This window comes from Enterobacter cloacae complex sp. 2015409, assembly GCF_041365315.1.
GTDB classification, from domain to species: domain Bacteria; phylum Pseudomonadota; class Gammaproteobacteria; order Enterobacterales; family Enterobacteriaceae; genus Enterobacter; species Enterobacter pseudoroggenkampii.
Map to the genome: position 1 here is coordinate 2511085 of NZ_JBFTVM010000001.1, position 230686 is coordinate 2741770.

Annotated in this window: 214 protein-coding genes, 1 tRNA gene, 1 other RNA gene, 2 pseudogenes and 1 other annotated feature (2 of these 219 running past the window's edge); of the genes and pseudogenes, 89 read left to right on the forward strand and 129 right to left on the reverse strand. The window is 55.9% G+C overall.

The genetic code is table 11. From position 1 onward, the window contains the following. Positions 1–604 carry the 3' portion of a C45 family autoproteolytic acyltransferase/hydolase gene (locus tag ACDO57_RS12280; RefSeq protein WP_370884028.1) on the forward strand. The gene continues 410 nt to the left of window position 1, outside the view, so 604 of the gene's 1014 nt are visible here — the last part of the coding sequence; its start codon lies off the left edge, out of view; the stop codon is at positions 602–604. Here ACDO57_RS12280 and gstA read toward each other — a convergent pair. After that, positions 598–1203, reverse strand: a complete 606-nt coding sequence (gstA, locus tag ACDO57_RS12285) for a glutathione transferase GstA (protein WP_048993219.1) — start codon at positions 1201–1203, stop codon at positions 598–600. The genes ACDO57_RS12280 and gstA overlap by 7 nt on opposite strands. 119 nt (positions 1204–1322) lie before the next feature. Here gstA and ACDO57_RS12290 point away from each other — a divergent pair, with 119 nt between their 5' ends. The 7 genes and pseudogenes from ACDO57_RS12290 (at position 1323) to ACDO57_RS12320 (ending at position 6833) form a co-directional block, all read left to right on the forward strand. Further along, positions 1323–2207, forward strand: a complete 885-nt coding sequence (locus tag ACDO57_RS12290) for a LysR family transcriptional regulator (protein ID WP_370884029.1) — start codon at positions 1323–1325, stop codon at positions 2205–2207. Between the two features lie 207 nt (positions 2208–2414). Beyond that, a complete protein-coding gene (locus tag ACDO57_RS12295; protein ID WP_370884030.1) occupies positions 2415–2870 on the forward strand; it encodes a hypothetical protein in 456 nt (151 codons plus the stop codon). 214 nt (positions 2871–3084) lie between these two features. Continuing rightward, positions 3085–3753, forward strand: a complete 669-nt coding sequence (locus ACDO57_RS12300) for a class I SAM-dependent methyltransferase (protein ID WP_071994451.1) — start codon at positions 3085–3087, stop codon at positions 3751–3753. Positions 3754–3963: 210 nt separating this feature from the next. After that, on the forward strand, positions 3964–4683 hold the full coding sequence (locus tag ACDO57_RS12305; RefSeq protein ID WP_024906938.1) for an alpha/beta fold hydrolase: 720 nt from the start codon (positions 3964–3966) through the stop codon (positions 4681–4683). A 534-nt stretch (positions 4684–5217) separates the two neighbouring features. Continuing rightward, a pseudogene (locus ACDO57_RS12310) lies at positions 5218–5334 on the forward strand (serine dehydratase); the annotation flags it as partial. Between the two features lie 35 nt (positions 5335–5369). Then, positions 5370–6506, forward strand: a complete 1137-nt coding sequence (locus ACDO57_RS12315) for an asparaginase (RefSeq protein ID WP_024906937.1) — start codon at positions 5370–5372, stop codon at positions 6504–6506. Between the two features lie 123 nt (positions 6507–6629). Then, the gene (locus tag ACDO57_RS12320; protein WP_370884031.1) at positions 6630–6833 is read left to right on the forward strand and encodes a hypothetical protein; all 204 of its coding nucleotides are present in this window, start codon (positions 6630–6632) and stop codon (positions 6831–6833) included. A gap of 612 nt (positions 6834–7445) precedes the next feature. Here the strand turns inward: ACDO57_RS12320 and ACDO57_RS12325 are convergent. Further along, the gene (locus ACDO57_RS12325; RefSeq protein WP_370884032.1) at positions 7446–8018 is read right to left on the reverse strand and encodes a flavin reductase family protein; all 573 of its coding nucleotides are present in this window, start codon (positions 8016–8018) and stop codon (positions 7446–7448) included. Between the two features lie 129 nt (positions 8019–8147). On the opposite strand from ACDO57_RS12325, the gene ACDO57_RS12330 reads away from it, so the two are divergent. Continuing rightward, a complete protein-coding gene (locus ACDO57_RS12330; RefSeq protein ID WP_047174611.1) occupies positions 8148–9044 on the forward strand; it encodes a LysR family transcriptional regulator in 897 nt (298 codons plus the stop codon). 187 nt (positions 9045–9231) lie between these two features. Here the strand turns inward: ACDO57_RS12330 and ACDO57_RS12335 are convergent, their stop codons facing one another. The 13 genes from ACDO57_RS12335 to ACDO57_RS12395 all read right to left on the reverse strand — a co-directional run bounded on the left by ACDO57_RS12335 (position 9232) and on the right by ACDO57_RS12395 (position 22164). Then, positions 9232–9609, reverse strand: coding sequence for a hypothetical protein (locus ACDO57_RS12335; RefSeq protein WP_370884033.1), 378 nt, complete (start codon positions 9607–9609; stop codon positions 9232–9234). Positions 9610–9995: 386 nt separating this feature from the next. Beyond that, positions 9996–10382: a hypothetical protein gene (locus ACDO57_RS12340; RefSeq protein WP_248272930.1), complete on the reverse strand. Its 387-nt coding sequence runs from the start codon at positions 10380–10382 to the stop codon at positions 9996–9998. Positions 10383–10535: 153 nt separating this feature from the next. Next, positions 10536–11120 (reverse strand): hypothetical protein, encoded by a 585-nt coding sequence (locus tag ACDO57_RS12345; protein ID WP_090417901.1) that lies wholly within the window; start codon positions 11118–11120, stop codon positions 10536–10538. An 85-nt stretch (positions 11121–11205) separates the two neighbouring features. After that, entirely contained in the window at positions 11206–11505 is a 300-nt protein-coding gene (locus ACDO57_RS12350) for a hypothetical protein (RefSeq protein WP_232473041.1), read from the reverse strand. Between the two features lie 559 nt (positions 11506–12064). Then, on the reverse strand, positions 12065–12631 hold the full coding sequence (locus ACDO57_RS12355; protein WP_370884034.1) for a hypothetical protein: 567 nt from the start codon (positions 12629–12631) through the stop codon (positions 12065–12067). Between the two features lie 187 nt (positions 12632–12818). Beyond that, positions 12819–13325, reverse strand: coding sequence for a hypothetical protein (locus ACDO57_RS12360; protein WP_370884035.1), 507 nt, complete (start codon positions 13323–13325; stop codon positions 12819–12821). Further along, complete coding sequence (locus ACDO57_RS12365) at positions 13318–13704, reverse strand: hypothetical protein (protein WP_198313990.1); 387 nt, start codon at positions 13702–13704, stop codon at positions 13318–13320. The genes ACDO57_RS12360 and ACDO57_RS12365 overlap by 8 nt, the downstream gene beginning before the upstream one ends. Before the next feature lie 234 nt (positions 13705–13938). Then, complete coding sequence (locus tag ACDO57_RS12370; RefSeq protein WP_148769262.1) at positions 13939–14382, reverse strand: SMI1/KNR4 family protein; 444 nt, start codon at positions 14380–14382, stop codon at positions 13939–13941. A 7-nt stretch (positions 14383–14389) separates the two neighbouring features. Continuing rightward, positions 14390–18586, reverse strand: coding sequence for an RHS repeat-associated core domain-containing protein (locus tag ACDO57_RS12375; RefSeq protein WP_370884036.1), 4197 nt, complete (start codon positions 18584–18586; stop codon positions 14390–14392). A 17-nt stretch (positions 18587–18603) separates the two neighbouring features. Continuing rightward, positions 18604–19041 (reverse strand): DcrB-related protein, encoded by a 438-nt coding sequence (locus ACDO57_RS12380; protein ID WP_048993217.1) that lies wholly within the window; start codon positions 19039–19041, stop codon positions 18604–18606. A gap of 72 nt (positions 19042–19113) precedes the next feature. Further along, entirely contained in the window at positions 19114–19977 is an 864-nt protein-coding gene (locus tag ACDO57_RS12385; protein ID WP_267217114.1) for an HlyD family secretion protein, read from the reverse strand. Beyond that, a complete protein-coding gene (locus tag ACDO57_RS12390) occupies positions 19974–20189 on the reverse strand; it encodes a DUF1656 domain-containing protein (RefSeq protein WP_157188723.1) in 216 nt (71 codons plus the stop codon). Before ACDO57_RS12390 ends, ACDO57_RS12385 begins: the two co-directional genes overlap by 4 nt. Beyond that, entirely contained in the window at positions 20182–22164 is a 1983-nt protein-coding gene (locus tag ACDO57_RS12395) for an FUSC family protein (protein ID WP_370884037.1), read from the reverse strand. Before ACDO57_RS12395 ends, ACDO57_RS12390 begins: the two co-directional genes overlap by 8 nt. A 76-nt stretch (positions 22165–22240) precedes the next feature. On the opposite strand from ACDO57_RS12395, the gene ACDO57_RS12400 reads away from it, so the two are divergent. Further along, on the forward strand, positions 22241–23035 hold the full coding sequence (locus tag ACDO57_RS12400; RefSeq protein WP_061715819.1) for a helix-turn-helix domain-containing protein: 795 nt from the start codon (positions 22241–22243) through the stop codon (positions 23033–23035). Here the strand turns inward: ACDO57_RS12400 and ACDO57_RS12405 are convergent. Beyond that, positions 23032–23922 carry an oxidoreductase gene (locus ACDO57_RS12405; protein WP_061715820.1) on the reverse strand — a complete coding sequence of 297 codons (891 nt, stop codon included), beginning with the start codon at positions 23920–23922 and terminating at the stop codon, positions 23032–23034. The two genes, ACDO57_RS12400 and ACDO57_RS12405, sit on opposite strands and share 4 nt — an antisense overlap. Positions 23923–24026: 104 nt before the next feature. On the opposite strand from ACDO57_RS12405, the gene ACDO57_RS12410 reads away from it, so the two are divergent. Next, positions 24027–25148: a YbdK family carboxylate-amine ligase gene (locus ACDO57_RS12410; RefSeq protein ID WP_024906908.1), complete on the forward strand. Its 1122-nt coding sequence runs from the start codon at positions 24027–24029 to the stop codon at positions 25146–25148. On the opposite strand, the gene ACDO57_RS12415 is transcribed toward ACDO57_RS12410, so the two are convergent. The 3 genes from ACDO57_RS12415 to ACDO57_RS12425 all read right to left on the reverse strand — a co-directional run bounded on the left by ACDO57_RS12415 (position 25078) and on the right by ACDO57_RS12425 (position 32136). After that, positions 25078–28233, reverse strand: a complete 3156-nt coding sequence (locus ACDO57_RS12415; protein WP_370884038.1) for an efflux RND transporter permease subunit — start codon at positions 28231–28233, stop codon at positions 25078–25080. The two genes, ACDO57_RS12410 and ACDO57_RS12415, sit on opposite strands and share 71 nt — an antisense overlap. A gap of 9 nt (positions 28234–28242) precedes the next feature. Then, positions 28243–29307: an efflux RND transporter periplasmic adaptor subunit gene (locus ACDO57_RS12420; protein ID WP_090417920.1), complete on the reverse strand. Its 1065-nt coding sequence runs from the start codon at positions 29305–29307 to the stop codon at positions 28243–28245. 120 nt (positions 29308–29427) lie between these two features. Further along, positions 29428–32136 (reverse strand): cation-transporting P-type ATPase, encoded by a 2709-nt coding sequence (locus ACDO57_RS12425; protein WP_090417923.1) that lies wholly within the window; start codon positions 32134–32136, stop codon positions 29428–29430. A 479-nt stretch (positions 32137–32615) separates the two neighbouring features. On the opposite strand from ACDO57_RS12425, the gene ACDO57_RS12430 reads away from it, so the two are divergent. Further along, positions 32616–32864, forward strand: a complete 249-nt coding sequence (locus ACDO57_RS12430) for a DUF1158 domain-containing protein (protein ID WP_013097677.1) — start codon at positions 32616–32618, stop codon at positions 32862–32864. Positions 32865–32918: 54 nt separating this feature from the next. Here ACDO57_RS12430 and ACDO57_RS12435 read toward each other — a convergent pair whose 3' ends face one another. Together ACDO57_RS12435 and ACDO57_RS12440 are read right to left on the reverse strand one after the other, a co-directional pair. Continuing rightward, positions 32919–33260, reverse strand: a complete 342-nt coding sequence (locus tag ACDO57_RS12435) for a RamA family antibiotic efflux transcriptional regulator (protein ID WP_010428317.1) — start codon at positions 33258–33260, stop codon at positions 32919–32921. Between the two features lie 32 nt (positions 33261–33292). After that, complete coding sequence (locus tag ACDO57_RS12440; RefSeq protein ID WP_370884039.1) at positions 33293–34396, reverse strand: MBL fold metallo-hydrolase; 1104 nt, start codon at positions 34394–34396, stop codon at positions 33293–33295. A gap of 190 nt (positions 34397–34586) precedes the next feature. On the opposite strand from ACDO57_RS12440, the pseudogene ACDO57_RS12445 reads away from it, so the two are divergent. The 3 genes and pseudogenes from ACDO57_RS12445 (at position 34587) to nfsB (ending at position 36309) form a co-directional block, all read left to right on the forward strand. Next, positions 34587–35177 (forward strand): annotated as a pseudogene (locus ACDO57_RS12445) (TetR/AcrR family transcriptional regulator). Beyond that, positions 35167–35535 carry an MmcQ/YjbR family DNA-binding protein gene (locus ACDO57_RS12450; protein ID WP_024906902.1) on the forward strand — a complete coding sequence of 123 codons (369 nt, stop codon included), beginning with the start codon at positions 35167–35169 and terminating at the stop codon, positions 35533–35535. Before ACDO57_RS12445 ends, ACDO57_RS12450 begins: the two are co-directional and overlap by 11 nt. 120 nt (positions 35536–35655) lie before the next feature. Beyond that, positions 35656–36309, forward strand: coding sequence for an oxygen-insensitive NAD(P)H nitroreductase (nfsB, locus tag ACDO57_RS12455; RefSeq protein ID WP_157188718.1), 654 nt, complete (start codon positions 35656–35658; stop codon positions 36307–36309). 27 nt (positions 36310–36336) lie between these two features. On the opposite strand, the gene ACDO57_RS12460 is transcribed toward nfsB, so the two are convergent. Both ACDO57_RS12460 and ACDO57_RS12465 read right to left on the reverse strand, forming a co-directional pair. Beyond that, the gene (locus ACDO57_RS12460) at positions 36337–36939 is read right to left on the reverse strand and encodes a hypothetical protein (RefSeq protein WP_024906900.1); all 603 of its coding nucleotides are present in this window, start codon (positions 36937–36939) and stop codon (positions 36337–36339) included. A 151-nt stretch (positions 36940–37090) separates the two neighbouring features. Beyond that, positions 37091–37960 (reverse strand): helix-turn-helix transcriptional regulator, encoded by an 870-nt coding sequence (locus ACDO57_RS12465; protein ID WP_370884040.1) that lies wholly within the window; start codon positions 37958–37960, stop codon positions 37091–37093. Positions 37961–38067: 107 nt separating this feature from the next. Between ACDO57_RS12465 and ACDO57_RS12470 the strand changes: the two genes are divergently transcribed. Together ACDO57_RS12470 and ACDO57_RS12475 are read left to right on the forward strand one after the other, a co-directional pair. Next, positions 38068–39504: an MFS transporter gene (locus ACDO57_RS12470; protein WP_370884041.1), complete on the forward strand. Its 1437-nt coding sequence runs from the start codon at positions 38068–38070 to the stop codon at positions 39502–39504. Between the two features lie 65 nt (positions 39505–39569). Beyond that, positions 39570–40814 carry a mechanosensitive ion channel family protein gene (locus tag ACDO57_RS12475; RefSeq protein ID WP_157188716.1) on the forward strand — a complete coding sequence of 415 codons (1245 nt, stop codon included), beginning with the start codon at positions 39570–39572 and terminating at the stop codon, positions 40812–40814. Between the two features lie 86 nt (positions 40815–40900). Here ACDO57_RS12475 and pheP read toward each other — a convergent pair whose 3' ends face one another. The 7 genes from pheP to ACDO57_RS12510 all read right to left on the reverse strand — a co-directional run bounded on the left by pheP (position 40901) and on the right by ACDO57_RS12510 (position 50138). Then, positions 40901–42289, reverse strand: a complete 1389-nt coding sequence (gene pheP / locus ACDO57_RS12480; RefSeq protein WP_024906896.1) for a phenylalanine transporter — start codon at positions 42287–42289, stop codon at positions 40901–40903. Between the two features lie 103 nt (positions 42290–42392). Next, positions 42393–44576 (reverse strand): TonB-dependent receptor, encoded by a 2184-nt coding sequence (locus tag ACDO57_RS12485; protein ID WP_370884042.1) that lies wholly within the window; start codon positions 44574–44576, stop codon positions 42393–42395. 184 nt (positions 44577–44760) lie between these two features. Next, on the reverse strand, positions 44761–45036 hold the full coding sequence (gene yahO, locus ACDO57_RS12490; RefSeq protein ID WP_024906894.1) for a DUF1471 family periplasmic protein YahO: 276 nt from the start codon (positions 45034–45036) through the stop codon (positions 44761–44763). 150 nt (positions 45037–45186) lie between these two features. After that, complete coding sequence (locus ACDO57_RS12495; protein WP_370884043.1) at positions 45187–46218, reverse strand: ABC transporter ATP-binding protein; 1032 nt, start codon at positions 46216–46218, stop codon at positions 45187–45189. Position 46219: 1 nt separating this feature from the next. Next, on the reverse strand, positions 46220–47794 hold the full coding sequence (locus tag ACDO57_RS12500) for an ABC transporter permease (RefSeq protein WP_370884044.1): 1575 nt from the start codon (positions 47792–47794) through the stop codon (positions 46220–46222). A gap of 24 nt (positions 47795–47818) precedes the next feature. Continuing rightward, positions 47819–48835: an iron ABC transporter substrate-binding protein gene (locus ACDO57_RS12505; RefSeq protein ID WP_024906891.1), complete on the reverse strand. Its 1017-nt coding sequence runs from the start codon at positions 48833–48835 to the stop codon at positions 47819–47821. A gap of 304 nt (positions 48836–49139) precedes the next feature. Next, positions 49140–50138 carry an aldo/keto reductase gene (locus ACDO57_RS12510; RefSeq protein WP_024906890.1) on the reverse strand — a complete coding sequence of 333 codons (999 nt, stop codon included), beginning with the start codon at positions 50136–50138 and terminating at the stop codon, positions 49140–49142. Positions 50139–50238: 100 nt separating this feature from the next. On the opposite strand from ACDO57_RS12510, the gene ACDO57_RS12515 reads away from it, so the two are divergent. Continuing rightward, a complete protein-coding gene (locus ACDO57_RS12515) occupies positions 50239–51147 on the forward strand; it encodes a LysR family transcriptional regulator (RefSeq protein WP_370884045.1) in 909 nt (302 codons plus the stop codon). A 7-nt stretch (positions 51148–51154) separates the two neighbouring features. On the opposite strand, the gene ACDO57_RS12520 is transcribed toward ACDO57_RS12515, so the two are convergent. Further along, positions 51155–51231: transfer RNA gene (locus ACDO57_RS12520), tRNA-Arg, on the reverse strand. 278 nt (positions 51232–51509) lie between these two features. Here ACDO57_RS12520 and ACDO57_RS12525 point away from each other — a divergent pair. From ACDO57_RS12525 to fimZ, 3 genes are all read left to right on the forward strand, one after another. Further along, positions 51510–52208: an EAL domain-containing protein gene (locus ACDO57_RS12525; protein WP_048991446.1), complete on the forward strand. Its 699-nt coding sequence runs from the start codon at positions 51510–51512 to the stop codon at positions 52206–52208. Between the two features lie 24 nt (positions 52209–52232). Next, positions 52233–52961 carry a response regulator transcription factor gene (locus tag ACDO57_RS12530; RefSeq protein WP_024906887.1) on the forward strand — a complete coding sequence of 243 codons (729 nt, stop codon included), beginning with the start codon at positions 52233–52235 and terminating at the stop codon, positions 52959–52961. 800 nt (positions 52962–53761) lie between these two features. Then, positions 53762–54394 carry a fimbria biosynthesis transcriptional regulator FimZ gene (fimZ, locus tag ACDO57_RS12535; RefSeq protein ID WP_024906886.1) on the forward strand — a complete coding sequence of 211 codons (633 nt, stop codon included), beginning with the start codon at positions 53762–53764 and terminating at the stop codon, positions 54392–54394. 51 nt (positions 54395–54445) lie between these two features. Here fimZ and sfmF read toward each other — a convergent pair whose 3' ends face one another. From sfmF to fimA, 6 genes are all read right to left on the reverse strand, one after another. Then, positions 54446–54967 (reverse strand): fimbria assembly protein, encoded by a 522-nt coding sequence (sfmF, locus tag ACDO57_RS12540; protein ID WP_032646212.1) that lies wholly within the window; start codon positions 54965–54967, stop codon positions 54446–54448. 9 nt (positions 54968–54976) lie between these two features. Next, a complete protein-coding gene (gene fimH / locus ACDO57_RS12545; protein ID WP_024906884.1) occupies positions 54977–55984 on the reverse strand; it encodes a type 1 fimbria D-mannose specific adhesin FimH in 1008 nt (335 codons plus the stop codon). After that, positions 55977–58538, reverse strand: coding sequence for a fimbrial biogenesis usher protein (locus tag ACDO57_RS12550; protein ID WP_024906883.1), 2562 nt, complete (start codon positions 58536–58538; stop codon positions 55977–55979). Before ACDO57_RS12550 ends, fimH begins: the two co-directional genes overlap by 8 nt. 14 nt (positions 58539–58552) lie before the next feature. Continuing rightward, complete coding sequence (fimC, locus tag ACDO57_RS12555) at positions 58553–59245, reverse strand: type 1 fimbria chaperone FimC (RefSeq protein ID WP_370884046.1); 693 nt, start codon at positions 59243–59245, stop codon at positions 58553–58555. A gap of 34 nt (positions 59246–59279) precedes the next feature. Continuing rightward, complete coding sequence (gene fimI, locus ACDO57_RS12560; protein ID WP_048991450.1) at positions 59280–59825, reverse strand: type 1 fimbrial protein subunit FimI; 546 nt, start codon at positions 59823–59825, stop codon at positions 59280–59282. Positions 59826–59893: 68 nt separating this feature from the next. Next, a complete protein-coding gene (gene fimA / locus ACDO57_RS12565) occupies positions 59894–60457 on the reverse strand; it encodes a type 1 fimbrial major subunit FimA (protein WP_370884047.1) in 564 nt (187 codons plus the stop codon). Positions 60458–60766: 309 nt separating this feature from the next. On the opposite strand from fimA, the gene folD reads away from it, so the two are divergent. The 5 genes from folD to ACDO57_RS12590 all read left to right on the forward strand — a co-directional run bounded on the left by folD (position 60767) and on the right by ACDO57_RS12590 (position 65325). Further along, the gene (folD, locus tag ACDO57_RS12570; protein WP_008499332.1) at positions 60767–61633 is read left to right on the forward strand and encodes a bifunctional methylenetetrahydrofolate dehydrogenase/methenyltetrahydrofolate cyclohydrolase FolD; all 867 of its coding nucleotides are present in this window, start codon (positions 60767–60769) and stop codon (positions 61631–61633) included. A 1-nt stretch (position 61634) separates the two neighbouring features. Beyond that, positions 61635–61847 carry a ribosome-associated protein YbcJ gene (gene ybcJ, locus ACDO57_RS12575; RefSeq protein WP_023310640.1) on the forward strand — a complete coding sequence of 71 codons (213 nt, stop codon included), beginning with the start codon at positions 61635–61637 and terminating at the stop codon, positions 61845–61847. Between the two features lie 283 nt (positions 61848–62130). Continuing rightward, the gene (locus tag ACDO57_RS12580) at positions 62131–63630 is read left to right on the forward strand and encodes a PTS transporter subunit EIIC (protein WP_024906880.1); all 1500 of its coding nucleotides are present in this window, start codon (positions 62131–62133) and stop codon (positions 63628–63630) included. 83 nt (positions 63631–63713) lie between these two features. Continuing rightward, complete coding sequence (malI, locus tag ACDO57_RS12585) at positions 63714–64730, forward strand: Mal regulon transcriptional regulator MalI (protein ID WP_248272950.1); 1017 nt, start codon at positions 63714–63716, stop codon at positions 64728–64730. Between the two features lie 73 nt (positions 64731–64803). Next, on the forward strand, positions 64804–65325 hold the full coding sequence (locus tag ACDO57_RS12590) for a metal-dependent hydrolase (protein ID WP_024906878.1): 522 nt from the start codon (positions 64804–64806) through the stop codon (positions 65323–65325). Between the two features lie 86 nt (positions 65326–65411). Here the strand turns inward: ACDO57_RS12590 and cysS are convergent, their stop codons facing one another. Then, positions 65412–66797 (reverse strand): cysteine--tRNA ligase, encoded by a 1386-nt coding sequence (gene cysS, locus ACDO57_RS12595; protein WP_370884048.1) that lies wholly within the window; start codon positions 66795–66797, stop codon positions 65412–65414. A 174-nt stretch (positions 66798–66971) separates the two neighbouring features. Here cysS and ppiB point away from each other — a divergent pair, with 174 nt between their 5' ends. The 6 genes from ppiB (at position 66972) to mnmH (ending at position 71438) form a co-directional block, all read left to right on the forward strand. After that, positions 66972–67466 (forward strand): peptidylprolyl isomerase B, encoded by a 495-nt coding sequence (ppiB, locus tag ACDO57_RS12600; protein WP_008499327.1) that lies wholly within the window; start codon positions 66972–66974, stop codon positions 67464–67466. 3 nt (positions 67467–67469) lie between these two features. Next, positions 67470–68192, forward strand: coding sequence for a UDP-2,3-diacylglucosamine diphosphatase (gene lpxH / locus ACDO57_RS12605; RefSeq protein WP_370884049.1), 723 nt, complete (start codon positions 67470–67472; stop codon positions 68190–68192). 136 nt (positions 68193–68328) lie between these two features. Next, positions 68329–68538 (forward strand): YdgH/BhsA/McbA-like domain containing protein, encoded by a 210-nt coding sequence (locus ACDO57_RS12610; RefSeq protein WP_008499325.1) that lies wholly within the window; start codon positions 68329–68331, stop codon positions 68536–68538. Positions 68539–68709: 171 nt separating this feature from the next. Then, positions 68710–69219 (forward strand): 5-(carboxyamino)imidazole ribonucleotide mutase, encoded by a 510-nt coding sequence (purE, locus tag ACDO57_RS12615; protein ID WP_196345889.1) that lies wholly within the window; start codon positions 68710–68712, stop codon positions 69217–69219. Further along, entirely contained in the window at positions 69216–70283 is a 1068-nt protein-coding gene (gene purK / locus ACDO57_RS12620; protein WP_048030139.1) for a 5-(carboxyamino)imidazole ribonucleotide synthase, read from the forward strand. Before purE ends, purK begins: the two co-directional genes overlap by 4 nt. Before the next feature lie 84 nt (positions 70284–70367). Beyond that, positions 70368–71438 (forward strand): tRNA 2-selenouridine(34) synthase MnmH, encoded by a 1071-nt coding sequence (mnmH, locus tag ACDO57_RS12625; protein ID WP_370884050.1) that lies wholly within the window; start codon positions 70368–70370, stop codon positions 71436–71438. Positions 71439–71561: 123 nt separating this feature from the next. Here the strand turns inward: mnmH and ACDO57_RS12630 are convergent, their stop codons facing one another. The 3 genes from ACDO57_RS12630 to ybbA form a co-directional block, all read right to left on the reverse strand. Continuing rightward, on the reverse strand, positions 71562–72707 hold the full coding sequence (locus ACDO57_RS12630) for a porin (protein ID WP_370884051.1): 1146 nt from the start codon (positions 72705–72707) through the stop codon (positions 71562–71564). Positions 72708–72890: 183 nt separating this feature from the next. Next, positions 72891–75305 (reverse strand): putative ABC transporter permease subunit YbbP, encoded by a 2415-nt coding sequence (gene ybbP / locus ACDO57_RS12635; protein ID WP_370884052.1) that lies wholly within the window; start codon positions 75303–75305, stop codon positions 72891–72893. Next, positions 75302–75988, reverse strand: coding sequence for a putative ABC transporter ATP-binding protein YbbA (ybbA, locus tag ACDO57_RS12640; RefSeq protein WP_023617272.1), 687 nt, complete (start codon positions 75986–75988; stop codon positions 75302–75304). The genes ybbP and ybbA overlap by 4 nt, the downstream gene beginning before the upstream one ends. On the opposite strand from ybbA, the gene tesA reads away from it, so the two are divergent. From tesA to ACDO57_RS12655, 3 genes are read left to right on the forward strand one after another with little or no spacing between them, the layout of a single operon-like run. Then, positions 75956–76582, forward strand: a complete 627-nt coding sequence (tesA, locus tag ACDO57_RS12645) for a multifunctional acyl-CoA thioesterase I/protease I/lysophospholipase L1 (protein WP_148769750.1) — start codon at positions 75956–75958, stop codon at positions 76580–76582. The genes ybbA and tesA overlap by 33 nt on opposite strands. A 28-nt stretch (positions 76583–76610) precedes the next feature. Continuing rightward, positions 76611–77381 (forward strand): SDR family oxidoreductase, encoded by a 771-nt coding sequence (locus ACDO57_RS12650; protein ID WP_014882827.1) that lies wholly within the window; start codon positions 76611–76613, stop codon positions 77379–77381. 58 nt (positions 77382–77439) lie between these two features. Beyond that, entirely contained in the window at positions 77440–78294 is an 855-nt protein-coding gene (locus tag ACDO57_RS12655; RefSeq protein WP_023310624.1) for a co-chaperone YbbN, read from the forward strand. 49 nt (positions 78295–78343) lie between these two features. On the opposite strand, the gene fetB is transcribed toward ACDO57_RS12655, so the two are convergent. Together fetB and fetA are read right to left on the reverse strand one after the other, a co-directional pair. Further along, positions 78344–79126, reverse strand: a complete 783-nt coding sequence (fetB, locus tag ACDO57_RS12660) for an iron export ABC transporter permease subunit FetB (protein WP_024906866.1) — start codon at positions 79124–79126, stop codon at positions 78344–78346. Continuing rightward, positions 79119–79790 (reverse strand): iron ABC transporter ATP-binding protein FetA, encoded by a 672-nt coding sequence (gene fetA, locus ACDO57_RS12665; RefSeq protein WP_370884053.1) that lies wholly within the window; start codon positions 79788–79790, stop codon positions 79119–79121. Before fetA ends, fetB begins: the two co-directional genes overlap by 8 nt. Positions 79791–79933: 143 nt before the next feature. Between fetA and ACDO57_RS12670 the strand changes: the two genes are divergently transcribed. The 3 genes from ACDO57_RS12670 to ACDO57_RS12680 are packed head-to-tail and all read left to right on the forward strand — an operon-like array spanning position 79934 to position 82181. Continuing rightward, on the forward strand, positions 79934–80773 hold the full coding sequence (locus ACDO57_RS12670) for a hypothetical protein (protein ID WP_024906864.1): 840 nt from the start codon (positions 79934–79936) through the stop codon (positions 80771–80773). Positions 80774–80817: 44 nt separating this feature from the next. Further along, positions 80818–81732 (forward strand): SPFH domain-containing protein, encoded by a 915-nt coding sequence (locus ACDO57_RS12675; RefSeq protein ID WP_024906863.1) that lies wholly within the window; start codon positions 80818–80820, stop codon positions 81730–81732. Beyond that, positions 81729–82181 (forward strand): NfeD family protein, encoded by a 453-nt coding sequence (locus tag ACDO57_RS12680; RefSeq protein ID WP_370884054.1) that lies wholly within the window; start codon positions 81729–81731, stop codon positions 82179–82181. The genes ACDO57_RS12675 and ACDO57_RS12680 overlap by 4 nt, the downstream gene beginning before the upstream one ends. Here the strand turns inward: ACDO57_RS12680 and cueR are convergent. Next, positions 82178–82588, reverse strand: coding sequence for a Cu(I)-responsive transcriptional regulator (gene cueR, locus ACDO57_RS12685; RefSeq protein ID WP_024906861.1), 411 nt, complete (start codon positions 82586–82588; stop codon positions 82178–82180). The two genes, ACDO57_RS12680 and cueR, sit on opposite strands and share 4 nt — an antisense overlap. 108 nt (positions 82589–82696) lie before the next feature. On the opposite strand from cueR, the gene copA reads away from it, so the two are divergent. The 3 genes from copA (at position 82697) to ybaK (ending at position 86719) form a co-directional block, all read left to right on the forward strand. Beyond that, positions 82697–85195 (forward strand): copper-exporting P-type ATPase CopA, encoded by a 2499-nt coding sequence (copA, locus tag ACDO57_RS12690; RefSeq protein ID WP_370884055.1) that lies wholly within the window; start codon positions 82697–82699, stop codon positions 85193–85195. Positions 85196–85245: 50 nt separating this feature from the next. After that, positions 85246–86040 carry a TraB/GumN family protein gene (locus ACDO57_RS12695; RefSeq protein WP_208763572.1) on the forward strand — a complete coding sequence of 265 codons (795 nt, stop codon included), beginning with the start codon at positions 85246–85248 and terminating at the stop codon, positions 86038–86040. A 199-nt stretch (positions 86041–86239) separates the two neighbouring features. Beyond that, positions 86240–86719: a Cys-tRNA(Pro)/Cys-tRNA(Cys) deacylase YbaK gene (gene ybaK / locus ACDO57_RS12700; RefSeq protein ID WP_370884056.1), complete on the forward strand. Its 480-nt coding sequence runs from the start codon at positions 86240–86242 to the stop codon at positions 86717–86719. Between the two features lie 119 nt (positions 86720–86838). Here ybaK and ushA read toward each other — a convergent pair whose 3' ends face one another. Next, the gene (ushA, locus tag ACDO57_RS12705) at positions 86839–88491 is read right to left on the reverse strand and encodes a bifunctional UDP-sugar hydrolase/5'-nucleotidase UshA (protein ID WP_370884057.1); all 1653 of its coding nucleotides are present in this window, start codon (positions 88489–88491) and stop codon (positions 86839–86841) included. Positions 88492–88652: 161 nt separating this feature from the next. On the opposite strand from ushA, the gene ACDO57_RS12710 reads away from it, so the two are divergent. Together ACDO57_RS12710 and ybaL are read left to right on the forward strand one after the other, a co-directional pair. After that, on the forward strand, positions 88653–89861 hold the full coding sequence (locus ACDO57_RS12710; protein WP_370884058.1) for an MFS transporter: 1209 nt from the start codon (positions 88653–88655) through the stop codon (positions 89859–89861). Positions 89862–90090: 229 nt separating this feature from the next. Further along, the gene (gene ybaL / locus ACDO57_RS12715; protein ID WP_024906856.1) at positions 90091–91767 is read left to right on the forward strand and encodes a YbaL family putative K(+) efflux transporter; all 1677 of its coding nucleotides are present in this window, start codon (positions 90091–90093) and stop codon (positions 91765–91767) included. Positions 91768–91859: 92 nt separating this feature from the next. Here ybaL and ACDO57_RS12720 read toward each other — a convergent pair whose 3' ends face one another. The 9 genes from ACDO57_RS12720 to ACDO57_RS12760 form a co-directional block, all read right to left on the reverse strand. Further along, positions 91860–93164 (reverse strand): inosine/guanosine kinase, encoded by a 1305-nt coding sequence (locus ACDO57_RS12720; RefSeq protein WP_370884059.1) that lies wholly within the window; start codon positions 93162–93164, stop codon positions 91860–91862. 62 nt (positions 93165–93226) lie between these two features. Further along, a complete protein-coding gene (hemH, locus tag ACDO57_RS12725; protein WP_370884060.1) occupies positions 93227–94189 on the reverse strand; it encodes a ferrochelatase in 963 nt (320 codons plus the stop codon). A gap of 125 nt (positions 94190–94314) precedes the next feature. Further along, entirely contained in the window at positions 94315–94959 is a 645-nt protein-coding gene (gene adk / locus ACDO57_RS12730) for an adenylate kinase (protein ID WP_006809841.1), read from the reverse strand. Between the two features lie 195 nt (positions 94960–95154). Further along, positions 95155–97029, reverse strand: a complete 1875-nt coding sequence (gene htpG / locus ACDO57_RS12735) for a molecular chaperone HtpG (protein WP_370884061.1) — start codon at positions 97027–97029, stop codon at positions 95155–95157. A gap of 110 nt (positions 97030–97139) precedes the next feature. Further along, positions 97140–97745 (reverse strand): recombination mediator RecR, encoded by a 606-nt coding sequence (gene recR / locus ACDO57_RS12740; RefSeq protein ID WP_008499298.1) that lies wholly within the window; start codon positions 97743–97745, stop codon positions 97140–97142. Continuing rightward, positions 97745–98077, reverse strand: coding sequence for a YbaB/EbfC family nucleoid-associated protein (locus ACDO57_RS12745; protein ID WP_003858972.1), 333 nt, complete (start codon positions 98075–98077; stop codon positions 97745–97747). Before ACDO57_RS12745 ends, recR begins: the two co-directional genes overlap by 1 nt. A 53-nt stretch (positions 98078–98130) precedes the next feature. Next, positions 98131–100059, reverse strand: a complete 1929-nt coding sequence (gene dnaX, locus ACDO57_RS12750; RefSeq protein ID WP_048991477.1) for a DNA polymerase III subunit gamma/tau — start codon at positions 100057–100059, stop codon at positions 98131–98133. Continuing rightward, positions 98737–98801: a sequence feature (DnaX frameshifting element), on the reverse strand. (Overlaps the previous gene by 65 nt.) Positions 100060–100147: 88 nt before the next feature. Continuing rightward, positions 100148–100699 (reverse strand): adenine phosphoribosyltransferase, encoded by a 552-nt coding sequence (gene apt / locus ACDO57_RS12755; protein ID WP_006176947.1) that lies wholly within the window; start codon positions 100697–100699, stop codon positions 100148–100150. 151 nt (positions 100700–100850) lie between these two features. Beyond that, positions 100851–101228 (reverse strand): DUF454 family protein, encoded by a 378-nt coding sequence (locus ACDO57_RS12760; RefSeq protein WP_090417986.1) that lies wholly within the window; start codon positions 101226–101228, stop codon positions 100851–100853. A 50-nt stretch (positions 101229–101278) separates the two neighbouring features. Between ACDO57_RS12760 and priC the strand changes: the two genes are divergently transcribed. Together priC and rsmS are read left to right on the forward strand one after the other, a co-directional pair. Beyond that, positions 101279–101806 (forward strand): primosomal replication protein N'', encoded by a 528-nt coding sequence (gene priC, locus ACDO57_RS12765; RefSeq protein ID WP_148769745.1) that lies wholly within the window; start codon positions 101279–101281, stop codon positions 101804–101806. 14 nt (positions 101807–101820) lie between these two features. Next, positions 101821–101997, forward strand: a complete 177-nt coding sequence (rsmS, locus tag ACDO57_RS12770; RefSeq protein ID WP_048991481.1) for a pleiotropic regulatory protein RsmS — start codon at positions 101821–101823, stop codon at positions 101995–101997. Position 101998: 1 nt separating this feature from the next. Here the strand turns inward: rsmS and mscK are convergent, their stop codons facing one another. Further along, positions 101999–105346 (reverse strand): mechanosensitive channel MscK, encoded by a 3348-nt coding sequence (mscK, locus tag ACDO57_RS12775; protein WP_248163504.1) that lies wholly within the window; start codon positions 105344–105346, stop codon positions 101999–102001. A 113-nt stretch (positions 105347–105459) separates the two neighbouring features. Then, on the reverse strand, positions 105460–106113 hold the full coding sequence (acrR, locus tag ACDO57_RS12780; protein WP_024906848.1) for a multidrug efflux transporter transcriptional repressor AcrR: 654 nt from the start codon (positions 106111–106113) through the stop codon (positions 105460–105462). A gap of 140 nt (positions 106114–106253) precedes the next feature. On the opposite strand from acrR, the gene acrA reads away from it, so the two are divergent. From acrA to ACDO57_RS12810, 6 genes are all read left to right on the forward strand, one after another. Beyond that, on the forward strand, positions 106254–107447 hold the full coding sequence (acrA, locus tag ACDO57_RS12785) for a multidrug efflux RND transporter periplasmic adaptor subunit AcrA (protein WP_024906847.1): 1194 nt from the start codon (positions 106254–106256) through the stop codon (positions 107445–107447). 22 nt (positions 107448–107469) lie between these two features. Continuing rightward, positions 107470–110616, forward strand: coding sequence for a multidrug efflux RND transporter permease subunit AcrB (gene acrB / locus ACDO57_RS12790; RefSeq protein WP_024906846.1), 3147 nt, complete (start codon positions 107470–107472; stop codon positions 110614–110616). Positions 110617–111125: 509 nt separating this feature from the next. Next, positions 111126–111500, forward strand: coding sequence for an Hha toxicity modulator TomB (tomB, locus tag ACDO57_RS12795; protein ID WP_008499288.1), 375 nt, complete (start codon positions 111126–111128; stop codon positions 111498–111500). Positions 111501–111527: 27 nt separating this feature from the next. After that, a complete protein-coding gene (locus ACDO57_RS12800) occupies positions 111528–111746 on the forward strand; it encodes an HHA domain-containing protein (protein ID WP_010428174.1) in 219 nt (72 codons plus the stop codon). Positions 111747–111951: 205 nt separating this feature from the next. Next, on the forward strand, positions 111952–112503 hold the full coding sequence (gene maa / locus ACDO57_RS12805; RefSeq protein WP_024906845.1) for a maltose O-acetyltransferase: 552 nt from the start codon (positions 111952–111954) through the stop codon (positions 112501–112503). Positions 112504–112620: 117 nt separating this feature from the next. Then, positions 112621–113088: a YlaC family protein gene (locus ACDO57_RS12810; protein ID WP_024906844.1), complete on the forward strand. Its 468-nt coding sequence runs from the start codon at positions 112621–112623 to the stop codon at positions 113086–113088. Here ACDO57_RS12810 and ACDO57_RS12815 read toward each other — a convergent pair. Continuing rightward, entirely contained in the window at positions 113060–114520 is a 1461-nt protein-coding gene (locus ACDO57_RS12815) for a PLP-dependent aminotransferase family protein (protein WP_290094536.1), read from the reverse strand. The two genes, ACDO57_RS12810 and ACDO57_RS12815, sit on opposite strands and share 29 nt — an antisense overlap. Positions 114521–114621: 101 nt before the next feature. Between ACDO57_RS12815 and ACDO57_RS12820 the strand changes: the two genes are divergently transcribed. After that, a complete protein-coding gene (locus ACDO57_RS12820; protein WP_248272964.1) occupies positions 114622–115332 on the forward strand; it encodes a GNAT family N-acetyltransferase in 711 nt (236 codons plus the stop codon). Here the strand turns inward: ACDO57_RS12820 and ykgO are convergent. Then, on the reverse strand, positions 115329–115469 hold the full coding sequence (gene ykgO, locus ACDO57_RS12825) for a type B 50S ribosomal protein L36 (protein WP_003859006.1): 141 nt from the start codon (positions 115467–115469) through the stop codon (positions 115329–115331). The genes ACDO57_RS12820 and ykgO overlap by 4 nt on opposite strands. Before the next feature lie 2 nt (positions 115470–115471). Next, a complete protein-coding gene (locus ACDO57_RS12830; protein ID WP_006176933.1) occupies positions 115472–115732 on the reverse strand; it encodes a type B 50S ribosomal protein L31 in 261 nt (86 codons plus the stop codon). 219 nt (positions 115733–115951) lie between these two features. On the opposite strand from ACDO57_RS12830, the gene ACDO57_RS12835 reads away from it, so the two are divergent. After that, positions 115952–117517 carry an EAL domain-containing protein gene (locus tag ACDO57_RS12835; RefSeq protein WP_267217130.1) on the forward strand — a complete coding sequence of 522 codons (1566 nt, stop codon included), beginning with the start codon at positions 115952–115954 and terminating at the stop codon, positions 117515–117517. On the opposite strand, the gene ACDO57_RS12840 is transcribed toward ACDO57_RS12835, so the two are convergent. Further along, positions 117510–117782 (reverse strand): metal/formaldehyde-sensitive transcriptional repressor, encoded by a 273-nt coding sequence (locus ACDO57_RS12840; RefSeq protein WP_024906840.1) that lies wholly within the window; start codon positions 117780–117782, stop codon positions 117510–117512. The genes ACDO57_RS12835 and ACDO57_RS12840 overlap by 8 nt on opposite strands. A 133-nt stretch (positions 117783–117915) precedes the next feature. Between ACDO57_RS12840 and ACDO57_RS12845 the strand changes: the two genes are divergently transcribed. After that, positions 117916–118731 carry a nickel/cobalt efflux protein RcnA gene (locus ACDO57_RS12845; RefSeq protein WP_061715862.1) on the forward strand — a complete coding sequence of 272 codons (816 nt, stop codon included), beginning with the start codon at positions 117916–117918 and terminating at the stop codon, positions 118729–118731. Between the two features lie 38 nt (positions 118732–118769). Here the strand turns inward: ACDO57_RS12845 and ACDO57_RS12850 are convergent, their stop codons facing one another. From ACDO57_RS12850 to ACDO57_RS12860, 3 genes are all read right to left on the reverse strand, one after another. Then, a complete protein-coding gene (locus tag ACDO57_RS12850; RefSeq protein ID WP_370884062.1) occupies positions 118770–121859 on the reverse strand; it encodes a beta-galactosidase in 3090 nt (1029 codons plus the stop codon). Positions 121860–121961: 102 nt separating this feature from the next. Beyond that, positions 121962–123032, reverse strand: a complete 1071-nt coding sequence (locus ACDO57_RS12855) for a LacI family DNA-binding transcriptional regulator (protein WP_061715864.1) — start codon at positions 123030–123032, stop codon at positions 121962–121964. 78 nt (positions 123033–123110) lie between these two features. Continuing rightward, positions 123111–123722, reverse strand: coding sequence for a YitT family protein (locus ACDO57_RS12860; RefSeq protein WP_032646175.1), 612 nt, complete (start codon positions 123720–123722; stop codon positions 123111–123113). A gap of 86 nt (positions 123723–123808) precedes the next feature. On the opposite strand from ACDO57_RS12860, the gene ACDO57_RS12865 reads away from it, so the two are divergent. Further along, positions 123809–125230 (forward strand): PLP-dependent aminotransferase family protein, encoded by a 1422-nt coding sequence (locus ACDO57_RS12865; RefSeq protein WP_370884063.1) that lies wholly within the window; start codon positions 123809–123811, stop codon positions 125228–125230. A gap of 83 nt (positions 125231–125313) precedes the next feature. Here ACDO57_RS12865 and ACDO57_RS12870 read toward each other — a convergent pair whose 3' ends face one another. The 3 genes from ACDO57_RS12870 to ffs all read right to left on the reverse strand — a co-directional run bounded on the left by ACDO57_RS12870 (position 125314) and on the right by ffs (position 126135). Further along, on the reverse strand, positions 125314–125529 hold the full coding sequence (locus ACDO57_RS12870; protein ID WP_008503298.1) for a hypothetical protein: 216 nt from the start codon (positions 125527–125529) through the stop codon (positions 125314–125316). Continuing rightward, positions 125526–125777 (reverse strand): hypothetical protein, encoded by a 252-nt coding sequence (locus ACDO57_RS12875; RefSeq protein ID WP_023310587.1) that lies wholly within the window; start codon positions 125775–125777, stop codon positions 125526–125528. Before ACDO57_RS12875 ends, ACDO57_RS12870 begins: the two co-directional genes overlap by 4 nt. A gap of 261 nt (positions 125778–126038) precedes the next feature. Beyond that, an RNA gene (ffs, locus tag ACDO57_RS12880) (signal recognition particle sRNA small type) lies at positions 126039–126135 on the reverse strand. Between the two features lie 170 nt (positions 126136–126305). Between ffs and ACDO57_RS12885 the strand changes: the two genes are divergently transcribed. Further along, positions 126306–126617, forward strand: coding sequence for an MGMT family protein (locus tag ACDO57_RS12885; protein WP_061715865.1), 312 nt, complete (start codon positions 126306–126308; stop codon positions 126615–126617). Positions 126618–126647: 30 nt separating this feature from the next. Here ACDO57_RS12885 and ACDO57_RS12890 read toward each other — a convergent pair whose 3' ends face one another. After that, positions 126648–127175, reverse strand: coding sequence for a YbaY family lipoprotein (locus tag ACDO57_RS12890; RefSeq protein WP_024906833.1), 528 nt, complete (start codon positions 127173–127175; stop codon positions 126648–126650). Positions 127176–127375: 200 nt separating this feature from the next. Between ACDO57_RS12890 and tesB the strand changes: the two genes are divergently transcribed. Then, complete coding sequence (gene tesB / locus ACDO57_RS12895) at positions 127376–128236, forward strand: acyl-CoA thioesterase II (RefSeq protein WP_024906832.1); 861 nt, start codon at positions 127376–127378, stop codon at positions 128234–128236. 191 nt (positions 128237–128427) lie between these two features. On the opposite strand, the gene amtB is transcribed toward tesB, so the two are convergent. The 5 genes from amtB to ACDO57_RS12920 form a co-directional block, all read right to left on the reverse strand. Further along, complete coding sequence (gene amtB / locus ACDO57_RS12900; protein WP_061715867.1) at positions 128428–129717, reverse strand: ammonium transporter AmtB; 1290 nt, start codon at positions 129715–129717, stop codon at positions 128428–128430. A gap of 35 nt (positions 129718–129752) precedes the next feature. Further along, positions 129753–130091, reverse strand: a complete 339-nt coding sequence (glnK, locus tag ACDO57_RS12905; RefSeq protein WP_008503304.1) for a P-II family nitrogen regulator — start codon at positions 130089–130091, stop codon at positions 129753–129755. 220 nt (positions 130092–130311) lie between these two features. Beyond that, entirely contained in the window at positions 130312–132093 is a 1782-nt protein-coding gene (locus tag ACDO57_RS12910) for a SmdB family multidrug efflux ABC transporter permease/ATP-binding protein (RefSeq protein WP_370884064.1), read from the reverse strand. Next, the gene (locus ACDO57_RS12915; RefSeq protein WP_370884065.1) at positions 132086–133858 is read right to left on the reverse strand and encodes a SmdA family multidrug ABC transporter permease/ATP-binding protein; all 1773 of its coding nucleotides are present in this window, start codon (positions 133856–133858) and stop codon (positions 132086–132088) included. Before ACDO57_RS12915 ends, ACDO57_RS12910 begins: the two co-directional genes overlap by 8 nt. A gap of 30 nt (positions 133859–133888) precedes the next feature. Next, positions 133889–134347, reverse strand: a complete 459-nt coding sequence (locus ACDO57_RS12920) for an Lrp/AsnC family transcriptional regulator (RefSeq protein WP_023310581.1) — start codon at positions 134345–134347, stop codon at positions 133889–133891. A gap of 115 nt (positions 134348–134462) precedes the next feature. On the opposite strand from ACDO57_RS12920, the gene ACDO57_RS12925 reads away from it, so the two are divergent. Beyond that, on the forward strand, positions 134463–135509 hold the full coding sequence (locus tag ACDO57_RS12925; RefSeq protein ID WP_370884066.1) for a PLP-dependent cysteine synthase family protein: 1047 nt from the start codon (positions 134463–134465) through the stop codon (positions 135507–135509). 41 nt (positions 135510–135550) lie between these two features. Here ACDO57_RS12925 and cof read toward each other — a convergent pair whose 3' ends face one another. Then, positions 135551–136369, reverse strand: a complete 819-nt coding sequence (gene cof / locus ACDO57_RS12930; RefSeq protein WP_370884067.1) for an HMP-PP phosphatase — start codon at positions 136367–136369, stop codon at positions 135551–135553. A 101-nt stretch (positions 136370–136470) separates the two neighbouring features. On the opposite strand from cof, the gene ACDO57_RS12935 reads away from it, so the two are divergent. Both ACDO57_RS12935 and queC read left to right on the forward strand, forming a co-directional pair. Further along, complete coding sequence (locus ACDO57_RS12935; RefSeq protein WP_370884068.1) at positions 136471–138171, forward strand: SgrR family transcriptional regulator; 1701 nt, start codon at positions 136471–136473, stop codon at positions 138169–138171. Positions 138172–138237: 66 nt separating this feature from the next. Continuing rightward, complete coding sequence (gene queC, locus ACDO57_RS12940) at positions 138238–138933, forward strand: 7-cyano-7-deazaguanine synthase QueC (RefSeq protein WP_032646166.1); 696 nt, start codon at positions 138238–138240, stop codon at positions 138931–138933. A 61-nt stretch (positions 138934–138994) separates the two neighbouring features. On the opposite strand, the gene ACDO57_RS12945 is transcribed toward queC, so the two are convergent. The 9 genes from ACDO57_RS12945 to bolA form a co-directional block, all read right to left on the reverse strand. Further along, on the reverse strand, positions 138995–139393 hold the full coding sequence (locus ACDO57_RS12945; RefSeq protein ID WP_370884069.1) for a YbgC/FadM family acyl-CoA thioesterase: 399 nt from the start codon (positions 139391–139393) through the stop codon (positions 138995–138997). A 99-nt stretch (positions 139394–139492) separates the two neighbouring features. Continuing rightward, entirely contained in the window at positions 139493–139873 is a 381-nt protein-coding gene (locus tag ACDO57_RS12950) for a helix-hairpin-helix domain-containing protein (protein WP_370884070.1), read from the reverse strand. A 148-nt stretch (positions 139874–140021) separates the two neighbouring features. Beyond that, the gene (gene ppiD / locus ACDO57_RS12955) at positions 140022–141893 is read right to left on the reverse strand and encodes a peptidylprolyl isomerase (RefSeq protein ID WP_370884071.1); all 1872 of its coding nucleotides are present in this window, start codon (positions 141891–141893) and stop codon (positions 140022–140024) included. 212 nt (positions 141894–142105) lie between these two features. After that, positions 142106–142378 (reverse strand): nucleoid-associated protein HU-beta, encoded by a 273-nt coding sequence (hupB, locus tag ACDO57_RS12960; protein WP_002444653.1) that lies wholly within the window; start codon positions 142376–142378, stop codon positions 142106–142108. Between the two features lie 210 nt (positions 142379–142588). Next, positions 142589–144943: an endopeptidase La gene (lon, locus tag ACDO57_RS12965; RefSeq protein WP_023334706.1), complete on the reverse strand. Its 2355-nt coding sequence runs from the start codon at positions 144941–144943 to the stop codon at positions 142589–142591. A 182-nt stretch (positions 144944–145125) separates the two neighbouring features. After that, positions 145126–146400 (reverse strand): ATP-dependent protease ATP-binding subunit ClpX, encoded by a 1275-nt coding sequence (gene clpX / locus ACDO57_RS12970; protein WP_024906819.1) that lies wholly within the window; start codon positions 146398–146400, stop codon positions 145126–145128. Positions 146401–146526: 126 nt separating this feature from the next. Next, on the reverse strand, positions 146527–147150 hold the full coding sequence (clpP, locus tag ACDO57_RS12975) for an ATP-dependent Clp endopeptidase proteolytic subunit ClpP (protein ID WP_010428105.1): 624 nt from the start codon (positions 147148–147150) through the stop codon (positions 146527–146529). 259 nt (positions 147151–147409) lie between these two features. Then, positions 147410–148708, reverse strand: a complete 1299-nt coding sequence (gene tig, locus ACDO57_RS12980) for a trigger factor (protein WP_370884072.1) — start codon at positions 148706–148708, stop codon at positions 147410–147412. A gap of 330 nt (positions 148709–149038) precedes the next feature. Then, positions 149039–149356, reverse strand: a complete 318-nt coding sequence (gene bolA / locus ACDO57_RS12985; protein WP_021241655.1) for a transcriptional regulator BolA — start codon at positions 149354–149356, stop codon at positions 149039–149041. A 305-nt stretch (positions 149357–149661) separates the two neighbouring features. On the opposite strand from bolA, the gene ACDO57_RS12990 reads away from it, so the two are divergent. The 8 genes from ACDO57_RS12990 to ACDO57_RS13025 all read left to right on the forward strand — a co-directional run bounded on the left by ACDO57_RS12990 (position 149662) and on the right by ACDO57_RS13025 (position 158535). Continuing rightward, complete coding sequence (locus ACDO57_RS12990) at positions 149662–150240, forward strand: lipoprotein (protein WP_023310568.1); 579 nt, start codon at positions 149662–149664, stop codon at positions 150238–150240. Positions 150241–150286: 46 nt separating this feature from the next. Beyond that, positions 150287–151762, forward strand: coding sequence for a muropeptide MFS transporter AmpG (gene ampG, locus ACDO57_RS12995; RefSeq protein WP_032646163.1), 1476 nt, complete (start codon positions 150287–150289; stop codon positions 151760–151762). Between the two features lie 477 nt (positions 151763–152239). Then, positions 152240–153187 carry a cytochrome o ubiquinol oxidase subunit II gene (cyoA, locus tag ACDO57_RS13000; protein ID WP_014882770.1) on the forward strand — a complete coding sequence of 316 codons (948 nt, stop codon included), beginning with the start codon at positions 152240–152242 and terminating at the stop codon, positions 153185–153187. A 16-nt stretch (positions 153188–153203) separates the two neighbouring features. After that, entirely contained in the window at positions 153204–155195 is a 1992-nt protein-coding gene (gene cyoB / locus ACDO57_RS13005) for a cytochrome o ubiquinol oxidase subunit I (RefSeq protein WP_014168864.1), read from the forward strand. Further along, positions 155185–155799, forward strand: a complete 615-nt coding sequence (locus tag ACDO57_RS13010; RefSeq protein ID WP_023334703.1) for a cytochrome o ubiquinol oxidase subunit III — start codon at positions 155185–155187, stop codon at positions 155797–155799. Before cyoB ends, ACDO57_RS13010 begins: the two co-directional genes overlap by 11 nt. After that, a complete protein-coding gene (locus ACDO57_RS13015) occupies positions 155799–156125 on the forward strand; it encodes a cytochrome o ubiquinol oxidase subunit IV (protein ID WP_006176899.1) in 327 nt (108 codons plus the stop codon). Before ACDO57_RS13010 ends, ACDO57_RS13015 begins: the two co-directional genes overlap by 1 nt. 11 nt (positions 156126–156136) lie before the next feature. Then, a complete protein-coding gene (gene cyoE / locus ACDO57_RS13020) occupies positions 156137–157024 on the forward strand; it encodes a heme o synthase (protein WP_013095848.1) in 888 nt (295 codons plus the stop codon). 149 nt (positions 157025–157173) lie between these two features. Continuing rightward, the gene (locus tag ACDO57_RS13025; protein ID WP_148769547.1) at positions 157174–158535 is read left to right on the forward strand and encodes an MFS transporter; all 1362 of its coding nucleotides are present in this window, start codon (positions 157174–157176) and stop codon (positions 158533–158535) included. A 31-nt stretch (positions 158536–158566) separates the two neighbouring features. On the opposite strand, the gene ACDO57_RS13030 is transcribed toward ACDO57_RS13025, so the two are convergent. Next, entirely contained in the window at positions 158567–159058 is a 492-nt protein-coding gene (locus ACDO57_RS13030) for a YajQ family cyclic di-GMP-binding protein (protein WP_023334701.1), read from the reverse strand. 121 nt (positions 159059–159179) lie between these two features. Between ACDO57_RS13030 and panE the strand changes: the two genes are divergently transcribed. Further along, on the forward strand, positions 159180–160091 hold the full coding sequence (panE, locus tag ACDO57_RS13035; RefSeq protein WP_148769546.1) for a 2-dehydropantoate 2-reductase: 912 nt from the start codon (positions 159180–159182) through the stop codon (positions 160089–160091). Continuing rightward, a complete protein-coding gene (yajL, locus tag ACDO57_RS13040; protein ID WP_157188684.1) occupies positions 160054–160644 on the forward strand; it encodes a protein deglycase YajL in 591 nt (196 codons plus the stop codon). The genes panE and yajL overlap by 38 nt, the downstream gene beginning before the upstream one ends. 69 nt (positions 160645–160713) lie before the next feature. On the opposite strand, the gene thiI is transcribed toward yajL, so the two are convergent. After that, complete coding sequence (gene thiI / locus ACDO57_RS13045; protein WP_370884073.1) at positions 160714–162162, reverse strand: tRNA uracil 4-sulfurtransferase ThiI; 1449 nt, start codon at positions 162160–162162, stop codon at positions 160714–160716. 191 nt (positions 162163–162353) lie between these two features. On the opposite strand from thiI, the gene xseB reads away from it, so the two are divergent. The 4 genes from xseB (at position 162354) to ACDO57_RS13065 (ending at position 166422) form a co-directional block, all read left to right on the forward strand. After that, positions 162354–162596 (forward strand): exodeoxyribonuclease VII small subunit, encoded by a 243-nt coding sequence (xseB, locus tag ACDO57_RS13050; RefSeq protein WP_370884074.1) that lies wholly within the window; start codon positions 162354–162356, stop codon positions 162594–162596. Further along, positions 162597–163496 (forward strand): (2E,6E)-farnesyl diphosphate synthase, encoded by a 900-nt coding sequence (gene ispA, locus ACDO57_RS13055; protein WP_008503332.1) that lies wholly within the window; start codon positions 162597–162599, stop codon positions 163494–163496. A gap of 24 nt (positions 163497–163520) precedes the next feature. Further along, positions 163521–165383 (forward strand): 1-deoxy-D-xylulose-5-phosphate synthase, encoded by a 1863-nt coding sequence (gene dxs, locus ACDO57_RS13060; RefSeq protein ID WP_024906812.1) that lies wholly within the window; start codon positions 163521–163523, stop codon positions 165381–165383. A 64-nt stretch (positions 165384–165447) separates the two neighbouring features. Further along, positions 165448–166422, forward strand: a complete 975-nt coding sequence (locus ACDO57_RS13065; RefSeq protein ID WP_148769544.1) for an aldo/keto reductase — start codon at positions 165448–165450, stop codon at positions 166420–166422. A 54-nt stretch (positions 166423–166476) separates the two neighbouring features. Here ACDO57_RS13065 and thiL read toward each other — a convergent pair whose 3' ends face one another. The 5 genes from thiL to nrdR form a co-directional block, all read right to left on the reverse strand. Then, on the reverse strand, positions 166477–167448 hold the full coding sequence (gene thiL, locus ACDO57_RS13070) for a thiamine-phosphate kinase (RefSeq protein ID WP_048992548.1): 972 nt from the start codon (positions 167446–167448) through the stop codon (positions 166477–166479). Between the two features lie 77 nt (positions 167449–167525). Further along, positions 167526–167945: a transcription antitermination factor NusB gene (nusB, locus tag ACDO57_RS13075; protein WP_024906809.1), complete on the reverse strand. Its 420-nt coding sequence runs from the start codon at positions 167943–167945 to the stop codon at positions 167526–167528. Positions 167946–167966: 21 nt separating this feature from the next. Next, positions 167967–168437, reverse strand: coding sequence for a 6,7-dimethyl-8-ribityllumazine synthase (gene ribE / locus ACDO57_RS13080; protein ID WP_006176874.1), 471 nt, complete (start codon positions 168435–168437; stop codon positions 167967–167969). 87 nt (positions 168438–168524) lie between these two features. Continuing rightward, complete coding sequence (gene ribD, locus ACDO57_RS13085; protein WP_048992546.1) at positions 168525–169628, reverse strand: bifunctional diaminohydroxyphosphoribosylaminopyrimidine deaminase/5-amino-6-(5-phosphoribosylamino)uracil reductase RibD; 1104 nt, start codon at positions 169626–169628, stop codon at positions 168525–168527. A gap of 4 nt (positions 169629–169632) precedes the next feature. Next, positions 169633–170082, reverse strand: a complete 450-nt coding sequence (gene nrdR, locus ACDO57_RS13090) for a transcriptional regulator NrdR (protein WP_008503337.1) — start codon at positions 170080–170082, stop codon at positions 169633–169635. Positions 170083–170234: 152 nt separating this feature from the next. Here nrdR and ACDO57_RS13095 point away from each other — a divergent pair, with 152 nt between their 5' ends. Together ACDO57_RS13095 and ACDO57_RS13100 are read left to right on the forward strand one after the other, a co-directional pair. Next, a complete protein-coding gene (locus tag ACDO57_RS13095) occupies positions 170235–170774 on the forward strand; it encodes a DUF3251 domain-containing protein (protein ID WP_024906807.1) in 540 nt (179 codons plus the stop codon). A gap of 267 nt (positions 170775–171041) precedes the next feature. Further along, a complete protein-coding gene (locus ACDO57_RS13100) occupies positions 171042–171905 on the forward strand; it encodes a nucleoside-specific channel-forming protein Tsx (protein ID WP_024906806.1) in 864 nt (287 codons plus the stop codon). An 88-nt stretch (positions 171906–171993) separates the two neighbouring features. On the opposite strand, the gene ACDO57_RS13105 is transcribed toward ACDO57_RS13100, so the two are convergent. The 7 genes from ACDO57_RS13105 to queA all read right to left on the reverse strand — a co-directional run bounded on the left by ACDO57_RS13105 (position 171994) and on the right by queA (position 178660). After that, entirely contained in the window at positions 171994–172674 is a 681-nt protein-coding gene (locus ACDO57_RS13105) for a YafY family protein (RefSeq protein WP_048992545.1), read from the reverse strand. A 14-nt stretch (positions 172675–172688) separates the two neighbouring features. Continuing rightward, on the reverse strand, positions 172689–173054 hold the full coding sequence (locus tag ACDO57_RS13110) for a VOC family protein (RefSeq protein WP_032646150.1): 366 nt from the start codon (positions 173052–173054) through the stop codon (positions 172689–172691). Between the two features lie 142 nt (positions 173055–173196). Next, positions 173197–174168 carry a protein translocase subunit SecF gene (secF, locus tag ACDO57_RS13115; RefSeq protein WP_024906803.1) on the reverse strand — a complete coding sequence of 324 codons (972 nt, stop codon included), beginning with the start codon at positions 174166–174168 and terminating at the stop codon, positions 173197–173199. A 10-nt stretch (positions 174169–174178) separates the two neighbouring features. Then, entirely contained in the window at positions 174179–176026 is a 1848-nt protein-coding gene (gene secD / locus ACDO57_RS13120; protein WP_071995326.1) for a protein translocase subunit SecD, read from the reverse strand. A gap of 27 nt (positions 176027–176053) precedes the next feature. Then, positions 176054–176386, reverse strand: coding sequence for a preprotein translocase subunit YajC (gene yajC, locus ACDO57_RS13125; RefSeq protein WP_003859109.1), 333 nt, complete (start codon positions 176384–176386; stop codon positions 176054–176056). 22 nt (positions 176387–176408) lie between these two features. Next, complete coding sequence (tgt, locus tag ACDO57_RS13130) at positions 176409–177536, reverse strand: tRNA guanosine(34) transglycosylase Tgt (protein ID WP_003859110.1); 1128 nt, start codon at positions 177534–177536, stop codon at positions 176409–176411. A 53-nt stretch (positions 177537–177589) separates the two neighbouring features. Continuing rightward, positions 177590–178660 (reverse strand): tRNA preQ1(34) S-adenosylmethionine ribosyltransferase-isomerase QueA, encoded by a 1071-nt coding sequence (queA, locus tag ACDO57_RS13135; RefSeq protein WP_370884075.1) that lies wholly within the window; start codon positions 178658–178660, stop codon positions 177590–177592. Between the two features lie 92 nt (positions 178661–178752). Here queA and acpH point away from each other — a divergent pair, with 92 nt between their 5' ends. After that, positions 178753–179334 (forward strand): ACP phosphodiesterase, encoded by a 582-nt coding sequence (gene acpH / locus ACDO57_RS13140; RefSeq protein WP_370884076.1) that lies wholly within the window; start codon positions 178753–178755, stop codon positions 179332–179334. A gap of 127 nt (positions 179335–179461) precedes the next feature. Further along, complete coding sequence (locus tag ACDO57_RS13145) at positions 179462–180064, forward strand: peroxiredoxin (protein WP_008503347.1); 603 nt, start codon at positions 179462–179464, stop codon at positions 180062–180064. Between the two features lie 43 nt (positions 180065–180107). On the opposite strand, the gene ACDO57_RS13150 is transcribed toward ACDO57_RS13145, so the two are convergent. The 7 genes from ACDO57_RS13150 to phoB form a co-directional block, all read right to left on the reverse strand. Continuing rightward, the gene (locus ACDO57_RS13150) at positions 180108–181493 is read right to left on the reverse strand and encodes a DUF3999 domain-containing protein (RefSeq protein WP_032646147.1); all 1386 of its coding nucleotides are present in this window, start codon (positions 181491–181493) and stop codon (positions 180108–180110) included. Further along, a complete protein-coding gene (locus ACDO57_RS13155) occupies positions 181490–184105 on the reverse strand; it encodes a DUF2339 domain-containing protein (RefSeq protein ID WP_370884077.1) in 2616 nt (871 codons plus the stop codon). The genes ACDO57_RS13150 and ACDO57_RS13155 overlap by 4 nt, the downstream gene beginning before the upstream one ends. Positions 184106–184193: 88 nt before the next feature. Continuing rightward, the gene (malZ, locus tag ACDO57_RS13160) at positions 184194–186011 is read right to left on the reverse strand and encodes a maltodextrin glucosidase (RefSeq protein ID WP_370884078.1); all 1818 of its coding nucleotides are present in this window, start codon (positions 186009–186011) and stop codon (positions 184194–184196) included. A 162-nt stretch (positions 186012–186173) separates the two neighbouring features. Then, entirely contained in the window at positions 186174–187547 is a 1374-nt protein-coding gene (proY, locus tag ACDO57_RS13165; protein WP_370884079.1) for a proline-specific permease ProY, read from the reverse strand. 81 nt (positions 187548–187628) lie between these two features. Further along, positions 187629–188948, reverse strand: coding sequence for a branched-chain amino acid transporter carrier protein BrnQ (brnQ, locus tag ACDO57_RS13170; RefSeq protein ID WP_024906795.1), 1320 nt, complete (start codon positions 188946–188948; stop codon positions 187629–187631). Between the two features lie 409 nt (positions 188949–189357). Next, entirely contained in the window at positions 189358–190653 is a 1296-nt protein-coding gene (phoR, locus tag ACDO57_RS13175; RefSeq protein WP_023310544.1) for a phosphate regulon sensor histidine kinase PhoR, read from the reverse strand. A gap of 21 nt (positions 190654–190674) precedes the next feature. Then, positions 190675–191364, reverse strand: coding sequence for a phosphate response regulator transcription factor PhoB (gene phoB, locus ACDO57_RS13180; RefSeq protein WP_008503265.1), 690 nt, complete (start codon positions 191362–191364; stop codon positions 190675–190677). A gap of 187 nt (positions 191365–191551) precedes the next feature. On the opposite strand from phoB, the gene sbcD reads away from it, so the two are divergent. After that, positions 191552–192757: an exonuclease subunit SbcD gene (sbcD, locus tag ACDO57_RS13185; protein ID WP_370884080.1), complete on the forward strand. Its 1206-nt coding sequence runs from the start codon at positions 191552–191554 to the stop codon at positions 192755–192757. Next, positions 192754–195885: an exonuclease subunit SbcC gene (gene sbcC / locus ACDO57_RS13190; RefSeq protein ID WP_370884081.1), complete on the forward strand. Its 3132-nt coding sequence runs from the start codon at positions 192754–192756 to the stop codon at positions 195883–195885. The genes sbcD and sbcC overlap by 4 nt, the downstream gene beginning before the upstream one ends. Positions 195886–195951: 66 nt before the next feature. On the opposite strand, the gene mak is transcribed toward sbcC, so the two are convergent. Then, positions 195952–196857 (reverse strand): fructokinase, encoded by a 906-nt coding sequence (gene mak, locus ACDO57_RS13195; protein WP_148768940.1) that lies wholly within the window; start codon positions 196855–196857, stop codon positions 195952–195954. Positions 196858–196980: 123 nt separating this feature from the next. Between mak and rdgC the strand changes: the two genes are divergently transcribed. Then, positions 196981–197895: a recombination-associated protein RdgC gene (rdgC, locus tag ACDO57_RS13200; RefSeq protein ID WP_023310540.1), complete on the forward strand. Its 915-nt coding sequence runs from the start codon at positions 196981–196983 to the stop codon at positions 197893–197895. Positions 197896–197942: 47 nt separating this feature from the next. Here the strand turns inward: rdgC and ppnP are convergent, their stop codons facing one another. The 5 genes from ppnP to ACDO57_RS13225 all read right to left on the reverse strand — a co-directional run bounded on the left by ppnP (position 197943) and on the right by ACDO57_RS13225 (position 200579). Further along, on the reverse strand, positions 197943–198230 hold the full coding sequence (gene ppnP, locus ACDO57_RS13205) for a pyrimidine/purine nucleoside phosphorylase (protein ID WP_008503270.1): 288 nt from the start codon (positions 198228–198230) through the stop codon (positions 197943–197945). A 71-nt stretch (positions 198231–198301) separates the two neighbouring features. Continuing rightward, positions 198302–198979, reverse strand: a complete 678-nt coding sequence (locus tag ACDO57_RS13210) for an AroM family protein (protein ID WP_024906791.1) — start codon at positions 198977–198979, stop codon at positions 198302–198304. Positions 198980–199216: 237 nt separating this feature from the next. Continuing rightward, positions 199217–199408 carry a protein YaiA gene (gene yaiA, locus ACDO57_RS13215; RefSeq protein WP_023334675.1) on the reverse strand — a complete coding sequence of 64 codons (192 nt, stop codon included), beginning with the start codon at positions 199406–199408 and terminating at the stop codon, positions 199217–199219. Between the two features lie 44 nt (positions 199409–199452). Next, positions 199453–199977 (reverse strand): shikimate kinase AroL, encoded by a 525-nt coding sequence (gene aroL, locus ACDO57_RS13220; protein ID WP_370884082.1) that lies wholly within the window; start codon positions 199975–199977, stop codon positions 199453–199455. A gap of 143 nt (positions 199978–200120) precedes the next feature. Then, positions 200121–200579 carry a YaiI/YqxD family protein gene (locus ACDO57_RS13225; protein WP_010428006.1) on the reverse strand — a complete coding sequence of 153 codons (459 nt, stop codon included), beginning with the start codon at positions 200577–200579 and terminating at the stop codon, positions 200121–200123. A gap of 97 nt (positions 200580–200676) precedes the next feature. Between ACDO57_RS13225 and proC the strand changes: the two genes are divergently transcribed. Continuing rightward, positions 200677–201486, forward strand: a complete 810-nt coding sequence (gene proC / locus ACDO57_RS13230; protein ID WP_024906789.1) for a pyrroline-5-carboxylate reductase — start codon at positions 200677–200679, stop codon at positions 201484–201486. A gap of 16 nt (positions 201487–201502) precedes the next feature. On the opposite strand, the gene adrA is transcribed toward proC, so the two are convergent. The 6 genes from adrA to ACDO57_RS13260 all read right to left on the reverse strand — a co-directional run bounded on the left by adrA (position 201503) and on the right by ACDO57_RS13260 (position 207171). Further along, entirely contained in the window at positions 201503–202606 is a 1104-nt protein-coding gene (adrA, locus tag ACDO57_RS13235) for a diguanylate cyclase AdrA (RefSeq protein WP_370884083.1), read from the reverse strand. 102 nt (positions 202607–202708) lie between these two features. Continuing rightward, positions 202709–203029: a phosphate starvation-inducible protein PsiF gene (gene psiF, locus ACDO57_RS13240; RefSeq protein WP_023334671.1), complete on the reverse strand. Its 321-nt coding sequence runs from the start codon at positions 203027–203029 to the stop codon at positions 202709–202711. A gap of 89 nt (positions 203030–203118) precedes the next feature. Beyond that, on the reverse strand, positions 203119–204534 hold the full coding sequence (phoA, locus tag ACDO57_RS13245) for an alkaline phosphatase (protein WP_267214437.1): 1416 nt from the start codon (positions 204532–204534) through the stop codon (positions 203119–203121). Positions 204535–204633: 99 nt separating this feature from the next. Continuing rightward, positions 204634–204894: an anti-adapter protein IraP gene (iraP, locus tag ACDO57_RS13250; protein ID WP_024906786.1), complete on the reverse strand. Its 261-nt coding sequence runs from the start codon at positions 204892–204894 to the stop codon at positions 204634–204636. A gap of 210 nt (positions 204895–205104) precedes the next feature. After that, entirely contained in the window at positions 205105–206319 is a 1215-nt protein-coding gene (locus tag ACDO57_RS13255; RefSeq protein WP_148768966.1) for a multidrug efflux MFS transporter, read from the reverse strand. Positions 206320–206487: 168 nt separating this feature from the next. Then, positions 206488–207171 (reverse strand): extensin family protein, encoded by a 684-nt coding sequence (locus tag ACDO57_RS13260; protein WP_267214436.1) that lies wholly within the window; start codon positions 207169–207171, stop codon positions 206488–206490. A 103-nt stretch (positions 207172–207274) separates the two neighbouring features. Between ACDO57_RS13260 and ddlA the strand changes: the two genes are divergently transcribed. Continuing rightward, positions 207275–208375 (forward strand): D-alanine--D-alanine ligase, encoded by a 1101-nt coding sequence (ddlA, locus tag ACDO57_RS13265; protein WP_267214435.1) that lies wholly within the window; start codon positions 207275–207277, stop codon positions 208373–208375. Here the strand turns inward: ddlA and ACDO57_RS13270 are convergent. Next, the gene (locus ACDO57_RS13270) at positions 208372–208608 is read right to left on the reverse strand and encodes a DUF2754 domain-containing protein (RefSeq protein WP_023334666.1); all 237 of its coding nucleotides are present in this window, start codon (positions 208606–208608) and stop codon (positions 208372–208374) included. The genes ddlA and ACDO57_RS13270 overlap by 4 nt on opposite strands. 247 nt (positions 208609–208855) lie before the next feature. Here ACDO57_RS13270 and ACDO57_RS13275 point away from each other — a divergent pair, with 247 nt between their 5' ends. Continuing rightward, a complete protein-coding gene (locus ACDO57_RS13275; RefSeq protein ID WP_024906782.1) occupies positions 208856–209155 on the forward strand; it encodes a DUF2755 family protein in 300 nt (99 codons plus the stop codon). On the opposite strand, the gene ACDO57_RS13280 is transcribed toward ACDO57_RS13275, so the two are convergent. The 3 genes from ACDO57_RS13280 to ACDO57_RS13290 form a co-directional block, all read right to left on the reverse strand. After that, positions 209152–210249 carry a DUF1615 domain-containing protein gene (locus ACDO57_RS13280; RefSeq protein ID WP_370884084.1) on the reverse strand — a complete coding sequence of 366 codons (1098 nt, stop codon included), beginning with the start codon at positions 210247–210249 and terminating at the stop codon, positions 209152–209154. The genes ACDO57_RS13275 and ACDO57_RS13280 overlap by 4 nt on opposite strands. 14 nt (positions 210250–210263) lie before the next feature. Beyond that, positions 210264–211484, reverse strand: coding sequence for a peptide antibiotic transporter SbmA (gene sbmA, locus ACDO57_RS13285; protein ID WP_148768968.1), 1221 nt, complete (start codon positions 211482–211484; stop codon positions 210264–210266). Positions 211485–211598: 114 nt separating this feature from the next. Beyond that, complete coding sequence (locus ACDO57_RS13290) at positions 211599–212132, reverse strand: isochorismatase family protein (RefSeq protein ID WP_370884085.1); 534 nt, start codon at positions 212130–212132, stop codon at positions 211599–211601. Between the two features lie 204 nt (positions 212133–212336). On the opposite strand from ACDO57_RS13290, the gene ampH reads away from it, so the two are divergent. Beyond that, positions 212337–213497 (forward strand): D-alanyl-D-alanine-carboxypeptidase/endopeptidase AmpH, encoded by a 1161-nt coding sequence (gene ampH / locus ACDO57_RS13295; protein WP_024906778.1) that lies wholly within the window; start codon positions 212337–212339, stop codon positions 213495–213497. A 2-nt stretch (positions 213498–213499) separates the two neighbouring features. Here the strand turns inward: ampH and ACDO57_RS13300 are convergent, their stop codons facing one another. Continuing rightward, on the reverse strand, positions 213500–214123 hold the full coding sequence (locus ACDO57_RS13300) for a helix-turn-helix domain-containing protein (RefSeq protein ID WP_148768969.1): 624 nt from the start codon (positions 214121–214123) through the stop codon (positions 213500–213502). Between the two features lie 95 nt (positions 214124–214218). Continuing rightward, positions 214219–216993, reverse strand: coding sequence for an autotransporter outer membrane beta-barrel domain-containing protein (locus ACDO57_RS13305; protein ID WP_370884086.1), 2775 nt, complete (start codon positions 216991–216993; stop codon positions 214219–214221). 451 nt (positions 216994–217444) lie between these two features. Here ACDO57_RS13305 and hemB point away from each other — a divergent pair, with 451 nt between their 5' ends. Beyond that, positions 217445–218419, forward strand: coding sequence for a porphobilinogen synthase (gene hemB, locus ACDO57_RS13310; protein ID WP_024906774.1), 975 nt, complete (start codon positions 217445–217447; stop codon positions 218417–218419). 72 nt (positions 218420–218491) lie between these two features. Next, the gene (locus ACDO57_RS13315; RefSeq protein ID WP_370884087.1) at positions 218492–220192 is read left to right on the forward strand and encodes a lysophospholipid acyltransferase family protein; all 1701 of its coding nucleotides are present in this window, start codon (positions 218492–218494) and stop codon (positions 220190–220192) included. 105 nt (positions 220193–220297) lie between these two features. Here the strand turns inward: ACDO57_RS13315 and tauD are convergent, their stop codons facing one another. The 6 genes from tauD to mmuP all read right to left on the reverse strand — a co-directional run bounded on the left by tauD (position 220298) and on the right by mmuP (position 226240). Further along, entirely contained in the window at positions 220298–221146 is an 849-nt protein-coding gene (gene tauD, locus ACDO57_RS13320) for a taurine dioxygenase (protein ID WP_370884088.1), read from the reverse strand. After that, positions 221143–221970 carry a taurine ABC transporter permease TauC gene (tauC, locus tag ACDO57_RS13325; protein ID WP_008503401.1) on the reverse strand — a complete coding sequence of 276 codons (828 nt, stop codon included), beginning with the start codon at positions 221968–221970 and terminating at the stop codon, positions 221143–221145. The genes tauD and tauC overlap by 4 nt, the downstream gene beginning before the upstream one ends. After that, positions 221967–222734 (reverse strand): taurine ABC transporter ATP-binding subunit, encoded by a 768-nt coding sequence (gene tauB / locus ACDO57_RS13330; protein ID WP_370884089.1) that lies wholly within the window; start codon positions 222732–222734, stop codon positions 221967–221969. The genes tauC and tauB overlap by 4 nt, the downstream gene beginning before the upstream one ends. Positions 222735–222744: 10 nt before the next feature. Beyond that, positions 222745–223707: a taurine ABC transporter substrate-binding protein gene (gene tauA, locus ACDO57_RS13335; protein WP_023293188.1), complete on the reverse strand. Its 963-nt coding sequence runs from the start codon at positions 223705–223707 to the stop codon at positions 222745–222747. 213 nt (positions 223708–223920) lie between these two features. Continuing rightward, positions 223921–224853, reverse strand: a complete 933-nt coding sequence (mmuM, locus tag ACDO57_RS13340; RefSeq protein WP_370884090.1) for a homocysteine S-methyltransferase — start codon at positions 224851–224853, stop codon at positions 223921–223923. Beyond that, the gene (gene mmuP / locus ACDO57_RS13345) at positions 224840–226240 is read right to left on the reverse strand and encodes an S-methylmethionine permease (protein WP_008503244.1); all 1401 of its coding nucleotides are present in this window, start codon (positions 226238–226240) and stop codon (positions 224840–224842) included. The genes mmuM and mmuP overlap by 14 nt, the downstream gene beginning before the upstream one ends. A 363-nt stretch (positions 226241–226603) precedes the next feature. Here mmuP and ACDO57_RS13350 point away from each other — a divergent pair, with 363 nt between their 5' ends. Further along, positions 226604–227713 (forward strand): AI-2E family transporter, encoded by a 1110-nt coding sequence (locus tag ACDO57_RS13350; protein ID WP_024906767.1) that lies wholly within the window; start codon positions 226604–226606, stop codon positions 227711–227713. Positions 227714–227832: 119 nt separating this feature from the next. Beyond that, complete coding sequence (locus ACDO57_RS13355; protein WP_290094513.1) at positions 227833–229617, forward strand: diguanylate cyclase; 1785 nt, start codon at positions 227833–227835, stop codon at positions 229615–229617. Between the two features lie 31 nt (positions 229618–229648). Here the strand turns inward: ACDO57_RS13355 and ACDO57_RS13360 are convergent, their stop codons facing one another. Both ACDO57_RS13360 and ACDO57_RS13365 read right to left on the reverse strand, forming a co-directional pair. Further along, entirely contained in the window at positions 229649–230158 is a 510-nt protein-coding gene (locus ACDO57_RS13360; protein ID WP_024906765.1) for a hypothetical protein, read from the reverse strand. 16 nt (positions 230159–230174) lie between these two features. Continuing rightward, positions 230175–230686, reverse strand: the 3' portion of a protein-coding gene (locus tag ACDO57_RS13365) for a LysR family transcriptional regulator (protein WP_370884091.1). It continues 388 nt past the right edge of the window; the window shows 512 of its 900 coding nt (coding positions 389–900); its start codon lies beyond the right edge, outside the window; the stop codon is at positions 230175–230177.

Genomic DNA, 230686 nt, shown 5'->3' on the forward strand with positions numbered 1-230686 from the left:
CACCAGTTTTGCTTATCCGGGCTCAATTTGCGGACATACCTTCGCCGTAAACGAAAAGGGCGTGGTGAATACGGTGAATAACATTCGCGCTTTGCACCGTCCACGCGGAATGCCGCGCCAGGTATTAGCCCGCGCCGCGCTGAATGCCGCCACCTTAGATGAAGCCATCACCATACTGATCACAGGGCCACGCGCCGGTGCATTTCATCATACGCTGGGACAAATGGGAGACAGCCGGCTGTTTAGCGTGGAAGCGACGGGAACAGGCTGTTCCGTCACGCCGCTGCGGGACGTTTTCGCCCATGCTAATCACCTTATCCAACCTCAGCTTGACGCGGTTGAGCAGGTGATCACCGACAGCTCCCGGTCACGCCAGCAGCGGCTAAACGCCTGGCTGGAGACGCAATCTCACCTTGATGGTGCGGCGGCACTGGGTATTCTTTCAGACCAGCATGATCCCGCGCTCCCGATTTATCGTCTCTCGCCACACGACCCGGATGAAGAGAACACGCTGGCCACGGCCATTTTTACCCTGAGTACGTCGGAGATAAAATGGCAGATATTCACTCACGATCGGCAAAAACCTGCTTTACAGTCTTACTGAGCCGCTTCCGCACGTAATGCGGCCTGCACCGCTGGACGGGCATTAATTTTATCTCTGTATTCCAGCAGCGCAGGCCAGGGGCTCAGCTCAATGGAGAAGAACTTGCACCACCCCAGCACGGTAAAAAGATAGGCATCTGCCACGCTGAAGGTCGATCCCGTCAAATAAGCGCGAGTGGAGAGCGTTTCCTCAAGAAAACTGAACCGCCTGAAGAGCTTCTCACGAAAAATGGATTTGACCTCTTCGGGCAACACGCGATTGAAAAGAGGAGCCGATCCCGCGTGTATTTCACTGGTGATAAAGTTAAGCCATTCCTGAAGCCGCACCCGCTCCCAGCTGTCTGCTCGCGGCGCCAGCCCCCTCTCCGGCTTGAGGTCAGCGAGGTACTGCAAAATCGCTGGCCCCTCGGTCAGGATATTTCCGTCATCCCGTTCAAGCGCGGCGACATAGCCTTTAGGGTTGATGGTCAGGAAGTCGCGCCCGTCAGCGGTAAGCTTGCTCCTGTTGTCCACTTTAACCAGCTCAAACTCAATCGCCAGTTCGCGAAGCACGATATGGGGTGAGAGTGAACAGGTGTCCGGGGCGTAATAGAGTTTCATAATCTCTCCGTTAAAGCTGTGAGTGATAAACATTCGGTTTGCATTCACTGTGCTTAAAACCGTTATCACTGTAAAATTAATGATTCATAAATTAACTATTAGCTGAGCTACTGATACCCATGATGAATCTGTTGCACTGGCGCCTGGTGGTTGCCGTGGCGGACGCCAGTAATATTTCGCGTGCCGCTGAAGAGGTCGGCATGACGCAGTCGGGTGCCAGCCAGGCGATCGCTCAGTTAGAGGCTTCATTAGGATTTGCGGTATTTACGCGTGAGCGACGCCACGTCGGTGTTACAGCCCTGGGCGAGCGGGTTGTCAAAGAGGCAAGAAGCATGCTGGCACGGCTGGACGCCATCCGCACACTGGCGGATGAGAGCCGCGGGCTGAGTGGCGGGCGCATTCGACTTGCCAGTTTTCCGTCAGTAACGTCCACGCTTTTGCCGGGGCTGCTGCGGGACGTGAAGCGCCTGCATCCTGAAATAGAGGTGGTCGTACTGGAAGGCACGGACCAGGAGGTCGAAGAGTGGCTTGCGGCAGATACTGTTGATATCGGTGTGGTCATGAACCCTGTTCCCGGACGCGCGGATGCGATCCTGGGGCAAGATGCATGGGTCGCAGTGTTACCAGCCAACCACCGTCTGGCTCGCTATGCACGCACGCGCGGCATCACCCTTGAGGAACTGGCAGACCAGCCCTTCGTACTCGCCACAGGCGGTTGTGCCGTCAATGGAAAAAGCCTGATGGAGCAGACTGGGTTGGAACTGTCTGACGTACAGGTGACCGTCCGCGACTGGATCAGCGCCTGCCTGCTGGTACGCGAAGGCTTGGGCGTCGCACTGATACCTGAATCCGCCCTGCCGGATGAATTACGCGGTTTGTGCGTCGTGCCCGTGACGCCTTCGCTGTGCCGGGAGTTTGGGCTGGTTTGCTCCCAGGCGGGCAAATCTTCCCGCGCGACGCAGACGTTATTAGAAGGATTGATCAAAATGAAAAAGTCTGCGTAAAGAGTAACCGCGGTACAAAATGTGCCCGGCGGCTACGCCCTTCTGGAAGCCGCCTCGCAAACCTGCAAGCAACCTGATGTAATTCATGGCTATCCCTTTTTTTCCCTTCTTCGCGGTCGTAAAGTGCCTGCGTTGCGGCACATCCGTAACCGGGCGTAGGAACCCGTTAGCATAACATGACATTTTTTTGCACAACGAGGATGCTAAATGGCTACTACCCCTGAATTTTCTTACGCGCTCTCTGCAGAAAGCGCTGTTTGTCACCTCATCAACAATTCAATTTCCGATTCTGCGGATCTCTTCGAACTGGCCGATGCCTGCACCGCCTATGTAAGCGTATTGGTGGAAACTGACGACGACGTGACATACACCACGCTCTGTAAGCGATTGCTGACTGCGCTGAAACGACTGCGGGAGTGCTGTGATGCTGAACTCCCGCCGTATCTGGTTGAACAGCTGATTGCGGGAGAAAAGATGGCTTCCTGCGTGCCGGACTGCTGGCAAGAGACGACTCTGCAGGTGGACTATGCCGTGGCGTTAACGCTGGCGGTGATGGGCGGAACACTGCCTGCGAGCGTGGCGAAAGAGCTGACCGGGCTGCTGCATGATATGGTCTGGCTAATGGCGGAGTTTGTGAAGGAGCCGTATATCGCGGCGCACTGAGGCGTGAGATGGGAGGCCGGAAAACTGTTGAGTAAGAAGCAGGAATTTCGGCCTTACGCAAAATACAATGTTGTTTGTCGAATGTCCCTTAAGAGTGAAAGCGGACGTTATTGCGTGTATCTACAGCACGCACTTTTTCGCCAGAAACTTCATTCTTTTCCATAAATAACATATAAAATAAAGGGTGTTATTGTTGCAATAAAGCGTCTTAAATATGAATCCCTATGAAGAAAAATACAGACAACTCATAGCGAATGGGGCTATAGCTTGGGCTGATAAAGGTTATTTCAGGGCAAAAGAACAGCAAGAAAAAATCTTTCAGTGGCTTGATTTTAATAATTATTTACCCCAACCTGGCGCGCCAATACTTGAAATGGGATGTGGTAATGGAGCGATGGCTGCGCAGTTTCTTGCTGAACGAGGATATTCAGTATGGGGTGTGGATTTTTCTGAAACCGCTATCAGATGGGCTGAAAGGCGTTTTCAACAAGCGGGCCTCTCCGCTCATTTTCTTGTCGGAAATGTTTGTCATATTTATCAATGCAAGGACTCAATGTTTGAGCTGGTTATTGATGGTAGTTGTTTGCATTGCCTGATAGATGATGACCGAACTCGCTTTTTCGCAGAAGCGAAAAGATTGCTCAAACCCGGCGGACGGCTTGTGATCAGCTCCATGTGTGGAAGCCCCCGTAATTCTGATGATATTAGTGTTTTTGATCCTATAAGACATCATTTACTGAAAGAAGGTCACCCCTGGCGTACCCTGAAACCTCTCCCTGCATTAACAAATGAGATACAGGAAGCACAATTTAACGTACTTGCAACAAAAGTTAATACCAACGAGTGGTGGGATCATGCCACTCTGGTATGTTCTTTGAAATAATTATCGGCTGATTGCTCGTTAAAGTTACATCCGCTTCAGTCATCGAAATTAGATGCTAGTCTGAATTCCGCTTTTAGCGAGGAGCGGAAGATGCCGACGCACATCAATTGGGCAAGAGATCGTGTGACAAACTAAAAAATGGCTACCGAAGCAGTGGTGATTCAGTCTGACATTGCATGGCGCGCTTGGGTTTGATACAACGAATAAACCATGTCGCCAAAAACACATACGAAGATGATTTCGAGTCACAACTTCCTGGTCCCGTTCCATGGCAAAACAATTCATGCTGAAAGCACATTTGGGCGCAATGGACATGTTCTGATGCTTCATGGTGGCGGCAAAGATCGAACCGTTTTCTACAAATACCGGGATATTTTGGATACCCTGGGTTTTGGAACGACGGTATTTGACTTTATAGGTCATGGTGAAACGGGGGGAGACATTCACGAATCTTCTCTTTTTAATCGTACGATGCAAGCAGAGGCGGTTATCGCTTCTCTGGGGCAGACGCTTACAGGTTGTATGGGCATCAGTATGGGAGCCTATAATGCACTTCAGCTTAGTAAAGCGATGCAATTCCGATCTCTCATCCTTATGGTTCCAGGTGTCTACTCAACACTTGCATATAAAGTTAAGTTTGGCCCTGATTTCTCTGCAATAATACGCCAACCCAGGAATTGGGAACATACAGATGCATGGAACATTGCTGCTGAGTTTAACGGGAATTTACTGATTATTGCTGCCGAAAATGATGCAATCATCCCCTCAGAAATACCAGAAAAGCTGCTGTCTTCTGCATCATGCTGTAGTCAAAAGCAACTTCTGACCATTCCCAAAGCTGGACATAATAATATTTGGGAAAATGTCATGCTCTCACCTGCGCTATACGAAAACGTAAGATCGGCCTTTAAGCATTGTTTATCTGATTAAATCAACGACCGCCCCTGGCACGCAGCAAACAAGCACCATCTATTCCTCCCGCAACGAGGCCGTAGTCTTTTTTAAATGTAAGCAAAGAAAACAGTGGCTTATTAAAAACCCAATTAAAAATCATAGTTGACATATTAAACTTTAACACCCGTCTTTTTGTTAACGCGTTGACTTGAAAATGTTTTCATATTGTTAACATTGTGCATGTATTAGTTCTGTTTTTTATATTTTGATAACATCAATTCTGTTAAAACCACCACCAGGACAACTTTTGACTCATTAGTGGGTTCTGTATCAAATTTTGTATGGAATAAATTACATAGATTAAATAACCCCATTTATGTACCAGGGATTTTTTCTTTGAGATGTGTCGCAATATAAGCTTGTCTTCCAGAGTGAGAACTGGAAGTGAAAGGACAAGGTGTGTATAAATGAGGTGCACTTTATATAACACTACTTGTTTATAGTGATGTGGTTGCATCTGCTGAAAAAATGATAGATGAGTAATTATAACGCCTGCGCTCAGTCGGTGCTCTGGTCTTTTCATCCGGCAATCATGTTCAGGCTACCACTCTGTCTGCAAAATTACCCGGTATGTCGGCTACGATTGTCATGCCCCATGATGCTCCAGCCAAAGTATCGGCGACAAAAGTTAAGGCATCTGCCTTTTATCTAAGGAATAAGTCATGTTCAAGCCTATAAATCATCCTGTCGCGTTTGCGCTAACACTAGTATATGCCTCGCTATTTACTCATGGTTCTCAGGCTGCAACGGCCTCGCCGTCATTAACGACATATAGCCAAAAAGCGACTGAGGCTCTGCCTAAATTGATGATCCTTGCTACCGGCGGTACCATTGCAGGACAGAGCACTGGTGAAGACTCCAGCTCTATCGGATACACATCCGGCGCCATCAGCCCAAGAGTATTGCTTGCAGCCGTTCCAGGATTGGATAAAAAAGCCCAGCTTAGTAGTGTCCAGGTCGCATCCATTGGTTCTCAGGACATGAATGATAAAATCTGGTTTGATCTTGCCCAGAAGATCGACGATCTGTTCAGTACAGGTGCCGCTGACGCTATTATTATTACCCATGGCACAGATACTCTTGAAGAGACAGCTTTTTTCCTCAGTCTGGTAATACATCACCCCCAGCCTGTTATTATTACTGGAGCCATGCGACCGGCGACAGCAACTGGTGCAGATGGCCCTGCTAATTTGCTTGAATCTGTGAATACTGCTGTGGACAAACAATCGAAGGGACGGGGAGTAATGATTGTGATGAATGACACTATCCAGTCACCGATTTGGTCCACGAAATCGGATACAACCGGAGTGGCTACTTTTCAGTCACCTTACGCCGGCCCACTGGGTTATGTCGATGCGGCAGAAGTTCATTATATTACCCCGGTGCCGGCAGAATCTCGTCTGTCTCTACAATTACCTGCATCCCATAAACTTCCGCGGGTTGAGATCATTTATGCCCACAGTAATATGGACGATGTCCAAATCAACAATGCGGTGCGTGATGGTGCAAAAGGAATTATTCTCGCCGGCGTGGGAGACGGAAATACATCCGCCTCAGCGTTAGCTGCGCTCAAAGCGGCCCGGGAGCATGGACTTGTCGTGGTCCGCGCATCGCGCTCCTATACAGGAGCAGTAAAACGTAACGTCGAGGTCGATGATAACAAAGCCGGCTTTGTTGTTTCGTCGGGGCTGAATCCGGCAAAAGCACGGATCCTTACTCAGCTTCTGCTTGCAAACGGAAAGACTTCACCAGAAAACGTTCAGGCCGCATTCTGGTCAGTTACCGGCCATAAAAACTGACGTAAAAATACCCTTCGATAAGAGGCGTTTTCGATGCTTTTACAGATAATTTTTTATCTGGGGAAACGCCTGTGAAATATGGTGATCGGGCGGTATACCATAACGCATAGCCATGATCCGCGCATGTTCACGTTTGACAAAATCAAAATTGACGGCAGTTTTGTTAAAGATGCCGTCGTTCGGCCGGACTGTGCCGCTGTCGCTGAAGGTGTTGAAACTCAGGAGCAATTTGATCGTATCCTTGAGGAAGGTGTGCAGAGATACAGGGTTATTTTTACACGCCTCCCGTTCCGTGCGAAAGAGACGTTATTGCCGTGTAAAGGTTAAACAAACTCAGAGCAGGTTCCTCTGCAGCGAATACGGAACATGGCTGCAACTGACTTCCATCCAGAGCTCAAACCCTTTCTTCTGATGGCCAAACTATCATAGATGTACATCCAATCCCTTATCAAAGGCGATTTTTCAGTGGCGTTTGGGGTTGCAGACATTGTGAAGAGTGCGTGGGAAAAAGACGTCTCCCCAGGGGAGGAGACGTAAAGAATAAAATGCTAAACAACAACGCCATCACAGCGATAGATAATGTGTCGAAAACGGTTAAAACCAACGAAACCGTTTGCGTGGGTTATTTTCTCATAACCGCTCACCCTTAACAGCTACCAGAACGGGTAAAAACGACAGCTTGCATTTCCGTTATCCGATGAGCAGTTCTCTGTCTAACGGTTCGATCCGGTTTCTGACGTCATCAATAGTGGCGAACGTCATTCTGTGCCCCCTTAAACTGCTTCGATAGGGTCACGCTAAAGCGCAGAGCGGAACTGATAAGCCTACTGAGATGAAGTTCCGCTATGAGCGAAGAGCAGACATCTTTAGTGGGTTGATTTTGGTGTTCTTACCTCTATGTAGCCATTTTCTATGGCTACATTTATACAGAAGTAAGGATTAGTCTTTTCCCGGACCATAATTAAATTTTGTACCTTTGCCAATGGCGTAAAACTGTCCGCCAGCTACGTAATGGACAGTACGTAGTTCATCAGGCGCATCATCAAAAATCCAGTGCCCATTCCTGAAAACGCGGTCATCACTCCATGCTCCGATAATTTCCCCCATGAACAAGTTGTGCTGCTTTTCATTTTCTTCATTGGGTATAACCTTACAGACTAGCCAGCCAGCGCAACCTACAACTAAAGGCAGATCAAACTCTTTCTGATAAAAAAGTGGGATTTTATTGTTTTTTTCGGGTATGTCAGAATAACTGTGACCGCCTGCATATAAAACCATTTCCATCTGATTTACTACTGGGACCTGGACAACGTAATATCCACTTTTTTCGACAAGGCCGCGTGTAAATGCCTGTGGACCTATAAAAGCCATCACTTTGTTATTGCCTACTAATCCCACCCAGGCAGCTGCCATGACATTTTCAATACCATTATTTTTAGCCGATATCATCGTCGTTGGCCCGACCTGCAATAAACGATAGGCTTTGTTTAATTCTACTGGTTGTATTGCCATAAATTACTCTTCAAAGTTCTGATAAAAGGATACGATAGATTACTTGTTTGATGGTTTGATTATACGACTGGAATAATTGCAAATTAATTGCTAATATCAAAAAACATTATTGCAACTTTCACAACAATCATGAACAAACTTGATGCTCTGAAGTTTTTTATCATCGCCGCTGAGACCCTCAACTTCCGCGAAGCCTCTATAAAGCTTTCGGTTTCACCATCGGTTGTAACACGAACAATCGCTGAGCTGGAGAAACAGCTTGATGAACCCCTTTTCAGACGCAATACTCGCTCGATCTTTCTCACAAGCTTCGGTGAGCTTTTTTTACCTCAAGCCAGGCGACTGCTAGAGGATTCGGAAAAACTATTTCAGACGGCGAAAGATGATAATGAAATGAAGGGCATTGTCCGTATCACGTCGCTTCGATTTCCAAAGCATGAACAAGTATTATATGAACTATTGACTGCGCTACGCCCATATCCTGAATTATTTATCGACTGGCGTTTAGACATGATGAAACTTGATACTGTCGAGCATCGTATCGATATAGGTATACGCGTCGGGCGAGAACCTAATCCAAACTTTATCATTAAAAATATCACGCAGGTGGAACATATTTTGGTAGCATCCCCAGAACTCGTTGCGCGCCTGGGAGCTCCAACGGATTTAGAAGATCTTCGGCAACGTTATCCATTCAGTGGTTTACTTAATCCTGAAACGGGAAAAATCTTTGAATTTATGAGTGACGCAGTGAATACCTTTGTCCCTCGTCATATTGAATTTTATACTACGGACCCATACGCAGAAATTCAGGCCGCTTTGGCTGGCAAAACGGTTGTACAGTCCAGCGATTTTATCTGTAGAGAGTACTTAGCAAATGGTCAACTCATAAAACCCCTGCCAGAACTGCGACAGGAGAAATGGCAATTTTATTTATATCGGCCTTATCAGACGATTACTCCGAAAAGGGTCACAGTAATTTTTTCACTATTAGAAAAAATCTTACGCAAACATTTCGTATCATAACTAACATACCGCGCAACGTCCGCTGCTGGCACAAAGCGGACATATCTTTCGCTTTCACCTCATACAGTGACGTAGCAATCCTATTCGCCGTTAAACGTTGGCTCAGCACATGTGCCCTCTACTCGAAATGTCCCGCCTGCATCTTTTAAAGTTCGGGTGCTAAGATAGCCATGTAGTAGCTAAAACCTTACGGTAATTGTAGCGGCACATCACTGCCATCAAACATTTCTCTTAAATACTTTTCAAGCGATTTAAAATCTTTTGCTGCAGGAATGACCACGCGATATTCGCTGATGCCAATTTTTTTTGCGGCATCATCATTAAGCACGATCACAAGTTTGCCATCTGTGAGTTGAACGGAACGAATAGAGTCTGTTAACTCATATTCCGTTGACTCACTCTGAAATCCAATGCAGTCGTTAATAGGTAATTCATCCTCATCAAATCGTCCGATAATGATAAAGTTTTTTGGTTCATGAGTGTCATCTCCTATTCCGATAGTGAGAACATCATTTTCTTCAAAGCAGTTAATATACGCTGCAATAAGATTTTTAACATTACTCATCAGTTGTCCTTGTCTTGAATCGTTTTGCTCCTGACAGATTGTACCGAAAGCATGATATTCATTAACATGTTAGTATCGTAAAAGTAGTCGAAGATTGCATCCGCACAAATATTTTTAATATTGCTCTTGTTAAAGGCAAAGTATATATTTCCGGCATAGCGAAGCGGCTGATGTGCCATCGCCATGCGATTCACAACACATGGGAAACCTTGGCTCCGATGACGTACCTCGCCAAAGCTGCCGAGCTGGCCGCTTCCGCGCACTTAGCCGCATTCGTCGGTTATCACGAAATCTATTTGACTTCTTCGGGCAGCACGAGGTTGAAAAGAGCTGTAGATACAGCGTGATTTTAAGATGAATGTTGACCTTATCTGGGATCGGTATATTCATCCTTTAGTTAAGCGTCTATTCATTATGTCATTAACATAATGTTCAATCGAAATATTGTGCTCCCGATTAATCTGAGAAATGAATGCGCTAAGATGCTCTTGCGATGCATGAAGGGTAGTGGCAATAAGGTTATCAAAATCGTTCTGAGTGAATCGTTTATGTCCCTTCAACGTCGAGCGCTGGAGCAAAGTGTGTGCGGACACTTCCAGGACGGCCCGCCGGTAATGATCGGACAGCAGGACGTCAAGATCGATCTGACGAATATCAAACTCAAAATGAAAACTGACAAATCCCGATTCAACAGGTAAGGAATAAATCAGTTTGTCACCTAATTGCTCAACGTAAGGTTCATATCCTTCTCCCATTACTCGCGTAGTCTGCATATAATCCTTCTCCTTTCATACATTAGATTAATTCCACTTAAATAAATAGCATTAATCTTTTAAATTTTGTTTAAAATACCCGTAAAAAAAAGAGAACCTCACCTCGCTATAAAAGAATATTTTACCGTGAGGGTTTCCTTTTAATGAAAAAATCTATCCATAAAAATAATTATAAAACGCATTGAAGTTTTCATTACCGATAAGAGGCACAATCCTTCCCCGCAATTCATCAATAAAATCATCTTTTACTTCGTCATTATCATCTGCTATATCAAAGATATCGTATTGGCCATATACCAAATCAATAAGCTCAGCTAGAGAAAATATGAACCCAGAGAGACTACTAGCTATCTGAAACGGTTCAATTACATCACAACCTGCATAAACAGAGGAACTCCCTTCATCGATAACCGCAATTATAGGTTTACCTCCGCCTAAATCATTACCAATAACAAGATAATTATCTGGTAAGTATTCATAACCACTTTGAGCCTTCAAGAGCTCACTGGCCGAGTGAAGTTTAATTGGCGTGAAGCCTGTTTCAATCTTTAACTTTTCAGGATTATAATTTTCATATAAAAATTCCACCTCTGTCGAACGAGGTAAGTTGGACGGGAAGGCATTGTCCAGATCAGTGACGGTGCTGAAACTTCCTGACAGCGAGTGTTTATTGCAAATGACAATAAGTTGTTTTAATGCTTTTTCAATCTCATTCACAATAGTCTCAGACGCATCCATAAATATAGCCCTCAGTAATAACCAATTAATTTAGAATTACATTCTCATTATGTACTACCTTCAAATAAGCTAAGTAAATAAATTTTTAATTAATCTCTCGCTCTTTAAATAAAAGCTCTATGAAGTTATCGTTCTCGAGATAAAAATTTAAAGCTGATATGAAATCCGCTACAGATGGTTTTTCTCTTTGGATAGAGATATTATGTAATACATCTATAAATTGATCTCCATAGAAAAACAACTCTAGAGAATTATCAACAACAAAATCAGGATATACTTCCTCATCGTCATCACTAATGATAGGATGGTTATCTAAATAACAAACAAGCTCTTCTTTAGCAGTTTCTTCATATTCTTTTGTACACACACAAAATTGTCTAAGCATACCCACCCATAACATTATATATTAAATCATCTAAACCATACGCTTTTCTGTATTCTAACTGACTCATACGCAAAATCCTTGAGTTTTATCTTTTATACTTTATAAAGCAAGTGTTAATAATAGGATTATATATTCCATTGAACTGTACTTTAATCAAATTTAATAATCAGGGTAATTTTTTGAACCATTTTTACCACCAGAAATCAAACCCTTAAATCAGATTATATTTTATATCGATTACCTTTACAATCTCATAAAGGATATCCTATTGTATTGTACGCATCGACTTACTTTCTTAACTACTATAAATCTATACTTTCAAATATCAACAGTTCTAAAAATAAAATTTGAACATGGATATGTCACTATTCTTAAATTATACAGGCATGTATTTTTCTGACGTCTGATATTAATGTCATGTTTGATTAGCGAAAAGAAACTTATAACCGAAAGTAAAAACTTTAGAAGAAATACATTTTGCATTAAAAATATAATATCATCATTATTATATAAGAAGGAAATAACCGATATAATCCGGCTTTTTATTAATCACTTATCTTTACGAGCATTGCCAAAAACCAGCTATAATTTTTCCGCTGGATATATTCTTATACAAATACAAAGCACCGTACCCAAAGATGTAATCACCATCAAGCAATGTATCTGGATAATAATCTTCATCAACCTGCATAAAAAATTTATAACCATCCTTTTGCAAAGCATCAAAATAATAATCTTCAGATTGTATTAACCTTGCTTCTTCGGTTTTAGTGATAAAATCAAACTCTTCACCTTCAACCTTATCATACCCAACAATAACTGCCTTGTTAATGTATTTTATCGTAAATTCTTCATTATTGCTTTCATCAGAAAACGTATGCGTAAAAACTTTTACTGAACAATTAGGGTAGATATTGTTATCAATCATATCGTCATATCCTTCAGAAGTAAGTATCGTAATATACTCATGTCCAATATCAGGATTCTGAACTGTCAAATAAAACTTATAACCCTGAACTTCATCTAGTTTATCTAAAAAGAATTCAGGGATCTTTCCACCTATCCGCCCAATGACATTACTATCAGAAAAGATATTTATTTTAGAGATTAGATTATATTTAATCATTTCTTCAACTCATCCCCATAAAAAGTAAATTTTCTCTTTCCTAATTCCCATAACCATTTTAGCGAACAAACTCTTAGCATCTTTAAGTCACATTTATGATTAACTACATTGTACGTCTCTTTAGGTATGATTGAAAAATAAATTAATAAAAGCCGGAAAAGTTTATTTTCCTTGACGGCTAATGGATTTAATAAAGCCTGGAGTCTGAGCGTGGTTCAACATCTCTTATACCAAGTTGATTCGTTTTTTCAAAAATTAAATCATAGCAATAAACAGTCTCCCCCCCCTTTAATAAATGAACCCCTTCAAGGCTCACTTTATATATTCCTTTAGGAATATCAGCGTTAATCCAACCAGTATAATCTTCCCACTCCCAAAATACTGCCATATCAGCAACGTATAAATCACCAGTTACATTAAGATAGAAATATTTATCTGTGAATATAACTTCCCTATCTTTATCGTCGGGGAGTTCATTTAAAAAAAGCCTAACAACATAGCCACCATCATCAAGGCCCATAATAGGTAAGGCAATACCTTTATTAAGAACAAGGTCCCCTTTGTCTGTGGTGATGAATTCCTGGAGAATGTTATCTCCATCCTCTATCTTCCCACCAAATGGGGCCAGTATTCCTGGATAATCGAAAATTATTATCCCGTTAAAATCCACATCAATGTCAATTATTTTAACCACATCTACCTCCTGATGCCTTACATGTTTGTTTATTATTGAACCACTCCAGCAGTTTTGAATGTGCTTCTTTAGGAGTGACATTTCTGGCTAAGATTTCACCCGTCGAAGGAATCTTTAAATCACCACTTATATGTGAAAAGGAATTTAAATTACGGCTATACGCATTGAATAAATCTTCCGCGGAACCCTGCCACGGCCCCTGAATTTTTCCAATATCGTTTTTAATAGCTCTATGTAGTTCTTCATGCATTCCAGCGCTATAAGGATCCGGGAAAAACGTTGGTGTATTTTCATAGTACCAAGATCGGTTGGTCCAATGCTGTTGGCTATTTTTCGTGGCATTAAATGGTATCCGATTCAAATTGGGTTCAATGCCCATGGCATTAACCCTAACAGATTTATCCAAGTAAGTTGGTTGGGAACATATGAGTATAAGTCTAACCCACCATTTACCCCTCTCGAAGCCTGCACAATAAGCTGACAGATCTGCGTATAGCAGAAAAGGAATATGTTATTAATGAAATAATTGGGCACTCCATCATTGCATTAATGAAGCCCCCTGTAAAAAGTAGTGATTAACAAAGCCACCCTCTTACGAGGGTAAGAACCTGTATCACCATGCTTCATCTTCAGGAATTATTTTTCCAATAAAACTTTCAAAATTTGGCTCAAGATAGATCTCCTCCTGATTTTCCAAATCACAAAAATATACTGCACCATCATTTATCCCAACACAATAGGGGAACCCACCTCCATCAATTGCGAATGGTATAAAATTTTCTGCAAGAATTTTTTTGTTAATTACTAAATCCTTATAGTAATCATCAACAGTTAATATGCCCGATCTTTTAGTATGTAATATAGGTAGGAAATATTTTATATCATTCTCGTAGTGTTCGCTTTGATAAACACGACGACCTTCGTCCAGTATGCCACCATTACTTATAAGCCATAAAGATTTTAAGGCATTAGGAAAAGTTACACCCAGCGAAACTTCGATCTTGCCTAGCTCATCAGCAGATACAGCAGGGGAAGAATCTATAAGTTTAATCATCATTTCTCTCCTATTGACAATGTTTAGGAATACGACCTCTCAGCCATCCTTTACTATGAGATATTTTTATAGCTTCAGGAGAGCCATACTTCACTCCAAAATGTTTTTCGAACTGAGATACAGACCCCTTATGTGGGAAAGATGCTTTGTGCGCCTCAGTCGTGACCAGCTGCATAGTTGACTTACCTGTTTTTGGATCAAAATCATCAAGATGATGCCATGTATATTCGCTTGCATCAGCTTCACTTATGCCTGCAAGTTTGTAGGCTTCTGTGAAATCCCGCCCCCTTGATCCTTGAAGGGTAATTTCAACGATATTTCGTTGTGTCCCAGTAACAGGATAAAGTGATGGGCTTCCACTAAAGTCAACGCCGCTCAATGCCAGACCCATAGGGTCTATCCATAACAGAGGGTTAGGGGCATAGTTATATAAATTTAAGTTTCCGCCATTCAACCCAATCGGATCCTGCACAATAAACCGCCCGACCTGCGGGTCGTAGTAGCGGAACAGGTTATAGTGCAGCCCCGTTTCACCGTCAGCGTACTGCCCGGCGTAGCGAAGCGGCTGGTGTGCCATCGCCGAGCGATTCACAACCCGTGAGAACCCTTCGCTCTGGTGGCGTACATCGCCAAAGCTACCGTACTGGCCGCTCCAGCGCACCGCGCCGCGCTCGTCTGTCACTTCCAGCGGCGCGCCGTTCAGGTCGGTATTGAACCAGTAAATATCACCGCTCTTCTGGTCACGGAGGTGATCCACCCTCGCCAGCGGGCTCCAGGCTTCATTAGGGTCGTACATATACGTGCTGCACAGCCCGCTCTCCTGCTGCTCCTGCAGCAGGCGGTAACCCTGCCACAGGAAGCGGGTGTCGGTGGTGCCGTGCGTCGTGGTGACGATTTTGCGCGTGCGGCGGCCCAGCGCGTCGTAGTGATAGCGCGCCTCAAACCGCCCTTCCGGCCCGGTTCCCCGGGCGGATACCAGACGGTTCTCGGCATCATACGCATAATGCTGTTCATACAGCCCGTTGCGGCGGCTGACCAGGTTGCCCCAGTGGTCGTATTTCATAAACAGCGCCTGCCAGTGCTGCAGGCGGTTATCCGTGACCGGTACCGCATCGTCACTGGCGGCGAGGTTATCCGCGGCGTCATAGCTGAACTGCGTGCGGCTGTGCCCCTGGCGGGCCTCGTAGTGCTTCAGCAGACGCCCTTCGGCGTCGTAGCCGTAGTCCACCTCACCGCGCAGGGTGTCGCTGACGCCGGAAAGCTCCCCGCGCGCGGTGTAGCGATACAGACGTTCCAGTATCGCCTGCTCCGGCAGGGTCACGTCCGTGCTTAATTCGCTGCGCTGCAGGGTGCGTCTGCCGAGGCTGTCATAATGGCGAATCTGCTCGCGCGCGCCCTGAGTGCGGCGCACCTCGCGGTGCAGGCGGTCGCGGGTGAACTCGGTCACCAGCTGCTGCCCGAAACGGATGGCGCTGACGTGGCCGGAGCCGTAGTGCAGCCAGGCCAGCTTTTGCTCGCCGGGCAGCGTCAGGCCGGTCAGGTTGCTCAGGGCATCCCACTCGTAGCCCACCGCGCCGTTAATGCCGGACTCGCTCAGCACGCGCCCGGCGGCGTCGTGGCGGTATGCGATCTCATCGCTTTCGATACCCAGGGCAACGCCTTCGGCCGTCGGCGTGCGGCGGATGCGGGTAATCTGGCCGCTCAGGTCGCGGAAGTAGCGGTACTCCGCGTGGCGCTGAGTACGCCCGATCAGCAGCCCGCTGTCGTCATAGCTGAACTGCTGGACGCGACGGGCGATACCGCCGTCGGCGGCAGGCCGGCCGTTTTCTTCGAGCGCGCAGAGGAACCCTCGCGCGTCCCATTCCATATGGCGCACGGTCTCGTCCGGGCGCGTTTCGCTGAGCGGGCGGCCCACGGCGTCGTAGGTGAAGCGGTATTCCGCCCCGTTGCCGTTATCGAGCCGCAGCAGGTTGCCGCGCGGATCGTAGCGCCACTGGCGCACGCGGCCAATACGGTCGGTGAGGCTGACCGGGAGGCCGAGCGCGTTGTAGGCCCAGCTCACCTCGCTTTCCAGCGGGTCGCGCCAGCCCGTGAGCTGGCCGCGTTCGTTCCACACCAGCGACTCGCGGCTGCCGTCCGGATGGATCACGACGCTCAGCAGCCCGGCACGACTCCACTCCCGGCGCGTGATATTCCCTTCCGCATCCTCGCTGGCAATCAGCTGCCCGAATCGATCGTAGGTGAAGCGGGTCACGCTGCCGGAGCAGTCGGTGCGCTGCGTCAGCAGCGCCTGGTGGTTCCAGACCAGGCGCACAACGCCACCTGTGGCGTCGGTGATGCTCTCAGGCAGGTTTTCTTCATCGTCAGGATAGCCATACGCGGTGGTGCTACCGGCCGGATCCGTTTCCGACAGCAGGCGACCGCGAAGGTCGTACATGGCCTGCGATGAGGTGCCGTCCGGGTACACCGTGCGGGTGATGCGGTCGGTCAGGCGATGCCAGTGGTACTCGGTGCGGCGGCCCGCCGGGTCCGTCTCGCTGGTCATGCGGCCGTATTTGTCCCACGTGCTGCGGCGCATTGCGCCGCCGGGCAGAATAACGTCGCAGAGCTCGCCGTCGCGGTAAACAAACGTCGTCTGGCGACCGTCGTAATCCGTGAAGCGCGCGACGTTGTTGTCGTCGTCGACCAGCCAGTGCGCCTGGGCGCCGTCATCGCGGATAGCACGGCGGATGCCATTTTCAAAATCGTATTCGAACGCCAGCTGTTCGCCGCCGCTGTGGCGGAAGCCGACCACGCGCGGCAGGCCGTCAATCTCCCGCCAGCGGTATTCGCTCAGCAGGCCGTTGGCGTCCTCATGGGCGCTCATCAGCCCGTCCTGCCAGCGGAAGCGTCGGCGCACGCTACCGCCCCGGCCGGTCACGGAGACCAGCTGGCGCTGTTCATCATAAGCGTAACTGACCAGGCAGATCTCGTCATCCAGCCATGCGCCGACGAGCCTGTCACGGTCGTAGCGGCAGACCACGCGCTGGCTCGCGCTGTCGGTCAGGGCATGCAGGGTATGATCCGCATTCCATTCGAAGAGGATCTCGTTGCCGCAGGGTTCAGAGATGCGCTGAAGCAGTGACGGAGCATCATCCCGCAGCGGCGCATAGTGCCAGCTCTCGCCGCTGACGTCATACACCGACCAGCTGTCGTCAGAGTGATGTTCAAGCCAGTTTTTTTCGCTTTCGCAGTAGGTGCGCATCCCTTTCGGGACCTTCGGGAAGGCGACGTAATCGCCGGACGGCGCGCGCCACACCAGGCCGTCCTGGTAAGGCTCCAGGCGGCTTTCCCAGAACAGGCTCCAGCCGCGGCCCAGCACGCTGTCGCCGGGGTTGCCGCTGCGCCAGTAGCGCTGCCAGCGCACCGGAAGGCGGGAAGGAAGGACGAAGTCCAGCTCATCATCCCCGCTGAGAAATTTTTGTCCGCTGACGATATCCACCGGGCGGGCGATGATCCCTGCGGCCGCCACGCCTGTCATCAGCGTGCCGGCGCGACAGGCGATACGGGCCAGCTTATTGATGCCGGGGATTTTGCCCAGCAGCTTAGAGAGCGCCCCGACTTTACCAGCGGCACCGCCCCACCCGCCGATAAGCCCGGCAAACAGCAGGGTAAGATCGGAGACTTTGTAGAGCCACTCGGGGACTTCAGACTGAATGGGGAGGGTTTGCTGCGGGTCGCCGCCGATAATGACGTTGTCCGAACCGGTCATCACCTTCGCGTCGCAGGTGGTGCGATCCCCGATGCGTGCCGCAGGCAGGCCGTTGATAGAGACCCGCGAAGAGCCTTCGGCCATCTGCTGCGAGCCATCGTCAGAGCACTTCACCGCGCTGTCCGTGGCCATGGCGGCGGGTTTACCGTTGATAAACACGTTGGGCGAGCCGGAGGTGATGACGCCTTTCTTCGTCATGCTGGATGCCCCGGCGTCCGCGATGCTGTCCCGGGCGGCGGTCGCCAGCTCCCCGGTGTAATACCCCACGGCCAGGCTGGCGCCGACGAGCAGGACGCCCACGCCAAGACAGGATGCACCAAGTCCGGCAATAAACATGGCCCCCGCCAGAATGCCCCCGGCGGCGGCAATCAGGCCGCCGACAATCGTTCCGGCAATCATCCCGGCCAGCGCACCGGAGTGGCCGATATCATCACCAACGCGTGCTGCTTCAAACATAACAACTGTCCCTGGTGTTAATGGTGGAAGCGGAAGCTCCTGAGAAGATCGCCAAACAGCGTGCTGTCAGCATCGCCCAGCGCGCGGGTGCAGGTCATGGTGAACACCAGAATGTTATTGCTGTCGACGTTAAATACGGCCTGCTGCTGCCATATGCGTTTCCCGTCGCGCAGGTAGGTAGCATGGACGGTTTCACCCTGTAAAAGGTCGTCGCCCAGCGTAGCGGCGCTGCGCTCACCCTGCTTCCAGCCCTTGATGTGTTTTTCCATCAGGGCGAGCTGGCGATCGATATACGCGGCAAGCGCTTCACCAGCGTTGAGAGCATCGCGGGAGATGTTGAACGCCGGTGCATCCGCAGCGGGCGGCGCAAATACGTTGACGGTACGATCCTGATATCCCTCAGGAAAAGAGATCAGTCCTTCACTGAAAAGGCACTGCGAATGTTGTTCTGACATTGAGCGGGTCCCACCACATATTTTCAGAAGCGGTAAGTTTCGCATATGTGTTTAAGGCTGACTATCCCCAGATTATCGCCCCACCGCCACGCTCGCCGACAGCCCCGCCACCAGTTCAACCCCCTCCGGCAACCTGTCGATATGAATACGCACCGGCACGCGCTGCGCCAGCCGCACCCAGCTAAAGGTAGGCTCGACGTCGGGCAGACCCAGCCCGCCCGTCTCGTCGTTGCTGTCCCCAATCCCGTGTCCGATGCTCTCCACGTGCCCCGTGATGACCGGCTCGTATCCCATCAGCACAACCTGCGCAGCATCCCCAACGCGAATATGGCGCAGCTTGGTCTCTTCAAAGTATCCCACCACCCAGAAGCTGTGGGCATCGACGATGGCGACCTTTGTCTCCCCCGCCGTCGCGTAGTCTCCGGGCCGCAGCCGCAGGTGCGTAACGTACCCCGAAACCGGCGCACGGATGGTAGCGTGCGCCAGATTAAGCTCAGCCAGATCCAGCGCGGCCAGCGCGCCGTGATAATTGGCCGCCGCGACGTTCGCCGCGCTGCCGGTTTGCTGCAAGTCCTCGCCGGAGATGGCGTTTTTAATCAGCGTGCGGCGATGGGCCGCGTCCTGGCGCATCAGCATCTCATGGCGTTTCGACTCCACATCAGCCTGCGCGCTTGCCACCGCCAGCTTGAGCCAGCGCGGATCGATGGTGTAAAGCACATCACCCCGGTTCACCCACTGGTTATCCCGGACGGCCACGCTGATGACGGGCCCGGAGACGTCCGGCACAATCTGCACCACGTCCGCACGCACGCGCCCGTCGCGGGTCCACGGCGTTTCTGCGTAGTGTTTCCACATCATAAACGCCAGAAGCGTAGCCGCCGCGACGACGCTCAACGTCAGCGCATAGCGAGCCAGTAAAGAGAGCAGTGATTTCATGACAATAACCCCAACGCGGTCAGACCCTGCATCAGCAGGAAAAAGGTGACAATCCAGGTTGAAACATCCATCAGCGGGCGAAACGGCAAGCGCCGGTAGCCCCTGCTAAGAGAGAAAAATGCGACGAGGCTTAGCGTGCAGACCAGCGCCGCGAGGGCGACCGTCAGCAGCCCCGGGATAAAAACCCCGCCGATATTAAGATCGTTAACCATAGTCAGGTCCCCCTAGTGCACAGTGCAGATCCACCAGCCTGAAGATAAACTGGCGCGTATGTTCATCTGCCGCAGGCAGATGGCGCTCGATAAGGGTGACGATGCGTTCCCGTAAGGCGTCACGGTCTGCGTCGTTTATTCGATGAAAAAGCGCGTCCACCTCCCTGCCGGGCGGTGCGTCACTGCGGCGTAAATGCATGACCGACAGCCCCAGACGCAGCGCGTGTAACAGCCGCTCGAGCGCCTGCTCTGGCACGCGCTCGCTGCGCTGCAGTCGCGGCAGCAACAGCGCGGTTCGGTCCATCATCAGGTTGATCCAGTGCGTTTCGTCGACCCGCAGCGTGCCCTTCACGCTGCGGCGAATGTCGCGCTGGCACAGGTTCAGCAGACGCGTGATGGCACCATCCGCTTGCACGGTTTGCAGCAGGCTCATGCTGATAACGGCAAAGCCGGTCGCGGCAAATAGCGCGATGGCGGTATTGGCCGCAACGGTGAAGTCTCCGCTGTAGTGCGCCCCCAGCTCGCACAGAATGGGCAGCGTCAGGGTGATGCCCATCGCCATAAACGTGGTCGGTGGACGCGCCTGAAGCGACCCGGCCAGAAGATACGCAGGAGCCAGCACCGCCACCAGCACCGGGAAATCGCTCACCAGCGGCAGCAGCGCAAAGCTGTAGAACAGGCTAATCACCACGCCCCAGAACGAGCCAATGATGTATTTCACAATGTGGGGGGCCGGGGTGTCGAAGCTGCCAAACAGCGTGCAGCAGACCCCCAGGATAGACACCGCCGTACCGCCATCCGGCCATGCTGAGAAGATCCAGACCAGACAGCCGCTCAGGATGATGGCGAAAGCCCCCAGCGCCGTGCGGGCCGCGGTAAGAGGATCGCGGTGGAAAACGTAGCCTTTCGCCGCGCGGGTTTGCCTCTCCCCAAAGACGGGTTTGGCGTGGAGGATGGCCCCGGAAAGACGCTCGCACTGCTGCAGAAGCGCGATCGCCTCCGAGAGGTAGCGAATAAAACTGACCAGCCGCGCGTCGTCAAACGTCTGCGCCTGCGCGGCATACCGATCGATGAGAAGCGCACAGCGGAGCCGCAGCGCCTCTGCCGTACTGCTGAGGCTAGCGCCTTCACCGGCCAGCCAGGCCTGAACGTCCTCCAGCAACGCCTGCGCGTCGGCGGGCAGGGTTCCAAGCGTTGGCAGGCGATCGTGTAGTTCACAGTTGACGATAACGAGCCGCGCCAGCCGGTCGTGAATCGCTTTTCTGGCCTGCCGCACCGGGGCGGAGAGGGCAAAATCGTACGGAATATGGTGGCTTATGCCCTGCAGGAACTGCAGCGCCAGGGCCAGATGCAGCGGGCCGGAAGCCGCATCGGGCTTGCCCGCTAAGGTATCCGCCACCCGCTCGCGCGTGGCCTGTAGCGTCTGGGATAATTTAGCGTTGAACAGCCCTGATACCCGCGCGGGCAGCACGTAGCGGTGAATCAGCGCCGCGCAGAAAATCCCGTTCGCGATCTCCTGCACGCGGACAATAGCGACGTTAAAGATGCCGCCGGGATCGGATACCGCGGGAAAACCAATCAGGCTCGCGGTGTAGCCCGCCAGCACAAAGGCATAGGCCCGGGGCGTGCGCTCCAGCAGGGAGAGCCACAGGCAGAATACGATCCAGCCCGTCAGCACCATGCTGCACAGGATCGGCGTATTCGCGAAGGTGGGCACAATCAGAACGGTCGCGCTGGCCCCGACAACCGTACCGGCCAGCCGGTAGAGGCTTCTGCTGAGCGATGCCCCGACCGACGTCTGCGACACGATGTAAACCGTAATAATCGCCCATGAGGGGCGTTCGAGGCCGATAGACAGCGCGATGTAATAAGCGAGCATCGCCGCGGCGAAACTCTTCGCGGCGTAGATCAGCGCCCCCGCGTCGTTTTGCAGCGCGGCGGGCAGGCGCACGGGATAAGAGAAGACGTTTTTCATGCCGGAATTATTACCGGCTTGCAGACCCGCTTAAATACTCTATTCTGTCAAAAAATACCTAAATGTTGCCAGAATCGTGAAGCCTCAATCTGCTACTACGCTGTATGACCCCGACTCTACCGCCAGCCCGGCGGTGGCGCGTCATCTGGACTTCGTGGACTACGCCGCGGAAGTACCGGTGCATAGCCACCGGAAAGGACAGCTGATTATTGCCCGGTACGGTGCGGTCAGCTGTTACGCGGAGAATGACATCTGGATCGTGCCGCCAGACTGCGCCGTCTGGATCCCAGGGGGGATCCCGCACAGTGCCAAAGCGACCTGGAACGCGCATCTGAACTATCTGTTTATTGAGCCCGGCGCGGCGGCGCTGCCGGAGAGATGCTGCACGCTGGCGATCTCGCCGCTGATCAAGGAGCTGGTCGATCGCCTAACCCGCGAGGGCGTTGATTATCCGCCCGACGGCCATGTCTCCAGGCTAATCAGGGTCACGCTTGATGAGCTTGCCAGCATGCCGCAGCAGAAGCTGAGCCTGCCGGTCTCAACCGACCCGAAAATTCGCGCCATGGCCGACGCGCTGGTCAGCCGACCTGAGGACAGAAGCAGCCTGAAGGAGTGGGCGAAACGGCTTGCCCTCAGCGAGCGTTCGTTTGCACGCCTGATGCAGCGCGAGACCGGGCTGAGCTTCGGGCGATGGCGCCAGCAGCTGCACTTGATTATTGCCCTGCGGGAGCTGGCAAGCGGCGTGCCGGTCCAGAACGTGGCGACAACGCTCGGGTACGAATCCGTGAACGCGTTTATCACCATGTTCCGAAAAGCGATGGGCAGCACGCCCGCGCATTACTTTGCCGAACGGAAAAACAGCGGCCGTTAACCCGGCCCCTCGCTCCCCGCCGCCAGCAGCGGCACCACCACGTCGCTGATGGGCACCGCAATGCCGTGCTTGCGGCCGTAGCGCTGGATCACGCCGTTACGGATGTCCCACTCCATCGGACGGTTGGCCTGACGGTCAGCCAGAATAGACGTACCCAGGTCCTCAGGGGCACGCTGAAAGTTCGCCAGGATCTCCTGCGCCACGTCATCGTTCAGCTTTGCCCCTTCGGCGCGGGCGACGGTAAGCCCCTCGCGCAGGTAGGCCAGCGAAAGTTCGCTGATATCCTCGCGCCTGAACATCCCGGCGCGGCGGTTGGCCAGCACCATCAGCCCGGCGACCGCGTTTTGCAGCAGCTTGCGCCAGGCGACGGTGGCGAAATCTGCCGAGAGTTCAACTTCACAGCGCGTACCGCGAAGCGCCTCCGCCACCCGCTGCGCCTGCGGCATGTCCGGCAGCGTCAGGCGCGGCTCCGCCCGCAGCCAGACGGAGGCATCCGGCTCGCGCTGCGCCGGGAACCAGACCACCGACGGCAGCACCGTTGCGCCACTGACCAAAGGCTCAAGCTGAGCCTTCTGCTCTACGCCATTTTGCAGGGCGCAGACCACCGTATTTTCATCGCACAGCGCGCGCAGCCACCCGGCGCTGTCGGCGTTTTGCGTCGTTTTCACCGCGATAAAAACGAGGTCAACGGGACGCGCGATGGCTGTCGGATCGGTTAATACCGGACCGGGCACCACCGTTTCACCCTCATCGTGGCGCAGGCGTAACGCCGCATGTGCGGTCCGTCCGCACAGCAGCGGCGTGCGGCCAGCGTCATGCAGTACTGCGGCAATGGTGGTGCCAATCGCACCGGGTCCTATCAGCGCAATGGTTGGATAGTCAGACATGAGTCACTCCCCTTTTGCTAAGCCTGCTATCAGTTATACCACCCTGAGACGAGCGCGCCACACCCGTTGTCTATACTCAACATTCACAGACAACGGAGTGCGCCATGCCTTTACCCGATTTCAAATCCTCTGAACCGTTCACCCTTGGCATCGAGCTCGAACTGCAGGTGGTTAACCCGCCGGGGTACGATCTCAGCCAGGACTCCTCCGCGCTCATCGCCGCCGTCAAAGACGACATCAAAGGCGGCGAAGTCAAACACGACATCACCGAAAGCATGCTCGAAATCGCCACCGGCGTGTGTCAGACCATCGATCAGGCGGCGGCACAATTCTCAGTGATGCAACAGAGCATCCTGCGCGCGGCGGCAGAGCAGCACATTCAGATCTGCGGCGGCGGGACGCATCCGTTCCAGAAATGGCAGCGCCAGGAGGTGTGCGACGACGAGCGCTATAACGTCACGCTGGAGCGCTTTGGCTATCTGATTTTGCAGGCGACGGTATTCGGTCAGCACGTTCACGTCGGCTGCCGGACCGGGGATGACGCGATTTACCTGCTGCACGGCCTGTCGCGCTTCGTGCCGCATTTTATCGCCCTGGCGGCCGCCTCGCCGTATATGCAGGGCACCGACACGAAGTTCTCCTCGTCGCGGCTCAACATCTTTTCAGGGTTCCCGGATAACGGCCAGATGCCGTGGGTCAACAGCTGGCAGGAGTTCGAGGGGCTGTTCCGCCGCCTGAGTTCCACCAGCATGATCGACAGCATCAAGGATCTGCACTGGGATATTCGCCCCAGCCCGCATTTTGGCACCGTGGAGGTGCGGGTGATGGATACGCCGCTGACGCTCGGCCACGCGATTAACATCGCTGGGCTGATCCAGGCGACGTCCCACTGGCTGCTGACCACGCGGCCTTATAAGCATCAGGAAAAAGATTTTCTGCTGTACCGCTTTAACCGTTTTCAGGCGTGTCGCTACGGGCTGGAGGGGATCCTGACGGACGTGCACACCGGCGAGCACAAAACCGTGGCGGAAGATATCGCCTGGCTACTGGAGCAGGTTGCGCCGTCGGCCGAGAAGCTTGGCGCGACGAGCGCAATTAATGAAATTGCCCTGCTGTTAAAGCAGGGCAAGAGCGAGGCGCAGCGCATGCGGGAGTTTATCGCCGACGGCGGCTCGCTGATTTCTCTGGTGCAGAAGCACTGCGAGCTGTGGGCGACGAGTCCGTAAGGCCGTGGCCCCACTCGCGCAGGCGCTGGAACAGCACGAACAGCGCCGGGATGAACAGGATCCCCACCACGGTCGCCACCAGCATGCCGCTGAACACCGTGGTGCCGATGATGCGGCGGCTCTGGGCACCTGCCCCGGTCGCCAGCATCATGGGCAGAACGCCGATAATGAACGACACGGCGGTCATCATCACCGCCCGGAAACGGCGCGAGGCCCCTTCCCGCGCGGCATCGACAATCGCCATTCCGTCCATACGCCGCGCGCGGGCGAACTCGACGATAAGAATCGCGTTCTTGGCCGCTAACGCGATCAGCAATACCAGACCAATCTGCACGTACACGTCGTTGGCGTATCCGGCCATCCACAGCCAGACCAGCGCCCCGCCGATGGCGAACAGCACCGAGAGCATCACGCTCGCCGGGAGCGTCCAGCTCTCGTACTGGGCGACGAGGAACAGCCACGCCATCACCACCGCCGCCAGCACGATCCAGATCGCCTGATTGCCGGTCTGCTGCTCCTGATACGACATGCCGCTCCAGGCGTAGTCGTATCCGGCCGGCAGGCTCTCCGCCAGAATCTCACCCATCACCGCCATCGCGGTGCTGCTGCTCACCCCAGCCGCTGCCGAGCCGCTCACCGACACCGACGGGAACTGGTTGTACTGCTGCAGGAACGGCGCGCCGACGGTCGGCGTGATGGTGACGAGGTTGCTCAGGCGCACCCGCTCGCCGCTGTTGCTGCGCACGAACAGCTCGCCGATCTGCTCTGCGCGCTCGCGCCACTGCATCTCGTTCTGCATCACCACGTGGTAGACGCGGTTGTTGATGCTGAAATCCCCGGTGCGCGTGCCGCCAAAGGCGGTTTGCAGGCTGCTGAAGATGCGCGATACCGGCACGTCGAGACGCGCGGCGCGCTCGCGGTCAACGGTCAGCGTCAGCTGCGGCACGTTGCTGCTCCAGGTGGTGAACACGCGGCTCAGCTGCGAATGCTGGTTAGCTTTCGCCAGCACCTCGCGGGTGACGCGCTCCAGCTCCGCCGGGCTCTGCCCCGCCTGAGCCTGGATGCGCAGGTCAAAGCCGGAGGCGTTGCCCAGCCCCGGCAGCGTCGGCGGCGCGAAGGTCATGATGGTCGCTTCCGGCAGGGCCAGCAGTTGGCGCTGCAGGGTGCCCATCACCTCCTCCAGCGGCGGACGCTCGCTCCAGTCCTTCAGCATGATGGAGATAAACCCACCGTTGGAGGCGCTGGTGCCGTTGAGGATGTTAAATCCGGAGACCTGAATGACGTCCTCCACCGCCGGATTTTGGGCGATCAGCTCCCGCGCGGTGGTCATCACCGCTTCGGTGCGCTCCAGCGAAGCCGCTTCCGGCAGCTGAACGCTGGCGAAGAAGTAGCCCTGGTCCTCCTGCGGCAGGAAACCTTTTGGCATCGACGTAAAGCTGAACAGCACGACTGCCGCCGCGCCTGCGGTGGCCAGCAGCGCCAGCCACGGACGTAGGTTTAAGACATTCACGATGCGGGTGTAGAAACCGCGCGTGGCGTCCAGCCCGCGGTTAAAGGCGCGATAAACGGCCGCTGGTTTCTCCGGGCGCGGACGCAGCAGCATTGCGCACAGGGCGGGCGTCAGGGTCAGCGCCACCAGGCTTGAGAGCGTCACGGCAGTCGAGAGCGTCACCGCAAACTGGCGGTAAAGCTCGCCGACAATCCCCGGCAGGAGCGCCACCGGCACAAACACCGCCAGCAGCACCAGCGTCGTCGCGATGACAGGCCCGGCGATCTGGCGCAGCGCCAGCGCGGTCGCCGCCGTGCGGCTCTGCCCTTCCGCCATCAGCGTTTCGACGCTCTCCACCACCACGATGGCGTCATCCACCACCATGGTCAGCGCCAGAATAATGGCGAACAGGCTCAGCGTGTTGGCGGAGTAGCCGAGCGTATAGAGCACGGCAAACGTCCCCACCAGCGACACCGGAATGGCGAGGGCGACAATCAGCGTGGCGCGCCAGCTTTGCAGGAACAGGGAAACGACCACCACAACCGCCAGCATGGTGAGCGCCAGCGAGACGCCGATCTCTTTAATGGTGGCGGCGACAAAGGAGGTGGTGTCGAATTTCACCTCGTAGACCAGGTCGTCCGGGAAGCGCGTCGAGAGGCGCTCCAGCTCCGCGCGCACCGCGTCGGCCACGCGCAGGGCGTTAGCGGACGGCGTCGGGTAGATACCGAGGTAGGCGGAATCGTGCCCGTTCAGCTGTGCGCCGGAGCTGTAGCTGCGCGAGCCGAGCTCGATGGTGGCGACGTCCTTCAGGCGCACCAGCTGGCCCATCTCCCCCGCGCGGATGATGATGTCGGCAAACTCGTCGGCCTGGCTTAAGCGCCCCAGCCCGTTGATGGTCAGGGTCTGCTGCTGGCCGTTAAACACCGGCGGCGTGCCCACCTGACCCGCCGCGCCCTGCACGTTCTGCTCGCGCAGCGCCTGCGCCACGTCGTCGGTGGTGACGTTCAGAGCGTTCATGCGGTCCGGGCGCAGCCAGATGCGCATGCTGTAGTCGCGCGCGCCAAACATCTGCACCTGCCCCACGCCGGGCAGACGCGACAGCGCCTCGCGCACCTGGGTGCTGGCGTAGTTGCTGACGAACAGCGACGTGTGGGTGTTATTCGGTGAGTAAAGACTTACCCCCATCATCAGGTTGGTGGCCCGCTTGCGCACCTGCACGCCGTTTTGCTGCGCCTCGGTGGGCAGCTGCGCCACAGCCTGCGCCACGCGGTTCTGCACGTCGATGGCGGCGAGGTCCGGATCGGTGCCCGCCGCAAAGGTGATGTTCAGGCTGTACGTGCCTTCGTCCGAACTGGTGGACTCCATGTAGAGCATATGATCCACGCCGTTCAGCTGCGTCTCTAGCGGCGTGGCGATGGCCTCCGCCACGTCAGCGGAGCTGGCGCCCGGCCAACTGGCAGAGACGTTCACCACCGGCGGCGTGATCTGCGGATACTGCTCCACCGGGATAATCTTCAGCGCAATGGCCCCCAGCAGGGTGATGACCAGCGCAATCACCATCGCGAAGCGCGGGCGTTTGATGAAAAACGTCAGCATGATGGCTCCTTAATTCAGTATCTGGACGGCAGCGCCGGGCTGCACGCGCTGCGCGCCGTCAGTAATCGCTCGCTCACCGGGCTTCACGCCGGATGAAATCTGGAACTGCTGGCCAATCTGTCCGGCGACCTTAAGCGGGCGCATTTCGGCGTTGCCGTCGGCGTTAACCACCCAGGCAAAGAACCCGTCGCCGTTCTGCTGGACCGCGGCGGCAGGCAGGGTCAGCACCGGCTGCTCGCTTGCCGGTCGCAGGGTCACGTTTACGTTGCCTCCGGGCAGGAGCTGATGGCGCGGATTGGCGAACTCGGCGCGCAGCATCACGCTGGCGGTGCGCGGGTCGATGCGATTGTCCACCGACGTCAGTTCACCGCTGACGCGCTGGCCGTTGCTGTCAATTAATGCCTGCCAGGCCTGCTTCATGGCGCTGATATCCGCATGTTGTCCGGCTTTGGCCGCAAACGCCCTCTCTTCCAGCGCAAAGGCGATACGGATGGGATCGAGTTGGACCACCTCCACCAGCACGCCGCTGGCAGGGTTGACCAGGCTACCCACGTGGAAGCTGCTGTGCCCCACGCGTCCGTCAATCGGCGAGGCGATGCGGGTGTAGTTCAGGGTGACGCTGCGGGTGTCGAGGCGGGCTTTGGCCTGCTCCAGCGCGGCGCTCGCCACGTCCCGCTGCATGCGGGCATTGTCCACGTCGTGACGGCTGATGGCGTTGCTGCTGCCCAGGCTTTCAAAGCGGGAAAGCTGCTGCTGCGCCTGACGCAGCGTGGCTTCGGCGCTTCTCACTTCGGCCTGCGCCAGGCGCAGGGCGGCGCGCGGCTCGGCGTCGTCCAGCTCAAACAGCACGTCGCCCTTTTTCACGTACTGCCCGTCGCGGAAGTGGATTTGGGTAATCACGCCTTCCGTGCGGGCGCGCAGCTCAACGGTGTGGATGGCTTCGATGCGGCCCGGGATCTGGCGCTCGGCGGCATGGGCGGTCTGCTCCACGGTGGCGATGCGCACGGGGATGGCGGCGGCGAATACGGGTTGCAGGGTACTGACAAGAAGTGCAAACAGGACCGGGAATTTCATGGGAGTACCTCAGCGTTGTTTCCCCTCACCCCGGCCCTCTCCCCAAAGGGGAGAGGGAGAAAACCGGGCGGTCCCCTCTCCCCTGTGGGGAGAGGGTTAGGGTGAGGGGTAAGGTTTTCGTTATGCAGACTTACGGAACCTGCGGGTCAGTCGCTTCTCGATTTCGACGACGAAGAACATCACGCCTGCAACGGCCAGGGTCACAAACCAGTAGCGCAGCGGCAGGGCTTCGGTGCCGAACAGCATCTGCATAAACGGCAGGTAGATAATCGCCGCCTGGAGCAGGAACAGCACGCCCGTCACCAGCCAGATCCCTTTGTTCGCCAGCAGGCCGCGGTTGAGGGAGAACCCTTCAGTGTTGCGGCAGTTAATCATGTACACCCACTGGGCGCAGACCAGCATCTGCAGCAGCACGGTGCGGATGAACTCCGCGCTGTGACCGCGCGGGGCCAGCCAGGCTTCCAGCGCAAAGGCGGCGATGGCAATCATGGTGCCGACGAAGGCCACGCGCCAGACGGCGTAGGCGTCCATCACGTGCTGCCCGGTCTGACGCGGCGGACGGCGCATGATGTTGCGCTCGGCGGCCTCAAAGGCCAGGCCGAAGGAGAGCGTGGCGGAGGTGGCCATGTTCATCCACAGAATCAGCACCGGCGTCAGCGGAATGATGTTCCCCGCCAGCAGCGCAATCACAATCAGCAGCCCCTGCGCCAGGTTGGTCGGCATGATGAACAGGATGGTCTTCTTCAGGTTGTCGTAAACGCGACGCCCCTCTTTCACCGCGCTGGCGATGGTGGCGAAGTTATCGTCCGTCAGGACCATATCCGCCGCCTCTTTGGTCACTTCCGTACCCTTGATGCCCATCGCGATGCCCACGTCCGCCTGACGCAGGGCCGGGGCATCGTTCACGCCGTCACCGGTCATGCCAACGATTTCGCCTTTGTCCTGCAGCGCTTTCACCAGACGCAGCTTATGCTCCGGGCTGGTACGGGCGAAGATGTCATACTTCACCGCGGCGTCCGCCAGGGCGGCGTCGTCCATCTTCTCCAGCTCGTAGCCGGTAACCGCCTGCTCGCTGTTGGTGATCCCCAGCATCTGACCAATGCTCATCGCCGTTTGCGGGTGATCCCCGGTGATCATCTTCACGCGGATCCCCGCCTGCTGGCAGGCGTTAATCGCGTCAATCGCTTCCGGACGCGGCGGATCCATCATCCCTGCGATGCCAAGGAAGATCAGGCCGTGGCTCAGGTCATCGTGCGTCAGCTCCTGCTCGCCGTTCGCCGGCCTGAACGCCGCGGCGACCATGCGCAGCCCCTGACGCGCATAGCGCTCCATCTCGCTTTCCCAGTACGTGCGGTTGAAGGCTTCCGCACCGTTGCGGGTCTGCTGCTCGGCGCACAGGGTGAAAATGACGTCCGGCGCGCCGGTGATCAGGATCTGCTCCTCACCGCCAATCTGGTAGTGGGTGCTCATGTACTTATACTGCGAGTCAAACGGGATCTTGTTAACCAGCGTGGTCACGACAGGCTCGAGGTTAGCCTTCGCCGCCAGCACCTTCAGCGCGCCCTCGGTCGGCCCACCGGTGATGCCCCACAGCCCGCGATCGTCCTGAATCAGCTGGCTGTCGTTACACAGGTCGATGGTGCGCAGGTACTGCTCCAGCACGGTGCCCGGCTGGATCTGCACCGGCTCGTCGCTGCCTTCCAGGTATATGTTGCCCACCGGCTCGTAGCTGTTACCGTCCACGCGGTAGCAGGCGTCAGCGGTAATGATGGCTTTAACCGTCATCTCGTTCATGGTCAGGGTACCGGTTTTATCCGAGCAGACCACGGTCATCGCGCCCAGGGTTTCAACCGTCGGCAGCTTGCGGATAATCGCCCGCTTGCGCGCCATCGCCTGCACGCCCAGGGAGAGGATGATGGAGATAATGGCCGGCAGACCTTCCGGTACGGAGGCGACCGCCAGGCTAATCAGGGAGAGCAGCAGCTCGCCCATTGGGATCTCACGGAACGCCAGGCTGAAGACAAACAGCGCGGCCATCATCGCCAGAATAATCGCGAAGATCGCTTTCCCCAGCTTGTCCATCTGCACCAGCAGCGGCGTACGGTGCTTTTCGATACCCGCCATCATCTGGTTGATGTGGCCGAGTTCCGTATCCTGACCGGTCGCGGTGACCACGCCGATGCCGCCGCCCGCGCTGACGGTCGTCCCGGAGAAGACCATGTTGGTGCGATCGCCCAGCGGTAATTCACCGCTCAGCGGATTAACGTGTTTATCCACCACGGTGGATTCACCGGTCAGAATCGCTTCTTCCACGCGTAAATTATGCGCTTCAATTAAACGCATATCCGCCGGAATACGATCCCCCGCGCGTAATACAATAATATCGCCCGGGACTATTTCAGTTGTGGGGATTGTTTCATGGTTACCGTTACGAATAACGCGCGCCTCGCTGGCGAGCATATTACGAATACTCTTCAGGGATTTTTCCGCGTTGCTTTCCTGAATATGGCCAATTAAGGCATTGATTACCGCCACGCCTAAAATAACCAGCGTATCCACCCAGTGGCCCATTATTGCCGTTAATACGGCGGCGGCCAGCAGGACATAAATCAGCACATCATTAAAATGGGCCAGGAAACGCAGCCAGGCAGGTTTACCTTTTTTCTCCGGCAGCGCGTTCGGCCCTGTTTTTTGCAGACGCGCCTGCGCCTCCGCACGATCCAGACCGCTGGCCTGGCTCTGCGCGTGTGCAAGCACCTGCTCTGCGGTCTGCTGGTATGCCAGCCCGCCGGAAGGCGGCATGTTTGGGGACAATTTTTTTTCGGTCATCGTATTTTTCCTTCAATATCCGGTGAACTGAAACCTGAATTCCTTTCGGGCTTAAATAAATTCATTTTAAAGACTTGCGGGTAAAATTGATCTACCGCAATATAATGACTTCTCGGTTATTCAAAACTGATTAAAACTATTTCGATGACCTGATTTTTACAAAATATTTCTAAACCAATACTAAACGAGGGGGAACCATGTGGGGTATTTATCGCGGGCGCAGACTGGTGTTATACGTTATCGCGGCCATTGTTATTGCCACGTTAATTGGTTATAGCACCTATACATTTGTAAAATTATTTTCCTGATGCGGACGTTTATTTACATAACGCGATATTAATATAAACGCCGGGTCGTATGTTGTTATTTGTGCGCAGTAATAATGTCTTTGTTTTATTCAAAAAGGCCAGCGGGGCTGATATTGCTTTACGTTACAGAATGCCGGACAATGACATTTTTAACTGACGATTAACATTACGATGAAACACCCGCTAGAATCGCTGCTCACCGCAGGCGGCATTTTATTGCTGGCCCTGCTTTCGTGCCTGCTGCTCCCTGCGCCTTCGCTTGGGCTGGTGCTGGCGCAGAAGCTGGTTCAGACCTTTCATATGGTCGATCTTAACCAGCTCTATACCATTCTGTTCTGCGTGTGGTTTTTACTGCTCGGGGCGATTGAATTCTTCGTGCTGCGTTTTGTCTGGCGACGCTGGTTTTCACTCGCGTCCTGAGCTCACAAAAAAGCCGGGTGGCGGCTACGCCTTACCCGGCCTGCACGCGACAGGTTAATGTGTCTGGCTATGGTTCTCTTTACGGTACGCACCCGGCGGCTGGTTGAACGTACGGGTGAAGATGCGGGTAAACGTCTGCTGCGAGTCAAACCCGTAGCGCAGGCAGATGTCGTACACCCGGGCGTCGGATTCTCGCAGATCGCGCGCCGCCAGCAGCAGCTTACGTTCACGGATATAACGCCCCAGGCTCTCCCCTTTGTACTGCATAAACAGCCGCTGCAGGTGCCACTTCGAGTAACCCGCGTGGCGGGCAATCTCTTCTATACGTAATGGCTGATGCAGATTGTCGTCGATCCATTCGACGATAGTGTCGATGACTTGAGCGGAAATGGTCATACTGCTGTCCCCCTCTGCTTCTCGCTTAAACATTATTCCCACCACGCACGAAAGGTTTGTGCGCTGTCGCTTACCCGGACGGGCTCGCCCAGTTCCGGCGTCAGCAGCCGATAATTTTTATCCTTGCTGGCTTTTGCCAGCTGGATCAGCGGATCGTTCCAGGCGTGTTTCGCCAGCACGAAGCGTCCGTTATGTCCGGGCACCACGGCTTTCGCATTCAGATCCGCCGAGGCCTGCGCCGTTTCCTCCGGCAGCATGTGGATGTACTTCCAGTCCTGGTCGTACTGGCCGTTTTCCATAATGGCTAAATCCACCTCGCCAAACTGCTCGCCGATAGCCTTAAAGTGCGGGCCGTAACCGGAATCTCCGCTGTAGTAAATCTTCTGATCTGGCGTAACGAACATAAAGCTGCCCCACAGGGTGCGATCGCGTTTAATGCCGCGCCCGGAGAAGTGACGTGCTGGCAGAACATGCACCGTCAATTCATCGCTGATGCGTACCGACTGGTTCCAGTCGCGCTCGTCAATAATCTCGGGCTTCATTCCCCAGTAGCGCAGGTGGGATCCCACGCCCAGCGGCGTCACCACCCGCTTCACCTTTGGCAGTAGTGCCCTGATGGTGGCGTAATCCAGATGATCGTAGTGATCGTGCGAGATAATCAGCAGGTCGATCGCCGGCATGCGTTCCGCGCGCCACGGATACTCGCCGGCAAAGGCCTTATTGAGGAACGAGAACGGCGCGGCATAGTTGCCAAGAACCGGGTCAATCAGGATCCGTTTGCCCGCGAGCTGCAGGTACCACGAGGAGTGACCGAGCCACACCAGGGTGTCCTGCTCCAGCGGCAGGCCCGCAAGATCGGTTTTCACCAGCGGCAGTGGCTGGGTCGGGCGGGCGTTTTCAGTTTTTTTAGTCAGAAACTCCCACATCGCGACCAGCATATTTTTGTCACCGTTATAACCCGGCGTCGGCAGCGTATTGTGGAATTTCCCCTCGCGATACTGTGGGGAAGCCTCCACTTCAGTGAGCCGTTCACCCTGCGGCGGCTGGCCGAATCCGGCATTCAGAACAAACGGTAAACTCGCGGCTGAAGCAATAATCATGATTAACACCACGCAGATGAAGAGAGGTTTTTTCATATCCTGACCCGAAAACGCGCCCCATCCGATAGCGTGCGCAGGGTAAACTTGATTATGAGTGAGTAAGCACTCATTATAGATATGATGATAAAGTCGTCAAGACGTTTTCGATCTTTGACATTCCGCGTTGCAGCGTGTCAAAGCACGTGTTTCAATCAGGGTTTTAACCATTGACAGGGGGAACAATTTAGTGGCACGTCCGAAGAGTGAAGATAAAAAACAGGCCTTACTGGAAGCCGCAACGGCGGCGTTTGCACAGTCAGGTATCGCCGCCTCAACGGCGCTCATTGCCCGTAAGGCGGGCGTCGCCGAAGGTACCCTGTTCCGCTACTTTGCTACGAAAGACGATCTGCTGAATGCCCTCTATGTGCATCTGAAGCAGGATCTCTGCTAGACCATGCTGGCGAACCTCGATCGCACCATCACGCTGCCTAAAGAACATACCCGCAATATCTGGAACAGCTATGTGGACTGGGGTATACGTAACCCCGTTTCTCATGCGGCGATCCGCCAGATTGGCGTCAGTGAAAAGCTGAGCGTCGAAACGGAACAGGCGGTGAAAGATATGTTCCCGGAACTCCATGAGCTGTGCCGCCGCTCGGTGCGCCCGGTGTTTATGTCGGATGAATTTAAAACGTTTGGCGATGCACTTTTCTTATCGCTGGCTGAAAGCACGATGGAATTTGCCACCCGCGATCCGTCCCGCGCCGTTGATTTTAAAGCACTCGGCTTTGAGGTGATGTGGCGCGGGCTTGCGTATGAGGACGCCAATGGAGAGTAAAGCCTTACAGGAGCACGCTATGCGTGTGGCCCTGGAACTGCCCTTCACCGAACACTGCTGGCCGTTCGGGCCGGAGTTTGACGTCTTCAAAGTGGGCGGAAAAATTTTCATGATTGTGGCCGTCGCGCACGGGCGGCCGCACGTCAGCCTGAAGTCAGACCCGGAGAAATCACTGTTAAACCAGCAGATCTACCGCGGGGTAGAACCCGGCTACCATCTGAGTAAAAAGCACTGGATTTCCCTTTACGGCACTGACGACGTGACGCCGGAACTGGTTACCGACCTCATTAATGACTCCTGGCATCTGGTGGTGGATAAACTGCCGAAAAAAGACCAGAAGTGGATCCGGCCAGTCTGATTGTTCGTCTGAGACGAACAGATTAAGCGCTCGAATTGCACTTATCTTTTGCCGCTTCGCGCGGTAATCTGCTTTCCTTTCGCGCCCGCGAGCGGGCGAATTTCATCACCAGGAGTTGTTATGGATATCATTTCTGTCGCCCTGAAACGCCACTCCACCAAGGCGTTCGACGCAAGCAAAAAACTGACCGCGGAAGAAGCGGAAAAAATCAAAACCCTGCTGCAGTACAGCCCGTCCAGCACCAACTCCCAACCGTGGCACTTCATTGTGGCCAGCACCGAGGAAGGAAAAGCGCGCGTGGCGAAATCCGCCGCGGGCACCTATGTGTTCAATGAACGCAAAATGCTGGATGCATCTCACGTGGTGGTGTTCTGCGCAAAAACCGCGATGGACGATGCCTGGCTGGAGCGCGTTGTCGATCAGGAAGAAGCCGACGGTCGCTTCAACACCCCGGAAGCCAAAGCCGCGAACCATAAGGGCCGTACCTACTTTGCCGACATGCACCGCGTGGATCTGAAAGATGACGACCAGTGGATGGCGAAGCAGGTTTACCTGAACGTCGGCAACTTCCTGCTGGGCGTGGGTGCAATGGGCCTGGACGCGGTACCGATCGAAGGTTTCGACGCTGCGATCCTCGACGAAGAGTTTGGCCTGAAAGAGAAGGGCTTCACCAGCCTGGTGGTGGTGCCGGTTGGGCATCACAGCGTAGAAGATTTCAACGCCACGCTGCCGAAATCTCGCCTGCCGCTGAGCACGATTCTTACTGAGTGCTAATCAACACGGGCCGCTCTGTGCGGCCCGTTACGCTTTACTGATGACTAACCTGCGATGTGGATGCACGTCGCGATCGTATCCCCAGGCAAACGCAATCCAGCGCTCCTCCAGCTCGGCGTATGAACTCACCGGTGTTAAGTGCCACTCTTCCCCTACCGTACCGTCCGCCACGCTTATCCGATAATTCATGCTGAATGCCCAGTCGATCATGCGTAACCAAAACCGCTGTCCGTCACCGGTTTGTTCGCTGTCAGAAACCACAATGTCGTATTCGCTTAGCACCCACTGGAAGAAGGATTGGGGTAATCCACTGATTACCCGCTGATGGACAGCGCGTGGCGTACGCCAGACCATAACCTGTGTCGCAGCCCCGTGGGGAAAGGTAATTTCTTTATGAAACGTCAACTTAACGGCATACGCCGTATAGGGTTTTCCGTCGTCGGTGGTGACGAGACGATATTCATCACCGTAGCGCGATTTTAACAGGCGATATCCCACCGGCAGCATAAATCCTGGCAGATGAAAATCCACCGTGCCCCGCGCAAGAAACGCTTCAGTATGTTCCACGTTTCGGGAGATAAGGCCTAATTTTTGGCTGAAATCTGCGGAATCAATCATCAGTGGCGACATGGTGGTTTCTCATGGCGTGAGTATAGACGACTTAACACCTCATCGAAATGATGTCGATTCAGTCGACTGGATTAAGTTAAACCCACCTTACACCTGTCTCATCCACTTAGCAGAATCGGCTCTTACTCCCTGAAAGCCCCTCGCAAAAAAACTATTTCCCCTGCGCCGCCAGCCACGCCATCGCCCTCTCCCCCGTCTCATCTACCGGCAGATACACCAGCAGACGCGACCCGTTTCGCGGCGCGGAATACCAGTACATCTGCTGCAGCGTAAACTCTCCCAGCTCGGGATGGGTAAACAGCTTGAGCTGGTTCTCCACGCCGCGCACGTCATTACGCTGGTGCCACAGGGTTTTAAACTCTTCGGACACCGCAAAGAAGCGCGCCAGTTTGGCCTCCCACAGCGGGTCACCCCGGTGCTCGGCCATCGCCGCGCGGAAATAGGAGACAAAGATGGGCAGCACGTCGTCGCGTCTGCCGAGGCGCGCGCGCCACGCCGGATGGGTGAGGAACAGGTAAATACAGTTGCGATCTTCCGGCGGGATTTCATTGAAATCCACCCCCATCAGGTGGCCGAAGCTGTCGTTCCACGCCACGATGTCGAAATTGGGCTTCTGGATGCTGGCAGGTTTTGGCAGCAGGGTGTCGAGCAGGCGGCGTGTGCCTTCGCTGATGCCCTCGCAGCAGACCGCCTGGGGTGCTTCACCCGGCGGCAAACCCGCTAATACAAACAGATGCCGGGCCTCGGTCGGGGTACATTGCAGCGCTTTTGCCACGGCCGCCATCACCGCGCTGGACGGATTGACGTCCCTGCCCTGCTCAAGCCAGGTGTACCAGGTTACGCCCACGTCAGCGAGCATCGCCACCTCTTCCCGGCGCAGACCGGGCGTGCGGCGGCGACCGCTGCGCGGCAGGCCTAAGCGCTGCGGATCGAGGCTTTCACGCCGTGCGCGTAAAAATGCCCCGAGCTGTTTTCGGGTGTCATCCTGAAGTGAGACGACGGGTTCAGACATCAGCGCCATAAATCCCCCTGCATGGTAGTGCCAGTACCAGTATAAGCAAGAACTGGTACCCGTTTATCTGATGGTAGATGCTACGGCCATCTGTTGAATGACGCAATGGAGTTACCATGAATACGTCAGTTGTTTCACCGGGTCGCGCTGGCCTGATATTGCTGTTAACCGGCCAGATGCTGCCGATGATTGATACCTCAATCACCAACGTGGCGCTGGACGCCATTACCCATTCACTGCACGCTACCGCCACCGAGCTGGAGCTGATCGTCGCGCTCTACGGCGTGGCCTTTGCCGTCTGCCTCGCGCTCGGCAGCAAGCTGGGGGATAATTTTGGCCGTCGCCGTCTGTTTATGTGGGGTGTGGCGAGCTTTGGTCTGGCCTCGCTGCTCTGCGGCATAGCGGGGAACATTGAACAGCTGCTCGCCGCGCGCATCGTTCAGGGCGCGGGTGCCGCACTGATCATGCCGCAAATTCTTGCCACGCTGCACGTGACGCTGAAAGGTACGGCGCATGCAAAAGCCATCAGCCTGTTCGGCGGCATCGGCGGGATTGCGTTTATCGTCGGGCAGATGGGCGGCGGCTGGCTGGTGTCGGCGGATATCGCCGGGCTGGGCTGGCGTAACGCCTTCTTTATCAACGTGCCGATCTGTCTGGTGGTGCTGGCGCTGAGCCGCCGCTTCGTACCGGAAACCCGTCGCGAGACGCCGTCACGCATCGACTGGCCGGGTACCGTGTTGCTGGCCATCATGCTTTGCTGCCTGCTGTTCCCGATGGCGCTCGGCCCGCAGTGGCACTGGTCCTGGCCGCTGAAGGCGATGCTGCTCGCCCTTGTTCCGCTGGCCTGGCTGATGGCGCTGAATGCGCGCAAAAAAGAGCGTGAGAATGCCCACCCGTTGATCCCGCCGCGCCTGCTTGCGCTTCGCAGCGTGCGCTTTGGCATTCTGATTGCGATGCTTTTTTTCAGCGTCTGGTCCGGGTTTATGTTCTGTATGGCGCTGACCATGCAAACCGGTCTGGGGATGGCGCCGTGGCAGTCCGGGAACAGTTTTATCGCCCTGGGCGTGACCTACTTTGTTTCGGCGTGGTTCGCACCGCGGCTGATTGCCCGCTACAGCACCAGCACCATCCTGCTGACGGGTCTGGCGATCCAGATTACCGGCCTGCTGGCGCTGATCGCCACGTTCCGCGTTTGGGGCATGGAGAATACCACCCTGACGCTGGCACCCGCGACCGGACTGGTGGGCTACGGGCAGGCGCTGATCGTGAACAGTTTCTACCGTATCGGGATGCGCGACATTCAGCCTGACGACGCGGGAGCCGCGAGCGCTATTTTAAGCACCCTGCAGCAGGCCGCGCTGGGTCTTGGCCCGGCCATTTTTGGCGCAATTTTGCTGCACGCGCTGCAAAACCATCACGGGGATTACACCCAGGCGGTTAACGTCTTCCTGATGGTGGAAACGGCCATGATGGTGGTGCTGGCTCTGGCGACGCTGCGCATCCGCCATAGCCTGTGCCTGCCGGTGGTAAAGGTCTGCCAGGCCGCCAAATAAGTTCGTGAATTTGCATAATAGATCCGCAGCCGCCATTATGGGGCTGCAAAAATACAGGAGACGTTATGCAGGAATTGATTGCTCAGGTTGAAGAGTTAGGCATTGAAATTAATCACACCACCTCTTTAGTGATTATCTTTGGTATTATTTTTCTTACCGCCATCATCGTTCATTTTATTCTGCACAAAGGGGTGCTTCGCGCATTCGAAAAACGCGCGCAGGCCAGCAGCCATTTATGGCTGCAGATCATCACCCAGAATAAATTATTTCACCGTCTGGCCTTTACCCTGCAGGGGATAATTGTCAACGTCCAGGCGGTACTGTGGCTGCAAAAAGGCAGCGAAGCGGCGGAAATTCTCACTACCTGCGCCAGGCTGTGGGTAATGGTATATGCCCTGCTCTCCTTCTTCTCGCTGCTGGACGTGATTTTCAATCTGTCGCAGAAAATGGCCACCGCGTCACAGCTGCCGCTGAAAGGGATCTTCCAGGGCATCAAGCTGGTGAGCGCCATCCTGGTTGGGATACTGATTATCTCCCTGCTCATCGGCCAGTCCCCGGCGATTCTGATAAGCGGTCTGGGCGCCATGGCCGCCGTGCTGATGCTGGTGTTTAAAGACCCGATACTCGGACTGGTGGCGGGTATTCAGCTTTCCGCCAACGACATGCTCAAGCTCGGCGACTGGCTGGAGATGCCGAAATACGGCGCCAACGGCACGGTGACGGATATCGGCCTGACCACCGTGAAAGTACGCAATTTCGATAATACGATTACGACCATTCCGACATGGGCCCTGGTCTCCGACGCCTTTATCAACTGGAGCGGCATGTCGGCCTCCGGCGGGCGACGTATTAAGCGCAGCCTGAATATTGATACCACCAGTATTCATTTCCTCGACGAGCAGGAGCAGCAGAAACTCATTCAGGCGAAACTGCTGAAGCCTTATCTGGCCGCACGTCATGAGGAAATTAACCTGTGGAATCAGCAGAACAGTGAAGGGGAATCGGTATTAAACCTGCGCAAGATGACCAATATCGGCACCTTCCGCGCCTACCTGAACGAATATCTGCGCAACCACCCGCGCATTCGCAAAGATATGACGCTGATGGTGCGTCAGTTGGCACCTGACGCGAATGGTTTGCCGATTGAAATATATGCCTTCACCAATACGGTGGTTTGGGCAGAATATGAGGAGATTCAGGCCGACATCTTCGACCATATTTTCGCGGTGGTGGATGAATTTGGGTTGCGTATTCACCAGTCCCCGACCGGGAACGATATTCGCGCCCTGTCGGGGGTCATTGCCAGGTAATCTGTGTAGGCACCCGGGCGTGAAGGCAAGTGCGGTCTGGTGCCCTCACCCCAGCCCTCTCCCACAGGGAGAGGGTGAAAAACGTGCTACTTTTTGCGGGAAAGCTTAAACGCCACAAACAGGAAGATCACCCACACCGGCAGCAGCATCGCCGAAAGACGCATTTCATCCATGGTGCACATCAGCACCAGAATCAGCCCCAGGAACGCGATACAGATGTAGTTCCCCGCAGGGTAAAGCAGCGCTTTGAACTGCGTTTCGCGTCCCTTGCGGCGCATCGCGGCGCGGAATCGCAGGTGCGCCAGGCAGATCATGATCCAGTTCAGCAGCAGCGTGGCGACAACCAGCGCCATCAGCAGGCCAAAGGCCTCTTTCGGCAGCAGGTAGTTGATTAGCACTACCAGCGACGTAATGGCACCGGAAAGGAACAAGGAATTTACCGGCACGCCGCGACGGCTGACGCGGGTAAGGAACTTCGGCGCGTTGCCCTGCACGGAGAGGCCAAACAGCATACGGCTGTTGGAGTAAACGCCGCTGTTATAGACCGACAGAGACGCCACCAGAATGACGAAGTTCAGCGCCGAGGCGACCACGTTGCTGTTCAGATCGTGGAAAATCATCACGAACGGGCTGCTGTCGGATTTCACTTCCACCCACGGATAGAGCGCCAGCAGCACCACCAGCGAGCCGATGTAGAACAGCAGAATACGGTATACCACCTGGTTAACCGCTTTTGGAATGCTTTTATGCGGGTCGCGCGCTTCCGCGGCGGTGATGCCAATCAACTCTAATCCGCCGAAGGAGAACATGATCACTGCCAGCGAGAGGATCAGCCCTTTCCAGCCGGTCGCCAGGAAGCCGCCGTGCTGCCAGAGGTTATCGATCGTGGCACGCTCGCCGCCGTGGCCGGAGAACAGCAGCCACAGGCCAAAGCCGATCATGCCGATAATCGCCAGCACCTTGATTAGCGCAAACCAGAACTCGGTTTCGCCATACAGGCGGACGTTAACGAGGTTTACGGCGTTGATAATGATGAAGAAGGCCGCCGCCCAGATCCACGTCGGGACATCCGGCAGCCAGTACTGCATGTAGATGCCTGCGGCGGTCAGCTCCGCCATCCCCACCAGCACGAACATAACCCAGTAGTTCCAGCCGGACAGGAAGCCTGCAAACGGGCCCCAGTATTTATAAGCAAAGTGCGCGAAGGAGCCTGAAACCGGCTCTTCAACAACCATCTCGCCAAGCTGGCGCATGATCAGGAAGGCGATAATCCCGGCGATACCATACCCCAGCAGTACCGCCGGGCCAGCCATCTGAATAGCGGGGCCGATGCCAAGAAACAGCCCGGTACCGATCGCGCCGCCAAGGGCAATTAACTGAATGTGTCGATTTTGCAAACCACGTTGCAGCGTCGGATTCTGATCCGACGAGGCTTCGGCGCTACCATGGCCTGAAGCGGATGACGCGTCTTTCACGTCCTACCCCTGTCTCTTTTTTAGAAGGGGCACGTTTTAACACTTCATGCTGGAGGTAGCAAGGGATTGGGGCATCCCTGCCCCGGATAACGAGATGGAACGCTTAGAATTCGTAGCCAACCGAGATCTTAAAGGTACGCGGTTCACCCTGCGTGATGTAAGTACCGGAATCGTCCACGCTGGCCCAGTAGTTTTCATTGGTCACGTTGTCAATGCCCGCGCGCACGGTCATCTGGTTTGCATTGTGGTTCACCGCGAAGCGATAGCGCATACCCAGATCCAGCGTGGTGTAGCTGTCCAGCTTTTTGGTGTTTGCCAGGTCAGCGTACTGCGCGCCGGAGTGGTTCACGCGGGCGGTGGCGGTCAGGCCGTCAATCGGCTTGATGTCGTACTCCGCGCCCAATACGGCGTAAAAGTTCGGAATACCGATCGCATCGTTCCCCTGATTGACGCCATTTTTGGTTTTGGTCAGCTCGGCCTGCAGCCAGGTGGCGCTGGCATTCAGACGCATCCCCAGCATGGGCTCGCCAAAGACGTTCAGCTCCACGCCACGGTTACGCTGCTCGGCGTCAAGGCCGTAGTGGCCTCTGTCGTCGAGGATCGCCGACGGCATCTTGATTTCGAACAGCGCAAGCGATCCGCCCACGCGGCCAAAGTCCGCCTTCACGCCCACTTCGTTCTGCTTAGAGTGAACGATACCGGTGCTCTGGCCGTAGTTGGTGGCGGTATTAGGCGCGGTTTTGCCCGGCTGCAGCGCTTCGGTATGGTTAGCATAGAGGGAGATTTCCTCCCACGGCTTGTAGACCACGCCGTAGGTTGGCATCCAGCGGCTGCCGTCGAAGCCGTCTGCCGCGTTTTCCGCACCGGTAATTTTGTTATACCCGCGAATGACCACCTTCTGATGGCGCGCCCCGGCGGTGAACAGCAGCTTATCGTCCAGTACGCCCAGCGTATCGCTCAGCAGCCAGCCCTGAGTACGGGTGCGCCCGCTGGTCAGCGGATCGCTGTATTTCCCGCCTGAGCCGTTGAGGTTGCTGCTGTCCGGCATATCCACGCCGGTATTGTGGTAGATGTTGGTCGTCGGGTTATCCTTCGTCGCCGACATTTTCCACGCGATTTTTTCGTTTTTGGTCATCGCCGAATAGCCAACGTTGACCTTGTGCGAGACGAAACCAGTATTGAAATTACCGCGAATGCCCGCCATACCGCTGACGGAGTCGCTGATGCGGTTGGTATCAAGGCGGCTGACCGTTGCCTTGCCGCTTTTATCTACCAGCTTCGGCGCGCTGTAGATCCCTTCCTCATGCGCATGCTGCGCGCCCAGGCCGGTATAGGCGGTCCAGCCGTCGGTGATGTCGTACTCGCTGCGCCACATCCCGAACTCGTTTTCGATGTTGCTGTAGGCCCACTTCTGCGAGAAGTTGCGATCGTTTTTCGGCGGCTCGGGCACGAAATCCACCGCCGAAATGTTGACGCTGGTTGGGCTACCGTGGAAGGTTTTCTTCTGATAGCCCAGATCAAGCGAGGTGCGGAAGCGGTCACCGCTGTAATCCAGGCCGGTAGAGAGCAGCGTGGTGCGGCGGCGATCGTTCGGTATGCCGGTTTCCCCTTCGCGATGGACCAGGTTCACCCGCGCGCCAAACTGGTCGTTGTCGCCGTAGCGACGACCCGCATCCAGCGTGGTGCCAATCTGAGAATCTGAGGTGTAGTCCACGCCCACTTTCGCCTGCGGGAGTTCGCCCGCGTGTTTTGGCTCAAGGTTGATCATCCCGCCCACGCCGGAGCTCGCCGCGCCGTTCATCAGGGCGTTTGCCCCTTTGAAGATCTCAATGCGCTCAACCATCTGGGTATCCACCACCTGGCGCGGCAGCACGCCGGACAGCCCGCCAAAGGTCATGTCGTCACCGTCGAACTTCAGGCCACGAATACGGTAGGTTTCCGCGCTGTTGCCGAATCCCTGGACGAACTGCACGCCCGCGTCGTTCGCGACGACATCGGCAATGGTTTTCGCCTGCTGATCTTCCACCAGCTTTGAGGTGTAGCTGATGATGTTGAACGGCACGTCCATGGCGTTCTGCTGGCCCAGCATCCCCATGCGCCCGCCGTTCGCCATCTGCCCGTCAAGGAAGGCCGGTACCAACTGGTCGCCACCGGGTTTGAAATCGCTGGCTGGCGCAGCCTGGACAACGAGGGTGTCCTCTTTTTTATCGTCCGCCGCGAAGGCGGAATGCGTCACCGCGCCAACGGCGAGCGCCAACAGCGTGTTGTTTATTTTGGTGTTGTTCATCGTTAACTCATTTAAACGTGCGCGCAAAAATGACCCGTTGTCGGGCCTTAGAATGTGTTTATTGAAATACAAATGAGAACTATACGCATTATACATGCATTAGCAAGTGTAACCGCGTTCATGAGGAGGTTTGGCGAGAAATGAGGGGAACAACCACCCCATTGCGGGGGTGGCTGCAATGACGTTATTTTTTCTTGTAGATATTGGCCGTACCGTGAATTTTATTGTTGGTGTTCCCTGACGTGAGCACCAGGACATCTGCGCCTTTCTTATCGGCTTTCTCAATCAGTTCTTTTTTTGCATCATCAACCGATACCTCATTCGAGGTACTTACCGTACCGATTTTTTGATACTGAGACGCAACTTTCTTGAACTCATTTTTTGTCAGCAACTGAGCAGCAAAAGCATTGGTCGTAAACAGTAACGCCGTTCCCAACAAAATAGCAGTCGTCTTTTTCATAACCTTTTTTCCTTGAGATTAATCAGCAACTACGAAAAACCTCACGCATTGTGGTGAGGTTTTATGAGCATGGTAGAGAATCTCAGGAAATGCCATACGTTCGGGAAAATTCTTTTATAACAACCCGTTGCATGAAATTACTAACGAATATTAAGAATAGTCGAATACCCGCGCGGTGCCAGCAATATCAATGCGTACCGCCGTGCCCGGGTTCCATCCTGGCTGGCTGACGGTCTTCACAATCACGGGCTGTTGCTGCCCGGCTAATCCGAGGGTGAGCGTCGATAGCTGTCCGGTGAAGTCCACATCAAGAATCGAGATCGGGCTTTCATGTGAGGCACATGCCGTCACGCGTAATTGTTCAGGGCGCATCATCACCCTGCCCTGTCCTGTCGCATGCGCGTTGTCCGTCGGCACTTCACCCAGCGCGCACACGGCATACCCGGCAGCGAGCTGAGCTGGCAGGATCACGGCGTCGCCAAGAAACAGCGCAGTCTCTTCGTCAACGGGACGGGTGTAAACCTCATAAGGCGTACCGACCTGTGTGAAGCGTCCGGAGCGCATCACGGCAACCTGCGTGGCAAAGGACAACGCTTCGTTCTGATCGTGGGTGACCAGAATCGAAGCCACGCCCGCTTCGGCCAGCAGATCGGCCGTTGCCTTACGCGTCATGGCGCGCAGGCCGGTATCCAGCGCCGAGAACGGTTCATCCAGCAGCATCAGTGAAGGACGCTGGGCCAGCGCACGGGCAAGCGCCACGCGCTGCTGCTGCCCGCCGGAAATCTCGTGAGGCCAGTGCGTTGCCAGTTGCCTGTCCAGAGACACCATTTCCATCAGCGCCTCAACGCGCTGGCGTTTCTCGTGGCGGGTGCCGTCCAGCCCCCAGGCAATGTTGTCTGCCACGTTGAGGTGCGGGAACAGCGCCCCCTCCTGAGGTACAAAACCGATCCCGCGCTGGTGGGCAGGGACAAAACGGTTTTCATCAAACAGCGTTCTCCCCTGCATGACAATACGCCCGGTGTCAGGCGTTTCGAAACCGGCAAGAATACGCAGCAGCGTGGTTTTCCCCGACCCGGACGGCCCGACAATCGCCGTCCTGCTCCCCAGCGCAACGCTCAGGTTTAAGCTGTCGAGCACCTGCACATCAGCAAACGATTTAGAAATGGCGGTTAATTCAAGCATGTCATAGCCCTGCAATTTTTTTCGACTGCATATAGAGAATGGCGGTCAGCGGGAGTGAAATCAGGATCATCAGCATCGCGTAAGGCGCGGCGGCCACATAGTCAATTTCACTGGTCAGCGCCCAGAATCCGGTAGAGAGCGTGCGCGTGCCCAGCGGAGAGAGCAACAGCGTGGCGGTCAACTCGTTGCTGACGCCGAGGAAAACCAGCGCGGCACCCGCCGCCGCACCCGGTGCGGCCAGCCGCATCGTGACGCTCCAGAGCGCCTTCGCGGGCGTGCTACCCAGGCTGCGCGCCACGTTTTCCAGCTCGACCGGTGCCTGCGCAATCCCCGCCCGAAGGTTGATGAGCGCTCGGGGCATAAACATCAGCAGGTAGGCCAGGAACAGGGTAATTTCCGTCTGGTAAATGGGGCGGGCGTAATGAATGGTGACGGTGACCAGCGCCAGCGCCGTGACAATGCCCGGCAGTGAACTGGTGATATAGATGCACCCTTCCAGCATCCGGAAGATACGGTGCGGATAGCGGATACCGAGCCACGCGATGGGGATCACGCACGCCGTTGTCAGGAGCGCACCGCCCACGCCGAGCATCAGCGTCTGGCGCAGGGAGTGCCAGAGATCGGGACTCATCCAGTTTTGCACGCCGCCGAGCCAAATCCAGCGGCACAGGACAATCAACGGCACGCCCAGCGCCAGCACGATCAGCACGATGAAAAACAGCTGGCCCAGCGCGGCAGCCGCAGGCTTCAGCGGCAAGCGTTTTTGCTCGCGCGCGGCCCCGGCGCCAATGCGCGCGTAGCGTGCTTTTCCGCGCGTTACGCCTTCCAGCACCAGAATAGCCAGACAGCATAAGGCCAGCACGCCCGCCAGCATGTTCGCCGCCGGGCCGCTGAAGGTAGACTGGAACTGGTCATAGATTGCCGTGGTGAAGGTATCAAAGCGGATCATCACGTACAGGCCATATTCCGCCAGCAGATGCAGCGCCACCAGCAGCGCGCCGCCGCAGATAGCCAGCTTGAGCTGAGGCAGCACCACGCGGAAAAAGACCCGCCAGGGCGGCGTGCCGAGCGACGCGGCGACATCTTCAAGCGTCGGGTCAAGACGACGCAGCACCGCCGCAACCGGCATATAGATAAACGGATAGTAGGCCAGAACGGAGAGGAACACGCCCGCGGAGAGCCCATGCATGGACGGGACAACGCTCACCCAGGCATAGCTTTGCACAAACGCGGGGATCGCCAGCGGGGCGACCGCCAGTGCAGACCAGATCCCTCGACCGGCAAGCTGTGTGCGCTCGGTGAGCCAGGCTATCGCCACGCCCGTCACGATACACAGCGGAACCGCTAAAGCCGTCAGCCACAGCGTGTTGCTGAGTAGCTCAGCAACACGCGGGCGAAATACCAGCGCCTTAATGGTTTCCCATCCGGTCTCAATGCCAATGGCAATGATAAAACCCAAAGGCAGAAGCGCCATTAATGAAAACAACACAGCTAACGCAACCATCGGCAGTGCAGGACGCCTGCGGGCAGGCTCCTGCACTCTGTTTTTTCCGATGTCGAGACTCAGACCAGACATAAGACGTTCACTTCACTCTCAGGATCACAGCAGACCGGCTTGCGTCATCAGCTCGATAACTTTTTTACTGTTGAGCGTTGAAGGTTCAACTTTCGGTGCATCAAGATCTTTCAGCGGGACCAGTTTCGGGTTTGAGGCCGCGTTTACGCCCACAGCGTATTCAAAGGCGTTGTTGGTACGCAGACTCTCCTGACCTTCTTTGCCGGTAATGTATTTGATGAAGGCCTGCGCCTGCGCTTTGTGCTTGCTGGACGCCAGCACGCCACCGCCAGAGAGGCTCACAAACGCGCCCGGATCCTGGTGTTTGAAGTAGTAGAGCTGAGTGTTTTTGCTGTTTTCACCGGTTTTGGACTGATCGACAAAGCGGTAGTAGTGATAAATCACGCCGCCATCAATCTGGCCGGCATTGACGGCTTTCATCACCGTGCTGTTGCCTTTATAGGCAACGAAATTAGCTTTCATCGCCTTAAGCCATTCCAGAGTGGCCTTTTCGCCTTTCAGAGCCAGCATCGCGCTCACGATGGCCTGGAAATCCGCGCCTGACGGTGATGCCGCCCAGCGGCCTTTCCACTCGGGTTTCGCCAGATCCATCAGAGACTTAGGCAGCTGCTGCTCGTTCAGTTTTGCCGGGTTATAGACGAATACCGTGCTGCGGGCGGCAATGCCGATCCAGCGACCATGCGCCGGACGATACTCTGCCGGTACCTGCTTCAGGGTGTCTGCATCCAGCGGCGCAAACAGGTTAGCGTTATCCACCAGCACCATGGACGGCGAGTTTTCCGTCAGGAATACGTCGGCCGGCGATGCGCTGCCTTCCTGAACCAGCTGGTTACCCAGCTCGCTGTCATCACCATTACGCAAAGTCACTTTAATGCCGGTTTCTTTGGTAAAACCGTCAACCCACGACTTCACCAGGTTTTCATGCTGCGCGTTATACACAACGATACCTTCGTTGTTATCGGCGGCAACTGATTGTGTGGAAAGGAAAAGGGATGACGACAACAAGGCAAGCGAGAAGCAGGACAGCAGGCGAGAATTCATGAACATATCCTTAATAGACCAACGGGAGTAACCACTCATAGCTTTGTGGGACAGGATTAAAGCACACAACAACGCTAATGATAATTAGTATCAATCCAGTTTACGCGTAAAAGTGTAAAATTTCATTATTGCGTGGTTTGAAATGATAAAAATCCAGATGGGAAAGATAGTTCAATTCAAAATTAAGAAAACCTTAAGACTGAACGGAAGAAGAATTCATTAGCCTTCTATTTATTATTGCGACATTTAATGCACAGATGAACAACTCTCCCGCCAGAGAGGCGGGAGAATGTAATGCAGTTTGTTATTTATCGATTAAATTAAAATCACCCTGGTTATATCTTTGCCCCTGGATATTGTCAGGTGTAAAGACATGGTCAACGAACTTAATATCAGAATCGGAAAGATTCAGGCTGACCGCCCCCGCATTATCCTGCAAATGCGCTATTTTTCGAGCCCCGGGAATAGGAACAATGTCATCTCCTTTACTCATCACCCATGCGAGGGCCAGCTGCGCGAGGGAACAGCGGTATTTATCCGCGACATCCTGTAGCTGGCCGAGCAGCTGTTGGTTTTTCTGCATCGCTGCTTTCTGGAAGCGGGGCAGGTTCCGCCGGAAATCATCCTCGCCAAAGCCGGAGCTGTCGGTGATTTTCCCGGTTAAAAATCCGCGACCCAGCGGACTGTAGGGCACAAACCCAACGCCCAGCTCGCGGCAAGCGTTGAGAATGCTTTCCTCCGGCTCGCGAGTCCAGAGCGAATATTCCGTTTGCACGGCGGTAATCGGATAAACTTTGCAGGCCCGGCGTAACGTGTCGGCTGAGACTTCTGAAAGCCCGATATGGCGAACTTTCCCTTCCTTGATTAAATCAGCCATTGTTCCCACAACGTCTTCAACAGGTACAGACGGGTCGACGCGGTGCTGATAAAGCAGATCGATAGTCTCGATATTGAGACGTTTAAGTGAACCTTCTACCGCTTCACGAATATGTTCAGGGCGGCTGTCAACACCAGCCATACGTTCAAGACCATGTCCGGAGGGAAGGATGCGAAAACCAAATTTTGTCGCAATCTGTACCTTGTCGCGAATGCCTTTAATCGCCTTCCCGACCAGGACTTCATTATCATAGGGGCCATAGACTTCCGCGGAATCAAGGAAGGTAACGCCCAAATCGACCGCAGCGTGAATGGTATTGATCGCCTCCGATTCTTCGGCACCACCATAGGCAAAACTCATCCCCATACAACCCAACCCCAGTGCTGACACCTGGAATTTATCTTTCCCCAGATAACGTGATTTCATCTTATATTCCTGTTTTGATAAATGACAGGAAATATATACTTTCATTCTTAACGCATAACAATTAGTATATTTTTAATGCAGTATTTTATGAGAATTAACAATGAAAAATGCACCAGAATTACAACATATAGAAATATTACTTCTTATTGTAAAACACGGGAGTTTTCGTCAGGCCGCAAAAGAATTAAATGTTTCAGCGCCGACGTTAACTGTCGCCATAAATAATCTTGAAGAAAAACTTGGGGTTAGACTTTTGAATCGCTCCACCCGAAGCTTGTCTTTGACGGCCGTCGGTAAAGCGTTTCTTGATGACGTGATGCCCGTCCTGAATGACTACAGACGCGTCATTGATAATCTCAATGACCACAAAGAAAAGCCAGAAGGCGTCATCAAAGTCAACTTACCCCGGATCGTGGTTGATCTCTTTTTTCAAAGCCATTTCGTTACGTTCAAAAATGATTACCCGGGTATTAAATTAGAGTTGTTCACCACTGACAGAAAAATCAATATTATCGACTCAGGTTTCGATGCCGGAATACGTTATACACAAGATGTTCCTAAAGATATGGTTGCCATTCCTTTTGGTGGCAAGATGGCTCTTATTCCCGTTGCCAGCCCCGATTTTCTGAAGAAATCAGGCACGCCTGACTCACCAAAAGATCTGGTCAATTTCAGGTGTATAAATCGCTGTTTTCCTGATGGAAAGCTGTATCGCTGGGAGTTTATGGATCCACAAGGGGAAACAATGGAGGTATCTGTTAATGGCGATCTGGTTGTCGATTCAGACGCGGCAATGATCCAGGCTGCTGAATATGGGTTAGGGATTGCGTTTGTTTATGAGAATTTGGTTGAGGATAAAATTAGCGAAAACAATCTTGTCCGTTTGCTACCTGATTATACCTATCCCGCTGATAATTTTTGTGTTTACTACCCGAGCCGAAAACATCTGCCAGCACCGCTGAGAACCTTCATAGCGTGGGTGATGTCGATGAATAAAGACGTGCGTTGAGAGGAAATGGCACGCCCTGTAGGATTCGAACCTACGACCTACGGCTTAGAAGGCCGTTGCTCTATCCAACTGAGCTAAGGGCGCACTGAGAAGCGTGTGCTTCGCGGTGGTGAAACGCGAAGAATTATACGGTCAATGGCAGGTGAGTCAATGCCTTTTCCGCTTTCCTGGGCAATTACCGCTAGCCGATTGTAAATACGGCTATTTTCTCAACATTTCTCCCTGTTTCACCGTAAAATTTAGCGCTGCGAAAAGGCCTAGTTGCATTTAAGTAACGCCTGCTGTTTTCCTGAACGTCAGCTCGTCACACTAGAGTCAGGTATCCCGGCCGCCTGGAGGCTGACAGACAACAGGACAATGGAGTGACAGCGCAAAACCTGATCGATACGCCCCCCCGGTTACAGTACCTTTCTCAGGACATCGTCGGCATTAAGCTTGAGCCTATCGTCGCCCTCACCTCCTTGCGCCAGGTTGGCGTGGAGGTCCTTAGCGTTCTGTCCGACACCCGCCACAGCGAGGACTTTTTTTGCGATCGGTCCGCTGAGTGGTCGATAACCCTGCTTGAAGCGCAGCTTGCCACGCTAAAAAATACGCCGCACGGACATAACCTTTTTATTAATCTGCCGATAACCGTCCTGACGGAGCCTGCGTCTTTTCAGCGACTTATCAGGTTACCTGGCGTGCAGCTCAATATTGAGATTGTCGACCTCGCGTCCTTTTTGGCGCTAACCGTCGCACAGAAGCAGCATGTGGTTCAGAATCTGCAGCAACTTAGCAGACAGGGACACGCTATCTGGCTGGATGACGTGGACGACGTCTTAGTGCAGTCGTTTTTATCCTGTCGACTCCCGTTAAGCGGCGTCAAAATAGATAAGGAAGCATTCTGGCGTTTACGCGACACCCCTGCGCTGAGGCAACTGGTTTCCCTTTGCTTTCAGCTGGCCGGGAAAGTGCTTATTGAAGGTATTGAGACTGAACGCGATCGTACCTGGGCACTGCAGGCAGGCGCAGACCTCGGCCAGGGATATTACTGGCCGTCCTGGACATGGCCGGAGGATTAAAACGCCATTTCCAGGAGGGAGACCATGCGAATGACAGTGCGCCGTTACCGGCGGCGGCGTACAGGAAGTGATGCACTGGGATTTACGCGCTCACCTTTTGCTCCCCCCTTTTTCGACCGACTCGAATTTTTGAGCCAGTCCATCAGCCAGCCCCGCAAAACAGACGCCCCTTTTATCCTTCTGGTGACGGAGGATCACTACCTGCGCACCGGCTTTCTCAACGGGCAGTTTCCTCTGAGCAGCTGCTGCGACTACGCCACGCTGGACGACGCCCTTATCGCGCAGACACAGTGGCCCTCCGCCCGTCTGGTCGTGGATATAGAAAGCCGGTCCACGGGGCTGCTGGAGAAACTGGATCAATTGAGAAGGCATAGCCTGTTTCCTCCGTTCCTGACGCCCTGGCTGTTAGTCCGGGCCGATAATTACGACACCCGCCTCTTCTGCAAAGCGGCAGGTCCCTTTCATGTGCTCGAACGTCAACTGAACGCCGCCGCGCTCCAGCACAGCCTGCTGGATACCCGCCCCCCGCAGGGGTCCGACAAAGACTGGTTCTCGCGCAATGAATGGCCCATCCTGCAGGAGCTCTCACGGGGCAAGACGCTGCGTCAGATTGCCCTGATGCAGAATCGCCCCTATAGCCGCATTATCTATCGTCTCAGCTGCATCCTGCTGAAGCTGGGGCTGAGCCATCGCCAGGAATTGCTTCATCTTCTTAATAACCTCTCAGACTGCACGTTTTCACTCACGTCCTAACCCCTTATTTCCTAAAGCGGTTTAGGAATTTACTTACCAACTGCGTTACATAAATGTTAATTTTTAACAATAAAATCGAATTTATAACTATTCCTAATTTATGGGCGTAAACCTTGTGAAATGCCATAAATTGAATGAACGGCAGCACTTTCCTCCATCCGTTAAGCGAATGCAGATAGCGTTAACAAGATGATAATGATGTAAAAACAAGCAGCTTAGCGACAACGTCCAGGAGTAAAAAGCGAAGCGGGTAGCATGTTCTCCTGCGGACCTGGCGCCGTTATCGTGGTCAACGCAAGCACTTTCGGATGAAGGTCTACCGGCCTGCGAGGGCAATTTTTAACCTCCGCGTCGCGGGTTCGCCCCCAGAAATGATGTCTATTTTTGTTAACAATTGATCAACATACAGAGATATCTGTTATTTTTTGTTATTACATAAAGATGAAAATATGCGGTAAATGAGATAATAGGATATTTCCGCTAATTTTAAAAAAATAGTGATTCAGATCCAGAAGATAATACAAACCCATACGCGGATATTAATTTACAGGGTTTTCGGAAAAAACTTACCCTGTATAATAAGATGCGTACCAAATTTGAATAAGAAAAACCTTTTTGCCAACACCAGCCTAATGAGATGACCGCGCTGAGGCATAGTTCTTTTCATTACGTAAACAAGGATGCTTTCGCTCTTTCCAGGGAAATACTACGGTATAGGGATCTGCACATTATATCCTTCCGGCATTTCGAGAGTTTTACCAAACTCTGCATAACGCTTTTAACAATCTGAGGCATTAAAAATGAAACCGGCATCCGTTATCATTATGGACGAACATCCTATCGTCAGAATGTCGATAGAAGTCCTGCTACAGAAAAATAAGAATATCGCAGTCAAGCTCAAGTCTGGCGATAGCCATGAAGTCCTTGACTGTATCCGCAATCACCCTATCGATCTGGTGATCCTTGACATTGAACTCACGGGCACGGATGCTTTCGCTTTACTTAAGAGAATCAGAAACTTAAACAAAGAGATTAAGGTTCTGTTCCTCTCGTCTAAATCAGAGCTATTTTACGCGGGTCGCGCCATTCGCGCCGGGGCAAATGGCTTCGTCAGCAAACGGAAAGATTTGGGTGAGATCTACAACGCCGTAGAAATGATCCTGATGGGCTATTCCTTTTTCCCGTCGGAAACGCTGAACTTTATAAACCACCTGGGTTCAGGGAAAGGGATGGCAGTAGATATGCCATTATCGAATCGTGAGGTCACGGTATTACGGTATCTGGCGAATGGATTATCCAATAAGGAAATTGCTGAACAGCTACTATTAAGCAACAAAACTATTAGCGCGCATAAATCCAATATTTATTCCAAGCTGGGTGTGCAAAGCATCGTAGAATTAATTGATTACGCCAAAGCGCACGAACTGCTTTAACCTGAATTCACTCCCTGCAGCTTATCTGAGCTGCAGGGAGTGCGGTCAGTGCTAATTATAGTTAATCATAAAGGTGGCATCCGCATCGGCTCGTCCGGGCTGAGGATTATCTGCGGTGGCAATATAATTGGCATAAAACGACAATGTAGCATTCCCCTGCGCATCAACTGACACCGGCTGGCTGGCCTGCTGGAGAGCCAGACGCGTTTTATCCGCATCCCTGATCTCTACCGCGACGTGACTTGCTGTACTGGCGTCATTGAGTGCCAGCAAACCGTTATTGCTCCCGTCAGCTTTACCCGAAAACGTAATGGACGCCGCGCCCGGCGGGCAGCCGGTCAGCTTCAGCGTAAACGGCATGGGCTGCGTGCGGCTCCCGGTGGTGCTGAGCTGTTTCGTGGGCCAGGTGCCCAGCGTGACGGTCTTGTCGCTGTCGCTGCCCTCGGCAACGCAGGTAAAATCAACGATATTGCCGTAGAGCCGAATGTTAATCTCGCCCAACGCGGTGTCCGCCTGAGCCTGTGTGCAAAGCGCAAAAAGCGCTACGGTGATAAAACGGATCCCGTTTCGCATATTGGCTCCTTAGTCGTAATCCACGCGCAAATACCCGCGCGAGGTGAAACGCCCTTCCGCTGGCTTATTGCCCGTCACGCTCACCGGCCAGACCCGGATCCCCACCTGCGCCTGCGCGCTGTCGTCAAGGCGGAACGGAATTTTGCTTGTCAGGTTGTTAGGCGTGAGCGGCGCTCCGCTCTCGTTGGCAATGATGAACCCTACATCCGGGTTATCCGACACCAGCACATTATCAGAGACTTTTTCCGCCTCGACGCGCATCGTCAGCATGGCGTTTGCCTCCACGTTGGTGCATTTGATCGCAATGGTTTTGCTTTGCGATGAGACACCCTCCGGCTTGTTACCCACGCCCGCCTTGCTGAACAAAGAGGCGCCAATGTCACCGAAATCAAACTCCACCACGTTACCAGCATTAATGGCGCAGCTTTGCGGCACCTGAATGGTTCCGCTGTAGCTAATGGTATAGACCGGCGTGGTTAGCGGATCGGAGGAGGTAGTGGTGACGTAGACGCGGAACATGGTGGCGCGCGGGATCACCACCATGTTGATAAAACGCCGGGTCACCTTAAGGCGGAAGACAAGGCTGGAGTCCTGAACGCCAAACGGTTTGTTTTTGGAGACGTTAGGATGACTCCCCATCTGGATATAGCTTTTTGGCGGGTAAAACACGCCAGCGTAGCTGTCCGTGATTTTCATGGCCCCGTCCAGATAGTCGTTCAGCTTCAGATACTGGTAGCCATCGCTGGTCCCGGTGATTGGATAATCCGTCACATAGCTGCGCTTGGTGGTGTTCCCGGTCGTGCCCTTCGGGCAGACGGCATTCACCCCTACCCACTGCGATTTTTCGCTGAGCGTTACGACCTGTCCAATCTGGTTATTCGAGCTATTGAATTTATCCGTCAGGTCGTAATGCACCTCCGTCGGCACGCCTTTCTCATTGACGCACACGGTAGCGAATGCGTTTGTCGCGGGCAGTAACGCCAGCAGCGACAAGGCAAAGATTTGGGTTTTAATCACAGCTGATCCCCTTAAGTGTGATTGCCTGTTGCAGGCTCTGTTCAGACAAGCTGTAAGGTGCGCGACACTGGGACTGCGCCCCGTCGCCCCACTGGATCAGCAGTTCGCCTTCCAGCGGCAGCCCACTCAGGTAAATTTGCCCATCATCCCCCACCATGCTGGTGACACCGCTCCGGGTCTCACGGACCACCGCGCCGAACGGCACGGGCTGGTTACCGCGCATCACCGTCAGCAAAGCGCGCACGCCAATGCGGGTATCAAAGCTGGCGCGCACCAGCGCGCCTTTCGTCGGCACCACGCTGCTCACGTTGTTTTCGATATCGGTGTTGTTGCTCATGGTGTTGGTATCCAGCGCCACGCGGTTGTAGCGATAGACGGTGGCATACGGCATCACCGCGTAGCCTCGCCAGTCGGTTTTCACCCCGGTCTGGTTTTCAATGCTGACGCCTGATGCTCCCGGCGCTTTGATCAGCACGTTGGTGTCGCCCAGCGGCTGGCTGAAGGTCACGCCGTCGGCGTGTCCGACCACCCCGCCGGAGAGCTGCCAGTTGAGATCGTGCTGATCGTCGCTGTAGTTGTAGCCCACGCCCAATGTGCCGTAGGTCGCCTGCCAGTTGGCGCTGGCGCTTCCGCTTGCGCCGTTGGTGCTGGTGTGTCCCTGGGTCACGCTGTAGTTCAGGTTGCGGTCCTCCAGCAGCGTTCCGCTGACGCCGGTTTGCCAGCTTGTGTCGCCATCGCTGTTTCGACTGGCGGATGCCGTAGCGTAGGCGCGGTCAATCGCGCTGTCCCGGCGATAGCCCTGACGGGTAAAGAGGCTGAACGGCACGGAGACGTTAAATGACGCGATCCGATCGGTGCCGTCTATCCCAACGGATTTGTTCCACGACCACGAAACGGAGTAGTTGATTCCCTTCACGCCGCCCGCATAGCCCAACTGGTACCAGAGGTTCGTCTCATCGGTTCCCCAGTAGGTCTGCTCGCTACCGGAGATATAGACCGAGCCGTAGTCCCCCAGCGACTGAGATACGTTGAGCTGGAAGCGGCCTTTTTTATTCCACGTCAGGTTGTGATAACTCTGCACGTCTGGCACATCGTTATCGTTCTGGCTATCGGCATACTGATAGCCTTCCATTGAGCGCCAGGCGACATCGTCGAGGGTGTAAAAGCCTTTTGTGGAGTAGCGGTAGCCCAGCAGCTGGAAGTTGGTGCCGAAGCCGTTAAGGGATTTCGCATAGAGGAAGCGCAGAGACTGCCCTTCATGCTTGCTGTCGTCCGCAAGCTGGCTGCGGGCGTGGGTGATATCGAGCGAGACCGCGCCCCAGTCACCCAGGTTTTTTCCGGCCCCGACGGCCACCGCGGTATAGCGTGACGCCAGCTGTGTCCCGCCGTAGAGCGTGTAACCGTTGGCAAGACCGGTAATCAGGGTGCCCTGGGTGAAGAACGGCGTATCCTGATCGCTGTTACCGCTGCGGTAATCCCCCGCGACGAGGTCGTACTTCCAGCGCCCTTCACGCTGCAGAAGCGGCACGGTGGAGTACGGCACGGTATAGCGCTGCTGGGTGCCGTCTTTCTCTTCGACCGTGACCTCCAGGTCACCGCTTGAGGAGGTCGGGTTAAGATCGGTAATGGCAAATGCGCCCGGCTGGACATAGCTTTGATAGATAACGTAGCCATTCTGGCGAACCACCACTTTGGCGGGCGTACGGGCGATCCCGCGCACGGTCGGCGCGTAGCCCTGCAGGCTGTCCGGGTACATGCTGTCAGACGAGAAGAGCCGCCCGCCGCGGAACCCCATGCTGTCGAAAACGTCATTCCCGGTATTGCTGTCGCCCAGCACCAGTTCGCTTTTCAGCGGGATAACGGTGCGCTGCGCCCAGGTGCCAATATTCTGCCACTCGCTGTGCCGCTGCCCGTTATTCTGCGTGTACCGCCATGCGCCGTTGTTACGTAAACGCCAGGCGCCATAGTTCAACCCGCTTTGCAGGTTCAGATAATAGCTGTCGTCTTCGCTTCCCCGGTTACCGGTGAAGCTGTAGTTCACCAGCGCGGCGGGAATGCCTTCATCCCACTGTTCGGGCGGAATATACCCCCGGGCGCTGTTCTGCAACGCCACCTGCGGCAGGCTGACGTCCAGACGCTGTGAGGCAAAGTTGAATACCGTTTCGCTGCCGGGTATGGCCGTAGCCAGCGGAACGCAGGTCTCGCCCTGCACCTTAGCCAGCTCGGGAAACGCCGCGACGTTAACGCCAAAGCGATCGAGCATCGCGCGCGTAATGCAGGCCGATAAACCGCCCGCCACCGGTGGCGTATTCTCGGCCTGCTCAAAACGCACGTCCTGGGTACCGATAAACTCATCGTTGCGCCAGATATCCACGCGATAAACGCCGGGTGCCTGCTGGTGTCCTTGTTCAAAACGCGACAAATCCGCCACGCTGGCGGTGTCGTCGGACAAAAAGGCCGGGTTGAAATAGCTTTCGCTCCAGCCAGCCTGCGGCCAGAGCGCAGCCATCAGCGCCAGCGCAACCGGGCAGTAACGTCTCTGGTGGTTTTTCATCGCCCTGACTCTGCTCACAGGTTGACGCTACGCGCCGGGGTGATGGCACCGTAGTCATTCACGCTCTGCCAGGAAAGCGTACCGCTGGCACCGGCTGGCAGCACCTGCTGAGCCGAGCTTTTCGGCGCAACCATCAGGTTATCCAGCTGCTGCCCGCCCAGCTTCAGATTGACGAGGGTGATGTAATACGGGGACGCGTTGCTAACTTTGAGGTGGTTACCCGCGCGCTCAAACCGCAGCTGGGAAAGCGCCTCTTCCGGCTGCATCGCAAGGTTGTTAGGGCGTACAAACAGCTTGATGCGCGAGAGGATCGCCAGCTGCAGCACGTTATTGTTTTCCGTTTTCGCTTTGTTCACTGACGGGATCGCCTTCACGTTCATGTAAAACAGCGATTCGCGGTCGGCAGGCAGCGCCGGCCCGGCGTAAATAATGCGCAGCGTGTTTTCACTGTTCGGCTCGCTAACAAACAGGGGCGGCGTGACGGCAAAGGTTTTTTCTTTTTGCCCGTTCGCATTTTCGATCCACGCGTTAATTAAATAGCGTTCCTGTTTGTTGCTGTTGGTGATCGCCAGCGACGTTTGCTTCGCCTCTGCGGGATAAATAACACGCGTGGCCCCCAGCGCAATACCGCCGGATGCATTTGCGCAGGCAGAAATCATCATCAAAATAAACGATAAAAAAAGTCCTGGTTTAATTAGGGTATTCATCACAACCGTACCTTTAATAATGTGTTCGCAGGTGTTATGGATAAATCAACGTAAACCAGACATCCGACTGAATTTTGCCTGGCTCGAGATGTTCGGAAATAGCCCGATAGCGAGCGCTAAAATGGAACGCGAGCTCGCGGGTTTCGATCGGCAGCCAACTGATGGCCGTGGCGTTTGGGATAATCTGACGCTGCTGTTCGTCAAAGAGCGCCAGCCCGACGCCGCTGCTGACAGGTGTTTCACCCGGCCGCGATGTCGCCAGAAAGACCTGCGGATCCTCTGCGGGTGTGACGCCCTGAAACTGGATCCCCACGGTGCGCGAAACATCCACGCTGCAGTCCAGCAGCCGCACGGTGAAAGGCACATTCACCGTGGAAAAACTGCCCACGCCGGAAAATGAATTGGTTCGGTACTGCCCCATGTCGATGCGCATATTCTGGCTGTCGGGCGCCACGGCGCAGCCGCCGTTCACCAGTTCACCCCGAAGATGAACCTTGCCACCTTCGATCACCACGGTATGCGCCGATGCCGGGCAAGCCATCGCAAGGGTTAACAGCAGTAGTGTTCCAGTCCTTGTCATCCTTCGTTCCTGGCAATAGCGTATGACGGGCCTCGTCCCTGAGGCCTGAACATCCCTGTGCGGAGGAATTACTCGTATTTCATTACGAAGGTGGCGTCAGCGTTCGCCTGGCCCGGCTCGGTGGTGGCAGCCGTTGATTTATAACGCGCGGTGAACTTCAGGGTGTTGGTCCCTTCGATCAGCGTCTGCGCAGCAGAGAAGGTCGCGCCGTCTGGGGTCAGAACGCTGGATTTGCTGTCGAGGATCTCGATACCCACGCCTTTCGCGGTGTTGTCGTTGTTACCGGAGGTCACGGCCAGCAGGGTTTTGTCGGTTGGGTCGATCTGACCGGTGAACGCAACAGCTGCAGTTTTGGCAACCAGCGGATCGCAATCATTCAGTTCAATGTTGAATGGAATATTAGAGGTGGTGTCGCCCACTTTAGTAAATTTCGCGGTGCGATACTGACCCAGATTAACGGTCTGCTCGGAAGAATCCGTATTTACTGAACAAGCGGCATTAACCAGCTCACCTTTAAAATGTACGTTACCGCCATTTACGGAAACCGGCGCAGCAGGATCTGCTGCATTTGCGGCACCCGCAACCAGGGCCAAAGTTGCAATAACAGTAGAAGCAATGTTGCTGAGTTTCATGTCTATTCCTTTAAAATGTAAATAACCCTTCCCGCGAATAATCGGGAATAAGAAATACGTTCAATTGAGTAATTGAAAGCTTATTTCGGAGGAGACAAAGTAGCTCAGGAGGCGATTTTTAAATATGTCAAAACGCTGCCATTTCGCCAGGTCACATCCTAATCCCGCCTAAGAAATTGACCATCCCTTAAGAAGGGTTTTTGCGTCTTGCTGATAAAAACGCGTAAAGGGTGACTGACAGCGAGGCTCGCTTCTGACAAAATACACGCATCCCCCCTTTCGAACGTTACAGACGGAATCTTCTCTCTGATGGCAGCAAAGATTATTGACGGTAAAACGATTGCGCAGCAGGTGCGCTCTGAGGTCGCGGAAAAAGTGAAGGCGCGTAAAGCCGCCGGAAAACGCGCCCCCGGGCTGGCCGTTGTGCTGGTTGGCAGCAACCCGGCATCGCAGATTTATGTCGGCAGCAAGCGCAAAGCGTGTGAAGAGGTCGGCTTCGTCTCCCGCTCTTACGATTTGCCGGAAACCACCAGCGAAGCAGAACTGCTGGAACTTATTGACACTCTGAATGCCGATAAAGAGATCGACGGCATTCTGGTTCAGTTGCCGCTGCCAGCAGGTATCGACAACGTGAAGGTGCTGGAGCGTATCGCACCGGATAAAGACGTGGACGGTTTCCATCCGTACAACGTTGGCCGCCTGTGCCAGCGTGCGCCGCGTCTGCGCCCGTGCACGCCGCGCGGCATTGTGACGCTGCTGGAGCGTTATAACATCGACACCTACGGCCTGAACGCCGTGGTGATTGGTGCCTCTAACATCGTGGGCCGTCCGATGAGCATGGAGCTGCTGCTGGCCGGCTGCACCACCACCGTGACCCACCGCTTCACCAAGAACCTGCGTCACCACGTCGAAAATGCCGATCTGCTGATCGTCGCGGTCGGTAAGCCGGGCTTTATTCCGGGCGAGTGGATTAAAGAGGGTGCAATCGTCGTGGACGTCGGGATTAACCGTCTGGAAAACGGCAAAGTGGTTGGCGACGTGGTGTATGAAGATGCCGCCGCGCGCGCCTCTTACATTACCCCCGTACCGGGCGGCGTAGGTCCAATGACCGTCGCAACGCTGATTCAGAATACTTTGCAGGCATGCGAAGAATATCACGACGTAGAGGACGCGTAAGATGGCGACTTTTTCATTAGGTAAACACCCGCACGTTGAGCTGTGCGATCTGCTCAAGCTGGAAGGCTGGAGCGAAAGCGGCGCGCAGGCGAAAATCGTTATCGCCGACGGGCGGGTGAAAGTCGACGGCGTGGTAGAAACGCGCAAGCGCTGCAAGATTGTCGCGGGCCAGACCGTGAGCTTTGAAGGACAGAGCGTAACCGTGACGGCCTGAGCCCTTTGATGCCCGGTGGCGCTGCGCTTACCGGGCCTACGTACGGTCTCCGTTTGTAGGCCGGGTAAGGCGAAGCCGCCACCCGGCAATTTCTCTCACTATCCCCTCACACCCATCACGGTTATTTATCGATCAACTTCAAATAATCACTATTTCATCTGTTGAAACGTGAAAATTCAGTTGCGCGTTTTTCACTCTTTGCCCACGATAAGTAGAACGTTCTACTAAAACGTTCTACTTACAATAACAGCGCCAAAAAAAGCGCTACTCGGGGGAAATCAGCATGAGTCTGATATCAGGGTTTGTTAAATCGCTGTCTAAGTTATCGATGATTGGTCGCGCCTTAATGCTGCCAATTTCACTGCTTCCCGCTGCGGGCCTGCTGCTGGCCTTCGGCGATAAGTTCCATCTGCCGCTGATGATGAACGCGGGCGGGGTTATTTTTGATAACCTGCCAATGCTGTTTGCCATTGGCTCCGCTGTGGGTCTGGCGTCAGAATCCGGCATCGCGGCGCTGTCTGCGGCCGTTTCGGTGTTTGTCACCAATATCACCATCAGCACCGTGCTGAGCATCACGCCGGAAATGGCCTCCCAGGGCGGGAAATACGCCATGGTGGTGGGCATTCCGACGCTGCAGATGGGCGTCTTCGGCGGCCTGATCTGCGGTATTCTCGCGGCCTGGTGCTATAACCGCTTCCACACCATGCAGCTGCCGGAGTTCCTGGGCTTCTTTTCCGGCAAGCGCTTCGTGGCGATTGCAACGGCGTTCCTCTCGTTCCTGATGGGGCTGCTGCTGCCGTACGTCTGGCAGCATATCCAGGCCGGTATCGACGCGCTCTCCGTGGTGGTGAACGGCGATAATCAGGCGGCGTCGACCTTTATCTTCGGTCTGGTGGAACGCGCGCTGATCCCGCTCGGTCTGCACCATATCTGGTATCCGTCGTTCTGGTATTCGTTTGGAGATTACACCACCCAGGCAGGCCAGGTGATCCATGGCGACCAGACCATCTGGTTCAAGATGCTTGAAGAAGGGGTGAAATCTTTCAGCAGCGATACCTACCAGAACGCCGGTAAGTTCATGCAGGGTGAATTCCCGCTGATGCTGTTCGCGCTGCCCGCCGCGTGCCTGGCGATGTATCACGAAGCCCATACGAAGAATAAGAAAATCGCGGCCGGTATTCTGTTCTCCGCGGCGCTCACCTGCTTCCTGACGGGGATCACCGAACCGGTTGAGTTTACCTTTATCTTCGTGGCGCCGATTCTGTACGTCTTTAACGCCATCATGGCGGGTCTGGCCTACATGACCATGTACCTGCTGCATGCGCATATCGCCAAGTCGTTCTCTGCGGGCTTTATCGACTATCTGTCATTCGGGATCCTGCCGTCGTTTAACGGCTACCAGACCCACTTCCTGAGCGCCATTATCATCGGCATTCCAATGGGCCTGATTTATTACTTCACGTTCCGCTTTGTGATCCGTCGCTTCGACGTGAAAACGCCGGGCCGCACTGAAGTGACCGCCAACGCGGATGAGAAATCGGATTCTGAACTCGCGACCGAGATCATCACCCTGCTGGGCGGGGCGCATAACATCGACTCCGTCGGCGCCTGTATCACCCGTCTTCGCCTGGAAGTGACAAAAAGTGAGGTGGTGGATAAAGACGGCCTGAACGGACTCGGCGCGCGCGGCGTGGTCTTTGTCGGCGACAACGGTATTCAGGTGATTTTCGGTGCCAGAGCACAGTTTATCGCCCAGACCATGTCCACCATGATCGGCAAATAATAAGATGCCTGAACGACACGTCTCCTGTACGCTGAGAGACGTGTTTTATCTGGCTGATAATCGGTAAATTTCAGGGAGCGGTTTTGAAGAAAGTCAGCATTATTGATGTCGCAAAGCACGCGGGTGTGTCGGTTTCAACCGTCTCGCTGGTGCTGCGCCAGAAAGGGAAAATCTCAGAGGCAACGATCGAGAAGGTCAACGCTGCCATCAATACGCTGGGCTATGTTCATAACGTTGCCGCTGCCAACCTCCGCGCCAATACGTCCAATCTGATTGGCCTGATCCTCCGTGACTTTAGCGACAGTTTCTCCATCAAGGTGATGGCGAGCATCGTTCAGGATCTTGAAAAACAGGGGTATATGGTTTTTCTCGGCCAGCCCCAGAACGACCATGACCAACTTGAGCGCTGCCTGCTGTCGTTTAAGCAGCAGGGCGTCGCCGGGGTGATCTATCTGGCCTCGGATACCCGCACCTCTACCCTACCGGAACAGATTCGCCGCTGCCCGCTACCGCTGGTGGTGGTCTCTCAGTCGCTGCTGGATGAAAAATGCAATCTGGTGATGCGCGACAACCGTCAGGCGGCAAACCTGGCGGTGCGTTATCTTATCGAGCGCGGCCATCGCAATATCGCCTACATTGGCGGACGTGAAGGCTGCCTTATCCGCGAGCAGCGCCTGCTCGGTTTTCGCAGCGCGATGACGCAAAACGGGCTGGTCTGGCGCGATGAATACTCTCCGGCCTGCAGCGATGACACTCTGGCCGCGGGTTTCGCCACCCGCCAGCTGCTGGAAAAAAACAATACTATCACCGCCCTGCTCTGCCACTCGCCGGATGCCATGATCGGCTCCATCTCCGGTATTCATCAGGTCGGGCGTACGGTGGGTAAAGATGTGTTTTTAACACAGCAGGTCGCGCTGGTCGGTTTCGAAGATATGCTCCACGTTAACCTCACCTCGCCGTCATTTACCTACGTCTCGTCCGCCAGCGAAGAGACGGGGCGTCAGGCGGCCGGGCTGATTATTCGCACTCTGAAGGAGCCGACGCTGCAAACCCAGCGCATTACGCTTTCCGGGCAGCTTATCGCGCGCGAGTCGGCGTAAAATAAGAATTTGACGCGGGTCTGCTGGCGCGGGTTTACTGCTATATTTCCATGATTTGCCATGGATAATGTCAATGCCTACCGTTATTACGCACGCTGCTGTTCCGCTTTGTCTGGGCTTAGGCCTGGGGACAAAAGTTATCCCACCCCGCCTGCTGTTTGCCGGGATTGTTCTCGCCATGCTGCCGGACGCCGACGTGCTGGCGTTTAAGTTCGGCGTCGCGTATGGAAATGTTTTCGGCCATCGCGGCTTTACCCACTCCCTGCTGTTTGCCTTTGCGGTGCCGATACTTTGCGTGCTGACTGGACGACGATGGTTCAGGGCCAGCCTGACGCGGTGCTGGCTGTTTTTAACGGTATCACTGCTGTCGCACAGCCTGCTGGATTCGATTACCACAGGCGGAAAAGGCGTCGGCTGGCTGTGGCCGTGGTCAGATGAACGCTTCTTTGCACCGTGGCAGGTGATTAAGGTCGCGCCGTTTGCGCTCTCACGCTATACCACGCCGTACGGGCATCAGGTGATTATTTCAGAACTGCTGTGGGTGTGGCTGCCGGGGGTTGTGCTAATGGGAATGTTGTGGTGGAGAAGAAGGTAAAAAAAAGCCGGGTGGCGGCTGCGCCTTACCCGGCCTACTTTTACCCGTAGGCCCGGTAAGCGTAAGCGCCACCGGGCGTTACAGACTTACTTACGGCGCCAGGTGGTACCCTGCGGTCCGTCTTCCAGAATGATGCCCATCTCGGTCAGACGGTTACGCGCCGCATCGGCCGCCGCCCAGTCTTTCGCCTGACGCGCTTCCAGACGCGCTTTGATCAACGCTTCAATTTCCGCCACTTCGCCGTCGTCCGCCTGCGCACCGCTCTGCAGGAACACGTCCGGATCCTGCTCCAGCAGGCCGAGCACGGAAGAGATCTTACGCAGATGAGACGCCAGCGCATTCGCCGCCGCCATATCTTCTGACTTCAGGCGGTTCACTTCGCGCGCCATGTCGAACAGCACGGAGTAGGCTTCCGGGGTGTTGAAGTCGTCGTTCATCACCTCAACAAAGCGTGCTTCGAACGCTTCGCCGCCTGCCGCCGGAACAGACCTGTCGGTCCCGCGCAGCGCGGTGTACAGACGCTCCAGCGCCGAGCGCGCCTGCTTCAGATTCTCTTCGCTGTAGTTCAGCTGGCTGCGATAGTGGCCAGACATCAGGAAGTAGCGCACGGTTTCCGCGTCGTAATACTTCAGCACGTCGCGCACGGTAAAGAAGTTGCCCAGCGATTTCGACATCTTCTCGCGGTCAACCATTACCATCCCGGAGTGCATCCAGTAATTTACGTACTCGCCGCCGTGGGCGCAGGTGGACTGCGCGATTTCGTTTTCGTGGTGCGGGAACATCAGGTCTGAGCCACCGCCGTGAATGTCGAAGTGCTTGCCCAGCTGTTTGCAGTTCATCGCAGAACATTCAATGTGCCAGCCCGGACGGCCTTCGCCCCACGGGGATGGCCAGCTTGGCTCACCCTCTTTGGACATCTTCCACAGCACGAAGTCCATCGGGTTACGCTTCACGTCAACCACGTCGACACGGGCACCGGCCTGGAGCTGATCCAGATCCTGACGGGAAAGCGCACCGTAGGTTGGGTCCGTCGGCACGGAGAACATCACGTCGCCGTTGTCGGCAACATACGCATGACCGCGGGCGATCAGCTTTTCGGTGATCTCGATGATTTCGTGAATATGGTGGGTCGCGCGCGGCTCGCTGTCCGGACGCAGAATATTGAGGGCGTCGAAGTCTTTGTGCATCTCAGCGATCATGCGATCCACCAGCGCGACAAAGCTTTCGCCATTTTCATTGGCGCGCTTGATGATCTTATCGTCGATGTCGGTAATGTTGCGCACGTATTTCAGGTTGTACCCCAGAAAACGCAGGTAGCGTGACACCACGTCGAAGGCGACAAAGGTACGGCCATGGCCAATGTGACAGAGATCGTAAACCGTAATACCACACACGTACATGCCGACTTCCCCGGCATGGATAGGTTTAAATTCCTCTTTTTGGCGCGTCATTGTATTAAAGATTTTTAACATCGAAGATTCCATGTAAACACGTGTGTGGTTGAAAACCGGCTATTCTACCCGTAATTCAAACCCGAAGCAGCACACAATGCAAGGTGATCGCATCCTGTGGTTATGCTATAACAAGCCCCTATAGATGACCCGAAGGCGGGTCGACGTACCACAATAACGGAACAGGATGCAAAAATGGTTACTTTCCACACTAATCATGGCGATATCGTAATCAAAACCTTTGATGACAAAGCGCCTGAAACAGTTAAAAACTTCCTGGACTACTGCCGCGAAGGTTTCTACAACAACACCATTTTCCACCGCGTGATCAACGGTTTTATGATCCAGGGCGGCGGTTTCGAACCTGGCATGAACCAGAAAGCCACTAAAGAGCCGATCAAGAACGAAGCGAACAACGGCCTGAAAAACACCCGCGGCACGCTGGCGATGGCACGTACTCAGGCGCCTCACTCTGCTACTGCACAGTTCTTCATTAACGTGGCGGACAACGACTTCCTGAACTTCTCCGGCGAAAGCCTGCAGGGTTGGGGCTACTGCGTATTCGCAGAAGTGGTTGAAGGTATGGACGTGGTTGACAAGATCAAAGCCGTCTCTACTGGCCGCAGCGGTATGCACCAGGACGTTCCAAAAGAAGACGTTGTGATTACAAGCGTGACCGTCAGCGAGTAATTGGTGGCGACACTCTTTATTGCGGATCTTCATCTGCAAACAGAAGAACCGGCGATAACCGCCGGTTTTCTGCGTTTTTTACGCGGTGAAGCGAAAAGCGCCGATGCGCTGTACATACTGGGCGACCTCTTTGAAGCCTGGATTGGCGACGATGATCCTAACCCGCTGCACCGTGAAATGGCCGCCGCCATTCACGCGCTGGTGGATTCGGGCGTCCCCTGCTACTTCATTCACGGCAACCGTGATTTCCTGATCGGCAAGCGCTACGCCCATGAAAGCGGCATGACGCTGCTGCCGGAAGAAGAGGTGCTCGACCTCTACGGCCGCAAGGTGCTGATTATGCACGGCGACACGCTCTGCACCGACGATACCGGCTACCTGGCGTTTCGCGCCAAAGTCCACACCCCGTGGATCCAGAAGGTGTTCCTTGCCCTGCCGCTGTTTATCCGCAACCGCATCGCCGTCAGAATGCGCGCAGGCAGTAAAGCCGCCAACAGCAGCAAATCCATGACCATCATGGACGTCAATCCACAGGCGGTCGTGCGGGTGATGGAAAAGCATGACGTTCAGTGGCTCATCCACGGTCATACCCATCGTCCTGACGTGCATTCCCTTATCGCCAACGGCGAACCGGCCCATCGCGTGGTATTAGGTGCCTGGCACACCGAAGGCTCTATGGTCAAAGTCACGCCTGAGGGCGTGGAGCTGATCGCGTTTCCGTTTTAACCCCCTTCATATCATTCTATTTTTTTGAACAATAACGGCAAATTGTTTCGATTTTAATCAGCCCGTGGTCGGCCTATTATTTATCACATCAGGGCAACATGCCCTATCCCAGACAAAACACTTAAGGAATACGACCATGAAATCCATCAAAACTTTCGTTGCAGTTGCAGCTCTCTCGCTGGTTTCTTTCGGTTCTTTCGCGCAGAGCGTGAGTGCAACCGCCTCTACCCTTGACCGCGCAGAAGCGAAAATCGCTGCACAGGCTGCTGAACAGGGCGCGTCTTACAAAATCACCAGCGCGAAGGTCGACAACCGCGTGTATATGACCGCAGAACTGACGAAATAATGATTGCCCATCGACAAAAACAGACCGCCAGAATGCGGTCTGTTTTGTTATGAATTGATGGCAACAACGGCTCAAGATTTAACCGCGCAACCGTTTTCCTTGCCCGTATAACATGCTATTCTCTGTGCCCTCGAAAGCAGTGTGTTTCGCACCACAGGAGTTTTAAGACGCATGTCTTCCCGCAATAATCCGGCGCGTGTCGCCATCGTGATGGGGTCCAAAAGCGACTGGGCTACCATGCAGTTCGCCGCCGAAATCTTTGACATCCTGAATGTTCCGCACCACGTTGAAGTGGTCTCCGCGCACCGTACACCGGACAAACTGTTCAGCTTCGCCGAAAGCGCCGAAGAGAACGGTTATGAGGTGATCATTGCCGGTGCGGGCGGCGCAGCACATCTGCCGGGCATGATTGCCGCCAAAACCCTGTTGCCGGTGCTGGGCGTCCCGGTACAAAGCGCCGCGTTAAGCGGTGTGGACAGCCTCTACTCCATCGTTCAGATGCCGCGTGGCATTCCCGTCGGCACGCTGGCGATTGGTAAAGCGGGCGCCGCCAATGCCGCCCTGCTGGCCGCGCAGATCCTGGCGACGCACGATAAAGACTTACATCAGCGTCTGGCGGCGTGGCGTAAAGCCCAGACCGACGAGGTGCTGGACAATCCAGACCCGCGGGGTGCCGCATGAAGCAGGTTTGCGTTCTCGGTAACGGCCAGCTAGGCCGCATGCTGCGTCAGGCTGGCGAACCGCTGGCGATTTCCGTCTGGCCCGTCGGCCTGGACGCCGAGCCGGAAGCGGTACCGTTCCACCAGAGCGTCATTACCGCTGAGATCGAACGCTGGCCGGAGACCGCCCTGACCCGCGAGCTGGCGCGTCATAACGCCTTCGTTAACCGCGACGTGTTCCCGATCATTGCCGACCGTCTGACGCAAAAGCAGCTTTTCGACAAGCTGGGCCTCGCAACCGCACCGTGGCAGCTCCTGTCTGATAAAAGCGAGTGGAACGACGTCTTCGCCATGCTGGGCGAGCTGGCGATCGTGAAGCGCCGCGTGGGTGGCTACGACGGCCGCGGCCAGTGGCGCCTGCGCGCAGGCGATACCGCCGAGCTGCCGGATGATTGCTACGGCGAGTGCATTGTTGAGCAGGGCATCAACTTTAGCGGTGAAGTGTCGCTGGTTGGCGCGCGCGGTCATGACGGGCATACCGTGTTTTATCCGCTGACGCATAACCTGCATCAGGACGGCATTCTGCGCACCAGCGTGGCCTTCCCGCAGGCCAATGCTGACCACCAGGCGCAGGCGGAAGAGATGCTCTCTGCCATCATGCACGAGCTCGGATACGTGGGTGTGATGGCGATGGAGTGCTTTATCACCCCGTCTGGTCTGCTGATCAACGAGCTGGCACCGCGCGTGCACAACAGCGGCCACTGGACGCAAAACGGCGCCTCCATCAGCCAGTTCGAGCTGCACCTGCGCGCGATTACCGACCTGCCGCTGCCGCAGCCGGTGGTGAACAGCCCGTCGGTGATGATCAACCTGATCGGAACCGATCTGAACTACGACTGGCTGAAGCTGCCGCTGGTGCATCTGCACTGGTATGACAAAGAAGTTCGTCCGGGTCGTAAGGTTGGCCACCTGAACCTCAACGACAGCGACACGGGCCGCCTGAGCGCCACCCTGGAAGCCATGATCCCTCTCCTGCCGCCGGAATATGCGAGCGGCATCGTCTGGGCACAGTCAAAGCTCAAGTAAGACATCTGCGCCGGGGAGTTGACCTTCCCCTTCCCCGGCGTACAATCCCCGCCCATTGCTGCTGAGTTTTCTTCTGGATTAACCATGAACGATGGAACGGACTATCGCGCGATCCTCGCGTCTGATACCCCTTTAATCGACGTTCGCGCGCCGATCGAATTTGCCCAGGGTGCGATACCCGCCGCCATTAACCTGCCGTTGATGAATGACGACGAACGCGCCGCCGTCGGCACCTGCTATAAACGCCAGGGCCCCGAGGCCGCGCTGGCGCTTGGCCATAGCCTGGTGAACGGCGAGACGCGTGAGACACGTATAAACGCCTGGCGGGAAGCCAGCCTTGCCCATCCTGAGGGCTTTCTCTGCTGCGCGCGCGGCGGTCAGCGCTCGCATATCTCGCAGGCCTGGCTTAAAGAGGCGGGCATCGACTACCCGCTGATCCGCGGCGGCTATAAAGCCCTGCGCCAGACGGCGATTCAGGTGACGATTGAGCAGTCACAAAAGCCGATGGTGCTTATCGGCGGCTGTACCGGAAACGGTAAAACCCTCCTGGTGAAGCAGCACGCACAGGGCATCGATCTGGAAGGGCTGGCGCACCATCGCGGTTCGTCGTTTGGCCGCACGCTCACGCCGCAGCTTTCCCAGGCGAGCTTTGAAAACCACCTTGCGGTTGAGCTATTGAAAAAAGACGCCGCGCGCTGGGTGCTGGAAGATGAAGGCCGGATGATTGGCTCCAACCACCTGCCGGAGTGCCTGCGTGACCGCATGGTTGAAGCGCCTATCGTGGTGGTAGAGGATCCGTTTGAGATCCGTCTTGAACGCCTGCGCGAAGAGTATTTCGACCATATGTGGGCAGATTTTTCTGCTGCCTACGGCGAAGAAGCGGGCTGGAAAGAGTACAGCGAGTACCTGCACCACGGCCTGTTCGCCATTCGCCGCCGTCTGGGGCTGCAGCGCTTTGCGGAATTTACCGTCTTACTGGACGCCGCGCTTGTCAAACAACAACGTACTGGCAGCACGGATGCGCACTTCAGCTGGCTTGTACCGCTCCTGAACGACTATTACGACCCGATGTACGGCTATCAGCTGGAGAAGAAAGCGGAGAAGATTGTGTATCGCGGGACGTATGGCGAGGTAGCTGACTGGCTTAATCGCTAAAAGAAAGCCGGGTGGCGAGGTAAAAGCAAAACGGCAACCACGGTTGCCGTTTTTAATGTTTGTTCCCTCTCCCCGTGGGAGAGGGTCAGGGTGAGGGCATCAGGCCGCACCCTACAAGATCACTTAGAAGTCGTAACGCAGACGCACCAGGTTCATGTCGCCCAGGTCGTCGGTGCTGGAGGTGAACACGTGCTCGTAGTCCACGCGGAAACCGTAATCCAGCTGGAAGCTGATACCCACGCCGTTGTCGATGCGCTGGTAGTTGCGGCCATTCACGTAGTCAATACGGTCGCCCATGAAGTAAGGCTGGATAGATTTAACCGCATACTGACCAATTGGGAACTTGTAGCCCGCAAAGTATTCAATACCCCATGCATCACCGGCGAAGTAGTCGTTAACAGACACTTTTTTGGTGGTCATGAAGTTCTGATACCAGCCGCCGCCAACGGAGAATGTCCAGTTGTCCGGGGTCCAGCTCAGCGCGGTACCGAGGATGTTCTGGTCGTAGGTTTTGCTGTCGCCATTGGCCGGGTTACGCATATCCGCACGGGTGTAGTTCCACGCGGCGCCCCAGGTCAGATCGGTGGTCAGGTGGTAATCCAGACCCAGTGAACCGCCGCCTTTACGCTTGTAGCGCAGGCCGTTGCCCGGCAGGTATTCGCTGTCTTCAAACAGGTAGGATGCATAAATGTCAGCATCGCCCACAGTTTTCTTATATTTCAGCATATTACGTGAACGGTAAGAGCCATCGTAATCGCCTTTGATCCCGTTACCTGGCGCCTGACCGATCATGTCGTAGTCCCAGATATCGGTTTTCGCGCCCACCACATCATAGTAAACGCTGTTCTGTTGACCGAAGGTCAGCGTACCCCAGGTGTCGCTCTTCAGACCGGTGTAGAGCATACGACGCGTCGTGTCGTGGTCGCTTTCGCTGTAGTGGTTGTCCCAGTTGAACATTGCAGGGAAGTTCACGCCCAGCTCGTAGTAGCTTACCCAACTGATGTCATCAAACAGGTAGTAATCTGCTGCGAAACGGAAACGGGTGCCACCGTCGAAGCCGTTACGCTTGTAAGAACCTTTGTCGCCGTCACCGGTCATCATGTTGAACTGTGGACGGATACTCCCACCCACGGTGAAGTTCAGGCGGCTCAGCGGGTTACCCGCCTGAGGATCCTGCTTAAGAATGGTGATTTCCGCCTGAGAAGCGAAGGTAGTCAATGCCACTGCCGCGCCGATCGTTGCCGCCAGCGCTGATTTTTTTATAGTCATTATTTTTCCTTAATAGACACGCTGCTAAATATTTAGCGGGTGAATATTAACTGGAAATAATCGGGCTGTGTGGTCGGGTTTTTAATGATTTGTGCTACTAAATGAGTGGGCATTATCACTTTGTGCTTTTTAAACACTACGCACCGGCATTTAAAACCGGTGCGTAACTTTCACCGTGCTAAATCAACTCGCAAACTGACGGAACAGGGCTTTGCCCTTTAACAGCCGCGTGCCGAGCCAGCCTCCACAGAGTGAAAGCAGCACAGCGCCACAGAGAGGCAGGATCAACCAGAGACGCCAGTCAGGCTCCCACGGGAAGTCGAAGACTTTTGTCTGCAGCACCGCCAGCGCCGTCTCTGCGCCAATGGCTGCCACCAGACCCGCCACCAGCCCCAGCAGCGCAAACTCGCTCCAGAGCGTCATCCGCAGCAGCCGCTTTCCGGCCCCCAGCGTGCGGTAGACCACCAGCTCCTGATGGCGCTGGCGCATGCCTACCTGCACCTGGGCCAGCAGCAACAGCACGCCGCAGATTGTCACCAGCACCACCATGACCTCCAGCGCGCGGCTCACCTGCTCCAGAACTTGCCCTACCTGCTTCAGGATCGCCCCAATATCCAGCAGGCTGACCGTCGGAAACTCCCGGTTAAGCTGGGTCAGCATGCCGTTGCCGTTTTCCCAGCGGAAGCTGGTCAGCCAGCTCTGCGGCTGACCGTCCAGCGCGCCCGGCGGGAAGATAAAGAAGAAGTTTGGCCGCAGGCTTTCCCAGTCCACTTTACGCAGGCTGGTCACTTTCGCGGTAAAATCCTGGGTATCCCCTGTGAAGGTGACGCTGTCTCCCAGCTTCACGTTCAGGCGCGTCGCCAGCCCCTCCTCCATCGACACCTCTCCCGCTTTCGGCGGCCAGATGCCAGCGGTTATCGGGTTGTGGTCAGGGCGTTTCTCCTGCCAGGTCAGGTTCAGCTCGCGGTTAAGCGACTCGTCCTTGTTCCCCTCCGTTGGCTGCCCGTTGATCTGCGTCAGACGCGCGCGAACGATGGGATAGAACGACTCAGGGATAATGTGATGCTCCGACAGAAAACCCTTTAGCGGAGTGACCTGTTCTGGGGCAATGTTGATCAGGAAATAGTTCGGGCTTTCCGGGGGAAGCTGCTGCTGCCAGCGATCGAGCAGATCGCCGCGCAGCACTAAAAGCAGCGCCAGCAGCATAAACGACAGAGAAAAGGCCGACAGCTGGCTGAGCGTTGACCAGGGCTGATGCAGCAGGCGGTTGACCGCCAGGCGCACGGGCAGGGATTTTACCGTTAGCCTCTTCAGGACGTTGAGCAGTATCCAGCCCAGCACGCCGCACAGCAGCGCCAGCACAACCGCCCCGGCCAGTACCGCCCAAAGCAGCGTGCTGCCCCCCATCAGCCACGCCAGCAGCCCCACCGCCACCGCAATAATCACCGGAAGGTAGAACTTCAGCGGCCAGACGTTCGCCACCACATCGCTGCGGAGCACGCGCAGCGGCTGCGTCGCGAGCAGCAGTCGGTAAGGGCGTAGCCCTACCAGCAGCGAAATTACCGTCATCGCGCCGATTGCCCATAGCCACGGCCAGAGGCTGGCCGGCGGCAATGCGGCCGGTAGCACCGGTTTTAGCATCACCATCAGCAGTTTTTCAAACAGCAGCCCCATTATTCCGCCGGTCAGCGCGGACAGGACCAGCAGCATCAGCCACTGACCGACAATCAGCTTGCGCAGCTGCGCCCGGCCCGCCCCCAGGGTTTTGAGGATCGCCACCAGGTCGTAGCGGCTGCGGCAGTAGTGCCCCATCGCCACGGCCACCGCCGCCACCGCCAGCAGCAGGGTCAACAGGGCCGACAGCAGCAGGAACTGCTGAGAGCGCTCCAGAGATTTACCGAGCGCCCCTTCGTCCTGCTCCAGCCCGTACCAGCGGTGTTCCGGTTTGAGCTGCGGCAGAAGCCATTTTTCATATGCGTCAAGCTGGGCAGGCGTGCCGCCAAACTTATAGCGCCAGGTGACGCGGCTGCCCGGCTGTACCGCATGGGTTGCTGCTACGTCCGCGGTGTTCATCAGCAGGCGCGGCGCAAGCTGGAACGGGTTAAACCCAGAGTCAGGTTCCTGTACCACTTCCCCGGCAATTTTGAGGGTGGCGTCGCCGACGTCGATACTGTCGCCGGGTTTCAGATTCAGCAGCGCCATCAGACGCGATGCCAGCAGCACCGTACCGGGCGTGGGCTTTAATCCCGGCGGGCGGGTCTGCAAGTCACCGTACATCGGGTAGATATCATCGACGGCCTTGACGCTCGCCAGCTGCGGCGTGTCGCCCGCAAAGGTCATGGTCTGGAAGCTTACCTGCTCCCCCACCTTCAGCCCTTCTTTACGCGCTTCGTCAATCCAGCCCGGCGGCACGGGGCGGGAGCTTTGCAGCGCCCGGTCTCCCGCCATAAACTCCCGGCTCTGCTGGCTGAGCCCTTTTTCCATCCGGTCGCTGACGCTGCCGAGCGCCAGCACGCAGGCCACCGCCAGGCTTAACGCCAGCCAGACAATCAGCAGCGAGGGCGAGCGCCACTCGCGCCAGAACCAGCGGGTAATCATGCCTCCTCCTGAAGAATACCGTTAACCAGCCGCAGGCGACGGTCGCAGCGGGCGGCGAGCTGCGGATCGTGGGTCACGAGGATCAGCGTGGTGCCGTGCTCGCGGTTGAGCGAAAACAGCAGGTCGGCAATCCTGTCGCCGGTTTTACGGTCAAGGTTACCGGTAGGCTCATCGGCAAACAGCACTTCCGGGCGACCGTTAAACGCCCGCGCCAGCGCCACGCGCTGCTGCTCACCGCCAGAAAGCTGCGCGGGAAGATGGTCGAGACGTTTCCCCAGACCGAGCTGTTCCAGCAGCGCCTTCGCGTGAGCGCGGCTTTCACGGCTATTTTCCCCGCGCAGAAGCGCCGGGAGTTCGACGTTTTCCAGCGCGTTTAGGGTCGGGATCAGCATAAAAGATTGAAAAACAAAACCAACGTGACGCGCGCGCAGCGCGGCCCGCGCCTCTTCATCAAGCTGATGCAGCGGCTGCCCGACAAGGTGGACCTCGCCGCTGCTGCCGTCGTCCAGACCGGCTAAAATCGCCAGCAGCGTGGACTTACCGGAACCGGATTCGCCAATCAGCGCGATGGTTTCAGCGCGTTTGACAACGAGTTCAACTCCAGTAAGGATGGAAAGCTCGTGTTCCCCCTGACCGACGGACTTCTTAAGATGATGAACTTCAACACTGTTTTCCGCTGGCATTTGCCCTTCCTGTTTTTGATTCTGATGACCTTCCGCGCGGCGGCAGCGGACACGTTACTGGTTCTTGGCGACAGCCTGAGCGCAGGCTATCGTATGGCGGCCAGCGCGGCCTGGCCCGCCCTGCTCAATGAAAAATGGCAGAGCAAAACGTCTGTAATCAACGCCAGCATCAGCGGTGATACCTCGCAGCAGGGGCTGTCGCGCCTGCCTGCGCTGCTCAAACAGCATCAGCCACGGTGGGTGCTGGTTGAGCTTGGCGGTAATGATGGCCTGCGCGGTTTCCAGCCTCAGCAAACGGAGAATACGCTGCGCACCATTTTGCAGGACATTAAGGCGGCAAACGCCCGGCCGCTGCTGATGCAAATTCGCCTGCCCGCCAACTACGGTCGTCGGTATAATGAGGCCTTTAGCGCGATCTACCCTAAGCTTGCCAAAGAGTTTGATATTCCGCTGCTGCCATTTTTCATGGAAGAGGTCTATCTCAAACCCCAGTGGATGCAAGACGACGGGATCCACCCCAATCGCGATGCGCAGCCGTTTATTGCCGACTGGATGGCAACGCGGCTGGCTCCTTTAGTTAAACATGACTCCTGATTAAGCGGAGATCCTGACAGGTAAAGTTATGCAAAAATCGGTCTTAATTACAGGATGTTCCAGTGGAATCGGTCTGGAAAGCGCGCTCGAATTGAAGCGCCAGGGGTTTCGGGTCCTGGCGGCCTGCCGCAAACCCGACGATGTCGAACGCATGAACGGGCTGGGCTTTACCGGCGTGCTGCTGGATATGGACTCGCCGGAGAGCGTTGAGCGCGCCGCCGATGAGGTGATCGCGCTGACCGACAATCGTCTGTACGGGCTGTTTAACAATGCCGGCTACGGCGTGTATGGCCCGCTGGATACCCTCTCCCGCGAAACGCTGGAGAAGCAGTTTTCGACCAATTTCTTCGGCGTGCATCAGCTCACCATGCGTCTGCTCCCCGCGATGCTGCCGCACGGTGAAGGGCGCATCGTGATGACGTCGTCGGTGATGGGGCTGATTTCCACCCCAGGCCGCGGCGCCTACGCCGCCAGCAAATATGCGCTGGAGGCCTGGTCCGACGCCCTGCGCATGGAGCTACGCCACAGCGGCATTAAGGTCAGCCTGATTGAACCCGGCCCAATTCGCACCCGCTTTACCGAAAACGTGAACCAGACGCAGGCGGATAAACCGGTCGAGAACCCCGGCATCGCCGCACGTTTTACCCTCGGGCCAGAGGCGGTGGTGGCCAAAGTGCGCCATGCTTTTGAGAGCGAACATCCCAAAATGCGCTATCCGGTGACGCTGGTCACCCATGCCGTAGGCTGGTTAAAACGCCTGCTGCCGGGCCGGATGATGGACAAAATTTTACACGGCTGAGTTGAAGCGACGACGCGCATCCCCATGTAAAGAACAAACCGACAAAAGAGAAAGCCGCATGTCCGTACAGAATATCGTCAATATTACAGAAGCTAACCTGCAACAGACCCTTGAACAGTCGATGACCAAACCGGTCCTGTTCTACTTCTGGTCTGAACGCAGCCAACACTGCCTGCAGCTGACGCCGGTACTGGAGAGCCTTGCCGCCCAGTACAACGGTCAGTTCATTCTCGCGAAGCTGGACTGCGACGCCGAGCCGATGGTGGCGTCCCAGTTCGGCCTGCGCGCCATTCCCACCGTCTATCTGTTCCAGAACGGTCAGCCTGTTGACGGCTTCCAGGGGCCGCAGCCGGAAGAGGCTATCCGCGCCCTGCTGGATAAAGTGCTGCCGCGCGAAGAAGAGCTGAAGGCGCAGGAAGGCATGGCGCTGATGCAGGAAGGCAAATACGACGAGGCGCTGCCGCTGCTCAAAGAGGCGTGGCAGCTGTCGAATCAGAACAGCCAGATTGGCCTGCTGCTGGCGGAAACGCAGATCGCCCTGCACCGTTCAGAGGACGCGGAAGCCGTACTCAAGACCGTTCCGCTGCAGGATCAGGACACCCGCTACCAGGGTCTGGTCGCACAAATTGAGCTGCTGAAACAGGCGGCGGACACCCCGGAAATTCAGCAGCTGCAGCAGCAGGTTGCCGACAACCCGGCGGACGCCGCGCTGGCAAGCCAGCTGGCGCTGCAGCTGCACCAGGTAGGGCGTAACGAAGAGGCGCTGGAGCTGCTGTTCAGCCATCTGCAAAAAGACCTCGCTGCCGCAGACGGTCAGGCGCGCAAGATGTTCCAGGAGATCCTGGCCGCGCTGGGCACCGGAGACGCGCTGGCGTCGAAGTATCGTCGTCAGCTGTACGCGTTGCTCTACTAACAAAAAAATGCCCGGTGGCGCTAACGCTTACCGGGCCTACAAAACAGGCTTAACCCGTTTTCTTTAATTGCGTCACCACCAGCTGGTGACGCGCGTTGTAAAACTTCCGATAGGTCAGGTAGCAGGCAATGATGGTCGACAGGCTTGCCGTGGAAAGCAGCATAAACGTCACCATGATCTGATACTTAATCGCTTTTACCGGATCGATACCGGCAAAAATCAGCCCCGACATCATGCCCGGCAGGCTCACCAGCCCCACCGTTTTGGCGGAATCTACCGTTGGGATCAGCGATGAACGAATGCTCTCGCGAATCAGCCGCGCCGAGGCCACTTTTGGCGTTGCCCCCAGGCTTAGTTTCTCCTGTAGCTGCTGCTGTTCACTGCTGAATCGCTGGCCAAGGTTGTTGTAACAGAGCCCAACGGCCACCATCGCGTTCCCGGCAATCATCCCCGAGATAGGGATAACCTGCATCGGCGTAAACTCAATCGAGCCGGAGAGCACCAGCACCGCCAGCGTGAGCGCCGTACCGGTGGTAATGGCGATAAACGACGAGATAAATGCTTTATCAATGTATTTACTGCGTTTTTTCGCATTCCACGCCGCGTTAAAGCAGATAAAGAGCACCATCAGCAGCGTCAGCACCGCGTGGTTAACGTTGAAGATATACTTCAGCACATAGCCGACGATGATGAGCTGAATCACCGCGCGGCAGATGCTCCACACAATATCTTTTTCCAGCCCCAGCTTTTCGCGGTAGCTGACCACAATCGCAATCAATACCAGCACCATCGAAAAGGCCAGCGATTCGTTGGTAATGTTATGTTCACCCACGGTTTGCCTCCTCCATTTTTCCGCCGTGCGGCTGAAGCGTAATCACGTCATCCGCATGGGTTATTTCGTTAGCATCGTGCGTCACCCACAGCACGGCAATATTTTGCTCCCGGGCGTAGCGATGAATAATCTCGTTGACGTTGCGCTTGTTGACGTCATCAAGTGCGCTGGTGATTTCGTCAAGCAACAACACCTTCGGTAAAAACTGCAGGTTGCGGATCAGCGAGACGCGCTGCTTTTCTCCGCCCGACAGCGCGTTGATGGATTTGGTCAGCGTCTCCTGCGCCAGGCCAAAGCGGGCCAGATCGTTGATAAACTGTTCCGGCTCCGGCGTTTTATTGCGGATTTGCCACGGGAAAATCAGGTTGTCATAAACCGTATCGCCAAAAAGCACGGGCGTTTGCACGCAATAGGAGACCTGCTGACGATAGCTTTCCGGAGAGAGCGACGCAATATCCTGTCCTTCAAACAGAATGGTTCCCTCCGTCGGGCTGAGGAGTGAGGCCACGATTTTCAACAGCGTGCTTTTGCCGCAGCCTGAGGGGCCCGTGATTAATTTAAACTCGCCCGGCGACAGGCTAAACCCGACGTGCTGCAGGATCGTGTTTTCCCCGACCCGAAATCCGACATCCCTGAGAAGTAATACGTTTTTTTTATCGTTCATTGCGCTTCCGTTAACCGCTTTTTGTCATAACCGTCTGTAGCATAATCCTTTCGCCCGCACAGAGCGAATAGCCTCACGCTAAAGCAAGTGTTAAACTTTTTGTTTGTTATTTGTCACCACCATCACTACAGGAAGTATGCGACATGGCACATATCTTTTATGAGTTTCCTTCCCTGAAGCCTGGTGTTCCTGATGTCGAAACATTAATGGAAGTCATCAAATCGTCGGAACTCACGCGTTTTGTCATTGGTGCAGAGGTGGTGGATTTTGTTAAGAAGGCGCTCATCGTGAACACCACGATCGGCAGCTTCAAAAATTGCTATTTCGCCTTCGACAACGGGACACACTTCCTTGAATTTGACGGTAAGGGAAAATCAAAACGTTTCAATGACGTACCCGACTGGTTCGTCTCTCCGGCGGAATTTTCACGCACCCAGTGGCTTATCAACCACAATCTTGCGGATGTAAAAGCCACTCAGTTCATTGACGTGCTGATGTCCTACCCGCTGAAAGAACGCCGCGCGCACTGTAATTTGTTATTTGGGCTGGAGCTGGAAAAGGTGAATGCGGTTCCGGCCGCAGGTAAAATCGGCAATAAGAACGGTAAAACCACCAAACCACGCGTGACCGATCTGGGATCGTTTGAATTGTTCCGTCAGTTCTTTGCACGAATGAAAACCGCCGTGCTGGCCGATGAGTTCCCTACCCTTCAGGTCCTGACGGGCATGGATAATCTGACAAAAGCGCCGCATAATTTAAAGCAGGGTATCAGAACCTGGTTTAAGGCCATCGCGGGCGACCTTCCACCGAATAACAAGCGCGTTGAAGCGGGGAATGCCGTACTGTTCTGCGCCCCCATTCGCGAACAGATCCAGCGTATCGAAGCGCTGGGGCTGGAGAATTACTACGAGGGATTATCGAAAGCCATTGCCGAAGCGGGTGATGGATTCATCTCTGACTTTACCTATACTTACGAGCAATAAACACACACTTTCACTCGTCACAGCATGCAAAACAGGAGGTTTTTATGCTTATCGTTGTTCCTGTCCTTATTTTCGTTGCGCTGGTTATCGTGGGCGCCGGCGTCAAAATTGTCCCTCAGGGTTATCAGTGGACCGTCGAGCGTTTCGGCCGATACACCAACACACTCCAGCCTGGCTTAAGCCTGATTGTTCCGTTCATGGACAGAATTGGTCGCAAGATCAACATGATGGAGCAGGTTCTGGACATTCCGTCCCAGGAAGTGATCTCCAAGGATAACGCCAACGTCACCATCGACGCCGTCTGCTTTATTCAGGTGATTGATGCGCCAAAAGCGGCCTATGAGGTCAGCAACCTGGAGCTGGCGATCGTCAACCTGACGATGACCAACATCCGTACCGTGCTCGGCTCGATGGAGCTGGACGAGATGCTTTCCCAGCGCGACAGCATCAACACCCGCCTGCTGCACATTGTCGACGAGGCAACGAACCCGTGGGGGATCAAGGTCACCCGCATCGAGATCCGCGACGTGCGCCCACCGGCGGAGCTGATCGCCTCCATGAACGCCCAGATGAAGGCCGAGCGTACCAAGCGCGCCTATATTCTGGAAGCCGAAGGGGTGCGTCAGGCGGAGATCCTCAAAGCGGAAGGTGAAAAACAGTCGCAGATCCTGAAAGCGGAAGGCGATCGTCAGTCCGCATTCTTACAGGCTGAAGCGCGTGAACGTTCGGCCGAAGCGGAAGCCCGCGCCACCCAAATGGTGTCTGAGGCGATTGCCGCCGGTGATATCCAGGCCGTGAACTACTTTGTCGCGCAAAAATATACCGACGCCCTGAAACAGATTGGCTCGGCGAACAACAGCAAAGTGGTGATGATGCCGCTGGATGCCAGCAGCCTGATGGGCTCTATCGCCGGTATTGCCGAACTGATCAAGGACAGCGGAAACGAGCGTAAAAAATGATTGAGCTGATCGTTGCACATCCTCATGCCTTCTGGCTAAGCCTCGGTGGCTTATTGCTGGCGGCGGAGATGCTGGGCGGCAACGGCTACCTGCTCTGGAGCGGTGTTGCCGCCGTCATTACGGGCCTTCTGGTCTGGATCCTTCCCCTGGAGTGGGCGTGGCAGGGCGCACTGTTTGCCGTGCTCACGCTGGTGGCCGCGTGGCTGTGGTGGCGCTGGCTCAACCGGCGGGTTAACGAGCGGAAACCGCTGGACGCGCACCTTAACCAGCGCGGACAGCAAATAGTCGGCAAACGTTTTACGCTCGACACCGCCCTGGTAAACGGGCGGGGGCATATGCGGGTGGGCGACAGCTCGTGGCCGGTGGTCGCCGACGACGACCTCAGCGCCGGCACGCGGGTTGAGGTCATTGCGGTGGAAGGCATTACCCTGCGGGTGAAAGCCTGTTAGGCAGAGGCCTTACGATGGCAGCAGCCGGCAAGATTGTCGATTATCGGGCAGTCGGCGCTGTCATCCCCCGGACAGGACTCCGCGAGCTGCAGCAGCTGTTCGCGCATCGCCTGCAGCTCGGTGATATGACGTTCAATCTCGGCCACCTTTTCCAGCGTGCGTTTTTTCACGTCGGCGCTGTGACGCTTCGGATCGTTGAACAGGTTAACCAGCTCGCCGCACTCTTCCAGATTAAACCCGACCTGTCTTGCCTGGCGCAGCAGCGTCAGCTCATCAATATGCAGTTTCGTATAGCTGCGGTAGCCGTTTTCGCTGCGCAGCGGCGGCGTTACCAGTCCCTTTTCTTCATAAAAACGGATTGCCTTGCTGGTTAAGCCGGTTTTTTTTGCCACATCACTGATATTCACATTTCCCCCTTGACCTTCCCCTTGATGGAAGGTTTAACCTTCATAACAGTTAGTAAAAAGCGTTACTCCGGTCAACAACTGACCAAAATATTATACGGGAGTTTTGTTATGTCTCACACTATTGACCTGACGCTGGACGGCCTCTCATGCGGCCACTGCGTCAAACGCGTTAAAGAAAGCCTGGAACAGCGCCCTGACGTTGAAAGCGCTGAGGTGACTATCGATCATGCCGCCGTGACCGGCAGCGCCAGCGCGGATGCGTTGATCGATACCATCAAGCAGGCCGGTTACGGGGCGGAGTTAAGCCACCCAAAGGCTAAACCGCTGGCAGAGTCATCATCCCCGTCGGAAGCACTGACAGCGGCCACTCCTGAGCTTCCGGTAGCTGATGATATTGATGACAGCCAACAGCTGCTGATCAACGGCATGAGCTGCGCCAGCTGCGTCTCCCGGGTACAAAACGCCTTGCAGGCCGTACCGGGCGTCGCGCAGGCACGGGTCAATCTTGCGGAGCGTACTGCGCTGGTGATGGGCAGCGCCTCCGCCGCAGATTTAGTGCAGGCCGTTGAGAAAGCGGGCTACGGGGCGGAGGCCATCGAAGATGATGCCGAGCGCCGCGAGCGCCAGCAGGAAACGGCTATCGCCACCATGAAGCGCTTCCGCTGGCAGGCCATCGTTGCCCTGCTGGTCGGTATTCCGGTGATGGTCTGGGGAATGATCGGAGACAACATGATGGTCACCGACGACAACCGCACCCTGTGGCTGGTGATTGGGCTGATTACCCTTGCGGTGATGGTGTTTGCAGGCGGACATTTCTATACCAGCGCCTGGAAAAGCCTGAAAAACCGCACCGCGACGATGGATACGCTGGTGGCGCTCGGTACCGGCGCAGCATGGCTCTATTCGATGAGCGTGAACGTCTGGCCCCAGTGGTTCCCGATGGAAGCGCGGCATCTCTATTATGAAGCCAGCGCGATGATTATCGGCCTGATTAACTTAGGTCATATGCTGGAAGCCCGCGCCCGTCAGCGCTCCTCGAAAGCGCTGGAAAGATTGCTCGATTTAACCCCACCGACGGCCCGCGTGGTCACGGACGAAGGGGAAAAGAGTGTTCCGCTGGCCGAGGTTCAGCCGGGCATGACGCTGCGTCTGACCACCGGCGACCGGGTTCCCGTTGACGGTAAGATAACCCAGGGCGAAGCCTGGCTGGATGAAGCGATGCTGACCGGGGAGCCTATCCCTCAGCAGAAATCAGACGGCGACGCCGTGCATGCCGGTACGGTCGTGCAGGACGGCAGCGTGCTGTTCACCGCCAGCGCCGTCGGCAGCCACACCACGCTGTCGCGTATTATCCGCATGGTGCGCCAGGCGCAGAGCAGCAAGCCGGAAATTGGCCAGCTTGCTGACAGAATCTCGGCCATTTTTGTGCCGGTGGTGGTTGGTATTGCCCTGCTGAGTGCGGCGATCTGGTATGTCTTCGGCCCCGCGCCGCAGATTGTTTATACCCTGGTGATCGCCACCACGGTACTGATCATCGCCTGTCCTTGCGCCCTTGGTCTGGCGACGCCGATGTCGATCATCTCCGGCGTAGGCCGCGCGGCCGAATTTGGCGTACTGGTGCGGGATGCGGACGCGCTGCAGCGGGCCAGCACCCTCGATACGCTGGTGTTTGATAAAACCGGCACGCTGACGGAAGGTAAACCGCAGGTGGTGGCCGTCCACACGGTCGGCATTACGGAAGAGAACGCGCTGCGCCTCGCCGCCGCGCTGGAGCAAGGGTCCAGCCATCCGCTGGCGCGCGCCATTCTCGATAAAGCAGGTGAGTCTGCCCTGCCGCAGGTCAGCAATTTCCGCACCCTGCGCGGGCTCGGCGTCAGCGGCGAAGCAGAAGGCCACGTGCTGCTGCTGGGCAACCAGGCCTTGCTCAATGAAAACGGTATTGATACCACCGCGCTGGAAAGCGAGCTGAAAGCGCAGGCGTCTCAGGGCGCCACGCCGGTTCTGCTGGCGGTGGATGGCAAAGCCGCCGCGCTGCTGGCCGTGCGCGATCCGCTTCGCCAGGACAGCGTGGACGCCCTGCAGCGCCTGCACCGTGCCGGCTACCGTCTGGTAATGCTGACCGGGGATAACCCGACCACCGCCAACGCCATCGCGAAAGAAGCGGGAATTGATGAGGTGATTGCGGGCGTACTGCCGGACGGTAAAGCGGACGCCATCAAGAAACTGCAAAGTCAGGGCCGTCAGGTGGCGATGGTCGGCGACGGCATCAACGATGCCCCGGCGCTGGCCCAGGCTGACGTGGGGATTGCGATGGGTGGCGGGAGCGATGTCGCCATTGAAACCGCTGCCATCACGCTGATGCGCCATAGCCTGATGGGCGTTGCCGACGCGCTGGCCATTTCAAAAGCCACGCTGCGCAACATGAAGCAGAACCTGCTGGGGGCGTTTATCTATAACTCACTCGGCATCCCGATTGCTGCCGGTATTTTGTGGCCGCTGACCGGCACGCTGCTTAACCCGGTGGTCGCGGGTGCGGCGATGGCGCTCTCCTCCATCACCGTGGTGAGCAACGCCAACCGCCTGCTGCGCTTTAAACCGAAGGATTGAACCTTGTACCCGTACGCGCTAGCATGAACCTTTCCGTTCATGGAGCGCGTATGGGTCTGTTTAATCGTATAAAAACATCGTTTCGCGCCCTCTTTCCCCGCCGTTACGCCTGGCCCGGTCTGGATATCTCGCTTCCCGGCGGGCAACACCTGCACCTGGTCGGCAGCATCCATATGGGAACGCAGGATATGTCTCCCCTGCCACCCGGCCTGATCAAACTGCTGAAACACGCCGACGCGCTGGTCGTTGAGGCGGACATTTCGGGTCAGGAGTCACCGTTTGCCGGGCTCGAGAGCGATCTCCCCCTGGCGGAGCGCCTGGATGAAACCCAGCTTGCGGAACTGACGCGCGTGGCCGATGAGACGGGCGTCTCGCTCTCTATGATTGACACCCTGCCGCTCTGGCAAATCGCGATGGTATTACAGGCTACGCAGGCGCAGCGCCTGGGCCTGCGCGGTGATTACGGCATCGATTACCAGCTGCTGAACGCGGCAAGGGCGCGCAGTTTGCCCATCATCGAGCTGGAGGGGACGGACAGCCAGATTGCGCTTCTGCGGCAGCTTCCCGACGACGGTCTGATGCTGCTGGATGATACGCTGACCCACTGGCACACCAACGCGCGCCTGCTGCAGACCATGATTGGCTGGTGGCTGGATGCACCGCCAGAGGACGGTAAGCTGGCATTACCGTCGACGTTCAGCGAATCGCTGTATGATGTGCTGATGAATGCGCGCAACAAAGCCTGGAGGCAGACGCTGCATGCTTTACCTGCCGGGCATTACGTGGTGGCGGTTGGGGCGTTACATTTGTACGGAGAAGGGAATTTGCCGTCACTGTTAAAATAAAAAAATGGCCAATATTTCTATTGGCCCGTCAAAGAGGAATTTCATCGTTTTTATTATGCCGAAGGAGACCTTCGGTTGAGCCGATTGTCGCTCAAAGTGACCATCACTGCCAATACTATTGCGCAAGATGGTGCTATTTTTTAGACAAACGTCAGGCGTATGCTGTTGGCATGATTTGTCTGTCGTAAGAAGGATAGCTATGACTCCCGCCGTTAAATTACTCGAAAAAAACAACATTTCTTTCCGGATCCACACTTACGATCACGATCCGAACGAGACCAACTTTGGTGATGAAGTGGTGCGCAAGCTGGGGCTGAACGCTGACCAGGTTTATAAAACGCTGCTGGTGGCGGTGAACGGCGATATGAAGCACCTCGCCGTCGCGGTGACTCCCGTGGCAGGACAGCTGGATCTGAAGAAGGTCGCCAAAGCGCTGGGGGCAAAGAAGGTGGATATGGCCGATCCGATGGTGGCGCAACGCACCACGGGCTACCTGGTGGGCGGCATCAGCCCGCTCGGACAGAAAAAACGCCTGCCGACACTGATCGATGCACCCTCACAGGAATTTGAGACCATTTTTATATCCGGCGGCAAACGCGGGCTGGATATCGAGCTGGCGGCGGACGATCTGGCGAAAATGCTGGACGCTAAATTTGCGGATATTGCCCGCCGGGAGTAAAAAAAGCCGGGTGGCGGCTACGAGGTAAAAGCAAAACGGTAACAGGCGTTACCGTTTTTTGTGTTCGCGCCCTCTCCCGGTGGGAGAGGGTTAGGGTGAGGGCATCAGGCCGCACAGCACTACTGCCAGCTCACCTCGCCTTTCGGCTCATACGCATTCACGTCAATCGGTGAATTCTGCTCGATATACTGCTTCAGCACTTCCGCGTCGATAAAGCCGGTATTCACATAGCCCGGTTTGTTATCAATATGCGGATAGCCGTCGCCGCCCGTGGCGTTGAAACTTAGCGTCGCCAGACGGTACGTTTTAGCCGGGTCAACCGGTTCGCCTTTGATCTTCAGGTCGTTAAGCTTGCCGTCTTTCGCGACGAAGCTGACGTTGGCAAACTGCGGATAGGCCCCGGAATCTGGCTTCATCTGCGCCACGGCGGTCAGGTACTCAATCACCTCTTTCCCGCTCATATCCGCATAGACCACCACGTTGCCGAACGGCTGTACCTTCAGCACGTCTTTATAGGTGATGTTTCCGCCTTCGATGGAATCACGAATGCCGCCGCCGCTCATTACGCCAAAGTCAGCGCCGGTGCGCGCTATTTGCGCCGCCAGCACCAGGTGGCCCATGTTGGTCTGCACGAAGCGGACTTTGCTGCGGTCCCCTTCCAGGCGGCCGTTGAGCGTGCCAATCTTCACGTCCAGCTGCGCCTTGCCTTTGTTCTGGAACGGCGTCAGCAGGGAGAGCATCTGCTGGTTCTCTGCAATTTCAGGCGTGTAAAGTACGCGCTCACTTTTCCCGTCCGGGTAGGTGACCTTCTTCTTCAGGTTGACCGGAATGAGCTGATAATGAACCAGCTTCATCTCGCCGTTACGGAACTCGAAATCTGCACGACCCACGTATTTGCCCCACTCGTGCGCCTGTACGATCCAGATACCGTTCTGACGGTCCGGCGCGCACGGCGTGCCCGGCACGTAGTCCACCTGCTTTTTGTTCTCCGAGGCCATACACACCGGATCCTGTGAGTGACCGCCCACAATCATTGCCAGCGAGCCTGCCGGCAGGCTGCGCGCCATCTCGACGTCGCCGGGAGCATTGGAGCCGTGCTCACCGTTGTCGTAGTGCCCCATGTGCGTGGTGGCGATAATCACGTCCGGCTTTTCATTTTGCTGCAGTTCCTGAATCACCAGCTTCGCTTCGTCTGCCGGTTTGCGGAATTCGATATCGGTGAAGAACTCAGGGTTGCCAATTTTCGCCGTATCGTCGGTGGTTAAGCCGATGACCGCGATCTTCAGATCCTGACGCTTAAACAGCGCCCACGGCTTAAACAGGCGCTCGCCAGTACTTTTTTGGTAAATATTGGCGGAGAGGAACGGGAATTTGGCCCATTTTTCTTGCTGACGGAGTACGGTCAGCGGATTATCAAATTCATGGTTACCGACGGCCATCGCGTCGTAGCCAATCAGATTCATGCCGCGAAAGTCGGGTTCGGCGTCCTGCAAATCGGATTCCGGCACGCCGGTGTTGATATCGCCGCCTGAAAGCAGCAGCACGCTGCCGCCCTGGGCTGCGACCTCTTTACGAATGCCGTCCACCAGCGTTTTTTGTGCCGAGAGGCCATATTCGCCGTATTCACTGCGCCAGAAATGACCGTGGTGGTCGTTGGTATGCAGAATGGTAATTTTATAGGTTTTGTCTTTTTCATACGCCTGCGCGGGCAGGCTTACCAGCCCCCACGCCGCGATGAGCGCCAGCGCGACGCCCCGCTTCATTAACTTCATCTTCTCTCTCCCTGACCAATAGACAAAGGCAGAAATTACAGTGACTAATAAGAATAGACAAATAAGTTTTCATAATTGCGACTTTCTTCAAATGTCGCAGGCGGGTATGTTAGTCGGATAATAATTACTCCCTGCACTTCTGCTAACAAAACGTGGTATTTATGGCAATCAGTGAATCAACCCAGCCCGTTTCGGGCGCGTCTGCGTCGCGCACCTCCTTTAAAATCTTAGGCGCAATCAGTCTTTCACACCTGCTCAACGACATGATCCAGTCGTTGATTCTGGCAATTTATCCGCTGCTGCAGTCCGAGTTTTCGTTAACCTTCGTGCAGATCGGGATGATCACCCTGACCTTCCAGATGGCTTCCTCGCTGCTGCAGCCAGTGGTGGGCTACTGGACGGATAAATACCCGATGCCGTGGTCGCTGCCGATCGGCATGTGCTTTACCCTAAGCGGTCTGGTGCTGCTCGCCATGGCCGGGAGTTTTGAAGCCGTGCTGATCGCCGCCGCGCTGGTGGGTACCGGCTCGTCCGTGTTCCATCCGGAGTCCTCGCGCGTGGCACGGATGGCGTCCGGTGGTCGTCACGGCCTGGCGCAGTCACTTTTCCAGGTGGGCGGTAACTTTGGTAGCTCTCTCGGCCCGCTGCTGGCCGCGGTGATTATTGCCCCTTACGGTAAAGGCAACGTGGCCTGGTTTGTGCTGGCCGCACTGCTGGCGATTATCGTGCTGGCACAGATCAGCCGCTGGTATGCCGCTCAGCATCGCGTGAACAAAGGGAAACCTAAAGCGAAGGTTATTAATCCCCTGCCGCGCAATAAGGTTATCCTGGCGGTTGCCGTATTGCTGGTGCTGATTTTCTCGAAATACTTCTATATGGCGAGCATCAGCAGCTATTACACCTTTTATCTGATGCAAAAATTCGGATTATCGGTACAAAACGCGCAGATCCATTTGTTTGCCTTCCTGTTCGCCGTCGCGGCCGGTACGGTCATTGGCGGGCCTGTGGGTGATAAGATTGGGCGTAAATATGTCATTTGGGGCTCTATCCTCGGCGTGGCGCCGTTTACTCTTATTTTGCCGTACGCGAGCCTTGAATGGACGGGGATTTTAACCGTGATTATTGGTTTTATCCTCGCTTCCGCGTTTTCCGCCATTCTGGTTTATGCCCAGGAGCTGCTGCCTGGCCGTATCGGTATGGTTTCCGGACTCTTTTTCGGTTTCGCCTTCGGCATGGGCGGGCTTGGCGCAGCGGTGTTAGGGATGGTTGCGGATCACACCAGCATCTTCCTGGTTTATAAAATCTGCGCTTTCCTGCCGCTTCTTGGGATGTTAACTATATTCCTGCCTGATAACCGACATAAAGCCTGAATTACAGGTAGCCAAAGTTTTACTTTGGCTACCTGACACCCTGATGCCATAAGGGTTTCTTCTTCATCCCCTCTCTGAATTTATCAAAATGCGCTTTTTTACGTGCATATTGCTGTTTTATTCAAACTTCAACAATTATTCATAAACATAAGGGTAAAAATTGTCATAAACTATTACTCGGTTTTTTGGTTTTCGCCAAAAAGGAACACCCACAACGAAAGGAGACGGAATGCACCACGCCACACCGCTTATCACCACCATTGTTGGTGGACTTGTGCTCGCTTTTATCCTCGGCATGATTGCCAATAAACTGCGTATTTCTCCTCTTGTCGGCTATCTGCTGGCAGGTGTTCTGGCGGGACCGTTCACGCCAGGTTTCGTTGCGGATACCAAACTGGCACCTGAACTGGCGGAATTGGGCGTGATTCTGCTGATGTTTGGCGTCGGTCTGCATTTTTCCCTGAAGGATTTGATGGCGGTAAAGTCGATTGCCATACCGGGAGCGATCGCCCAGATAGGGGTGGCGACGCTGCTGGGGATGGCGCTTTCGGCCGTACTGGGCTGGTCGCTGATGACCGGCATCGTATTTGGGCTGTGTCTCTCAACCGCCAGTACCGTGGTGCTGCTGCGCGCGCTTGAGGAGAGACAGCTGATTGACAGCCAGCGCGGGCAGATCGCGATTGGCTGGCTGATTGTGGAAGACCTGGTCATGGTCCTGACGCTGGTACTGCTGCCTGCCGTCGCCGGGATGATGGAAAAAGACAACGTCGGTTTTGCCTCGCTGGCGCTGGATATGGGCATCACCATCGGTAAGGTTGTGGCGTTTATCGCCATCATGATGCTGGTGGGCCGCCGTCTGGTGCCGTGGATCATGTCCCGCAGCGCGGCGACCGGCTCACGCGAGCTGTTTACCCTCTCCGTGCTGGCGCTGGCGCTGGGCATCGCCTTTGGTGCCGTTGAGCTGTTTGATGTCTCCTTTGCTCTGGGTGCGTTCTTCGCCGGGATGGTACTGAACGAGTCCGAGCTGAGCCACCGCGCTGCGCACGATACGCTACCGCTGCGCGATGCCTTCGCCGTACTGTTCTTCGTCTCCGTCGGGATGCTGTTTGACCCGATGGTCCTGATCCATCAACCGCTGGCCGTGCTGGGCACGCTGGCGATCATCATCTTTGGTAAGTCGCTTGCCGCCTTCTTCCTGGTGCGGATGTTTGGCCACTCGCCGCGGACGGCGCTGACCATTGCCGCCAGCCTGGCGCAGATCGGTGAGTTCGCCTTTATTCTGGCCGGTCTGGGCATGGCTCTGAACCTGCTGCCGCAGGCAGGGCAAAACCTGGTGCTGGCGGGGGCGATCCTGTCGATCATGCTGAACCCGGTGCTGTTTGCCCTGCTGGAAAAATACCTCGATAAAACCGAAACGCTGGAAGAGCAGACGCTCGAAGAGGCCATCGAAGAAGAGAAGCAGATCCCGGTTGATATTTGCAACCACGCTCTGCTGGTCGGCTTTGGCCGCGTGGGCAGCCTGCTCGGTGAAAAGCTGATGGCACAGGGTATTCCGCTGGTGGTGATTGAGACCTCACGCACCCGCGTCGACGAGCTGCGCGAGCGCGGTATTCGTGCGGTGCTGGGCAATGCGGCGAACGAAGAGATCATGAATCTGGCGCATCTGGACTGCGCCCGCTGGCTGCTGCTGACCATTCCTAACGGCTATGAAGCGGGTGAGATTGTGGCTTCCGCACGCGCGAAGTGCCCAACAATTGAGATTATCGCCCGGGCGCACTATGACGACGAGGTGGAGTACATTACCGAGCGCGGTGCAGATAAGGTGGTGATGGGCGAGCGCGAGATTGCTAACACGATGCTGACGCTGCTGGAAAAACCGCCGGTTGAAGAGGCGGTGACGGGGTAAGTTTGGTGCGGTCTGATGCCCTCACCCTGGCCCTCTCCCACGGGGAGAGGGAACAAACATTAAAAAAGGCAACTTACGTTGCCTTTTTACATTTACCGATCCCAATACGCCTCTTCGAGGCTGTCTTCCCGTTCCGGCAGGCCACGCGTTAAGCGCGGTGAGTGCTGGTTCAACACCTGATAGCTCACGCGGTTGGCGTACTTACACACCTGCGCCAGCGACGAATAGGTCAGCCAGCTGAACTTGTGCTTGCTGGAGTTCGGCACGTTGGTTTTGTGGTAGGCGTTAGCGGTGATGTCGTGCAGCAGCGCGGCCAGCGCGCCGTCGCCCGCGCCGTTGGTGTTCATGATCTTCTCCGGCCCGCCCATATATGGCGCGATGTGAGAGTAGATCCGCAGCGGGTTGATGCAGTCCTGATGGCGCATACCGCGGCTGAACTCGTACTGGTTAAACTCGGCAATCGCGCCGGGCAGCAGCGGGTGCTGGGTCTTGCGTTTGCTCTCTTCCTCCGTGAAGCCGGCCATATACAGCCCAACCGGGCCCGCGGTGCAGAGCACCAGGTCCACCCAGTCCAGCGCTTTGTCAGACGCCAGCAGCGGATCGCTTTCGCCGGTCAGCGCTTCGGCCTCCTCTTCGTTCATCGCCAGAATCGAGACGTGCTCTTTCAGGAAGGCCTGCCACCACTCCGGGTTATCGGCGATAACGAATTTCGTGCCCAGCGTCAGAACGACCGGCACGTTGTATTTCTTCGCGTACTCAATCGCCTTCATGGTCGCTTCCGGCATGGGCTCACCCGGCTTGCAGCGCACCAGGTAGGAGGTCAGCACCAGCGCCGAGGCGCCCGCGATCACCTCTTCGGGAATACTCTCGGCGCGCAGCTTGTTCATGTGGCCAGGGCTGATGGCAAAGGTACGCTCCCCAGACTCGCCGATCAGCGTGAAGCAGCGGCCAATCGGCCCGTCAACGCCCTGCAGGTAGTTCAGATCGGTACGGCTGGAGGTGTTGCAGAGATAGCGGTAGGCATAGCCACCAATTTCGATATTGCTGCACATCACGCCGAGCAGCACCGAGCGGTCGTCTGCCAGCACGGAGTAGTTGTGCATGGTATTGCCGATGGTACCGCCGGCAAACTGATGGGTAATCAGGTTTTCGCGCACCAGCTCATGGTACAGCGCTTCGGCAACGTCGTCCTCAATCACCAGCGAGTGTCCGGCGCTCAGACCGTAACGGGCGACAAACGCATCATCCACTTTGGCTTCAATGTCCACCAGCGTCTGATCGATACCGACGACCCACGCCGCGCTGGTTTCATTTTCTGGCTGGATTTGCTGCAGGAGCGGATCGCGGGCATCGACGGGGAAGTAGTGTTTGGATTTGCGTTTACCGGGAAATTTCATGGTCTGAACTGTACGAAGAATATGGGCCGGGAATGGTAGCACAAACCCGGCCCGGAGTGCGATCAGCGGCTGTTCGTCACCAGTGAGACCATCATGTCGATATGCTCAGGCGAGTCGTTAAGCGCCGGAATGTACTCGTACTTTTCGCCGCCAGCCTCCAGGAAAAATTCCCGGTTTTGCACCGCGATCTCCTCCAGCGTTTCCAGACAGTCTGCCGAGAAGCCCGGCGACATCACCTGAATATGCTTCACGCCCTTCTCACCGAGCATTTTGAGGGTTTCATCGGTGTACGGCGTCAACCACGGCTCGCGGCCGAAGCGCGACTGGAAGGTCATCATCACCTTCTCCGGCGGCAGGCCAAGGGCGGAGACCAGCTCGCGCGTGGTATCTCGGCAGCGCTGGGGGTAATCATCACCCTCGTTAGCGAAACGCTGCGGGATCCCGTGATAGGAAAGCAGCAGCAGATCCGGCTCGCCGTGCTTTTCAAACGACGCGCGCGCGCTGTTGGCAAGCGCCTTGATGTAGAGCTCGTTATCCGCGTAGTCGCGAATAAAGGTCACACCCGGAATGCGGCGGCGGGTCGCCAGAATGCGGGCCAGCTCGTCCCAGACGGCGGCCACCGTCGAGCAGGAGTACTGCGGGTAGAGCGCCAGCACGACGATATGGTCCACGCCCTGCGCCAGCAGGGATTCTACCGCGCTTTCCAGGGAGGGTTTGCCGTAGCTCATGCCGAGCGCGACGGGCATATCCGGCAGGCGGGCGGCCAGCGCTTTTTCCTGACGACGGCTGTAAACCATTAGCGGCGAGCCCTCTTTCATCCACACGGACTGATAGAGTTTGGCGACGCGCGGAGAACGAATCGGCAGAATGACGCCACGCAGCAGCGGCCACCACAGCAGTCTCGGGAAATCCACGACGCGCGTGTCGCTTAAAAACTGTCGCAGGTAGCGTTTTACCGCGTCTGATGTAGGTGCTTCTGGGGTGCCCAGATTGGCAAGCAGGATGCCGGTTTTCGCCTGACTCATTCACGCCTCTTAACCATTTGATAGGTTGTCAATTGTAGCGGAAATGCGTTTAAACGAAACCCATTGCTGTAATAGGTAAGATGAGAATATTTCTCACCCGGAGGGCCCGGGTGAGAGAAATGCGATTAGCCGAGGATTTTTTCCAGCTCTGCACGTACGTCAGCCACGGCTTTGGTGCCGTCAACTTTAGCGTATTTGGTGTTACCCGCCTGCGCTTCTTTGGTGTAGTAGCCGATCAGCGGCGCGGTCATCTGATGGTATTCCACCAGGCGCTTGCGCACGGTCTCTTCCTGATCGTCTTTACGGGTGGTCAGCTCTTCGCCGGTCACGTCGTCTTTGCCTTCAACCTTAGGTGGGTTGAATTTGATGTGGTAAACGCGGCCAGAAGCAGCGTGTACGCGACGGCCAACGATGCGGTCAACGATCAGCTCGTCCGGTACGTCGAACTCCAGAACGTAGTCCACGTTGATGCCCGCTTCTTTCATGGCGTCAGCCTGAGGAATGGTGCGTGGGAAGCCGTCCAGCAGGAAACCGTTACGGCAGTCTTCCTGAGCAATGCGCTCTTTGACCAGAGCAATCACCAGCTCGTCGGTCACCAGCTTGCCTGCGTCCATGATGTCTTTCGCCTGTTTACCCAGCTCGGAGCCAGATTTAACAGCGGCGCGCAGCATATCACCGGTGGAGATTTGCGGAATACCGTATTTCTCCATGATGAACTGAGCCTGAGTTCCTTTACCCGCGCCCGGAGCGCCAAGCAGAATAATACGCATTGCGAAAATCCCCTCAAAAGTCGTTTCAATTTTTCAAAAGCGCTAAACAATACCACCAGAATGGGCATCGCTCAAGGAAGGCAGGAAGGCTGAAACGGTTAACGGGGGGAGATTATTTGGGAGGGTGCGGTCTGGTACCCTCACCCCGGCCCTCTCCCACGGGGAGAGGGAGAAGACCAGGGGAGGCGTGGTCAATTACGCCAGCAGCAGCGCATTCACACGTTTAATGAAGAGGTTAGGATCTTCCAGCGTACCGCGCTCGGCCAGCAGGGACTGATCCAGCAGCAGTTCAACCCACTCGGCAAAGCGGGCGTCGTCCTGGGTATCCGCCGCGCGTTTCACCAGCGGATGATCCGGATTAAGCTCAAAGATATATTTCACTTCCGGCATCGCCTGGCCCGCCGCCGCAAACAGTTTCGCCATCTGAGTGCCCATTTCGTCGGCATCGGTGGTGACGATGGCTGGGGTGTCGGTCAGACGGTGCGTGAAGCGCACCTCTTTCACGCGGTCGCCCAGCAGGGTTTTCACGCGCTCAACGAACGGCTCCAGCGCCTTCTCGGCTTCTTTCGCGCTTTCGTCCACTTCATCCGCCAGCTTGTCGATGGACTCGTCGGCTTTGGCTACAGACTGGAAGGATTTACCGTCGAACTCGGTCAGGTAGTTCATCATCCACTCGTCGATGCGATCAGAAAGCAGCAGCACTTCGATGCCTTTCTTGCGCAACAGCTCCAGGTGCGGGCTGCTCTTCGCCGCTGCGTAGCTGTCGGCGGTGATGTAGTAGATCTTCTCCTGCCCTTCTTTCATGCGGGAGACGTACTCTTCCAGCGACATGGTCTGCGCGGAGGAGTCGGTATGCGTTGAGGCGAAGCGCAGCAGTTTGGCGATGGTTTCAACGTTCGCGGTGTCTTCTGCCGGGCCTTCTTTCAGCACCAGGCCAAACTGTTTCCAGAAGGTCTGATATTTTTCCGCATCGTCTTTCGCCAGTTTTTCCAGCATCTGCAGCGCACGTTTGGTCAGGGCGTTGCGCAAGTTACGGGTGACGGTGCTGTCCTGCAGAATTTCACGGGAGACGTTCAGCGGCAGATCGTTAGAATCGATCAGGCCGCGCACAAAGCGCAGGTAGTTCGGCATGAACTGCTCGGCGTCGTCCATGATAAAGACGCGCTGCACGTACAGCTTCAGACCGTGCTTGTGATCGCGGTTCCACATGTCCCACGGCGCCTGTGCCGGGATGTACAGCAGGCTGGTGTACTCCTGCTTACCTTCCACACGGTTGTGGCTCCAGGTCAGCGGGTCGGTAAAATCGTGGGCGATGTGCTTGTAGAATTCGTTGTACTCGTCGTCTTTAATTTCAGACTTGTTGCGCGTCCACAGCGCCTGCGCCTTGTTGATCTTCTCCCAGGAAACCACGGTTTCACCGTCTTTCTCTTCCTGTTTTTCAATCTCGACCGGCAGGGCAATGTGGTCGGAATATTTGCTGATGATGGAGCGCACGCGCCAGTCGTTCAGGAAATCGTCTTCGCCTTCGCGCAGGTGCAGGGTGATTTCGGTACCGCGATCCGCTTTGGTGATGTCATCAACGGTATATTCGCCTTCCCCTTTGGACTCCCACAGCACGCCGTTTTCAGCGCTGTCGCCCGCCGCACGGGTACGGACGGTGACTTTGTCCGCCACGATGAACGCCGAGTAGAAACCGACGCCGAACTGGCCGATGAGCTGGCTGTCTTTCGCCTGGTCCGAGCCCATGGACTCGAGGAACGCTTTGGTGCCGGATTTGGCGATGGTGCCGAGGTGGTCGATCACCTCGTCGCGGTTCATCCCGATGCCGTTATCGGCGATGGTCAGGGTGCGGTTCTCCTTATTGAACGAGACGCGCACGCGCAGCTCGCCGTCGCCTTCGTACAGATCCGGGTTAGACAGCGCGCGGAAGCGCAGCTTGTCCGCCGCATCGGATGCGTTGGAAATCAGCTCACGCAGGAAAATTTCTTTGTTGGAATACAGGGAATGGATCATCAGGTGCAGAAGCTGTTTTACTTCTGACTGGAAACCACGGGTTTCTTGTCCTTTCATCTATGTCGACCTCAACAATGCCATTTAATGGGGTTTTAAAACGTTGAGTGAGAGATGGGGATAAGGGGGGAAATTTTCAAGCGGAGGCCGCGCGCGCAGCCTCCGTTTGGTCAGAAAATAATCTTGTGACGCCCGGCCAGAGAGTGCGACAGCGTGGTGCCGTCCACCATCTCCAGCTCGCCGCCCACCGGCACGCCATGGGCGATGCGGCTGGCGTCAACGCCGTACTGCGAGCACAGCTCGGCGATGTAGTTGGCGGTTGCCTCCCCTTCCACCGTCGGGTTGGTGGCGAGGATCACCTCTTTGATGGTTTCGGACTCAAGACGCTGTTCAAGGCGGTCAAGACCGATATCATCCGGACCAATACCGTCCAGCGGGGAGAGATGCCCCATCAGCACGAAGTAGCGGCCGGAAAACTGCCCGGTTTGTTCGATGGCGTAGATGTCCGCCGGACTCTCCACCACGCAAATCTGACCGTTTTCCTGACGACGCGGGTTCGTACAGATGTTACACACGTCCTGCTCGGTAAAGGTACGGCAGTCCGCACAGTGACCAATTTCTGACATGGCGCGGGTCAGAGCCTGCGCCAGGCGCATCCCGCCGCTGCGGTCGCGCTGCAATAGCGTAAACGCCATGCGCTGCGCCGACTTCGGGCCAACGCCCGGCAGGCAGCGCAGTGCTTCCATTAACTGCGTGAGCAGCGGACTGGTTTGCATCAGAATGGCATCTTGAAGCCAGGCGGCAGCTGCATACCGCTGGAAACAGAAGCCATTTTCTCTTTCTGAGTTTCGTCGATACGGCGAGCGGCATCGTTAAACGCGGCTGCAACCAGATCTTCCAGCATCTCTTTGTCGTCTTCGAGCAGGCTTGGGTCGATTTCCACGCGACGGCAGTTGTGCGCACCGTTGATGGTCACTTTGACCAGACCGGCACCGGACTCACCCGTGACTTCCAGCTGAGCGATCTCTTCCTGCATCTTCTGCATTTTTTCCTGCATCTGCTGAGCCTGCTTCATCAGGCCACCCAGACCGCCTTTTCCACCAAACATAGGCTTCTCTCTTTTTCACGTTTAAGGATTACAACCGTAAGTCAGACTCACGATCAAATGGGGCGAATACTCTCTTCATCCAGATCGGCGTCGAAGAACCGGCGCAGGGTCTGAATGTTGTTATCCGCAATAATCGCCTCGCGCGCCTGCGCGAGCTTTTCTTCATAAATGGCCTGGCGCCACTCGAGCGGCGTTTTCACTGCCGGATTATCATCTTCAATGATAGTCAATTCAACCGGCGCGCCCTGTAATGTGGCGAGCGCCTCGGCCAGCGCCTTTTGCGCGCCAGGAGAATTGAGGTGTCGCTGGCCCGGACGCAGGTGCAGACGCACCTGATTGCCGTCCTGCTCTTTCCAGGCGTTCAGCGCGACCTGCTCCACCAGCTTCGGCAACTGGAGTTTGCTGACCTCAGCGGCCCAGGCGTCGCGCGCAATGGACTCTTCGGCAAGCTTCGCGGAAAGCTCCGGCGTTTTCTCATGCTCCAGCGCCTTTTTCAGCGCTTTCGGCGTGGCGACCTCTTCCTTCACCTCTTCGGTGATGGTGGTTGCCTTCCAGCGGTAAGCCTCTTCTTTCACCGGGGCTTTCTGCTCGAGCGCGGACGGTGCCGGACGCGACTGTACGCGCTCCGTTACCGAGGCCAGTCGTTCAAGCGCGGCGTTGTTAACCGGCCGCGCTCTTCCTGGCGCTGCCGGTTCACTCTTTTTTGGTTTGGTTACTCCCTGGGCACGCTGCAGCTGGCTGCGTGCGGCAAGCACCGAACTGGTGGCATCCGACAGCGGCACGTTTTGCTGCGGTGGCGGCGTCGGCTGCTGTGGTACCTGCTGCGGCGACATCACCGCCGTAGGGGCGACCGGCGCGAAAGACTGCCGCGGCACTTCCGGCTCCGGCAATGGCATGCGCGGGTGGAACGCCAGCGCACGCAGCAGCGTCATTTCAACGCCCATACGCGGATCCGGCGCGAACGGTAACTCTTTGCGGCCAATCAGCAGCGTCTGGTAGTACAGCTGCACGTCGGCAGGCGGCACGGTGCGGGCAAGCTCACGCATCCGCTGTTCAATGGTCGCCATATCCGCACCAATGGCGGAGGGAGAAAGCTGCAGCATAGCCACGCGGTGCAGCAGGCTGAGCATCTCAACCAGCAGCCCTTCCCACTCAATACCCCGGGCAGCGGCGGCATTCACCTGCGACATCACGCGTTCGCCGTTGGCGGCAATCATCGCTTCGATAAGCGACAGCGCCTGATCGTCATCCAGCGTGCCGAGCATGGTGCTGACCGCCTCGGTGGAGAGCTTGCCGTCACCGCTGGCAATCGCCTGGTCGGTCAGGCTTAATGCATCACGCAGGCTGCCGTCCGCCGCGCGGGCCAGCAGCTGCAGGGCGCGCGGTTCGTGGACAATCTTCTCTTCATCAAGAATATGCTCAAGCTGCGCGCGGATCTGCTCAACGTCCAGCGCCTTCAGATGGAACTGCAGGCAGCGCGACAGGATCGTGACCGGCAGCTTTTGCGGATCGGTAGTCGCCAGCAGGAACTTCACGTGCGCGGGCGGCTCTTCCAGCGTTTTCAGCAGTGCGTTAAAGCTGTGGCGCGACAGCATGTGCACTTCATCGATCAGGTAGACCTTGAAGCGGCCGCGCGCCGGGGCGTACTGCACGTTATCGAGCAGATCGCGGGTATCTTCCACTTTGGTGCGCGAGGCGGCGTCGATCTCGATCAGATCGACAAAACGCCCCTGCTCGATCTCCCGACAGTTATCACACACGCCGCACGGCGTGGCGGTGATCCCGGTTTCGCAATTGAGACCTTTTGCCAGCAAACGGGCAATAGAGGTCTTACCGACGCCGCGGGTGCCGGAAAAAAGATAGGCGTGATGGATGCGACCTAGCGACAAGCCGTTCGCCAGGGCCGTCAGCACATGTTCCTGACCGACAACGTCAGCAAAGGTTTGTGGTCGCCATTTACGGGCTAACACCTGATAACTCATGGGCAGGCTCTGCAACGCTGGAAGGTGAATTTATGGAGGGGAATGCTATCACAACCTCACCCATTGAGCGAGGTTGTGAAAACCGGGATTAGTGACCCGGGAAAGGCACCAGGCAATAGCTGGTAATACCCTGTTTTTCCAGGCGCTGTTCACCGCCGAGATCGAACAGGTTGATGATGAAGGCCGCGTCGGTCACTTCCCCACCCAGACGACGGATCAGCTTCACGGTCGCTTCAATGGTGCCGCCGGTTGCCAGCAGATCGTCGACCACCAGCACTTTGTCGCCCGGCTTGATCGCATCAACGTGGATCTCCAGCTGATCGGTGCCGTACTCCAGCTCGTAGCTTTCTGCGATGGTTTCACGCGGCAGCTTGCGCGGCTTACGCACCGGCACAAAACCCACGCCCATTGCCAGCGCAACCGGTGCGCCAAACAGGAAACCACGGGCTTCGGTACCTACTACTTTGGTGATCCCGGCGTTTTTATAACGCTCGACCAGCAGTTCAATGCTGAGCGCGTACGCTTTCGGGTCTTCCAGCAAGCTGGTGACATCACGGAAAAGAATGCCAGGCTTTGGATAGTCCTGGATGCTTTTGATGCTGTTTTTCAGATATTCAAGCTGCTGTGCAGTTGCGGTCATCGGTTTGTGCCTAAATAAAACAGTGTTACTCACAGCGCGCAACGAGTCGGCCAAGGCAACAATTGTTTAACCTTTGACCAGGCGCACCTGTGCTCGAAAACGGTCGAATTTACTGGCTGCGCGTGATAATTGCAACAGCCATGATGAGGCTTCAGTGCTTTTGTTGCTTTTCATCAACCACGGGGATCCGCCACATAAAGAAAAGCAGGCTGGTCAGGATCGCCAGCAGCAGAATACGTACCCACATCATTTTCACCAGCCATAATGAAATAGCGAAGGTGATGAGGATCACTGCGATCGCGCGCGGCTTCGCGCCGGGCGGCATGGCCCGGTGTTTTTGCCAGTGCCGCAGATAGCCGCCAAACCATGAGCGGTAGAGCAGCCAGTGGTGAAAACGCGGCGACGAGCGGGCGAAGCACCAGGCCGCCAGCAGGATAAATGGCGTGGTCGGCAGTAAGGGTAAAAACACACCCAGCGTGCCAAGCACTACCGCGAGCCAGCCAATGATGATTAAAATAGTACGCTTCATAATGCGAATCGTTATCAAACTGAACGGCTACTTTACCACTGGAGAGCGCCTTGAAAACAGCACTGCTTCTTGAGAGGCTGCAAAATCAGCTAATTGCTCTGCGGGAGCAGGCTACACCGCTAATGGGGCACGCCACGCTGAAGCCGCGCTTTGACCGACAGCTTTTTCGTACCCGCAGCACCGTCATTCAGGATTACCTGGCGGAAGCGCAGACGAATCTCGACGAGCTTCGCCATGCGGTTGAGAGTGAACAGCAGGAACAGGTGGCGTGGCTTGCGGCGCATCTCACCGAGCAGATCACCGCGCTGCATCGTGAAATCGCCGCCTGGCCGCTGCGCGCCTGGGACAGCGCCTCCCCGGGGCTCGGTAAATGGCAGCGCAAGCGGCTGGAGAACCAGGAGTTTGAACGCCGACTGTTTGAGATGAAGCGCGAACGCGAGGTGCGTCTGAACAACAGCGAAACGCTGGAAGAGCAGCAGCTATTGATGCGCGAGATTAGCGCGCTGGAAGGACGCATCGTCCGCTGCCGTCAGGCGCTGGATGAGATTGAGCGCGTCATTGAACGTTTGACCCGTTAACAGGAGCCACACCCATGTCACTGGAAAATGCACCCGATGAGGTCAAGCTGGCCGTCGATTTGATTATGCTGCTGGAGAATCATGAGATCCCCGCCGAAACGGTGCTTAAGGCACTGGAGATTGTACGGCGGGATTTTGAGGGGAAACTTCCCCCTCACTCTAACCCTCTCCCACAGGGAGAGGGAAAATAGATTAAGCCGGAGTCGGGTCGTCGCCCTTAATGTCGCGCTTCACTTCCGTATGCTCATCACCTTTCTCGTTACGCAGGTGAACCTCAAGCTGGTTGAAGGCGATATTAATATCGTTTTCACGGCACAGACGATCGATAGAACGGTTAAGTTCATCCACCGTGTAGCTGCGGTCACGCAGTTCACGCACGTATAAACGCAGCTCGTGATCCAGCGTACTCGGCCCAAAGGTGGTGAAGAAGACCGCCGGAGCCGGATCGTGCATCACTTTCGGATGCTCAGACGCCGCCTTCAGCAGCACCTCTTTCACCTTATCCAGATCCGATCCATAGGCCACGCCCAGGCGGATCACCACGCGCGTCACCGTATCCGATAGCGACCAGTTGATCAGACGCTCGGTCACGAACGCTTTGTTCGGGATGATCACCTCTTTGCGATCGAAGTCGGTGATGGTGGTGGCACGAATACGGATCTTGCTGACCGTACCGGAGAAGGTACCGATGGTAACGGTATCGCCGATACGTACCGGACGTTCGAACAGGATGATCAGGCCGGAGACAAAGTTACCGAAGATCTCCTGCAGGCCAAAACCAAGACCGACCGAGAGAGCGGCCGCCAGCCACTGCAGTTTATCCCACGAGACGCCAAGCGAACCAAAGACCGTCATCGCCCCAACAATAATGATCACGTAGTTGAGGATCGTCGTAATGGCGTAGGACGCCCCCTGGCGAAGATTCAGACGTGACAGGAGCAGCACTTCGAGCAGGCCTGGCAGGTTGCGGATCAGCGCCCAGGCCACCACCGACGACACCAGCGCAAACAGCAGGCTGCCCATGGTCACGCTTTTCATGACCGCCGCGCCCGCTTCGGTGCCGTTGTATTGCCAGAGGGTAATACTGTCGAGATAGGCGAAAACGGTAATAAGATCGGACCAGATAGCCCAGAACATCACCGCAAACAGGGCGATCATCACCAGCATGGTGATACGCAGCGTCTGCTGGTTAACCTGCTCCAGCGCGATGGTTGGCTCTTCCTGCGGCTCCGCGCCTTCGGCCCCCTCTTTCACCTGATGCTGACGACGCGCAATGGCACGGCGATAGGCGATGCGGCGGGCCGCCACGCTCAGGCCGCGCAGTACGGTCTGATAGAGCAGGTTCCAGACGATCACCAGATAGACCGTTTCAATCCAGCGCCCGGACAGGCGCAGCGTGGTATAGAAGTAGCCCGTTGCCGTCAGCACCATCAGCGCCAGCGGAATGATCGCCAGCACCGTCACGGTGGCCAGACGAATGTTGTGGGACTCTTTATCACGCCAGCTGTCGCGGCACATCGGCCACATCAGGATCGCAATCAACAGCAGGTTCAGCAGGATGACCAGCTGGCCCAGCACATCATCCATCAGATGCAGCGGGGAAAGCTCAGAAACAACCGACCAGAAGTGCAGCGGCAGGAGGGCCAGGCTGATGCGCACAATCTGGCGACGCCAGTGGCTGGTCAGCTGCGCAGGCATGTTGAAATGACGCACCGCCACGCCGTCTTTTTCCAGCACCTTCCAGCACACGCCAAACACCAGCCAGAACAGCGCCAGTTTTTTACTGAACGCCCACAGCAGATCGCTGACGTTGAGCTGCATGGTGAGCAGAATCAGGCCCACAGCCAGAATAATCAGGCACACCGGCAGGGCGCGAATGAGATCGATCAGAATCGCTTTTGGCGTATGAAGCTGGCTATCGTTACGCAGTTGCCCCACTTCGGAGGCCAGCTTCGCCTGGTATTTTTTCAGCCAGGCCAGACGCCAGCGGATCAGGCCAGCAATCAGCAGCAGCGGTAATCCCGCCAGCAAGGCAATCGTCACCGCAGGCCAGGCTTTCTCCCAGTTTACGGTGATCTTCATGCTCTTGATCTGCGTTTTAAGCGTCTCAGGGAAGGATTTAATCCAGTCCCAGTCCATCGGTTTGTTGCTGTTTACCCAGAAAATCTGCTGGGTCAGGATCTCCTGCAGACTTTTCGAGACGCTCACCAGCTGCTGCTGGTTGATTTGCAGGTTAATGGCCATCATCAGCTGGTTACCCAGCTGTTTGTTGAGCTGGTCCAGCAGCTCGCGACGCATATCGACGACCTGGAGCAGCGCGTCGTGCACTTCCGGGTTCACGTCGCTGGAATGGCCCTCTTCAATTTTGGCGACAAAGCTATCGCTCTGGAAAAGGGCATCGCGCTGCTGGTTGACGTCAAACTGTTCCAGACGCAAATCCGCGATGCGGTTGGTCATGTCTTCCAGCTCATCAGCGGACGGGAGCGTCTGCTGCTGCTGGTAGAGAATACGCGACAGCAGGAGGCTGCCCTTCAGGACCGCGATCTGCTCTTTGATGTTGCGCTCAGCCTGCAGGGCGCGGTCCAGCCAGTTCTTCACTTTGATATTTTGCTGAACCAGCGAGTTACCCTTTTCCGTCGCCTGTATCAGGCGCTGGCTAAGCTGGTGGTTGGCGTCGAGCTCCTGTTTCACCAGCGGATTCGCCTGAATGCGGGCGGTCTCGTCAGGCGATACGGCCTCCTGGGCGGTTTTTTCCGTCAGCGTCAGGCGCTTGCTGTTAACCGCCTCCTGCAACAGCTGAAGCTGGTGTTCAAGACGATTAATGTTGGCGGTGACGTAATCACGCTGTTTTTGCAGGGTGTCCTGCAGCACCGTATTCCCTTCCAGGCTTTTACGCTGCTGTTCAATCTGTGCGTTGAGCAACGTCTGCTGCACCAGCAGCAGGGTTTGCTGGGTCGGGCGCAGCGTTCCCTCTCCCACCGTCGTGCCGTTCAGACGGTTGCGGATCTGCTGCAGCTGCTGAGACGCGGAGTACATCAAGTTTTGCACGCGTTCCGGCTGGGTTTGCAGGGAGACAAGCTGGCTGTTATAGGTCGCGAGGTCGGACTGCGCGGTTTGCAGGTCGTCGAGCAGTTGCGCGACGCGCGACTCCAGCTGACGTAAAGAGAGCGTCGAGAGCGTCTTGCGCGTTTCGGTATCGTTATCGACGTCGCTCAGGGCGTTCAGTGATTCCGTCGCTTTGCGCATGTTTTCAGGAGCCTGCGCCACCTTCTGACGAAGCTGGGCGGTATCGGCTTTGACGCGTTCAATTTTATCCAGCGTTTCCAGCGTTTCCGTCAGATCCTGCTGGATAAGCTTATCCTGAGGAGAGAGCTCTTTTTGTTTGTTCAGCGCGTCGAGCTGCGACTGAACATCGCCACGCGAGGGAATGTCATTGCTGTTATCGGCGCGGGCCCAGGTCAGCGGCGCCGTGGCAAAGAAAAACAGCATCGCAAAGAGCAATGCAAAAACAGGATGTTGCGAGCGATTGATGGGCAGCATAGTTGTGAATGATGTCAGAAGATGACCGAAAATAGTCCGGCGTGAAGAATATCACGCTCGCCGGAAGCAGAATAGCGCGAACGTGAGCCTCTGAGATAAATCCTGGAAATGACTCAGGCAGTTAGCGACGGCGCGTCGCTGCGCAGCGACGGGCAGAGCTGTAGCATTTCCAGTAAAATCGCCACGTAGCTGCGGGCTTCCTCTTTGAGGTCAAAGGATTGCGGAGCAAACAGCCAGTTTTCCATCAGACCTGAAATGTAGCCGCGCATCAGGATAGCCGCCCGGCGGGTCAAGAGATTGGCCGGTAACAGCTTTGCCTGCATACACAAGTTCAGGTTCAGTTCGATACGGTCATAGCTTTCGAGGCTGAGGCTGCGTTGCGCCTGTTGCACCACCGCCATTTCGCCCACGAACTCGCATTTATGATAAATTATTTCCATCATTAATCTGCGACGTTCTTCAACTACCGTCGCTTCAAGGATATATACTAATATTTCTCTCATTACTGAGAGTGGATCATCAGGGAATTTTGCCCGATACTCACTCTCGAGATCGCTAATGCTGGACTCTGAAAGCTCCCAGATTTCACCGAACAGATCTGACTTATCTTTAAAATGCCAGTAAATCGCTCCCCGCGTCACACCGGCAGCCTGAGCAATTTGTGCCAGCGAGGTTGACGAAACACCCTGCTGAGAGAACAAACGTATTGCCACATCCAGAATGTGTTGTCGGGTTTCCAGCGCTTGTTGTTTAGTTTTTCGTGCCATAGGTGGGTGAATTTACAGGAGTCAGATTTACATACATTTGTGAATGTATGTACCATAGCATGACGATAATATAAACGCAGCAACGGGTTTTAGACTCAGGACCCTTGATCAATTTGAAATCGGACACTCGAGGTTTACATATGAACAAAAACAGAGGGTTAACGCCTCTGGCGGTCGTTCTGATGCTCTCAGGCAGCTTAGCGCTAACAGGATGTGACGACAAACCAGCTCAACAAGGAGCTCAGCAGGCGCCAGAAGTAGGCGTCGTGACGCTCAAATCTGAACCTCTACAAATCACCACCGAGTTACCAGGCCGTACAAATGCTTACCGCATTGCGGAAGTGCGTCCTCAGGTTAGTGGCATTATCCTGAAACGTAACTTCACCGAAGGCGGTGATGTGAAGGCCGGTGAGTCTCTGTATCAGATTGATCCCGCAACCTATCAGGCAAATTATGAAAGCGCGAAAGGCGACCTGGCGAAAGCACAGGCCGCAGCCAAAATTGCCCAGCTGACGGTGAATCGTTATCAAAAACTGCTCGGGACCAAGTACATCAGCCAACAGGATTACGATACCGCCCTGGCAGATGCGCAGCAGGCTAACGCAGCCGTAGTGGCAGCCAAAGCGGCGGTCGAAACCGCGCGCATTAACCTGGCCTATACCAAAGTGACCTCCCCTATCAGCGGTCGTATTGGTAAGTCTTCAGTCACGGAAGGGGCACTGGTGCAGAACGGTCAGACCACCGCGCTGGCGACCGTGCAGCAGCTTGATCCGATCTACGTTGACGTGACGCAGTCCAGCAATGATTTCCTGCGCCTGAAACAGGAGCTGGCTAACGGCACCCTGAAACAGGAAAACGGCAAAGCCAAAGTGGAGCTGATTACCAACGATGGTATCAAGTTCCCGCAGGAAGGTACGCTGGAATTCTCTGACGTGACGGTCGACCAGACCACCGGTTCCATCACCTTACGTGCGATTTTCCCGAACCCTGACAAAAACCTGCTGCCAGGTATGTTCGTTCGCGCGCGTCTGGAAGAAGGAACGAATCCAACCGCCCTTCTGGTTCCACAGCAGGGTGTGACCCGTACGCCACGCGGCGATGCGAGCGCACTGGTTGTTGGAGCAGATGACAAAGTCGAAACGCGCAATATCACCGCCACCCAGGCTATTGGCGATAAATGGCTGGTGACGGAAGGTCTGAAAGATGGCGATCGCGTGATTGTTTCTGGTTTGCAAAAAGTTCGTCCTGGCGCGCAGGTTAAAGCACAGGAAGTGAAATCTGACGATAAACAACAAGCTTCGGCCGCTGGCCAGTCAGAACAAACCAAGTCTTAACTTAAACAGGAGCCGTTAAGACATGCCTAATTTCTTTATCGATCGCCCCATATTTGCGTGGGTGATCGCCATTATCATCATGCTGGCCGGGGGACTTGCGATCCTGAAGCTGCCTGTCGCGCAATATCCAACGATTGCGCCACCGGCGGTGACCATCTCCGCAACCTACCCTGGGGCTGATGCGAAAACGGTGCAGGACACCGTCACTCAGGTTATCGAACAGAACATGAACGGTATCGATAACCTGATGTACATGTCCTCAAACAGTGACTCTACCGGTACAGTTCAGATCACCCTGACCTTCCAGTCAGGTACGGATGCTGACATTGCGCAGGTTCAGGTACAGAACAAACTGCAGCTGGCGATGCCTTTGCTGCCGCAGGAAGTACAACAGCAGGGTGTGAGCGTCGAGAAATCGTCCAGCAGCTTCCTGATGGTTGTCGGCGTTATCAACACCAACGGCACCATGACGCAGGAGGATATTTCCGACTACGTGGGTGCCAATATGAAGGACGCCATCAGCCGTACTTCCGGTGTGGGTGACGTTCAGCTGTTCGGTTCTCAGTACGCAATGCGTATCTGGATGGATCCGAACAAACTGAACAACTTCCAGCTGACCCCCGTTGACGTGATCAACGCCATTAAAGCGCAGAACGCCCAGGTGGCAGCCGGTCAGCTAGGTGGTACGCCGCCGGTGAAAGGCCAGCAGCTTAACGCCTCGATCATCGCGCAGACCCGTCTGACCTCTGCCGATGAGTTCAGCAAAATTCTGCTGAAAGTGAATCAGGACGGTTCCCAGGTTCGCCTGCGCGACGTGGCAAAAGTAGAGCTGGGCGGTGAGAACTACGACATCATCGCGAAGTTTAACGGTAAACCGGCTTCCGGTCTGGGTATCAAACTGGCGACAGGTGCTAACGCCCTGGACACCGCCACGGCGATCCGCGCAGAGCTGAAGAAAATGGAACCGTTCTTCCCGTCAGGTCTGAAAATCGTTTACCCGTACGACACCACGCCGTTCGTCAAAATTTCGATTCACGAAGTGGTTAAAACGCTGGTAGAAGCGATCATCCTGGTGTTCCTGGTGATGTACCTGTTCCTGCAAAACTTCCGCGCGACGCTTATCCCAACGATTGCCGTGCCGGTTGTTCTGCTCGGGACCTTTGCGATCCTGTCGATATTTGGCTACTCGATAAACACCCTGACGATGTTCGGGATGGTGCTCGCCATCGGCCTGCTGGTGGATGATGCCATCGTCGTGGTAGAGAACGTCGAGCGCGTGATGGCGGAAGAAGGTCTACCGCCGAAGGAAGCGACCCGTAAATCAATGGGTCAGATCCAGGGCGCGCTGGTCGGTATCGCGATGGTACTGTCTGCGGTATTTATCCCGATGGCTTTCTTCGGGGGCTCTACCGGTGCGATTTACCGTCAGTTCTCAATTACCATCGTTTCCGCGATGGCGCTGTCGGTGCTGGTCGCGTTGATCCTGACGCCTGCGCTGTGTGCCACCATGCTGAAGCCGATTCAGAAAGGCGGTCACGGCGAGCATAAAGGGTTCTTCGGCTGGTTTAACCGCATGTTTGACAAGAGCACGCACCACTACACCGACAGCGTGGGCAACATCCTGCGCAGCACCGGTCGTTACCTGCTGCTCTATATCATCATCGTGGTGGGGATGGCGTTCCTGTTCGTTCGTCTGCCAAGCTCGTTCCTGCCGGATGAAGACCAGGGCGTGTTCCTGACAATGGCACAGCTTCCTGCGGGTGCGTCGCAAGAGCGTACCCAGAAAGTGCTGGATGAAGTGACGGACTACTACCTCACCAAAGAGAAAGACAACGTTGAATCCGTGTTTGCGGTTAACGGCTTTGGCTTTGCGGGTCGTGGTCAGAACACAGGTATTGCCTTCGTTTCTCTGAAAGACTGGTCTGAACGTCCGGGCGAAAAGAACAAGGTTGAAGCCATCACCGGCCGTGCAATGGGCACCTTCTCACAGATTAAAGATGCGATGGTCTTCGCCTTTAACCTGCCAGCGATTGTTGAACTGGGTACCGCGACCGGCTTCGACTTCCAGCTGATTGACCAGGGCGGTCTGGGTCACGAAAAACTGACGCAGGCACGTAACCAGCTGTTTGGCGAAGTGGCTAAGCACCCTGACCTGCTGGTCGGCGTGCGTCCAAACGGCCTGGAAGATACGCCGCAGTATAAAATCGACATCGACCAGGAGAAAGCCCAGGCGCTGGGCGTATCCATCAGTGACATTAATACCACGCTGGGCGCCGCCTGGGGCGGTAGCTACGTTAACGACTTCATCGACCGTGGTCGCGTGAAGAAAGTGTACGTGATGTCAGAGGCGCAATACCGTATGTTGCCAAACGATATCAACAGCTGGTTCGTGCGCGGCAGCAATGGTCAGATGGTACCGTTCTCGGCGTTCTCAACGTCACGCTGGGAATACGGTTCGCCGCGTCTGGAACGCTATAACGGTCTGCCATCGATGGAAATCCTGGGTCAGGCCGCGCCGGGCCGAAGCACCGGTGAAGCCATGAATCTGATGGAAGAGCTGGCGAGTAAACTGCCTTCGGGTATCGGCTACGACTGGACCGGTATGTCCTATCAGGAACGTCTGTCCGGAAACCAGGCCCCTGCCCTGTACGCGATTTCACTGATCGTCGTCTTCCTGTGTCTGGCAGCGCTGTACGAGAGCTGGTCAATTCCGTTCTCCGTTATGCTGGTGGTACCGCTTGGGGTTATCGGTGCGCTGCTTGCGGCAACGTTCCGCGGACTGACCAACGACGTGTACTTCCAGGTAGGCCTGCTGACAACCATTGGCTTGTCGGCGAAGAACGCGATACTTATCGTTGAATTCGCCAAAGATCTGATGGAGAAAGAAGGTAAAGGCCTTATTGAGGCGACGCTTGAGGCTGTTCGTATGCGTCTGCGCCCAATCCTGATGACATCACTGGCGTTTATCCTCGGCGTACTGCCGCTGGTTATCAGTTCCGGTGCTGGCTCCGGTGCGCAGAACGCGGTCGGTACAGGCGTTATGGGTGGTATGGTTACCGCAACCGTACTCGCTATCTTCTTCGTACCGGTGTTCTTCGTGGTGGTTCGCCGCCGCTTCAGCCGGAAGAATGAGGATATTGAACACACGCATTCGGTAGAACCTCACTGATACCGGTTTCACATGATAAAAAGGCCGCATTAGCGGCCTTTTTCATTTTCAGAAAAAATCATAAATTACGCTTATTGTGGTTCTATTTATTTTCTGCCATCTTAAATAGACATATCATAATTAACTGATAACTTAATCGGTGAATTCAGGATTTTTTTAATTTCATTTCTCCGCTTAAGTTATTAGGAATATTCCTAATAAGAAGTTCTTACAAAGATAAGTCTGAATCTGAACTTTTCTCATCATTTTGCTAAGCCGATGAAACGTAAGGAAGCGATAAAGCACCCTCGTTAATTTGGATAAAAAGTTGAGTCCGGGATGACCATTTGCGTACTTGCTCGCATGTCTGCGGTTTTATTTGTAATTTTTCGTAATCGCGCGATGAAATCCAGGCAGGAGTGGCTTATAGTTAGGTTATCAGGAACACAGCACTCATGTAGCTAAGTCAGTTGTATCCATCCCGACAATGATGTTCGGTGAGTAAGAAATCACTCAGAAGGGGATGCGCTATGGACGAGTACTCGCCAAAAAGGCATGATATCGCGCAGTTGAAATTTCTCTGCGAATCCTTGTACCATGACTGCCTTGCCAACCTTGATGAAAGCAACCATGGCTGGGTAAACGACCCAACGTCTGCTATCAATTTACAGTTGAATGAGCTGATAGAGCATATCGCAACCTTCGCACTTAATTATAAAATTAAGTACAATGAAGATAATAAGCTCATTGAGCAAATTGATGAATACCTGGACGACACCTTTATGTTGTTCAGCAGTTACGGCATTAACGCCCAGGATTTGCAAAAATGGCGTAAATCGGGGAACCGGCTATTCCGCTGTTTCGTCAACGTGAGCAGAGCTAACCCGGTTAGTCTTTCCTGTTAAAATTATTACAATTACTAAGGTGAATTTATGTCTGATAAACCACTCACAAAAGTCGATTATTTGATGCGCTTACGACGTTGTCAGTCAATTGACACGCTTGAGCGCGTCATTGAAAAGAATAAATACGAGCTTTCGGATAATGAGCTGGCGGTATTTTATTCAGCCGCTGACCATCGTCTTGCCGAGCTGACAATGAATAAGCTGTATGACAAAATCCCTACTTCTGTGTGGAAATTTGTCCGTTAATCTTTGAAGGGTGTCTGTAGAGTTCTACGCCTCGTTCTCAGTATTTACCTATCCCGTTATGCTCCCTGTGCCAAGGCCAGGTCTCCGTGTAAAACGTGTTTATCAGCAGCAATGTTGTGACGCCAGTCACATCGGCTTTTCGGGAACGTTCCCCTCCTGGCCTGTTCAGATTACCCTGTGGTAATCACATTCAGCGAGGTTTCCAATGAGCTTAGAAAAACAGAAGATGATTGCCGGTGAACATTATCGTCCCGGCGATGAGACGTTACGGGCCGACCGACTGCGAGCCCGCCATCTGGTCTATCGCTATAACCACACCGCACCTGATGAAAAAACAGAACGCCAGAACATTCTGGCGGAACTTCTGGGACAAAGCGAAGGCGCTTATATAGAACCAAGCTTCCGCTGCGACTATGGATATAACATTTATCTGGGCAAAAACTTTTACGCTAACTTCGACTGTGTAATGCTGGATGTCTGCCCTGTTCATATTGGCGATAACTGCATGCTCGCGCCGGGTGTTCATATTTATACGGCAACCCACCCGCTGGATGCGGAGGAACGCAATAGCGGCGTGGAGTTTGGAAAACCTGTCAGCATTGGCAATAACGTCTGGATTGGTGGCCGGGCGGTCATTAACCCTGGCGTCACCATTGGTGATAATGTCGTGGTGGCCTCCGGCGCCGTCGTGACGAAAGACGTCCCGGCTAACGTCGTCGTTGGCGGCAACCCGGCCAAAATCATTAAAACGCTGTGAGGTTACGGGGAGCCAACTGTTATGGTCTTTTAGCGCCAGACTGTTACTTTTTTCAGCCTGATGGCTCCCCTAAAATTGGCAGACACACTGTATTGTCAACTCTCATGAAGGCAAAAAATGACCGAGATACAGCGCCTGCTTACCGCCACCATCGACGATCTTAACCTCCGCGAAAAGCGCGACAATCGCCCACGCTTTAGCATTAGCTTTATTCGCAAACATCCTGGACTGTTTGTCGCCATGTATGCCGCCTGGCTGGCGACGCTTATTGTAATGCTGACATCCGAAACGCTGGTGGACTCCGTCTGGCTGCTGGTTGTACTGTTTGTCGTCTTTAACGCCTTTTTCTTTTTCGACGTGAATCCGCGCTACCGTTACGAAGATATCGACGTGCTCGATTTCCGGGTCTGCTACAACGGCGAATGGTACAACACGCGTTTCGTGCCAGCGGAACTGATCGAAAACATCCTGCACTCTCCGGCGGTTGAAGCCGGGCAAAAAGAGAAACTGCAGAAAATGGTCTCCACCAAAGGACAGCTCTCTTTCTATGATGTCTTTAGCCTTTCCCGCCCTGCTGCTGCGTGATGAGCGCCTGCAGACGTCGGATCCCCGAGGCAAACTGAGAAGCAGAGGTATTGCCGTAACCTAAAACCAGACCGGTTTGCCCCTGCTTCGCCTCCAGGTAGTACCCGCTCAGTGCAGCGGGTGCCAGTTGAAACGCCCTCGCCTGCTCCACCAGTTTCTGGTCATCAATATTGTCTATCGCCAGCGTCAGATGCATCCCGCCTTCACCGGCCAGAATACGGTGCGGCGCATGAAGCTCTGCGCCCAGCACCTCCCGCAGTTGGCGATAGCGTTTACGGTAGAGCCGACGCATGGCGGCAAGATGGCGAGCGTAATGACCGTCCTCAATGAACAGCGCCAGCGTGCGCTGTTCGGCACGGTGCCCACCGCGCAACAGCGAGCCGATGGCCGGGCGAGCCGCTTTCGCCAGCGCTGGCGGTAACACCATAAATCCCATCCGGAGCGACGGAAACAGCGTTTTACTGAACGTCCCCAGATACACAACGGGCGCATTGTTGACCATTCCCAGCATCGCCGGTACGGGCTCACCGGCATAACGGAACTCGCTGTCGTAATCATCTTCAATGATCCACGCGTTGTGCTGCCGGGCGAGCTCCAGCAGCGCCAGCCGCCGCCGCGCGCTGAGCACGCTCCCGTAAGGGAACTGGTGCGAAGGTGAGGTAAAAATCAGTGAGGGTGCAGGCGCATCCAGCCCTTCCCAGCACATTCCCTCGTCATCAACCGGTATTCCCGTCATTGCCAGGCCGGTTTTAACAAACGCGCTTTTTGCCCCGCTATAGCCGGGGTTTTCTACCCAGGCGATATCCCCCGGCTCGCTCAACAGCATCGTACACTGGTTGACGCCTTCAAGCGCGCCTTCGGTTATCACAATCTGGCTGGCGTCGCAGTCAATACCCCGGGACAGGGCGAGATGTCGGGCAATCGCGGCCCGCAGCGACGGCTCGCCGGCCGGGTCGCCATACCCTAGCAGAGCATTTCCCTCCTCCCGCATCACGCGATCGTACAGTCGCCGCCACAGCGGCAGCGGAAAATAGTTGATGGCCGGCGTGCCTGGGGTAAACGCCAGAACAGGCGTGTCCCGGGGCACTGGCGCAGGCAGCAGCCCGACCCGTTTTGCGAGCGTGATGGCAGGGTCCGGCATTGTCCGGGTGACGGAACGGTGAGCTAACTGTGCCACCCGCGTTCCCTGGCGATTACGCTGCAAATACCCTTCGAGAGTGAGCTGGTCCAGCGCCGCATTGACGGTATTCCGGGAAAGGGAGAGCTGCTGAGCAAGCGTTCGCGAACCGGAAAGCTGGCTGCCGGATCGTAGCCTTCCGCACAGTATGGCCTCCCGCAGAGCAAGGTAGAGCGCGCGCTGGAGCGTCTCTTCCCCGCGTGTTTTCAGGGCTGCATGGAGCAAGGTATAAAATTCATCACCCGGTATATTCATCTCGCCTCCTCGTGGAACCATCAAAACATAGCGCAGTGGTTCTTTTTAAGGAACCAGCAATTCACTAGTCTGAAGTTCTTTTCAACGTCACGGAAATTAAGATGAAGACATTCAATCAGTTCGGACAGCCGGTGGGCGAAGCGCTTACCGACTGGCAACCCCGTCAGCACCCGTCCCGGGTGGTCCTTCAGGGTCACTATTGTCGGCTTGAGCCGCTGCGCGTGGAGCATGCCCAGGCGCTGTTCTCTGCGTATTCCCTGGCCGAAGATACCCGCAGCTGGACGTGGCTACTGCGTGAACCCGATGCCACCGCAGAGGAGTTTGCCGAATGGGTGGCGAGCGTAAGTGAGTTATCCGATCCCATCCACTTTACCGTGATGGATAACCGGACTCAGTCCCCCGTTGGAACGCTGTCCCTGATGCGGATCGATCCTAAAAACGGGGTCGTGGAAGTGGGGCACGTTCACTTCTCTCCCCTGTTAAGCCGCACGCCCATGTCGACAGAGGCGCAATATCTGCTGATGCGGTATGTGTTCGATACCCTGGGCTACCGGCGTTATGAGTGGAAGTGCAATAGCCTGAACGAACCTTCCCGCAAAGCCGCCCTGCGCCTGGGTTTTCAGTTTGAGGGGCGCTTTCGCCAGGCGCTGGTGATAAAAGGCCACAACCGGGATACCGACTGGTTTTCGATTCTCGATAAAGAGTGGCCGACGCTGGCGAACGCCTTTGAACGCTGGCTTGCCACCGACAATTTTACTGCCGATGGCAAACAGAAAAGATCCCTGGAAAGCTGGCGAGAAACGCGCGTCTAGCGTCTTTTTTTACGTCCCTGAACCGCCTTAAAGCGCGGATTGGATTTGCAAATCACGTATAAGCGTCCCTTGCGTTTGACTATCTGGCAATCCGGGTGACGCTGCTTTGCACTGCGTAATGAGTTAAGTACCTGCATGGTTAGCCCCGCTTCGCATTGAGAAAGCCGCCAAAACGCTTGCGGAAGCGCGCTGCGCTACCGTCCGTGGAGAACGTTTTCTGCTTACCGGTATAAAACGGGTGCGATTTTGAAGAAACCTCGATGGTGATATACGGATATGTTTCACCGTCGAGTTCAATTTCGCGGTCGGTCTTAATGGTTGAGCCAACCTTGAAGTATTCATTCGCGCTGGTGTCGTGGAAGACCACGGTGCGATAGGCTGGATGGATATTGGGTTTCATCGTCAATCCTTTATGTTTTGTTATAACATAACAAAATAATATCCAGGACAGGTTCTAAAAACAACCCCTTCCTTCTGACGATATTTTCTGGTTTACCTGAGATAAAATGAAAACCAGGCCATCCACGTGCTATAACTATATCATTTCGCGGTAAAATCTTTCTCTTCAGGCAGGGAACTCAGTGCTCAGGAACGGGTATACGAGGAAGGACACGACAGCATGAAAACCCGACATCTGGTCAGTCTGGTGACTGGCGTACTTATCTTTTCCGTGCTGGTCCCCATTTGCCTGAGCATCTGGCTGGCCCATCGCCAGGCGGAAGATAAATTTGTCGATGCGCTGGAAAACTATGCCTCACGCGTGCTGATACGCACCGACAAGGTCGTGGATCAGGCGAAAGAAGCGCTTAATCATCTGCAGGCCTTTGAGGGCGTGCCGTGCAGCCCGTTGCAGTTAAGGGAGATGCGACGGGTCGCTTTCTCGTGGCGATACGTTCAGGAAGTGATTTATATCGACAACCTCAGGCCGCTCTGCTCCTCTCTTGAGCAAACCAGCCATGCGGCCCCTTTCCCCCCGCCGATGCGCATTACCGAAGACGGTTACAGCGCATGGCTGACCACGCAAAACGATCTTGGGTTTCATCGCTACATGGCGGTGCTGGGGCAAGGTCATTACCTTGTCCTGGTCGATCCGGCCTCACTGGTGGATGTCATCCCTTTCGGCGAGATAGCGATTGATGCAGCCCTTGTAGGAAGCACAACACACCGTATCTTCGCCAGCAGTAATACACTCGATCCACATATCCGTGACATGATCAAAGGTCAGGAGATGACCAGCATACAGTACGACGGTTCAATGTACGTTATGAAGCCTGTACCTGAACTGGGGTTTACCGTTGTCGCATGGGCTACGCTCAAACCGCTGGCGGAAACCTGGCACCGGCAGCTGCTTTTATGGCTCCCCTTCGGCGTCCTGATAAGCCTGCTTGCCGCGCTTTTTGTTCTGCGGATACTGCGTCGCATTCAGTCGCCGCGCAACCGCCTGCTTGACGCCATTAACAGCCGCGATTTTGTGGTTCACTATCAGCCCATCGTGGCGCTGTGTAGCGGAAAAATTGTCGGCGCAGAAGCGCTGACGCGCTGGCCGCAGCCGGACGGAAGCAGCCTCTCGCCTGATATTTTTATTCCTCTTGCCGAGCAAACCGGGCTTATCTCCCAGCTGACGCAGCTCGTTATCGAAAAAGTGTTCGAGGATATGGGCAACTGGCTGCACCTTCACCCCGATCAGCATATCTCCATCAACCTCGCCCCCGCCGATTTAACCTCCGGCACGCTGCCACCGCTGATGAGTCACTTGCTGAACAAATGGAAGGTCCACCCGAGCCAAATCGCCCTTGAGGTCACCGAGCGCGGCTTTGCCGATCCAAAAATCAGCGCGCCGGCTATCGCCGCATTCCGTCGCTCGGGGCACCCTGTCTATATAGATGATTTTGGTACGGGCTATTCCAGCCTGAGCTATCTGCAGGATCTGGATGTCGACACGCTAAAAATTGATAAATCGTTCGTGGATGCGCTGGAGTACAAAAACGTGACGCCGCACATTATTGAAATGGCGAAGTCGCTGCAGCTGGCGATGGTTGCGGAAGGCGTCGAGACCGCCGGGCAACTCGCCTGGCTGCACCAGCACGGCGTGCAGTACGGACAGGGCTGGTACTACAGCAAAGCGCTGCCGAAAATGGAATTTATCCTTTGGGCAGAGAATAACCTCGGCACGCACGCTACTTAAGATAGGATTTGATCACCTGCAGCACCACGCCAAGATCGGCTTCACGCTGCGCTTCTTCAGGTTCTTTCACCACATGATCGGTTAAATGCCCTTCGATCACCTGCATCATCATGCCGTTGACCGCCCCGCGGATCGCCGCCAGCTGCTGTAACACCTCGGCGCATTCGTGATCGCTGTTCAGCATTTTCTCCAGGGCGTTGCTCTGCCCCTGAATTTTCTTCAGCCGAGTCAGTAACATTTTCTTGTCGCGAACGGTATGTGACATCTCTCTATCCCTTATTTTTGGCTTTTAAAGCATAACACGCTCTACTCCCCCTGAGTATTTTTCTACTGGGGGGTAGTATTAGACTACTGGGGGGGAGTAGTATTTGCAGACATTTTCCACGCCGGAATCCCCCATGACCGATTTTGCTTCACTCCTGCAGCAGGGTAATGCCTGGCTGTTTGTTCCCAGCGCTATCCTGCTTGGCGCGCTGCATGGCCTGGAACCGGGCCACTCAAAGACCATGATGGCCGCTTTTATCGTGGCCATCCGCGGCACGCTGAAACAGGCGGTACTGCTAGGCCTGGCGGCCACGCTCTCCCATACGGCGGTGGTCTGGCTCGTTGCTATGGCGGGATTATGGTTTGGTCGGGGCTGGGATGCGCATACGTCCGAACCCTGGTTCCAGCTGATCTCCGGGGTGTTGATCGTTGCGATCGCCCTGTGGATGGCGTGGCGAACCTGGAAAGAGAGCCAGCCACACGACCATCACCATCACCATCACGATCATCACCACCATGACCATCATCATGATCATCACCACCACGAACACCCGCTGGTTGAAGAGGAGTGGCAGGATGCCCACCAGCGCGCGCACGCGCAGGATATTAACCGCCGCTTCAGCGGTCAAAACGTCACCACCGGACAGATCGTCATGTTCGGCCTGACCGGCGGGCTTATCCCCTGCCCGGCCTCCATCACCGTTTTGCTGATCTGCCTGCAGCTGAAGCATTTTGCCCTCGGCGCAACGCTGGTATTCAGCTTCAGTATTGGTCTGGCGCTAACGCTGGTCGCTTCCGGCGCGATTGCCGCCTTAAGCCTCAAACATGCGACAAAACGCTGGCCCGGATTTAGCGAATTTTCCCGTAAAGCGCCGTGGATCTCCGCAGCGCTGATTACCGCGGTAGGGATTTATATGAGCCTGCACGGTCTGAGCGGCATTCTGAGGTAAGCGTGCGGCCACGCCCTGTGGCCGCCTCTCCTGGTCAGTTAAGGATTTTGCTGCCAGCTAAAGGTGTAGCGAAGCTGGCGTTTCTGCAGAATGAATTCCGGTGAAACGCTGGGGCTCCAGGAATCGTCGCCGCCCACGCCCATATGGAACGCATCGAGGTTGAGCCAGCACCCCGGCTCTTCCCGCAGCAAATGGTGATGGGTTGTCTCCCGCAGCTGCTGCTGGCTGTAGCGGCTCACCGAGAAATGGAACCTGCCATTCAGCTGATGCGTTCCCAGCACAAGTTCACGGGTATCGCAGCGCAAACCATTTTCCGTCGGGAAGATATACGGCGTGTGCATCTCCGCCAGGGGTAATGTCCAGCGCCCCTGCTGCGCCGCCAGCTTTCTGTCCGGGTAGTTTTCATGCGGCCCCAGCCCCAGCCAGGAAACATTTTCCGGCGTTTCGGCGAGATGAACGCTCAGGCCAATCCGTGCAGGTTCCGGAATATCAGACGCCATATCGACCTGAATATCGCCGTGCAGATCGCCCCGATCGTCCACCCGCCAGACTTTACGGCTCAGGAACAGCGTTTTGCCATGATACTCCCCGACGTGAAGGGTATTGACCACGACTTCGCCCGCATGCTGCTCTGCCTCACAGTACAGAACGCGTGAGGTGAAATTGTACATGCCCGCCGCTTTCCAGCGTTCAACCCAGGCATTCGGATCGATCTGCGTCGCTTCACTCACGCCAATGTCGTTGTCCAGCGGCGCACGGCTGACGTTATCCGTCAGAGGTGACATCAGCGTTTCCACGCCATTTCGCCACCATTGGGTCAGGTTTCCGGATGCACGATCGAACTGCCAGCGCTGTTGACCATGCGCGATCTCCAGGATGCGATCGCTTTGCGTTAACACCGGAGGCTCGCCCGCCGGGACTGGCGGAGCAATAAAGAGTGGAGCGGGAAGCGGCCACTGATCCCACGCGCAGCGGTGGTCTGCCGGTGACCACGGCGTTGCCCGCGGCTGGCGTACTTCAACATTCAGCCAGACTTCCCCCGGCTCGGCTTTCAATTCTGGCAGAGCGATCTCCAGACGCTGAGCGCCTCCAGGGGCTATCGCCAGCGTCACCTCGCCCGAAGCCAGCACCTCCCCGTCCCGGGCAACAGTCCAGCTCAGCACTTCGTTATCGGTGTGGCGGAACAGGTAGCCGCTTTGCACCTCAATCACCAGCGGAGAGGTGCTAACCCGCGTAAAGGTAAAGAACTGCTGGGCGCGCTGCGCCTCGTACAGCGCCGGGTGCGGCGTGCGATCGGGGAACACCAGCCCGTTAAGACAGAACTGTCGATCGTTCGGCTTATCGCCAAAATCCCCGCCGTATGCCCAGAACGTATTGCCCTCTTCATCTTTCTTCGTCAGAGCCTGATCGACCCAGTCCCAGACAAATCCCCCCTGCAACCGAGGGTGGCTGCGAAACGCCTGCCAGTATTTCGCGAACCCGCCGAAGCTGTTCCCCATCGCGTGGGCGTATTCGCAGAGGATCAGCGGACGCGTTTCATCCGGCATGCCGATCCATTTTTTGATTGACCATTTAGGCACTGCCGGGAAGGGCTGATCCTGATCGACCCGGGCATACATCGGACAGACAATATCCGTCGCCGCCGTGTTCGCGCCGCCGCCTTCATACTGCACCGGACGCGTCGGATCCGTGGATTTCACCCAGCGGTACAGCGCGTCGTGGTTTGCACCGTGCCCGGACTCATTGCCCAGCGACCAGATGATAATTGAGGGATGATTACGATCGCGCTGCACCATACGGGTCACGCGCTCGCTCATAGCAGGCAGCCAGCGCGGATCGTCAGCGAGGCGGCTCATCGGCACCATGCCGTGGGTTTCGATGTTGGCTTCGTCAACAACGTACAGCCCGTAGCGATCGCAAAGCCGGTACCACAGCGGATGGTTCGGGTAGTGCGAGCAGCGCACGGCGTTGAAGTTGTGCTGCTTCATGATCTCGATATCGCGACGCATCGTCGCTTCGTCCATCACCTGGCCGTTTTCCGGATGATGCTCGTGCCGGTTAACCCCGCGGATCAGCAACGGTTTTCCGTTGAGCTTCAGCAGGCCGTTGCTGATTTCAACGCGGCGGAAGCCGACATCGCAGGCTTCCGTCTCCAGCACGTTGCCCTGCGCATCCAAAAGTGCGATCGTCAGGCGATAAAGCTCCGGGGTTTCCGCACTCCATAACGCGGGGGCTGTAACCGGGATCGCCGCCGTTAACCGCTCGGCCCAGTTGCCGCGTTCATCCACAATGGCAGAGCCTGACCGTTGGGTGGTGCTGCCACAGCGTTCACCGTTGCGCCACAGCGTTATCGCCACGTCGCACTCCGCGTAGTCAGCGCCTGTTAGCGCGACCTCGACTTTCAGCGCCGCGCGGTCCAGCTCCGCATTCAGATCGGTGACCACATGATAATCCGCAATGTGCGTCTCCGGCTTATGCAGCAGGGAGACATCACGGAAAATGCCGCTCATGCGCCACATGTCCTGATCTTCCAGATAGCTGCCGTCGCACCAGCGCAAGACCATGACCGCCAGGCGGTTCTGCCCAGGGCGTAATGCCGCCGAGAGGTCAAACTCGGCGGGCAATCGACTGTCCTGGGAATAGCCTATCCACTGCCCGTTGCACCACAGATGGAACGCAGAGTTCACGCCATCAAAAATAATTCGGGTTTGCCCGCTCTGCAGCCAGGCGTCATCCACGTCGAATGTGAGCGAGTAACAACCGGTCGGGTTTTCCTGCGGCACAAAAGGCGGGTTGACGGGGATCGGGTAGGTGACATTGGTATAGATGGGCGTGTCGAACCCCTGCATCTGCCAGTTAGACGGCACGGGCATCGCAATGGCATCCGCGCAATCTTCTGTTACCCATGCCTTAGGAACCTGCTCCGGCGCTGAAAAGTAGCTAAACCGCCAGATCCCGTTGAGGGAGCGCCTGCTGAGGGAACCAGCGTCATCTCTGGCAGAAGATTCATTACGCCAGCTGTGCAACGGCGCGTGTGCGGCCAGACGGTTCCACTGGGTAACGCCGGGGTTTTCCCAGTCCCGACGGGCCAGGATGTCGCTGAGGGTCAGCGAAGATGTATGAGACATATCAACCTCTTTGCGAAGCGCTCACAATTTTGGTTAACATGCCCTGGCACTCTGCGACGGTAAAGCGCCCAATCGCAGGGTAGCGAGTCCGATCACAAAGTTTTATTTGCGGGCAAGCTGCTCGGCCAGGAGTGCCAGACTTCTGAGCTGCTGCGCCAGATCCTCGCGTTCGGCCTGCTGCGTCGCGCGGCGCGCGGTGGAATGACGGGTAACCAGCGTTACCGGCAGTTGAACCTGCCAGCACGTCTCGCCTTCGGTGGGGGCCAGCAGCCACTCCACGCTGCGCTCGCCCGCCTCGCGAAACGCCTGGCGAATGGTCGTCAGCGGCGGAGAAAACCAGGCGCTGTCAGCCGTATCGTCGAACCCAACCACCGATATCTGGCCCGGAACCGCTACCCCTTTTTCCGCGCAGGCGCGCATCACCCCGAGCGCCATTTGATCGTTCGCCACCAGAATCGCGTCCGGTAATGTCGCCGCAGACAACAGCAGATGCCCCTTCTCATATCCGCTGGCCGCGCTCCAGTCACCGCAGGCCACCGCAGCGGCTTCAAGCCTTGCGAATGCCAGAGCGGCTTTCCATCCCGCCAGGCGCGCCCGTGCAGAGACCGAGCTCTCCGGTCCGCTCAGCAGTGCAATGCGCTGATGTCCCAGAGAAAGCAGATGCTCAACGCCCAGATGCGCCCCCTGCTCTGCGTCAAACACGAGGCTGTGTACCTGCGCTGAGGGGGATACATCGAGGAACAGCACCGGAACAGGCGACGCCAGCGCCCTGAGCGCCTCGGCGTCAGGATCGTCGAGCGGCACATTCACCAGCAGCGCGTCCACCCGCTGCGCCAGCAGCGCCTGAAGCGCGGCCTGACACTGCTGCGGCTGCTCCACCATGGAGATAAGGACACTCGCCCCCTGTTCCGCCGCGCGGGATTTTACCGCCGACACGATTTGCGAGGGCGCATGCAGGGCCAGATCGGTGGTGATGAGTCCCAGCGTGCGGGTGCGTTTACCCGCCAGCTGCTGTGCCCGCAGGTTAGGCACGTAGTGCAGCTCCGCCATCGCCTGCTGCACCTTTTCCCGCGTGCGGGCAGAGACATGCTCCGCGTCGTTAATGACGCGGGAAACGGTCTGATAAGAAACCCCCGCAAGGAGGGCGACATCATAGAGAGTGATCGCTTTCATGCATTGTGGCATCACGTGAGTCATGGCCCATTATTGTGGCACAGCGACGCCGTTAAAACATGTGAGCGCTTCGCAAAATTAGACAACCCGCTCCGGCTGCACGATTTCAGCAACGCGCGGCTTCTGGCGGAACCAGGGCAGACAGAGCTGGATAAGCGGGCCAATGGTCAGGGCATACAGTACGGTTCCCACCCCAAACGTGCCGCCAAGCACGCACCCAATCAGCAGGACGGACACCTCAATGGAGGTGCGCACGCTGCGAATGGACCACCCCAGACGGGCATGAATGCCGGTCATCAGGCCGTCGCGTGGGCCAGGACCAAAACCTGCGCCAATGTACATGCTGGTCGCAATCGCGTTCATCACGATACCCGACACCAGGAAAGCGATGCGAACAGGTAACGAATCCAGTTCCGGAATAAGCGCCATGCTGGCGTCCGCCGCCAGACCGATACAAATCACGTTGCTGATGGTGCCCAGGCCCGGCATCTGGCGCAGGGGGATCCACAGCAGCAGCACCGCAGCGCCGGTCACAATGATCACCGTCCCGATCGTCATCCCCAGCTGCATCCCCACCCCAAGGTGAAAAACATCCCAGGGATCGACACCCAAATCGGAACGAATAAACATTGCGGTGGAAAGGCCATACAGTCCTAAACCGACATAGAGTTGTAGCAGACGACGTACCATTTTTATCTTCTCCAGTGAACCAGGCTTTCATCCTGACCTAAAATGGCACTATGATTAATGTCCAGTTTTCAAATAGTGGACTGCATATGTCATCACGTCGCTTCGGAAGCCAGTCTCTGGTACGCCTTTTAGGCCACTGGCAGCAAGCCTCATCCCGTACCCCGCTCTGGCGACAGCTGGCCGACGCGCTGCGTCTGTTAATCCTTGATGGACGTCTGGCGCTGAATACACGGCTACCGGGCGAGCGTGAGCTGGCCTCCGCGCTGGACGTGAGCCGGACCACCATCAGCAGCGCCCTCGCCCACCTGCGAGAAGAGGGTTATCTTGAAAGCCGCCACGGCAGCGGGTCACGCGTGCTCCTCCCGGATACGCGCGCCGTTCCCACCCTTTCAGCGGCAAGTGCCGCACTGGATCTCTCTACTGCTGCCCTCAATGCCGGACCGGAGATCCATCAGGCTTATGCCCATGCGCTCACGGCCATTACGCAGCATCTCTCGCTGACGGGCTACGATCAGCTTGGGCTGCCCACGCTGCGGGAGGCCATCGCTGCGCGCTATACCGCGCGGGGTCTTCCTACCCGGGCAGACGAAATGATGGTGGTCAATGGCGCCGTCAGCGGCTTTGCGCTGGTGCTGCGGATGATGACCGGGCCGGGGGATCGCGTCGTGGTCGATCACCCCACCTATCCGCTGGCGATTGCCGCCATTCAGGGAGCGCAGTGTCGGCCCGTGGGGGTGTCGCTGCCGGAAACCGGCTGGGATACGGATGGCTTTGCGGCAACGCTTGCCCAGACGGCACCTCGCCTGGCGTATCTGATGCCTGATTTTCATAACCCCACCGGGCGCTGTATGGATATCGCGACCCGTCGGGCCATCACGGATATTGCTGCCCAAACCCGCACGGCGCTGGTGGTGGATGAAACAATGGTGGATCTCTGGTTTGACGCGCCTCCCCCGCCACCGCTGGCCGCTTTTAACCCGCAGGCCACCGTCATCACCTTAGGTTCTGCCGGAAAAAGCTTCTGGGGAGGGCTGCGCCTTGGCTGGATCCGCGCCTCCTCGCGCACGATCGCCACGCTTGCCCAGACGCGGGATACTCTGGATTTAGGCTCGCCGCTGCTGGAACAGCTGGCGATGCTGTGGCTCATTAACAACAGCGAGACCTTTCTGCCCGCGCGCCGGAAGATGCTGGCGGAACGACGCGATCGATGCGGTGAACTGTTGCGCGAACATTTCCCGGACTGGAAATTCCATGAAGCGGAAGGCGGGCTCTCTTACTGGATTGAGCTGCCGGGCATGCTGGCGACACAGCTTGCCGCGCGGGCTGAAATTCTGGGGATCAATCTGGGAACCGGTACTCGGTTTGGTTTATCTGGCGCATTTGACCGCTATTTACGGATGCCCTTCTCGCTCGAATCGACAGAGCTTGAACAGGCGTTGCTGAGGATCAAACCGCTATGGCTCGCCCTGAATAAAAACGTGCCATCGTTAAAACGCAGCGTGATCTAATATTAAAATTTTTGAAGCAGATCATAAAAAATAAAAACTGCTGACTGTCACGGATACAGTCAGCAGTTTTCACCAGCCAGGAGTTAATGCTGAGCAGGAATAGGAAAACCTTTCAGTGAAATAACGAAGTTTTCACCGTCTTTCTTTATTTTTGCGCCGGTATCACACCAGTCAGACGCAATACGAAAGAACTCATCACTTCCGACATTCCAGCCAAGACGTACATGCTTCACGTAGCCTGAACGCAACAGATCGCAGGCCTCTTTGTAGTCACTGGCAGTTGACAGTTGTTGTTTCATTTTCTCTTCTTCAGAAGTTTGCGTAGAGCTTTGATTTCTTTAGGAGTAAAAGGAGAAACACTCTCTTCTTCCGTGTGCTGATTATCAATATCCTCTTCCGATACTCCCGCCTCTTCTACTGCTTCGAACGCCAGCAGCAGCAGTTTCTCTGTCGTCACGCTTAAATTCTCGTTATTCACTTCCGCATAGTGGCGAAGTCTTTCTTTCAGCGCATCATCAATCTTAACGTTTAATACCGCTGTAGCCATGTTTGTCACTTCCCTTCGGAATAAGTACTTTATTTAATACACGAAGTTAACAATCTTATCCAGATATATATTTTTTTGAGTTATGGAAGAAAATAACCATCCAATTATAAAATGACAGTCTATTATTACAGGTTTATGACAATAATATTTCAGCGGGATGAAATATATATTACACAATATAGGCATAATATTATTGCGGGATAGCGGTTTAAAGGGAGAGGTGAAGCAGGAAGATCTTATGAGGGCAGAAATGGGTGGGGGCCCTGCCAGCTACATCCCGGCACACACGTCGTCTGCCCTGGCTGCTTCCTTCCGGACCTGACCTGGTGAACAGAGTAGCGTTGCGGGAGAACCAACAGAGCCCCCATTGAGAGCGTTGATAACCAACGCGCTGGCGCATTATCCCTGTGCGAGGGCCCAATTGCAAGCCGCCAGGAACCGGATGCTGGTTTCTTGCGCAAACAGGCGCAGCAATCATGAAGATCCTGGTTTACCATAGCTTTCCAGAAACTCCCCACAGGTGAAGGTATGGACGAACACGACTCCTTTCCACAGCGCGTATGGCAAATCGTTGCCTCAATTCCGGAAGGCTATGTCACCACCTATGGTGATGTCGCACGCCTGGCCGGTTCACCGCGCGCGGCGCGACAGGTTGGAGGCGTCCTGAAACGGCTGCCGGAAGGCAGTACGTTGCCCTGGCATCGGGTAGTGAATCGTCATGGCACCATTTCGCTCACCGGGCCGGATCTCCAGCGTCAGCGTCAGGCGTTACTTTCAGAGGGGGTGCAGGTGTCAGGGTCGGGTCAGATCGATTTGCAGAAATTTCGCTGGGAATATTGACCCCTCTCCCGAAGGAGAGGGGGATACACATTACATCTGAGTCGGTGGGGTTGGCAGGGACGGCTGATTGGTCTGCGGCGCGACCGGCACTTCGGTCTGCTGCACAGGCACCAGGTTCAGGTCGATTTTGGTCCCACCGTTGTTAATTGCTTCCTGGACCGTATCGGTAATGAAGACCAGCTTACCGTTAATGGTTACCGCTGCGCTCAGCAGGATACGGGCATTAGGCTGCACGTCCGACGGGTTATACGGCAACACGAAGCTAAACGGCGCCTGCTTGCCTTCAGTACGAACGGCACGCTGAGCCACGACTTTCGACGGTGCGTCGGCCAGGGAAGCATCAGACAGCGTCACGGTTAATACCGCATCCGGCGGCAGCGCAACTCTCTGTTTAATCCAGATGGTACCGGAAACGTTAGGCTGCTGAATGGATTGCTGCGAAAGGGTATTAATCCCGTTCGGGTCTGCTGCTGGCACTGGCACCTGGGCGCTCTTACCGGCACAGGCGGACAACGCCACCGCAATAGCTACACCACTTAGCATGGGCACGAGTTTCATTGAAGTCTCCTTATCAATGCACCAGCGGGATCGATCCCATCCGATGTCGTTTCAATCACATAACGTAGTTAAGTGTGGCACAACTCACTGATTAATGCCTGAAATCATCCTGATATTCAGATTATTCTACCCATCGGACCACTTTCATTTCTGCGTTATACTCAGCCTATCTTTCGCTACGGCGTTTATTGAGGACAACTATGAGTCAGGCACTGAACAATCTGCTGACATTACTGAATCTGGAAAAAATTGAGGAAGGACTCTTTCGCGGACAGAGCGAAGATCTCGGCTTACGCCAGGTCTTCGGGGGGCAAGTCGTTGGACAAGCGCTGTACGCTGCAAAGGAGACTGTCCCGGCAGACCGTCTGGTGCATTCGTTCCACAGCTACTTCTTACGCCCTGGCGATAGCGCGAAACCGATCGTGTATGACGTTGAGGTCCTGAGAGACGGCAACAGCTTCAGCGCGCGCCGCGTCGCGGCCATTCAGAACGGCAAGCCGATCTTTTACATGACCGCCTCTTTCCAGGCGCCGGAACCCGGGTATGAACACCAGAAAGTGATGCCGCCGGCACCCGCGCCAGACGATCTCAAATCGGAAACGGATATAGCTCGTGCGCTGGCGCATCTGCTTCCGCCGCAGGTCAAAGAGAAGTTTCTCTGCGATAAACCGCTGGAGATCCGCCCGGTTGAGTTCCATAACCCGATGAAGGGCCACACCGCCGAGCCAAAGCGCCAGGTGTGGATCCGGGCTAACGGCACCGTGCCTGAGGACTTTCGCGTTCATCAGTATCTGCTGGGCTATGCGTCAGATTTCAACTTCCTGCCGGTGGCGCTGCAGCCGCACGGCGTTGGGTTCCTGGAAAAAGGGATGCAGGTCGCGACGATCGATCACTCTATGTGGTTCCACCGTCCCTTCAACATGAATGAGTGGCTGCTCTACAGCGTGGAGAGTACGTCGGCGTCGAGCGCTCGCGGGTTTGTGCGTGGGGAGTTTTATACCCAGGACGGCGTGCTGGTCGCTTCAACGGTGCAGGAAGGGGTAATGCGTAATCGCGGGTGATTATGTACGGCCTGATGCCCTCACCCTGAACCTCTCCCACGGGGAGAGGGAATACACACTAAAAACGGCAACCTGAGGTTGCCGTTTTGCTTTTACCTTGTGCGGCCTGATGCCCTCACCCTGGCCCTCTCCCACGGGGAGAGGGAACAAACACTAAAAACGGCAACCTCAGGTTGCCGTTTTGCTGTTTATTACGCGTTATACGCATTCTCGCCGTGGCTGTTGACGTCCAGACCTTCACGTTCCTGCTCTTCAGGGACACGCAGACCGACGGTCATATCCGCCAGTTTGTAGCCAATGAAAGCGACAACGGCAGACCACACCACAGTGATAGCAATACTTTCCAGCTGCACCAGAAGCTGATGAACCATGGTGACGCCTTCAGCGTAGCCCACACCACCCAGCGATTTCGCCGCGAAGATACCGGTCATGATACAGCCGACAATACCGCACACGCCGTGGACGCCAAATACGTCGCAAGGGTCATCCACGCGCAGCAGACGTTTCAGTGCGGTCACGCCCCACAGCCCCGCCAGACCGGACACCAGGCCGACCAGCAGCGCACCGCCCACACCGACATAACCACACGCAGGCGTGATGCCAACCAGACCGGCAATGGCACCCGAACAGGCACCCAGCAGAGAAGGTTTACCGCGTACTGCCCACTCGCCAAATACCCAGGAGAGGATTGCACCCGCCGTGGCCACAACGGTGTTCACGAAGGCCAGCGCGGCGATTTCGTTTGCTGCACTCGCTGAGCCGGCGTTGAAGCCAAACCAGCCAAAGTAGAGGATAGCCGTACCGGTAAAGACCATCGGCAGGTTGTGCGGTTTAAACGCTTCTTTACCGAAGCCCACGCGTTTGCCAATCAGGTAGGCACCCACCAGACCCGCTACCGCGGCGTTGATGTGAACAACGGTACCGCCCGCAAAGTCCAGCGCACCATGCGTTGCCAGCAGACCGCCACCCCAGACCATGTGCGCAATCGGCACATAGGAGAGCGTCAGCCAGACCACCACGAAGATCAGGACTGCAGAGAAACGAATACGCTCGGCGAGCGCGCCCACAATCAGCCCGACGGTAATACAGGCGAAGGAGCCCTGGAACGCCACGTGAATATACTGATAGAAGCTGCCCATCAGCGCGGTCAGCTCAATATTTTTCAGCATCACCCAGTCGAAGTTACCAAAGAACGCGTTGCCCGTGCCGAACGCCAGCGAGTAACCGTAAACCACCCACAGCACGCAGACCAGTGCGAACGTCACGGCAACCTGCGTCAGCATGGAGAGAACGTTTTTGCCACGGATCAGGCCGCCGTAGAACAGCGCAATGCCCGGAATGGACATGAACAGCACCAGCGCGGTGCTGATCATCATAAAGGCGTTATCGGCTTTGTCGACCACCGCAGGGGTAGCAGCCAGCGCCAGGCCCGGCAGCAGTGCCAGCGAACCCAGACCCGTTTTAAGTGTTGCTATCTTCATTTTCTCGATCCCTATCACTGTGTGCCAGGCGTTAATTACAGAGCCGCTTCGTCAGATTCGCCGGTACGAATGCGAATGACGCGCTGCAGTTCGGCAACGAAAATTTTGCCGTCGCCAATTTTGCCGGTGTAGGCCGCTTTGCTAATGACATCAATGACTTCATCAAGCTGATCGTCAGCAATCGCGACATCAATTTTTACTTTTGGCAGAAAGTTAACGCTGTATTCCGCCCCGCGATAAAGCTCGGCATGCCCCTTCTGACGACCAAAGCCTTTCACTTCGGTGACAGTCAGTCCCTGAATACCCATTGAAGACAATGCTTCACGCACGTCTTCGAGTTTGAATGGTTTGATTACAACCGTAACCAGCTTCATAGATCCCCTCCAGTCAGAATTCGGTAATGGCCGCAGCTTACGCGGAAGGTATTGCAAGGGATGTGCCAGAAATGAAAACGGGAGGGAATCGCGGTGCGATGTGCGTTACACGGTCCTGATAAATGAACCGGTGAAAAAAAACGCACCATGCCGGTGCAGGGTGCGTTTCAGTTTTGCACCAACAGGAATGACTGTTAGCGCGGCGCCTCATTTTAGTGCATCAGGCGCTAAGCGACTCTTCATCACGCACGCTGGCCGCCAGCTCTTCGCCCGCCAGCTGCAGCTGGTACATCTGCCAGTAGCGCCCTTTTGCTTCCAGCAGCTCGCGGTGCGTACCGCGCTCCACGGCCTGTCCGCGATGCAGCACCAGAATAGTGTCCGCGTCGACGATGGTGGAAAGACGGTGGGCAATCACCACCAGCGTCGTATGGTCGCGTACGGCGGCCAGCGCCTGCTGAATCGCCTGCTCGGTACCGGAATCTATGCTGGCCGTGGCTTCGTCAAGAATCAGCACCTGCGGCGTTTCAATCAGGACGCGCGCCAGCGCCAGGAGCTGTTTTTGCCCCACGGAGAGATTGTTGCCCTGCTCGCCCAGCTTCGTGTTGATCCCGTCGCTGAACCCGCGCGCCAGCTCTGCCAGCTGCACCGTTTCCAGTACCGCCCAAACCTGTGCCTCTGAATAGTCCCGCCCCAGGGTTACGTTGGCAAAGAAGGTATCGGCCAGTACGACCGGATCCTGCTGCACCATCGCAACGCCTTTGCGTAACACCGTGTGGCTAAGAGACGCGAGCGGGCGCCCGTCGAGGTGGATTTCGCCTTGCGTGACCGGGTAGTAGCCCATCAACAGGCTGGCGAGCGTGCTTTTACCGCTGCCGGTATGACCCACCAGCGCGACGAAACCGCGCGACGGAACGTCAAGCGTGATGTCCTGCAACACCAGACGGTCTTCACGATAGGCAAACGAGACGTTATCAAAGGCGATAGCCCCGCTTTGCAGAGGTCGCTCATCATTGCCGTAGGCCTGACGCGGCCTGTCCATCAGCTCAAAGACGCGCTCACCGGCGACGACCGCCTGTTGCAGCATCGATTGCTGCGTAGTGAGCTCGATCAGCGGCTCGTTGAGGCGTCCCAGATAGCTAATAAAAGCGTACAGCACGCCCACTTCAATCGTACCGTTTGAGCTCAGGCCAAAGAGCATCAGCAACCCACACAGCACCAGCGCCGAGAAAAGGCTCAGCAGCGGTCGCAGCAGGAAACCGTCCAGGCGCAGCGTCTGCATACGCGCCATATAGTGCGAACGGCTGGCTTCGCCCATGCGTTCGCCAAAGCGCGCCTGCTGGCGGAACTGCTGGATGACGCTCATGCCGTTGATCACTTCGTTGAAGCCATCATTGATGTCGGCCAGGTAAGCGCGCACCCGACGCACAATCGGCGTGCTGTAGCGCTGGTAAATCACCATAACAATCAGCACCGCCGGGAAGATGGTGATCGCCACCAGCGCCATGCGCCAGTCGAGGCTGAACATCGCCACCAGCATCGCGCCAATCAGCGCCGCGCTGCGTAATACCGTCGCAACCACGGTGACGTACAGATCGCGGATCACCTCGGTATCGTTGGTCACGCGCGATATCACCTGCCCGACTGGCTGGATATCAAACTCGCTGAGCGGCTGGCGAAGCGCCGCGTCCATCACGTCCGTACGCAGCTGCTGTACAACGCCCACGGCTGCACGGTTAAACAGCAGCGACTGAGCATAGTGCAACCCTGCCGCCGTCAGCTGTAAGCCGACGTAGGCCACGCCTAAACCCGCCACCAGACCCAGCGGTAGATAGCTTTTGGCGACCATGTTGTCGATAAAATAGCTGATGAGCAGCGGACCGCTCACCTCGGCAATTGCTGCAATCCAGAGCAAAAGCACGGCCACCGAGAGCGGTTTACGCCACGGTGAGCCGTAGGCCAGCAGACGTTTAAGCGTCGGCCACATCGTTCCGAGCTTACGCATTGGCGGCCTCCTCATCCTGCTCCGGCGCATCGTCCAGCGCCGCTTCAAGCTGTTGATAGCGGTACATATCGCGATACCAGCCCGGCTGCTCGGCCAGCGTTTCATGCTGCCCGCGCTGGGCAATGTGCCCGTGTTGTAAGACCAGAATTTCGCTGGCTTCGGTGAGCGCTGACAAACGGTGGGCGCTGATAATCACCGTGCGTCCGTCGCCCCACTGGCGCAGGTTATGCAGGATTTCGTGCTCGGTACGGCCATCCACGGCAGAAAGCGCATCATCCAGGATCAGGATTTCCGCATTCAGCAGCAGCGCGCGGGCAATGGAGATACGCTGTTTTTGTCCCCCGGACAGCATGACGCCGCGTTCCCCAACTTCCGTTTCGTAGCCCTGCGGCAGACGCAAAATATCCTCATGCACGCTGGCCAAACGCGCCACATGTTCAATCTCTTCCTGCGTCGCCGACGGACGTCCAAGGGCTATGTTGTTCGCCACGGTGTCCGAAAATAAAAACGGCGTCTGGCTGACAACCGCCAGACGGCCACGCCATTCATCAAGCAATAGCCTGGTCAGGGGAATATCGTGGAAGCGGACATCACCCTCGGTGACGTCAAAGTGGCGCTGGAGCAGCGACAGCACGGTACTTTTGCCGGATCCCGTCGGGCCGCAGATGCCCAGCATCTGGCCCGGCTGTAGGGTAAAGCTGACGTTCTCCAGTACCGGATTCTCCGTATGCGGATAGATAAACTGCCGGACGTCGACGGTCATGACGCCGCGCCCTTCCGGTACCGCGTCGCTGCCGTCAACGACCACAGGCGCTTCGGCCAGCATGGCGCGAATGCGGCTATAGGCGGCACTACCGCGCTCCACGATGTTAAACATCCAGGCCAGCGCCAGCATCGGCCAGATCATGAGCCCCAGATACATCGCAAAGCTGGTTAATTGCCCCAGGGTCAACGTGCCCTGCACCACCATCCAGCTGCCGCCGCCAATCGCCAAAAGGTTCGCCATGCCAATCGCGATATAGATCGTCGGGTCGAAGCGGGCGTCAATACGCGCAACGCGCATGTTTTTCGCTCCCGTGTCCGCCGCATCGGCCGCAAACAGCGCAGATTGCCGGTCTTCCAGGCCAAACGCTTTGATCATGCGAATGCTGGTCATGCTCTCCTGGGTGCGATCGTTCAGAGACGAAAACGCCGCCTGCGCCAGCTTAAAGCGCTCGTGCAGCTGTTCACCATAGCGATTGATCGCCAGCGCCATGATCGGCATCGGCAGAAGAGCGAGCAGGGTCAACTGCCAGCTGATCTGCGTGGACATCACGATCAGCACCGCACAGCCCATCACCAGCGAGTCCACCAGCGTCAATACCCCTTCCCCGGCAGCAAAGACCACACGATCGACGTCGTTAGTGGCGCGGGCGATGAGATCCCCGGTACGGTGGCGCAGATAAAATTCAGGATGCTGTCGGCTCAGCTGGCGGTAAAAATCTTCACGCAGCTCCACGGCCAGCTGATAGGACGCACCAAACAGCAGCACGCGCCAGACGTAGCGCAGCAGATAAACAATGACCGCCGTCAGCACCAGCGTGCCGACCCACATCAACACCCGTGCGGTGGTGTAATGCTGTTCGGTGACGCCATCCACGACGTACCCCACCACTTTCGGCGGGATCAGCTGCAGGATGGCAATGATAATAAGCAGGGCTACTGCACCGAGGTAGCGTTGCCACTCCCGACGAAAGTACCAGCTTAATTGGGCAAATAATCGCACGCGGTTTGTTCCTGAAGGTATTTTATGAAGTTATTCAATAGGTAATGCTGTGGTGTATTTAATCTGTTCCATGGCGAAACTTGAGGTGACGTCCGACAAACCGGGTACGCTGTTCACCAGCCGCTTGTAGAAATCATCATAGCGCTTCATGTCGGCCACCTGGACGCGCATCAGGTAATCGTACTCGCCGGCCATGCGCCAGAAACCGAGCACCTCGGGCATCTCAGACACCTGAGTGACGAAGCGGCAATACCACTCGCTGCTGTGATGCTGGGTTTTAATCAACACAAATGCCGTCAACCCAAGCCCCAGTTTTTCAGGATCTAATAACGCGACGCGCCCCAGAAGAATGCCGTCATCTTCCAGCTTCTTAAGACGCTTCCAGCACGGGGTGGTGGTCAGATTAACGGCATCTGCCAGCGCCTGCAAAGAGAGGGTACAGTCATTTTGCAGCAATGAAAGGAGCTTGCGGTCAATTTTATCTAGCATACCCACCTCACAGAGAAAATTTTTCTCCCTTCATTCTATTTTAAAGGCCAGATAGCAACAATTTTTTCTGTGCTTTTCGCTATGCTAGGCACAAAATGACAAACGGATAACGACGATGAATAGCACCTGGGTTAAACATGCGATCAGCGAAATCAATGCCGACTATCAGCGCTCGGCGGATACGCACCTGATTCGCCTTTCCCTGCCGGGATTTGACGGCATTCAGCTCTATCTGAAAGACGAAAGCACCCATCCTACCGGTAGCCTGAAGCATCGCCTGGCGCGCTCGCTGTTTTTATACGGTTTGTGTAACGGCTGGATCAAAGAAGGCACCACCATCATTGAATCCTCATCCGGTTCAACGGCGGTGTCCGAAGCCTATTTTGCCCGCTTGCTGGGCCTGCCGTTTATCGCGGTGATGCCGTCATGCACCGCAAAACGCAAAATCGAGCAGATCGAATTTTACGGCGGTCGCTGCCACTTTGTGGAAAGCGCCTGCGAAATCTACGCCGCCTCCGAAATGCTGGCCCGCGAGCTGAACGGCCACTACATGGACCAGTTCACCTTCGCCGAGCGTGCAACGGACTGGCGCGGCAATAACAACATTGCCGACAGTATCTTCCGCCAGATGACCCACGAACCGCATCCGGTTCCGTCGTATATTGTCATGAGCGCCGGTACCGGCGGCACCTCAGCCACGATCGGACGCTATATCCGCTGTCAGGGCTACGATACCCAGCTGATGGTGGTTGACCCGCAGAACTCCGTGTTCCTCGACTACTGGCAAAACCGCGATGCCGGTCTGCGCAGCCCGGTGGGCAGTAAAATTGAAGGGATTGGCCGCCCGCGCGTGGAGCCCTCTTTCATCCCCGACGTGGTGGACGAGATGATGCGCGTGCCGGATGCCGCCAGCGTGGCCACCGCTCACTGGCTGGAAACGCAGCTGGGCCGCAAGGTGGGCGCCTCGACGGGCACCAATATGTGGGGCGCGCTGCAGCTTGCCGCACGCATGCGCGAAGCGGGTCGCACCGGTTCCATCGTCACGCTGCTCTGCGACAGCGGCGAGCGTTATCTTGAGACCTACTACAACGCGGAGTGGGTGCAGGCCAACATTGGCGACATCACGCCGTGGAAAGCGCAGATTGCGCAGCTTGTGAAATAAAAAAAAGCCAGACCGAAGTCTGGCTTGCTGGAAGGGTCTCACTATTCGGGGGAATATGGGAGGTTATTGTTGTCCAGCCAATGCGTCAAAAAATGGGACACCGCTTCATTACGGCAGTGGCCGATAACCGACAGATGAGGAAGTTCTGCTTTCAGCTGCGCCATCGCATTCCCCATGATCAGACCGCGACCTACGCTGCCCAGCATTTCGCGGTCGTTCATGGCGTCACCGAACGCCATACACTCCTGCAGCGTTAAGCCCAGGTGGTCGCTCAGAACCGCCAGAGCGGAACCTTTGTTACAGCCCACCGGCAGCACTTCCAGGCAATCCACCGCCGAGAAGGTCAGGTGCGCCCGGTCGCCCAGCGCCTCATTCAGTTGAATCCGTAAGCGGCACAGATCGTCGTGATCGCCGCAGAAGCAGATCTTAGTTACCGCATGGGCGGGGATCCGACGCAGATCGATAAGCTGGTATTTAAAGCCGCTGTAAACATGCGCGTGCAATAATTCCGGGATGTCGCTTCCGGTAAACCAGCCCCGATCGTTAAAGACGTGGATGCTGGCCTGCGTGTCCCAGGTGCTGTGCAGCACGATGTCCGCCACTTCCGGGTTGAGATCCTGTCGGTGCAGCACGTCGCCTTCTACGGAGTGAATTCGCGTCCCGTTGCCGGTGATCAGAAAGGCGTCGAGGGAAAACGCCCCCAGCAGGTGGCGCATTTCCAGCACATGACGCCCGGTGGCAAACGTCAGGGTGACATTACGCTCGTGCAGGCGCTTCAGCGTGTTCAGGGTTTTTTCCCCTAAACGGTGATCCGGCATTAACAACGTACCGTCCATATCAAATGCAGCGAGCCGAGCCATGATTACTCCCGAAATGTGATGCGGTTAACTTGTGCATCAGTATCGTGTGAGATATACGGAAGTAATAGTGAATAGATGATAATTATTGTTCCGGGTTTCTTATGCGCCAGCTCAATCGACTCAACCAGTATCACCGCCTGTGGCAGCCTTCCCTGGGTGCAACGCAACAGGTCACCATCAGCGAGCTGGCCGCCCGCTGTTTTTGTAGCGAGCGGCATGTCCGAACGCTGCTGCGTCAGGCCCAGGAGGCGGGTTGGCTGAGCTGGCGAGCGCAGTCTGGCCGCGGTAAGCGGGGTGAGCTTACGTTCCATGTCACGCCGGAGTCACTGCGCAATGCGATGATGGAGGAGGCGCTGAAGAGCGGGCAGCAGCATAACGCGCTGGAACTGGCACAGCTTGCCCCCGCAGAATTACGATCGTTGCTGCATCCGTTTTTAGGCGGGCAGTGGCAAAACGACACGCCGACGCTGCGCATCCCCTATTACCGCTCACTGGATCCGCTTCAGCCGGGTTTTTTACCCGGTCGGGCGGAGCAGCATCTTGCGGGACAGGTATTCTCCGGACTGACGCGATTTCACGGCAACAGCAGTGAACCCACGGGCGATCTCGCTCATCACTGGGAGGTGTCGACGGACGGTTTGCGCTGGCATTTCTATATTCGTTCCACTCTGCACTGGCATAACGGCGATAAGGTCGAAACCGGACAGCTTCAGCAAAGCCTGAATGCGCTTTTTGCCTTACCCGCCCTGCGTAAACTGTTCCAGAGCGTCCTGCGCATTGACGTCACCCATCCCCAGTGTCTGACGTTCACACTGCACCAGCCGGATTACTGGCTGGCACACCGCCTGGCCACCTACTGTAGTCGGCTTGCACATCCCGAACAGCCCCTAACGGGCTGCGGCCCCTTCAGACTCAGCGTGTATGAGCCGGATCTGGTTCGTCTGGAAAGCCACGAACAGTACCATCTCAGCCACCCGCTGCTTAAGGCTATCGAATACTGGATCACACCGTCGCTGTTTGACTATGGGCTGGGTACCAGCTGTCGCCATCCGGTGCAGATCGCCATTGGCGAGCCGGATGAACTGGAGAGTTTGCGCCTGGTGACGAACAGCACCAGTCTGGGCTTTTGTTATCTCACCCTGAAGCAAAGCCCGCGTCTGAGTGAAATGCAGGCACGACGGCTCATTAACATCATTCATCTCTCATCGCTTCTGCACACGCTTCCGCTCAACGAAGGGCTGATTACCCCAACAGAGGAGTTACTGCCAGGATGGGCAATCCCTCAGTGGTCGGATTTAACTCATGTCTCTCTGCCGACTAAGTTAACCCTGATTTACCATTTACCGGTTGAGTTACACACGATGGCGCGTCAGCTAAAACAGTATCTTGCGCAGCAGGGCTGCGAGCTAACGGTTATCTTTCACGACGCAAAAACCTGGGACGGATGCCAGCAACTGGCGGACGCGGACCTCATGATGGGTGACAGGCTGATTGGCGAAGCGCCGGAATATACGCTTGAACAGTGGCTGCGCTGTGATGCCCTATGGCCACATGTGCTTAGCGCACCGCAATATGCTCATCTGCAGGCCACCCTGGATGCGGTACAGACCCAGGCCGACGAGCAGGCCAGACATGCCGGGCTCAGGGCCATTTTCTCGCGGCTCATGGAAAAGGCGGTGATCACCCCACTGTTCAATTATCAATACCAGATAAGCGCCCCGCCGGGAGTTAACGGCATACGCCTCAATACCCGCGGCTGGTTTGATTTTACCGAAGCCTGGCTGCCCGCCCCTAAATCGTGAAGAAGCTGGTCGCCGTCGTGGTCTGACGGTAACATAACGTTTTTACCGTAACAGTCGAGATGATTTATGAAACGTGCCGTCGTCGTGTTCAGCGGAGGACAAGACTCTACTACCTGCCTGGTTCAGGCTCTTCATCAGTACGATGAAGTTCACTGTGTGACTTTCGATTATGGTCAGCGTCATCGCGCTGAAATCGACGTTGCCCGTGAACTTGCCCTGAAACTGGGCGCACGCGCGCACAAGGTGCTGGACGTTACGCTGTTAAATGAGCTGGCCGTAAGCAGCCTCACCCGGGACAGTATTCCCGTCCCGGACTACGAACCCGATGCCAGCGGCATTCCGAATACCTTCGTGCCGGGTCGTAATATCCTCTTCCTGACCCTGACGGCGATCTACGCCTACCAGGTAAAAGCCGAAGCGGTGATCACAGGCGTGTGCGAGACCGACTTCTCCGGCTACCCGGACTGTCGTGATGAGTTCGTGAAAGCGTTAAACCACGCCGTCAATCTGGGGATGGCGAAAGAGACGCGCTTTGAAACCCCGCTGATGTGGCTGGATAAAGCCGAAACCTGGGCGCTGGCGGACTACTGGGGCAAGCTGGACCTCGTTCGCAGCGAAACGCTCACCTGCTATAACGGTATCAAAGGCGACGGTTGCGGCCAGTGCGCGGCCTGTAATCTTCGCGCTAACGGGCTGAACCACTATCTTGCCGATAAAGTCGGCGTGATGGCCGCGATGCAGAAAAAGACCGGGCTAAAATAGGGCTATTTGACCGTGCTGTCGCAAAACGGGTGTCGACAGCACGAGTATGCCTTAATATGTCTTATACGATCATCAACTCCAGCTTTTCCCGCAGTTCCCCTTCCAGCGGCAGCGCTTTCTGCGTTTTCAGATCGATACAGACAAAAGTAATCAGCGCATCAGCCACCACCTGCCCTTCAGGATCGAGCGTCACCACCTGGCTTAGCACCCCGCTTTTGCCGTTGATCTGCTGCACCTGGCTGGTCACCATGAGCACATCGCCCAGCACGGCCGGACGCCGGTAGTTGATATTGATATTGACGACCACAAACGCGATGTTGTGCGCGGTCAGCCACTGAAAACTTTCGCTATTTTCCAGCCCGTCCCAGCGCGCTTCTTCAAGAAACTCAAGATAGCGAGCGTTGTTCACATGCTGGTAAACGTCGAGATGAAAACCGCGTACTTTGATTTTGGTCTGCATAGCGCAATTGCCTTTACTGTTATTGTAGGATGAGAGGTCATAACTGGTATGACCTCTTTATCCTGGCAAAATTTTGCCGCAGTGCAAGAAATTGCGTAATTACAGCGTCAGGTGTGAGAGGTTGCGCTCAACCAGTGCGCCCCCCAGGCCCGGAACCTGTTTGAGATCGTCGACCGTTTTGAAAGGACCATACTCTTCGCGGTAGCTGACGATGGCCTGCGCTTTTTTCAATCCGACGCCATTCATCACGCGGGCCAGATCTTCCGCCGAGGCCGAATTGATACTCACCCGCGTACCGTCATCATCCGCATTTTTACCGGCGTCAGTCGCTTTGGTTTGTCCTTGCACCGGCGCGGCTGCGTCGGACTTGCTCTGCGTAGCCTGTGGTTTGGCGGCGGGCGTCGCCGCCAGCGCGCCCGCGCTCATCCCGGTGGTGGCAATAGCCAGCGTAATTAACAGTGCTTTGATTCCACATTTCATGCTGTTATCTCCTTGTTTGTTGACAGCCACGTCACGATAGCCGCCAGATAAACCCGGCACAAACAGCAGATTGCAGAAATGGAAAAGGCCGCGAAAGCGGCCTTTAGTTATTGCAGAGCGTTACGAAAATCTGCGAGCAGACACGTAATTACTGCTGCTGAGTCATCACATCACCCAGCTTGATTTTGGCTTCTTTACGCAGGTTGCTCATCATGGCTTCGAAGGCAATCTGAGCATTGTTCTGGGTAATCCCCTGAACCATCGCTTTCTTCTGCGCGTCTGGCAGGGTGCCGGCTTTCACTTCATCCAGCGCCAGCAGAACGACGTTACCCTGCGCATCGGTGGTGGTACCGAAGCTTGACTTATCCTTCGCAGGCAGAGTCAGAGCAAACGCGGCCTGGCTGATTGGGTCCTGGCCGGTACGGCTCAGCGTTTTCGCTTCACCGAAGCTCAGGCCAGCCGCTTTCAGCGCGTCTTCTTTACCCGCTTTCAAATCAGACAGAATCTTTTCAGCATCCAGTTTCGCCTGCTGTTCCGCTTTGTTGTGCTTAACCTGGGCAACGACCTGATCCTTCACGTCCGCCAGCGGTTTGACCGCTTCTGGCTTGTGCTCGCTGACGCGCAACACAAACGCACGATCGCCGTCGACGGTAATGATGTCAGAGTTACTGCCCGGCGTGCCGTTCTCGCCCACCAGACCACCATTGAAGATGGCATCGGAAACCGGTTTAAAGTTCAGCTCTTCCGGCAGGTTGTCACGACCAAACCAGCCCGTCTCAACCGCCTTCACACCCGCCGCCTGCTCAGCACCCGCCAGAGATTCGTTGTCGTTGCTGGCAGCATCGCTCACCTTCTGCTGCAGCGCGTAGTAGGCATCCAGCGCTTTTTCCTGTTTCACTTTCGCCGCGATATCGTCGCGAACCTCAGCCAGAGGCTTGGTTTTCGCCGCGGTGATGTCGTCCAGACGCGCGACCAGGAAACCAACGGAAGACTTGATGACGCCAGAAAGTTGACCTTTATCTTTCAGACCGGCATTTTTCAGCTCATCCGGTGTGGTCGCGTCTTCCAGCCATCCCATATCACCGCCGTTTTTCGCAGAGATAATGTCGGTGGATTTCGCTTTCGCAACGGTCGCGAAATCAGCGCCTTTATTCAGCTCTTCCAGTACCGCTTTGGCATCAGCCTCGGTCTTCGTCTGAATCACGCTGTAGCGGTTACGCTGCGGCTGAGTGAACTGATCCTGATGCTGGTCGTAGTAAGACTGGATTTCCGCATCAGACGCGGTTTCCTGCAGCGCGGCAGCATCCAGCTTGATGTAGCTCACACGGAACTGCTCTGGAGAAACAAAGGAATTCTTGTTCTGCTCGTAGTAAGCGTTAACGTCAGCGTCGCTCACCTGCTGTTTCGCCGCCAGGGCGTTCACATCAATAGTCGCTTCGCGTACAACGCGCTGCTGCGCCACCAGCGCAGCCAGTTCGTCCGTTTCACCTTTGAGCATGAAATCGGTGCCCACAACGGCATTGATGAGCTGCTGGGTGGTCAGCTGATTACGCAGAGCCTGCGCGTACTGATCAGCCGTCATGCCCATCTGGTTGACGATGCTGTTATAACGCGCGTTGTCGAATTTACCGTTAGACTGGAAAGCCTGGGTGGAGAAGATGGCTTTTTTCACCTGCTCATCGCTGATGCCAAGGCCCAGTTTTTTGGCATACTGATCCAGAAGCGCTTCGTCGATAAGACGGTTCAGTGTCTGTTGGCGCAGGGTCTTCATGTACCCTTCGTTCGCCGCCAGTTCAGAGAATTGGTCGCCCAGCTGTTGCTGCATACGGTTACGTTCACCGGCAAAAGCATTCTCGAACTGACCACGGCTGATCTCCTGGCCATTCACTTTTGCGGCATAGTTTGCGCCACCGCCAATAAGGTAACTGCTCACGCCGGTCAATATGAACGACACGATAATGATACCGAAAATAATCTTGAGCACGAGACTGTTAGCAGCCGTGCGTAAGCTGTCCATCATGGTGTAACAACACTCCGCTGTAGGTGACTGGTTACCTGACGCTGACGGAAAATCCTGCCCGTCGCGCGTGAAGGTGTATTGTGACAAGAAAACGGGGCGATTGTCAGCCCACAACTCGCATAAACTCGCACAAATCAGGTCTGGACAAACAAAAAAGGCACATCAAATGATGCGCCCTTGTACTTTCCGGCTTCCCTGAAACGGGAAAGCAATCAGTTTACTGCGTCTTTCAGCGCTTTACCTGCACGGAAACCCGGCACTTTAGCAGCAGCAATGGTGATCTCTTTACCGGTCTGAGGGTTGCGGCCAGTACGGGCAGCACGCTCTTTAACAGCAAAAGTACCGAAGCCTACCAGTGCAACGTCGTCCCCAGCCTGCAGAGATTCAGTAACAGAAGCAATTAATGCATCTAAGGCACGTCCAGCTGCAGCTTTAGAAATATCAGCACCAGCAGCAATTTTGTCAATCAGTTGAGATTTATTCACTGTTCTCTTCCTCTCTTTATAATTTATATCGCGCCTGAATCCTTCACAACGCGACCGCGCAGCAGTTATATCAGGCCTGCCATGACCTTACAACACCCGTTGTTGATGGCTGACCTAATCAGCAATCTAAATTAGCTATACAAAAAAAGGCTGGCAAGTGCGAAATGACTTACCAGCCTTGTTTTTATTGACGCTCTTTGCGCGAGGTCACTATTTTGCGGTTACAACCTGCATTCCGGAGGGTTCATTCTGCAGTGCGAGACTGAGAACTTCCTCAATTCGCTTCACAGGATGAATCTGCAGATCAGCAATCACGTTGTCCGGAATCTCTTCCAGATCGCGTTTATTTTCGTAAGGGATCAATACGGTTTTGATCCCACCGCGGTGCGCCGCCAGCAGTTTTTCTTTTAAACCACCAATCGGCAGAACCTGACCACGCAGCGTGATTTCACCGGTCATTGCCACATCAGCACGCACCGGGTTCCCTGTCAGACAGGAAACCAGAGCGGTACACATGGCAATACCCGCGCTTGGACCATCTTTCGGCGTCGCCCCTTCAGGTACGTGCACGTGGATGTCGCGTTTTTCGTAGAAATCAGGGTTGATACCCAGTTTCTCCGCACGTGCGCGCACCACGGTCAGCGCCGCCTGGATGGACTCCTGCATCACTTCACCCAGCGAGCCGGTGTAGGTCAGTTTGCCTTTACCTGGCACACAGGCGGTTTCGATGGTCAGCAGATCGCCACCCACTTCCGTCCATGCCAGGCCAGTCACCTGACCAACGCGGTTTTCGTTGTCCGCGCGACCGTAGTCGAAGCGCTGGACGCCCAGGTACGCATGCAGATTATCGCCGTTAATCACAATGTGTTTCAGGCTCTTATCCAGCAGCAGCTGTTTCACCGCCTTACGGCACAGTTTAGAGATTTCACGCTCAAGGCTACGCACGCCCGCTTCACGGGTGTAGTAGCGAATGATGCCGATAATCGCGCTGTCCTCGACGGTCAGCTCGTTGGCTTTCAGCGCGTTACGCTCGATCTGTTTCGGCAGCAGGTGCTGCTTAGCAATGTTCAGCTTCTCATCTTCGGTATAACCGGAGAGACGGATCACTTCCATACGGTCCAGCAGCGGGGCCGGAATGTTCATGGAGTTGGAGGTCGCCACGAACATCACATCGCTCAGGTCGTAGTCCACTTCCAGGTAGTGATCGCTGAACGCCACGTTCTGTTCTGGATCAAGCACTTCCAGCAGTGCAGACGCAGGGTCGCCACGCATGTCCGACGACATCTTATCGATCTCATCGAGCAGGAACAGCGGGTTTTTAACCCCCACTTTCGCCATCTTCTGGATCAGTTTACCCGGCATAGAACCGATGTAGGTACGGCGGTGACCGCGGATTTCCGCCTCATCGCGTACGCCACCCAGCGCCATACGGATATACTTACGTCCGGTCGCTTTGGCGATGGACTGACCCAGAGAGGTTTTGCCCACCCCCGGCGGCCCGACCAGGCACAGAATTGGGCCTTTGATTTTGTTTACACGGCTCTGTACCGCGAGGTACTCAAGAATGCGGTCTTTCACGCGTTCCAGGCCGTAGTGGTCAGTATCCAGGATTTCCTGCGCCTGACGCAGGTCTTTTTTGACCTTGCTGCGGGCGTTCCACGGAACCTGCACCATCCACTCAATATAGCCGCGTACAACGGTCGCTTCAGCCGACATTGGAGACATCATTTTCAGCTTCTGCAGTTCTGCTTCGGCTTTCTCTTTCGCCTCTTTCGGCATCTTCGCCGCGTCGATCTTACGCTTCAGCGCTTCGTTTTCGTCCGGCGCGTCGTCCATCTCGCCCAGCTCTTTCTGAATGGCCTTCATTTGCTCATTCAGATAGTACTCACGCTGGGATTTCTCCATCTGCTTTTTCACGCGGTTGCGAATGCGCTTCTCAACCTGCAGCAGATCGATTTCGGACTCCATCATCGCCATCAGGTATTCCAGACGTTCGTTAACGTCGGACATTTCCAGCACGGACTGTTTGTCAGCCAGCTTCAGCGGCATATGGGCAGCGATGGTGTCCGCCAGACGTGCAGGATCGTCGATGCTGTTCAGCGACGTCAGCACTTCTGGTGGGATTTTCTTGTTCAGCTTGATATAGCCTTCAAACTGGCTAATCGCGGTGCGCACCAGCACTTCCTGCTCGCGCTCATCAAGCTCAGGCGAATCAAGGTACTCTGCCTTCGCAGAGAAGTGCTCGCCGTCGTCTGACAGAGTGGTAATACGCGCACGCTGCAGCCCTTCTACCAGCACCTTCACGGTGCCGTCAGGCAGCTTCAGCATCTGCAAAATGGAGGCCACGGTCCCGACGGTGAAAAGATCGTTTACACCCGGCTCATCCGTTGATGCTTCTTTCTGCGCCACCAGCATGATTTTTTTATCATGATCCATAGCGGCTTCGAGGCAACGGATAGATTTTTCCCGCCCTACAAATAAGGGTATGACCATGTGCGGATAAACCACCACATCGCGCAACGGCAATACGGGGATTTCAATGCGTTCAGAACGCTCAGGATTCATAGAGCTCTCTCTTAGTTAGTGTCCGCCAGGTAAGCTGGTCATGTCACTGTGCTTCACATAACCATTAACATGTATCCAGTATATGGGGATGTTTGCCACACATTCAACGCTATGAATACGGAAAAAGTAAAGGGGAGATAAAATCCCCCCTTTTTGATTAACTGCTTGTATGATTTGGTGAATTATTCGCCAGATGCCTGCTGTGCTTCCGGTTTGCCGTAAATCAGCAGCGGCTTGGTTTGACCGCTGATGACGGACTCGTCAATCACCACTTTCTCCACGTCTTCCATCGATGGCAGATCGTACATGGTGTCGAGCAGTGCCGCTTCAACGATAGAACGCAGGCCACGGGCACCGGTTTTACGGATCATCGCTTTCTTGGCAATGGCATCCAGCGCTTCGTCGCGGAATTCCAGGTCAACGCCTTCCAGATTGAACAGCGCCTGATACTGCTTGGTCAGCGCATTTTTTGGCTCTTTCAGGATCTGGATCAGCGCGTCTTCACTCAGCTCATTCAGCGTTGCCACAACCGGCAGACGGCCGATGAATTCAGGGATCAGACCGAATTTGATCAGATCTTCTGGTTCAACCTGAGACAGCAGTTCACCTTCGTTTGGTTTTTCGGACGTCGATTTCACCGTTGCGCCAAAACCAATGCCGGAGCCGGTTTCAACACGGTGGGAGATGACTTTATCCAGACCAGCAAACGCACCGCCACAGATGAACAGGATCTTGGAGGTATCAACCTGCAGGAACTCCTGCTGAGGATGTTTACGACCCCCCTGTGGCGGAACAGCGGCAACCGTACCTTCGATCAGCTTCAGCAGTGCCTGCTGTACGCCTTCACCCGATACGTCACGGGTAATGGACGGGTTGTCGGATTTACGGGAGATCTTGTCGATCTCATCGATGTAAACAATCCCGCGCTGGGCTTTCTGTACGTCGTAATCGCATTTCTGCAGCAGTTTCTGGATGATGTTTTCAACATCCTCACCCACATAACCGGCCTCGGTCAGGGTGGTGGCATCCGCCATGGTGAACGGAACATCAAGCAGACGCGCCAGGGTTTCAGCCAGCAGCGTTTTACCGGAACCGGTTGGGCCGATCAGCAGAATGTTACTTTTACCCAGTTCTACGCCATTGCTGGTGTCGCCGTTACGCAGACGTTTGTAGTGGTTATAGACCGCTACCGCCAGCACTTTCTTGGCCTGCTCCTGTCCGATGACGTAGTCGTCAAGGTGATGACGAATTTCATGCGGCGTTGGCAGCGCGCTGCGCTCACGGTGCGGTGCGACTTCTTTAATCTCTTCGCGAATGATGTCGTTACATAAATCGACACATTCGTCGCAGATATACACGGACGGCCCGGCAATCAGTTTACGCACTTCATGCTGGCTTTTGCCGCAAAAAGAGCAGTACAGCAGTTTGCCCGAACCATCTTTGCGTTTATCTGTCATGAGTCCAAACCTCTTTTTAAGTTCTTTGTGCCGCACATGACGACGCAAATGCCAATCTAAGACGCAAGCTGCAATAAGCAGCGTGCCGCCCTACCTTAGTATAGCGGCACACTCGCGTCGCGGGCATCAATTACGATGGGTCAACACGGAGTCGACTAAGCCGTACTCAACTGCCTCTGGTGCAGAGAGGAAGCGATCGCGCTCGGTATCGCGCTCGATCTGCTCGAGTGGTTGACCCGTATGCTGCGCCATAAGTTCATTCATGCGCGCTTTTACTTTCAGAATTTCGCGGGCGTGGATTTCGATATCCGTCGCCTGCCCCTGGTAACCGCCCAGCGGCTGGTGAATCATCACGCGGGAATTTGGCAAGCAGAAACGCTTACCTTTCGCCCCTGCTGTTAACAGGAACGCGCCCATAGATGCAGCCTGACCCATACAGATAGTGCTGACATCTGGCTTGATGAATTGCATGGTGTCATAAATGGACATCCCCGCTGTAATCACGCCCCCCGGGGAGTTGATGTACAGGTAAATGTCTTTTTCCGGGTTTTCCGCTTCCAGAAACAGCATCTGCGCCACGATCAGGTTAGCCATGTGGTCTTCCACCTGGCCGGTCAGAAAGATAACGCGTTCCTTGAGCAGACGGGAATAGATATCAAAAGATCGCTCACCACGTGAGGTCTGTTCAATAACCATTGGCACCAGAGCCATATGGGGTGCAAAGTTATCTCGTTCGCCACTGTATGACATTTCCGTCTCCTGGATCTAAATTGAAAACACCTGCTGTACTGATTGTAACCTTATGGACGGATTATCAGCCAGTCTCATTCATCGTGATTACGTACTTATGGGGTTCACAGTGCCCTATTTCAAGCATAACAACCTTTTGTTGTTACGCTAACACTGAAAGGGCGTTTTAGCACTCTTCCTGGGCTATTGGTGTGATAAAAAAAACCCGTCACCAAAAGGCAACGGGTTTTTGTTCAAACTTTAAACCGTTGGGGCGAAATTACGCCTGCTGGTTCATCAGTTCGTTGAAAGAGGTCGCTTTTTCGGACACTTTCGCTTTCGCCAGTACCGCTTCAACAGCCTGCTCTTCCAGGGCGACGTTGCGCATGTTGTCCATCAGCTCTTTGTTCTTACCGTAGAACTCGATCACTTCTGATGGATCTTCGTATGCAGAAGCCATCTCTTCGATCAGGCCTTTCACACGCTCTTCGTCAGCTTTCAGCTCGTGGGTACGAATCACTTCACCCAGCAGCAGGCCAACAACTACGCGGCGTTTCGCTTGCTCTTCGAACAGCTCGCGTGGCAGTTCCATCGCTTGCTGCTGGTTGCCACCGAAACGCTGTGCAGCCTGACGGCGCAGAACGTCGATTTCGCTGTCGATCAGGGCAGTTGGAACGTCGATGTCGTTGGCTTTCACCAGACCTTCGATCGCCTGAGATTTCACACGGTTACGCACCGCGCCGTTCAGTTCGCGTTCCATGTTCTTACGCACTTCGGTACGCAGACCCGCTACGGAACCATCTTCCACGCCGAAACGCTTGATGAATTCTTCAGTCAGTTCTGGCAGTTCGCGCTCTTCAACTTTCTTCAGGTTGATAGCGAACTTCGCTGCTTTCCCTTTCAGGTTTTCAGCGTGGTATTCTTCCGGGAAGGTCACGTCGATGGTGAACTCTTCGCCAGCCTTGTGGCCTTTGATACCGTCTTCGAAGCCTGGGATCATACGACCCTGGCCCATTGCCAGTACGAAGTCAGACGCTTTACCGCCTTCGAACTCTTCGCCGTCTACAGAACCGGTGAAGTCGATGGTGACACGGTCTTCAGCATCAACAGCGCCTTCTTTCTCTTTCCAGTTCGCCTGCTGCTTGCGCAGGGTATCCAGCATGCCGTCAACGTCTTCGTCAGTCACGGAAACAACTGGTTTTTCAACTTCGATAGATTCCAGACCTTTCAGCTCAACTTCCGGGTACACTTCGAACTCTACGGAGTAGGTGAAGTCTTCGCCCAGTTTGTATTCGCCTGGAACGTAGTTCGGCGCGCCGGCCGGATTGATTTTTTCTTTGATGATCGCATCAATAAAGTTACGGCTCATCAGTTCACCCAGCACATCCTGACGCACGGAAGCGCCATAACGCTGAGCAACAACATTCATTGGTACTTTGCCCTTGCGGAAGCCGTCAATACGTACTTTTTTTGCTACGTTGACCAGCTCGCTTTTCACAGCAGTTTCGATGCTGTCAGCAGCGATAGTAATCGTTACACGGCGGCCAAGGCCTTGAGTGGTTTCAACTGAAACTTGCATCTTGTTACCTCAAAAAAATCACAGTGCTCGGTCAACTCTGAATCTGTCTGTTATACCGGGATGCTCTCTTAGTGCAGATTCACATTCCCTGTCGCCAGAATCATCCCGAAGACATTCAATAAGACGCGGCATTATAGCGGCATCACTTAGGTGAGTCGAGAACGGTTGGGGCATGTTGCTGCGGCTTTTTTCACACTTTAAGGCTATTTTTAGCCTTAAAATCGCACCATCCGCTCAAAACTCAGACAAAACAAAACGGCCCGGAGGCCGTTTTGAGGAAATCTGTAAGCAACATACTGGAAAAGCTCCAGCCGTTGCAAATCCGATTTATCAGGCGATTGTGCCTGCTCCGCGACAGGGCGGTGATGCAAAAACCGTATCCTGCAAGCCTTCCCATTCCTTAATGGTGTAGGTATGCAGTGCCAGCGCATGTACGGTCGTGGAGAGTTCTTCCGTCAAGGTGCTGTAGATCAAGCGATGCCGATTCAGGAAACGTTCTCCCGTGAAGCGATCGCTAACCAGAACCACTTTGAAGTGGCTTTCAGAACCTGCCGGCACGTTATGACGATAGCTTTCGTCGACGACTTCGAGGAACACAGGGTTGAACGCCGCCCTTAATTTATCTTCTATATGCTCACGTATCATCATGAAATTACTCCTCCGACAACGCCAGGATGTCACCCATCCCTTTAAATGTTAGCCGCTTTTACCGTTTCCATTACACCTTGACAACAAATATTTAGCTTTCGTCTGATTTTCTCATTCAAACGAATGAAGTTCACTGTGAGACTCATACGTTTTGTCATACACGGATTGGGAAAAACGGTGAACTGGTCAGTTTTCGGACAAGGCGATGAATTTACATGCGTTGACCACTTCCCCTCGCCGTTGGCGATGTTATGATGGCGGCAATTTTTCTCTTTATATGCTTACGATTCGTTGAGAACCCGAAAATGTTAAAAAAACTCTTCTTTCCGTTGGTAGCCCTTTTTATGCTGGCAGGCTGCGCTACCCCGCCTACCACTATTGATGTCTCACCAAAAATCACCCTGCCTCAGCAGGACCCAAGCCTGATGGGCGTCACCGTGAGCATTAACGGTGCCGATCAGCGTCAGGATCAGGCGCTGGCAAAAGTGACCCGCGATAACCAGCAGGTTACCCTCACCGCGTCCCGCGACCTGCGCTTCCTGCTCCAGGAAGTGCTGGAGAAACAGATGACCGCTCGCGGCTACATGATTGGCCCAAGCGGCGCGGTTGATCTGCAGATCATCGTGAACAACCTGTATGCTGACGTGTCTCAGGGCAACGTGCGCTACAACATCGCGACCAAAGCGGATATCGCCATCATTGCCACCGCGAAGAATGGCAACAAGATGACCAAAAACTACCGCGCCAGCTACTCTGTTGAAGGTGCGTTCCAGGCCTCCAACCAGAACATTGCTAACGCCGTTAATAGCGTGCTGACCGATACCATCGCCGATATGGCGCAGGACACCAGCATTCACGACTTCATCAAGCAGAACGCGCGTTAATCCCGCTCGCTGACCCGGTGTATCACCGGGTCAGTTTTATAAGAACATGTCCAGCCATTACTTACGCATTTTCCAGCAACCGAAATCAGCGATTCTGCTGATCCTCGGCTTTGCCTCGGGTTTACCCCTCGCACTCACTTCCGGCACGCTTCAGGCGTGGATGACGGTCGAGAACATCGATCTGAAAACCATTGGTTTCTTCTCGCTTGTGGGCCAGGCCTACGTCTTTAAGTTCCTGTGGTCTCCGGTCATGGATCGCTACACGCCGCCTTTCCTCGGGCGTCGTCGCGGCTGGCTGGTGATGACGCAAATCCTACTGCTGCTGGCCATTGCGGCGATGGGTTTTCTTGAACCTACCACGCAGCTTCGCTGGATGGCGGCGCTTGCGGTGGTGATTGCCTTCTGTTCCGCCTCTCAGGATATCGTGTTCGATGCCTGGAAGACGGACGTGTTACCTGCGGAAGAGCGTGGCGCCGGTGCGGCAATCAGCGTGCTGGGCTATCGCCTCGGGATGCTGGTCTCCGGTGGGCTGGCGCTGTGGCTTGCCGACCGTTACCTCGGCTGGCAGGGCATGTACTGGCTGATGGCCGCCCTGCTGATCCCCTGCATTATCGCGACCTTATTGGCGCCCGAACCGAGTGACGTTATCCCGGTTCCCCGCTCGCTGGAGCAGGCCGTCGCCGAACCGCTTCGTGACTTCTTTGGCCGCAACAACGCCTGGCTGATCCTGTTGCTCATCGTCCTTTATAAGCTGGGCGATGCCTTTGCCATGAGCCTGACCACCACCTTCCTGATCCGCGGTGTCGGTTTTGACGCCGGCGAAGTGGGTGTGGTGAATAAAACGCTGGGGCTGTTTGCGACCATTGTCGGGGCATTATACGGTGGCGTGCTGATGCAGCGCCTGACGCTGTTCCGCGCGCTGCTGATTTTCGGCATCCTTCAGGGCGCCTCTAACGCAGGCTACTGGCTGCTGTCGATTACCGATAAACATACGATCAGCATGGCCGCGGCGGTGTTCTTCGAAAACCTCTGCGGCGGTATGGGCACAGCGGCGTTTGTCGCCCTGCTGATGACCCTGTGCAACAAGTCATTTTCCGCCACGCAGTTCGCTCTGCTCTCGGCGCTCTCTGCCGTAGGCCGCGTGTACGTTGGCCCGATTGCCGGCTGGTTCGTGGAAGCCCACGGTTGGCCAACATTTTATCTCTTTTCTGTCGTGGCCGCCGTGCCGGGGATTTTATTGTTGCTGGTGTGTCGCCAGACGCTGGAATATACCCAGCGGACAGAACACTTTATGCCGCGCACCGAATATCACCGCGCCTACCGTTTTGCGTTACGTCTGTTAATGGTGGGCTGCCTTGCTCTGGCACTGTGGCTGGTGGTGCTCATTATTAATGCCAGCACGTCACTGGCACTCCCCTTCGAAGCCCTTCTGCTGGACGCAGGCGCCCTGCTGGCTATCGCCGGGATCCTGACCGGGGGCCTGCTCGATTTCATGGCCTTGCGTAAAACGCAGATGACCTGAAGAAAAATGCGAAAGGTTATTTTCCGTTGTAATCACTAACCGAAATTATAACGGCGAAATAGCCATCAACCGCAAAAAAAATATTTGTTGTTTTGTGCGGGATAGGATTTGGAAATTATTGGCTCCCATTCCAAAACGCTATTTTTCATTAAACGATTCAGCATGCGAGAGTTTGATTTTTCGTTTTTTAGATGTCTTTTTATTGATAATTAATTGTTAATTTTTTGTTTATTTTCAACAATGGTTATACCAATTGCCCCTTTTAGGGTATGCTTGGGGGTCCTTTCGTTATAAAGCCCATGCCATGCGGCTTCGGTCATAAGAACCGACATAATTTGCAACACTTGTGACACGTGCGGCAGAACCCGGTAACACCTTCCTGACACAGGCCTAATGATGTTTACAGTAATGTAACCTTCCCGTAAAATGCCCGCACACTTTAAACGCCACCAGACTCCGTGGAATTGAGGTCGTTAAATGAGACTCGGGAAATACAATAAAAGTTTGGGATGGTTGTCATTATTCGCGGGCACTGTATTACTCAGTGGCTGCGATTCTGCACTACTAGACCCCAAAGGACAGATTGGACTGGAACAACGTTCACTGATATTGACGGCTTTTGGCCTGATGTTGATTGTGGTTATTCCTGCCATTTTGATGGCTGTTGGTTTCGCCTGGAAGTATCGTGCGAGCAATAAAGATGCGAAGTATAGCCCTAACTGGTCACACTCCAATAAAGTGGAAGCTGTGGTCTGGACGGTACCTATTCTGATCATCCTGTTCCTTGCCGTACTGACCTGGAAAACCACTCACGCACTTGAGCCAAGCAAACCGCTGGTTCACGATGAGAAACCTATTACCATTGAAGTGGTCTCCATGGACTGGAAATGGTTCTTCATCTATCCAGAGCAGGGTATTGCTACCGTGAATGAAATCGCCTTCCCGGCGAACACTCCGGTTCAGTTCAAAGTGACCTCCAACTCCGTAATGAACTCCTTCTTCATCCCACGTCTGGGTAGCCAGATTTACGCGATGGCCGGTATGCAGACCAATCTGCACCTGATCGCGAATGAAGCAGGCACCTATGATGGTATCTCCGCCAGCTATAGCGGCCCGGGCTTCTCAGGTATGAAGTTCAAAGCTATTGCGACGCCGGACCGTGCCGCTTTCGACCAGTGGGTTGAAAAAGCGAAGCAGTCTCCAAACACCATGTCTGACATGGCGGCGTTCGAAAAAGTGGCTGCACCTAGCGAATACAACAAGGTGGAGTACTTCTCTAATGTGAAACCAGATTTGTTCAAAGACGTTATTGGCAAATTTATGGATCACGGCAAGAGCATGGACATGACCCAGCCTGAAGGCGAGCACAGCGCGCATGAAGGTATGGAAGGCATGGACATGAGCCACGCGGAAACCGCTCACTAAGGGGCCGAGGAAGAAAATGTTCGGAAAATTGACACTGGATGCAGTGCCCTACCATGAACCGATTATCGTGGTTACGGTGGCTGCAATTATCATTGGTGGCGCGGCCTTACTGGCCCTGATCACTTACTTCGGTAAGTGGAGCTACCTGTGGAACGAGTGGCTGACTTCGGTTGACCACAAAAAACTCGGTATCATGTACTGCATCGTCGGTATCGTCATGTTAATTCGTGGCTTTGCGGATGCGATCATGATGCGTAGCCAGCAGGCACTCGCTTCAGCGGGTGAAGCCGGCTTCCTGCCGCCGCACCACTACGATCAGATCTTTACCGCTCACGGCGTTATCATGATCTTCTTCGTGGCGATGCCGCTGGTTATCGGTCTGATGAACGTTGTCGTTCCGCTGCAAATCGGCGCGCGCGACGTGGCGTTCCCGTTCCTGAACAACCTGAGCTTCTGGTTCACGGTTGTCGGCGTTATTCTGGTTAACCTGTCACTGGGTGTGGGCGAATTCGCGCAGACCGGCTGGCTGGCTTACCCGCCGCTGTCAGGAATTGAGTACAGTCCGGGCGTTGGCGTCGACTACTGGATTTGGGCGCTTCAGCTCTCCGGTGTCGGTACTACCCTGACCGGTATCAACTTCTTCGTGACCATTATCAAGATGCGTGCCCCTGGCATGACCATGTTCAAGATGCCGGTATTTACCTGGGCATCTCTGTGCGCCAACATCCTGATTATTGCCTCCTTCCCAATTCTGACCGTCACCATCGCGCTGCTGACCCTGGACCGCTACCTGGGCACCCATTTCTTCACGAATGATATGGGTGGCAACATGATGATGTACATCAACCTGATTTGGGCCTGGGGTCACCCGGAAGTGTACATTCTGGTTCTGCCTGTGTTCGGTGTGTTCTCCGAAATCGCGGCAACCTTCTCGCGTAAACGTCTGTTTGGTTACACCTCTCTGGTGTGGGCAACCGTGTGTATTACCGTTCTGTCGTTCATCGTTTGGCTGCACCACTTCTTCACCATGGGTGCGGGCGCGAACGTAAACGCCTTCTTCGGTATCACCACTATGATTATCGCCATCCCTACCGGGGTGAAGATCTTCAACTGGCTGTTCACCATGTACCAGGGCCGTATCGTGTTCCACTCAGCGATGCTGTGGACCATCGGCTTCATCGTGACCTTCTCCGTAGGTGGGATGACCGGCGTACTGCTGGCGGTACCAGGTGCTGACTTCGTTCTGCACAACAGTCTGTTCCTGATTGCGCACTTCCATAACGTTATCATCGGTGGCGTGGTCTTCGGCTGCTTCGCTGGCGTAACCTACTGGTGGCCAAAAGCGTTCGGCTTCACGCTGAACGAAAAATGGGGTAAACGCGCGTTCTGGTTCTGGATCATCGGCTTCTTCGTGGCATTTATGCCGCTGTACGTGCTGGGCTTCATGGGTATGACCCGTCGTCTGAGCCAGCAGATCGATCCGCAGTTCCACCCAATGCTGATGGTTGCAGCGGGCGGTGCCGTGCTGATTGCCTGTGGTATCGCGTCTCAGCTGATTCAGTTCTACGTGTCTATTCGCGACCGCGACCAGAACCGTGACCTGACCGGTGACCCATGGGGTGGCCGTACGCTGGAGTGGGCAACCTCTTCTCCACCGCCTTTCTATAACTTTGCCATCGTGCCGCAGGTTCATGAACGCGACGCATTCTGGGAAATGAAAGAAAAAGGTGAAGCGTACAAGCAACCTGCTCATTACGAAGAGATCCACATGCCGAAAAACAGCGGTGCGGGCATCGTGATTGCCGCCTTCGCAACGGTATTTGGTTTCGCAATGATCTGGCACATCTGGTGGATGGCGATTGTTGGCTTCGCCGGCATCGTAATCAGCTGGATTGTGAAGAGCTTTGACGAGGACGTGGACTACTACGTACCAGTCCGTGAAGTTGAGAAGCTGGAAAATCAGCATTTCGACGAGATTTCTAAAGCGGGGCTGAAAAATGGCAACTGATACTCTGGCGCACTCAACTGCCCACGCGCATGAACATGCGCACCACGATACAGGACCGACCAAAGTCTTCGGTTTCTGGATCTACCTGATGAGCGACTGCATTCTGTTCTGCTGTCTGTTCGCGACCTATGCCGTTCTGGTGAACGGCACGGCGGGCGGCCCGGCTGGCAAGGATATCTTTGAACTGCCGTTCGTTCTGGTTGAAACCGCACTGCTGTTATTCAGCTCCATCACCTACGGCATGGCGGCTATCGCCATGTACAAAAACAACAAGAGCCAGGTTGTGTCCTGGCTGGCGTTGACCTGGTTGTTTGGTGCTGGATTTATCGGGATGGAAATCTATGAATTCCATCACCTGATTCTGGAAGGTTTCGGTCCGGATCGCAGTGGCTTCCTGTCCGCGTTCTTCGCGCTGGTAGGTACCCACGGTCTGCACGTCACCTCTGGTCTGATCTGGATGGCGGTACTGATGTTCCAGGTATCCCGTCGCGGCCTGACCAGCACTAACCGTACCCGTATTATGTGCCTGAGCCTGTTCTGGCACTTCCTGGACGTGGTGTGGATCTGTGTGTTCTCTGTTGTATATCTGATGGGGGCGATGTAATGAGTCATTCAAACGATCATGGCGCTTCCCACGGTAGCGTAAAAACCTACATGACAGGTTTCATCCTGTCGATCATCCTGACGGTGATCCCGTTCTGGATGGTGATGAGCGGTTCTGCGTCTAAGCCGGTTATTCTGGGTGCAATCCTGGTGACCGCGGTGATTCAGATTCTGGTGCATCTGGTTTGCTTCCTGCACATGAACACCAAGTCCGATGAAGGCTGGAATATGACCGCCTTTATCTTTACCGTGATTATCATCGCTATCCTGGTAGTCGGTTCCATCTGGATTATGTGGAACCTCAACTACAACATGATGGTTCACTAAGAGCGGCGAGTATGTTTAAGCAATACCTGCAAGTAACGAAACCAGGCATCATCTTTGGCAACCTGATCTCCGTGATCGGAGGGTTCCTGCTGGCCTCTAAGGGCAGCATTGATTACACCCTCTTTATCTACACGCTGGTCGGTGTGTCACTGGTTGTTGCGTCCGGTTGTGTATTTAACAACTACATCGACATGGATATCGACAAGAAGATGGAAAGGACCAAAAATCGGGTGCTGGTGAAAGGCCTGATCGCCCCTTCCGTCTCGCTGGTGTACGCCACCTTGCTGGGTATTGCTGGCTTTATGCTGCTGTGGTTTGGTGCTAACCCGCTGGCCTGCTGGCTGGGGGTGATGGGGTTCGTGGTGTATGTGGGCGTCTACAGCCTGTATATGAAACGCCACTCCGTCTACGGCACGCTGATTGGTTCTCTCTCCGGCGCTGCGCCGCCGGTGATTGGCTACTGCGCGGTCACGAACGAGTTCGACAGCGGTGCGCTGATCCTGCTGGCTATCTTTAGCCTGTGGCAGATGCCGCACTCTTATGCCATCGCGATTTTCCGCTTTAAGGATTATCAGGCAGCGAACATCCCGGTTCTGCCGGTCGTGAAAGGCATTTCGGTTGCCAAGAACCACATCACGCTGTACATCATCGCCTTTGCCGTGGCAACGCTGATGCTCTCTCTGGGTGGTTACGCTGGATATAAATATCTGGCGGTAGCGGCTGCGGTGAGCGTCTGGTGGCTCGGTATGGCGCTGCGCGGTTACAAAGTGGAAGATGACAAAGTCTGGGCGCGCAAACTGTTTGTGTTCTCGATTGTGGCCATCACCTCGCTGTCCGTGATGATGTCCGTGGACTTCATGGTGCCGGATTCACACAACCTGCTGACTTACGTCTGGTAAGCCACAACAGGTGAATAAAGGGGTGCTTCGGCACCCTTTTTTATTCACGGAATTTATTAATAACGCATGTAATATTTGTTAAATAACCCTTTATTTACCCCGCCCCTTCCCCGCACTACACTATGGCCTGCTTTTGAACTGAGGTGGTAATGAACGATTATAAAATGACGCCAGGCGAGCTTCGCGCGACCTGGGGCTTAGGGACTGTCTTCTCGCTACGGATGCTTGGCATGTTTATGGTCCTGCCTGTTCTGACCACGTACGGTATGGCGCTGCAGGGGGCCAGCGAGGCGCTGATTGGGCTCGCAATCGGCATCTACGGTCTGGCGCAGGCGGTGTTCCAGATCCCGTTTGGCCTGCTCTCTGACCGGGTGGGCCGAAAGCCGCTGATCGTTGGTGGGCTGCTGGTCTTTATGCTCGGGAGCGTCATTGCCGCCCTCTCCCACTCCATCTGGGGAATTATTCTCGGCCGCGCCCTGCAGGGTTCCGGCGCGATTGCCGCTGCGGTGATGGCGCTGCTGTCAGACTTAACCCGCGAGCAGAACCGCACTAAAGCGATGGCATTCATCGGCGTGAGCTTTGGCGTGACGTTTGCGATTGCGATGGTGCTGGGCCCCATCATTACGCACACATTGGGTCTGCACGCGCTGTTCTGGATGATTGCAGTGCTGGCGACCATCGGTATTGCCTTAACCCTGTGGGTGGTTCCGGACAGCAAAAACCACGTCCTCAACCGTGAGTCGGGGATGGTAAAAGGCTGCTTCAGCAAAGTGATCGTCGAGCCGCGCCTGCTGAAGCTGAATTTTGGCATTATGTGTTTGCACATCCTGCTGATGTCGACCTTTGTTGCCCTGCCCGGCCAGCTTGCCGCAGCGGGTTTTCCGGCTGCTGAGCACTGGAAAATCTATCTGGTCACGATGCTGATTTCGTTTGTCTCCGTCGTGCCGTTCATCATCTACGCCGAAGTGAAGCGCAAAATGAAGCGCGTCTTCGTGGGCTGCGTGGCGATACTGCTGATTGCCGAGATCGTGCTCTGGGGGGCCGGCCCGCACTTCTGGGAGCTGATTGCCGGCGTGCAGCTGTTCTTCCTGGCCTTTAACCTGATGGAAGCGTTGCTCCCGTCGCTTATCAGCAAAGAGTCCCCCGCCGGTTACAAAGGCACGGCAATGGGCATTTATTCCACCAGCCAGTTTCTCGGCGTGGCAATCGGCGGCTCGCTTGGCGGCTGGGTGGACGGCCTGTTTGATTCACAAACCGTGTTTCTCGCCGGTGCGCTGTTGGCGACAGTCTGGCTGCTGGTCGCCAGCACCATGAAAGAGCCGCGCTACGTGAGCAGCCTGCGCGTGGAAATCCCGAATGACGTTGAGATTAGCGATGCGCTGAAACAGCGTCTGGAAGCAAAAGAAGGCGTGACAGAAGTGCTGATTGTCCCCGAAGAGCGCAGCGCTTACGTCAAAATAGACAGTAAAATGACCAACCGCTTCGAAGTTGAGCAGGCGCTCAAAGCGTAAAAAAAAGCCCGGTTAAACCGGGCTTTTTATATTAATCGCGGAAGTTTTTAAACTGGAACGGCTGCCCCAGATCGCCGCCGCGCACCAGCGCCATCACCGACTGGAGGTCATCACGGGATTTCCCGGTGACGCGAATCTCTTCGCCCTGGATCTGCGCCTGCACCTTCAGCTTGCTGTCTTTGATGAGCTTCACAATCTTCTTCTGCACCGCGCTCTCGATGCCCTGCTTCAGCTTAGCTTCAACAAACCAGTTCTTACCGCTGTGCACAAACTCTTCCGGTACATCCAGAGACGTCCCTTCGATGCCGCGCTTTAACAGCTTGGCGCGCAGAATGTCGAGCAGCTGATTTACCTGGAAATCAGACTCGCTCAACACCTTGATGGTCTTATTTGCATCGTTCAGCTCAAACGACGCCTCAACGCCACGAAAATCGAAACGTGACTCAACTTCGCGGGTTGCGTTCTCAACGCCGTTGCGAACTTCCTGGATATCAACTTCGGAAACAATATCGAAAGATGGCATCTTTTCTTCTCCCTTCACTTTTGTTGCGTTGCATAATACCCGCTACGAGGCATAACTCAACAGAAGCTTAGCTGTATAATTAAGCTGTAACACCTGGCGCAGTTGCAGGTGAGGAGGAACAATGAAAATTACAGTGCTCGGATGTGGAGCCCTTGGTCAGCTGTGGCTGACCGCGCTGTGCAAGCACGGACATGAGGTTCAGGGCTGGCTGCGCGTGCCCCAGCCCTATTGCAGTGTAAACCTGATTGGTGAAGACGGAAGCATCTTTAACGAATCCCTCACCGCGAACGATCCTGATTTCCTGGCGCAAAGTGACCTTTTACTGGTGACGCTCAAAGCGTGGCAGGTCTCAGACGCGGTAAAGACGCTGTCCGCCCAGCTCCCCCCCACTTCGCCCATACTGCTGCTGCATAACGGCATGGGGACCCTTGACGAGCTGAAAAGCGTTCCGCAGCCCCTGCTGATGGCGTCGACCACGCACGCTGCCCGTCGCGACGGTAACATCATCGTGCATGTCGCCAGCGGGGTGACGCACATTGGACCCGCCAGAACGCAGGATGGCGACTATAGCTATCTGGCCGATGTGCTGCAGAAGGTGCTGCCGGACGTGGCCTGGCATAACCATATTCGTCCTCAGCTCTGGCGCAAGCTGGCCGTAAACTGCGTGATCAATCCGCTGACGGCGCTGTGGAACTGTCCGAACGGAGAGCTGAAAAATCATCCACAGGACGTTGCGGTGCTGTGTGCAGAAATCGCGGCGGTCGTTGAGCGGGAAGGCCTGCACACGTCGGCGGACGATTTGCGCTGCTACGTCGAGCAGGTTATTGAAAGCACGGCAGAAAACATCTCCTCGATGCTGCAGGACGTTCGGGCATTACGCCACACGGAGATCGACTATATCACCGGTTATCTGCTAAAACGCGCCCGCGCGCACGGCATCGCGGTGCCGGAAAACGCCCGTCTGTATGACCTGGTTAAACGTAAGGAGAGTGAATATGAGCGCGTCAGCCCTGATCTGCCTCGCCCCTGGTAGCGAAGAGATGGAAGCGGTCACCACCATTGATTTGATGGTGCGCGGTGGCATTAAGGTGACAACCGCCAGCGTCGCCAGCGACGGCAGCCTGGCGATTACCTGCTCGCGCGGCGTGAAGCTGCTCGCGGATGCCCCGCTCGTGCAGGTAGCCGACGGGGATTACGACATCATCGTTTTGCCCGGTGGCCTGAAAGGCGCGGAATGTTTTCGCGACAGCCCGCTGCTGGTCGAGACCGTGCGTCAGTTTCATTTATCCGGCCGTATCGTCGCCGCTATCTGTGCCGCCGCTGGCACGGTGCTGATTCCGCACGATATCTTCCCTATCGGCAACATGACCGGCTTCCCGGGGCTTAAGGATACGATCCCGGATGAGCATTGGGTGGATAAACGCGTCGTCTGGGACCCGCGCGTCAACCTGCTGACCAGCCAGGGACCCGGCACCGCAATTGATTTTGGCTTAAAGATTATAGACCTGCTGGTCGGGCGAGAAAAGGCGTACGAAGTGGCATCGTCGCTGGTGATGCCGGCGGGGATTTATAATTATTACGAATAGGTGTTTTCTCCCTCTCCCTGTGGGAGAGGGCCGGGGTGAGGGCATCAGGCCGCACTCCCCGGCGAGAAACTACGGGCGATACACCTTCACATTCGCAAAGCCCTGCTCGCGCAGATACAGCGCCTGCAGGCGGCTCATCACCCCGCGCTCACACCACAGCAGGTACGTTTTGCTCTGGTCGAGATCGCCAAACTTCGTGCTCAGCTTGTAGAACGGCATAGAAACCACGTCGACGCCTTCAACCTGCAGCGGCTTGTCATCCTGCTCATCAATAGAGCGGATATCCAGAATCGCATCGTTAGCGCCGAAACCGCTCACGGTTTCCACTTCTACCACTTCCTGCTCGGTCTGCTGGGCAATCTCGCGGATATCAATGTTGGACGCTTCCGCCACCACTTTTTCCAGAATGCTGAAATCGAAGTGCTCTTCTTCCGCTTCGATCTTCGCCTTCACCGCTTTCACCGTTGGGCTTTTTGAGATCACGCCGCAGTATTCCGGCATGGTGCGGGCAAAATCTTCGGTGCCGATTTCGCGCGCCAGATCGATGATGTGCTCTTTGTCGTGGGAGATCAGCGGACGCAGGATCAGCGTATCAGACACGTTGTCGATCAGACGCAGGTTGGTCAGCGTCTGGCTGGAGACCTGGCCCAGCGCTTCGCCGGTGACCAGCGCCTGCACGCCGTAGCGTTCAGCCACTTTGGACGCCGCGCGCACCATCATGCGCTTCAGGATGACGCCCATCTGGCCGTCGTCTACTTTTTCGAGGATTTCGCCAACCACAGGTTCGAAGTTAATTGCCACGAAACGCACGCGGTGAGAGCTGCCGAAACGGTTCCACAGGTAATGCGCGACCTGACGAACGCCGATTTCGTGCGCCGCGCCGCCCAGGTTGAAGAAGCAGTAGTGTACGCGGCAGCCGCGGCGCATCAGCATATAGCTGGAGACGCCGGAGTCGAAGCCGCCGGAGATCAGGGACAGGACGTCTTCCTGGGTGCCGATCGGGAAGCCGCCGATGCCTTCATAGCGCCCTTTCACCAGCAGCAGGCGATCGTTTTCGATCTCCAGATTGACGGTCACGTCCGGGTTGGTCAGGCGCACGCGAGCAGACTCGACGTGCTGGTTCAGACCGCCGCCGACGTAACGCTCCACTTCAATGGAGCTGAACTCGTGCTTGCCGCGACGCTTTACGCGCACGCAGAAGGTTTTGCCTTCGATCTGGTCGCGGTACTGGACCAGCGCTTTCTCGAAGATATCGTGCATATCGCTGAACGGGACATCTTCCACTTCCAGGATATGGTGGATACCCGGAATACGGGTCAGGGCGTCGCGAATATCCTGACGTTTGTTTTCGTCTTTGGCACGGACCTCCACGTGGTCCCAGTGGCGCACCACGGCGAGAGTTTCGTCGTAGTGCTTTAATACGTTACGAATGTTCCCGGTGAGAATTTTAATAAAGCGCAAACGCACAGATTGGCTTTTGATGGTGATTTCAGGGAACAATTTAATGATAAACTTCATGGCGGCAATGTTTCTTAGGCAAGCGTATTAAGGCTTGTAATGGAAAAGAGTACAGCAGCCCACACCCGTGGCTGCATCCAGGCGCGCAAGTATACCACCATCGCGCCGCTCCTGTGCACATTGCGCGTTATTTGATAATTGCCCTGAGTCCGTTACCATGTCGGGGCTGAGAATATAAGAGTCAATTCACTATGCCGAAGAAGAACGACGCACCGGCCAGTTTCGAAACTGCGCTGAGTGAACTGGAGCAAATTGTTACCCGCCTTGAGAGCGGCGATCTCCCGCTGGAAGAGGCGCTCAACGAATTCGAGCGCGGCGTGCAGATGGCGCGCCAGGGGCAGGTCAAGCTGCAGCAGGCCGAGCAGCGCGTGCAGATCCTGCTTTCCGACAGCGAAGACGCGAAAACCACGCCTTTCACACCGGACGCCGAGTAAATGGATTTTGCCAATGAGCTTCAGGCGCGTGTCGTACGCGCCAACGACGCCCTGCGCCGTTTTATCGCGCCACAGCCTTTTCAGAACACTCCACTGGTTGAAGCCATGCACTATGGCGCACTCTTGGGTGGAAAGCGCCTGCGCCCGTTCCTGGTGTACGCCACGGGCAATATGTTTGGCATCAGCGATAACACGCTGGACGCCCCGGCAGCCGCCGTTGAGTGCATCCATGCCTACTCGCTGATCCACGACGATCTCCCGGCCATGGACGACGACGATTTACGTCGGGGTCAACCCACCTGCCATATCAAGTTTGGCGAGGCGAATGCCATTCTGGCGGGTGATGCCCTGCAAACGCTGGCGTTCTCGATTTTGAGCGACGCGCCGATGGCGGAAGTGGCTGACCGCGACCGCCTGGCGATGATCTCCGAGCTGGCAATGGCCAGCGGCGTAGCCGGCATGTGCGGCGGACAGGCGCTGGATCTTGAAGCGGAAGGACGTCAGGTTAATCTGGAACAGCTGGAGCGTATTCATCGCCATAAAACAGGGGCGTTGATCCGTTCCGCCGTTCGCCTGGGCGCGCTGAGCGCGGGTGAGCAAGGGCGCAAAGCCCTGCCGATTCTGGACAGATACGCAGAAAGTATCGGTCTGGCATTCCAGGTTCAGGATGACATTCTGGATGTGGTGGGCGATACTGCAACATTGGGTAAACGTCAGGGTGCGGACCAGCAGCTTGGCAAAAGTACCTACCCCGCCCTGCTGGGCCTTGAGCAAGCCCAACGTAAAGCCCGGGATCTGATTGACGATGCCCGCCAGTCGCTAAATGAACTGGCCGCACAATCGCTGGATACCTCGGCACTGGAAGCGCTAGCGGACTATATAATCCAGCGTGATAAATAAACTATATATCTCGATGAGCCTTTGATGAGTTTTGATATTGCCAAATACCCGACACTGGCGTTAGTTGACTCCACCCAGGAGTTACGTCTGCTGCCGAAAGAGAGCCTGCCGAAGCTGTGCGACGAGCTGCGTCGCTACCTGCTCGACAGCGTTAGCCGCTCCAGCGGCCATTTCGCCTCCGGGCTTGGCACGGTAGAGCTGACCGTGGCGCTGCACTATGTCTATAACACGCCGTTCGATCAGCTCATCTGGGACGTGGGCCACCAGGCTTATCCGCACAAAATTCTGACCGGACGTCGCGATAAAATTGGCACCATTCGTCAGAAAGGCGGCCTGCACCCGTTCCCGTGGCGCGGTGAGAGCGAGTACGACGTGCTGAGCGTCGGCCACTCCTCTACCTCCATTTCGGCGGGCATCGGGATTGCCGTTGCCGCCGAAAAAGAGAACAAGCAGCGCCGCACCGTCTGCGTGATTGGCGACGGTGCCATCACCGCCGGTATGGCCTTTGAGGCCATGAACCATGCGGGCGACATCAAGCCGGACATGCTGGTTATCCTTAACGATAACGAAATGTCGATTTCCGAGAACGTCGGCGCGCTGAACAACCATCTGGCGCAGCTGCTCTCCGGCAAGCTTTACTCCTCGCTGCGTGAAGGCGGCAAGAAAGTCTTCTCCGGCGTGCCGCCAATCAAAGAGCTGCTCAAGCGTACCGAAGAGCACATCAAAGGCATGGTCGTGCCGGGCACCCTGTTTGAAGAGCTGGGCTTTAACTATATCGGCCCGGTTGACGGCCATGACGTGCTCGGTCTGGTAACCACGCTCAAGAATATGCGCGACCTGAAAGGCCCGCAGTTCCTGCACATCATGACCAAAAAAGGGCGTGGCTACGAACCGGCGGAAAAAGATCCGATTACCTTCCACGCGGTACCGAAATTTGACCCGTCCAGCGGCTGTCTGCCAAAAAGCAGCGGCGGCATGCCGAGCTATTCAAAAATCTTCGGCGACTGGCTGTGCGAAACCGCCGCGAAAGACAACAAGCTGATGGCGATCACCCCGGCCATGCGTGAAGGCTCCGGCATGGTGGAGTTCTCCAGAAAATACCCTGACCAGTATTTTGACGTTGCCATTGCCGAACAGCATGCGGTGACGTTTGCGGCGGGCCTTGCCATTGGCGGCTACAAGCCGGTTGTCGCGATCTATTCCACCTTCCTGCAGCGCGCCTACGATCAGGTCATCCACGACGTGGCGATTCAGAAGCTGCCGGTGCTGTTTGCTATCGATCGTGCAGGCATCGTCGGTGCCGACGGCCAGACGCACCAGGGCGCGTTTGACCTGTCGTTCCTGCGCTGTATTCCGGACATGGTCGTCATGACGCCAAGCGACGAGAACGAATGTCGTCAGATGCTGTTTACCGGCTACCACTATCAGGATGGCCCAAGCGCCGTTCGCTACCCGCGCGGCAATGCGGTGGGCGTTGAGCTCCAGCCGCTGGAAAAACTGCCGATCGGTAAAGGTCTGGTGAAGCGTCGCGGTGAAAAAGTGGCGATCCTGAACTTCGGCACGCTGATGCCAGAGGCGGCGAAAGCGGCTGAAGCGCTGAATGCCACCCTGGTGGACATGCGCTTTGTGAAACCGCTCGACGAATCGCTGATCCTGAGTATGGCGGAGACGCATGACGTGCTGGTCACGCTGGAAGAAAACGCCATTATGGGCGGCGCGGGCAGCGGCGTGAACGAGGTGCTGATGGCAAATCGTAAAGCCGTGCCGGTGCTAAACCTCGGCCTGCCGGATCATTTCATTCCTCAGGGTACCCAGGATGAAGCCCGTGCGGCGATTGGCCTGGACGCTGCCGGTATCGAAGCTAAAATCCGCCGCTGGCTGGACTGACCCCTTCCCCCTTTTCCGCTCCTGCTATGCTTAAACCTGGTGTTTAAACAGCAGGAGCGGAACCGTGCAATACACAACATTAGGAAAAACGGACCTTAAGGTTTCCCGACTTTGTCTGGGATGCATGACCTTTGGCGAACCCGATCGGGGAAACCACGCCTGGACGCTGCCGGAAGAGAGCAGCCGTCCGATTATCAAACGCGCCATCGAGGGCGGCATTAACTTCTTTGACACCGCCAACAGCTACTCCGACGGCAGCAGCGAGGAGATTGTTGGCCGCGCCCTGCGCGATTTTGCCCGTCGTGATGACATCGTCGTCGCCACCAAGGTCTACTATCCGGTAGGCGACCTGGCTGAGGGCCTTTCTCGCGCACAGATCCTGCGCTCCATTGATGACAGCCTCAGACGCCTGAACATGGATTACGTAGACCTGCTGCAAATTCACCGCTGGGATTACAACACGCCAGTCGAGGAGACGCTTGAAGCGCTGAACGACGTGGTCAAAGCCGGTAAAGCACGCTACATCGGCGCGTCGTCTATGCACGCGTCGCAGTTTGCTCAGGCGCTGGATCTCCAGGCGCAGCACGGCTGGGCGCGCTTCGTCACCATGCAGGATCACTACAACTTGATCTATCGTGAAGAAGAGCGCGAGATGTTGCCGCTGTGCCATCAGGAGGGCGTGGCGGTGATCCCGTGGAGCCCGCTGGCGCGCGGTCGTCTGACCCGTCCGTGGGGAGAAACCACGGCCCGTCTGGTATCGGATGAAGTGGGAAAAAATCTGTATGGCGGTACAGAAGCCAGCGATGCGCTAATTGCCGAACGCTTAGCCGGAATTGCCGACGATACCGGGGCAACCCGCGCCCAGGTGGCGCTGGCCTGGCTGCTGGGTAAACGCGGCGTCGCGGCGCCGATTATCGGCACATCCCGGCAAGAGCAGCTTGACGAACTGCTAAATGCGGTGGATATCACGCTGACGCCGGAGCAGGTTGCCGAGCTGGAGACGCCGTATCAGCAGCATCCGGTGGTAGGATTTAAGTAAGCACGTAGGCCGGGTAAGGCGGAGCCGCCACCCGGCAATACAGAGCGCACAACATCACGCGAAGTGATCGTACCCTTTCCAGTCCAGCGTAACCGGCTCACCGTCTTTCACAAACTTCAACCCTTCACTCTCCGGCATGATCTGACCGATGCAGGTAAATTTCGCGCCGAGATGCGCTAACGCCACGTCGAGCGTTCCGCGGTTCAGCTCCGGAACGGTAAAACACAGCTCATAATCTTCGCCACCGGACAGCGCCCAGCGCAGTGCCTGCTCAGGTTCGACATGACGAAGCAGTTCCTCTGACAGCGGGAACAGATCCAGGTCAACGCGCGCGCCGACACCGCTGGCCTTCAGAATATGGCCGAGGTCCGAGATCAGCCCGTCAGAGAGATCGATAGCCGAGCTCGCCCGTTCACGCAGCGCCTGGCCGTGCAAGATACGCGGTGTTGGCCGCAGATGGCGTTTCACCAGATATGCCGCATCATCAGCATCTTCAACCGTTAAACGGTTCTGAAGGATCGCCAGCCCTGCTGCGCTGTCGCCCGGCGTACCGGTCACGTAGATCCAGTCACCGGGTTTTGCGCCTGAGCGCTTCAGCGCGCGGCCAAGCGGCACGTAGCCGTGGATCGCCAGCGTCATCGACAGCGGACCGGCAGTGGTATCACCGCCAATCAGCTGCATATCATAGTAGCTAAGCTGCTCAAACAGCGCATCACTAAAGGCTTCCAGCCAGGCTTCATCCACCTCTGGCAGGGTCAAAGCCAGCGTCAGCCACGCAGGATCGGCACCCATCGCCGCCAGATCGCTGACGTTCACCGCCAGCGCTTTATACGCCAGATCGGCAGGATCGATATCCGGTAAGAAATGACGGCCGCACACTAAGGTGTCGGTGCTGATTGCCAGCGTCTGTTTTTCGGGAATATTGAGAAGTGCACAGTCATCGCCAATGCCGGTTTCAACATCAAGACGAGAGGTTCTGACACGGTCGAAATAACGGGCAATCAGGGAGAATTCGCCGCATGCCATACGTTATGCCTCAGCAAATAAAAGAAAAAACCGGAGCCGCACTGCCCGTCAGGCAATGCAGGACTCCGGTTTGCGGATCACTTTTTGTGGGGACGGATCGCAGGTGCTGCTTTATCAAGTACGCCGTTTACAAACTTGTGGCTGTCTTCAGCGCCGAAGGTTTTCGCCAGTTCGATCGCTTCGTTGATGGCCACTTTATACGGCACATCATCACGTTTAGACAGCTCAAACAGCGCAATACGCAACACTGCTTTTTCTACCTGGCCCAGCTCTTCGAGCAGACGGGACAGATAAGGCTTCATCAGACCATCGAGATACGCGCTATTAGTCGCCACTCCCGACAGCAGTTCACGGAAGTACAGAACGTCAACGTCTTTCACGTCCTGTTCTGACAGGAACTGGTATTCAACATCAGAGATGTCGTTCTGGGACAACTGCCAGGAGTAAAGTGCCTGGACGGCACATTCACGGGCGCGGCGACGAGCAGCAGGTTTCACGGAATTCCCCTTACAAAAAAATCAGGCCTTGATGGCTTTCAATACATTGATCATTTCAAGCGCGGTCAGTGCAGCTTCTGCACCTTTGTTACCGGCTTTGGTGCCAGCACGTTCGATGGCTTGTTCAATACTTTCGGTGGTCAGCACGCCGAACGCGACAGGAATTTCAGCATCCTGCGCAACGTGTGCCAGACCGTTGCTTGCACCGCCCGCAACGTATTCGAAGTGCGCAGTGCCGCCACGAATAACGGTACCCAGTGCAATCACCGCGTCATATTTACCGGTTTTCGCCAGCGCGCCCGCCGCCAGTGGCAGTTCGTAAGCGCCTGGAACCCAAACAACGGTAATATTGTCATCTTTAACCTGGCCGATACGTTTCAGGGCGTCAATAGCACCTTCCAGCAGGCTGTCGTTGATGAAGTTGTTGAAACGCGCAATGGTGATGGCGACGCGAGCGTCCGGGGTAGCTACAGCAGCTTCAATAATGTTCATACTCTTCCTTTACGGGTTCATTTGGCCCCGCAGGGGGGCGGATTTTATCATAATACTTTGCGCACTGCTTCCCTATTTCAGGAGCAATTACGCTGTCGTTAAGTGGAGGCAGACATCCGGACCTACCGGACGAATCTCGCTAAATTTGAGTTGCGGTGCGTCGGCCAGTTTTTCAAGGCCAGGCAGCACAAACAGGCCGCGCGCATCGTGACCTAACAGTTTAGGCGCAACGTAAACAATCAGTTCATCCACCAGTCCGGCCTGTAAGAGCGCACCGGCGAGCGTTGGCCCGGCTTCGACCCAGATGCTGTTCACCTGCTGCTTGCCGAGCAGCATCATCAGCACCACCAGATCCAGATGACCGTTATGCTCCGGCACCATAATGCTGCGCACGCCTTTCGGCCATTCGCGCGTATCTTCTTTAGTGCGGGCAATCCAGGTTTCACCCGGCTGCTGGACGATGCGGTGCTTCGGCGTCACCCGGTTCTGGCTATCAATGACAATACGCAGCGGCTGACGCAGGTTCTCCTGCGGGTAAAGCGCCTGAGTATCGGCATTCAGTTCGTCCCAGCGCACGGTCATAGCCGGATCGTCAGCCAGAACGGTTTCACTGCTGGTGAGAATAGCATGGCTTTGCGCGCGCAGACGTTGCACATCGCGCCTTGCCTGTGGCGACGTGATCCACTGGCTTTCGCCGTTTGCCATCGCCGTACGACCGTCCAGCGAGGCGCCCAGCTTGAGCTGAATATACGGGAACCCCGTGCGCATGCGCTTCAGAAAGCCTTTGTTGAGCGCTTCCGCGTCCTGCATCATCAGGCCATGGCTGACGTCAATGCCTTCCTGCTGCAGGCGATACAGACCGCGTCCGGCTACCTGCGGATTCGGATCCTGCATCGATGCGACCACGCGCGAAACACCTGCCGCGATCAGCGCTTCGCAGCACGGCGGCGTACGCCCGTGATGGCTGCAGGGCTCCAGCGTGACGTAGGCCGTAGCACCGCGCGCCTTCTCGCCGGCCATGCGCAGCGCATGAACCTCAGCATGCGGTTCGCCGGCACGATAGTGAAACCCCTCCCCCACGATCTCGCCATCTTTGACGATAACGCACCCGACGTTCGGGTTAGGATGGGTAGTAAAACGACCGCGCTGCGCCAGCTTCATGGCTCTCGCCATGTAAATCTCATCCTGCATGAGCTTAATCCTGTAAGCGGGCGATCTCTTCGCCAAACTCTTTGATATCTTCGAAACTGCGGTAGACCGAGGCGAAGCGGATATAGGCGACCTTATCGAGCTTTTTCAGCTGCTCCATCACCAGGTTGCCGATCATTTTGCTCGGCACTTCACGCTCACCCAAACCACGAAGGTAAGATTTTATGTGGTTTAACGCCATTTCAACGTCGTCCGCGCTGACGGGACGTTTTTCCAGGGCCTTCAGCATCCCACTGCGCAGTTTCTCTTCGTTAAACGGCTCGCGCACGTCGTTGCTTTTTACCACGCGCGGCATTACCAGCTCAGCAACCTCAAAGGTCGTGAAACGCTCGTTGCACACCAGACATTGCCGACGACGGCGTACGGATGACCCTTCGCCCACAAGACGAGAGTCGATGACTTTGGTATCCACAGCGGAGCAGAATGGGCAATGCATACGGTATCCCTGTTATCCGGTTAACTAATTTTCATTTTACCCTGATCTGGCCTGACAACAAAGGAAGAGCTTTTTGAGACAAAGGATCTATATCTGACACGATGATGCTGGCTACCATTAGGACGATCCGTTATTTCAAGGAAATAAACGCAATGACAAGACGTTACCTAAAAATTTTGCTGGTGGGGAGCCTCTTCACCCTTAGCGCCTGTGCACAGCAAACCGAAGTCCGTCAGATGAAACAGAGCGTGAATACGCTCAATACGGCGATGGACAAACTGAACAAAGAAACGGTGAAGATCACCCAGCAAAACGCGCTGAATGCTAAATCCAGCAGCGGGGTTTATCTGCTACCGGGGGCGAATACGCCCGCGCGGCTCAATAGTCAGATTGGCACGCTGAAAATGTCTCTGGTGAACGTGGCGGCGAATGCAAATGGTACTCGCGCAACATTACGCATCCAGGGAGAATCCAACGATCCGTTGCCAGCCTTCAGCGGCACCGTCGAATGGGGACAGATCCAGGGCACCACGGAGAGCTACCAGGAGGTGAATGTTAATCGTCAGCTGTTCACCGCACCGGCCAGCGTGCTGGCTCCGAGCGATGTTGACATTCCACTGCAGCTTAACGGACTGACTCCGGATCAGTTAGGTTTCATCCGCATTCACGATATCCAGCCCGCCGCTCAGTAACCCCTCTTTTAGCGGAGTGAAATGTCACTCCGCTAACATTTACATTTCGTATGGATTGGCAACATAAATGATTGCCGCTACAATCCCGGCCGTTTAAAGTACGCAAACGTGAACGCAATCGATTACTTGTGTGAGAGATATGTGAAACAACACATATTTTTGTGAGCAGGGATTCCTATAATAGGCACCGCAGAAACACGAAATATTTAGAAACGCAATTCGCGCATTTTTCACTCCCGGAAGGGAATTTCAATCAGTGGCATGATTATGAAAAAAACATTACTCGCAGCTGGCGCCGTGCTGGCACTTTCTTCCTCTTTCACTGTTAACGCAGCGGAAAACGATAAACCACAATACCTCTCCGACTGGTGGCACCAGAGCGTTAACGTGGTCGGCAGCTACCACACGCGCTTTTCTCCGAAGCTGAACAACGACGTTTATCTGGAATACGAAGCGTTTGCTAAAAAAGACTGGTTTGATTTCTACGGCTATATCGATATTCCTAAGACCTTTGACTGGGGTAACGGTAACGACAAAGGTATCTGGTCCGACGGTTCCCCGCTGTTCATGGAAATCGAACCGCGTTTCTCTATTGATAAACTGACGGGTACCGACCTGAGCTTTGGTCCGTTCAAAGAATGGTATTTCGCCAACAACTATATCTACGATATGGGCGATAACAAAGGCAGCCGTCAGAGCACCTGGTACATGGGTCTGGGTACAGATATCGATACCGGTCTGCCAATGGGCCTGTCTCTGAACGTGTATGCTAAATACCAGTGGCAGAACTATGGCGCTTCAAACGAAAACGAGTGGGATGGCTACCGTTTCAAAGTAAAATACTTTGTGCCAATCACTCAGGTTTGGGGTGGCCAGCTGACCTACATCGGCTTCACCAACTTCGACTGGGGCTCAGATCTGGGTGATGACAAGAACCGTACCAGTAACTCTATCGCGTCCAGCCACGTTCTGGCCCTGAACTACGATCACTGGCACTACTCCGTCGTCGCGCGTTATTTCCATAACGGCGGCCAGTGGAAAGGTGGGGATACCGTTAACTGGGGTGAGGGTGACTTCACGTCTAAATCAACCGGTTGGGGTGGCTACCTGGTTGTAGGTTACAACTTCTAATCAGTGTGGGTTTCGCCCGGTGGCGCTACGCTTACCGGGCCAACGATCCGAATGCAAGCCGGGTAAGGCGTAGCCGCCACCCGGCTTTTTACTGCTTAACCTTCCGCAAAAAATCTGCCAGAGACCTGTCCGCACTCTCGCTAAACCGCCTTTCCGTAGTCACAATATTGAGGCATCTGTCGAGCCGGAAACAGCGATAGTCATCGCGCCGTTCACACCACGCCGCCAGCAGCCAGCGCTCTCCCCAGAAGAACAGCCCCAGCGGCTGAACCTCACGATTAGACAGCTGTCCTGCTTCATCACGGTAATGCAGCGCCAGCACCTGTTGGGCGGAAATCGCCTGATGAATCCTGTCAAAATCGCTGCGGGAGTGGCTTTGCATGCAAAAATCCGGGGCGTAGATCCGCGTCTGCTCCGCCTTTCGACGACTCTCCTCGGGCAGAATCGCCAGCACCTTTTCCTGAGCCGACTCCAGCTCGCGCGACAGCGATTCCCCTCCCCAGGTTTTGAGCAGGCGAATCGCGACGATCAGCGCCTCGGATTCCTTATTTGTCAGCATCAGCGGCGGCAGGTCAAAGCCCGACATGAGGCGATATCCGCTCCCCGCTTCACCTTCCACCGGCACGCCGGAAAGCGACAGGTCGCGGATATCGCGATAGACCGTACGCTCGGACACGCCAAGCCGGTCCGCCAGATGCGCTGCCGTTGTCAGACGCCTGCCCCGCAGGATCTGCACAATCTGAAACAAACGGTCAGCGCGTCGGGTCATATCTTATTCCGCTCTCAGGCAGGTTGATGGAGACCGACGCGGTTACCCTCGCTGTCGGTAAACAAGGCGATAGTGCCAATGCCATGCGGCAGTTCCAGCGGGCCAAACACGCACTCGCCGCCCGCAGAGGCGATGCGATCGAGCGTGGCCGCCAGATTGTCAGTATGCAGGTAAATAATAGCGCCCTGCAAAGACGGTGTAACGCCGTCAAATTTTGCCAGAGCCCCGCCGGTACCCGGATCCTCATGCGGGAAAACGGCCAGCTCAGCGCAGTCCATTTTCTCGCGACGCAGCGCGAGCTGCATCACTGGCTCATAAAATTTGATGGCGCGATCCATATCCGTGACCGGAATTTCAAACCAGTTAATGACGCTTTTCATACATCCTCCTGACTGTTGTTTGGGTTCAGAAGGAGTCTACGACAGGGCTCCTGACAGCATACTGTCAGGAGTGTTTGTCAGGAGCAGATAAAAAAAATCCCGGTCAACAGACCGGGATTTCGATAACGCGCTAAACGTCGCTTTACGGCAGAATGGACGGCTGATCCGCCCCTTCTTTCTCAACTTTCTGCTGGAGCAGGTGCTCGCGCTTCATGCCGAGTTTCAGAGCCAGTGCAGACGCAACGTAGATAGACGATGCCGTACCGATGGTGACACCAATCAGCATGGTCAGCGAGAAGCCTTCCAGTACCGGACCACCGAAGAGGAACAGCATCAGGATCACCATCAATGTGGTACCGGATGTGATCAAGGTACGGTGCAGCGTCTGGGTCAACGACACGTTAAAGATTTCGTACGGCGTACCGCGACGGATCTTACGGAAGTTTTCACGGATACGGTCAGATACCACGATACTGTCGTTCAGTGAGTAACCGATAACGGACATCAGGGATGCCACAATCGTCAGGTCAATCTCAATGTGGAACAGCGACAGTATGCCCATGGTGATCACCACGTCGTGCGCCAGGGCGATAACCACACCGGCCGCCAGTCGCCACTCAAAGCGGAAACCGACGTATACCAGGATGGAGATCAGCGCCACCAGCAGCGCCATCGCGCCGGTCTGGGCCAGGTCAGCACCCACGCTTGGGCCGACGAACTCAATACGCTTAACCGCCGCGTTCTGGCTGGTTGTTTCGTTAATCACGCTAACAACCTTACTGCCCAGCTCCTGGCTGCCGTTAGCATCGTGCACCGGCGGCATACGCACCATGATGTCGCGGCTGCTGCCGAAGTTCTGCAGCAGCGGCTCTTCAAAGCCCGCTTTCTGCAGAGACAGGCGCATCTGGTCCATATCGACCGGTTTTTCCAGGGAGATCTCGATAACCGTACCACCGGTGAAATCGAGACCCCAGTTAAAGCCTTTCACGCCCATAATGACGATGGACAGAATCAGCAGGAAACCTGAAATGCCGAAGGCCCAGTAGTCCCAGCGCATAAAGTCCCAGACTTTACGGCCGTGGTTCAATTGTTCAACAGTATATTCCTGTGCCACAACGCACTCCTCAGATAGACAGCTTTTTGACGCGCTTGCCGCCGTACAGCAGGTTCACGATGGCACGGGTGCCGACAATAGCGGTAAACATTGACGTTGCGACACCGATACCGGTTGTAATCGCAAAGCCTTTGATCGCGCCAGTACCCACTGCATACAGGATAAGAACCTTAATCAGTGTTGTTACGTTCGCATCGAAGATGGAGCTGAACGCCCCTTTATAGCCTTCGTCAATCGCCTGCTGAATAGAGCGACCGTTGCTCAACTCTTCTTTGATACGTTCGTTAATCAGTACGTTGGCGTCGACCGCCACCGCAAGGGTCAGGACGATACCCGCAATACCCGGCATGGTCAGCGTCGCCCCCGGCAGCAGGGACATAATGCCGATGATCAGCACCAGGTTGGCGATCAGCGCGGAGGTCGCAATCAGACCAAACTTCTTATAGAAGAAGATCATGAAGAGGATAGAGACAACCAGACCGGCCAGACACGCTTCCAGGCCCTGCTGGATGTTTTGCATACCCAGTGTTGGTCCAATGGTACGTTCTTCAACAATCTGAATTGGCGCAATCAGCGCACCGGCACGCAGCAGCAGGGAGAGCTGACGCGCTTCGTTCGGGTTGCTAATACCGGTAATGCGGAAGCTGTTACCCAGACGAGACTGGATGTTGGCGATGTTAATCACCTCTTCCTCTTTCACCAGCACCGCACGACCGTTTGCATCTTTCTTACCGCTGTCTTTGTACTCCACGAACAGGGTCGCCATCGGCTTGCCGATGTTGTCCTTGGTGAAGTTAGACATGATGTTACCACCCGCGCTATCCAGCGAGATGTTAACCTGCGGCTGGTTGTATTCGTCCTGGCTCGACGTGGAGTCGGTGATGTGATCACCGGTCAGAATCACGCGTTTGTACAGCACAACTGGCTGACCTTCGCGAGTCTGTTTCACTTCGGAGTCACCCGGAATACGCCCTGCGGCTGCAGCGGACTGATCGACGTTGGAGTTCACCAGACGGAATTCCAGGGTTGCGGTCGCACCCAGAATCTCTTTCGCACGCGCAGTGTCCTGGATACCCGGCAGTTCAACCACGATACGGTCAGCACCCTGACGCTGTACCAGCGGCTCAGCCACGCCCAGTTGGTTTACACGGTTACGCAGAATGTTGATGTTCTGCTGAACGGCATATTCACGCGCTTCTTTCAGACGCGCATCGGTCATCACCGCGCGCAGCTGGTTGCTGCCCTGAGAGGTGATGACCAGGTCACGGTGACGTTGGGTCAGGTAATCTACAGCCTGATCGCGCGCCGCACTGTCGCGGAACGTGATGCTCATGCCGTAGTTATCTTCTTTACGCACGGTGGTGTAAGCGATGCCTTTATCACGCAGATCGCTGCGCAGGCTGTCGATATTCTGTTCCTGCAGCTTGCCAAGCGCGGTATCCATATCCACTTCCATCAGGAAGTGAACGCCGCCACGCAGGTCAAGACCGAGTTTCATTGGCTCTGCTTTCATCGCAGCCAGCCAACGCGGGGTTGCAGGGGCAAGGTTAAGCGCCACGACGTATTTGTCACCCAGCACGCCCATCAGCGCTTCGCGAGCGCGGAGCTGCGTGTCGGTGGTGTCGAAGCGAGCAAGAATTGCCCCCTCTTCCAGAGCCACAGACTTAGCGGTAATTTTTTCTTCTTGTAACGTTTTCTGGACCTGGATCAGCGTTTGCTCACTGGCGGCGACACCGCGCGCGCCAGTGATTTGAACAGCCGGATCCTCACCATACAGGTTGGGAAGCGCGTACAGCAGGCCGACGAGAATCACGACGACCAGCATGATGTACTTCCACAAAGGATAACGGTTTAACACGGCAGTTCCCTTTGGGAAAAGTTGGGATTACAGCGCCTTCATGGTGCCTTTCGGCAGAACGGCAGCTACGAAGTCACGTTTGATGACCACTTCAGTGGTGTCGTTCAGGGCGATAGCAATGTAGCCGTTTTCAGCCACTTTGGTTACGCGACCGACCAGACCACCGTTAGTCAGTACTTCATCGCCTTTCGCAATGGAGTTCATCAGGTTTTTGTGCTCTTTGGTGCGCTTCTGCTGTGGACGCAGGATCATGAAGTAGAAGATCAGACCGAACACAACCAGCATCAGAATCAGAGACATCGGGCTGCCCTGCGCTGGAGCACCTGTTGCCGCTACCGCATCAGAAATAAAAAAGCTCATTCAAATTCCCTCATTATTAAAATTAATCAACGTTCAACGGTGGAACATCCCGCCCCTGACGTTGGTAGAAATCGGTCACGAAGCTCTCTAATTTACCCTCTTCGATAGCCTTACGTAAACCAGCCATTAAGCGCTGATAATAACGAAGATTATGAATGGTATTGAGACGCGCGCCCAAAATCTCGTTACAACGATCGAGATGATGCAGATACGCGCGAGAATAATTGCGACAGGTATAGCAATCGCACTCGGAATCGAGCGGGCTGGTGTCACTCTTATGCTTCGCGTTACGGATTTTCACCACGCCATCGGTAACGAACAAGTGGCCGTTACGCGCGTTGCGGGTTGGCATGACGCAGTCAAACATATCAATGCCGCGGCGTACGCCTTCAACCAGATCTTCTGGTTTACCCACGCCCATCAGGTATCGTGGTTTATCCGCCGGGATTTGCGGGCAGACATGTTCCAGAATACGGTGCATGTCTTCCTTCGGCTCACCCACAGCCAAACCGCCGACAGCGTAGCCATCAAAACCTATCTCTACCAGACCTTTAACAGAGATATCGCGTAAATCTTCGTAAACGCTGCCCTGGATAATGCCGAACAGCGCATTTTTGTTCTGCAGAGAGTCAAAACGGTCACGGCTACGCTTTGCCCAGCGCAGGGACATCTCCATGGAGCGTTTTGCGTAGTCCCAGTCCGCCGGGTACGGCGTACATTCGTCGAAGATCATCACAATGTCAGAGCCGAGATCGTACTGAATCTCCATCGACTTTTCGGGATCGAGGAAAATCGGATCGCCGTTGATCGGGTTACGGAAGTGTACGCCCTGCTCGGTGATCTTGCGGATATCGCCCAAGCTGAAGACCTGGAAGCCACCGGAATCGGTCAGGATGGGGCCTTTCCACTGCATGAAATCGTGCAGATCGCCGTGGAGCTTCATGATCTCCTGACCCGGACGCAGCCACAAGTGGAAGGTGTTGCCGAGGATAATCTGTGCGCCAGTGGCTTCTACTTCTTCCGGCGTCATCCCTTTTACGGTGCCGTACGTGCCCACAGGCATAAACGCGGGGGTTTCCACCACGCCGCGATCAAACACCAGGCGACCGCGACGCGCGCGACCGTCGGTGGTATCGAGTTCAAATTTCATTTTTTCTCCGACGTCAGAAAAACAGTCCAACGTTGTAAAACGGTGCCGCGGACTTATTCCCCGACACGCTCATTCAAAGCCAGCGGATTGTACGTGATAAACATCGCGTCCCCGTAGCTAAAAAAGCGATATTTTTGTTCTACCGCAGACTTGTAGGCATTCATCGTATGCTGATAGCCCGCGAACGCGGAAACCAGCATAATCAGCGTCGATTCAGGCAGATGGAAGTTGGTTACCAGCGAGTCAATCACTTTGTACTGATAGCCCGGGTAGATAAAGATCTGCGTATCGCCAAAGAACGGCTCGATAAGATCGTTTTTCGCCGCCTGCGCGGCGCTCTCCAGCGAGCGCACAGACGTCGTCCCGACCGCCACGACGCGGCTACCGCGCGCTTTCGCCGCCAGCACCGCGTCCACTACGTCCTGAGGCACTTCAGCATACTCAGAGTGCATGATGTGGTCTTCAATGCTGTCCACGCGCACCGGCTGGAAGGTCCCCGCGCCGACGTGCAGCGTCACGAACGCCATCTCCACGCCCTTCGCACGCAGTTTCTCGAGAAGCGGCTCATCAAAATGCAGGCCTGCGGTCGGCGCAGCGACGGCACCCGGTTTCTGGCTGTAGACGGTCTGGTACAGCTCGCGATCGGCCTCTTCGTCCGGACGCTCAATATATGGCGGCAGCGGCATGTGGCCGATGGCGTTCAGGATATCGAGCACCGTGCGCTCGTCGTCAAACGCCACCTCGAACAGCGCGTCGTGGCGCGCGGTCATGGTCGCCTTGATGCTCTCATCATCGCCCAGCAGCAGCTCCGCGCCCGGCTTCGGCGCCTTAGAAGCGCGAATATGTGCCAGAATACGTTTATCATCGAGCATACGTTCGACCAGCACTTCAATCTTACCGCCGCTGGCTTTACGGCCAAACAGGCGCGCCGGGATCACGCGGGTATTGTTAAAGACCAGCAGATCGCCAGGGTTGAGCTTGTCGAGCAAATCGGTGAAAGTACCGTGCGTCAGCTCGCCCGTTGGCCCATCCAGTGACAGTAAGCGACAGCTGCTGCGCTCAGGCATGGGATAGTGAGCAATCAGGGATTCAGGTAGTTCAAAGGAGAAATCGGCGACGCGCATGACGTATACTCGTGACTTAAAAACAGGCGGCATAGTCTAGTGCTCACACCCTTTTGCTGCAACAACTAGCCGCCCCCGGACAAATAAAACGCATGAATTTTCTCGCTCACCTGCATCTCGCGCACCTTGCTGACAGCTCCCTCTCGGGCAATTTGCTGGCCGATTTCGTACGCGGTAATCCCGCAGAAGACTACTCCCCTGAGGTTGTCGACGGGATTTTTATGCACCGCCGCATCGACGTGCTGACGGATAAGCTGCCGGAAGTGACGGAAGCCAAAGCCTGGTTCCGCCCGGAAACGCGCCGCGTTGCCCCGATCACGCTCGACGTGATGTGGGATCACTTCCTGTCGCGCCACTGGGAACAGCTGTCACCGGAGATGCCGCTGCCGGCGTTTGTGCGCTATGCCCACCAGCAGGTGTCGATTATTCTGCCCGACTCGCCGCCGCGCTTTGTGAATCTGAATAACTATCTGTGGTCGGAACGCTGGCTGGAGCGCTATCGCGAGATGGACTTCATCCAGAACGTGTTGAATGGGATGGCGAGCCGTCGCCCGCGCCTGGATGCGCTGCGGGATTCCTGGCATGACCTGGATGAACATTACGATGCGCTGGAGACCCGCTTCTGGCAGTTTTACCCGCGCATGATGGCGCAGGCGAAAAACAAACAACTTTAATGGAGATTGGATTGATAGGTAAAAGCTGGCGGAACGATTGTCACCACCTCTTTGTCTTATCCATGAACACTCTCTATACTGGCTCGCGTTGCGTTCCAAATAACCTTAGTATCTACAGGAGAATCATATGGTTCTGGTAACTCGTCCGGCTCCGGATTTTACAGCTGCAGCAGTTCTGGGCAACGGTGAAATCGTTGAAAACTTCAACTTCAAACAGCACACCAACGGTAAAGCGACCGTTCTGTTCTTCTGGCCAATGGACTTCACTTTCGTTTGCCCGTCTGAGCTGATCGCTTTCGACAAACGTTATGAAGAATTCCAGAAGCGTGGCGTGGAAGTTGTTGGCGTCTCCTTCGACTCTGAATTTGTACACAACGCATGGCGTAACACCCCTGTCGACAAAGGCGGCATCGGTGCGGTGAAATACGCAATGGTTGCGGACATCAAACGCGAAATCCAGCAGGCTTACGGTATCGAACATCCGGACGCTGGCGTTGCGCTACGCGGTTCCTTCCTGATCGACGCAAACGGCATCGTTCGTCACCAGGTTGTGAACGATCTGCCGCTGGGTCGTAACATCGACGAAATGCTGCGCATGGTTGACGCGCTGCAGTTCCACGAAGAGCACGGCGAAGTGTGCCCGGCTCAGTGGGAAAAAGGTAAAGAAGGTATGGCTGCTTCCCCAGACGGCGTGGCTAAATACCTGTCTGAGAACGTATCCAGCCTGTAATCGGCACGGTTTACGAAAAAGGCCCGCTTATGCGGGCCTTTTTTTATGCCTTACGCTGCGTCTCTCGCCAGATGCGCCAGGCCATGCCCGCCAGCAGGATCACCCCCGCAATCAGCACGCCCCACACCAGCAGGGTGTTCATCCTGCTCTCTCGCTCGGCCGCAGAAGTGGCAGTCAGGCGCCCCTCGCCGCCTAACGCAACATTATCCACAATGTCGGCCTGCGGCAGGTTCGCCATAGCATAGGTCTTGCGCAGGTCGGCTGGGATCAGCATGCCGGGCTCCACGCTGGCAGGCTTTGCGGCGCCGTTACCCCAGGCGAGCACGTACGGCGCTTTCCCCTGGGCGTTGAACACCAGATCGTAGCGGTCACGATGTCCCGTGACGCTCGGCAGGTATTCTGGCAGACGCGCATTCAGCGTCGTGATTTTCACTGCCTGCACCAGGCCCCCGTTAAGCGAAACCGGTGGCGACGTTTTTCCCTCAAGACGGTAAAGGACCTCTTTTTTCAGGGGGTGCCATGCGTCTTTTTCCGTACTCCGCCACGCTATCTCCACGGGAAGGACGCCATCGCCATTCAGCGAGATGCTGACAGCACTCAGCGGCTGCGGGCGCGCCCAGCGCCACTGCGCTTCGCTTGTTGATAGCTGCTCCCCTTCCCCCTCAAGCTCGACCGCTTCCGGGGTCGCCTGGGCAGGTGCGATGATTGCGTTAACGCCGGTCAAGGTTATCCCCTGGCTCTGCGCGTTCAGCACCACCATGAGATAGCGATTCGCATCGGGAGATAAAACCGTATCGGTATCGATCCGATCGAGCTTAAGACGATCCTGGCCGCTGACGGCGTCAAGCAATGGCATATCCTCGCGCAGGGTATACCAGCGCTTAAGATCCTCGCTGTAATAGACCGACGCCGTTCCCTGCCACGGCGTCTGAGGAGAATTCCAGAGCAGCTGCAGCTGGGATATGGCCATCTCCCCCGTAGCCTGCTCCGGCAGGGTCAGCAGATAATGTTGCCCGGCTGCAGCAGCTTTTTGCCCCTCCAGCACAATCTCAACACCGTTTCCGGAGCGGAGCAGGATCTTATCGCTATCACCGGATCCTTGCGAAGCCGCAAGCGGCGAGGCATCCAGCGGGAAGAGGCGCAGCGCCGTGGATTGCACTGACGCCTGCGGACGCGTCGCGCTGACCAGGCTGAAAGGAACCGGCTCGCCCGACTGGTTAAAGACGCGGACATCATGCAGATCTGGCGACGTGCTTTGCTCATAGACGGCGAGCGGCAGCATCACCCGATACCACTGGGAAGGAACAGACGTATCAAGTGAAAGACCAAAAGCATAGTCCCGGGGCGATTCCGTTTGTCCCTCGTCGCAAAACGCCGGGCCGGAAAGCGCCAGCAGCGCGGTACACGCTACCGCTTTCATCCATTTCATTTTTCATCTCCTGTTTTGGGCGGTAGCGGTGAGAAATACCCCACAATCAGAACCAGTATCGCCACGCCGATAAACGCTACCGCACGCGACAAACCGCCTCCGCCCGCGCTGTCCACCAGCATCAGTTTAACCATTACCACACCCAGCAGCGCGGCACCGCAGAGCCACTCCTGCCGGGAAGCCCGACGGGTGGCATGGATCATGACCACCAGCGCGCTCAGCATCCAGAACAGGGCAAAACTGGTCTGGATAAGCCGCGAATCCCACAGCGATGCCATATTCCAGGCCACGTCGCCGTACCAGGCCAGGGCGCGCATCAGCGCACCGTTAAGCCACCAGAAGCCAAACGCCATGAGCGCGACGGCAGGCCACGGGCGCGCTTGCGCAAGCCACGCCGGGTAGTAGCGATCCACCGCCCGATAAAAGACGACCAGCCCCAGCAACGCGAACGCAGCACCTTCCTCAAGCGGGTTCACCAGCGGCAGCCAGGTCTGACGATAGACCACGCCGTCCTGGAAATTGGTCACCACCAGCAATACCAGCAGCGCCACGACTACAGGAATCGGTGCCAGGCAGGCGTAGAGCGCAGGCCACTCCCGGAATGGCCACACGCGACGCCGTACCGCAGCAGAGAGCGCCATAATCACCCCGCCGCCTGCGGCCATCGCTAAACCGCTACCCCAGGCCGCCATGCCCCAGGGCAGAGACCGGGCAAACCAGTAAAGCTCGGCGGCCAGCACCAGTAAAATCATCCAGAAGAGCGACAAATGCAGCCCCATTGCGATGCGTGGCAGGAGTCTTTCACCGTCGCGCCGCAGCAGTACCAGCGCGGCAGGAAGCGCAACGCACCAGGCCAGGTTTGACCAGCCGGCGGAGACGATCTGCTGGTGCCAGAGCTGATAACCCACCATCAGCAGCATAACCGGCCAGAGCAGCCATTTGCTGGCGTCCAGTTCCCGCCACGCCAGACGAGCGGCCACCTGCCGCCAGCCCCAGACCGACGCCGCCGTCAGCGCCAGCACGCCCGCCAGAATCGGTAATTCCTGCGTCAATGCCAGCCGCGATGCGCCCAATAGCGCCACGAGCCAGAACAGCAGCCCGCCAGCCAGCAGCGCCCAGCTGACCGGCAGGAAGAGAGTCCGCCACAGCCAGCCAGCCGCCAGCCAGCAAAGGCTGAGGATGGCGAAGATCAGCAGCAGACTCAGCGACGTAACGCCGTTCGTTTGTGCCCACAGCGCGCTGCCGAGCGCCAGCACCAGCAGCGCCGTCCCGCTATAGCTCATGCGACGCTGGTGCTGCTGCACGCCCAGCCAGAGGATACCCAGCCCTTCCAGCGCCCAGGCCATCGCCGTCCAGCGCGCTGACAGCGCCAGCGGAATCGCGAGCGTCGCGAACCCGCCGCCGATAGCCAGCGCCGCCATGACCAGCGGTCGTCCGACGGAGGGATAGCGCCGCAGCGCAAGGAAGGCGAGGGTAAGATAAAATGCGCCGTATCCCAGCGCACTCAGGGCCGGACCATATTCCCAGTGCCGGGTCATGCCGTACTGCATCCCAAAACCGATTAGCGGCGGGGCAAACAGCAGCACGCCGTCAATAATCTGCTTCCCTTTCTCCTGCGCCCGCAGCGACAGCGCCACGCTCAGGACGCCGAATATCAGCGTATTGGCAATCAGGAACAGCTGGCAGATCCAATAGTCTTCAGGCTGGTAGTCACTCAGCCCCCACAGGCCGCCGACGCCGAACGTGAACAGCAGCCCAAGCAGGTTCAGCTCGCGCCAGTGCTGCCAGATGCTGATCGCGAGAATACCGATAGACAGCAGGAGATAGAAAGAGAACAGCGCGACAAAGCTGCCGCCCCCGGTAGACAAGAGGAGCGGCGCAAGATAGCCGCCGAGGCTCGCCAGCATGGCAAGGCTCAGTGCCTTCTGCAGCACCGCCAGCCCGACGCTCGCCGCGCAAATCACCACCAGCAGCGCAAAGGCCAGCGTCATCGGCAACATTTGCCAGAGCCGGAAGGCGCCAAACACCGTCAGGTAGAGCACGCCGGTCGCCCCGCCCTGGAGGATCAGCGCATAGACGCGCTGCCTGTGCCGCAGCCGCCACCCAACCGCCAGCAGAACGATGGCAAACAGCGCCGTTGCCACGAGGCGCAGCTCAAGCGGGAACAGGGAATGTTCCACGGTATAGCGCAGCAGGAATGAAAGACCAAGGAAAAGCAGCAGGATCCCAAGCTTCGCCAGCGGATTACCCTGCATAAACCAGCGTACCAGCGACGTCAGGATGCCGCCAAAGGCAGAAGGCTGTTTTGCCGCAGGCGTCGGGGCCGGGGCCGGTTCTGCCACGGCAGCGGGAGTATCGGGGCGCCAGGGGTCGACAGGCGCGGGAGCGTCCTCAACCACCGGCGCGGTCACAGGCGACGGCGCCGTGGTCTGCACCGGCTCCGGCGCGTTCTCAGGCACGCCGCGCTGCTCAAGCGCCTCTATGCGCTGGCGTAGTCGGGCGATCTCCTGTCGCGCCGCCGTACTTCGATTAAAGCCTATAACCGCAAGCACGGGTGCCACCACCAGCGCAAATACCAGGAACAAACAGCCAAGGATGTAAAGCTCGTCCATGTTTCCACCTTCACCGTAAACGATCCGTTAAGATTGACACAAATCGTTGCATTTGCGCCATCTTAAAAGGTGGAAACATTAACAGGTCTTAGCTGCCGGACCAGATCGTTGCGGATACCGCTGGCAGCGCCAGCACGCCGTCCTGTATCGTCGCCTTGCCCTCTTTATTCTTCCACGTCGCTACCTTCAGCAGCGGTGAATCATCCAGCACCACTTCGCAAGCCTCGCCCCGGTTGATGGCCACCAGCACGCGCTGCTGGTTATAGACGCGAGCAAATACCACCACGTTATCGTGGGCGTACACCACCTGACAGCCGCCGTAGCGCAGGGCGAGACTCTGCTTACGCAGCTTTGCCAGCCGCTGATACAGGCTGAACAGCACCTTGTCCTGTTTCGCTGGCTCCCACGGGAAGGTTTTGCGGCAGAACGGATCGTTGTTGCCGTCCAGCCCCACTTCGTCTCCATAATAGATGCACGGCACGCCCGGCCAGGTGAAGAGCCAGGTCACCGCCAGCGGCAGACGCGCCACATCCTTGCCGAGCAGGGATTTAAAGCGCGCGGTATCGTGGCTATCGAGCTGGTTAAACATCCGCAGCTGCTGCTGATGCGACAGGCCGGCACGGTAGTTCTCCATCCATGCCATGCAGGTTTCAGCGTCGATATGATTCGGATCGTAGGAGATATCGGTGTTAGCGAGGAATCCCCACAGCGGGAAGGTAAAGCCGCGATAGTTCATCGCCGCATCTTCCGCATCGTTCTGCAGCCACTGGCGCGCGTCGCCAAAGTGCTCGCCAAAGACGAACGCCTCCGGCTGGGCTACTTTTGCCGAGCGCGTAATCCCGGCGACGTGCTGAAGGTTATTCCGCGCCCCGCCCGCTTCGCCGAGCATATGCACCACGTCCAGGCGCCAGCCGTCCATATTCCACGGCGCCTTCAGCCAGTGACGCACGATGCTATCTTCCCCGCCGTAAATCTCGTTCACAAGCGTTGGCGACTGGAAATCCAGCTTCGGGAGGCTCGGGTAGCCCAGCCAGTCCAGCGCACGGCCCTCCTCGTTAAAGCTGTACCAGTCGCGCTGCGGTGAATCCGGGTTATGACATGCCCCGCCCATCGACTGATTATGACGGTCAAACCAGGCGTGTGAATCTCCGCTGTGGTTGAACACGCCGTCAAGAATGAGGCGCATGCCTTCGTTTTGGGTGTTCTTACGCAGGCGCAGCAGCGCCTCGTCACCGCCAAACTGCGCGTCAACGTGGCGATAATCTTCGGTATCGTATTTGTGTACGCTCGGGGCCTTAAACACCGGGTTGAGATACAGCGCCGTCACGCCCAGTTTTTTTAGGTACGGCAGCTTTTCGCTGATACCGTCGAGATCGCCCCCGTAGAAGGTCGATCCGCCCGCCTGCGCGGTCAGCGGCTCATCCCACGCTTTCAGGATAATGTCATGGCCCGCCGCATGGTGGTAGTAGACCTTATCCTGGTCGGCAGTGCGTTTTTCGCTGCGCGCAAAGCGGTCCGGGAAAATCTGGTAAAAGACCTGATCGTTAACCCACTGCGGGCCGTTATCCGGGTAATCGACTGCAAACTGCTCCAGCCGTGCGGGCGGGAAACGGCTAAACCCCTGCGGGGTAAACCACAGCTGGCGGTTATTCCACAGCAGTTTGAAGCTGTAACGGCGACGCGGCTGCCCGCTGCTCAGGTCGATATTCGCCCGCCAGGCGGTGATCCCCGGCTGCGGCTGGCTGCGCAGCTTGTGCATTTTCAGCCCGGTCTCTTCGTTATCGATTTCGGCGCGGAGCGTCACGCGTTCAGGCTGATTTTCCCCCGCCAGCCAGAGCGTAATCACAAGGTTGTCTTTGTTTGGCTTAACAAATGGGGCAACCGGAAGGTGCCAGGCGTTTAACATCACGAATCCCCTTTGATGAAATTGACGTCACCTTGCCACAGGGTGGTTAAGGATAGCTCATCACGATCGGGATTATTGGGGGAGGAGAAAGGAGGAGGAGGCATCAGTGCGGCCTGATGCCCTCCCCCCAACCCTCTCCCACAGGGAGAGGGAGAAAAAAGATTACTGCGCTTCTGCCAGCTGACGGTCGCGACGGCATTTAAACACCCAGCCCACCAGCAGCAGGACGATCCACGCGCAGCCCACGTACAGGGAAATGCGGGTATCCGGATGGTAGCCAATCAGGGCAATGATAAACACCAGGAAGATCAGCCCGACGACGGTCGTCGCAACGCCGCCCGGTACTTTGAACTTCAGCGCTTTCGCCTCATCCGGCGTCAGGCGACGGCGGAAGGCAATCTGCGACAGCAGGATCATGATCCACACCCACACCGTCGCGAAGGTCGCCAGCGATGCAATCACCAGGAAGACGTTCTCCGGCATGATGTAGTTCAGGTAAACCGAGAACAGCAGCGCCACGGTCATCACCACAACGGTCACCCACGGCGTGCCGCGGCGTGAGGTTTTGGCGAACACCTTCGGCGCAGTGCCCTGCTCCGCCATGCCGTGCAGCATACGGCCCACGCCAAAGACGTCACTGTTGATCGCGGAGAGCGACGCGGTCAGCACCACAAAGTTCAGAATGCTGGCGGCAAACGCAATCCCCATGTGCTGGAAGGTCAGAACAAACGGGCTACCGTTGGTACCCACCTGATTCCACGGGTAGATGGACATGATCACGAACAGCGTACCCACGTAAAACACCAGAATACGCATTGGCACCGAGTTGATGGCGCGCGGAATAGACTTCTCCGGGTCTTTCGCTTCCCCGGCGGTGATACCGATAATCTCGATACCGCCGTAGGCGAACATGACCATCTGGAGCGACATGACCATGCCGAGCCAGCCGTTGCTGAAGAAGCCGCCGTTGCTCCAGAGGTTATGGATGCCGGTCGGCTGCCCGCCGTTGCCGATTCCCCAGATGATGATGCCAAAACCGGCCACAATCATGATGATGATGGTGGCGACCTTGAAGAAGGAGAACCAGAACTCCAGCTCGCCGAACACCTTCACGCTCATCAGGTTGACGGCGCAAATGATCAGCACCACGCTCAGCACCCATATCCAGTGCGGCACCGCCGGGAACCAGACGCCCATATAGATGCCAAACGCCGTCACGTCGGCAATCGCCACGATCAGGATTTCAAAGCAGTAGGTCCAGCCGGTGATAAACCCGGCCAGCGGGCCGAGGTTTTCCTGCGCGTAGCGGGAGAATGAGCTGGCAGACGGGTTGTGAACCGACATTTCGCCGAGGGCACGCATGATGATATACGCCGCCACGCCGCCGATGATGTACGCCAGCAGCACGCTGGGACCGGCCATTTTGATGGCATCTGCCGAGCCATAAAAAAGACCGGTGCCGATAGCAGAGCCCAGCGCCATAAAGCGGATGTGGCGCGTGCTCAATCCACGTTTAAGTTTGTTAGTGCTTTCCATTTAAATCTTGCCATTCAACACGAAAAAAACAAAAAACCACGGGGCCTTAAGCCCCGTGGTTAAACAGTTTGTTGCCGTTGATTAATGGGCGTTCGATGCGACCTGACGCCCTGCAGCACGGTCCCAGATAATGGCCAGAACCAGTGCAACAACGGTAGGCATCAACCAGGCCAGACCCTGCTCGGACAGCGGCAGACGCTGTGTCCATGCCGGCAGTATGTGCGCGAAAGCTGATGCTTTAATCCCGTCAAGGATACCAAAAATCAGGCTGATAAACATGGCTGGCGCAATAATTCGTGAAGAGTTGTTCCACCACGGGCGAGTAAAGCTTAACACCACCAGCACGATGCACGGCGGATAAATCGCCGTCAGCACCGGAATAGAGACCTGAATCAGGTGGCTCAGACCGAGGTTTGACACCGCCATAGAGAAGATGCCGAGGATAAACACCAGGGTGCGGTAAGAGAGCGGCAGATACTGTGCAAAGAACTCTGCGCAGGCGCAGGTCAGGCCAACCGCGGTGACCAGACAGGCCAGGAAGATGAGTGCCGCCAGCAGCATACTGCCCGCACCGCCGAAGGTGTGCTGAACGTAGGCGTGCAGGATAGCCGCACCGTTGGCGTTCTGATCGACCAGCATGGCGCTGTCGGAGCCCAGACGGAACAGCGCCAGATACAGCAGCGTCAGACCCACACCGGCCATCAGGCCAGCCCAGATGGTATAGCGGGTCAGCAGACGCGCTTCGGTCACACCGCGGGAACGCGCGGCGTTAACGATAACGATACCAAACACCATGGCGCCCAGCGTATCCATCGTCAGGTAGCCGTTCACAAAGCCGTTAGAGAACGCGGCGTTTTTATAGGCATCCATCGCATCGCTAATCGGGCCCGCTGGCCAGACGATGGCCGCTACCGCCAGAACAATCAGCGCCACAATTTTGAGCGGAGCCAGGAAGTTACCCACGGTATCCAGCAGTTTGCCCGGATAGAGGGAAACCAGAATCACGATCGCGAAATAGATCAGGCTGTAGATAAACAGCGGCATCGCGCCGTCACCGGTCAGAGGAGCAATCCCCACTTCAAAGGACACGGTTGCCGTACGCGGGGTCGCAAACAGCGGGCCCACGGCCAGATAGCAGACGGTTGCCAGCAGAACGCCCGCCACTTTACCAATCGGGGTGCTAAGGCTATCCACACCGCCACCGACTTTCGCCAGCGCGACGACGGTGAGAACCGGCAGACCCACGGCAGTAATCAGGAAACCAAACGCGGCGGTCCAGACGTGTTCACCCGCCTGTAAGCCAACCATTGGAGGGAAAATGATGTTGCCTGCGCCAACGAACAGCGCAAATGTCATAAAGCCCAGCGCGATGATGTCACGCGATTTTAAGTGATGGGTCATAAAACCTTACTGCCTGTGGATGTGGTGTTGAAAACATTGAGATTTTCGATATCCCTGACGGGACGATACAGCCGAAAATTTGCTCAATTTCAGCGGGAAATGCTCCCGTCCTGGCGTGGAGAAGAATAGTTTTTCGATTTACCACGCAAATACAGTCGGTCTGACAGTATCTGGGGCGCAATTTAAACGCTTATAACGTTTAAAGGCAAGGTGGGATCGCAAAACCAGAACAATATGCCAGCATGAAAATACACGTTAGAATAATACGCTGTTTATAAGAAAAACCCATGGCTAATCATGCGAACAAAAAACAGACAGCCGTATAAAATTCATCCGCGTTTCGCTTGACTGCAAAGCAAACGGGCCAGCGATGGCTGACCCGTGGAAAGGTAAAATGACACGCCTGCCGTCAGGCGATCTTTTTGGCAATTAATCGTTCCGGAATAACGAAACTGAAACGGGTTCCTTTACCCAGCGTACTCTGAATATCGAGACGGCTTTCATGGTGATTCACCGCGTGTTTCACAATTGCCAGCCCCAGGCCGCTTCCGCCCGTCTGCCGGGATCGCGCTTTATCCACACGGTAAAAGCGCTCGGTCAGACGCGGAATGTGCTCCGGCGCTATCCCCGGCCCATTGTCTTCCACGCTAAACTCCGCCCCCGTTGGGGCATGGTGCCAGCGCACCACGATATTTGTCCCCTCAGGCGTATGATTCACCGCGTTATACACCAGGTTGGAAATAGCGCTACGCAGTTCATCTTCGCTGCCCAGCACCTTCAGCGTATTGTCGACCTCAAAGGTCAGGTGATGCTTTTTGTGGCTTAACGTCTGCGCTTCACGCTCCACGACCCGCAGCATCATCGGGACATCAATGGTGTCATTTAGTGCCAGCGTTGGCGCCGCTTCAATCTTCGAGAGCGTCAGCAGCTGCTTCACCAGCCCTTCCATCCGGTGCGTTTGCTCGCGCATGGTGTGCAGCGCTTTTTCACGCGGCGCGCCTTCCAGCGTTTGCTCCTGCATCATCTCCAGGTAGCCCTGTAGCACGGTCAACGGGGTTCGCAGTTCGTGACTGACGTTGGCGAAGAAGTTGCGACGCGCCCCTTCCAGCTGGTGCATTTGGGTAACATCGCGCGCCACCATCAGCCACTGCTTATCGCTGTAGGGCATCACGCGGATCTCCAGATGGCGACCATTATTGAGCTTCAGATTGTGCGGACGGGTAAAATCACGCTTTTTCAGGTACAGCGTAAACTCGGGATAGCGCAGAAGGTTGAGGATATTTTGACCGTTGTCATCCGGCCAGCGCAGGCCCAGCAGCTGTTGCGCCAGGCCGTTACACCAGAAGATCGTCCCTTCTTCGGTCGTCAGAATCACGGCATCCGGCAGCGACTCTGCACCGCTGCGGAAACGCTTAATCAGGCTTCCCAGCTCGCGGCGACGCTTTTTATTACGCATCTGCATCTGATGCAGACCGTACAGCAGCGGCTCCCAGCTGCCGCTTCCCGGCGGCGGCGTCATACTTCGGTCAACCCACAGCCACCAGGAGAGGCGCAGCAGGTTCCAGAAATGCCAGATCAGCAGCCCGGTGACCGACGCCAGCAGAAACCACGGCAGGTGTCCAAGAAAGGCCCCAAGAAGGAAGGCCGGAATACAGCATAAGATCAGTTCAAAGACGAGCCTTTTCCATGACAGACGTTCCAGCACGCGTCACACTCCTGTCATTGTTCAGAAACGGGTAGAAAAACGATAACCCGTGCCGCGGACCGTCTGCACCATGCGATCGTGGCCGCTCAGTTCCAGTGCTTTTCGCAGGCGGCGAATATGTACGTCAACCGTCCGGTCTTCGACATACACGTTAGTTCCCCAGACGTTATTCAGCAACTGCTCGCGGCTGTACACGCGTTCCGGGTGGGTCATAAAGAAGTGCAGGAGTTTAAATTCGGTAGGCCCCATGTCGAGGGGATTTTCACCGGTCATCACGCGGTGTGAGGTGGGATCAAGGCTTAGCCCCTGCATCTCAATCACCTCTTCCACCGCCATCGGCGAAATACGGCGCATCACGGCTTTAATGCGGGCGACCAGCTCTTTTGGGGAGAACGGTTTGGTAATGTAATCGTCCGCACCGGTCTCAAGACCGCGCACGCGATCCTCTTCTTCTCCGCGCGCCGTGAGCATCACAACCGGGATGTCGCGGGTCAGCGCTTCACGCTTCAGGTGTTTGATAAACTGCAGTCCGGAGCCGCCAGGCAACATCCAGTCCAGCAGAATCAGATCGGGCCAGGGTTCATTCAGCTGGTTCACTGCGCTGTCATAATCTTCCGCTTCAACCGGCTGGAAACCGTTTTGCTCGAGCACGAAGCACACCATTTCACGAATTGGAGCTTCATCTTCTACGACCAGAATACGTCTCGCCATACTTTGCCCTGTCTTATCTTATTTAAGTTACAAGTTTGTAATTCGGCGCCATTATGCGTCAGATTTATGACAGATTTATGAAAAACAGTACCACGATAACGGGCAAACCGTTGTTTTATTACAGCGGTTATTTTCCCTTCTCTGAACGTTTATAATCCTGCTTTCTCTTTTTTGCCACGGATCAGCTATGCGCATACTTCACACCTCGGACTGGCATCTGGGTCAAAATTTTTACAGCAAAAGCCGTGCGGCTGAACATGAAGCGTTCCTGAACTGGCTGCTGGAAACGGCCCGGACGCACGAGGTGGACGCGATTATTGTGGCGGGTGACATCTTTGATACCGGCTCTCCCCCCAGCTATGCGCGTGAACTGTATAACCGCTTCGTGGTGAATCTGCAGCAAACCGGCTGTCACCTGGTGATTGTCGCCGGCAACCATGATTCCGTCGCCACGCTCAATGAATCCCGCGATATCCTGGCATTTCTCAATACCACCGTGGTCGCCAGCGCCGGGCACGCCCCGCAGATCCTGAAAAAACGCGACGGCTCGCCGGGCGCTGTGCTGTGTCCGATACCGTTTTTACGTCCGCGGGACATCGTGCAAAGCCAGGCAGGGCTGTCGGGTGCAGAAAAGCAGCAACATCTGTTACAGGCCATCACAGACTATTACCACCAGCAGCACGCCGAAGCCTGTGCCCTGCGGGGTGAACAGCCTATTCCGGTGATTGCGACCGGGCATCTCACCACCGTCGGGGCCAGTAAAAGTGACGCCGTGCGTGACATCTATATCGGCACGCTGGATGCCTTTCCGGCGCAGAACTTCCCGCCAGCCGACTACATTGCGCTCGGGCATATCCACCGCGCGCAGGTTATTGGCGGCAGCGAGCACATCCGCTACTGCGGCTCCCCCATTTCGCTTAGCTTTGACGAAACGGGCAAAGCCAAATCGGTGCATCTGGTGAGCTTTAGCGAGGGAAAACTCCGCGCCGTCGAGACGCTGGAAGTACCGGTCACCCAGCCGCTGGCGGTGCTGAAAGGCGATCTCGATGCCATCACCGCCCAGCTGGAACAGTGGCGCGGTGTCGAACAAGATCCCCCCGTCTGGCTGGATATCGAAATCACCACCGATGACTACCTGCACGATATGCAGCGCAAAATTCAGGCGCTGACGGAGGATTTGCCCGTCGAAGTCTTACTGGTCCGCCGCAGCCGCGAGCAGCGCGAGAAAATTCTGTTAAGCGCTCAACGTGAAACGCTCAGTGAACTGCGGGTTGAAGAGGTGTTTGAACGCAGGCTCTCGCAGGAAGAGATTGACGACGCGAAGCGCGCAAGACTCAGCGAACTGTTCAGCCGTACCCTGCATGCGCTCAATGATGAGGAAGAAAACGCATGAAAATTTTGAGCCTGCGCCTGAAAAATCTCAACTCACTCAAGGGCGAGTGGAAAATTGACTTTACCGAGGAGCCGTTTGCCAGCAACGGGCTGTTTGCCATCACCGGCGCGACCGGGGCAGGAAAAACTACCCTGCTCGACGCCATCTGTCTGGCGCTTTATCACGAAACGCCGCGACTGCAGAAGGTCTCTCAGGCGCAAAATGATCTGATGACGCGCGACACCGCCGAATGCCTGGCAGAAGTGGAGTTCGAGGTAAAAGGCACCGCCTATCGCGCCTTCTGGAGCCAGAACCGGGCGCGCAACCAGCCGGACGGGAACCTGCAGGCACCGCGCGTGGAGCTGGCGCGCTGTGAAGATGGCAAAATCCTGGCCGACAAAGTGTCGGATAAGCTGGAGCAAACCGCCGCGCTTACCGGGCTGGACTACGGGCGCTTTACCCGCTCGATGCTGCTGTCACAGGGGCAGTTTGCCGCCTTCCTTAATGCCAAACCGAGCGATCGTGCCGAGCTGCTGGAAGAGCTGACCGGCACCGAGATCTACGGCCAGATTTCCGCCATGGTGTTTGAAAAACATAAAGCCGCCCGCAGCGTGCTTGAAAAGTGCGAGGCGCAGGCGGCGGGCGTCGTTCTGTTGAGCGAAGAACAGCAGCAGCAGTTACAGCAAAGTTTGCAGGCACTTACTGACGAAGAGAAAACCCTGCTGGTTCAGCAGCAAAGCCAGCAGAAAGATTTTCAGTGGCTTACGCGTCATGATGAGCTCGTGCGCGAGCAACAGCGCGTCACCGCGACGCAGCAGCAGGCGCAACAGGCGCTGACGAACGCTGCGCCAGAGCTGGCAAAGCTCCAGCTTGCTCTGCCCGCCGCCCAGCTTCGACCGCTCTGGGAACATCAGCAGGAGCAAACCGCGCGTCTGGCACAGACGCAGCAGCGAATTATCGAAGTAAATACTCGCTTACAAGCCAGAACCGCGCTGCGTTCACGTATCCGCAATGCCGCCCTGCGTAACCACGAACAGCTTCAGACCGAACTGACGGCGCTGGCGCAGTGGCTGGCGGAGCACGATCGCTATCGGCTGCTGGGACAGGAGATTGCCGGCTGGCGCGCCCAGTTCTCGCAGCTTAACCGCGATAAAACGCAGTTAGCCTCGCTTGCTGCGCGGATGAGTGAATTACGCAACAGGCTGGCTGAGATGCCGGAAAATGCGCTGACCCTGACGGCGGATGAGGTCAGCGCGGCCATGGAGCAGCAGTCCCGGTCACGCACGCTGCGCCAGCGGCTAACGTCGCTGCATGCCCGCTATCAGCCGCTGCAAAAGCGCCTGCGCCAGAGCGGTGAAAGCGTGCAGAAGGCGCAGGCCGAACAAAATAAACTCAATGAAACGCTGACGCTGCGCCGCCAGCAGTACAAAGAGAAACACCAGCACTATCTGGACCTGAAGGCCCTGTGCGAACGCGAAGCGACGATTAAAGACCTGGAAAGCTATCGTGCCCGGCTTGAGGCCGGCAAACCCTGTCCGCTGTGCGGCTCCAGCGAGCATCCCGCCGTTGAGCAATACCAGTCGCTTGAGCTGACGGATAACCAGCGCCGCCGTGATGCCCTGGAAAAAGAGGTCGCCGCGCTTAAAGAGGAAGGCCTGCTGGTGCTGGGACAGGTTAATGCCCTGACTCAGCAGATCCAGCGCGAGACAGACGAAGTTCAGACGCTCTCTCAGGAAGAGCAAGCACTCACTAAAGAGTGGATCGAGGCCTGTGCTTCCCTGAATATAGCGTTGAATATTCAGGACGATATCACGCCATGGATGAACGAGCAGGAACAGTACGAGCGCCAACTTTATCAGCTCAGCCAGCGTCTGACCCTGCAAAACCAGTTGAACGAGCAGGAAGCGCAGGAGCGACAGTATCAGCAGCAGCTGACTACCGCGCGCCAGGCGCTGGAACACGCCCTGCTCTCGCTATCACTCAACGTACCTGAAGACGGAAATGAAGCCTCCTGGCTGCACGCCCGCGAAGCGGAATTCTCGCAGTGGCAGGAGAAGCAAACGCAGCACGGCGTGCTTCAGGAACGCATAAACGCCCTGAAGCCGCTGCTCGACGCGCTTCCGGCAACGAACAGCGCAGACGCCGAACCGGTTATTCCTGACAACTGGCGCGACATCCACGACGAGTGCGTGTCGCTACAGAGCCAGCTGACCGCGCAACAGCAGCAGGAGACGCTGGAGCAAGAGCGTCTGCAACAGTCGCAGACGCAGTTCACCGCGGCGCTCTCGGCAAGCTGCTTTGCCGATCGGGACGCGTTCCTTGCCGCGCTGTTGGATGACGACGCTATTCGCCACCTTGAACAGCTGAAACAGTCGCTGGAAAACCAGATACAGCAGGCCGCGGCCCTTTCCGGCCAGGCTAACCAGCAGCTGCAGGCTCATCTGGCGCTGCGGCCGGAAGGGCTCGACGCCGATGCCCCCACGCTGCAAAGCCAGCTGCAGCAGCTGGCGCAGCGGCTGCGCGAGAACACCACGCATCAGGGCGAGATCCGTCAGCAGCTTAAGCAGGACAGCGATAACCGTCAGCACCAGTTGGCGTTGATGCAGCAAATTGAAGAGGCCGCGCGCCAGGCGGACGACTGGGGGTACCTGAACGCGCTGATCGGCTCCAGCACCGGCGACAAGTTCCGTAAGTTCGCCCAGGGACTGACGCTGGACAATCTTGTCTGGCTCGCAAATCAGCAGCTTAACCGTCTGCACGGGCGTTATCTGCTGCAGCGTAAGGCCAGTGACGCGCTGGAGCTGGAAGTGGTCGATACCTGGCAGGCGGATGCGGTTCGCGATACCCGTACGCTCTCGGGCGGTGAAAGCTTCCTGGTCAGCCTGGCGCTGGCGCTGGCCCTTTCCGATCTGGTGAGTCATAAGACGCGGATCGATTCCCTGTTCCTGGATGAAGGGTTCGGCACGCTCGACAGTGAAACGCTGGATACCGCGCTGGATGCGCTCGACGCGCTGAACGCCACCGGGAAAACCATCGGCGTGATCAGCCACGTTGAGGCGATGAAAGAGCGCATTCCGGTGCAGATTAAGGTGAAGAAGATCAACGGCCTGGGGTATAGCAGGCTGGATAAGGTGTTTGCGGTGGAATGAATGGGGTGATCGTGCGGTCTGATGCCCTCACCCTAACCCTCTCCCACAGGGAGAGGGAATAAACGTTTATTCTGGCCATAACCACGCCGCGCCGCGCACGCCGCTGGAGTCCCCGTGCAGCGCTTTGCGGATCGGGGTTTCGCATTCACCGCCGAAGACCCACTGTTTCACCAGGTTCGGCACCGTGGCGTACAGCCGATCGACGTTGCTCATGCCGCCACCCAGCACTATCACGTCAGGATCGAGAATATTCACCACGTGAGCCAGCGATTTCGCCAGCCGCATTTCGTAGCGGCTAAGCGCCAGTTCGGCGACAGGATCCTGTTCTTCGACCAGACGCATGATTTCGTTGCCCTTGAGCGGCTGGCCGCTCAGACGGCGGTAGTCGGTCGCAAACCCGGTGCCGGAGATAAACGTCTCGATACAGCCCTGTTTTCCGCAGTAGCACGGAACTTCAGCGCGGTATTTAAGCTCGTCTTCATCCATCCACGGTAGCGGGTTGTGTCCCCACTCGCCCGCCGTGCCGTTGCCGCCGATATGGGCGCGCCCCCCGAACGCCACCCCCGCGCCGCAGCCGGTGCCGATAATAACGGCAAACACGGTCTGGGCACCCGCTGCCGCGCCGTCGATGGCCTCAGAGACCGCCAGGCAGTTGGCATCGTTGGCCAGACGCACGTCCCGGTTCAGACGCGCGCTTAAATCTTTATCAAACGGCTGGCCGTTGAGCCAGGTGGAGTTAGCATTTTTAACCACGCCGGTATACGGCGAGATCGACCCCGGGATCCCCATCCCGACGCTGCCGGTTTGCCCAGTCGCCTGCTCTGCCATCTCAACCAGCCTGGCAATCGTCTCGATAGTCTGGTGATAATCATCGCGCGGCGTCGGCAGACGATGGCGAAACAGCTGCTCCCCCTGCTCGCTCAGTGCGATAACTTCTGTTTTGGTGCCGCCCAAATCGATCCCAATACGCACAAGACTCTCCTCATTATTTTGATTATCAACAGAGTAGAAGCACGCTTCCCGATTAGCAATGCAAGCGATGCGACAATTCGTTATCATGCCCGCTGATTTAACGACAAGGCCGTGGAAATTATCATGCTGTGGTTCAAAAATTTGATGGTTTACCGTCTCAGCCGCGACGTTTCGCTGCGTGCAGAAGAGATGGAAAAACAGTTAGCCGCTTATACCTTTTCCCCTTGCGGTAGCCAGGATATGGCGAAAACCGGTTGGGTTCCGCCAATGGGTTCACAAAGCGATGCACTGACCCACGCCAGCAGCACGGGTCAAATCATCGTCTGCGCCCGTAAAGAAGAGAAAATCCTGCCGACGCCGGTGGTTAAGCAGGCGCTCGAAGCGAAAATTTTCAAGCTGGAAGCCGAACAGGGCCGCAAGCTGAAAAAGACCGAAAAAGATTCGCTGAAAGACGAAGTGCTGCACTCCTTGCTGCCGCGCGCCTTCAGCCGCTTTAGCCAGACCATGATGTGGATCGACACCGTCAACGGGCTGATCATGGTGGACTGCGCCAGCGCCAAGAAAGCAGAAGATACGCTGGCCCTGCTGCGCAAAAGCATCGGCTCGTTACCGGTCGTGCCGCTGGCGCTGGAAACGCCAATTGAGTTAACGCTGACCGAATGGGTACGCAGCGGTGCTGCGGCACAGGGTTTCCAGATCCTTGATGAAGCCGAGCTGAAAGCCCTGCTGGAAGACGGTGGCGTGATCCGCGCGAAGAAGCAGGATCTGGTGAGCGACGAGATCGCCGTACACATCGAAGCGGGTAAAGTAGTCACCAAACTGGCGCTCGACTGGCAGCAGCGTATTCAGTTCGTGATGTGCGACGACGGCTCTGTGAAGCGTCTGAAGTTCTGCGACGAGCTGCGCGATCAGAACGAAGATATCGACAGGGAAGATTACGCCCAGCGTTTTGACGCGGACTTCATCCTGATGACCGGCGAGCTGGCCGCGTTGATTCAGAATCTGGTGGAAGGTCTCGGCGGCGAAGCGCAGAGATAACGGCAAAACGTAGGCCGGGTAAGCGTTAGCGCCACCCGGCTAATTTTTTATTTCAGGTAGCGGCACAGATAAGAGGTAGGCTCAGCCACCTGCAAATGAAATTCGCTGTGGCCAGGGACGTTGAAAACTTGTCCGGCAGCGTAAACTTTCCATTCCGTTTCACCCGGCAGCAGGACGTTCAGCGCGCCGCTGACTACCGTCATTTCTTCCGCTTCCGCGGTGCCAAAGGTGTATTCCCCTTCCGCCATTACGCCGACACTGGCGCGGCCAGTGCTGCTGCTGGTAAAACCAATGGATTTCACTTTACCGGAAAAGTATTCGTTACTCTGAAGCATGAACTGGCCCTTATATTTTTAGATAAAAATTCACTATAGGGGCCATGCTCATCACCTGTCACGCAAAATCATTACATGAGGAGTTCCGAGGCCAGGCGAGCCATCAGAACGTTGGATAACAGCACCGGCACATCCAGCGCTTTTTGCAGCAAATCACGATGATGCTGATGGAACCCCAGGCAGTCCAGGATCAAGACATCTGCCCCTCTCTCCAGCAGTTCCTTCCCGGCAGCAATGAGTTTAGCGTCACTGTCCCAGAACGGATTTGCCAGCGCATACAAGGGCACTTTTTCCAGCACGTGCCATTTTGCCTCCTGGTTATCCATGAGCTCCTCAATGGGAACAATCACCCCCACCTGATGACCATCAACGATAGAGGCCACCAGCGGCGGAATGATGCGCATCGGTTCCAACAAAATCGCATTACGCGCCGTGAGACCTTTAATGGGGGCAGTACTCATCAGCAAAATAACGTCATAACCTTGATTATCGAGCACTTCTATCACGCCCTGCAGCGAGCGCTCGATTTTCTGGCGTGAAACGTGCGCCAGTTTACCGTCACTTAATAACGTCGCCAGGGGATCCTCCCCCGCCTCGACAGCGTAGTCTTCCATGACCTCTTCCCGACTCATCTTCCCCAGCAGGCTGAGATGCGTTATCTGTTGTTCAGATACGTGCTCGGTTAAGAGCGGTAACACTTCGCTTACAGGGACCACACCAATGGTGAGGATCGCCAACGTTGCCTTCATTTTTATCGCCTTCCATTACTCCAACATCGTGTACACAGGTACAGGCTCACTACGCTGCACAGTTCATTTTTTCAACAAAACAGCACCAAGCGTAGCAGGTGATCCCGACATCGAAATGTAAAGATCGCCTGCCGATACCGGAGTTACTTGTAATAACTAAATATTAACTCCTGCTTAACTTTCCCGATGAGTAAAAAGTGTGATTCAGGCACGATCCTGGAGCGTTTAGGAAAACATTCAGGTTATGTCGGGATCTTCATAGCGCCGTTTCGCATCCAGCGCTTCCTGCTCAGTCTCGTGTTCACTGATCAGCGAGTCCGGTTTTGGGTGATCCGCACGCAGTTGATACCAGGTCACGGTATGACCCGTATGGCCTTTTTCAACGGTAACAATGCGCGCTTCACGCGGATAGGGAGGTCTGGTTGGCATAGCTCATCCTTTTTTTATGTCTGAGCTATAAGTATAGACGCCGCTTAGCTGGCACACGCCAAACGCAGGGCGGTAATAATCTGAATCACAACGTCTTCGGGAGTGGCTGACGCATCCACCACGTGGTGAGCCGCTTCGCGGTATAACGCATCGCGTTCGGCCAGCACTTCACTCACCTCTTCGTTGAGTGGCCTGGAGGTCAGCGCAGGGCGTTGCCCCTCTTCCGGAAAAGCTTCCAGACGCCCTACCAGAGCCGACACCGGCGCGCTGAGATAAATCACGATCCCCTTTTCGCGCATAAAGTGTCGATTACACTCCGCCAGAACAATGCCACCCCCGGTCGCGATCACGGCAGACGGGGTAGTGACCGCTTTCAGTGCGGCGGTTTCGCGTGCGCGAAAGCTCTCCCATCCTTCTTGCTCAACGATCTCAGCGATGGTTTTTCCGGCCTCGGTTTGCAGCCAGTGGTCGGTATCAACAAACTGGCGATAACACACGCGTGCCAGCTCCAGGCCAACGGTGGTTTTCCCACAGCCGCGGGGGCCAACTAAAAAGATGGGTTGGGTCATGCCAGGTGTTCCCCTTGATGCCGAATGGCTGAAGAGTGTAAAGAAATAATTGCAGAAGATGTTTCGATTACTTTACTGCAAAGCGGTACGGGATGACAACCCTGTGGAGGCCACACTGTACCACAAATTGACAATAATTATCATTACGCTGTGCGGCGCTTCACTTCCAGCAGCCATTTATCCAGTTCGGCAGCGAACTGCTGGCGATCGCGCTGGGACAAGCTGTCCGGTCCACCGGTCTGCACGCCGCTGGCCCGCATCGTATCCATAAAATCGCGCATGGTGAGCTTTTCCCGAATGGTCGAAGGCGAGTAACGCTCCCCGCGCGGATTGAGCGCCGCCGCCCCTTTCTCGAGCACTTCTGCGGCCAGCGGAATATCCGCCGTGATCACCAGATCCTCCGCGCTGCACAGGCGAACAATTTCGTTATCCGCCACGTCGAACCCGGCCGGCACGCGCAAAGAGCGGATGAACCGCGAAGGCGGTACGCGAATGTTCTGGTTTGCCACCAGCGTCAGCGGCATCTGAACGCGCTCGGCGGCGCGAAATAAAATCTCTTTAATCACATTCGGACACGCGTCCGCATCAACCCAAATCGCCATATTGTCTCCCCATAATGACTCTGTCGACTATTGTCGCCTGCATTTCGTTGTTAAGCTATCAATCAGAGAAAACAACGCATAATGACGGAGAATCGTGATGGACAAGAAAATCGGGTTTATCGGCTGCGGTAACATGGGCAAAGCCATCCTGGGCGGTCTGATCGCCAGCGGGCAGGTGCTGCCGGGTCAGATTTGGGTCTATACCCCGTCACCGGACAAGGTCGCCGCATTGCGCGATCAATACGGGATCAACGCTGCCGAAAGCGCGCAGGAAGTGGCCCAGGTCGCCGATATCGTCTTTGGCGCCGTCAAGCCGAACATCATGATCAAAGTGCTGAGCGATATCACCTCCAGCCTGAACAAAGAAACGCTGGTCGTGTCGATTGCCGCGGGCGTCACGCTCGATCAGCTGGCGCGCGCGCTGGGTCACGATCGTAAAATCGTCCGCGCGATGCCCAACACCCCTTCGCTGGTCAACGCCGGCATGACCTCCGTCACGCCTAACGCGCTGGTGACCACGGAAGAAGTGGCCGATGTGCTGAACATTTTCCGCTGCTTCGGTGAAGCTGAAGTGATTGCCGAATCGATGATCCATCCGGTGGTCGGCGTGAGTGGCTCAGCCCCTGCCTATGTTTTCATGTTTTTAGAAGCGATGGCCGACGCCGCCGTGCTTGGCGGAATGCCGCGCGCGCAGGCGTATAAGTTCGCCGCGCAGGCCGTCATGGGCTCCGCCAAAATGGTGCTGGAAACCGGCAAACACCCGGGTGAGCTGAAAGATATGGTCTGCTCCCCGGGCGGTACCACCATCGAAGCGGTGCGGGTGCTGGAAGAGCGCGGGTTCCGCTCGGCGGTCATTGAAGCGATGGCAAAATGCATGGAAAAATCAGAGAAGCTGAGTAAATCCTGATACTCTCCATCGGGCGTCAGGCCGCCACTTCGGTGCGGCCGCGCCCGGCATTTTTCGCCCTGTACAGCGCCACGTCAGCCGCCTTCAGCCATTCCCGATAATGTCCAAACTGCGGTCCCCAGGGGGCAACGCCTACGCTGATGCGCAGCGCTTCTTTTGGCGCGCACGGTAACGTCAGGTTTTCCAGCCGCTCATGCAACCGCGACATCACGGCGATGGCGCTTTCCGCTGCTGTCTGGGACATGATCACCGCAAACTCATCCCCACCAAACCGGCCGATAGCATCGCCTGACCGTACTGACCGCTGGAGCTGGCGCGTAATAGCAATGATCGCCTCGTCGCCCACGTCGTGCCCCCAGGTGTCGTTGATGTTTTTAAAGTGGTCGATATCAATCAGCAGTATCGTGGCGGTGCTGTGGTCGCGCCGACAATGCTCAAATTCATTTCGCAACAGCATTTCCCAGTGTCGGCGGTTAAAGACCCCGGTCATGCCGTCGCGGGTGCTCATCATTTCCAGCCGCTGCTTGTGCTCCGCAAGCCTGACGGCAGTGCGGTGGCTGAGCCAGGCAAACAGCATAGGATAAAATACGAGAACAGGCAGCGTTAAGCCCCACTCCACGGGGTCGGGGTTGAAGACGGCCACCTTCCCGATGAGTGGCAGGGTCACCAGCGCGGAGAGCAGCGTCAACAGGATCCCCGGAATAAACAGACGACAGCCCCCGGAGCCCATCATATTCATCCCCACCATCATCACCAGCGCTGCCGTGGGTAACGCATTCATCCCCATCACGCCGATCCAGAGCCCGGCAATAATGGCATCTACTTTAAGATTGAAAGTTTCCTGCTGATGAGGTGACGTGGCCCGGCAGGATAGCTGCCAGGCGAAATGGGGCCAGACGAACGACCACCCCACCAGTAAAAGCCACCAGCCTCCGGGTAAAAAATGGGTGACCAGCATTCCCGCAACCGGGAAAAACATCGCCGCCAGCCCCACGGCGCGCGCCAGCCTAACTCGCCGGGCAAACTGAATGCCGGCGCGGTGAGGGTCATCCTGAGAAAGGGTTAAATTCCACTCTTCCCGAATGCGCTTTTTGTTGTAATACGTTTCATCATTCATCATTTTTGGGAATATTCTGAAACATTTTCCCAAATTATAGAGAGGGGGTCTGCGGGGAAAGTATGAAATTTCGGGTGAGCCGCCGGAGCCGCTCACCCGTTAGAACTACACTTTTTTCTTCAGGCAGGCACTCATGAACTTGCTGCGGTCGTCCCCTTTCAGGGACTGTTCGGTTGCCTTCGCATTACACTCGCGCATTTTTTGCTGCTGCGGGGTCAGGCTTTTTTCAGCCGGCTTCGCGGCGCCGTTTTTGAGGCAGTCGCTCATGTAGGTCTTGCGAGCATCGCCCTTCAGACTCTGAGACGTCGCCTGTTGATTACAGGTGGTCATACGCTGCTGCTGCGGCGTTAACGTTTTCTCTTCCGCGTTCGCCGATGCGACCAGGAACAGGCCGGAGAGCAGAGTAACCAGTAATGTTGTTTTCATTGCACCATCCTTTTGTGAACATTCCCTGTAAGTCTGGTTCGTGACAGGAAAAAAACCAGCCGACAGATGTGATTTCCGCCGGGATTTTATCATTTCAGACCCAGCGCCGCCTTCATGGTGTAGAACAGATCCGTTTGATCCGTCAGGCCTACCACGTTGGCCGCATGCGGACCGTAGGCGGCAATGCGCAGCTGGGTGCCCGTGTGCTCCATGGACTCTTCTTCAGAGTTGCCGTAGCTCATCACCATGACGGAGCCATCTTTGGTGTTCAGCGCCTGCGTCAGGCCAGGGGCCTTGGTATCTGGCGGAATGATCTGGCTGGCGTGCGCATGGTCCGCGGTGACGATCACCAGGGTGTTACCGTCTTTTTTCGCGAACGCGAGCGCCTTCTGCACCGCTTCGTCCAGATCGACGGTTTCGCCAATCTGACCGCACGGATTCGCGGCATGATCCTGTTTATCGATCGACGCGCCCTCAACCTGCAGGAAGAACCCTTTTTCGCTCTTGCTCAAAAGAGAGATCGCTTTATCGGTCATCGCCGCCAGCGTCGGTATGCTGTCCGTACGTTTCGGGTTCGGCGTACAGGTCACGGCAGGCTGATCGATGTTGCCGTGATAAGAGGCTTTTGGTCCTTCCCAGCGCACGGGCATGTTGCCGTCAGAGAACAGCCCCAGCAGCGGCTTGTCCTGGTTCGCCTCGCTTATCGCCGCCAGAGCATTTGCGTCACTCACCAGCTGATAGCCGCGAGCCTGCGCCTGCTCGTGCAGCGTTTTGCCCTGCCACTCGCCCGCCGTCGCGGTTTCCGCGAAGGTTTTCGCGCCGCCGCCCAGGGTCACGTCAGGACGCGCGTTCAGCAGCTGTTCCGTAATCGAGCCTTTGCCGCCTTTTTCCAGCGCATTCGTTGGGCATTTTTCGCTGGTCGCTGACGGGCCGTAGCACTTACGCGAGGTCACGTGTGCCACCAGCGCCGCAGGCGTCGCATCCTGAAGTTCAGCGGTGGAGACGTTGCCGGTCGCCAGGCCCGCCGCTTTTGCCATCTCCAGAAGGGTTTGATGATCTTTCTCGTGAATATCCACGCTCAGCGCACCATTATAGGTTTTCACGCCGGTGGACCACGCCGTGGCAGAGGCCGCGGAGTCCGTTACGTAATCCGGTTTACCGGTTTTTTTATCCAGCGCGTAATGGGTATATTGTCCGGTCAGCGGTAAGGCATCGATACCTTTAAAAAAGCCGCCCGCTCCCTCAGCATAATTTCGCGCCGCCGTGATTTCGGAATCGCCCATTCCATCGCCAATCAGCAGAATAATATTTTTCGCCGGCTTATCATTCAGCGAAGCGCGAATAGCGGCAGTTTGATCTTCTGATAAACGGCGCGCGCCGCCAGGCTGGGTGATATCCCCTTTTGCCGCACGATTATCCAGCACGCTGGTTTGCGTCGTATCAGCATAAATGGCAGGGGTAATTAACAGGGGAAGTAATGCAATGAAAAGTGCGCTCTGTTTCAATTTATTTTCTCCATGTACAAATACATAAAAATAAAAACAGAGCGACTATAGGCATCCTGCATGACAATTCTATGACACGTCGTTACGTCCTGTGACGGTTTAGCTGCGCGGATGCCTTAACAGCTTCTTTACGTACTGGTGGAGCATCTCGGCATCCTCAACCGGAACCTGCGATTCAGGCCTGACGCTGTCCAGCGCACCTTCCACGCTCTCTATCAACGCCTGTTGATCGGTTTTTGCCATTTGTCGCAGCAGCGCGGTGACGACAATTTCAAGCGCTTCGACCTGAGCCACCAGCTCTTTTGACTCTTCTTCCTTTTGTGCCAGCTTAACCAGCAATTCAGCAATGAGGTTTTTCATCGTGCCAGTTCCTTTTTCAGTTTTGTCTGACGTTATCACTCTGAATCCCTATTGCAAAGAGAAGATATTAATTATGGTATGCAAAAGTGACACAGGAACAGAAATAAATAGGCAGCGCCGTGATCGAAACGTTTTTCTATAAAAAGAAGCCGCATTTTGTTATATAAAAATGCGGCGATCATAAGAATATATAATACATCTGCGAAATTGTTATCTCGCCGATTTGGCCTCCGCCATTTGTCTGCGGCGTCGCAGCGCAATAGCCAGCTGGATAATATTGATTAAAACAACAATCGCTGTCGCCGCAAATACCCAGCGAAAACCGGCCATCGCGGAAACGGATGCGCCAATAAGCGGACCGGCAACATTCCCCAGATACATAAATGACTGGTTATATCCAAAAATACGCCCCGTCACCTGGTCGCTGGAATATTTAACCAGCAGGGTCTGCACCGCAGGCAACATGGCGCCATCAGCAAACCCGAGCAGAAATCGCAATACGCCAAGCTGAAGCGGAGAGGTGACAAACGACATCGCGAAGAAGAGTATCACCGCAAAGATCAGCGTCGCCATCAGGATGCGCGCCGTGCCGATCCTGTCACCCAGCTTGCCCAGACGCGGCGCGGAAATCAGGGCGGATACGCCCGGCACGGCGGCAATCATGCCGCTCAGAAAAGCGATATTGGTGCTATCCGGCTCCATCGACTTGATAAACAGCGCCAGAATCGGACCGACCGAACCGTTACAAAGCTGGATCACCATGGTGGTCACAAACAGGCTGATCATCAGTCCCGGATAGGGCAGCGAGGCGAAGACGGCCTTGCCGCTGAGGCGTTCAGATTTACTGATAACCGGACGGCCGCCCTCTTTAATAAGAAAGAGCGTCACCAGAAAACTGACCACCAGCAGAACCGCAGTGATGATAAATACCGCGCGCAGTCCGACGTGGTCCGCCAGAAAGCCCCCCAGCAGCGGACCGCCGATGACGCCGCTGATCTGTGCCGTGGAAAGCGTACTCAGCGCCCAGCCGCTACGCTCACGCGGCACCTGAGAGGCGACCAGTGCCATGGCATTCGGAATGTACCCGGATGTCAGCCCCATCACCGCGCGCAGGAAAAACAGCTGCCAGACGTTAGTGGCGAAGGCCTGCAGCAGAATGGCAATCGCCATCCCGAGCGAGGCGCGCAGCAGCATCAGTTTTCGGCCTTTCCGATCCGCCAGGCTGCCCCACATCGGTGACACAATGGCGGAGACCAGAAACGTGACGCTGAACGTCAGACCGGACCACATGGAGAGCGCTTCATGCGAAGTCACCCCCAGCTGCGAGACGTACAGCGGCAGGAACGGCAGGATCTGGCTGATGGCCAACCCGGTGAAGAAGCAGCCGAACCAGACCGAGATGAGATTAACTTTCCAGGATTCCATAAAGAAATAGTCTTCATTTTTAGGCGAATTCGCCGTCAGATTAGCAAGTTACGCGTTTTGACGTCGCACCAGAGATGCGGCTTGACTGACTTTGGTGTTTTATCTTCCCAGTCATCATATTTGTGAAATAAGTCACAATTTATCCATTTTCTGGCGGAATATTATGCTTCACCGACAGAGTCCGAAACCGCGCATGCCCAGATGAAAATGGTTGGCATGCGCCGCGTTATACTCCGGCCCCAGGCCGTTTCCGTAGTAGCCGCAGCTTGCCGCCAGCATGGCCTTCAGCCATGGCTGCGTTGTTGCCGCCTTCCAGCCGTTCATCACCGTGACGCGTTCACCGTTCGCCAGACGAAAAGCGGCAATATCCAGCGCCTCAGCCGTAGCATGTTCACTGCGTCGCGCGTCAGGGCGGTGGTAAATATTGCGGCAGGCAAAGCTGCCGAGATGATCGATACGCGCCAGGTCGCTGCCCGTATAGCGTTTTGTCAGCGGCCGGGCCTGCTGACTGATAAAGAGGGCTGAGCTGAGCGCCAGCGGACAGCTGGCGAGAAAACTGCTGTTCAGGCCGACCGGACCGAAGTCACGCACGCGTACAACGTTATTAAGCGGACACGCGCCGCCCCTGTCAGCCACCGGCTGGGTGCGGATGAGATCTCTTTGGTTAGCCTGCGAAAGCAGGCTCGCGCACGCCTCGGGGGTTAAGCGCCGAAGCTTATACTGGGTGATTCGACCCGGCGGGTCGTCAAGCGTCAGCGGCATGAAAGGGTTGTAGTAAGGCGGCAACCTGCGGTAACCCACCGTTGCGATGGCCAAAATGATAAATACGGTCAGCAGCGTTTTTCCTTTCACTCTCCCCCCTCAACATTCCCCAAAACATTATGGCAGAAGGCCGCGAAACCCGCCGGGCATCGTGGTATGTTATTGGCTTTTCGTCAGACTGGAAGAGAGTGAGATGGCTAAGCAGCGCGTAGGTATTGTCTTTGGGGGAAAATCAGCGGAGCACGAAGTGTCATTGCAATCGGCCAAAAATATCGTTGATGCGATCGATAAAAGCCGCTTCGACGTGGTGCTGCTGGGCATTGATAAACAGGGCCAGTGGCACGTTAACGATGCCAGCCAGTATCTGCTGAATGCTCACGATCCGGCACACATCGCCCTTAATCCTTCGGAAGTGAGCGTCGCCACCGTACCCGGCGTCGTGAAGGGGCAGCTTATCGACGCCGGCAATGCTCAGGCTCTCGCCCAGATCGACGTTGTCTTCCCTATCGTTCACGGCACACTGGGGGAAGATGGTTCCCTGCAGGGAATGCTGCGCATGGCCAACCTGCCGTTCGTCGGCTCGGACGTCCTCGGCTCTGCCGCATGCATGGACAAAGACGTCACCAAACGCCTGCTGCGCGATGCCGGGCTGAACATTGCACCATTCGTGACCCTCACACGCGCCAACCGCGACAAACACAGCTTCGCGCAAATTAGCGGAGAGCTGGGTCTGCCGCTGTTTGTGAAGCCTGCAAACCAGGGCTCCTCCGTGGGCGTCAGCAAAGTGACCAGCGAAGCTGAGTTCACGCAGGCCGTCCGCCTGGCGTTTGAGTTCGACCATAAAGTGGTGGTTGAGCAGGGTATTAAAGGCCGTGAAATTGAGTGCGCCGTGCTGGGCAACGATTTCCCACAGGCGAGCACCTGCGGAGAGGTGGTGTTAAACAGCGACTTCTACTCGTACGACACCAAATACATTGATGATAAAGGCGCCCAGGTTGTCGTGCCTGCGGATCTCGATCCGGCGGTTAACGATAAGATCCGGGCGATCGCCATACATGCTTATCAGACGCTCGGCTGCTGCGGCATGGCGCGCGTGGATGTGTTCCTGACGGCGGAAAACGAGGTGGTGATCAATGAAATCAACACGCTGCCGGGGTTCACTAACATCAGCATGTATCCAAAGCTGTGGCAGGCAAGTGGCCTGAGCTACCCGGAATTGATCACCCGCCTGATCGAACTGGCGCTGGAGCGTCACGCCGCCGACAGCGCGCTTAAAAGTTCCGTAAACGGTTAATCGGCGCGCTTCGCCGACTCCGCCTCATCCGCTGTCGTCTCTTCAGGACGACGGCGGATAATCAACCCCGCCAGCCAGAAACTGATCACCCAGGTCACCAGCCCAACGGCATACGTTTGCCAGCCTTTTGCCTCAAACCCCAACAGGCCCACAACACCGTTAAGAATAAAGATCAGCCCGATAGCGAAGGCGTAGTAGTGCCAGTCTCGGCGTAGTTTGGACGTGAGCTTCATAACAACTCCGGCAGGAAAAAAAGACATCCTCTCACAGATTTACGGCCAGGTCTGTGGCAGATACGGAAATTCTGAAACGCGACGCAATTTCAGTTAAGTCATGAAATTGTGATGTGCTGCAGAAATCAACAATCCAGGAGGATTCCGGCGCGTAAATTACCACGATTCTGATATTGACAAATGCGATGACCTGTCAAACTCACCCTGTACGAAGCGTATTAACAGAGCGATTTATCCGGAGGTCATCATGGCTGACTTTACATTGTCGAAACCGATTTTTGGCGGAAAACCAAAAACCTCCACGGCGGGTAATATCGCGTATGCCCTGTTTGTCCTGTTCTGCTTCTGGGCTGGCTCACAGCTGCTCAATATGCTGGTCCATGCGCCAGGCGTTTATGAACACCTGATGCAGGTACAGGATAACGGACGCCCGCGAGTTGAGATTGGCTTTGGCGTCAGCACCCTGTTCGGCCTGATTCCCTTTCTCGCGGGATGTATGATTCTGGGCGTGGTGGCATTAGCGCTGCGCTTTCGTCGTCGCCGTTAAAGCCCCATACAGCGAGCCCGGCGATCGTCCACGCGTTTTGCGAACCACGCGGTGGTCAGGTTACGCGTGATCTTCGGGCTTTCCAGCTGGATCCCCGGCAGGATAGCCCTCGGTAACGTTTTCCCGCTTTTCTGCTCTGCGAGCGCAAATACCTTCTTGTACAGATCCGTTTTCTCAAAGGCCAGGCTATCGCCTTTCTCAAGCTGGCGGCGAATGTCGCTGTTGCTCAAGCCAAGCGTTGTCGATAATTTCCGTACGGCAAGCTCAGTGCTTCCCGCCTCGCTGCTGCCGTAAGCGATGAGATCGCCGTCCAGCGCGAGCTTAAAGCCGCTTGCGCGGCTGACCGCACTCTGGAATGCCGCATTACGGCTGGCATACCAGCCGGCGTTAAAGTCGGCAAAGCGGTACAGCGGCTCATCGTAGTTCGCCGGGTAGTTCAGCAGGTGATATGTGCCGAACCACAGCCCACCGCGCAGGGAGAAGACCTCCTGACGCACCGTGCCGTCGATTTTCCACGGGTAGCCGTCGGTATGCTTCTCCGCGAACGCGATGCTTACCTGCATTGGGCCACCGGTGTGGACCGGGTTCAGTGAGCCAAACAGCTTCTGCCCCATTGGGACCATGCTGATGAAATCATCAAAGATGGCGCTAAGCTGTTTTTCAGTTTTCACCGTATCCAGCCGCTCGCTGTAACTTTTGCCGTTCGGCGAGGTGATTTTAAGCGCGGTATGCACGAGGAACACCGGGATGTGCATGGACTCCGCGCGGCGGTCGATCTCTTTCCAGGCGATTTTATTCAGCCCCGGCACAGCCGGGTCTGACTGGTACATCGACTCCTGCTGCGCCACCGCCAGCACCGAACAAATGTTCTCCTCGGTCGGCGCGATCTTTTGGCTTTCAAAGGTTTTTGCCAGCGCGTCTGCCCACGCATTGCGATCCTTCACGCTGGCGGGCATTTTCTGCCGCACAACGCTTGCCACATCGACGGGCTTCTCCCCCTTTTTGAGCGGAGCAGCCCCTTTTTCGGCACAGCCTGCCAGCACAAGAGCGGCCAGCAAGGACAAGGGTAACGCGCGCGGTACGGCAAAAGACATAGCAACGTCCTGTATTAGCTAAATGTGTTGGTGACTTCCTGCAGGTCACGATCGTCCAGCTCGCGTTCAAAGCTGCGCAGACGTTTGTAGATAGACATCAGTTCTACCAGCGTGGTCCAGGAGCTGATCAGGTACTGGAACGACCCACGAACCTGACCGAAAACGTTAGTGATCTGCGTCATCAGACCGAGCGTAATCGTACCCGCAACAATCGACGGGAACAGCAGGAACAAACCGAAAACGTTATCCACCTGCAGATACAAAATACGGGCAATGTTGAAATACATATAGTGGAAGTAGAGTCGGAAGTAGTTACGGCGTACGGCGCCAAACAGCTCGCGGACGGTCGGCGGCGAGGCGCGGTTGGCATCATCTTCGCCGTAAACCAGCTCTTTACGGTAAGCGGCTTCGACGCGTTGATTTTTAAACTCCAGACCCGGCAGTTTGATCCCCACCACCGCCAGCAGGCCCGTTCCCATCAGCGACCAGACGATCGCGGCAATCACCAGACCATACGGAAGATGACCGACAATAGGCAGATCCGGCACGTGCGCAGAGAGCGTCACCAGCACCGGCAGGAAGGCAATCAGCGTCATGATGGCGTTGATAAAACTGACGCCCATGTCTTCAAGCGTGGAGGCAAAACGCATGGTGTCTTCCTGCACACGCTGCGCGGCGCCTTCGATATGGCGCAGATGCTGCCAGTGCGCCATATAATGTTCGTTCATCGCGGTACGCCAGCGGAAAACGTAGTGGCTGACGAAGAAGTTGTTCATCACGCCGATGATAACCGCAATCAGGGCAATGCCGAGGAAGATGCCAACTTCATGGTAGAACTGGTTGATGGTCACCTTATGCGGCGAGCTGAGCGCGGTCTGGATCAGATCGTAGAACGGCGCATACCAGGCGTTAACCGCCACGCCTACCTCCACGAGGAACCAGGTCACAAAGATAATCAGCGATGTACCGAGGATCGACCAGTACTGCCAGCGGTGCGGAGAATAGACAAACCAGAACAGTGCAAACAGCCCTACGCACACCGTGTAGTAGGCGTAAAACAGCAGGTAGCTCAGCGACCAGAAGCGCGCCGCGCTAATCGGCACCTCGCCTGTCGCCCCCGTGATGCGCGTCAGCCATGCGCCGCCGCCCGCCTGCCAGAAAATGACAGCGATCAGTGCCCAAATAAATGCCGACAGGAAAAAAGGCCCCGGCTTTGGGAAAAAAGACTTAAACATAATGCTTCCTTCTTGTTGTTATGGCTGTTGCTGTGTACAACACGTCACCACACGAAAACCTGCCCGAGCCAGCCTCCCGGCTCCGGCAAAAAGGTCAGACCCGAGCGTTAATTATTAGTTCGCTTTCCAGTTTTCAAGAATTGTTTCGGTGCGTTTCACCGCGAGAGGATTCGCCGGCGCAATGAAGTTACGCCAGACGTCGTTGTGATGGTTAATCAGGATCTGTGCTTCAGCAGCCGGGCGATTGGCTGTAGTATGGGCATCTTCCGCCACGGTGATGTGATAACCCCGGCTGACGCCGTTCTTAACCGTCGCATCGACGCAGTAATCGGTGGCGCAGCCGCAGATGACAAACTCGCGAATACCCTGCTCACGCAGCAGCGCCTCAAGCGCGGTGTTGTAGAAGGCATCACAGGCGGTTTTGGTCACGTAAAGCGCGTCAGCAGGTTGATGGAGTTCAGGCAGTAGTGCAAACCCCTCACTCCCCTCTTCCAGGCCACCAGCCTCAGTATGCTGAATAAAAATCACCGTGTCGGCTGCCTGCGTAAGCTGGTTGATCTGAGAGACACACTTTTCACGCTGATGACGAGGGGTTTCAAATACCCCGTTCTGCATATCGACAACCATAACCACACGCTTCTCAGACATACCGTTCTCCGTAAGATTGAGTGAAACTGGTGCCTATCATAAGCCCGATGTCACAAAATGGGAGATGGCTCGTAAGTAAATTGTTCATATTTACCCATGGTTACGTTTTTCTCGCTATCGTTATGCAATTCGGGGCATTGCGCGGTTCCGATTAGTAGTATAAATACCCATTACTTTCCTCATTCACTTCATGGATGCTTTTCGTTGAAACGTTGTCTGCTCTCTTTTGCCGCGCTGTGTGCGGTGAGCTTTTCTACCGCCCAGGCAGCCCAACCGCTGACGGCACCCGTTTTAGCTTCAGATATTGCCGATCGCTACGCGAACCTTATCTATTACGGCAGCGGCGCGACCGGGATGGCGATGGTCGTCATCGACGGCAACCAGCGTGTGTTCCGCAGCTTTGGCGAAACGCGTCCGGGAAATAACGTTCACCCGCAGCTGGATTCCGTTATCCGCATCGCGTCCTTAACCAAGCTGATGACCAGCGAAATGCTGGTGAAACTGCTCGACCAGGGCGTGGTGAAGCTTGACGATCCGCTCAGCAAATACGCGCCGCCAGGTGCCCGGGTACCTACGTATCAGGGGACGCCGATCCGGCTTGTGAACCTTGCAACCCACACCAGCGCCCTGCCGCGTGAGCAGCCAGGCGGAGCGGCGCATCGTGACGTATTTGTCTGGCCAACGCGCGACCAGCGCTGGAGCTATCTGAGTACCGCCACGCTGAAAGCGGCACCGGGCTCGCAGGCCTCTTATTCAAACCTGGCGTTCGACCTGCTGGCGGATGCCCTCTCAACGGCGGCTGGCAAACCCTATACGCAGCTGTTTGAAGAGCAGATCACCCGTCCGCTCGGCATGAAAGACACCACGTTTACTCCGTCCCCGGATCAGTGCCGTCGCCTGATGGTGGCAGAGAAAGGCGCCAGCCCCTGTAATAACACGCTCGCGGCTGTGGGCAGCGGCGGGGTTTACTCCACGCCTGGCGACATGATGCGCTGGATGCAGCAGTTCCTTTCTTCAGATTTCTACGCTCGCACCAGCCAGGCCGATCGCATGCAGACTCTGATTTATCAGCGTACTCAGCTGCACCGCGTCATCGGGATGGACGTGCCGGGTAAAGCCGATGCGCTCGGCATGGGGTGGGTCTATATGGCGCCGAAAAATGGGCGTCCGGGTATTATTCAGAAAACCGGCGGCGGCGGTGGATTCATCACCTATATGGCCATGATCCCGCAGTCAAACGTGGGCGCGTTTGTGGTGGTCACCCGCTCCCCGCATACGCGTTTCGTCAATATGAGTGACGGGATTAATAACCTGGTGGCAGAACTGAGCGCCAATAAAGCCCAGGTGCTCACCGCGTCTAACTGATCTTAATATTCCGTGGGCAAGCGGTTGATGCTGACCAGCTTGCCCCGGCTCATATTGATGTAGTTACCTTGCCGCAGGGCAGCGAGAACCTCAGCAACCACTGAACGTGAAATACGCGTACTTTGTTGAATATGATTCATCACACCGATTTTTGAACGCAACGTTTCATCCCACTCCGCCATATTCAACAGCATGGCGCGGATCTGATGATAGGAATTATTTCCCACCAGCTGCATATCGCGTTTCTCAAGAATGTAGTTTATCCAGGATAACCAACCGAAGGCCTCTTTCCATAGCGCGTTCTGTTGTATAAGTTGACGGGTGGTTTCAGTGGGCAAATAAAAACCCGTGCAGGATGTTTTGGCAACCACTCTATATCCCTGACTATGATTAATCATCACGCTGGACAGCCCCAAAATAAAAGGCGCTGTTGCGATGCCCATAAGCAGTTCATCTGAACAACGATAGATTTTGATTATACCTGTTTGGAATACGGTCGTGCGGGGCTCATAGCACTCCCCTGATGTAATTAATTGTTGTGGAGCAGATTTAAAAGGGGTACTGGCTGATTTCAAACACTGTTCGAGCCGGCGTAATTCAGAAAGTGGTTTCGCATTAACCTTCATGCAGACCTCAAGGCATCCGTATTTGTCGGTTCAATATTATTTTTATTACTTCTGTAAAAAGCGGGGGGAGGTAACGCCTCCCCCGCTTTTATTTATTACCAGGTATATTTCACACCCAGGTTTGCCCCCCAGTTCTGATCAACGTCGCCGCCGCCCAGATAAGTGGCATCAGTGTAAGCACTGAAGTTCTTCGTGAAGCTGAACTGGGTGCCCAGCCCTACGCGCACAGCGGAGCCTTTAACGCCGTTATCAATGCTGTCACCGTTAATGTCGGCATTGTTATCAGCATCGTCATAGACCCAGGCCAGTTTGAAGTAAGGCGTCAGAGCCTGATCGCCACCGTAGTTAAAGGTGTAACCCGCATCAACACCGAGTTCATAACGCAGGCTATCGTAAGATTGCCCATCCATGCGCATGTCATTGCTGAGGCGATAATCATCGCCAGACTGGAACAGGCCAGACACGGCTGCGTATGGTGTGACGTAGCCGGACAGGTTTGGTTTCCAGTCATAGCCCAGTTTCAGCCCAAAACCAACCGCGTCATTGGTGGTGTTGCCGTCAACATACTGGCCGTTGCTCATGTTAGCAGAGAGATCGCTGTTGAAACGGGTATAACTAAGGGAGCTGTCGAGGAAAAGATCGTTCATGAACTTCGCAGACGCGTAGATCATCGCCGTCTGGCTGTCCTGATCGACCTGACCGGTACGATCGCTGATATCCCCCTTCGCGAAACCTGCCGCACCACCGACGATCCACTTCGCATGATTACCGTCAATCTGGGTATCCAGACCGACCATAATACCGCTCACGTCCTGATCGTAGCTAAGAACGCCATTGTCGCCGTCGAAGTTACCGCCGAAGTAACTCACCCACGCCCCGCCGTTATCCGCCAGGCCGTGACGGCTGTTGGTCAGACGAGCACCTACGGTATCCTGCTGCAGATTCCAGATGTTGGTGTTGGCAGAAGGGATGCTCAGCGCCATATTGGCGTAGTCGGTCAGCGCTTTCTGCTGGAGGACAACGGCGTCACCCTGCTGCTGCGCCTGGTAGGTGTAGGCACCTAAATCGGCTTTGTTTGCAGCAGTAAAGCTGGCTGCAGTATCCGCGTTATTATCATAGACGCGAATAATCTCTTTGTTTTTGTAATCGGCGACGGAACCAGCTCCGGTCGCGTTGTCGATACGGACCTTGTAGTTACCGGCGACGTCACCGTTCACTGACAGATGGCCATCAGAATTAATCGCCACAACGCCGTAGTCGTAATCGGCATTGTGCTTATCGTTGGTGATATAGCGTGCGTTGTTCAGATCGCTGTTCAGCACGTAATCACGGCTGGCAACGTTCAGCACACCACCATCGGTCAGTACCATATTGTGCGTATCAACCTGTCCCAACCCCAGCGCCAGCTCTGCACCGTTATCCACGGTGATGGTGTTGGCATACAGATCGGCCGTTTCTTCCGTCAGTGCCGCACGGCTATAGCTGTCCAGATACAGATGGTCGGTGGCCACGCCGCCGCTGTCGCCGATATTCAATGAGGAAGCATTGGTCAGGGTGATGGTATCCGCCAGCAGACCTGAGTTTTCAACATTGACCTGAGACTGGTTGTTGACCGCCAGCGTGTCGATGTTAGACACCTTGCGGGTATCCCACTCGGAGCCGTTATCCAGCGTGATGTTAAAGAGACCGCTCTGATACACCGCTTCGCCCGCAACATGTCCGTTGCTGTCATAGGTGGAGTCTGGCCAAATGCTGTTTGGGGACAGAGCGCTCCAGTCTACGTTGCTGTAGCCCAGGCCATACATCTGCGCCGTGCCGATAGCCTCGACGCTCGACTGCGCTGCACCAACCCATTTGCTGCCATTGGTCAGAGTAACGTCCAGCTTATCGGTACCGTCCCAGCCGTTGGTAGTTGGGTTATAGACACCGTCTGCACTGGTATCCGTTGCCGGATCGCCGTTCGGATAGAAGTTGTTGTCGAAGGTACTGGAGAAAAGAATGTCGCCAGTAACGGTGGAGTGATCGAACGTGGCGCTGGTCTGCATCGCGTTATCAGACGCGCTGGCGGCCACAATCAGCGCCGCATCATCTGCCGCTGTCGCGTTGGTTTCACCATAGTCGCTCGGCTTCGCGGTTTGACCGTAGAATCCGCTGGTACCTAAATCGCTGTACGCACCAGAAGTCAGTACCGAATCTTTCACCAGTAGCGTGTCGGTAAAGACGTTGCTGCTGTTGGCTACGCCTTCAACGCCGTCGTACGGGGTATTATCCAGCTCCTGATACCCCTGCGTCAGGGTAATACCCGCGACGTGAGAGTTATTCTGGATAACAATATCCGATTCAACATCCAGGGTAATTGCATTGCCCAACCCATAGGTATCAAGATAGTGGGTTTCGGTGTTATCGCCATTTACCACATTGTAAGCATAATGCTCATAGGTGTCGTTAATGGTGGAGTGATCAACGGTCAGGCTAAAACGATCGTACTGAGAATGGGTCGTGCCGTCGGTGTCTATACCATCAGCACACGAGGTGGTCATACACTCAGAGGTAATCATGCCATTAATAGTACTGTTGGAAATGCTTAATGCATTAGCCCGACCATTGATACCATCATCCAGATAGTATGTTGAAATAATACCATTCACGGTGGATTTATTAATCACCGGATAAATATCACCGTCGTGGGTAACGTCTGAGTAATCCCAGTCGGCATAGCCATAATACCAGGGTGTGGACGCTGTATTATCGTATCCGAAGGTATTATAAGTTGTACCGGAAATATCCTTCGCATTGGCCTGAGAAGCGATAGCCAGGGTGCAGGCTAATGCAAGTTGAGATACAACGAGTTTCTTTTTCCATGTTTGCATTGGGTCATCCCTCCTCAGGGACGTAAGCAAGTTTGTCCATCAATGAATTTGCAACATTTAATTGCGGAGGGAATTATGCAGTTTCATTTCGAAAAGGTTCAATGAATGTTTCCATTAAGTCCGTATCCAGACCAATAACACATCAAAAACAACAAACGCAGGGGTCACTCAAGATAAATATTATAAAAACAAAACGTTAAAATACAGACAAGCGAAGGAGAAATATATAACAACAAATAATAAATCACTTTTAATGATGCATCCCACTTAATATAGAAACAATACGAATATCTCACCCCCAATCAGTAATATACTAACCTGTATTAAATATTGATGAAATGAAACCTGACCTGCCGCATTTCGCAAAAAGCAAAATGCCCACTTTAGTAAAACACCCGTCTTCACTTTGAGGTACACTAGCCTTCTTTGTTCCACAAACATCAGGCATACCATGACCGATTTAATTGCACGCCCACGCCGCCTGCGCAAGTCACCTGCACTGCGCGCTATGTTTGAAGAGACAACCCTGACCTTAAACGATCTGGTGTTGCCGATTTTTGTCGAAGAAGAGATCGATGACTACAAAGCCATCGAAGCCATGCCGGGCGTCATGCGCATTCCGGAGAAATATCTGGCGCGTGAGATTGAACGCATCGCCAACGCGGGGATCCGCTCGGTGATGACCTTCGGCATCTCACACCATACCGATGCCACCGGCAGCGACGCGTGGAAAGAAGATGGCCTCGTCGCCCGCATGTCCCGCATCTGCAAAGAGACCGTGCCGGAAATGATCGTCATGTCCGATACCTGTTTCTGCGAATACACCTCACACGGCCACTGCGGCGTGCTGTGCGATCACGGCGTGGATAACGATGCCACCCTGCTGAACCTTGGCAAGCAGGCTGTCGTCGCGGCCGCGGCAGGTGCGGACTTCATCGCCCCATCTGCGGCAATGGACGGACAGGTTCAGGCGATTCGTCAGGCGCTGGACGCGGCGGGCTTTACCGACACTGCCATCATGTCTTACTCCACCAAATTCGCCTCCTCCTTCTACGGCCCGTTCCGTGAAGCGGCGGGCACGGCGCTGAAAGGCGATCGCAAAACCTATCAGATGAACCCGCTGAACCGTCGGGAAGCGATTCGTGAATCCCTGCTCGATGAAGCCCAGGGCGCAGACTGCCTGATGGTGAAACCAGCTGGCGCGTACCTTGATATCCTGCGCGACATCCGCGAGCGCACCGAGCTGCCGCTGGGCGCTTATCAGGTGAGCGGCGAGTACGCGATGATCAAATTCGCCGCGCTGGCGGGTGCCATTGACGAAGAGAAAGTAGTCCTCGAAAGCCTCGGCGCCATCAAACGCGCAGGCGCGGACCTGATCTTCAGCTACTTCGCGCTGGATCTGGCCGAGAAAAAAATCCTCCGCTAATCTTCACCAAACTGCAATACAACCGACATCTGCTCCTTCTACTGTCTTCGCAAGACGGCAGGAGGAGTAATCATGTTTAGCCTCGATAGCGTTCTCGACGATCTTTGGCCTCAGGCGAGGCCTGCACCCTGGCAAAAAAGTCTGTTAAAAAGACTGTTTTACGAAGACGAATTTCAGCAATTTGCCGCAGCACACCGCCACCTGAAAGGCCTGGATATGGTGGAGCAAGTTCTGGAACACCTTGATATTCTCTGCACCGTTTCCGCCCGCGATCTTGAACAAATCCCCGAACATGGCCCGCTGGTCATTATTGCCAACCACCCGACGGGTACGCTGGACGGGCTGGCGCTGATGTACGCCGTCTCCCGCGTGCGACGCGATGTGAAAGTCGTGACCAACCGGATGCTGACCCACCTTGAGCCCCTCAGCTCGCTGTTTATTCCGGTGGACAATATGGGCGGCAGGACGGCGAAAACATCCCTGGTGCAGATGGAACAGCATCTGCAAAACGCAGGCGTGCTGATCTTCTTCCCGGCCGGAGAAGTTTCCCGCCCTACGCGCAAAGGCATTCGCGACAAAAAGTGGCACTCCGGCTTTATCAAACTCGCCGGCAAGCTGCGCGCCCCGCTGCTGCCGGTGCATATTCAGGCGCATAACAGCCTGCTCTTTTATGCCAGCACGCTGGTCTCCCCGACGCTGTCGATGCTGTTGCTCATGCAGCAGATGTTCCGCCGCCGCCATAGCCAGCTGCCGATCAAAATCGGCCAGCAGATTGCGTGGCATCACTGGCACAGCGCCACCCTTTCGTCGCGTGAGATGGCCGAGCAGTGCCGTCAGCACGTGATGCGCCTTGGCAAGGGAGTGCCCGGCGTCTTTAAAACCCAGTGCGCGATTGCCCGTCCGGAAGACCGGGCTACCCTGAAACGCGCGCTGGCGCAGGCCGAATGTCTGGGCAAAACCAGCGACGGTAAAACCATCTATCTGTGGCAGCGCAACGGTCAGGAAGACGCTCCGCTGCTGCGCGAGCTGGGCCGCCTGCGCGAGATTGCCTTTCGCGCGGTGGAGGAAGGGAGCGGCAAACGCCGGGACACCGACAGCTACGACGATGATTATCTGCACCTGATCCTGTGGGATGAGGACGATCTGGAGATCGTCGGGGCCTATCGCTTTATGCCGACGGCCATGCAGATCGAAAAGCGCGGCGTTGAGGGGTTGTACAGCTATAGCCTCTTCCACTACGACGACAAAATGCAGGACGTGCTGGAGCACGGTATTGAGCTGGGGCGCAGCTTTATTCAGCCGCGCTACTGGGGGCGCCGCGGCCTGGACTATTTATGGTCCGGCATTGGGGCCTATCTGGCGCGTTATCCGCACTACCGCTACCTGTTTGACCCGGTCTCCATTTCCGGTGGCTTACCGCCTGCCGCGCGGGATCTGCTGGTCGCCTTTTACCGCCTGTGGTTCCCGGCGACGCATCCGCTTGCCGCCTCGCGCCAGCCGTATCCCGCCTCCCTGCCGGACGTGCTGGCGAAGTTTGGCGGCGTGGATTACGTGGACGATCTGACGAAACTGAAGTCCCTGCTCGGCAATCTTGGCTGCGGTATTCCGCCGCTCTACAAGCAATATTCCGAGCTGTGCGAGCCCGGCGGCGTGCAGTTTATTGATTTTGGCAGCGACCCGGCGTTCAACAACTGCGTTGACGGGCTGGTGCTGGTGGATTTGTGTTACCTGAAGGCGAATCGCTATCAGCGGTATATTGAGGCGCACCTTTAAATGTGCGGTGTTTTATAGGCCGGGTAAGGCGTAGCCGCCACCCGGCAATTGTGCACCGTTTTCGCCGGGTGGCGCTGCGCTTACCCGGCCTACGGGAGCGACGGGTTAAGGACGATAAAACGGCTTATCGCCCAAAATCGTTGCCCGCTGCATAATCCGGCGCTGCGGCAGATAGTCCGCATTGGCATAATGCTGCGTTACGCGGTTATCCCAGATCGCCAGATCGTTCTCCTGCCAGCGCCAGCGCACCTGAAACTCCGGCTTGGTGATATGCTCAAACAGGAAACCTAACAGCGCCTCACTCTCTTTTTCCGTCACGTCCACAATGCGCGTGGTGAACCCTTCGTTCACAAACAGCGCCTGTTTGCCCGTCACCGGATGGGTCCGCACCACCGGGTGCAGCAGCGGAGGATGTTTCGCCACAGCCTCCTGCCAGCGCTGATGTTCCTCTTCCGTTTTACGGTACTTGTACTCCGGGAACGATTTTTTGAAGTCGTGCTCCGCCCGCAGCCCGCTCAGCAGCGTCCTGAACGGCTCTGACAGCGCCTCATACGCCGCAATCCCGCTGGTCCACAGCGTATCGCCGCCGGTTTCCGGCAGCAGCTTCGCCGCCAGAATGGCTCCGGCAGGCGGCGTCTCGATAAAGGTCACGTCGGTATGCCAGTTATCATTATCCGGCGGGTTATCGTTGTGGGTGTCGAGGACGATAATCTCCTCCACCCCTTCCGCATGCGGATAGACCGGGTGGATATGCAGATCGCCAAAGCGCAGGGCCAGCGCGCGCTGCTGCTGCGGGGTGATCGCCTGCTCGCGCAGGAACACCACCTGATGGCGCAGCACCGCGTGGTACAGCTGCTCGAACTGGTTATCGCTCAGCGGACGGGTCACATCCAGGCCCGACACCTGTGCACCAATGTACGGCCCCAGCGGGGTGATGGTCAGACGTTCACTCATTGTATTTCTCCATGCCAGGGCGTCAGACGGCGCTGTAACGCGCGCAGCCCCAGTTCTAATCCGAAGGCGATCGCGGCGATCACCGCGATCCCTGCCAGCACCACGTCAGTCGCCAGGAACTCTCCCGCCGACTGCACCATAAACCCAAGTCCGCGCGTGGCCGCAATCAGCTCCGCCGCCACCAGCGTGGACCAGCCCACGCCAAGGCCGATGCGCAGCCCGGTTAAAATCTCCGGCAGTGCGCCCGGTAAAATCACGAACAGCAGCACCTGCGTACGGCTGGCTCCCAGCGACTGCGCCGCGCGGATCCGCACCTGCTGGGCGCTCTTCACGCCCGCCAGCGCCGACATGGCAACCGGGGCGAAAATCGCCAGATAGATCAGCAGGATTTTTGACGTTTCCCCGATGCCGAACCAGATCACCATCAGCGGCAGATAGGCCAGCGGCGGCACCGGGCGGTAAAGCTCAATCAGCGGGTCGAGGATGCCGCGCACCGTCGGGCTCAGCCCCATCGCAATCCCCACGGGAATGCCGATAATCACCGCCGCCAGCAGCGCCACCAGAATACGCGCCAGGCTGGCGCCTAAGTGCTGCCAGAGCGTGGCATCCATAAAGCCCTGCGGGCCGGCGATGGTAATGAGTTTGGTCAGCACCTGTCCCGGCGGCGGCAGAAACAGCGGGCTGACCCACTGCAGGGCAGCAACTGCCCACCACACCGCCAGCAGCACCAGCAGCGTACCGACGCTCAACGTGATTTGACGTGAGAAAGGCCAGCGCAGCGCCAGACGCGTGCGGCGCGTTTTTTCACTGAAGACGATGCTCATGAGAAGGCCTCCCGCTGTTCAAACACGCGGCTTAAAACGTACTCACGCTGTTCGATAAACAGCGGATCGGATTTGATGCTGCGCACGGGTTCCCCCGCGACGTAGCGGCGGGCGAAATCCAGCGGCAAGCGCTCCAGCACGCGGCCCGGCCCCGGCGAGAGCAGCACCAGCTCGGTGGCCATAAACACCGCCTCTTCGATATCGTGGGTAATCAACAGCACCTGCTTGCCGGTCTCATGCCACAGGCGCAGGAGCAGGGTTTGCATCTGCTCGCGGGTGAAGGCATCGAGCGCCCCGAACGGCTCGTCCAGCAGCAACAGCTGCGGATTCGCTGCCAGCGCGCGGGCAATCCCGACACGCTGTCGCTGGCCGCCGGAAAGCTGCCAGATAAAGCGTTTTTCCGCGCCTTCCAGCCCCACTTTTTTAAGCATCGCCCGCGCGGTTTCCAGCCGCTGTTCACGATTGACGCCCGCAAGCTGCAGCCCAAACGCCACGTTTTCCTGCACGTTGCGCCACGGGAGCAGGCCTTCATTCTGGAAGACCACGCCGCGCTCGGCGCCGGGGCCTTCCACCTTTTTGCCTTCCAGTTGAATGGTGCCATGCTGATAAGGGACAAACCCGGCGATCAGATTCAGCAGCGTGGTTTTTCCGCACCCGGACGGACCCAGCACCACCAGCAGTTCACCGCTGTCCAGCGTCAGGTTGATCTCCTCCAGCGCGGGTTTGCCACCGTAATCAGCAGACAGATTTGTAATATTCAGCATGGCGGACTCCTTATTTCACAAAACGATCGGTCACGTACTGGCTGTAATCCGCTGCCACCGCAGGCACTTTGCCCTGCTCTTTCAGGAAGGTGGCGGTATCAACAATCGCTTTGTTTACCGGCCCGGTCAGCTGCTGCACCTGCTGCGCGGGGGTCAGATAGGTATTGCCCTTCACCAGTCCCGGCACGTCCGCTTCCGGCACGCCGCTCAGGCGGGAGAGTTTTTCCAGGTTGGCGGGCTGCTTCAGCCATTCATCCGGGTTACTGATGTACGGCTGCTGGGCGTCAATCGCGCTTTTCGCGAAGGCTTTCACCACCTCAGGATGTTTCTCGGCGAAGTCTTTACGCACGACCCACACGTCGAGCGTTGGCGCGCCCCACTGGCCCACCTTTTCGGAGTCGGTCAGCACGGTACCGTCTTTTTCCAGCTCGTTCACGGCCGGTGCCCACACATAGGCACCGTCTATATCGCCGCGCTGCCAGGCCGCGATAATCGCCGGCGGCTGAAGGTTGATAATTTGTACCTGCCCCGGCTTGATGCCCCAGTGTTTGAGCGCCGCCAGCAGGCTGTAGTGGGTGGTAGAGATAAACGGCACGGCGATGCGTTTGCCGATCAGATCTTCCGGTTTGGTGATGTTTTTCTTCACCACCAGCGCTTCAGAGTTACCGAGCTGCGAGGCGAGCAGGAACACCTCGATCGGCACCTGCTGGCTGGCCGCGACCGCCAGCGGGCTGGAGCCGATATTGCCGATCTGCACGTCGCCGGAGGCTAACGCACGCACGACGGAGGCCCCGCTGTCGAACTTGCGCCAGTCGACTTTCGCGCCGCTCTCTTTGGCAAAGGTGTTGTCCGCCTGCGCGACTTTCGCAGGTTCCGCAGAAGTTTGATATGCGACGGTGACGTCCACCGCCTGCGCCTGAAATGCCCACAGCGCCAGTGCGCCGAGAAGTGTGATTCGCGATGAAATTGCCATAGTGCCTGCTCCCCTTGTTGTTATGAGGGCAGTATTTCCAACGCGAGAATTTTGATAAAGGAATAAAAATGAATCGCTCATAACGATTCGTTTTTAGATAAAAAGCGGGAAAGGATAGTTGGTTTTGTGCGGTTGTTTTTTTTCCCTCTCCCCGTGGGAGAGGGTCAGCGATCCGTAGGCCGGGTAGGGCGTAGCCGCCACCCGGCAAAGCACTCAGCGCTGCGCGTTAATCTCAGCAATATCCTTCGGCGTGGTGCGACAGCAGCCGCCAATCAGCTTAGCCCCGGCGTCCAGCCACTGGGGCAGATACCCTGCCAGCGTCTCGCACGCTTCGCCGTGGTGATGCCAGGTTTTGGTTACCGCGTCATAATGCTCGCCCGAGTTCGGGTAAACCACCAGCGGCAGCGACGTCAGGCTTTGCAGATGCTTCAGCGCCGCCGTGGTGTTTTCCAGTGCGATGCAGTTAATGCCCAGCGCAACAATGTGCGGAGAGTTTGCCAGCACGCTGACTACGTCACGCAGGGGCGTACCGTCGCTCAGGTGCTTGCTGTCCCGCAGGGTAAAGGAGAACCACGCCCGGGCGCGGGGATATTCAGACAGCAACGCCGCCAGCGCCTTAATCTCCTCAAAGGACGGTAGGGTTTCGCAGGCCAGCAGGTCAGCGCCCGCATCCAGCAGCGCTTCCACGCGCGGGCGATGGAAGTCGGTGAACGCTTCCGCACTGCGCACGTAGTCGCCGCGATACTCTGAGCCATCCGCCAGATAGGCGCCGTACGGCCCAACGGAGCCCGCCACCAGCGGCGTGCCCGCATGCGGATTTTCAGCCAGATACGCTTCGCGCGCCTTACGCGCCAGCTCCACGCTTCTGCCAATCAGCGCCCGGGACTGCGCCTCGTCCAGGCCGCGCGCCGCAAAACCCGCAGGCGTGGCCTGATAGCTGGCGGTGATCGCCACCTGCGCGCCCGCGCGATAGTAATCAAGATGCACTTCGCGGATAAGCTCCGGGTTTTCCATCAACACTTTGGCAGACCAGAGGCTGTCTGCCAGGTTACAGCCGCGCGCTTCCAGCTCCGTCGCCATCGCGCCATCCAGCACCACAAACGACTGCTTTTCAAGGAGGGCGGTAAGCGGATTATTCTGCGACATGTTCGGGCTCCTGCGATGTCATATTTCGGGTCAGATAGTAGGCACCATAACACAGGGCGACAAACGGAATCCCGCAATAAAGGGCAATGCGCTGGCTTGGGTCAAACCACAGGCCGACACAGGCCACCACGCAGAGGATAAAACCGAGCACCGGCACCAGCGGATACCACGGCGCGCGGTACTGCAGCGCAGAGAGCGGCTGACCGGACTGCAGATGACGACGACGGAAAACGAAGTGCGACGCGCAGATGCTGATCCAGACGGCCACCACCGCAAAGCCAGAAATCGCCGAGAGCGCGACAAACACCGTGTCCGGCGCCACGACGCTTGAGAACAGCGCCAGCACGCCACCGAGCATAGAGACCGAGAGCGCCGTCAGCGGCACGCCGTTTTTGTTCACGCGGGCAAAGCAGCGCGGGAGCGTTTTCTCATTAGAGAGCGACCACAGCATGCGCCCTGAGGCGTACAGCCCGGAGTTCGCCGCCGAGAGGATCGCCGTCAAAATCACAAAGTTAAAGATATCCGCCGCGTAAGGAATACCAACCTTTTCGAACACCAGCACGAACGGGCTTTTTTCTACCCCGGCCTGCTGCATCGGGATCAGCGCCGCCAGCACAAACACGGTGCCGATAAAGAAGATAATCAGGCGCGCAATGGTGGTGCGGATCGCGACCGGAATCACCTTGTGCGGATTTTCCGTTTCCCCTGCGGCGATGCCGATAAGCTCGGTCCCGGAGAAGGCAAAGTTCACCGCCACCATGGTCATCAGGATCGGCAGGCCGCCGTGCGGGAACCAGCCCTCGGCGGTGATGTTGCTTAAGCCCGGCGCGGGTGAACCGTCCTGCATCGGGATAAAGCCAAAGACCGCCGCGCCGCCAAGAATAATGAAAGCGATGATGGTGATGACTTTCACCAGGGAGAACCAGAACTCGCCTTCCGCAAAAAAGCGCGTTGAGATGACGTTCAGGCCAAAAATCACCACGCAGAAGACCACGCACCACGCCCAGACGGGCACCTGTGGGAACCAGTACTGCATGCAGAACCCGGCGGCGGTAAAGCTCGACCCGAGCGCCACCGTCCAGGTGAGCCAGTAGAGCCACGCCACGGTGTAGCCCGTCGCCGGGCCAAGATAGCGCGCGGCATAGACGTGGAACGCGCCGGTTTCCGGCATCGCCACGGAAAGCTCGCCCAGACACTGCATCACCAGCCAGACCACCAGCGCGCCTATCAGGTACGCCAGCAGCGTGCCCGCCGCCCCGGTCGTGGAAATGATGTAGCCGGTATTGAAGAATAACCCTGTCCCAATCACGCCACCCAGCGAGAGCATAATCAGGTGGCGTGTTTTCATGGTGCGCTTAAGCTGCCCATTTTCTTGTTGTGTTTGCATATTACCTTCTATACGTATGGACATCTAAACATCCAAAGAAGGTGTGTTATACCGCGATTGTTAATAAAAAGCTAGATGACCAGACGCAAACGGGCGCGCCGCGCGCTGAGTCTGGGGTGGGTTGTGAGGATCACATAGAGAATCGGACGCCAGGCCATAAGCACCTCCGCAAGCAGATACTTACAGCATGGTGCGGGAAAAGGCGCTCTTCGGTCAGTCGAAAGTGGTATCCGTAAAGCGCGAAGTCATACCGTAACACTGCCCGCAGGACGGGTAAGGCGCAGCCGCCACCCGATGCAAGGTTGGTAATTCTCACAATCAGTTCTATAGTCGACACAGTTTATGAGTAACCAGGACTGACTGATGCGCTTTAACGGACTGACTAAAGGTTTCTTTATTTTCATTCTCGCCCTTGTGACCTGGGCCTTCTTCGACGTGCTGTCGCCCTACTTCTCCGCGATACTGTGGGCCGCCATTCTGACCGTCATCTTCAACCCGGTAAAAAACAAGCTGCGCGCCGCGCTGGGGGATCGCAACGGGCTGGCCTCGCTGTTGACCATCGGTATTATCTGCCTGATCGTTTTTATTCCGCTGATGGTGATCCTCTCCTCGCTCGCCATTGAGCTGAACGTGGTTTACACCAAACTACAGGAGAACAACACCCAGTTCCCGGAAGTGGTGGCGAGCATCTTCAACCACCTGCCTGACTGGGCCAGCGGCTTCCTCGCGGATCACAACCTGACCAACGCGGCGCAGATCCAGAAAAAACTCTCCGACGTCGCCCTGCAGGGCGGACAGTATCTCGCCGGCAGCGCGTTTCTGATTGGCAAAGGAACGTTTGGCTTTGCGATTAGCTTCGGCATCATGCTGTATCTGCTGTTCTTCCTGCTGAAAGACGGCCCGTATCTGGTGCGCCAGATCCTCGACTCCCTGCCGCTGTCCGATTTTGCCAAGCAGCATCTGTTCGCCAAATTCGTCGGCGTGTCACGCGCCACGGTAAAAGGGACGGCGGCGGTGGCCGTGGTTCAGGGCATCCTCGGCGGGATTGCCTTTGCCATTGCCGGTATCGACGGCAGCGTGCTCTGGGGCGCACTGATGGCGTTCCTTTCCCTCGTGCCCGCCATCGGCTCAGCGATTGTCTGGGTGCCCGCTGCCATCTTCCTGTTCGCCACGCACCAGATCTGGCAGGGGCTGTTTATTGTCGGCTTCTTCGTGATCGTCGTCGGGCTGGTGGACAATATTCTGCGCCCGCTGCTGGTGGGGAAAGACACCAAAATGCCGGACTACCTGATTCTGATCTCCACCCTCGGCGGCATGGAGCTGTACGGCATTAACGGCTTTGTGATTGGGCCACTCATCGCCGCGCTGTTTATCGCCTGCTGGAACCTCTTCTCAGGGCGCGATCACGAAGGTAACGCCGAAGAGCTGGACCCCGATTTCATCGAAGAAGGAAAAAATCCTCCAGATTTGTAAGGACGTGACGATAAAGACCACACCAGGCGGCGCTGTGCCGCCTTTTTTTTCGCCTTAAATCAGACGTTTTCTATAATTTGAAGAACGCCATCCTACTCATGTCGTAAAAGGATCATCTGGTGCGAATCGCGACGATAACCAACTGGGCCTATGGGGCCACGGTCTGCCTCACCATCGCCTCCGGCATCATCATGCTGATGGCGTCCAGTGCAGATACCCTCGAGCGTCAGGCCGTGGAACAACGGCAGAAATTTGATCAGCTGACGGAAGATATTGAAACCGATATCTGGGCGCAGTCTGATTTAGCGCGGCTGTACGTCATTAAAAAAGATCCTCAGGTGCTCAAGGAATATAACCAGGCAGAAAACAGCCTGAAGCGCATCGAGCTTCGTCTGGAAAAACTGCGGGACAACGGCGCATCGGATGATGAGCTGTCCCTGCTGCGCGAAGGCATAAAAATCATCGATGAGCTGCAGGACGAACAGCAAACCGCCCTCGCCAGCCTTGAAGGCGGAGAAGACGCCCAGGCCGTTGCCTTACTCTATGGTCAGCCCTATGAGCAGGAGCTGGATCGCGCGCAGAATCAGATCGATCACTTTCGCCAGATACTGGACAAGCGTGTTATCGGCTCCGTAAAAGATGCGACAAAAAAATCGAAAGCGCTGCGTACCGCCTCTGAGCTGACGGTCGGCCTGACCGCCCTGCTGTTCCTGTTTGTGCTCGGCTTTATATTGAAACGCCGCGTGCTGCGTCCCGTGGTGCGCCTGAGCGACGTGGTGCACCGTCTGGCATCCCAGGATTACGCGGTTGAAACGCCCAATTTCAACCAGATCGATGAGATAGGCGATATGGCCCAGGCCATCAGCATCTTCCGTGAAAACGGCCTGGCACGACAGCGTCTGGAAAAAGAGCGCGATGCCGACTGGGCCATCCGCGAGCTGCTGGCGCGCATGACCCAGCGGCTGCAGGGGTGTGAGAACTTTAACGATGTGATTAACGTGGCGGAGCTGTTTGCCCCCAATATCGCGCCAGGGATCGCGGGCCGGCTCTACGTCCTTGACCGCGAGCCGTGGCAGATGCGCTGCGTCGCGCAGTGGCTTTCGCCGGTTGGTGAAGAGACGACATTCCATCCGGACGAGTGCTGGGCCGTGCGACGCGGGCAAAGTCACCCGCCGGTGAACGGTGAGCCGGATATTGCCTGCTACCATCTTCCGGCATCCCAGGCGGAAAGCGCGCTTTGCGTGCCGCTTATCGCTCAGGGCGAGGCCATTGGCCTGCTCTCCTTCCAGAATATCACGGCGGACAATGCCCCTTCCCGCGCGTATCTGGAGCTGATGGCCGAGGCGCTCGGGCTGGCGCTGGCCAACCAGCGTCTGCGCGACGCGTTGCTGGAAAAAGCGTTGTTTGACCCGCTCACCGGCCTGCGTAACCGTCATCATCTGGAAGATACCCTGCAAACCCAAACGGCACAGGCGATACGCACTGGCGTACCGTTAAGCTGCATGATGATTGATATCGACCACTTCAAGAGCATTAACGATCGGTTCGGTCATGAAGCGGGCGATCTGGTGATCAAAAGCGTGGCGTCAATTGTTCAGCGGGCCGCGCATGACAACGGACTGGCATTCCGCTACGGCGGCGAGGAGTTTCTGGTGCTGCTTTCCGGTGCCGATGAAGCAGAAGCGTACGCCTGCGCGCAGAAGATTTACACCGGCGTGCATGAGCTGTCGCTTCGCTACGGGCTGACCGAGATTGGGCCGGTGGACGTGTCGATTGGGATTGCCAGCTACCCACAGCATGCCCAGACCGACAACCTGTTGCGCGCCGCGGATGTGGCCTTGTACCGGGCGAAAGAGCTGGGCCGCGCGCGGATTGTGAGTTTTGGGATGCTGGAGGCGGGCTGACGCTAATTCTCGCGCCCTGACTTTCCCCGGTTCAGGCGCGCGTGATAGCCCAAAGCACCACAATCCCCAGGGCATTGCTCCGCTTTTCCACATACAGGGTGGTATCGGAATAAACGTCACCCTGCGGGTTACAGATGCGGATCTCCTTCTTTAATTCCGGCTCGTAGACTTCCGCACCCGAGCAGCTGTGGCGGGTACTGGACTCATACCGGTAAGGTTTGCTCCAGGCCGAATAGTCCCCCTCCAGCAGCCAGGCCGTTGTAAAGACCACGAACATGGCAACCGGCAGACTGCAAATAAAGAAGCCGAGGTAGATTTTTACCGCGCCAGCAAGGCGCTTACCTTTCAGTCTCCCCTTTCTGATGAAATAGACCATCGGCACCAGCGCCAGCAGCAACGCCCCACAGGCAAGGTACTGCTCCCCGCGGATCGAAAGGTATGTCACGCGGTAAATGTTGACTGACCAGACCACAAAACCCGATATCAGTGCTATCCCGCTCACGATGAGTGGGATCCAAAAGGAAAAACGCGCTTTTTTCATGGTGGACTCGTCCTTGTCATTCTTGTCGGGTCAGAAGGTCAATCATTGCCCGGGTGGCTGCTGACTGACGCCGGTGCGGGGCAAACAGCACGGAGAAAGGTCGCGATCGTCCCCGGAGGTGCGGCAGCACCTCAACTAACTGGCCGCCCTGTATTCTGTCGCGGACGATGAATTCATAGCTCTGGCAGATCCCCATCCCCTGCTCCGCCAGCGAAACCACGCCGAGTACATCGTCTGATATTTCGATGGTTGAACCCGGCAACCAGTCAATATCGCGCCCTTCATCATGAAATACCCAGGGGGCGATACGACCGGTGCGCGGCATGATAAACGGCAGGCACTGATGGCGCTGCAGGTCTTCCAGCGTCTGAGGCTTTCCTCTCCGATGCAGGTAGTCCGGAGAGGCGACCAGAAGCAATGCCGCGTCTTCCAGCTTACGCGCCACAAGTCCACTGTCAGGCAACTGTCCCAGACGGATCGCCAGATCGAACCCTTCTGCGATCAGGTCAACGTTGCGATTGGTAATGT

Bases quoted from the DNA above. Each gene is read 5' to 3' on its own strand.
- ACDO57_RS12935 (WP_370884068.1), top strand. From the start codon at position 136,471: ATGCGCCAGCTCAATCGACTCAACCAGTATCACCGCCTGTGGCAGCCT.
- ribE (WP_006176874.1), bottom strand. From the start codon at position 168,437: ATGAACATTATTGAAGCTGCTGTAGCTACCCCGGACGCTCGCGTCGCC.
- psiF (WP_023334671.1), bottom strand. From the start codon at position 203,029: ATGAAAACAACATTACTGGTTACTCTGCTCTCCGGCCTGTTCCTGGTC.
- ACDO57_RS12530 (WP_024906887.1), top strand. From the start codon at position 52,233: ATGCGAATGACAGTGCGCCGTTACCGGCGGCGGCGTACAGGAAGTGAT.
- mmuP (WP_008503244.1), bottom strand. From the start codon at position 226,240: ATGCAAACACAACAAGAAAATGGGCAGCTTAAGCGCACCATGAAAACA.
- adrA (WP_370884083.1), bottom strand. From the start codon at position 202,606: ATGATGAATGATGAAACGTATTACAACAAAAAGCGCATTCGGGAAGAG.
- proC (WP_024906789.1), top strand. From the start codon at position 200,677: ATGGACAAGAAAATCGGGTTTATCGGCTGCGGTAACATGGGCAAAGCC.
- ACDO57_RS13305 (WP_370884086.1), bottom strand. From the start codon at position 216,993: ATGCAAACATGGAAAAAGAAACTCGTTGTATCTCAACTTGCATTAGCC.
- ACDO57_RS12350 (WP_232473041.1), bottom strand. From the start codon at position 11,505: ATGCTTAGACAATTTTGTGTGTGTACAAAAGAATATGAAGAAACTGCT.
- cyoE (WP_013095848.1), top strand. From the start codon at position 156,137: ATGTTTAAGCAATACCTGCAAGTAACGAAACCAGGCATCATCTTTGGC.
- ACDO57_RS12655 (WP_023310624.1), top strand. From the start codon at position 77,440: ATGTCCGTACAGAATATCGTCAATATTACAGAAGCTAACCTGCAACAG.
- cof (WP_370884067.1), bottom strand. From the start codon at position 136,369: ATGGCTCGGCTCGCTGCATTTGATATGGACGGTACGTTGTTAATGCCG.
- ACDO57_RS12475 (WP_157188716.1), top strand. From the start codon at position 39,570: ATGCAGGAATTGATTGCTCAGGTTGAAGAGTTAGGCATTGAAATTAAT.
- ACDO57_RS12460 (WP_024906900.1), bottom strand. From the start codon at position 36,939: ATGTCGCCACTGATGATTGATTCCGCAGATTTCAGCCAAAAATTAGGC.
- cyoA (WP_014882770.1), top strand. From the start codon at position 152,240: ATGAGACTCGGGAAATACAATAAAAGTTTGGGATGGTTGTCATTATTC.
- ampG (WP_032646163.1), top strand. From the start codon at position 150,287: ATGTCCAGCCATTACTTACGCATTTTCCAGCAACCGAAATCAGCGATT.
- brnQ (WP_024906795.1), bottom strand. From the start codon at position 188,948: ATGACCCATCACTTAAAATCGCGTGACATCATCGCGCTGGGCTTTATG.
- malZ (WP_370884078.1), bottom strand. From the start codon at position 186,011: ATGTTAAACGCCTGGCACCTTCCGGTTGCCCCATTTGTTAAGCCAAAC.
- ACDO57_RS12630 (WP_370884051.1), bottom strand. From the start codon at position 72,707: ATGACTATAAAAAAATCAGCGCTGGCGGCAACGATCGGCGCGGCAGTG.
- tgt (WP_003859110.1), bottom strand. From the start codon at position 177,536: ATGAAATTTGAACTCGATACCACCGACGGTCGCGCGCGTCGCGGTCGC.
- clpP (WP_010428105.1), bottom strand. From the start codon at position 147,150: ATGTCATACAGTGGCGAACGAGATAACTTTGCACCCCATATGGCTCTG.
- yaiA (WP_023334675.1), bottom strand. From the start codon at position 199,408: ATGCCAACCAGACCTCCCTATCCGCGTGAAGCGCGCATTGTTACCGTT.
- tesB (WP_024906832.1), top strand. From the start codon at position 127,376: ATGAGTCAGGCACTGAACAATCTGCTGACATTACTGAATCTGGAAAAA.
- tauA (WP_023293188.1), bottom strand. From the start codon at position 223,707: ATGGCAATTTCATCGCGAATCACACTTCTCGGCGCACTGGCGCTGTGG.
- ACDO57_RS12425 (WP_090417923.1), bottom strand. From the start codon at position 32,136: ATGACCGAAAAAAAATTGTCCCCAAACATGCCGCCTTCCGGCGGGCTG.
- acpH (WP_370884076.1), top strand. From the start codon at position 178,753: ATGAATTTTCTCGCTCACCTGCATCTCGCGCACCTTGCTGACAGCTCC.
- ACDO57_RS12320 (WP_370884031.1), top strand. From the start codon at position 6,630: ATGTTCACGTTTGACAAAATCAAAATTGACGGCAGTTTTGTTAAAGAT.
- ACDO57_RS12385 (WP_267217114.1), bottom strand. From the start codon at position 19,977: ATGAAATCACTGCTCTCTTTACTGGCTCGCTATGCGCTGACGTTGAGC.
- ACDO57_RS13255 (WP_148768966.1), bottom strand. From the start codon at position 206,319: ATGGAATCCTGGAAAGTTAATCTCATCTCGGTCTGGTTCGGCTGCTTC.
- ACDO57_RS12885 (WP_061715865.1), top strand. From the start codon at position 126,306: ATGGACGAACACGACTCCTTTCCACAGCGCGTATGGCAAATCGTTGCC.
- ACDO57_RS13015 (WP_006176899.1), top strand. From the start codon at position 155,799: ATGAGTCATTCAAACGATCATGGCGCTTCCCACGGTAGCGTAAAAACC.
- ACDO57_RS13010 (WP_023334703.1), top strand. From the start codon at position 155,185: ATGGCAACTGATACTCTGGCGCACTCAACTGCCCACGCGCATGAACAT.
- ACDO57_RS12815 (WP_290094536.1), bottom strand. From the start codon at position 114,520: ATGAATATACCGGGTGATGAATTTTATACCTTGCTCCATGCAGCCCTG.
- ACDO57_RS12295 (WP_370884030.1), top strand. From the start codon at position 2,415: ATGGCTACTACCCCTGAATTTTCTTACGCGCTCTCTGCAGAAAGCGCT.
- fimC (WP_370884046.1), bottom strand. From the start codon at position 59,245: ATGAATACCCTAATTAAACCAGGACTTTTTTTATCGTTTATTTTGATG.
- ACDO57_RS12430 (WP_013097677.1), top strand. From the start codon at position 32,616: ATGAAACACCCGCTAGAATCGCTGCTCACCGCAGGCGGCATTTTATTG.
- ACDO57_RS12505 (WP_024906891.1), bottom strand. From the start codon at position 48,835: ATGAATTCTCGCCTGCTGTCCTGCTTCTCGCTTGCCTTGTTGTCGTCA.
- ACDO57_RS12305 (WP_024906938.1), top strand. From the start codon at position 3,964: ATGTCGCCAAAAACACATACGAAGATGATTTCGAGTCACAACTTCCTG.
- acrA (WP_024906847.1), top strand. From the start codon at position 106,254: ATGAACAAAAACAGAGGGTTAACGCCTCTGGCGGTCGTTCTGATGCTC.
- ACDO57_RS12890 (WP_024906833.1), bottom strand. From the start codon at position 127,175: ATGAAACTCGTGCCCATGCTAAGTGGTGTAGCTATTGCGGTGGCGTTG.
- folD (WP_008499332.1), top strand. From the start codon at position 60,767: ATGGCAGCAAAGATTATTGACGGTAAAACGATTGCGCAGCAGGTGCGC.
- rdgC (WP_023310540.1), top strand. From the start codon at position 196,981: ATGCTGTGGTTCAAAAATTTGATGGTTTACCGTCTCAGCCGCGACGTT.
- rsmS (WP_048991481.1), top strand. From the start codon at position 101,821: ATGTCACTGGAAAATGCACCCGATGAGGTCAAGCTGGCCGTCGATTTG.
- adk (WP_006809841.1), bottom strand. From the start codon at position 94,959: ATGCGTATTATTCTGCTTGGCGCTCCGGGCGCGGGTAAAGGAACTCAG.
- ACDO57_RS13225 (WP_010428006.1), bottom strand. From the start codon at position 200,579: ATGGCGATTTGGGTTGATGCGGACGCGTGTCCGAATGTGATTAAAGAG.
- tauC (WP_008503401.1), bottom strand. From the start codon at position 221,970: ATGAGCATCGTCTTCAGTGAAAAAACGCGCCGCACGCGTCTGGCGCTG.
- ACDO57_RS12875 (WP_023310587.1), bottom strand. From the start codon at position 125,777: ATGGCTACAGCGGTATTAAACGTTAAGATTGATGATGCGCTGAAAGAA.
- ACDO57_RS12910 (WP_370884064.1), bottom strand. From the start codon at position 132,093: ATGCGTAAGCTCGGAACGATGTGGCCGACGCTTAAACGTCTGCTGGCC.
- sbmA (WP_148768968.1), bottom strand. From the start codon at position 211,484: ATGTTTAAGTCTTTTTTCCCAAAGCCGGGGCCTTTTTTCCTGTCGGCA.
- yajC (WP_003859109.1), bottom strand. From the start codon at position 176,386: ATGAGCTTTTTTATTTCTGATGCGGTAGCGGCAACAGGTGCTCCAGCG.
- hemH (WP_370884060.1), bottom strand. From the start codon at position 94,189: ATGAGTCAGGCGAAAACCGGCATCCTGCTTGCCAATCTGGGCACCCCA.
- proY (WP_370884079.1), bottom strand. From the start codon at position 187,547: ATGGAAAGCACTAACAAACTTAAACGTGGATTGAGCACGCGCCACATC.
- ACDO57_RS12500 (WP_370884044.1), bottom strand. From the start codon at position 47,794: ATGTCTGGTCTGAGTCTCGACATCGGAAAAAACAGAGTGCAGGAGCCT.
- ACDO57_RS12290 (WP_370884029.1), top strand. From the start codon at position 1,323: ATGATGAATCTGTTGCACTGGCGCCTGGTGGTTGCCGTGGCGGACGCC.
- ACDO57_RS13110 (WP_032646150.1), bottom strand. From the start codon at position 173,054: ATGAAAAGCGTCATTAACTGGTTTGAAATTCCGGTCACGGATATGGAT.
- ACDO57_RS12365 (WP_198313990.1), bottom strand. From the start codon at position 13,704: ATGGGCATTGAACCCAATTTGAATCGGATACCATTTAATGCCACGAAA.
- ACDO57_RS12375 (WP_370884036.1), bottom strand. From the start codon at position 18,586: ATGTTTGAAGCAGCACGCGTTGGTGATGATATCGGCCACTCCGGTGCG.
- ACDO57_RS12925 (WP_370884066.1), top strand. From the start codon at position 134,463: ATGAATAGCACCTGGGTTAAACATGCGATCAGCGAAATCAATGCCGAC.
- amtB (WP_061715867.1), bottom strand. From the start codon at position 129,717: ATGAAGATAGCAACACTTAAAACGGGTCTGGGTTCGCTGGCACTGCTG.
- ACDO57_RS12395 (WP_370884037.1), bottom strand. From the start codon at position 22,164: ATGAAAAACGTCTTCTCTTATCCCGTGCGCCTGCCCGCCGCGCTGCAA.
- ACDO57_RS12695 (WP_208763572.1), top strand. From the start codon at position 85,246: ATGGGTCTGTTTAATCGTATAAAAACATCGTTTCGCGCCCTCTTTCCC.
- ACDO57_RS13155 (WP_370884077.1), bottom strand. From the start codon at position 184,105: ATGGACGAGCTTTACATCCTTGGCTGTTTGTTCCTGGTATTTGCGCTG.
- tauD (WP_370884088.1), bottom strand. From the start codon at position 221,146: ATGAGTGAACGTCTGACCATCACCCCGCTGGGGCCGTACATTGGTGCA.
- ACDO57_RS12470 (WP_370884041.1), top strand. From the start codon at position 38,068: ATGAATACGTCAGTTGTTTCACCGGGTCGCGCTGGCCTGATATTGCTG.
- dnaX (WP_048991477.1), bottom strand. From the start codon at position 100,059: ATGAGTTATCAGGTGTTAGCCCGTAAATGGCGACCACAAACCTTTGCT.
- ddlA (WP_267214435.1), top strand. From the start codon at position 207,275: ATGGCTAAGCAGCGCGTAGGTATTGTCTTTGGGGGAAAATCAGCGGAG.
- acrR (WP_024906848.1), bottom strand. From the start codon at position 106,113: ATGGCACGAAAAACTAAACAACAAGCGCTGGAAACCCGACAACACATT.
- ACDO57_RS13105 (WP_048992545.1), bottom strand. From the start codon at position 172,674: ATGACCCGACGCGCTGACCGTTTGTTTCAGATTGTGCAGATCCTGCGG.
- ACDO57_RS13360 (WP_024906765.1), bottom strand. From the start codon at position 230,158: ATGAAAAAAGCGCGTTTTTCCTTTTGGATCCCACTCATCGTGAGCGGG.
- mscK (WP_248163504.1), bottom strand. From the start codon at position 105,346: ATGCTGCCCATCAATCGCTCGCAACATCCTGTTTTTGCATTGCTCTTT.
- iraP (WP_024906786.1), bottom strand. From the start codon at position 204,894: ATGAAAAACCTCATTGCTGAATTGCTGGTTAAGCTGGCACAAAAGGAA.
- fimZ (WP_024906886.1), top strand. From the start codon at position 53,762: ATGAAACCGGCATCCGTTATCATTATGGACGAACATCCTATCGTCAGA.
- ACDO57_RS13300 (WP_148768969.1), bottom strand. From the start codon at position 214,123: ATGAAGGTTAATGCGAAACCACTTTCTGAATTACGCCGGCTCGAACAG.
- mmuM (WP_370884090.1), bottom strand. From the start codon at position 224,853: ATGTCGCAGAATAATCCGCTTACCGCCCTCCTTGAAAAGCAGTCGTTT.
- ACDO57_RS12410 (WP_024906908.1), top strand. From the start codon at position 24,027: ATGCCTTTACCCGATTTCAAATCCTCTGAACCGTTCACCCTTGGCATC.
- tomB (WP_008499288.1), top strand. From the start codon at position 111,126: ATGGACGAGTACTCGCCAAAAAGGCATGATATCGCGCAGTTGAAATTT.
- ACDO57_RS12485 (WP_370884042.1), bottom strand. From the start codon at position 44,576: ATGAACAACACCAAAATAAACAACACGCTGTTGGCGCTCGCCGTTGGC.
- ACDO57_RS12550 (WP_024906883.1), bottom strand. From the start codon at position 58,538: ATGAAAAACCACCAGAGACGTTACTGCCCGGTTGCGCTGGCGCTGATG.
- purK (WP_048030139.1), top strand. From the start codon at position 69,216: ATGAAGCAGGTTTGCGTTCTCGGTAACGGCCAGCTAGGCCGCATGCTG.
- ybbA (WP_023617272.1), bottom strand. From the start codon at position 75,988: ATGCCAGCGGAAAACAGTGTTGAAGTTCATCATCTTAAGAAGTCCGTC.
- aroL (WP_370884082.1), bottom strand. From the start codon at position 199,977: ATGACCCAACCCATCTTTTTAGTTGGCCCCCGCGGCTGTGGGAAAACC.
- sbcD (WP_370884080.1), top strand. From the start codon at position 191,552: ATGCGCATACTTCACACCTCGGACTGGCATCTGGGTCAAAATTTTTAC.
- ACDO57_RS12590 (WP_024906878.1), top strand. From the start codon at position 64,804: ATGCCTACCGTTATTACGCACGCTGCTGTTCCGCTTTGTCTGGGCTTA.
- ACDO57_RS12800 (WP_010428174.1), top strand. From the start codon at position 111,528: ATGTCTGATAAACCACTCACAAAAGTCGATTATTTGATGCGCTTACGA.
- ACDO57_RS13100 (WP_024906806.1), top strand. From the start codon at position 171,042: ATGAAAAAAACATTACTCGCAGCTGGCGCCGTGCTGGCACTTTCTTCC.
- ACDO57_RS12760 (WP_090417986.1), bottom strand. From the start codon at position 101,228: ATGAAGCGTACTATTTTAATCATCATTGGCTGGCTCGCGGTAGTGCTT.
- thiL (WP_048992548.1), bottom strand. From the start codon at position 167,448: ATGGCATGCGGCGAATTCTCCCTGATTGCCCGTTATTTCGACCGTGTC.
- ACDO57_RS12335 (WP_370884033.1), bottom strand. From the start codon at position 9,609: ATGAGTAATGTTAAAAATCTTATTGCAGCGTATATTAACTGCTTTGAA.
- ACDO57_RS12420 (WP_090417920.1), bottom strand. From the start codon at position 29,307: ATGAAATTCCCGGTCCTGTTTGCACTTCTTGTCAGTACCCTGCAACCC.
- ybcJ (WP_023310640.1), top strand. From the start codon at position 61,635: ATGGCGACTTTTTCATTAGGTAAACACCCGCACGTTGAGCTGTGCGAT.
- hemB (WP_024906774.1), top strand. From the start codon at position 217,445: ATGACCGATTTAATTGCACGCCCACGCCGCCTGCGCAAGTCACCTGCA.
- ACDO57_RS12515 (WP_370884045.1), top strand. From the start codon at position 50,239: ATGAAAAATGCACCAGAATTACAACATATAGAAATATTACTTCTTATT.
- ACDO57_RS12830 (WP_006176933.1), bottom strand. From the start codon at position 115,732: ATGAAACCCAATATCCATCCAGCCTATCGCACCGTGGTCTTCCACGAC.
- clpX (WP_024906819.1), bottom strand. From the start codon at position 146,400: ATGACAGATAAACGCAAAGATGGTTCGGGCAAACTGCTGTACTGCTCT.
- ACDO57_RS12330 (WP_047174611.1), top strand. From the start codon at position 8,148: ATGAACAAACTTGATGCTCTGAAGTTTTTTATCATCGCCGCTGAGACC.
- maa (WP_024906845.1), top strand. From the start codon at position 111,952: ATGAGCTTAGAAAAACAGAAGATGATTGCCGGTGAACATTATCGTCCC.
- ACDO57_RS12865 (WP_370884063.1), top strand. From the start codon at position 123,809: ATGTCATCACGTCGCTTCGGAAGCCAGTCTCTGGTACGCCTTTTAGGC.
- ACDO57_RS12990 (WP_023310568.1), top strand. From the start codon at position 149,662: ATGTTAAAAAAACTCTTCTTTCCGTTGGTAGCCCTTTTTATGCTGGCA.
- ACDO57_RS12345 (WP_090417901.1), bottom strand. From the start codon at position 11,120: ATGGATGCGTCTGAGACTATTGTGAATGAGATTGAAAAAGCATTAAAA.
- ACDO57_RS12680 (WP_370884054.1), top strand. From the start codon at position 81,729: ATGATTGAGCTGATCGTTGCACATCCTCATGCCTTCTGGCTAAGCCTC.
- ykgO (WP_003859006.1), bottom strand. From the start codon at position 115,469: ATGCAGGTACTTAACTCATTACGCAGTGCAAAGCAGCGTCACCCGGAT.
- ACDO57_RS12720 (WP_370884059.1), bottom strand. From the start codon at position 93,164: ATGAAATTTCCCGGTAAACGCAAATCCAAACACTACTTCCCCGTCGAT.
- ACDO57_RS13095 (WP_024906807.1), top strand. From the start codon at position 170,235: ATGACAAGACGTTACCTAAAAATTTTGCTGGTGGGGAGCCTCTTCACC.
- ACDO57_RS13150 (WP_032646147.1), bottom strand. From the start codon at position 181,493: ATGAAATGGATGAAAGCGGTAGCGTGTACCGCGCTGCTGGCGCTTTCC.
- ppnP (WP_008503270.1), bottom strand. From the start codon at position 198,230: ATGCTTCAGAGTAACGAATACTTTTCCGGTAAAGTGAAATCCATTGGT.
- copA (WP_370884055.1), top strand. From the start codon at position 82,697: ATGTCTCACACTATTGACCTGACGCTGGACGGCCTCTCATGCGGCCAC.
- ppiD (WP_370884071.1), bottom strand. From the start codon at position 141,893: ATGATGGACAGCTTACGCACGGCTGCTAACAGTCTCGTGCTCAAGATT.
- ACDO57_RS12835 (WP_267217130.1), top strand. From the start codon at position 115,952: ATGAAAACCCGACATCTGGTCAGTCTGGTGACTGGCGTACTTATCTTT.
- ACDO57_RS13315 (WP_370884087.1), top strand. From the start codon at position 218,492: ATGTTTAGCCTCGATAGCGTTCTCGACGATCTTTGGCCTCAGGCGAGG.
- htpG (WP_370884061.1), bottom strand. From the start codon at position 97,029: ATGAAAGGACAAGAAACCCGTGGTTTCCAGTCAGAAGTAAAACAGCTT.
- lon (WP_023334706.1), bottom strand. From the start codon at position 144,943: ATGAATCCTGAGCGTTCTGAACGCATTGAAATCCCCGTATTGCCGTTG.
- tesA (WP_148769750.1), top strand. From the start codon at position 75,956: ATGATGAACTTCAACACTGTTTTCCGCTGGCATTTGCCCTTCCTGTTT.
- thiI (WP_370884073.1), bottom strand. From the start codon at position 162,162: ATGAAGTTTATCATTAAATTGTTCCCTGAAATCACCATCAAAAGCCAA.
- panE (WP_148769546.1), top strand. From the start codon at position 159,180: ATGAAAATTACAGTGCTCGGATGTGGAGCCCTTGGTCAGCTGTGGCTG.
- ACDO57_RS12325 (WP_370884032.1), bottom strand. From the start codon at position 8,018: ATGGCAATACAACCAGTAGAATTAAACAAAGCCTATCGTTTATTGCAG.
- apt (WP_006176947.1), bottom strand. From the start codon at position 100,699: ATGACCGCAACTGCACAGCAGCTTGAATATCTGAAAAACAGCATCAAA.
- phoB (WP_008503265.1), bottom strand. From the start codon at position 191,364: ATGGCGAGACGTATTCTGGTCGTAGAAGATGAAGCTCCAATTCGTGAA.
- ACDO57_RS12495 (WP_370884043.1), bottom strand. From the start codon at position 46,218: ATGCTTGAATTAACCGCCATTTCTAAATCGTTTGCTGATGTGCAGGTG.
- ACDO57_RS12300 (WP_071994451.1), top strand. From the start codon at position 3,085: ATGAATCCCTATGAAGAAAAATACAGACAACTCATAGCGAATGGGGCT.
- ybaK (WP_370884056.1), top strand. From the start codon at position 86,240: ATGACTCCCGCCGTTAAATTACTCGAAAAAAACAACATTTCTTTCCGG.
- ACDO57_RS13145 (WP_008503347.1), top strand. From the start codon at position 179,462: ATGGTTCTGGTAACTCGTCCGGCTCCGGATTTTACAGCTGCAGCAGTT.
- ACDO57_RS12920 (WP_023310581.1), bottom strand. From the start codon at position 134,347: ATGCTAGATAAAATTGACCGCAAGCTCCTTTCATTGCTGCAAAATGAC.
- sbcC (WP_370884081.1), top strand. From the start codon at position 192,754: ATGAAAATTTTGAGCCTGCGCCTGAAAAATCTCAACTCACTCAAGGGC.
- xseB (WP_370884074.1), top strand. From the start codon at position 162,354: ATGCCGAAGAAGAACGACGCACCGGCCAGTTTCGAAACTGCGCTGAGT.
- tig (WP_370884072.1), bottom strand. From the start codon at position 148,708: ATGCAAGTTTCAGTTGAAACCACTCAAGGCCTTGGCCGCCGTGTAACG.
- sfmF (WP_032646212.1), bottom strand. From the start codon at position 54,967: ATGCGAAACGGGATCCGTTTTATCACCGTAGCGCTTTTTGCGCTTTGC.
- ACDO57_RS12450 (WP_024906902.1), top strand. From the start codon at position 35,167: ATGGAGAGTAAAGCCTTACAGGAGCACGCTATGCGTGTGGCCCTGGAA.
- fetA (WP_370884053.1), bottom strand. From the start codon at position 79,790: ATGAACGATAAAAAAAACGTATTACTTCTCAGGGATGTCGGATTTCGG.
- ACDO57_RS12415 (WP_370884038.1), bottom strand. From the start codon at position 28,233: ATGCTGACGTTTTTCATCAAACGCCCGCGCTTCGCGATGGTGATTGCG.
- ACDO57_RS12675 (WP_024906863.1), top strand. From the start codon at position 80,818: ATGCTTATCGTTGTTCCTGTCCTTATTTTCGTTGCGCTGGTTATCGTG.
- ACDO57_RS12845 (WP_061715862.1), top strand. From the start codon at position 117,916: ATGACCGATTTTGCTTCACTCCTGCAGCAGGGTAATGCCTGGCTGTTT.
- ACDO57_RS12580 (WP_024906880.1), top strand. From the start codon at position 62,131: ATGAGTCTGATATCAGGGTTTGTTAAATCGCTGTCTAAGTTATCGATG.
- ACDO57_RS12650 (WP_014882827.1), top strand. From the start codon at position 76,611: ATGCAAAAATCGGTCTTAATTACAGGATGTTCCAGTGGAATCGGTCTG.
- ACDO57_RS12405 (WP_061715820.1), bottom strand. From the start codon at position 23,922: ATGTCTGACTATCCAACCATTGCGCTGATAGGACCCGGTGCGATTGGC.
- ACDO57_RS12390 (WP_157188723.1), bottom strand. From the start codon at position 20,189: ATGGTTAACGATCTTAATATCGGCGGGGTTTTTATCCCGGGGCTGCTG.
- fimA (WP_370884047.1), bottom strand. From the start codon at position 60,457: ATGAAACTCAGCAACATTGCTTCTACTGTTATTGCAACTTTGGCCCTG.
- purE (WP_196345889.1), top strand. From the start codon at position 68,710: ATGTCTTCCCGCAATAATCCGGCGCGTGTCGCCATCGTGATGGGGTCC.
- ACDO57_RS12850 (WP_370884062.1), bottom strand. From the start codon at position 121,859: ATGTCTCATACATCTTCGCTGACCCTCAGCGACATCCTGGCCCGTCGG.
- ACDO57_RS12670 (WP_024906864.1), top strand. From the start codon at position 79,934: ATGGCACATATCTTTTATGAGTTTCCTTCCCTGAAGCCTGGTGTTCCT.
- cysS (WP_370884048.1), bottom strand. From the start codon at position 66,797: ATGTTAAAAATCTTTAATACAATGACGCGCCAAAAAGAGGAATTTAAA.
- ybaL (WP_024906856.1), top strand. From the start codon at position 90,091: ATGCACCACGCCACACCGCTTATCACCACCATTGTTGGTGGACTTGTG.
- ACDO57_RS12860 (WP_032646175.1), bottom strand. From the start codon at position 123,722: ATGGTACGTCGTCTGCTACAACTCTATGTCGGTTTAGGACTGTATGGC.
- ACDO57_RS13290 (WP_370884085.1), bottom strand. From the start codon at position 212,132: ATGTCTGAGAAGCGTGTGGTTATGGTTGTCGATATGCAGAACGGGGTA.
- bolA (WP_021241655.1), bottom strand. From the start codon at position 149,356: ATGATGATACGTGAGCATATAGAAGATAAATTAAGGGCGGCGTTCAAC.
- glnK (WP_008503304.1), bottom strand. From the start codon at position 130,091: ATGAAGCTGGTTACGGTTGTAATCAAACCATTCAAACTCGAAGACGTG.
- ACDO57_RS12510 (WP_024906890.1), bottom strand. From the start codon at position 50,138: ATGAAATCACGTTATCTGGGGAAAGATAAATTCCAGGTGTCAGCACTG.
- ispA (WP_008503332.1), top strand. From the start codon at position 162,597: ATGGATTTTGCCAATGAGCTTCAGGCGCGTGTCGTACGCGCCAACGAC.
- ACDO57_RS13350 (WP_024906767.1), top strand. From the start codon at position 226,604: ATGCGCTTTAACGGACTGACTAAAGGTTTCTTTATTTTCATTCTCGCC.
- ACDO57_RS12870 (WP_008503298.1), bottom strand. From the start codon at position 125,529: ATGAAACAACAACTGTCAACTGCCAGTGACTACAAAGAGGCCTGCGAT.
- ACDO57_RS12840 (WP_024906840.1), bottom strand. From the start codon at position 117,782: ATGTCACATACCGTTCGCGACAAGAAAATGTTACTGACTCGGCTGAAG.
- ushA (WP_370884057.1), bottom strand. From the start codon at position 88,491: ATGAAGTTAATGAAGCGGGGCGTCGCGCTGGCGCTCATCGCGGCGTGG.
- ACDO57_RS12315 (WP_024906937.1), top strand. From the start codon at position 5,370: ATGTTCAAGCCTATAAATCATCCTGTCGCGTTTGCGCTAACACTAGTA.
- ACDO57_RS13210 (WP_024906791.1), bottom strand. From the start codon at position 198,979: ATGAAGGCAACGTTGGCGATCCTCACCATTGGTGTGGTCCCTGTAAGC.
- ybbP (WP_370884052.1), bottom strand. From the start codon at position 75,305: ATGATTACCCGCTGGTTCTGGCGCGAGTGGCGCTCGCCCTCGCTGCTG.
- ACDO57_RS12370 (WP_148769262.1), bottom strand. From the start codon at position 14,382: ATGATGATTAAACTTATAGATTCTTCCCCTGCTGTATCTGCTGATGAG.
- ACDO57_RS12380 (WP_048993217.1), bottom strand. From the start codon at position 19,041: ATGTCAGAACAACATTCGCAGTGCCTTTTCAGTGAAGGACTGATCTCT.
- ACDO57_RS13270 (WP_023334666.1), bottom strand. From the start codon at position 208,608: ATGAAGCTCACGTCCAAACTACGCCGAGACTGGCACTACTACGCCTTC.
- ACDO57_RS13280 (WP_370884084.1), bottom strand. From the start codon at position 210,249: ATGTCTTTTGCCGTACCGCGCGCGTTACCCTTGTCCTTGCTGGCCGCT.
- mnmH (WP_370884050.1), top strand. From the start codon at position 70,368: ATGAACGATGGAACGGACTATCGCGCGATCCTCGCGTCTGATACCCCT.
- yahO (WP_024906894.1), bottom strand. From the start codon at position 45,036: ATGAAAAAGACGACTGCTATTTTGTTGGGAACGGCGTTACTGTTTACG.
- recR (WP_008499298.1), bottom strand. From the start codon at position 97,745: ATGCAAACCAGTCCGCTGCTCACGCAGTTAATGGAAGCACTGCGCTGC.
- nrdR (WP_008503337.1), bottom strand. From the start codon at position 170,082: ATGCATTGCCCATTCTGCTCCGCTGTGGATACCAAAGTCATCGACTCT.
- ACDO57_RS12340 (WP_248272930.1), bottom strand. From the start codon at position 10,382: ATGCAGACTACGCGAGTAATGGGAGAAGGATATGAACCTTACGTTGAG.
- ACDO57_RS12465 (WP_370884040.1), bottom strand. From the start codon at position 37,960: ATGGCGCTGATGTCTGAACCCGTCGTCTCACTTCAGGATGACACCCGA.
- ACDO57_RS12435 (WP_010428317.1), bottom strand. From the start codon at position 33,260: ATGACCATTTCCGCTCAAGTCATCGACACTATCGTCGAATGGATCGAC.
- gstA (WP_048993219.1), bottom strand. From the start codon at position 1,203: ATGAAACTCTATTACGCCCCGGACACCTGTTCACTCTCACCCCATATC.
- ACDO57_RS12610 (WP_008499325.1), top strand. From the start codon at position 68,329: ATGAAATCCATCAAAACTTTCGTTGCAGTTGCAGCTCTCTCGCTGGTT.
- ribD (WP_048992546.1), bottom strand. From the start codon at position 169,628: ATGCAGGATGAGATTTACATGGCGAGAGCCATGAAGCTGGCGCAGCGC.
- cyoB (WP_014168864.1), top strand. From the start codon at position 153,204: ATGTTCGGAAAATTGACACTGGATGCAGTGCCCTACCATGAACCGATT.
- ACDO57_RS12355 (WP_370884034.1), bottom strand. From the start codon at position 12,631: ATGATTAAATATAATCTAATCTCTAAAATAAATATCTTTTCTGATAGT.
- ACDO57_RS12820 (WP_248272964.1), top strand. From the start codon at position 114,622: ATGAAGACATTCAATCAGTTCGGACAGCCGGTGGGCGAAGCGCTTACC.
- fimI (WP_048991450.1), bottom strand. From the start codon at position 59,825: ATGACAAGGACTGGAACACTACTGCTGTTAACCCTTGCGATGGCTTGC.
- acrB (WP_024906846.1), top strand. From the start codon at position 107,470: ATGCCTAATTTCTTTATCGATCGCCCCATATTTGCGTGGGTGATCGCC.
- tauB (WP_370884089.1), bottom strand. From the start codon at position 222,734: ATGCTGAATATTACAAATCTGTCTGCTGATTACGGTGGCAAACCCGCG.
- ACDO57_RS12855 (WP_061715864.1), bottom strand. From the start codon at position 123,032: ATGAAAGCGATCACTCTCTATGATGTCGCCCTCCTTGCGGGGGTTTCT.
- ACDO57_RS12745 (WP_003858972.1), bottom strand. From the start codon at position 98,077: ATGTTTGGTGGAAAAGGCGGTCTGGGTGGCCTGATGAAGCAGGCTCAG.
- nfsB (WP_157188718.1), top strand. From the start codon at position 35,656: ATGGATATCATTTCTGTCGCCCTGAAACGCCACTCCACCAAGGCGTTC.
- queC (WP_032646166.1), top strand. From the start codon at position 138,238: ATGAAACGTGCCGTCGTCGTGTTCAGCGGAGGACAAGACTCTACTACC.
- yajL (WP_157188684.1), top strand. From the start codon at position 160,054: ATGAGCGCGTCAGCCCTGATCTGCCTCGCCCCTGGTAGCGAAGAGATG.
- queA (WP_370884075.1), bottom strand. From the start codon at position 178,660: ATGCGCGTCGCCGATTTCTCCTTTGAACTACCTGAATCCCTGATTGCT.
- ACDO57_RS12945 (WP_370884069.1), bottom strand. From the start codon at position 139,393: ATGCAGACCAAAATCAAAGTACGCGGTTTTCATCTCGACGTTTACCAG.
- ACDO57_RS12810 (WP_024906844.1), top strand. From the start codon at position 112,621: ATGACCGAGATACAGCGCCTGCTTACCGCCACCATCGACGATCTTAAC.
- ACDO57_RS13025 (WP_148769547.1), top strand. From the start codon at position 157,174: ATGAACGATTATAAAATGACGCCAGGCGAGCTTCGCGCGACCTGGGGC.
- ppiB (WP_008499327.1), top strand. From the start codon at position 66,972: ATGGTTACTTTCCACACTAATCATGGCGATATCGTAATCAAAACCTTT.
- ACDO57_RS13275 (WP_024906782.1), top strand. From the start codon at position 208,856: ATGGCTGACTTTACATTGTCGAAACCGATTTTTGGCGGAAAACCAAAA.
- dxs (WP_024906812.1), top strand. From the start codon at position 163,521: ATGAGTTTTGATATTGCCAAATACCCGACACTGGCGTTAGTTGACTCC.
- ACDO57_RS12710 (WP_370884058.1), top strand. From the start codon at position 88,653: ATGGCAATCAGTGAATCAACCCAGCCCGTTTCGGGCGCGTCTGCGTCG.
- ACDO57_RS12440 (WP_370884039.1), bottom strand. From the start codon at position 34,396: ATGAAAAAACCTCTCTTCATCTGCGTGGTGTTAATCATGATTATTGCT.
- ACDO57_RS13030 (WP_023334701.1), bottom strand. From the start codon at position 159,058: ATGCCATCTTTCGATATTGTTTCCGAAGTTGATATCCAGGAAGTTCGC.
- ACDO57_RS12950 (WP_370884070.1), bottom strand. From the start codon at position 139,873: ATGAAATGTGGAATCAAAGCACTGTTAATTACGCTGGCTATTGCCACC.